At 72.0% G+C, this 205,414-nt stretch carries 184 protein-coding genes, 2 pseudogenes and 2 riboswitches (1 of these 188 only partly in view); of the genes and pseudogenes, 99 read left to right on the forward strand and 87 right to left on the reverse strand.

What is annotated here, in order from left to right:
• Together P3T37_RS07405 and P3T37_RS07410 are read left to right on the forward strand one after the other, a co-directional pair.
• Positions 1-1,333, forward strand: the 3' portion of a protein-coding gene (locus P3T37_RS07405; RefSeq protein WP_280722639.1) for a histidine decarboxylase. The gene continues 392 nt to the left of window position 1, outside the view; only the last 1,333 of its 1,725 coding nucleotides appear in the window; the start codon falls outside the window, past its left edge; it ends in the stop codon at positions 1,331-1,333.
• Between the two features lie 53 nt (positions 1,334-1,386).
• A complete protein-coding gene (locus tag P3T37_RS07410; RefSeq protein ID WP_280722640.1) occupies positions 1,387-2,541 on the forward strand; it encodes a CopD family protein in 1,155 nt (384 codons plus the stop codon).
• Positions 2,542-2,544: 3 nt separating this feature from the next.
• Here the strand turns inward: P3T37_RS07410 and P3T37_RS07415 are convergent, their stop codons facing one another.
• From P3T37_RS07415 to P3T37_RS07425, 3 genes are all read right to left on the reverse strand, one after another.
• On the reverse strand, positions 2,545-3,390 hold the full coding sequence (locus tag P3T37_RS07415) for an S-methyl-5'-thioadenosine phosphorylase (RefSeq protein WP_280722641.1): 846 nt from the start codon (positions 3,388-3,390) through the stop codon (positions 2,545-2,547).
• Between the two features lie 114 nt (positions 3,391-3,504).
• Positions 3,505-4,047, reverse strand: a complete 543-nt coding sequence (locus P3T37_RS07420) for a DUF4383 domain-containing protein (RefSeq protein ID WP_280722642.1) — start codon at positions 4,045-4,047, stop codon at positions 3,505-3,507.
• Positions 4,048-4,153: 106 nt separating this feature from the next.
• Positions 4,154-4,528 carry a hypothetical protein gene (locus P3T37_RS07425; protein ID WP_280722643.1) on the reverse strand — a complete coding sequence of 125 codons (375 nt, stop codon included), beginning with the start codon at positions 4,526-4,528 and terminating at the stop codon, positions 4,154-4,156.
• Between the two features lie 314 nt (positions 4,529-4,842).
• Between P3T37_RS07425 and asnB the strand changes: the two genes are divergently transcribed.
• A complete protein-coding gene (asnB, locus tag P3T37_RS07430; protein ID WP_280722644.1) occupies positions 4,843-6,693 on the forward strand; it encodes an asparagine synthase (glutamine-hydrolyzing) in 1,851 nt (616 codons plus the stop codon).
• Between the two features lie 42 nt (positions 6,694-6,735).
• On the opposite strand, the gene P3T37_RS07435 is transcribed toward asnB, so the two are convergent.
• Entirely contained in the window at positions 6,736-6,918 is a 183-nt protein-coding gene (locus P3T37_RS07435) for a hypothetical protein (protein ID WP_280722645.1), read from the reverse strand.
• A 220-nt stretch (positions 6,919-7,138) separates the two neighbouring features.
• Here P3T37_RS07435 and P3T37_RS07440 point away from each other — a divergent pair, with 220 nt between their 5' ends.
• Positions 7,139-7,531 (forward strand): RDD family protein, encoded by a 393-nt coding sequence (locus P3T37_RS07440; protein ID WP_280722646.1) that lies wholly within the window; start codon positions 7,139-7,141, stop codon positions 7,529-7,531.
• Positions 7,532-7,805: 274 nt separating this feature from the next.
• Here the strand turns inward: P3T37_RS07440 and P3T37_RS07445 are convergent, their stop codons facing one another.
• On the reverse strand, positions 7,806-8,639 hold the full coding sequence (locus P3T37_RS07445; RefSeq protein ID WP_280722647.1) for an AfsR/SARP family transcriptional regulator: 834 nt from the start codon (positions 8,637-8,639) through the stop codon (positions 7,806-7,808).
• Positions 8,640-8,721: 82 nt separating this feature from the next.
• Here P3T37_RS07445 and P3T37_RS07450 point away from each other — a divergent pair, with 82 nt between their 5' ends.
• From P3T37_RS07450 to P3T37_RS07485, 8 genes are all read left to right on the forward strand, one after another.
• A complete protein-coding gene (locus P3T37_RS07450) occupies positions 8,722-10,089 on the forward strand; it encodes an FAD/NAD(P)-binding protein (protein WP_280722648.1) in 1,368 nt (455 codons plus the stop codon).
• A 207-nt stretch (positions 10,090-10,296) separates the two neighbouring features.
• Positions 10,297-11,859, forward strand: a complete 1,563-nt coding sequence (locus P3T37_RS07455; protein ID WP_280722649.1) for an ATP-binding protein — start codon at positions 10,297-10,299, stop codon at positions 11,857-11,859.
• Positions 11,856-12,263, forward strand: a complete 408-nt coding sequence (locus P3T37_RS07460; RefSeq protein WP_280722650.1) for a roadblock/LC7 domain-containing protein — start codon at positions 11,856-11,858, stop codon at positions 12,261-12,263. Before P3T37_RS07455 ends, P3T37_RS07460 begins: the two co-directional genes overlap by 4 nt.
• On the forward strand, positions 12,260-12,616 hold the full coding sequence (locus P3T37_RS07465) for a DUF742 domain-containing protein (protein ID WP_280722651.1): 357 nt from the start codon (positions 12,260-12,262) through the stop codon (positions 12,614-12,616). The genes P3T37_RS07460 and P3T37_RS07465 overlap by 4 nt, the downstream gene beginning before the upstream one ends.
• Positions 12,597-13,265, forward strand: a complete 669-nt coding sequence (locus P3T37_RS07470) for an ATP/GTP-binding protein (RefSeq protein WP_280722652.1) — start codon at positions 12,597-12,599, stop codon at positions 13,263-13,265. The genes P3T37_RS07465 and P3T37_RS07470 overlap by 20 nt, the downstream gene beginning before the upstream one ends.
• Positions 13,262-14,695: a cytochrome P450 gene (locus P3T37_RS07475; protein ID WP_280722653.1), complete on the forward strand. Its 1,434-nt coding sequence runs from the start codon at positions 13,262-13,264 to the stop codon at positions 14,693-14,695. The genes P3T37_RS07470 and P3T37_RS07475 overlap by 4 nt, the downstream gene beginning before the upstream one ends.
• Before the next feature lie 184 nt (positions 14,696-14,879).
• A complete protein-coding gene (locus tag P3T37_RS07480; RefSeq protein ID WP_348533223.1) occupies positions 14,880-15,755 on the forward strand; it encodes an alkaline phosphatase family protein in 876 nt (291 codons plus the stop codon).
• A gap of 75 nt (positions 15,756-15,830) precedes the next feature.
• Positions 15,831-16,295 (forward strand): hypothetical protein, encoded by a 465-nt coding sequence (locus tag P3T37_RS07485; RefSeq protein ID WP_280722654.1) that lies wholly within the window; start codon positions 15,831-15,833, stop codon positions 16,293-16,295.
• A gap of 9 nt (positions 16,296-16,304) precedes the next feature.
• Here P3T37_RS07485 and P3T37_RS07490 read toward each other — a convergent pair whose 3' ends face one another.
• The gene (locus P3T37_RS07490) at positions 16,305-16,841 is read right to left on the reverse strand and encodes a GNAT family N-acetyltransferase (RefSeq protein ID WP_280722655.1); all 537 of its coding nucleotides are present in this window, start codon (positions 16,839-16,841) and stop codon (positions 16,305-16,307) included.
• A gap of 154 nt (positions 16,842-16,995) precedes the next feature.
• Between P3T37_RS07490 and P3T37_RS07495 the strand changes: the two genes are divergently transcribed.
• The 10 genes from P3T37_RS07495 (at position 16,996) to P3T37_RS07540 (ending at position 29,578) form a co-directional block, all read left to right on the forward strand.
• On the forward strand, positions 16,996-18,093 hold the full coding sequence (locus P3T37_RS07495) for a hypothetical protein (RefSeq protein ID WP_280722656.1): 1,098 nt from the start codon (positions 16,996-16,998) through the stop codon (positions 18,091-18,093).
• 69 nt (positions 18,094-18,162) lie between these two features.
• Entirely contained in the window at positions 18,163-18,411 is a 249-nt protein-coding gene (locus tag P3T37_RS07500) for an SCO4226 family nickel-binding protein (RefSeq protein ID WP_280722657.1), read from the forward strand.
• A gap of 30 nt (positions 18,412-18,441) precedes the next feature.
• Entirely contained in the window at positions 18,442-19,881 is a 1,440-nt protein-coding gene (locus P3T37_RS07505) for a pyridoxal-dependent decarboxylase (protein ID WP_280722658.1), read from the forward strand.
• Between the two features lie 83 nt (positions 19,882-19,964).
• A complete protein-coding gene (locus P3T37_RS07510; protein ID WP_280722659.1) occupies positions 19,965-21,350 on the forward strand; it encodes a GNAT family N-acetyltransferase in 1,386 nt (461 codons plus the stop codon).
• A gap of 190 nt (positions 21,351-21,540) precedes the next feature.
• Positions 21,541-22,809 carry a MurT ligase domain-containing protein gene (locus P3T37_RS07515; protein WP_280722660.1) on the forward strand — a complete coding sequence of 423 codons (1,269 nt, stop codon included), beginning with the start codon at positions 21,541-21,543 and terminating at the stop codon, positions 22,807-22,809.
• Between the two features lie 107 nt (positions 22,810-22,916).
• Positions 22,917-23,657 (forward strand): glutamine amidotransferase, encoded by a 741-nt coding sequence (locus P3T37_RS07520; RefSeq protein WP_035804035.1) that lies wholly within the window; start codon positions 22,917-22,919, stop codon positions 23,655-23,657.
• Positions 23,658-23,952: 295 nt separating this feature from the next.
• A complete protein-coding gene (locus P3T37_RS07525; protein WP_280722661.1) occupies positions 23,953-24,978 on the forward strand; it encodes a 6-phosphofructokinase in 1,026 nt (341 codons plus the stop codon).
• Between the two features lie 202 nt (positions 24,979-25,180).
• On the forward strand, positions 25,181-26,143 hold the full coding sequence (locus tag P3T37_RS07530; protein ID WP_280722823.1) for a cytochrome c oxidase assembly protein: 963 nt from the start codon (positions 25,181-25,183) through the stop codon (positions 26,141-26,143).
• Between the two features lie 202 nt (positions 26,144-26,345).
• A complete protein-coding gene (locus tag P3T37_RS07535; RefSeq protein ID WP_280722662.1) occupies positions 26,346-27,989 on the forward strand; it encodes an MFS transporter in 1,644 nt (547 codons plus the stop codon).
• Between the two features lie 23 nt (positions 27,990-28,012).
• The gene (locus P3T37_RS07540; RefSeq protein WP_280722663.1) at positions 28,013-29,578 is read left to right on the forward strand and encodes an FAD-dependent monooxygenase; all 1,566 of its coding nucleotides are present in this window, start codon (positions 28,013-28,015) and stop codon (positions 29,576-29,578) included.
• Here P3T37_RS07540 and P3T37_RS07545 read toward each other — a convergent pair.
• From P3T37_RS07545 to P3T37_RS07570, 6 genes are read right to left on the reverse strand one after another with little or no spacing between them, the layout of a single operon-like run.
• The gene (locus tag P3T37_RS07545) at positions 29,573-30,346 is read right to left on the reverse strand and encodes an urease accessory protein UreD (RefSeq protein WP_280722664.1); all 774 of its coding nucleotides are present in this window, start codon (positions 30,344-30,346) and stop codon (positions 29,573-29,575) included. The genes P3T37_RS07540 and P3T37_RS07545 overlap by 6 nt on opposite strands.
• Positions 30,331-30,966 (reverse strand): urease accessory protein UreG, encoded by a 636-nt coding sequence (ureG, locus tag P3T37_RS07550; RefSeq protein WP_280722824.1) that lies wholly within the window; start codon positions 30,964-30,966, stop codon positions 30,331-30,333. The genes P3T37_RS07545 and ureG overlap by 16 nt, the downstream gene beginning before the upstream one ends.
• A gap of 31 nt (positions 30,967-30,997) precedes the next feature.
• Positions 30,998-31,672: an urease accessory UreF family protein gene (locus P3T37_RS07555; RefSeq protein ID WP_280722665.1), complete on the reverse strand. Its 675-nt coding sequence runs from the start codon at positions 31,670-31,672 to the stop codon at positions 30,998-31,000.
• A complete protein-coding gene (locus P3T37_RS07560) occupies positions 31,669-33,375 on the reverse strand; it encodes an urease subunit alpha (protein WP_280722666.1) in 1,707 nt (568 codons plus the stop codon). Before P3T37_RS07560 ends, P3T37_RS07555 begins: the two co-directional genes overlap by 4 nt.
• A gap of 28 nt (positions 33,376-33,403) precedes the next feature.
• The gene (locus tag P3T37_RS07565; RefSeq protein ID WP_280722667.1) at positions 33,404-33,712 is read right to left on the reverse strand and encodes an urease subunit beta; all 309 of its coding nucleotides are present in this window, start codon (positions 33,710-33,712) and stop codon (positions 33,404-33,406) included.
• A 41-nt stretch (positions 33,713-33,753) separates the two neighbouring features.
• Positions 33,754-34,056: an urease subunit gamma gene (locus tag P3T37_RS07570; protein WP_280722668.1), complete on the reverse strand. Its 303-nt coding sequence runs from the start codon at positions 34,054-34,056 to the stop codon at positions 33,754-33,756.
• Between the two features lie 333 nt (positions 34,057-34,389).
• Between P3T37_RS07570 and P3T37_RS07575 the strand changes: the two genes are divergently transcribed.
• Positions 34,390-35,058 carry a phosphoribosyltransferase gene (locus tag P3T37_RS07575; protein ID WP_280722669.1) on the forward strand — a complete coding sequence of 223 codons (669 nt, stop codon included), beginning with the start codon at positions 34,390-34,392 and terminating at the stop codon, positions 35,056-35,058.
• A 104-nt stretch (positions 35,059-35,162) separates the two neighbouring features.
• Entirely contained in the window at positions 35,163-36,617 is a 1,455-nt protein-coding gene (locus P3T37_RS07580; protein ID WP_280722670.1) for a catalase, read from the forward strand.
• Positions 36,618-36,679: 62 nt separating this feature from the next.
• On the opposite strand, the gene P3T37_RS07585 is transcribed toward P3T37_RS07580, so the two are convergent.
• The 7 genes from P3T37_RS07585 to P3T37_RS07615 all read right to left on the reverse strand — a co-directional run bounded on the left by P3T37_RS07585 (position 36,680) and on the right by P3T37_RS07615 (position 46,286).
• Positions 36,680-37,336 carry an NAD(P)H-binding protein gene (locus P3T37_RS07585; protein WP_280722671.1) on the reverse strand — a complete coding sequence of 219 codons (657 nt, stop codon included), beginning with the start codon at positions 37,334-37,336 and terminating at the stop codon, positions 36,680-36,682.
• A gap of 83 nt (positions 37,337-37,419) precedes the next feature.
• Entirely contained in the window at positions 37,420-38,412 is a 993-nt protein-coding gene (meaB, locus tag P3T37_RS07590; RefSeq protein WP_280722672.1) for a methylmalonyl Co-A mutase-associated GTPase MeaB, read from the reverse strand.
• 4 nt (positions 38,413-38,416) lie between these two features.
• Positions 38,417-40,621, reverse strand: a complete 2,205-nt coding sequence (scpA, locus tag P3T37_RS07595; RefSeq protein WP_280722673.1) for a methylmalonyl-CoA mutase — start codon at positions 40,619-40,621, stop codon at positions 38,417-38,419.
• On the reverse strand, positions 40,618-42,504 hold the full coding sequence (gene mutA / locus P3T37_RS07600; RefSeq protein ID WP_280722674.1) for a methylmalonyl-CoA mutase small subunit: 1,887 nt from the start codon (positions 42,502-42,504) through the stop codon (positions 40,618-40,620). The genes scpA and mutA overlap by 4 nt, the downstream gene beginning before the upstream one ends.
• Before the next feature lie 125 nt (positions 42,505-42,629).
• Positions 42,630-43,397, reverse strand: a complete 768-nt coding sequence (locus P3T37_RS07605) for an alpha/beta fold hydrolase (RefSeq protein ID WP_280722675.1) — start codon at positions 43,395-43,397, stop codon at positions 42,630-42,632.
• 82 nt (positions 43,398-43,479) lie between these two features.
• Entirely contained in the window at positions 43,480-45,126 is a 1,647-nt protein-coding gene (locus P3T37_RS07610; RefSeq protein ID WP_280722676.1) for a divalent metal cation transporter, read from the reverse strand.
• A 303-nt stretch (positions 45,127-45,429) separates the two neighbouring features.
• Positions 45,430-45,619, reverse strand: a riboswitch (M-box (ykoK) riboswitch).
• Positions 45,620-45,731: 112 nt separating this feature from the next.
• Positions 45,732-46,286, reverse strand: coding sequence for a GNAT family protein (locus P3T37_RS07615; protein WP_280722677.1), 555 nt, complete (start codon positions 46,284-46,286; stop codon positions 45,732-45,734).
• Positions 46,287-46,462: 176 nt separating this feature from the next.
• Between P3T37_RS07615 and P3T37_RS07620 the strand changes: the two genes are divergently transcribed.
• Entirely contained in the window at positions 46,463-47,254 is a 792-nt protein-coding gene (locus tag P3T37_RS07620) for a maleylpyruvate isomerase family mycothiol-dependent enzyme (protein WP_280722678.1), read from the forward strand.
• Positions 47,255-47,277: 23 nt separating this feature from the next.
• On the opposite strand, the gene P3T37_RS07625 is transcribed toward P3T37_RS07620, so the two are convergent.
• Complete coding sequence (locus tag P3T37_RS07625) at positions 47,278-48,117, reverse strand: SDR family NAD(P)-dependent oxidoreductase (RefSeq protein WP_280722679.1); 840 nt, start codon at positions 48,115-48,117, stop codon at positions 47,278-47,280.
• Between the two features lie 129 nt (positions 48,118-48,246).
• Between P3T37_RS07625 and P3T37_RS07630 the strand changes: the two genes are divergently transcribed.
• Positions 48,247-48,696, forward strand: a complete 450-nt coding sequence (locus P3T37_RS07630; protein WP_280722680.1) for a MarR family transcriptional regulator — start codon at positions 48,247-48,249, stop codon at positions 48,694-48,696.
• 42 nt (positions 48,697-48,738) lie between these two features.
• Here P3T37_RS07630 and lepB read toward each other — a convergent pair whose 3' ends face one another.
• A complete protein-coding gene (gene lepB, locus P3T37_RS07635; RefSeq protein ID WP_280722681.1) occupies positions 48,739-49,590 on the reverse strand; it encodes a signal peptidase I in 852 nt (283 codons plus the stop codon).
• 116 nt (positions 49,591-49,706) lie between these two features.
• Between lepB and P3T37_RS07640 the strand changes: the two genes are divergently transcribed.
• Complete coding sequence (locus P3T37_RS07640; protein WP_280722682.1) at positions 49,707-50,378, forward strand: lysophospholipid acyltransferase family protein; 672 nt, start codon at positions 49,707-49,709, stop codon at positions 50,376-50,378.
• Between the two features lie 121 nt (positions 50,379-50,499).
• Here P3T37_RS07640 and P3T37_RS07645 read toward each other — a convergent pair whose 3' ends face one another.
• On the reverse strand, positions 50,500-50,925 hold the full coding sequence (locus P3T37_RS07645; RefSeq protein WP_280722683.1) for a DUF6299 family protein: 426 nt from the start codon (positions 50,923-50,925) through the stop codon (positions 50,500-50,502).
• Between the two features lie 196 nt (positions 50,926-51,121).
• Between P3T37_RS07645 and P3T37_RS07650 the strand changes: the two genes are divergently transcribed.
• Complete coding sequence (locus tag P3T37_RS07650; protein WP_280722684.1) at positions 51,122-51,307, forward strand: hypothetical protein; 186 nt, start codon at positions 51,122-51,124, stop codon at positions 51,305-51,307.
• A 76-nt stretch (positions 51,308-51,383) separates the two neighbouring features.
• Here the strand turns inward: P3T37_RS07650 and P3T37_RS07655 are convergent, their stop codons facing one another.
• The 5 genes from P3T37_RS07655 to P3T37_RS37030 form a co-directional block, all read right to left on the reverse strand.
• Positions 51,384-52,241, reverse strand: coding sequence for an MBL fold metallo-hydrolase (locus P3T37_RS07655; RefSeq protein WP_280722685.1), 858 nt, complete (start codon positions 52,239-52,241; stop codon positions 51,384-51,386).
• A gap of 24 nt (positions 52,242-52,265) precedes the next feature.
• Positions 52,266-52,772, reverse strand: a complete 507-nt coding sequence (locus P3T37_RS07660) for a flavin reductase family protein (protein WP_280722686.1) — start codon at positions 52,770-52,772, stop codon at positions 52,266-52,268.
• A gap of 351 nt (positions 52,773-53,123) precedes the next feature.
• Entirely contained in the window at positions 53,124-56,084 is a 2,961-nt protein-coding gene (locus P3T37_RS07665) for a BTAD domain-containing putative transcriptional regulator (RefSeq protein WP_280722687.1), read from the reverse strand.
• A 114-nt stretch (positions 56,085-56,198) separates the two neighbouring features.
• The gene (locus tag P3T37_RS07670; protein WP_280722688.1) at positions 56,199-56,873 is read right to left on the reverse strand and encodes a DUF4232 domain-containing protein; all 675 of its coding nucleotides are present in this window, start codon (positions 56,871-56,873) and stop codon (positions 56,199-56,201) included.
• Between the two features lie 396 nt (positions 56,874-57,269).
• Positions 57,270-57,413, reverse strand: a complete 144-nt coding sequence (locus P3T37_RS37030; protein ID WP_332262197.1) for a hypothetical protein — start codon at positions 57,411-57,413, stop codon at positions 57,270-57,272.
• 480 nt (positions 57,414-57,893) lie between these two features.
• Here P3T37_RS37030 and P3T37_RS07680 point away from each other — a divergent pair, with 480 nt between their 5' ends.
• The 6 genes from P3T37_RS07680 to P3T37_RS07705 all read left to right on the forward strand — a co-directional run bounded on the left by P3T37_RS07680 (position 57,894) and on the right by P3T37_RS07705 (position 63,350).
• The gene (locus P3T37_RS07680; RefSeq protein WP_035802959.1) at positions 57,894-58,097 is read left to right on the forward strand and encodes a cold-shock protein; all 204 of its coding nucleotides are present in this window, start codon (positions 57,894-57,896) and stop codon (positions 58,095-58,097) included.
• Positions 58,098-58,276: 179 nt separating this feature from the next.
• Positions 58,277-59,653, forward strand: a complete 1,377-nt coding sequence (locus P3T37_RS07685; protein ID WP_280722689.1) for a serine hydrolase domain-containing protein — start codon at positions 58,277-58,279, stop codon at positions 59,651-59,653.
• A 175-nt stretch (positions 59,654-59,828) separates the two neighbouring features.
• Positions 59,829-60,827: a heavy metal-binding domain-containing protein gene (locus P3T37_RS07690; protein ID WP_280722690.1), complete on the forward strand. Its 999-nt coding sequence runs from the start codon at positions 59,829-59,831 to the stop codon at positions 60,825-60,827.
• A 14-nt stretch (positions 60,828-60,841) separates the two neighbouring features.
• Positions 60,842-61,672, forward strand: a complete 831-nt coding sequence (locus tag P3T37_RS07695; RefSeq protein ID WP_280722691.1) for a heavy metal-binding domain-containing protein — start codon at positions 60,842-60,844, stop codon at positions 61,670-61,672.
• Between the two features lie 85 nt (positions 61,673-61,757).
• Positions 61,758-62,192: a hypothetical protein gene (locus tag P3T37_RS07700; protein ID WP_280722692.1), complete on the forward strand. Its 435-nt coding sequence runs from the start codon at positions 61,758-61,760 to the stop codon at positions 62,190-62,192.
• Positions 62,193-62,325: 133 nt separating this feature from the next.
• Positions 62,326-62,527, forward strand: a riboswitch (cyclic di-AMP (ydaO/yuaA leader).
• A 4-nt stretch (positions 62,528-62,531) separates the two neighbouring features.
• Positions 62,532-63,350, forward strand: a complete 819-nt coding sequence (locus P3T37_RS07705; protein WP_280722693.1) for a LysM peptidoglycan-binding domain-containing protein — start codon at positions 62,532-62,534, stop codon at positions 63,348-63,350.
• A gap of 153 nt (positions 63,351-63,503) precedes the next feature.
• On the opposite strand, the gene P3T37_RS07710 is transcribed toward P3T37_RS07705, so the two are convergent.
• Positions 63,504-64,016, reverse strand: a complete 513-nt coding sequence (locus P3T37_RS07710; protein WP_280722694.1) for a methylated-DNA--[protein]-cysteine S-methyltransferase — start codon at positions 64,014-64,016, stop codon at positions 63,504-63,506.
• A 166-nt stretch (positions 64,017-64,182) separates the two neighbouring features.
• Between P3T37_RS07710 and P3T37_RS07715 the strand changes: the two genes are divergently transcribed.
• The gene (locus tag P3T37_RS07715; RefSeq protein ID WP_280722695.1) at positions 64,183-64,833 is read left to right on the forward strand and encodes a hypothetical protein; all 651 of its coding nucleotides are present in this window, start codon (positions 64,183-64,185) and stop codon (positions 64,831-64,833) included.
• An 11-nt stretch (positions 64,834-64,844) separates the two neighbouring features.
• Here P3T37_RS07715 and P3T37_RS07720 read toward each other — a convergent pair whose 3' ends face one another.
• On the reverse strand, positions 64,845-65,831 hold the full coding sequence (locus P3T37_RS07720) for an adenosine deaminase (protein ID WP_280722696.1): 987 nt from the start codon (positions 65,829-65,831) through the stop codon (positions 64,845-64,847).
• 857 nt (positions 65,832-66,688) lie between these two features.
• On the opposite strand from P3T37_RS07720, the gene P3T37_RS07725 reads away from it, so the two are divergent.
• Genes P3T37_RS07725 through P3T37_RS07765 form a run of 9 tightly spaced genes read left to right on the forward strand, consistent with a single transcriptional unit; the run spans position 66,689 to position 77,976 of the window.
• Positions 66,689-67,495 (forward strand): glycosyltransferase family 2 protein, encoded by an 807-nt coding sequence (locus P3T37_RS07725; RefSeq protein WP_280722697.1) that lies wholly within the window; start codon positions 66,689-66,691, stop codon positions 67,493-67,495.
• A complete protein-coding gene (locus P3T37_RS07730) occupies positions 67,495-68,733 on the forward strand; it encodes a GNAT family N-acetyltransferase (RefSeq protein ID WP_280722698.1) in 1,239 nt (412 codons plus the stop codon). The genes P3T37_RS07725 and P3T37_RS07730 overlap by 1 nt, the downstream gene beginning before the upstream one ends.
• The gene (locus P3T37_RS07735; RefSeq protein WP_280722699.1) at positions 68,730-69,917 is read left to right on the forward strand and encodes a glycosyltransferase; all 1,188 of its coding nucleotides are present in this window, start codon (positions 68,730-68,732) and stop codon (positions 69,915-69,917) included. The genes P3T37_RS07730 and P3T37_RS07735 overlap by 4 nt, the downstream gene beginning before the upstream one ends.
• A complete protein-coding gene (locus P3T37_RS07740) occupies positions 69,914-71,095 on the forward strand; it encodes a glycosyltransferase family 4 protein (protein ID WP_280722700.1) in 1,182 nt (393 codons plus the stop codon). The genes P3T37_RS07735 and P3T37_RS07740 overlap by 4 nt, the downstream gene beginning before the upstream one ends.
• Positions 71,092-73,053 carry a hypothetical protein gene (locus P3T37_RS07745; RefSeq protein WP_280722701.1) on the forward strand — a complete coding sequence of 654 codons (1,962 nt, stop codon included), beginning with the start codon at positions 71,092-71,094 and terminating at the stop codon, positions 73,051-73,053. The genes P3T37_RS07740 and P3T37_RS07745 overlap by 4 nt, the downstream gene beginning before the upstream one ends.
• Positions 73,050-73,871 carry a hypothetical protein gene (locus P3T37_RS07750; protein WP_280722702.1) on the forward strand — a complete coding sequence of 274 codons (822 nt, stop codon included), beginning with the start codon at positions 73,050-73,052 and terminating at the stop codon, positions 73,869-73,871. The genes P3T37_RS07745 and P3T37_RS07750 overlap by 4 nt, the downstream gene beginning before the upstream one ends.
• Positions 73,858-75,180 (forward strand): hypothetical protein, encoded by a 1,323-nt coding sequence (locus P3T37_RS07755; protein ID WP_280722703.1) that lies wholly within the window; start codon positions 73,858-73,860, stop codon positions 75,178-75,180. The genes P3T37_RS07750 and P3T37_RS07755 overlap by 14 nt, the downstream gene beginning before the upstream one ends.
• A 13-nt stretch (positions 75,181-75,193) precedes the next feature.
• Positions 75,194-76,435, forward strand: a complete 1,242-nt coding sequence (locus P3T37_RS07760) for a glycosyltransferase family 4 protein (protein ID WP_280722704.1) — start codon at positions 75,194-75,196, stop codon at positions 76,433-76,435.
• A 5-nt stretch (positions 76,436-76,440) separates the two neighbouring features.
• Entirely contained in the window at positions 76,441-77,976 is a 1,536-nt protein-coding gene (locus P3T37_RS07765; RefSeq protein ID WP_280722705.1) for a hypothetical protein, read from the forward strand.
• On the opposite strand, the gene P3T37_RS07770 is transcribed toward P3T37_RS07765, so the two are convergent.
• From P3T37_RS07770 to P3T37_RS07780, 3 genes are read right to left on the reverse strand one after another with little or no spacing between them, the layout of a single operon-like run.
• Complete coding sequence (locus P3T37_RS07770) at positions 77,901-78,932, reverse strand: ABC transporter ATP-binding protein (RefSeq protein ID WP_280722706.1); 1,032 nt, start codon at positions 78,930-78,932, stop codon at positions 77,901-77,903. The two genes, P3T37_RS07765 and P3T37_RS07770, sit on opposite strands and share 76 nt — an antisense overlap.
• Positions 78,929-80,509: an iron ABC transporter permease gene (locus tag P3T37_RS07775; RefSeq protein WP_280722707.1), complete on the reverse strand. Its 1,581-nt coding sequence runs from the start codon at positions 80,507-80,509 to the stop codon at positions 78,929-78,931. The genes P3T37_RS07770 and P3T37_RS07775 overlap by 4 nt, the downstream gene beginning before the upstream one ends.
• On the reverse strand, positions 80,506-81,555 hold the full coding sequence (locus P3T37_RS07780) for an iron ABC transporter substrate-binding protein (protein ID WP_280722708.1): 1,050 nt from the start codon (positions 81,553-81,555) through the stop codon (positions 80,506-80,508). Before P3T37_RS07780 ends, P3T37_RS07775 begins: the two co-directional genes overlap by 4 nt.
• 153 nt (positions 81,556-81,708) lie before the next feature.
• On the opposite strand from P3T37_RS07780, the gene P3T37_RS07785 reads away from it, so the two are divergent.
• Positions 81,709-82,029, forward strand: a complete 321-nt coding sequence (locus P3T37_RS07785) for a hypothetical protein (protein WP_280722709.1) — start codon at positions 81,709-81,711, stop codon at positions 82,027-82,029.
• Here the strand turns inward: P3T37_RS07785 and P3T37_RS07790 are convergent.
• The 3 genes from P3T37_RS07790 to P3T37_RS07800 are packed head-to-tail and all read right to left on the reverse strand — an operon-like array spanning position 82,026 to position 84,411.
• Complete coding sequence (locus P3T37_RS07790) at positions 82,026-82,448, reverse strand: TIGR03618 family F420-dependent PPOX class oxidoreductase (protein ID WP_280722710.1); 423 nt, start codon at positions 82,446-82,448, stop codon at positions 82,026-82,028. The two genes, P3T37_RS07785 and P3T37_RS07790, sit on opposite strands and share 4 nt — an antisense overlap.
• Positions 82,445-83,764, reverse strand: coding sequence for an MFS transporter (locus P3T37_RS07795; protein ID WP_280722711.1), 1,320 nt, complete (start codon positions 83,762-83,764; stop codon positions 82,445-82,447). Before P3T37_RS07795 ends, P3T37_RS07790 begins: the two co-directional genes overlap by 4 nt.
• Positions 83,761-84,411: a helix-turn-helix domain-containing protein gene (locus P3T37_RS07800; protein ID WP_280722712.1), complete on the reverse strand. Its 651-nt coding sequence runs from the start codon at positions 84,409-84,411 to the stop codon at positions 83,761-83,763. The genes P3T37_RS07795 and P3T37_RS07800 overlap by 4 nt, the downstream gene beginning before the upstream one ends.
• A gap of 300 nt (positions 84,412-84,711) precedes the next feature.
• On the opposite strand from P3T37_RS07800, the gene P3T37_RS07805 reads away from it, so the two are divergent.
• Both P3T37_RS07805 and P3T37_RS07810 read left to right on the forward strand, forming a co-directional pair.
• Complete coding sequence (locus tag P3T37_RS07805; RefSeq protein WP_280722713.1) at positions 84,712-85,575, forward strand: MBL fold metallo-hydrolase; 864 nt, start codon at positions 84,712-84,714, stop codon at positions 85,573-85,575.
• Between the two features lies 1 nt (position 85,576).
• On the forward strand, positions 85,577-85,699 hold the full coding sequence (locus P3T37_RS07810) for a hypothetical protein (RefSeq protein ID WP_280722714.1): 123 nt from the start codon (positions 85,577-85,579) through the stop codon (positions 85,697-85,699).
• Positions 85,700-86,272: 573 nt separating this feature from the next.
• On the opposite strand, the gene P3T37_RS07815 is transcribed toward P3T37_RS07810, so the two are convergent.
• The 3 genes from P3T37_RS07815 to P3T37_RS07825 all read right to left on the reverse strand — a co-directional run bounded on the left by P3T37_RS07815 (position 86,273) and on the right by P3T37_RS07825 (position 88,961).
• Positions 86,273-86,644, reverse strand: coding sequence for a hypothetical protein (locus P3T37_RS07815; RefSeq protein WP_280722715.1), 372 nt, complete (start codon positions 86,642-86,644; stop codon positions 86,273-86,275).
• A gap of 472 nt (positions 86,645-87,116) precedes the next feature.
• On the reverse strand, positions 87,117-88,040 hold the full coding sequence (locus tag P3T37_RS07820) for an LLM class F420-dependent oxidoreductase (protein ID WP_280722716.1): 924 nt from the start codon (positions 88,038-88,040) through the stop codon (positions 87,117-87,119).
• Between the two features lie 36 nt (positions 88,041-88,076).
• Positions 88,077-88,961, reverse strand: a complete 885-nt coding sequence (locus P3T37_RS07825) for an amidohydrolase family protein (protein WP_280722717.1) — start codon at positions 88,959-88,961, stop codon at positions 88,077-88,079.
• A gap of 119 nt (positions 88,962-89,080) precedes the next feature.
• On the opposite strand from P3T37_RS07825, the gene P3T37_RS07830 reads away from it, so the two are divergent.
• Both P3T37_RS07830 and P3T37_RS07835 read left to right on the forward strand, forming a co-directional pair.
• Entirely contained in the window at positions 89,081-90,148 is a 1,068-nt protein-coding gene (locus tag P3T37_RS07830; RefSeq protein WP_280722718.1) for a hypothetical protein, read from the forward strand.
• Positions 90,149-90,256: 108 nt separating this feature from the next.
• Complete coding sequence (locus P3T37_RS07835) at positions 90,257-90,400, forward strand: hypothetical protein (protein ID WP_280722719.1); 144 nt, start codon at positions 90,257-90,259, stop codon at positions 90,398-90,400.
• A 79-nt stretch (positions 90,401-90,479) separates the two neighbouring features.
• On the opposite strand, the gene P3T37_RS07840 is transcribed toward P3T37_RS07835, so the two are convergent.
• On the reverse strand, positions 90,480-91,001 hold the full coding sequence (locus P3T37_RS07840; protein ID WP_280722720.1) for a GNAT family protein: 522 nt from the start codon (positions 90,999-91,001) through the stop codon (positions 90,480-90,482).
• A gap of 202 nt (positions 91,002-91,203) precedes the next feature.
• Here P3T37_RS07840 and P3T37_RS07845 point away from each other — a divergent pair, with 202 nt between their 5' ends.
• Together P3T37_RS07845 and P3T37_RS07850 are read left to right on the forward strand one after the other, a co-directional pair.
• Positions 91,204-92,298 carry a hypothetical protein gene (locus P3T37_RS07845; RefSeq protein ID WP_280722721.1) on the forward strand — a complete coding sequence of 365 codons (1,095 nt, stop codon included), beginning with the start codon at positions 91,204-91,206 and terminating at the stop codon, positions 92,296-92,298.
• 49 nt (positions 92,299-92,347) lie between these two features.
• The gene (locus P3T37_RS07850; RefSeq protein WP_280722722.1) at positions 92,348-92,812 is read left to right on the forward strand and encodes a MarR family transcriptional regulator; all 465 of its coding nucleotides are present in this window, start codon (positions 92,348-92,350) and stop codon (positions 92,810-92,812) included.
• A gap of 71 nt (positions 92,813-92,883) precedes the next feature.
• Here P3T37_RS07850 and P3T37_RS07855 read toward each other — a convergent pair whose 3' ends face one another.
• On the reverse strand, positions 92,884-93,579 hold the full coding sequence (locus tag P3T37_RS07855; RefSeq protein WP_280722723.1) for a type 1 glutamine amidotransferase domain-containing protein: 696 nt from the start codon (positions 93,577-93,579) through the stop codon (positions 92,884-92,886).
• Between the two features lie 92 nt (positions 93,580-93,671).
• Between P3T37_RS07855 and P3T37_RS07860 the strand changes: the two genes are divergently transcribed.
• Entirely contained in the window at positions 93,672-94,604 is a 933-nt protein-coding gene (locus P3T37_RS07860; protein ID WP_280722724.1) for a LysR family transcriptional regulator, read from the forward strand.
• A gap of 11 nt (positions 94,605-94,615) precedes the next feature.
• On the opposite strand, the gene P3T37_RS07865 is transcribed toward P3T37_RS07860, so the two are convergent.
• A complete protein-coding gene (locus P3T37_RS07865; RefSeq protein WP_280722725.1) occupies positions 94,616-95,665 on the reverse strand; it encodes a cation diffusion facilitator family transporter in 1,050 nt (349 codons plus the stop codon).
• Between the two features lie 80 nt (positions 95,666-95,745).
• On the opposite strand from P3T37_RS07865, the gene P3T37_RS07870 reads away from it, so the two are divergent.
• Positions 95,746-96,102 (forward strand): metalloregulator ArsR/SmtB family transcription factor, encoded by a 357-nt coding sequence (locus tag P3T37_RS07870; protein ID WP_280722726.1) that lies wholly within the window; start codon positions 95,746-95,748, stop codon positions 96,100-96,102.
• Between the two features lie 20 nt (positions 96,103-96,122).
• Here the strand turns inward: P3T37_RS07870 and P3T37_RS07875 are convergent, their stop codons facing one another.
• Genes P3T37_RS07875 through P3T37_RS07885 form a run of 3 tightly spaced genes read right to left on the reverse strand, consistent with a single transcriptional unit; the run spans position 96,123 to position 101,635 of the window.
• Positions 96,123-96,845, reverse strand: coding sequence for a hypothetical protein (locus P3T37_RS07875; protein WP_280722727.1), 723 nt, complete (start codon positions 96,843-96,845; stop codon positions 96,123-96,125).
• 60 nt (positions 96,846-96,905) lie between these two features.
• On the reverse strand, positions 96,906-97,640 hold the full coding sequence (locus tag P3T37_RS07880) for a hypothetical protein (RefSeq protein WP_280722728.1): 735 nt from the start codon (positions 97,638-97,640) through the stop codon (positions 96,906-96,908).
• Positions 97,641-97,690: 50 nt separating this feature from the next.
• A complete protein-coding gene (locus tag P3T37_RS07885; RefSeq protein ID WP_280722729.1) occupies positions 97,691-101,635 on the reverse strand; it encodes an RHS repeat-associated core domain-containing protein in 3,945 nt (1,314 codons plus the stop codon).
• A 230-nt stretch (positions 101,636-101,865) separates the two neighbouring features.
• On the opposite strand from P3T37_RS07885, the gene P3T37_RS07890 reads away from it, so the two are divergent.
• The 3 genes from P3T37_RS07890 to P3T37_RS07900 are packed head-to-tail and all read left to right on the forward strand — an operon-like array spanning position 101,866 to position 104,339.
• Positions 101,866-102,579: a hypothetical protein gene (locus P3T37_RS07890; RefSeq protein ID WP_280722730.1), complete on the forward strand. Its 714-nt coding sequence runs from the start codon at positions 101,866-101,868 to the stop codon at positions 102,577-102,579.
• A gap of 15 nt (positions 102,580-102,594) precedes the next feature.
• Positions 102,595-103,077 carry a hypothetical protein gene (locus P3T37_RS07895; RefSeq protein WP_280722731.1) on the forward strand — a complete coding sequence of 161 codons (483 nt, stop codon included), beginning with the start codon at positions 102,595-102,597 and terminating at the stop codon, positions 103,075-103,077.
• On the forward strand, positions 103,068-104,339 hold the full coding sequence (locus tag P3T37_RS07900) for a copper resistance protein CopC (RefSeq protein WP_280722732.1): 1,272 nt from the start codon (positions 103,068-103,070) through the stop codon (positions 104,337-104,339). Before P3T37_RS07895 ends, P3T37_RS07900 begins: the two co-directional genes overlap by 10 nt.
• 5 nt (positions 104,340-104,344) lie before the next feature.
• Here the strand turns inward: P3T37_RS07900 and P3T37_RS07905 are convergent, their stop codons facing one another.
• Positions 104,345-105,289: a LysR family transcriptional regulator gene (locus P3T37_RS07905; protein ID WP_280722733.1), complete on the reverse strand. Its 945-nt coding sequence runs from the start codon at positions 105,287-105,289 to the stop codon at positions 104,345-104,347.
• Between the two features lie 96 nt (positions 105,290-105,385).
• Here P3T37_RS07905 and P3T37_RS07910 point away from each other — a divergent pair, with 96 nt between their 5' ends.
• Entirely contained in the window at positions 105,386-106,543 is a 1,158-nt protein-coding gene (locus tag P3T37_RS07910; protein WP_280722734.1) for a TDT family transporter, read from the forward strand.
• Between the two features lie 25 nt (positions 106,544-106,568).
• Here P3T37_RS07910 and fusA read toward each other — a convergent pair whose 3' ends face one another.
• The 6 genes from fusA to P3T37_RS07940 all read right to left on the reverse strand — a co-directional run bounded on the left by fusA (position 106,569) and on the right by P3T37_RS07940 (position 114,591).
• Positions 106,569-108,635 carry an elongation factor G gene (gene fusA / locus P3T37_RS07915; protein WP_280722735.1) on the reverse strand — a complete coding sequence of 689 codons (2,067 nt, stop codon included), beginning with the start codon at positions 108,633-108,635 and terminating at the stop codon, positions 106,569-106,571.
• A 320-nt stretch (positions 108,636-108,955) separates the two neighbouring features.
• Positions 108,956-110,470 (reverse strand): hypothetical protein, encoded by a 1,515-nt coding sequence (locus tag P3T37_RS07920; RefSeq protein ID WP_280722736.1) that lies wholly within the window; start codon positions 110,468-110,470, stop codon positions 108,956-108,958.
• On the reverse strand, positions 110,470-111,915 hold the full coding sequence (locus P3T37_RS07925; RefSeq protein WP_280722737.1) for a hypothetical protein: 1,446 nt from the start codon (positions 111,913-111,915) through the stop codon (positions 110,470-110,472). The genes P3T37_RS07920 and P3T37_RS07925 overlap by 1 nt, the downstream gene beginning before the upstream one ends.
• Before the next feature lie 74 nt (positions 111,916-111,989).
• On the reverse strand, positions 111,990-112,298 hold the full coding sequence (locus P3T37_RS07930; protein WP_280722738.1) for a trypco2 family protein: 309 nt from the start codon (positions 112,296-112,298) through the stop codon (positions 111,990-111,992).
• Positions 112,299-112,410: 112 nt separating this feature from the next.
• Positions 112,411-113,226, reverse strand: coding sequence for a PIG-L family deacetylase (locus tag P3T37_RS07935; protein WP_280722739.1), 816 nt, complete (start codon positions 113,224-113,226; stop codon positions 112,411-112,413).
• A 96-nt stretch (positions 113,227-113,322) separates the two neighbouring features.
• Positions 113,323-114,591 (reverse strand): MFS transporter, encoded by a 1,269-nt coding sequence (locus P3T37_RS07940; protein WP_280722740.1) that lies wholly within the window; start codon positions 114,589-114,591, stop codon positions 113,323-113,325.
• A 238-nt stretch (positions 114,592-114,829) separates the two neighbouring features.
• On the opposite strand from P3T37_RS07940, the gene P3T37_RS07945 reads away from it, so the two are divergent.
• From P3T37_RS07945 to P3T37_RS07960, 4 genes are all read left to right on the forward strand, one after another.
• Positions 114,830-115,885, forward strand: a complete 1,056-nt coding sequence (locus P3T37_RS07945) for a hypothetical protein (protein WP_280722741.1) — start codon at positions 114,830-114,832, stop codon at positions 115,883-115,885.
• 52 nt (positions 115,886-115,937) lie between these two features.
• Positions 115,938-117,065 carry a hypothetical protein gene (locus tag P3T37_RS07950; RefSeq protein WP_280722742.1) on the forward strand — a complete coding sequence of 376 codons (1,128 nt, stop codon included), beginning with the start codon at positions 115,938-115,940 and terminating at the stop codon, positions 117,063-117,065.
• Positions 117,066-117,281: 216 nt separating this feature from the next.
• Positions 117,282-117,962: a hypothetical protein gene (locus P3T37_RS07955; RefSeq protein WP_280722743.1), complete on the forward strand. Its 681-nt coding sequence runs from the start codon at positions 117,282-117,284 to the stop codon at positions 117,960-117,962.
• Entirely contained in the window at positions 117,959-119,443 is a 1,485-nt protein-coding gene (locus P3T37_RS07960) for an NADH-quinone oxidoreductase subunit NuoF family protein (protein ID WP_280722744.1), read from the forward strand. The genes P3T37_RS07955 and P3T37_RS07960 overlap by 4 nt, the downstream gene beginning before the upstream one ends.
• A 72-nt stretch (positions 119,444-119,515) precedes the next feature.
• Here P3T37_RS07960 and P3T37_RS07965 read toward each other — a convergent pair whose 3' ends face one another.
• From P3T37_RS07965 to P3T37_RS07980, 4 genes are all read right to left on the reverse strand, one after another.
• Entirely contained in the window at positions 119,516-121,441 is a 1,926-nt protein-coding gene (locus P3T37_RS07965; RefSeq protein ID WP_280722745.1) for an ABC transporter ATP-binding protein, read from the reverse strand.
• Positions 121,442-121,576: 135 nt separating this feature from the next.
• Positions 121,577-121,996, reverse strand: a complete 420-nt coding sequence (locus tag P3T37_RS07970) for a hypothetical protein (RefSeq protein WP_280722746.1) — start codon at positions 121,994-121,996, stop codon at positions 121,577-121,579.
• A 40-nt stretch (positions 121,997-122,036) separates the two neighbouring features.
• Positions 122,037-122,411 carry a hypothetical protein gene (locus tag P3T37_RS07975; protein ID WP_280722747.1) on the reverse strand — a complete coding sequence of 125 codons (375 nt, stop codon included), beginning with the start codon at positions 122,409-122,411 and terminating at the stop codon, positions 122,037-122,039.
• Positions 122,408-122,530, reverse strand: a complete 123-nt coding sequence (locus P3T37_RS07980) for a hypothetical protein (protein ID WP_280722748.1) — start codon at positions 122,528-122,530, stop codon at positions 122,408-122,410. The genes P3T37_RS07975 and P3T37_RS07980 overlap by 4 nt, the downstream gene beginning before the upstream one ends.
• Between P3T37_RS07980 and P3T37_RS07985 the strand changes: the two genes are divergently transcribed.
• Positions 122,529-122,696: a hypothetical protein gene (locus P3T37_RS07985; RefSeq protein WP_280722749.1), complete on the forward strand. Its 168-nt coding sequence runs from the start codon at positions 122,529-122,531 to the stop codon at positions 122,694-122,696. The two genes, P3T37_RS07980 and P3T37_RS07985, sit on opposite strands and share 2 nt — an antisense overlap.
• A gap of 41 nt (positions 122,697-122,737) precedes the next feature.
• Here P3T37_RS07985 and P3T37_RS07990 read toward each other — a convergent pair whose 3' ends face one another.
• From P3T37_RS07990 to fabG, 4 genes are all read right to left on the reverse strand, one after another.
• Positions 122,738-123,586 carry a helix-turn-helix transcriptional regulator gene (locus P3T37_RS07990; RefSeq protein WP_280722750.1) on the reverse strand — a complete coding sequence of 283 codons (849 nt, stop codon included), beginning with the start codon at positions 123,584-123,586 and terminating at the stop codon, positions 122,738-122,740.
• Positions 123,587-123,605: 19 nt separating this feature from the next.
• On the reverse strand, positions 123,606-124,136 hold the full coding sequence (locus P3T37_RS07995) for a DUF6879 family protein (RefSeq protein WP_280722751.1): 531 nt from the start codon (positions 124,134-124,136) through the stop codon (positions 123,606-123,608).
• The gene (locus tag P3T37_RS08000; RefSeq protein WP_348533224.1) at positions 124,108-124,284 is read right to left on the reverse strand and encodes a hypothetical protein; all 177 of its coding nucleotides are present in this window, start codon (positions 124,282-124,284) and stop codon (positions 124,108-124,110) included. The genes P3T37_RS07995 and P3T37_RS08000 overlap by 29 nt, the downstream gene beginning before the upstream one ends.
• Before the next feature lie 106 nt (positions 124,285-124,390).
• Positions 124,391-125,092, reverse strand: a complete 702-nt coding sequence (fabG, locus tag P3T37_RS08005) for a 3-oxoacyl-ACP reductase FabG (RefSeq protein WP_280722753.1) — start codon at positions 125,090-125,092, stop codon at positions 124,391-124,393.
• Positions 125,093-125,290: 198 nt separating this feature from the next.
• Here fabG and P3T37_RS08010 point away from each other — a divergent pair, with 198 nt between their 5' ends.
• The gene (locus P3T37_RS08010; RefSeq protein ID WP_280722754.1) at positions 125,291-126,580 is read left to right on the forward strand and encodes a helix-turn-helix transcriptional regulator; all 1,290 of its coding nucleotides are present in this window, start codon (positions 125,291-125,293) and stop codon (positions 126,578-126,580) included.
• A gap of 32 nt (positions 126,581-126,612) precedes the next feature.
• Here the strand turns inward: P3T37_RS08010 and P3T37_RS08015 are convergent.
• Positions 126,613-126,744 (reverse strand): annotated as a pseudogene (locus tag P3T37_RS08015) (acyl-ACP desaturase); the annotation flags it as partial.
• 685 nt (positions 126,745-127,429) lie between these two features.
• On the opposite strand from P3T37_RS08015, the gene fabI reads away from it, so the two are divergent.
• From fabI to argS, 11 genes are all read left to right on the forward strand, one after another.
• Entirely contained in the window at positions 127,430-128,194 is a 765-nt protein-coding gene (gene fabI / locus P3T37_RS08020) for an enoyl-ACP reductase FabI (protein WP_280722755.1), read from the forward strand.
• A gap of 357 nt (positions 128,195-128,551) precedes the next feature.
• Positions 128,552-133,150: a type I polyketide synthase gene (locus P3T37_RS08025; protein ID WP_280722756.1), complete on the forward strand. Its 4,599-nt coding sequence runs from the start codon at positions 128,552-128,554 to the stop codon at positions 133,148-133,150.
• A gap of 46 nt (positions 133,151-133,196) precedes the next feature.
• On the forward strand, positions 133,197-135,455 hold the full coding sequence (locus P3T37_RS08030; protein WP_280722757.1) for an MMPL family transporter: 2,259 nt from the start codon (positions 133,197-133,199) through the stop codon (positions 135,453-135,455).
• Positions 135,456-135,546: 91 nt separating this feature from the next.
• Entirely contained in the window at positions 135,547-138,198 is a 2,652-nt protein-coding gene (locus P3T37_RS08035) for an aldehyde dehydrogenase family protein (protein ID WP_280722758.1), read from the forward strand.
• Positions 138,199-138,206: 8 nt separating this feature from the next.
• Complete coding sequence (locus tag P3T37_RS08040; protein ID WP_280722759.1) at positions 138,207-139,994, forward strand: thiamine pyrophosphate-binding protein; 1,788 nt, start codon at positions 138,207-138,209, stop codon at positions 139,992-139,994.
• Positions 139,984-141,240, forward strand: a complete 1,257-nt coding sequence (gene fabF / locus P3T37_RS08045; protein WP_280722760.1) for a beta-ketoacyl-ACP synthase II — start codon at positions 139,984-139,986, stop codon at positions 141,238-141,240. Before P3T37_RS08040 ends, fabF begins: the two co-directional genes overlap by 11 nt.
• 74 nt (positions 141,241-141,314) lie before the next feature.
• The gene (locus tag P3T37_RS08050) at positions 141,315-141,563 is read left to right on the forward strand and encodes an acyl carrier protein (RefSeq protein ID WP_280722761.1); all 249 of its coding nucleotides are present in this window, start codon (positions 141,315-141,317) and stop codon (positions 141,561-141,563) included.
• Positions 141,564-141,665: 102 nt separating this feature from the next.
• Positions 141,666-142,526, forward strand: a complete 861-nt coding sequence (gene gntA, locus P3T37_RS08055; protein WP_280722762.1) for a guanitoxin biosynthesis heme-dependent pre-guanitoxin N-hydroxylase GntA — start codon at positions 141,666-141,668, stop codon at positions 142,524-142,526.
• Positions 142,523-142,978 carry a MaoC family dehydratase N-terminal domain-containing protein gene (locus tag P3T37_RS08060; RefSeq protein WP_280722763.1) on the forward strand — a complete coding sequence of 152 codons (456 nt, stop codon included), beginning with the start codon at positions 142,523-142,525 and terminating at the stop codon, positions 142,976-142,978. Before gntA ends, P3T37_RS08060 begins: the two co-directional genes overlap by 4 nt.
• Positions 142,979-143,037: 59 nt before the next feature.
• Positions 143,038-144,564, forward strand: coding sequence for an MFS transporter (locus P3T37_RS08065; protein ID WP_280722764.1), 1,527 nt, complete (start codon positions 143,038-143,040; stop codon positions 144,562-144,564).
• A gap of 6 nt (positions 144,565-144,570) precedes the next feature.
• A complete protein-coding gene (gene argS / locus P3T37_RS08070) occupies positions 144,571-146,382 on the forward strand; it encodes an arginine--tRNA ligase (RefSeq protein ID WP_280722825.1) in 1,812 nt (603 codons plus the stop codon).
• A gap of 85 nt (positions 146,383-146,467) precedes the next feature.
• Here the strand turns inward: argS and P3T37_RS08075 are convergent, their stop codons facing one another.
• From P3T37_RS08075 to P3T37_RS08085, 3 genes are all read right to left on the reverse strand, one after another.
• Positions 146,468-147,475 (reverse strand): clavaminate synthase family protein, encoded by a 1,008-nt coding sequence (locus tag P3T37_RS08075; protein ID WP_280722765.1) that lies wholly within the window; start codon positions 147,473-147,475, stop codon positions 146,468-146,470.
• A 40-nt stretch (positions 147,476-147,515) separates the two neighbouring features.
• Positions 147,516-148,559, reverse strand: a complete 1,044-nt coding sequence (locus tag P3T37_RS08080) for a hypothetical protein (protein ID WP_280722766.1) — start codon at positions 148,557-148,559, stop codon at positions 147,516-147,518.
• 159 nt (positions 148,560-148,718) lie between these two features.
• On the reverse strand, positions 148,719-149,408 hold the full coding sequence (locus P3T37_RS08085; protein ID WP_280722767.1) for a GntR family transcriptional regulator: 690 nt from the start codon (positions 149,406-149,408) through the stop codon (positions 148,719-148,721).
• A 156-nt stretch (positions 149,409-149,564) separates the two neighbouring features.
• Here P3T37_RS08085 and P3T37_RS08090 point away from each other — a divergent pair, with 156 nt between their 5' ends.
• The 4 genes from P3T37_RS08090 to P3T37_RS08105 all read left to right on the forward strand — a co-directional run bounded on the left by P3T37_RS08090 (position 149,565) and on the right by P3T37_RS08105 (position 153,485).
• Positions 149,565-150,275 (forward strand): DUF969 domain-containing protein, encoded by a 711-nt coding sequence (locus tag P3T37_RS08090; protein WP_280722768.1) that lies wholly within the window; start codon positions 149,565-149,567, stop codon positions 150,273-150,275.
• The gene (locus P3T37_RS08095; protein ID WP_280722769.1) at positions 150,272-151,240 is read left to right on the forward strand and encodes a DUF979 domain-containing protein; all 969 of its coding nucleotides are present in this window, start codon (positions 150,272-150,274) and stop codon (positions 151,238-151,240) included. The genes P3T37_RS08090 and P3T37_RS08095 overlap by 4 nt, the downstream gene beginning before the upstream one ends.
• Positions 151,241-151,296: 56 nt before the next feature.
• Positions 151,297-151,938 (forward strand): pyroglutamyl-peptidase I, encoded by a 642-nt coding sequence (gene pcp, locus P3T37_RS08100; RefSeq protein WP_280722770.1) that lies wholly within the window; start codon positions 151,297-151,299, stop codon positions 151,936-151,938.
• 287 nt (positions 151,939-152,225) lie between these two features.
• Positions 152,226-153,485 carry an ammonium transporter gene (locus P3T37_RS08105; RefSeq protein WP_280722771.1) on the forward strand — a complete coding sequence of 420 codons (1,260 nt, stop codon included), beginning with the start codon at positions 152,226-152,228 and terminating at the stop codon, positions 153,483-153,485.
• Between the two features lie 366 nt (positions 153,486-153,851).
• Here P3T37_RS08105 and P3T37_RS08115 read toward each other — a convergent pair whose 3' ends face one another.
• Positions 153,852-154,232, reverse strand: a complete 381-nt coding sequence (locus P3T37_RS08115) for a nuclear transport factor 2 family protein (protein ID WP_280722772.1) — start codon at positions 154,230-154,232, stop codon at positions 153,852-153,854.
• Between the two features lie 115 nt (positions 154,233-154,347).
• Between P3T37_RS08115 and P3T37_RS08120 the strand changes: the two genes are divergently transcribed.
• Entirely contained in the window at positions 154,348-154,917 is a 570-nt protein-coding gene (locus tag P3T37_RS08120) for a TetR/AcrR family transcriptional regulator (RefSeq protein ID WP_280722773.1), read from the forward strand.
• Positions 154,918-155,373: 456 nt separating this feature from the next.
• Here the strand turns inward: P3T37_RS08120 and P3T37_RS08125 are convergent, their stop codons facing one another.
• From P3T37_RS08125 to P3T37_RS08140, 4 genes are all read right to left on the reverse strand, one after another.
• Entirely contained in the window at positions 155,374-155,703 is a 330-nt protein-coding gene (locus tag P3T37_RS08125) for a hypothetical protein (protein WP_280722774.1), read from the reverse strand.
• A 406-nt stretch (positions 155,704-156,109) separates the two neighbouring features.
• Positions 156,110-157,219, reverse strand: coding sequence for an FAD-dependent monooxygenase (locus P3T37_RS08130; RefSeq protein WP_280722775.1), 1,110 nt, complete (start codon positions 157,217-157,219; stop codon positions 156,110-156,112).
• A 426-nt stretch (positions 157,220-157,645) separates the two neighbouring features.
• A complete protein-coding gene (locus tag P3T37_RS08135) occupies positions 157,646-158,242 on the reverse strand; it encodes an NAD(P)-binding domain-containing protein (protein WP_280722776.1) in 597 nt (198 codons plus the stop codon).
• A gap of 42 nt (positions 158,243-158,284) precedes the next feature.
• Complete coding sequence (locus P3T37_RS08140; RefSeq protein ID WP_280722777.1) at positions 158,285-159,103, reverse strand: 3'(2'),5'-bisphosphate nucleotidase CysQ; 819 nt, start codon at positions 159,101-159,103, stop codon at positions 158,285-158,287.
• 138 nt (positions 159,104-159,241) lie between these two features.
• Here P3T37_RS08140 and P3T37_RS08145 point away from each other — a divergent pair, with 138 nt between their 5' ends.
• Positions 159,242-160,240 (forward strand): LysR family transcriptional regulator, encoded by a 999-nt coding sequence (locus tag P3T37_RS08145; RefSeq protein WP_280722827.1) that lies wholly within the window; start codon positions 159,242-159,244, stop codon positions 160,238-160,240.
• 130 nt (positions 160,241-160,370) lie between these two features.
• Here P3T37_RS08145 and P3T37_RS08150 read toward each other — a convergent pair whose 3' ends face one another.
• Positions 160,371-161,729, reverse strand: a complete 1,359-nt coding sequence (locus P3T37_RS08150) for a GH1 family beta-glucosidase (protein ID WP_280722778.1) — start codon at positions 161,727-161,729, stop codon at positions 160,371-160,373.
• A 282-nt stretch (positions 161,730-162,011) separates the two neighbouring features.
• Between P3T37_RS08150 and chrA the strand changes: the two genes are divergently transcribed.
• Positions 162,012-163,193, forward strand: coding sequence for a chromate efflux transporter (gene chrA / locus P3T37_RS08155; protein ID WP_280722779.1), 1,182 nt, complete (start codon positions 162,012-162,014; stop codon positions 163,191-163,193).
• A 120-nt stretch (positions 163,194-163,313) separates the two neighbouring features.
• Here chrA and P3T37_RS08160 read toward each other — a convergent pair whose 3' ends face one another.
• The 3 genes from P3T37_RS08160 to P3T37_RS08170 form a co-directional block, all read right to left on the reverse strand.
• Positions 163,314-163,790, reverse strand: a complete 477-nt coding sequence (locus P3T37_RS08160) for an FMN-binding protein (protein ID WP_280722780.1) — start codon at positions 163,788-163,790, stop codon at positions 163,314-163,316.
• Between the two features lie 13 nt (positions 163,791-163,803).
• Positions 163,804-165,210 carry a ferric reductase-like transmembrane domain-containing protein gene (locus tag P3T37_RS08165; protein WP_280722781.1) on the reverse strand — a complete coding sequence of 469 codons (1,407 nt, stop codon included), beginning with the start codon at positions 165,208-165,210 and terminating at the stop codon, positions 163,804-163,806.
• A gap of 121 nt (positions 165,211-165,331) precedes the next feature.
• Positions 165,332-166,045 (reverse strand): VIT1/CCC1 transporter family protein, encoded by a 714-nt coding sequence (locus tag P3T37_RS08170; protein WP_280722782.1) that lies wholly within the window; start codon positions 166,043-166,045, stop codon positions 165,332-165,334.
• 264 nt (positions 166,046-166,309) lie between these two features.
• Here P3T37_RS08170 and P3T37_RS08175 point away from each other — a divergent pair, with 264 nt between their 5' ends.
• Entirely contained in the window at positions 166,310-167,164 is an 855-nt protein-coding gene (locus tag P3T37_RS08175; protein ID WP_280722783.1) for a universal stress protein, read from the forward strand.
• A gap of 120 nt (positions 167,165-167,284) precedes the next feature.
• Here the strand turns inward: P3T37_RS08175 and P3T37_RS08180 are convergent, their stop codons facing one another.
• The 4 genes from P3T37_RS08180 to P3T37_RS08195 all read right to left on the reverse strand — a co-directional run bounded on the left by P3T37_RS08180 (position 167,285) and on the right by P3T37_RS08195 (position 170,140).
• Positions 167,285-168,175: an aquaporin gene (locus tag P3T37_RS08180; protein WP_280722784.1), complete on the reverse strand. Its 891-nt coding sequence runs from the start codon at positions 168,173-168,175 to the stop codon at positions 167,285-167,287.
• A 179-nt stretch (positions 168,176-168,354) separates the two neighbouring features.
• The gene (locus tag P3T37_RS08185) at positions 168,355-169,299 is read right to left on the reverse strand and encodes a hypothetical protein (RefSeq protein ID WP_280722785.1); all 945 of its coding nucleotides are present in this window, start codon (positions 169,297-169,299) and stop codon (positions 168,355-168,357) included.
• Positions 169,296-169,886: a cytochrome b N-terminal domain-containing protein gene (locus P3T37_RS08190; protein WP_280722786.1), complete on the reverse strand. Its 591-nt coding sequence runs from the start codon at positions 169,884-169,886 to the stop codon at positions 169,296-169,298. Before P3T37_RS08190 ends, P3T37_RS08185 begins: the two co-directional genes overlap by 4 nt.
• Positions 169,887-169,951: 65 nt before the next feature.
• The gene (locus P3T37_RS08195; RefSeq protein WP_280722787.1) at positions 169,952-170,140 is read right to left on the reverse strand and encodes a hypothetical protein; all 189 of its coding nucleotides are present in this window, start codon (positions 170,138-170,140) and stop codon (positions 169,952-169,954) included.
• A gap of 383 nt (positions 170,141-170,523) precedes the next feature.
• Between P3T37_RS08195 and P3T37_RS08200 the strand changes: the two genes are divergently transcribed.
• From P3T37_RS08200 to P3T37_RS08215, 4 genes are all read left to right on the forward strand, one after another.
• Positions 170,524-170,703 (forward strand): hypothetical protein, encoded by a 180-nt coding sequence (locus P3T37_RS08200; RefSeq protein WP_280722788.1) that lies wholly within the window; start codon positions 170,524-170,526, stop codon positions 170,701-170,703.
• A gap of 27 nt (positions 170,704-170,730) precedes the next feature.
• Complete coding sequence (locus tag P3T37_RS08205) at positions 170,731-171,744, forward strand: nitroreductase family protein (RefSeq protein ID WP_280722789.1); 1,014 nt, start codon at positions 170,731-170,733, stop codon at positions 171,742-171,744.
• Between the two features lie 65 nt (positions 171,745-171,809).
• Positions 171,810-172,283, forward strand: a complete 474-nt coding sequence (locus tag P3T37_RS08210; RefSeq protein ID WP_280722790.1) for a DUF5994 family protein — start codon at positions 171,810-171,812, stop codon at positions 172,281-172,283.
• A 118-nt stretch (positions 172,284-172,401) separates the two neighbouring features.
• Positions 172,402-173,259, forward strand: coding sequence for a universal stress protein (locus tag P3T37_RS08215; protein WP_280722791.1), 858 nt, complete (start codon positions 172,402-172,404; stop codon positions 173,257-173,259).
• 24 nt (positions 173,260-173,283) lie between these two features.
• On the opposite strand, the gene P3T37_RS08220 is transcribed toward P3T37_RS08215, so the two are convergent.
• Entirely contained in the window at positions 173,284-173,970 is a 687-nt protein-coding gene (locus P3T37_RS08220) for a pyridoxamine 5'-phosphate oxidase family protein (protein WP_280722792.1), read from the reverse strand.
• A gap of 240 nt (positions 173,971-174,210) precedes the next feature.
• On the opposite strand from P3T37_RS08220, the gene P3T37_RS08225 reads away from it, so the two are divergent.
• From P3T37_RS08225 to P3T37_RS08245, 5 genes and pseudogenes are all read left to right on the forward strand, one after another.
• Positions 174,211-175,104, forward strand: a complete 894-nt coding sequence (locus tag P3T37_RS08225) for an ABC transporter ATP-binding protein (RefSeq protein WP_280722793.1) — start codon at positions 174,211-174,213, stop codon at positions 175,102-175,104.
• On the forward strand, positions 175,101-176,699 hold the full coding sequence (locus P3T37_RS08230; RefSeq protein WP_280722794.1) for an ABC transporter permease: 1,599 nt from the start codon (positions 175,101-175,103) through the stop codon (positions 176,697-176,699). The genes P3T37_RS08225 and P3T37_RS08230 overlap by 4 nt, the downstream gene beginning before the upstream one ends.
• Before the next feature lie 376 nt (positions 176,700-177,075).
• The gene (locus tag P3T37_RS08235) at positions 177,076-177,399 is read left to right on the forward strand and encodes a hypothetical protein (RefSeq protein WP_280722795.1); all 324 of its coding nucleotides are present in this window, start codon (positions 177,076-177,078) and stop codon (positions 177,397-177,399) included.
• A 23-nt stretch (positions 177,400-177,422) separates the two neighbouring features.
• Positions 177,423-178,424: an ornithine carbamoyltransferase gene (argF, locus tag P3T37_RS08240; RefSeq protein ID WP_280722796.1), complete on the forward strand. Its 1,002-nt coding sequence runs from the start codon at positions 177,423-177,425 to the stop codon at positions 178,422-178,424.
• A 3-nt stretch (positions 178,425-178,427) separates the two neighbouring features.
• A pseudogene (locus P3T37_RS08245) lies at positions 178,428-178,538 on the forward strand (carbamate kinase); the annotation flags it as partial.
• 117 nt (positions 178,539-178,655) lie between these two features.
• Here the strand turns inward: P3T37_RS08245 and P3T37_RS08250 are convergent.
• Positions 178,656-179,669, reverse strand: a complete 1,014-nt coding sequence (locus tag P3T37_RS08250) for an IPT/TIG domain-containing protein (RefSeq protein ID WP_280722797.1) — start codon at positions 179,667-179,669, stop codon at positions 178,656-178,658.
• A gap of 370 nt (positions 179,670-180,039) precedes the next feature.
• On the opposite strand from P3T37_RS08250, the gene P3T37_RS08255 reads away from it, so the two are divergent.
• From P3T37_RS08255 to P3T37_RS08265, 3 genes are all read left to right on the forward strand, one after another.
• A complete protein-coding gene (locus tag P3T37_RS08255) occupies positions 180,040-182,424 on the forward strand; it encodes a phosphoketolase family protein (RefSeq protein ID WP_280722798.1) in 2,385 nt (794 codons plus the stop codon).
• Positions 182,425-182,494: 70 nt separating this feature from the next.
• On the forward strand, positions 182,495-183,352 hold the full coding sequence (locus P3T37_RS08260; RefSeq protein ID WP_280722799.1) for a universal stress protein: 858 nt from the start codon (positions 182,495-182,497) through the stop codon (positions 183,350-183,352).
• 286 nt (positions 183,353-183,638) lie between these two features.
• Positions 183,639-185,318 (forward strand): GAF domain-containing protein, encoded by a 1,680-nt coding sequence (locus P3T37_RS08265; protein WP_280722800.1) that lies wholly within the window; start codon positions 183,639-183,641, stop codon positions 185,316-185,318.
• 18 nt (positions 185,319-185,336) lie between these two features.
• On the opposite strand, the gene P3T37_RS08270 is transcribed toward P3T37_RS08265, so the two are convergent.
• The 4 genes from P3T37_RS08270 to P3T37_RS08285 form a co-directional block, all read right to left on the reverse strand.
• Positions 185,337-185,729 carry a pyridoxamine 5'-phosphate oxidase family protein gene (locus P3T37_RS08270; RefSeq protein ID WP_280722801.1) on the reverse strand — a complete coding sequence of 131 codons (393 nt, stop codon included), beginning with the start codon at positions 185,727-185,729 and terminating at the stop codon, positions 185,337-185,339.
• 93 nt (positions 185,730-185,822) lie between these two features.
• Positions 185,823-186,554: a response regulator transcription factor gene (locus tag P3T37_RS08275; RefSeq protein WP_280722802.1), complete on the reverse strand. Its 732-nt coding sequence runs from the start codon at positions 186,552-186,554 to the stop codon at positions 185,823-185,825.
• Positions 186,555-186,644: 90 nt separating this feature from the next.
• Complete coding sequence (locus P3T37_RS08280; RefSeq protein ID WP_280722803.1) at positions 186,645-187,301, reverse strand: hypothetical protein; 657 nt, start codon at positions 187,299-187,301, stop codon at positions 186,645-186,647.
• Between the two features lie 420 nt (positions 187,302-187,721).
• Entirely contained in the window at positions 187,722-188,000 is a 279-nt protein-coding gene (locus P3T37_RS08285) for a hypothetical protein (protein WP_280722804.1), read from the reverse strand.
• Positions 188,001-189,024: 1,024 nt separating this feature from the next.
• Between P3T37_RS08285 and P3T37_RS08290 the strand changes: the two genes are divergently transcribed.
• The 5 genes from P3T37_RS08290 (at position 189,025) to P3T37_RS08310 (ending at position 194,045) form a co-directional block, all read left to right on the forward strand.
• Entirely contained in the window at positions 189,025-190,140 is a 1,116-nt protein-coding gene (locus P3T37_RS08290) for an ATP-grasp domain-containing protein (protein ID WP_280722805.1), read from the forward strand.
• Positions 190,137-191,294: an MFS transporter gene (locus tag P3T37_RS08295; RefSeq protein ID WP_280722806.1), complete on the forward strand. Its 1,158-nt coding sequence runs from the start codon at positions 190,137-190,139 to the stop codon at positions 191,292-191,294. Before P3T37_RS08290 ends, P3T37_RS08295 begins: the two co-directional genes overlap by 4 nt.
• Complete coding sequence (locus tag P3T37_RS08300) at positions 191,291-192,613, forward strand: hypothetical protein (RefSeq protein WP_280722807.1); 1,323 nt, start codon at positions 191,291-191,293, stop codon at positions 192,611-192,613. Before P3T37_RS08295 ends, P3T37_RS08300 begins: the two co-directional genes overlap by 4 nt.
• 10 nt (positions 192,614-192,623) lie before the next feature.
• Entirely contained in the window at positions 192,624-193,742 is a 1,119-nt protein-coding gene (locus P3T37_RS08305; protein WP_280722808.1) for a class I SAM-dependent methyltransferase, read from the forward strand.
• 117 nt (positions 193,743-193,859) lie between these two features.
• Positions 193,860-194,045, forward strand: a complete 186-nt coding sequence (locus tag P3T37_RS08310) for a DUF1737 domain-containing protein (RefSeq protein WP_280722809.1) — start codon at positions 193,860-193,862, stop codon at positions 194,043-194,045.
• A gap of 136 nt (positions 194,046-194,181) precedes the next feature.
• Here the strand turns inward: P3T37_RS08310 and P3T37_RS08315 are convergent, their stop codons facing one another.
• From P3T37_RS08315 to P3T37_RS08335, 5 genes are all read right to left on the reverse strand, one after another.
• Entirely contained in the window at positions 194,182-197,865 is a 3,684-nt protein-coding gene (locus tag P3T37_RS08315) for an SAV_2336 N-terminal domain-related protein (RefSeq protein ID WP_280722810.1), read from the reverse strand.
• 14 nt (positions 197,866-197,879) lie between these two features.
• Entirely contained in the window at positions 197,880-198,962 is a 1,083-nt protein-coding gene (locus P3T37_RS08320; RefSeq protein WP_280722811.1) for a MoxR family ATPase, read from the reverse strand.
• A 40-nt stretch (positions 198,963-199,002) separates the two neighbouring features.
• Positions 199,003-201,030, reverse strand: a complete 2,028-nt coding sequence (locus P3T37_RS08325) for a caspase family protein (protein WP_280722812.1) — start codon at positions 201,028-201,030, stop codon at positions 199,003-199,005.
• Positions 201,027-202,280: a hypothetical protein gene (locus P3T37_RS08330; protein WP_280722813.1), complete on the reverse strand. Its 1,254-nt coding sequence runs from the start codon at positions 202,278-202,280 to the stop codon at positions 201,027-201,029. Before P3T37_RS08330 ends, P3T37_RS08325 begins: the two co-directional genes overlap by 4 nt.
• A 128-nt stretch (positions 202,281-202,408) precedes the next feature.
• Positions 202,409-205,252 (reverse strand): BTAD domain-containing putative transcriptional regulator, encoded by a 2,844-nt coding sequence (locus P3T37_RS08335; protein ID WP_280722814.1) that lies wholly within the window; start codon positions 205,250-205,252, stop codon positions 202,409-202,411.
• Positions 205,253-205,414 lie beyond the last annotated feature (162 nt).

Consider the following 205,414-nt stretch of genomic DNA (forward strand, 5'->3'; position numbering starts at 1 on the left):
CCCGGACGACCCCGAGTCCTACTGGGGGTACGTGCTGTCCATGGGCTCGACCGAGGGCAACATGTACGCGCTCTGGAACGCCAGGGACTACCTGAGCGGCAAGGCGCTGATCCAGCCGCCCACCGGCACCTCCGGCGCCGCGCGGTACGTCCAGTCCCCGGCCCAGCCCGACAACCCCAACGCCTTCCGTCCCGTGGCGTTCTACTCCGAGGACACCCACTACTCGTTCGCCAAGGCGGTCCGCGTACTGGGCGTGGAGACCTTCCACTCCGTGGGCACCGAGCTGTACCCGGGCGAGTGTCCGCTGACCGGGCCGACCGGCGAAGCGGGCGAGTGGCCCGTCGAGGCGCCCTCCCGCAGCGGCCCCTCGGACCGCCCGTGGGACGGCACCGGCGAGATCGACATCGACGCCCTGGCGGAGCTGGTGGAGTTCTTCGCCGCCAAGGGACACCCGATCTTCGTCAACCTCAACCTCGGCAGCACCTTCAAGGGCGCCCACGACGACGTCCGGCAGGTCTGCGAGCGCCTGCTGCCGATCTTCGAGCGGCACGGCCTGGTCCAGCGCGCGGTGCGGTACGGCACGGACGCGAGCACCGGCGAGCCGCTCGTCGACCTGCGCCGCGGCTTCTGGATCCACGTGGACGGCGCCCTCGGCGCCGGCTACGCGCCGTTCATGCGGATGGCCGACGAGGACCCGGAGTTCGGCTGGACCCCCGACGCGCACATACCGCAGTTCGACTTCGGCATCGCCCTGCCCACCAGGGAGTTCGGCGACCTCGACATGGTCTCCTCGATCTCCATGAGCGGCCACAAGTGGCCCGGCGCGCCGTGGCCGTGCGGCATCTACATGACGAAGGTCAAGTACCAGATCTCACCGCCCTCGCAGCCGGAGTACACGGGCGCACCCGACACCACGTTCGCCGGGTCGCGCAACGGCTTCTCCCCGCTGGTGCTCTGGGACCACCTGTCCCGGTACTCCTACCAGGACCAGGTGGACCGGATCCGCCGGGCCCAGGAGCTGGCCGCCTACCTGGATCGGCAACTGCGCGTCCTGGAGCAGGAGAAGGACATCGACCTGTGGCCGGCCCGCACCCCGGGCGCCATCACGGTGCGGTTCCGCAAGCCGAGCCCCGAGCTGGTGGCGAAGTGGTCGCTGTCCTCACAGGACGTGCTGACGGTCCCCGGCGACGAGAGCTCGCGCCGCAGCTACGTGCACGTCTTCCTGATGTCCTCGGTCGACCGCGCCAAGCTGGACGCCCTGCTGGTGGACCTCGGCAACGACCCCGCCATCCGCGGCACGGTCCCCGGACTCGCCGCTCTCGCCACGGACTGACGCCCTGACGCCCTGACACCCCGCGGCCCGTTATTTAGGTTAGCCTTACCTTCATGACGTTCGCCCATCTGGCCGCCTCGGCCGGCTACACCATGCCCGCTTTCTGGCGGATCCTCACCAAATCAGGCTATTTCGTCGGCCTGTCCGGGACGATCGGCGCCACGGTGACGTACGCGGCGGCGGTCCGCCCGGCACTGCGCACAGCGGCGGGCGACCGCGGCGACGTCGAGGTACTGCGCAGCCGAACAGCGAAGTACCTCGCCTGGGCCGGGGTCGTCCTACTGGTGACCGGCTACCTCCAACTCGCCGCACGCCTGGCCCGGGCCGGCCACGGCATGCCGTTCGGTGACGCCCTCGCGCCGCGACGGCTCTGGGACTTCCTGCGCGCACCCGCGGCCAAGGGGGCCTGGATCGCCCAGGGAACCATCTACCTGGTGCAGAACACCGTCCTGCTGCTGACCTCGGCCGCGCTGATCGCGCTCCTCCTCCCGCGGGTGCGCCGGCACCTGAACGCCCTCGCGCCCGTCGCCCTGGCCTCCTCCCTCGCGGTGACGCTCGTCGCGGCGATACCCGCCACCGCCCCCAGGACCACCGAGCAGCTGATCGACCTGATCATCGACCAGGTCCACATCATCAGCGGCACGGTCTGGATCGGCGGCCTGGCCCTGCTCGCCGTCCTCGCCGGCACGTGCAGGCAACTCAGCGCCGACGCAGGCGTGTTGTGGGCGGACGTGTGGCGCCGTTTCAGCCTGGTCGCACTGGTCTGCGTCGGCGCCGTGATCGGCTCCGGCCTGTGGATGGGCTGGCGGCACGTCGGCGGCCTCGGACAGCTGTGGACCACGGGCTACGGACTCGCCCTGCTCGTCAAGCTCCTGCTGGTCCTCGGCATGGTCGCGGCCGGCGGCGTCAACCAGTTCTGGCTGATGCCGCGGATCGCCCGGGCCCGCCGCGCCGACGCCACCGCCTCGCTGCTGCACCTGACGCTGCGGCACTTCCCCGCGGTCGTCTGGGCCGAAGTGGCCCTGGGAGCAGCCGTGCTGGCCGTCCTGCCCTTCCTCACCGGCTCGGCCCGCAGCCAGGCCGGCAGCCCGCCGGCCGTCGCGAGCGGGACCGTGTTCGCCGCCGGAGCCGCGCTGGTCCTCACCCTCGCGGCCTCGCTCTGCATCACGGTCCGGATCTCCGACGCCCTCTCCCGGGCACGGGCGTAGGACTCAGGACGGGACGCCCGGCAGGCCCGTGGCGGCGCCGTCCAGGGCGTGCGAGCAGACGCAGTCGCGGGTGGTCGGCAGCTTCTCGACGGCGCCGAAGAGCACGCTGCGCAGCCGGTCGACGTTGCGGGCGAAGACCTCCAGCACCTCCGCGTGGGTGACGCCCTCGCCCGACTCGACGCCCGCGTCGAGGTCGGTGACCAGCGCGAGGGAGCTGTAGCAGATCCCCAACTCACGGGCCAGCACGGCTTCCGGGTGGCCCGTCATGCCGACCACCGACCAGCCGTTGGCGGTGAACCAGCGCGATTCGGCGCGGCTGGAGAAGCGCGGGCCCTCGATCACCACCAGCGTCCCGCCGTCCACCGGCTCCCAGGCCTGCGCGCGGGCGGCGGCCAGGGCGGCGGACCGGCCGTCCGGGCAGTACGGGTCGGCGGCGGAGACGTGCAGGACCGCGGGGACGTGTCCGCCGGGCAGCTCCACGCCGTCGTAGAAGGTCTGTTCGCGACCCGAGGTGCGGTCCACGAACTGGTCGGGGACCACCAGCGTGCCCGGCCCGTACGCCTCCCGCAGACCGCCCACCGCGCAGGGGGCGAGCACCTGGCGCACCCCGAGCGCGTGCAGCGCCCAGAGGTTGGCGCGGTAGTTGATGCGGTGCGGCGGGATGCGGTGGCCGCGACCGTGCCGGGGCAGGAAGGCCACCGAGCGCCCGGCGATGGAACCGACGAAGAGCGAGTCGCTGGGCGGCCCGTACGGCGTGCCGACGGTGACCTCGGTGACCTCGTCCAGCAGCTCGTAGAGGCCAGAGCCTCCGATCACCCCGATCTCGGCAGTAATAGAGGTGCCAGTCATGGCGAAGCCCTTCGCTAGGTGCCCGTGGAGACGGCTGCTGCGCGCTCCACGGGCACCCTACGAGGGCCGGGCGGCGTGCGGACCCCGCACACGCCTTACGGAATACGGACGGTCTCAGTGCCGCACGGTGGGCCGCAGCGCCGTCTTGAAGGCCGGCACGTGCCAGCGGCCCTGGATCGCGGTCTCCTCCTCGTGCGGATCGGTGTGCCGCTGCTGCCAGTACGGATTGTCGTGCGGCAGGTGGCCGCTGACCCTGCCGTACATCCCGAAGGTGGCGATCACCAGCCCGAAGACGAAGCTGAAGAGCACGTTGGCCATCCGGAAGGCCAGGTGGTTCCAGCTGCTGTCGAGCGCCGCCAGGCCGACGAAGCCGGCCACGAAGAAGACCGCTCCCACGATCATGTTGGTCCAGGAAGCGATGTTGCCGCCGATCACCGCGCCGATCACCAGAATGGCGCCGACGATGATGGACAGCACGCCCAGCGCGCCGTTGCTGGAGAGGCCGGCCAGGTTCTTGCCGGAGGTGTCCAGGAAGCCGGCGTCGCCCGCCACGCCGAAGCAGCCCCAGATCAGCAGCAGCAGGCCGCCGAGACCGGCGCCGTACCGGTAGACCTGGGCGAGCCGGTGGTCGACGGGGAGTTCGTTCTGCAGTTTCATTGCGGCCTCCACCAAGCGGTTCAGTGGTCGTGGACCGGCTGTCACATCCGGGTACGGATGCACCTCCAAGCTACGCCTGTCCCCGCGGGCTACGCCTGTCCGCGCCTTAGGCCCTGGCCCGCTTGGCGACCCCGAGCGCCCAGAGCACCAGCGGCACCTGGAGCGGCAGCCGGCCGTAGGCGAGGGCCTTCTCCCGCGAGCCGCGGGTGCGCCAGTCCAGGGCCATCTTGACGTTGGCGGGGAACACGGCGACGAAGAACGCCGCGCCGGCCAGGCCGCCGACCCGGCGGGTGGCGGGGACGGCGACCGCTGCGGCCAGCGCCAGCTCGGCGGCGCCGCTGGCCCGGGTCCAGTCCCGCGCCTGGCCGGGCAGCCACTCGGGGACCGTCTCGTCGAAGAGCGCGGGCTTGCGGAAGTGCGCGACACCGGCGGCCCCGAGCAGGGCGGCCAGTGCGTACGGGGAGAGGCGACGGAGGGACAAGGCGGCCTGCTTCCGGTCGGGTTCGGGGGGCGGACTTAGACCGACCGGCAATTGGGGGGCGGCGTCGCGACGCCGCCCCCCAATTGCCGGTCGGTCTAAGGGCGGAGGGCCAGATTACCCGCCGGTAGCAACCGGTGGGGCTGTTCGAGCCTGAGCGAATTGACGGAACCTCATGCACATGCGGAGTGCGGGGCGTAGCGTGACGATCTGCACACGGATCGAAGCAGCGGACAGCCCTGCTCCCACTCGTCCCGCAGGGCTGCCGCTGCCGCCTGCCCCCGCAGGGGCAGGCCAACCTAGGGAGTCTGCAAGACATGTGCGGGATCACCGGTTGGGTGGCGTTCGACCACGACCTCACGACTCAGCAGCAGGCGCTGGACGCGATGACCGCGACCATGATCTGCCGCGGCCCCGACGCGGGCGGCGCCCACCTCACACCGCGCGCCGCCTTCGGCCACCGGCGCCTGGCGGTGATCGACGTCGAGGGCGGCGTGCAGCCGATGACGGTCGAGGAGGACGGGCGGCTGCTGGCCTCGCTCACCTACAGCGGTGAGGTCTACAACCACCTGGAGTTGAAGGCCGAGCTGGAGAGCCACGGCCACCGCTTCCGCACCCGCAGCGACACCGAGGTGGTGCTGCGCGCCTACCTCCAGTGGGGCAGCGGCTTCGTGGAGCGACTGAACGGCATGTTCGCCTTCGCGATCTGGGACAACCGCAGCGAGGAGCTGCTGCTGATCCGCGACCGGATGGGCGTCAAGCCGCTGTACTACTACCCGACCGCCGATGGTGTGCTCTTCGGCTCGGAGCCCAAGGCGATCCTGGCCCACCCGGCGGTCGACCCGGTGGTCGGCCTGGACGGGCTGCGCGAGATGCTCTCGCTGGTCAAGACGCCGGAGCACGCCGTCTACCAGGGCATGAAGGAGGTCCGTCCCGGGCACTTCGTGCGGGTCCGCCGCCAGGGCCTGACCGTCCACCGCTACTGGGCGCTGGAGGCCCAGGAGCACACCGACGACCTGGACACCACCATCGGCACGGTCCGCGACCTGCTCGACGACATCGTGCGCCGCCAGCTGATATCCGACGTGCCGCTCTGCTCGCTGCTCTCCGGCGGCCTGGACTCCAGCGCGATCACCGCGCTCGCCGCGCGCGGCCTGGCGGCCAACGGCGACGGGCCGGTGCGCTCGTTCTCGGTCGACTTCACCGGGCAGACCGAGAACTTCAAGCCGGACGCGCTGCGCGCCACGCCCGACGGCCCGTTCGCCCACCTGCTGGCCCGGCACGTCGGCGCCGACCACAGCGACATCGTGCTCGACGCCGGCGCACTGGCCGACCTCGGCCACCGCAACGCCGTGCTGCACGCCCGCGACCTGCCGTCCGGCTTCGGCGACATGGACACCTCGCTCTACCTGCTGTTCCGCGAGATCCGCAAGCACTCGACGGTGGCCCTGTCGGGCGAGTCGGCGGACGAGGTCTTCGGCGGCTACCCCTGGTTCCACCAGCCGGCCGCGGTGAACGCCGAGACCTTCCCGTGGCGGGCGGCCGCCGCCCAGCTGGCCGGCCGGGACGTCGCGCCGCGCGAGAGCCTGCTGGACCCGGACCTGCTGGGCCGCCTGGATCTGGAGACCTACATCGCGGACAGCTACCGCACCGCGATCGCCGAGGTCCCCCACCTGCCCGCCGCCGACCCGCTGGAGCGCCGGATGCGGGAGATCTGCTACCTGCACCTCACCCGGTTCGTGAACCTGCTGCTGGACCGCAAGGACCGGATGAGCATGGCCAGCGGCCTGGAGGTCCGGGTGCCGTTCTGCGACCACCGGCTCGTCCAGTACGTCTTCAACACGCCGTGGGCGATGAAGACCTTCGACGGGCGGGAGAAGAGCCTGCTGCGCGCGGCCACCCGCGACGTGCTGCCGGTGGAGATCGCCGAGCGGGTGAAGAGCCCGTACCCGAGCACCCAGGACCCGGGCTACCCGCTCGCCCTGCACGCCGAGCTGACCGCACTGGCCTCCGACCTCAAGGCGCCCTCGCAGGGTCTGATCGACCAGGCCGCGCTGTCGGCGGCGATCGCACCCGGAAGCGACCCGCAGCGGGCGCGCGCCAGCGCCGAGGTGCTGCTCGGCCTCGACGGCTGGCTGCGGGAGTACCCGATCTCGCTGCGGGTCTGACCGCCCGGCCTCGGCGCGGGATCCCGCGCCGAGGCCGGCCCGTCAGCGGTACTCGTCCTCGTCGACCGGGACCTCGCGGCTCTGCTCGACCGCGTCCCCGACGTCCGCCGCGGCGGACAGCGGAAGCTCGTCCAGCGGCGGAACGGTCTCCGCAGCCGGGGCGTCGGCCTCCAGATCCTCCGGGTCCAGCGACTCGGCGACGAATTCCGCGGCGTAGTCGGACATGACCTCACCCCTCACGGCTCGGGGACCTCGGCGGCCCCTGCTGTGCCCAACACTTACCCGACCAGACGCGCCCCACTCAGGACCCTCCCCCGCCCGTCGGCGTGTTGCCCCCGCCCGCGCCGCCGAACCGTCCCACCCGCCACTCGGCGCAGCACCGGTTGCACCCCTGCGCGCGGTCGCCAGGCTGGAGGGAAGGACCGCCGCACGCGAGGAGAGAGCGTTGACCTACGCCCACTGGTCGGTGCGGGTGGTGGCCCACATGATCGACCTCCTGGCCTGCGGCGTGCCGAACGTCCTCGCGGGCGTGTTCGACCCGCGGAACGTCGCCCTCCAGGTCGGCATGGGCGCGGTGTCGCTGACGCTCTTCGGGTACAACCGCTGGTACCTGGGGGGCCGGACGGGCCAGAGCTGGGGCAAGCATCTGATGGACACCCGGATGGTCCGGTTGGACGGCTCCCCCGAGGTCGGCGTGCTGCGGGCCTTCCTGCGCGACGTCGCCCACCTGCTCGACACGCTGCCCTGCTGTGTCGGGTGGTTCTGGCCGATCTGGGACGCGAAACGACAGACCTTCGCCGACAAACTGGCGAGCACCGCGGTGACGACGATCCCCTGAGAAATCCGGCCCGATAAAACGCCCGCGCTATTCCCCCGCTCCTTTCCCTCTCTCATTTCGACCGCTCTGCATATGGGCCGCATATCGGCCGCATACCAGCAGGTCGGCGCCCGGACCGGACCCGGCCCGCCGACCTCGGTAAACGCCCGCGGACACCGTCCCAAACGTCTCCGAGGGGCCTCCGAGAGGGTTGACAGGAACATCCCCCGGCGGCTTTTCTCGACTTCGCCGATTCCGACGAAGTGAGGCCAGCGCCGTGCCCGTGTCCGTGCCGTCACACCGTCGTGACGGACCTGGTCCCGAGCGGGCTACCGCCCGCCGAGTGCAGAGCCGCGTGCAGATCGGCGGTCCTGATCGCCGCGAGCAGCGACTGCACCGCGATCGCGCTGCGGTTGAGCACCGCCGACTGGAGCGAGGCCAGGTTCCGCGAGGGCTCGACGCCCAGCTCCGCCCGCAGCAGCCGGCGGAACTCCTGGTAGGCGGCCAGCGCCTCGGAGAGCTCGCCGCAGCTGTGGTGGGCGGCCATCAGCACCGCCCACGGCCGCTCGCGCAGCGGGTGGTCGGCGATGACCGAGCGCGCCCGCAGCACGGCCTGCGCGCACGGTCCGGCGTACAGGGCGGCCTCGGCGAGATCCTCGCGGCACTGCAACCAGAGCGTGTCGAACGCGGCGAGGTGCCGGCGCAGCCGGGCGGAGCCCGCCGCGTCGACGCCGGCCGGTCCTCGCCAGAGCGCCAGCGCCCGGCCTAACACCCGCTCGCTCTCGACGGAGTAGCCGGTGTCGAGCAGCCGGCGCCCGGTGCGCACCAGCTCGGCGAAGCAGCGGTGGTCCACCTCGCAGTCAGGAGCATCGAGTTGATAGCTGACGCCCAGTCGGCCGGCCCGACGGCCGGAGAGCACTCCGCGGCCCGCCACCAGCAGCTCCTTGCGCAGCCGGCTCACGTACTGGCGCAGGTTGGCGTTGGCGGAGGCCGGCGGCTCGTCCCAGAGCAGCTCCAGCAGGCGGGTCTGCGACATGCCGGTCCCCGGGTCCAGGCTCAGCGCCGTCAGCGCTCCGCGCACCATCACCGACGCCGGGGCCCGCTCGACCCCCGCCGTCTCGATGCACACCGGCCCGAGAATCCGGATCACCGCAGCCCCCTCTGATATGTCCCGAACAGCTCACTCTAGCCCCGTACGAGAGGTGTCGAAGATGACCGGCAGCCAAGAGGCGCAGCAGACCCACCACGTGGCGGTGATCGGCGCCGGAGCCTCCGGAACGCTGACCGCGGCCAGGCTGCTCCAGCACGCCCGCGAGCGCCGACTGCGCCTGGACGTACGGCTGATCGACCCGTCCGACGCCGGGCGCGGCGTCGCCTACGGCACCGACGACCCGCGCCACCTGCTCAACGTGCCGGCCGGCAAGATGAGCGCGTACGGCGAGGACCCCGGGCACTTCCTGCGCTGGGCGACGGAGCAGGAGCCCACCGCGCCCGCGCCCGGCGACTTCCTGCCGCGCCGGCTCTACCGCCGGTACCTGGCCGAGGTGTTGGCGCACCAGGTGGCGCACGGCGGCGGCGTCCGGCTGCACCACCTGCGCGAGCGCGTCCTGGGGCTGACGGCCGGTCCGCGCGAGGTCGCGCTGCGGCTGCCCACCGAGGCCCCGCTGCACGCCGACGCCGCGGTGCTCGCGCTCGGCAACTTCCCGCCCACGCTGGGCTGGGCGCCGCCGGAGCTGCGCGACTCGCCGCACTTCACGGCGGACCCGTGGGCGCCCGGTGCGCTCGCGGCGATCCCCGAGGACGCCGACGTGCTGCTGGTCGGCACCGGCCTAACGATGGTCGACGTCGCGCTCGTGCTGGACCGTCCCGGCCGCGTGGTGCACGCGGTGTCCCGCCACGGCCTGCTGCCGCACCCGCATGCTGCGGGTGAACTGCCCACGCTCGCACCGCCGTTGCCCGATGAGTCGGGCGACCCGCGAGCGACCGCGATCCGTCAGATCGCCACCAGCCTGCACCTGCACGGCGACTGGCGCCCGGGCGTGGACAGCCTGCGACCGGTCACCGCCGCCCTGTGGCAGCGGCTGGACCCGGCCGCACGCGCCCGCTTCCTCGCCGAGGACCTGCGGCACTGGGAGGTGCACCGCCACCGCATCCCGACCCACACGGTGGCCGTCCTGGACCGCGCCCGAGCCGCCGACCGGCTGCGGACCGGGCGGGGCGAGGTGGCCAGGGTGGTCCCGACCGCCGCCGGCCTCAAGGTCGAACTCGTGGACGGCACCGCCCTGGAGGTCGGCGCGGTCGTCAACTGCACCGGCGCGCAGGCCGACTTCCGCAGGCCGGACGACCCGCTGGTGGCCGACCTGATCGCCTCCGGCGCCGCCCGGCCCGGCCCGTGCGGCCTGGGCCTGGACACCGTCGGCGCCGGCCGCCTGGTCCCCGCGCCCGGCGGCCCCGCCGCTCCGCTGTGGACGCTGGGCCCGCTGCGCCGCGGCAACCTGCTGGAGACCACCGCCGTGCCCGAGATCCGCGACCAGGCCGACAGCCTCGCCCGGGCCGTCCTCGACTCGCTACTGGGCTGAGACGTAGCACAAGTCCCGTACGCCCTGCGAGGGTTCTCCGCAAAGACCCCTCACATGGGCGAACTCAGCCCCGACGCGAACGCAACCGGCCCGAGGAGGGCAATCCTGGTGCCTCCCTGAAGGGGTTGCGCCGCATGCGAGACGGCGCAGCCTCACGCCGCCGAAGCCGGCCCCACCCGACTTCCGTACTTTTTGGATCGTTTGAGGATGCTGATGCTTCGTGCTGGATCGTCACCCGGAGGCCGGCGCTCCGATCCCGTTCTCGTGTGGCTCCTGCCCACGGTCCTGACGGCGGTCGTCGCCGTGGTGGCCGCCTCGGCGGCCCCCGGCGGCGCCCGCGCCGGGGTCCTCTGGTGCGGCGCGGTCGGTACCGCGGCCGTGGCCGTGGTGGCCGCCGAGGCGGCGCGCCGGGGGCGTGCGCTGGCGGCCCTGCGCAAGCGGTGCGCCCAGCGGGAGGACGAGCTGCACGGCCGACTGGCCCACCATGAGGCCGAGACGGCCCACTTGGCCAGGGTGACGCTGCCCGAGGCGATCGCCCGGATGCAGCACGGCGAGTTCATCGAGGACCTGCTGCAGTCGTACGAGCCCCCCGACCCCCTGCTGACCACGGGGTTCCCGGCCGTCCGGCACGCCGTGCTGCGCACGGTGCTGGAGGCCGTGGACAACGAGGAGGCCATGCGCGAGTCCACCCAGCGGGCCTTCGTCAACATCGCCCGCCGCGTGCAGGCGATCGTCCACCGGCAGGCCCAGGAACTGCGCGAGATGGAGGACCGGCACGGCAACAACCCGGCCGTCTTCGGCGACCTGCTGCGGGTGGACCACGGCAACGCGCTGATCGGCCGCCTCGCGGACAGCATCGCCGTGCTCGGCGGCGCCCGCCCCGGCCGGCAGTGGAGCAAGGCGGTGCCGCTGTACAGCGTGCTGCGCGGCGCCATGTCGCGGATCCTGGACTACCCCCGGGTGGAACTGCACCCGGTGTCCGACGTCGCCGTGGTCGGCCCCGCCGTCGAGCCGCTCATCCACGCGCTCGCCGAACTGCTGGACAACGCCACCCGCTACTCCCCACCGCAGACCCTGGTGCACCTGACCGCCGTCGAGGTGCAGACCGGCATCGCGATCGAGATCGAGGACGGCGGCCTCAGCCTGAGCGAGGAGGGCCGGGCCCGCGCCGAACAGAAGCTCGCGGAGGCCCAGGCCGGCATCGACCTCAACGACCTCGGCGAGACCCCCCGGCTCGGCCTGGCCGTGGTCGGCCGCCTCGCGCGGGCCTACGGCTTCCAGGTCTCGCTGCGGCCCTCCGCCTACGGCGGTGTGCGGGCCGTGCTGATCGTGCCGCGGGAGGTCATCACCACGGCGCCCGCCACCGGTCGCCCCCTGGGCATCGGCATCGCCTCCGGCCCGCGGCCGGTCGCGGCCGCCGCACGGCCGGTGGGCGGACCCCGGACGTGGGGCGCGCGGACCTCGCCCGCTCCCGCCGCGGGCTCGTTCGCCGCGGCGCGGATCGGAGCCTTCGCGGGCCCGGCCCCGGCCGACGACGAGGCTCCGGTGGTGACCGAGTGGACCGCGAACGGCCTGCCGCAGCGCCGCCGCCACGCCGCGCCCTTCCGGACCGGCGCCGCCGAGCCCGCCAGAGCCCCCGAACCGGCCAAGGAGCCGGTACAGCCCGGTATGTGGCTGGACGCGTTCAACGAGGGGATCAACGGCCACACCCCCTCCGCCGATCCGGCCGGCCACACCACCGACGATTCGGCAGCGAGGGGCGAGCAGTGATTCAGCAGCGGACCAACATGGACTGGATGCTCAAGGAACTGGCGGACACCGTCCCGTTCACCCGCCACATCATCGTGCTCTCCGCCGACGGCCTGCGGATGGCCCAGCACGGCACCGACGCGGACAGCGCCGACCGGCTGGCCGCCGCCTGCGCCGGCCTGCAGAGCCTGGCCGCCGCCGTGGGGCACGAGCTCCCGCACGGCGACGGCCGGATGCGGCTGGTCGTGATCGAGATGAGCGGCGGATACTTCTACCTGATGGCCGCCGGCGCCCGGGCCTACCTCGCGGTGCTGGCCGACGACGGTGTCGACGCCGGACTGATGGGCCAGCGGATGCGGGACCTGGTGGCCCGGATCGGCGAACATCTCAGCACGCCCGCGCGCAACGGCGGGCAGGTGGCATGAGCGCAGCCGACCCCGGCTGGAACGATGCGGAACCCGAACGGCTCTACGTGATCACGCGCGGCCGCAGCGGTCTGGCCGAAACCACGTTCGCCCTGGTCACCCTGATCGTCTCCCGCTCGGAGCCGACGGCCACGATGCAGCCGGAGCACGCCGCCATCCTGCGCATCTGCGGCTCGCCGCTCTCCGCGGCCGAGATCTCCGCCTACCTGAAGCTCCCCATGAGCGTGGTCACCGTGCTGCTGACGGACCTCCTCGGCGAGGAGCGGATCGAGGCCCGCGCCTGCGTCCCGCAGGCGATCCTTCCCGACCGTGCCCTGTTGGAAGCGGTGATTCATGGACTTCAGAAGCTCTGAGACGGTGGTCGGTCCGCACAGTGCGGACCTGCTGCCGGACTCGGCCACCATGGCGGTCAAGGTGGTGATCGTGGGCGGCTTCGGCGTCGGCAAGACGACCCTGGTCGGTTCCGTGAGCGAGATCCGCCCGCTGACCACCGAGGAGACGATGACGCAGGCCGGCGAGGGCGTCGACGACCTCGCCGGGATCGAGCGCAAGACCTCCACCACGGTCGCGATGGACTTCGGCCGGATCAGCATCAGCGACGAAATGGTGCTGTACGTGTTCGGCACCCCCGGGCAGGAGCGGTTCTGGTTCCTCTGGAACGGCCTGTTCGAGGGAGCGCTGGGCGCGGTCGTGCTGGTCGACACCCGCCGGCTGGAGGTCAGCTTCGAGGTGATCGGGCGGCTGGAGGATCGCGGCGTGCCGTTCGTCGTCGCGGCCAACGCCTTTCCGCAGTCGCCGACCTACCCGACCGAGGAGCTGCGGGCCGCCCTGGACCTGCCCCCCGAGGTGCCGATCATCGCGTGCGACGCCCGGACCCGGGAGTCCAGCCGGGACGTCCTGATGGCCCTGATGCGCTACCTGTACGACCTCTCGACCCAAAAACTGACGACCCCACCGCACTTGACGACCCCACCGCACTTGACCACCCCGGAGACGCCGTGACCACCCCGCTGCCCGAGGACACCTCCCTCACCCCGCCCCCCGGCTGCCCGGCCCACGGGCTCGCCGCCCGCGGGCTCGCCGCCGACGGGCTCCGGCGGCTCTACGGCCCGGAGGCCGAGGCCGACCCGATGGGCCTGTACGAGAAACTGCGCGCCGAGCACGGCGAGGTGGCGCCCGTCCTGCTGCACGGCGACCTCCCGGCCTGGCTGGTCCTGGGCCACGCCGCGAACCTCACCGTCATGCGCACGCCCTCCCGGTTCTCCCGGGACTCCCGCCGCTGGACCGCGTTCCAGGAGGGCCTGGTCACCGCCGACTCCCCGCTGATGCCGGTGATCGCCTGGCAGCCGCTGTGCGTCTTCGCGGACGGCGAGGAGCACCGGCGCCTGCGCGGTGCGGTCACCGACGGCCTGAACCGCTTCGACCGGCGCGGCATCCGCCGCTTCGTCACCCGCTTCACCGACCTGCTGGTCCAGGAGTTCGGGCCCACCGGCCGGGCCGAGCTGGTCGCCCAGTTCGCCGAGCACCTGCCGATGCTCGTGATGACCCAGGTGATCGGGATGCCCGAGGAGTACGGACCCCGACTGGTCGCCGCCGCCCGGGACTTGATGAAGGGCACCGAGACGGCCATCGCGAGCAACGACTACGTCGTGGAGACTCTGCGCCGCACGATCGAGCGCAAGCGGGTGACACCGGGCTCCGACTTCGTCTCCTGGCTGATGCAGCACGAGGCCGGACTCACCGACGACGAGGTGCTGGAGCACGTGCGGGTGGTGCTGCTCGCCGCGAACGAGACGACCGTCAACCTGATCGCGGACACGCTGAAGCTCGTCCTCACCGACGTCCGCTTCCGCGCCCACCTGTCCGGCGGCCACATGACCCTGTCCGACGCCCTGGACCAGGTCCTCTGGGACGCCGTGCCGATGTCGCTGGTCGCGGGCCGCTGGGCCACCGGCGACACCGAACTCGGCGGCCAGCAGATCAAGGCCGGCGACATGCTCCTGCTCGGCCTCGCGGCCGGCAACGTCGACCCGGCCATCCGTCCCGACCTGTCGAAGCCGCTCTACGGCAACCGCTCGCACCTGGCCTTCGGCGGCGGCCCGCACGAGTGCCCCGGCCAGGACATCGGCCGGGCCATCGCGGAGAGCGGCATCGACATCCTGCTGACCCGCCTGCCGGACCTCCACCTCGCCGTCCCCGAGGAGGAGTTGTCCTGGAGCTCGGCCTGGCTGTCCCGCCATCTGGTCGATCTGCCGGTGCAGTTCACCCCGCGGGCGGAGCCCGAGGAGGAGCCGGCGGTCGCCGCACCCACCGCCACCCTGCCGCCGGCGCCCCCCGCGCCTCCCGCACCGCCCGCACCGCCCATCGGGGCCACCGCCCCCCGCCACCGCCGCAGTTGGTGGAACGCCCTGCTCGGAAGGTTCCGCCGCTGACTACGGCAGCGACTACCGCAACGACTACGGCAACGGGCGGGCGAACACTTGGCGCCTGACAGGTAAACAGTTCGACCGACGATCCCGATATTCCTGGGGAGCGGTGGTCCGGGGCGCTCCCGGCGCTCCGGCCGTCCGGTTAGGGTGCCCACAGCTCCCCGCCCCCGGAAGATCGGATCCTCCCGTGTCCAGCAGCTGGCCCGCCGGCCCCCGCCGTGTCCTGGTCGTCGGCATCGACGGCGTCCGCCTCGACCTCCTGCCGGAGCTGGACACCCCGCACCTGGACGCGGTCGCCGCCGCGGGCTTCCTCGCCCCGGTCGAGGTGGACGACGCCACCCCGACGATGTCCGGCCCGTGCTGGGCCACCATCGTCACCGGGGTGGGCGTCGCCAAGCACGGCGTCTTCGGCAACCACCTCGGCGGCAACCGGCTCGACGTCTTCCCCGACTTCACCACCCGGCTGGCCGCCGTGCACCGCCGCCGCACCTTCGCCGCCGGCGGCTGGGAGCCGCTCTTCCTGGCCCGCCAGGGCGGCCCGCTGTTCGCCGCGCCCGGCCGGCTCTCCTACATCGCCCCGCTGGAGGACACCCCGCAGGCCTGGGAGGTCTGCGACGAGCGCGTCACGGCCGAGGCCGTGTACGTGCTGGGCAGCGACGACGACCCGCAGGCCTCCTTCGTCTACCTCGGAGCAGTGGACGAGACCGCGCACTTCCTGGGCTGCGGCGAGGAGTACCGCCAGTCGATCCGCACCGCCGACGAGCGGCTCGGCCGCCTGCTGGCCGCCGTCCGCGCGCGCCCGGGCTACGCGGAGGAGGAGTGGACCGTCATCGTCGTCACCGACCACGGCCACCTCGACCAGGGCGGCCACGGCGGGCGCAGCACTCTGGAGCGCACCGCCTGGGTGGCGGCCTTCGGTCCGGGCATCGAGCCCGGCGCACCCGTACTGACCGTCCGCCACCCGGACGTCGCCGCGCACGTCTACGCCGCGCTCGGCATCACCCCGGACCCGCACTGGACGCTGGACGGCCGCCCCTTCACCCCGGCGCTGGCCCGAGTCTGACCGCTCGTCAGCCGGACACCCCCTAACGTGAGCATGTCCGAGCAGGATCAGGCACGGCGTGCGAGGTGTGGACCGATGGTTCGTAGGTTGGCGACGACGGTGGCGGTGTGCTGCACGGCCGGCTCCCTGCTGGGTGCGGCACCCGCCGCGCAGCGGGCGGACGCGGCGGACCTGAAGGTGGTGCAGATGAACCCCGCGCCGGCCGCCGTGGGCCAGAAGACGCTGGTGCGCGGGTTCGTCACCAACGCCGGGCGAGCGGCTGCGCCCGCTTTCACGGTGGCGGTGCTGCTGCCCGCGGGCGTCACGCCCGAGGGTCCGTACTTTCCGACGAACTGCGCCGCGGCAGAGGCGACCCGGACGGTCACCTGTACGTTCAGGGCCGGCCTGCGGGCACAGGAGTCGGCCACCGCCCAGGTGCCGGTCCGCATCGACCCGGGCGCCTCGGGTGTGCTGACCGGCGGCACGGTGACCGTCAGCAGTCCCGGTGACCCGAACGCCTCGACCGACACGCAGCCGTTCGAGATCCGGGTCACCGACTAGAGGGCCTGCTCAAAGGGCCTTGACCAGCGTCTCGAAGGCCAGGTCGGGCCGCTTGGGGACACCGAAGCGCTCCTCGCCGTACGGGAACGGCGAGAGCACGCCGGTGCGCCGGAACCCGCGCCGCTCGTACCAGGCGATCAGCTCGCTGCGCTGGACGATCACCGTCATCTCCAGCTCGGCCGCCTGCCACTCCTCGCGGGCGAAGCGCTCGGCCTCGGCCAGCACGGCCCGGCCCAGACCGCCGCCCTGGCGGTCCGGCCGCACCGAGAACATCCCGAAGTACGCCCGCTCCCCGCGCCGCTCCAGCTGGCAGCAGGCCAGCAGCTCCCCCGCCCGCTCGGCCAGCAGCACCCGGCTGTGCGGGCGCGCGAGCAGCTCGCTGACGGCCTCCGGGTCGGTGCGCTGCCCGTCCAGCAGGTGCGCCTCGGTGGTCCAACCGACCTTGCTCGCCTCCCCGCGATAGGCGGACTCGACGAGCGCGACGAGCGCCTCGGTGTCGCTCCCGGTCGCGGGGCGGAAACTCAGGACGGCGGCGGACGGTTCCATGCGGTACTCCAAACAGGCGAACGAAGCTCTCCCATGCATGCTGCCACAGCCGGGCCACGCCCCCGGATGGCCCACGAAATGGCCGGTTTCCGAACCCCGCACGCCAGGATGAGGGGATGCCCGTCCACTTCGCCCACCGGGGGATCCGACCGTCATGCACCCGCGCGCCTTCGCGATTCTCACCGCGTTCCTGCTCGGGGCTCTGGGCCTCGGCGCGGTGGCCGTCACCCAGTGGGTCCCGGCGCCCGCCGTCACGGCCGGCGCCGGCGGCAGGACCGTCCAGGGCGCGGCGGCGGCCGGCTCGCCCTCGCCCACCGGGGACCCGGCGGTGTGGACCCGCAGTACGCTGCGCAACAAGCTGATGGCCGAGATGGCCGCCACCGACCCCGGGGTCGCGCTGGCCGACCTGGACCGGATCACCAAGAAGGACCCGTACACCGTCCGCTTCTGCCACCCCGTGGCGCACGAGCTGGGCCACGCCGCCGTCAAGCGCTACGACCGCGACTTCGCCAAGGTGATCTCCTTCCCGCACGACACCTGTGCGGCCGGCTACCTGCACGGCGCGGTCGAGGAGATGCTGGCCACCTCCACCGACCCCGGCACCGACCTGCTCAAGCTCTGCGCTCCCGAGCTGCGCGGCCCGTGCGTCCACGGAGTGGGCCACGGCACGATGTTCGTCGCCAAGCAGGACGTGCCGACGGCGCGCGGGCTGTGCAACAGCTTCAGCAGCGACCACCTGCGGATCACCTGCTCCGAGGGCCTGTTCATGCAGCTCTTCGGCCCCGACGAGGAGGACGAGAACGCCAAGGCGCAGCTGCCCGCCGACAAGCTCGCCCAGGAGCCGCTCTACCCCTGCCCGGAGCAGCCGGCGCTCTTCCAGTCCGCCTGCTACTTCTACGCCCCGACCTTCTTCCTCAGCTCGCACGACTACCCCGACCACCCCGAGGTCTACGCCCAGGCGCTGAAGTGGTGCCTGGCCGGGCAGGCGACCGGCGGTGCCAACGACTGCAGCCGGGGCGTCGGCTCGCGGACCATGAAGTACAACCTGGACCGCGAGGACTGGGTGGGCCAGCAGTGCGCCACGGCCGCCGACGGCTGGCAGCGCAAGGCCTGCGCCGAGGGCATGGTCAGCTACTACACGGTCAACTACACCGACAGCGGCGCGGCCGGCCGGCTCTGCGCCAAGCTGACCAACGCCGAGATCGCCCGCGACTGCCGCTCCGCCGCCGGGCTCTCCGCCTCGCTCGACTAGCGCCGGCATCCGATGATGGAGAGAAGCCATTTCGGGCCACCCGGGGGGGAGGAATCGAGGTGAGGACAGATGCCGACCTTCATGGATGTCCACCGCAACATGACCGGCATCACGGCGGAGCAGCTCAAGGCCGCGCACCAGGCTGATCTCGACATCGAGTCGGCCGAGCGCGTGCACTTCGAGCACGCCTGGGCGGATCCGGCCTCCGGGTCGGTGTTCTGCCTGTCGAACGGCCCCTCGCGCGAGGCCGTGCAGCGCGTGCACGAGCAGGCCGGGCACCCGGCCGACGAGATCTACGAGGTCGGCTTCGAGATCTAGGTGTACTGACACACACGTACGATCTCCCCCATGTCCGAGCACTTCCGCGAAGCCGCCCACGCCACCGCCGACCTGGTCGCCGACTACCTCCAGGGGGTACCCGGGGGCCCGGTCTGGCAGCCGATGGACCCGGCCGCCCGCCGGGCCCTGCTGGACGCGCCGCTGCCCGCCGAGGGACGCGGGCTGGCGGAGCTGCTGGAGGTGATCGGCGGGCAGGTGATGCCGGCGCCGATGGGCAACGGGCATCCGCGGTTCTTCGGCTGGGTCAACTCGGCGCCGGCACCCGCCGGGGTGCTCGCCACGCTGGCCGCCGCCGCGATGAATCCCAGCTCGGCGGGTGGCGACCACGCCGACGTGCACCTGGAACGGGCGGTGGTGCGCTGGATCGCCGAGCTGGTGGGCTTCCCGCACCTGGCCGGCGGCGGGCTGCTGACCTCGGGCACCTCGATGGCCACCATCGTCTGCCTGGCCGCCGCCCGCGGTCGGGCCGCCGCCCGGATCGGCCACGACGTGCGGGCCGACGGCCTGGCGGGCCTGCCCCCGCTGGTCGGCTACGTCACCGGCGAGACGCACTCCTGCGTGCGCAAGGCCGCCGAGCTGCTGGGGCTGGGCAGCCGGCAGCTGCGCACGGTCGCCACCGACTCCGAGGGCCGGCTCGACCCGGCCGCGCTGCGCGCCGCGGTCGCCGCCGACCGGGCGGCCGGGCTGCTGCCGTTCCTGGTGGTGGCCTCGGCCGGGACGGTGAACACCGGCGCGGTGGACCGCTTCGAGCCGATCGCCGACCTCTGCGCCGAGCAGGAGCTGTGGCTGCACGTCGACGGCGCGTACGGCGCCTTCGGCGTGCTGGACCCCGCCATCGCGCACCGCTACGCGGGCCTGGAGCGCGCCGACTCGCTCGCGCTGGACCCGCACAAGTGGCTGGGCGTGCCGGTGGACTGCGGCTGTGCGCTGGTGCGCGACGCCGAGCAGCTGCGCGCCACCTTCAGCCTGGTCCCCTCGTACCTGCGCGACGAGGAGGCCGGCGGCCTCGGCTGGTTCTCCGAGTACGGCACCGAGCAGACCCGCCCGTTCCGCTCGCTCAAGGTCTGGGCCACCATCGCGCACCGCGGCCGGGACGGCATCGCCGCCGACATCGCGCACTGCACCCGGCTGGCCCGCCGGCTCGGCGAGCTGGTCGAGGCCGATCCGCAACTGGAGCTGCTGGCCCCGGTGGAGACCTCGATCGTCGCGTTCCGGGCCCGCCCGGCCGGGCTGGACGAGGACGCCCTCAACGCGCTCAACCAGGCGCTGCCACTGGCCGTCCAGCGGCGCGGGCAGACGTTCGTCACCGGGACGGTGCTGGCGGGCCGCGAGGCCGTCCGGGCCTGCCTGCTGAACGCCACCACCACCGAGGCGGACCTCGCCGTCCTGCTCGCGGAGGTGCGGTCGGCCGCCGACGAACTAACAGCTGAACTGAGTACCCGTCAGTAGTCCATCGCACAACAACGAAGACATTAACCGGCCGGTCACAAGGCATTCGTGATCGTGAAACACCCGTCGGGCATCGTGAAGACATGACTGAGCTTCCTGTGCCCTTCCAGCCCAACCAGCATCCCTCGCGGGCCCAGCGCCGCAGCAGAGCAGACCGGTGGCGGCGCGACGCCGTCGAGATCGCCGCGGTCTTCCTGGCGGTGGCCGCCACCGACCTGGTGTCCGACGTGGTGGTGCACGGCCACGACGGTCGGATGGTGCTGGCCGCCTCGGCCCTCGCCCTGGTCGCCACAGCGGTGTTCCACTCCTGGTGGGAACACCGCCATCCGCACGGGCCACCGGGCCCGGAGCCGGCCGCACCCGAGTCCGCGGAGTCGGGTGCGGCGCTGCCGCCCGCCGACACCACGCTCTGGCGGCTGCGCGCCACCGTTTCGGACGCCCCCGGCAGCCTGGCCACGGTCTGCGTCGCGCTCGCCGAGCTGCGGGTCAGCATCATCTCGCTGCAGACCCACCCGCTGCCCGAAGCCACTGTCGACGAGTTCCTGCTGCGCGCCCCGCGTGCGCTCCCGCGCGCCGCGCTGGCCGGCGCGGTGGCCCGGGCCGGTGGGCGGGAGATCTGGACCGACCCGGCCGACGCCCACGACCTGGTGGACCTGCCCGCCCACGTGCTGGCACTGGCCACCCGGACCGCGCTGGACGCCGCCGAACTGCCGGTCGCCCTGCGCAAGCTCTTCGGCCAGTGCACGATCCGCCAGTTCCCGGCCGCCGCAGGGCAGGCGGACGCGCCGAGCCTGGACGGCCACCTGATGCGGCTGCCGATGCCCTCCGGCGAGCTCGTCGAGCTCTCCCGGCCCCATCTGCCGTTCACCCCGACCGAGTTCGCCCGCGCCAAGGCGCTGGTCGAGCTGGACGCGGTGCTCGGCCCGCGGGTCCCGCAGGTCGCCACCCGGCTGAGCCTGCCGGCCGGCACCGACCTCACCGTGCGGCGCGCCGACCCGTCCGACAAGGCCGAGGCGCTGGCCATGCACCGGCGCTGCTCCAGCAGCACGCTGCGCCAGCGCTACCACGGCCCGGTGGCCGACGCGGACCGCTACCTGGACCACCTGCTCGACGCCCGGCACGGCCAGACGCTGGCCGTGCAGAGCGCCGACGGGCGGATCGTCGCGCTGGCCCACCTGATGTGGGACAGCGACAGCGCGGAGCTGGCCGTCCTGGTCGAGGACGGCTGGCAGCGCCGGGGCCTGGGCCTGGACCTGTTGCGCCGGATGGCGGCGCTGGCGGCCGAGGCGGGCGTCGGCACCGTCTACGCGGTCACCCAGGCCGCCAACACCGCGCTGATCGGGGCGATGCGCCGGCTGGCCATCCCGCTGGACTACCAGGTGGAGGACGGCACCCTGGTGATCACCGCCCACCTGGCGGGCGCCGTCGAGCAGTTGCCGAGCCCCTGGCCCGCGGTCCCCGGTCGTTAGGGCGTGTCCCGACGGTCCCCGGGCAGCCGAAGCCGGTTGTCCAGGGGCCGTCAGGGCGTTGACCGCGTACGACAGCATGGGGGCGTGGCTCGGCCTGCTCCGGACAAGCCGTTAGGCTGACCCCGTCCCCGCCGCCCAGCGGCCCGACCAGGCCAAGGGGGGTCGTCAGCAACAGGAGGAACCCCTGAGCATGCCAGGCACCGGATCGGAGGCCGCAGCGCCCGGCGCGCGCGACTCCTCACTTCCCGCTCGCAGCAAGCTCGCCGTCACCGCGGGCAAGGTGGCCGCTGCCGCCTCCCGGTCGGTCGGCCGCGGCAGTGGCTCGGTGATCGGCGGCAAGGTCGCCCTCAAGCTGGACCCCGACCTGCTCGCCCGGCTCGCCGACCACCTGGACGTCGTCCTGGTCAGCGCGACCAACGGCAAGACCACCACCACCCGCCTGATCGCCGAGGCGCTGCGCGCCGCCGGTCCCGTGGTCTCCAACGCGCTCGGCGCCAACATGCCGGCCGGCATCACCGCCGCCCTGGCCGGCGGCAGCGACGCCCGCTACGGCGTGATCGAGGTGGACGAGAAGTACCTGGCCGGCGTGGCACGCGACACCAGCCCCAAGGCCATAGCGCTGCTCAACCTCTCGCGCGACCAGCTGGACCGGGCCGCCGAGACCCGGATGATGGCCGAGAAGTGGCGCGAGGGCCTTCAGGACACCGACGCCGTGATCATCGCCAACGCGGACGACCCGCTGGTGACCTGGGCCGCGTCCTCCTGCCGCCGGGTGGTCTGGGTGGCCGCCGGGCAGGCCTGGAAGGAGGACGCCTGGTCGTGCCCGTCCTGCGGCGGCGTGATGCAGCGCCCCGGCGACGACTGGTACTGCCAGGAGTGCGGCTTCCGCCGTCCGCAGCCGCACTGGGCCCTGCAGGGCGCCCACGTGGTGGACCCGAACGGCGCCGCGTGGCCGATCCAGCTCCAGCTGCCCGGCCGCGCCAACCTGGCCAACGCGACCAGCTCGGCCGCCGTGGCCGCGGTCTTCGGCGTCCCGCCGCAGGTCGCCCTGGAGCGCATGCAGTCGGTGTCCGCCGTGGCGGGCCGCTACGACGTGGTCTCCTACCAGGGCCGCGACGTGCGGCTGCTGCTGGCCAAGAACCCGGCCGGCTGGCTGGAGACCTTCTCGCTGATCGACGGACCGCCGGCGCCGGTGATCCTCTCGGTGAACGCGATGGACGCCGACGGCACCGACACCTCCTGGCTCTGGGACGTCGACTACGAGCGACTCGCCGGGCACCCGGTCTTCGTGATGGGCCAGCGCAAGCTGGACCTGGCGGTCCGTCTGGAGGTGGCCGGCCTGCAGTTCCACGTGGTCGACTCGCTGGCCGACGCCGTCCGGATGGCCCCGCCCGGCCGTATCGAGGCGATCGCCAACTACACCGCCTTCCAGCAGCTGCGCAAGGTGGTGGCTGGCTGATGACGATGCCCCCGCCGCCCGGCTACAACCCGCAGCAGCAGCAACAGCTGCAACAACAACAGCAGTACCAGCAGCACCAGCAGCAGCAATACGGAAGGCCCTCTCGGATGAGCGACAGCAGCCTGCGGCTGGTCTGGATCTACCCGGACCTGCTGAGCACCTACGGCGACCGCGGCAACGCCCTGGTCCTGGAGCGCCGGGCGCGCCAGCGCGGCCTGGCCGTGTCGCGGATCGACGTCCGCTCCGACCAGCCGGTGCCGACCAGCGGCGACATCTACCTGATCGGCGGCGGCGAGGACCGGCCGCAGCGCCTGGCCGCCGAGCGGCTGCGCCAGGACTCGGGCCTGGCCCGGGCCGTGGACAACGGCGCGATCGTCTTCTCGGTCTGCGCCGGCTACCAGATCCTGGGCCACGAGTTCATCAACGACCTCGGCCAGCGCGAGCCGGGCCTGGGCCTGCTCGACGTCTGGAGCACCCGCGGCGAGGGCGCCCGCAGTGTCGGCGACGTGCTCGCCGAGCCGGACCCGCGCCTGGGCCTGCCCACGCTGACCGGCTTCGAGAACCACCAGGGCGTCACGCACCTGGGCCAGGGCGTCTCCCCGCTGGCCACCGTCACCGCCGGCGGCCCGCACGGCGGCGGCAACGGCGACGGCAACGGGACGGAGGGCGCCTGGCGGGACACCGTCTTCGGCACCTACCTGCACGGCCCGGTGCTGGCCCGCAACCCCGCGGTCGCCGACCTGCTGATCAAGCTGGCGCTGGACGTCAACGCGCTCCCGCCGGCCGACACCACCTGGTACGACGCGCTGCGCGCCGAGCGGATCGCGGCCACCGGCCAGCCGGCCTGACCGTCCGAGCAGTCCCTGGTCCCCGCCCCGGATGTCCACCATCTGGCGGCGGGGACATCTGCACCGCGAAACATAAGACAATAAGACGTGTCGGCTGCACACCCTCCCTCGGCAGCCGGCAGCACACCGCGCGGAGCGTCGACGACGCCGCCTCCACGCCTGCTCCCACCTGGCCGGAGGCGGGGGCCGCTATGATCCGGTTCGGGCTGGATGTCCGATTCGGATCACCCTGAACACCTCGGGTTCCAAGGTGGTAGTCCGGCCGTCCGGTTCTCCTCGGGAGTTGCGAACAACGATGCGTATTGGTGTGCTGACCAGCGGCGGCGACTGCCCCGGCCTGAACGCCGTGATCCGCTCCGTGGTCCACCGGGGGGTGGTCGACCACGGCGACGAGATCATCGGCTTCCAGGACGGCTGGCGAGGCCTCCTCGAAGGCGTCCACCGTCCGCTGACCCTCGACTCGGTCAGCGGCATCCTGGCCCAGGGCGGGACGATCCTGGGTTCCTCCCGGGTCCAGCCCAGCCACCTGCGGGACGGGGTGGAACGGGCCAAGAAGTACTGCGAGGACCTCGGGATCGACGCCGTCATCCCGATCGGCGGCGAGGGCACCCTCAAGGCCGCCAAGCTGATGAGCGACGGCGGCCTGCCGGTGGTCGGGGTCCCCAAGACCATCGACAACGACATCGCCTGCACCGACGTCACCTTCGGCTTCGACACCGCCGTCTCGGTGGCCACCGACGCGCTGGACCGGCTGAAGACCACGGCCGAATCCCACCAGCGGGTCATGGTCGTCGAGTTGATGGGCCGCCACACCGGCTGGATCGCCCTGCACGCCGGAATGGCCGCCGGCGCGCACGCGATCGTCGTGCCGGAGCGGCCGTTCCACATCGACAAGCTCACCGAGGTCGTCCGCGAGCGCTTCGACCGCAACAAGAAGTTCGCGATCGTGGTCTGCGCCGAGGGGGCCAAGCCCGAACCCGGGACCATGCACTGGGAGGAGGGCGTCAAGGACATCTACGGCCACGAGCGCTTCACCGGTGTCGCCAACCAGCTCTCCCGCGAGCTGGAGCACCGCCTGGGCAAGGAGGCCAAGCCGGTCATCCTCGGCCACACCCAGCGCGGCGGCACCCCCACCGCGTACGACAGGGTGCTCGCCACCCGGTTCGGCTGGCACGCGGTGGAGGCCGTCCACAAGGGCGCCTTCGGGCAGATCACCGCCCTGCAGGGCACCCAGATCGTCCTGGTACCGCTGGCCGAAGCGGTCGCGGACCTGAAGACCGTCCCGCCGGAGCGCTACGTCGAGGCCGAGATGGTCATCTGACCACCGCTTTCCCGGGAGCCCCGCCGTTCGACGGCGGGGCTTTCGGCTTGCGGTGCTCCGAGAGTGGGGTCGCGCGCAGCGGGCCGACCGGGCGCCCGTAGGGTGGGACCGACGAATGGGACGAACCGGACCTCGCGGGGCCCGGCCGTCCGCGACCGAACAGATCAGGGAAGCGGGGCCGCCGATGGATGGCATGTCAGGGATGCACCACCACGGCGGAGGCGCGCTCGGACCGTTCTCGCTCTCGTCGGTGCTCACCTGGTCGCCCGACTGGGTGTTCCTGCTGGGCTGCCTGCTGATGCTGGCGCTGTACGCCGCCGGTGTGGTCCGGCTGGCGCGCCGCGGGGACGGCTGGCCGATCGGCCGCACGGTGGCCTGGGTCACCGGCGTGCTGACCATGGTCTTCGTGACCTGCTCGGGCCTGAACGACTACGGCATGGTGCTGTTCAGCGCGCACATGATGCAGCACATGGCGCTCAGCATGCTGGTCCCGATCCTGCTGCTGCTCGGCGCGCCGATCACGCTGGCCCTGCGCTCGCTGCGCCCGGCCGGCAAGGGCCGCCCGCGCGGGCCGCGCGAGCTGCTGGTGGCGCTGCTGCACAGCCGCTACGTCAAGGTGATCTCGCACCCGGCCTTCACCATCCCGCTGTTCATCGCCAGCCTCTACGGCCTGTACTTCACCCCGCTCTTCGACTTCCTGATGCAGTCGCGGATCGGGCACATCGCGATGATGGTGCACTTCCTGATGGCCGGGCTGCTCTTCTTCTGGCCGATCATGGGCGTGGACCCGGGCCCGCACCGCCCCGGCCATGTGATGCGGATCATCGAGCTCTTCATGGGGATGCCGTTCCACGCCTTCTTCGGCGTCGCGGTGATGATGGCGACCAGTCAGCTGGTGACCACCTTCACGGCGGCCGGCGCCCCGCTCGGGACCGACCTGATGGCCGACCAGAAGATGGCCGGCGGGATCACCTGGGCGTTCGGCGAGATCCCGACGGCGGTGGTGCTGATCGCGCTGGTGTTCCAGTGGGCCAAGTCCGAGGAGCGTACGGCGCGCCGCGGCGACCGGGCCGCCGAGCGTGACGGCGACGCCGAACTGAACGCCTACAACGCCTACCTGGCCTCGTTGGAGAAGCGCGGCTCGCGGCCGGCCCAGACCGGCTGAGCACCCCTGCGGTCGGGAGCCGCCAGGCGGGTGGATCGGCGGCGGGCGGTCGCGCGGGCCGGGGGGCTGCAGCAAGATCGCGGAGCATGGTTATCCTGACATCCACCCATTGCCCCGGTCCGGCCCGCTCGGCACCGTGACTCCCTGTCGAGGAATCCATGACGCATGCCAGCAGCCCCGCGACGACCGCTGCGGCAACGGTTTGAGCCCCCGACAGGTATGGGCGGCCCTGTGCCGCCCGGTGGTCGCCGCCACCCTGCTGGCCCTGGTCCTGCACGTGGTGTGGGCGCTGTTCCTGGCGCGGAACGCCGGTGACCTGGCCGCCCAGTACGCGTGGACCGACTTCATCCGGAAGAACCCCGACTCCAGCTACAACCTGTCCTGGTACGGCGGGATGTACACGGTCTCGTACAGCGTCCTGTCCCCGTACGTGATGAGCCTGATCGGGGTCCGCACCACCGGGGTCCTCGCGGGCACCGTGGCCGCCGCCCTGGCCGCCCACCTGCTGGAGCGCTCGCGACTGGCCCGGCCGCTGACACCCGCGCTCTGGACGGCGTTCGCGTTCTGGTGCAACGCCGCCTCCGGCCGGGTCACCTTCGCGCTCGGCTGCGCCTTCGGCCTGGCCGCCACCGCGCTGCTCTTCCCCGAGGCGCCGCGCCGGGCCGCGCGGACCGCCGCGGTCGCCGTGCTCGCCACACTGGCCACCCTGAGCAGCCCGGTGGCCGGGCTCTTCCTGGGGGTGGCCGCGGCCGCGCTCTTCCTGACGGGCCGCCGGCGGGACGCGTACGCGGTGGTCGCCGGGCCCGCGGCGGTGATCGCCGGCACCTCGCTGCTCTTCCCGTTCTACGGGGTGCAGCCCTTCGACTGGTACGTCGCGCTGCCGGTCGCCGTCGGGACCGGTCTGCTGGCGCTGCTGGTGCCGCGTCAGTGGCGGGCACTGCGGCTGGGGGCGGCGGTGTACGCGGTGGGCGTGGTGCTCACCTGGCTGGTGCCCTCGCCGATCGGCAGCAACGTCGAGCGGCTGCTGCTGCTCTTCGGGGCCACCACGCTGCTCGCCGCCGCGCTCGACGGGACGGCGGCCGCTCAGCCACAGGCGGGCGCTGCTGCCACGGTCGGCGGCTGGCGGCGGATCGGTCTCGGCGCGGCGTTCCTCGCTATCGCCACCTGGCAGATCGCCACGCCCGTCGGCGACCTGATGAGCACCGTGCCCTCCCCCACCACGGCCCTGCCGGCCGCGCCGATCATCGACGAGCTGCACCAGGTCGGCGCCGACCGGGGCCGGATCGAGGTCGTCCCGCTGCGCAGCCACTGGGAGTCCTCCGCGCTGGCGCCCTACGTCGACCTCGCGCGCGGCTGGAACCGGCAGGCCGACGTCAGCCGCAACCCGCTCTTCTACCAGGACGGCCTGACCCCCGCGGCGTACCACGCATGGCTCCAGCACTGGGGGGTCGGCTTCGTGCTGCTCCCCCCGGACACGCCCGACGACGCCGCCGTGGACGAGGCCCGCATCGTCGCGGCCGGCTACCCCTGGCTGAACCTCATCTGGCACGACGACAAGTGGCGCCTCTACCGCGTCACCGACGCCACCTCGATGGCCGCGGCGCCCGCCACCGTCACCCAGGCCACCCCGGCCGCGCTGACCCTGGAGGTCCCGTACGCCGGACCGGTGCTGCTGCGCATCCCGTGGTCGCCGTGGCTCGGCGTCCAGGGCGCCTCCGACAGCGCGGCGCGCGGCTGCCTGGCCGAGTCCGGCGGCTGGACGATGCTCTACGCCCCCGAGCCCGGCACCTACCGCGTCGCCGGCCGCTACTCGCTCAACCCGAGCAGCCCCTGCGACCACGCCTGACACTCAGCCGAACAAGGAGAGCCATGCGATTCCCGACCACGACCCGCGTGCTGATCGCGGGTGGCGGGCCGGTCGGCCTGACCCTGTCCGTCTTACTCTCCGCGTACGGCGTGGACCATCTACTGGTGGAGGCCCGGCCGGACACCGCCCGGCACCCCAAGGCGCGCGGCCTGTCGACCCGCTCGATGGAGGTCTTCCGGCGCTGCGGTCTCGAGGACGTGATCCGCGCGGCCGGTCTCCCCGCCGACCATGTCTTCTTCTACCGCGGGCGCAGCCTGGTCGATCCGGACTTCGTCCGCACCGGGATCGGTGCGCCGCCGCAGGACGGCGCGGAGCACTCCCCCTCGCCCGGCCTCATCTGCTCCCAGGACGTGCTGGAGCCGCTGCTGCTGCGCCGGGCCCGCGAGGCGGCCGCGGACCGGATCCGGTTCGGGACCCGGCTGCGCTCGTTCACCCAGGACGGCGACGGAGTGCACGCCGTGCTGGCGGACCCCGCCACCGGCGAGCAGCAGACCGTGTGCGCCGACTGGCTGGTCGGCTGCGACGGCGCCGCCAGCGGCGTCCGGTCCGGCGCGGGCCTCGCGTTGGCCGGACCGACCGGGCTCGGACACTTCCTCAGCGTCCGGTTCGATGCGCCGCTCGGGGCGGTGGTGGCCGACCGGGCCAGCGCGGCGTACTTTCTCACCGGGCCCGGCGGGGGCGGGTTCCTGGCGGTCGACAACGACCGCCAGTGGATCTACCAGCGCCCCTTCGACCCCGCCCAGCCCGACGAGCGCCTCACCGACCCGTCCCACCTCGCCGACCTGGTCCGCGGCGCGGCCGGCCTCCCGGAGCTTCCGGTGACCGTCCGCGACACCACGACCTGGCGGATGGACGCCCAGGTGGCCGACGCCTACCGCAGCGGCCGGGTGCTGCTGGCCGGCGACGCCGCCCACGTGGTCCCGCCGACCGGCGGGCACGGCATGAACACCGGGATCGGGGACGCGGACAACCTCGCCTGGAAGCTCGCCGCCGTCGCGTCCGGGCGCGCCGGTACGGACCTGCTGGACAGCTACCAGGCCGAACGCCGCCCGGTGGCCCGGCAGATCATCGACCGATCCACCGACAACTCCCGCGCCCGCACCAGCTACCGGATAGACGACGAGTTGCTGCTCTCGGCGGTCTACCGCTCCGGCGCCGTCGCCTGCGAGGACGCCGCCGGCCCACCGCAGGCCCTCTCCGGCTACCGTCCGAGCGGCTCCCCCGGTGCCCGTGCACCGCATGTGCGGCTCACCGGACGCCCGGGCATCGCGTCCACCCTGGACCTGGTCGGGCCCGGCTTCACGCTCCTCACCCCGGCGCGCGACGCCTCCTGGCAGCAGCAGGCCGACGCCGTCGGCGCGGCCGGGCTGAGCGTCACCGTCCACCCGCTGGACGACGGGCAGCTGCGCGAGGAGCACCCGGGGCGCTGGGCGCGGATCTGCGCGGTCCCGCCCGGCGGCGCGCTGCTGGTGCGCCCCGACGGCCACATCGCCTGGCGCACCGAGCGTCCGGGTACTGCGGGCGAGCTGGGCCGGGTGCTGCGGCGGGTGCTGGCACTGGCCTCATAACGGGCCCGTCAGCAGGCGGCGCAGGGCCAGGCCGTCGGGGGCGACGGCCACCAGCAGGTGGGCGTCCGTGCCGGGGAGGGCGAGGAGGGCGGCGCATTCCTCCGACGGAGCTGTGCACGGCAGGCCGACGGTGAGGAGTTGCCCCGCCGCGCGGTGGCCGGCCAGCACCGCCGGGCCGTCCCAGCCGGGGGCGCCCGGGCCGAGATCGGTCTGCTGGTCGAGGATCAGCCGCCCGGCCTGGCGGACGGTCAGGCGGGAGGTCAGCCGGCCCGGCACGCCGTGCACGGTCCAGTCGTGGCGCCGGCCCAGGATCTGCTCCTCCCGGTAGCGCAGCCGGGCTCCGGCGTCCAGGGTGATCCGGGTGGTGAGCAGCAGGTGGCTGCCGGCCGCGGCGACGACCGGCTCGGGCAGCCACTCCAGCACCGCGCCGGCGGCCACCGCCAGCTCGACGTCGTACCAGGCCGGGCCGGGCTGCGGCCCCGGCAGGCTGACGGTGGCCGCGACACTGGTCACCCGCAGGCGCGCGCCGGCCTCGACCCGGACCGACACGGCGATCCGGTCGCCGCCGAGCGGAGCCGCCATCGCGCCGACCAACGCGACCTCGGCGGGCCCGGTCCGCTGCCCCGCGCGCAGCCGCCGCAGGGCCAGCGGACCGGCGCCGCTGAGCACGGGCAGCACCGTGATCTGGTCCTCCCGTCCGTCGAGCGCCGCGACGATCCGCGCGGCGGGCGCCGCGGGCGGCGCGGGGACGGTCAGTGCGCCCGCCATCGGGCCAGCCGTTCCCTGACCCAGCCGGCGATCGGCGCGACGCCGTCCGGGTCCACCAACGAGCAGAACAGCGTGGGCAGTTCACCGCGCTGCGCCTTGGCGTCACGGGCCATCACCGCCAGGTCCGCGCCGACCAGCGGCGCCAGGTCGGTCTTGTTGATGACCAGCAGGTCCGAACCGGAGACCCCGGGCCCGCCCTTGCGCGGGATCTTGTCGCCGCCCGCCACGTCGATGACGAAGATCTGCGCGTCCACCAGCCCCCGGCTGAAGGTCGCGGTCAGGTTGTCGCCGCCGGACTCCAGCAGCACCAGGTCCAGCGGGCCGACCGCGGCCTCCAGATCCTCGACGGCCTCGAGGTTGGCCGAGATGTCGTCCCGGATCGCGGTGTGCGGGCAGCAGCCGGTCTCCACGGCGGTGATCCGCTCGGGCGGCAACACCGCGTGGCGCAGCAGGAATTCGGCGTCCTCGGTGGTGTAGATGTCGTTGGTCACCACGGCCAGTGACAGCTCGGCGCGCAGCGCCCGGCAGAGCGCGGCGACGGTCGCCGTCTTGCCCGAGCCGACCGGTCCGCCGAGGCCGATCCGCAGGGCGCGGCGCCGACCGCTGGAGAGAACGGTCACCCGGGGAGTGCCGAACTCGTCGGTGGGATGGTCACGATGCAAAGAGTCTCACCTTCCATGCGTTGTGCCGCTCGGCGAACAGGTCGAGGAGCGGGGCGGACGCGGCCGGCAGCGGCTGCGCGTCCTGTCGGCGGACCGCCTCGGCGGCGGCCCGGGTGGCGGCCTCCGCCACCAGGTCGAGTTCGGGGGCGAGTCGCGCGAGGACGGCGACCACCTGGTACGGGTCCAGGCCCAGCAGCCTGGTGCAGGCCGTGGCCGGGCCGTTGACGCTCTCGTGTGCGGCAGCCAGAGCCGCGTCGGCGGGTGCGAGAGCGGCCGCGCGGGCCGCCAGGCCCAGGACGACGCTCTGGTGCGCGCCGCCCGGGTACGCGGCCGCCAGCCCGTCCAGCACCGGGTCCGGCCAGCAGACCCTGGCCGCCCGCAGGAGTTGGCGTCCCAGCCGGCGGCTGGTGGCGCGCAGCGCAGGCGAGGGCGTGCGGGCGTCGGCGGCCTCGTCGAGTCCGGCCGGGTCGAAGCCGCCGGCCGCCGCGGCCGCCAGGCCGGCCGCGGTCAGGCCGGTGGTGTGCAGCCGTCCGGTCAGGAACGCGGCCAGGCCGTCCGCGTCGTGGACGAGTCCGGCCTTGACCGCCGCCTCGGCGCCGCCCGAGTGGGCGTGGCCGCCGGCCGGGAACCGTCCGTCGGCGAGCAGCAGCAGGGCGCCGCTCAAAAGAGGAAGTACCGCTGGGCGAGCGGCAGTTCGATGGCGGGGGCGGCGGTGACCGGTTCGCCGTCGATGGTCACGGTGAAGCTGTCCGGATCCACCCGGACGTCGGGGCGCGCGGAGTTGTTGACCATGTCGTCCTTGGTGACCGCGCGGGTGCTGCGTACTGCCGTGAACGCCTTGTCCAGGCCCAGGCGTTCGGGCAGCCCGGCGTCGAGGGCCTGCTGCGCCGTGAAGTTGACCGAGTTGGCCGCCGGAGCCCGCCCCTTGGCGCCGAACATCGGCCTGGGGAAGCGGGGTTGCGGCGTCGGGATGGAGGCGTTCGCGTCGCCCATCTGGGCCCAGGCGATCTGGCCGCCCTTGATCACCAGGTCGGGCTTCACACCGAAGAAGGCCGGGGTCCAGAGCACCAGGTCGGCGAGCTTGCCCGGTTCGACCGAGCCGATCTCGTGGTCCATGCCCTGGGCCACGGCCGGGTTGATGGTGTACTTGGCGACGTAGCGGCGGGCCCGGTGGTTGTCGGCCCGGCCGTCGCCCGGCAACGCGCCACGCCGGGCCTTGAGGCAGTGCGCGGTCTGCCAGGTGCGGCTGATGACCTCGCCGATCCGGCCCATCGCCTGCGAGTCGGAGCTGATGATCGAGATCGCGCCGAGGTCGTGCAGGATGTCCTCGGCGGCGATCGTGCTGGGCCGGATCCGGGACTCGGCGAAGGCCAGGTCCTCGGGGACCGAGGGACTCAGGTGGTGGCAGACCATCAGCATGTCGAGGTGCTCGTCGACCGTGTTGACGGTGTGCGGCCGGGTCGGATTGGTCGAGCTGGGAAGGATGTTGAGCTCGGAGACCACGCTGATGATGTCGGGCGCGTGACCGCCGCCGGCCCCCTCGGTGTGGTAGGCGTGCACACCGCGTCCGGCGATCGCGGCGAGCGTGTCGGCGACGAAGCCGGCCTCGTTCAGGGTATCGGTGTGCAGCGCGAGCTGCGCGCCGGTCTGCTCGCAGACCCGAAGGCAGGCGTCGATCGCCGCGGGCGTCGCTCCCCAGTCCTCGTGGATCTTGAAGCCGACCGCACCGGCCGCCAACTGGGCATGCAGGGCAGCACTGTTGACGGTGTTGCCCTTGCCGGTCAGCCCGATGTTGAGCGGGGTGCCGTCCAGCGCGGCGAACATCCTGGCCAGGTGCCAGCCGCCGGGCGTGATGGTGGTCGCCTTGCTGCCCTCGGCCGGCCCGGTGCCGCCGCCGACCAGCGTGGTGATACCCGAGGAGAGTGCCTCGTCGGCGAGTTGCGGCGCGATGAAGTGGACATGGGCGTCGATACCGCCGGCCGTCAGGATCCTCCCGTTGCCCGCGATCACCTCGGTCTCCGGGCCGATCACCAGCGCGGGATGGACGCCGTCCATGGTCTCGGGGTTGCCGGCCTTGCCGAGGGCGCTGATCCGGCCGTCCCGGATGCCGATGTCGGCCTTGACGATCCCCCAGTGGTCGAGCACGACGGCGCCGGTGATCACGGTGTCGGGCGCGCCGTCGGCCCGGCTTGCACGCCCCTGCCCCATCGACTCGCGGATCATCTTGCCGCCGCCGAAGACCGCCTCGTCGCCGCCCGCGGCCCGGTCCTCCTCGATCTCGATCAGCAGGTTGGTGTCGGCGAGCCTGATCCGGTCACCGACGGTGGGGCCGTAGAGATCGCCGTAGCGCTCTCGGGTGACGACCAATCCTGTTGGTGTGCTTGGGGTCTGACGCTCAGCCATCGAGTGCTCCGGCCGTCTCGCCGCGCAGGCCGAACACCTCGCGCCGACCGCCGATCGGCACCAGCGCGACCTCCATCGGGATGCCCGGCTCGAAGCGCACCGCGGTGCCCGCCGGGATGTTCAGCCGCCGGCCGTGCGCGGCCGCGCGGTCGAACTCCAGCCCTGGGTTGGCCTCCGCGAAGTGGTAGTGCGAGCCGACCTGGATCGGCCGGTCGGCGCCGTTCAGCACCACCAGCGCGGTGACCGGCCGCCCGGCGTTGAGCGTGATGTCGCCCTCGCCGTACAGGATTTCGCCGGGCACGGGAGCACGGTCCACCGGCGCGCGGCCCGCCTGAGCGCGGCTCACTGGATCGGCCCGTGGACGGTGACCAGCTTGGTGCCGTCGGGGAAGGTCGCCTCGACCTGGACGTCCGGGATCATCTCGGGGATGCCGTCCATGACGTCCGTCCGAGCGAGCACCCGGCGCCCGGACTCCATCAGTTCGGCCACCGTCCGGCCGTCCCGGGCGCCCTCCAGCAGGTGCGAGGTGATCAGGGCGACCGCCTCGGGGTGGTTGAGCCGCAGTCCGCGGGCCCGTCGGGAGCGGGCCACGTCAGCGGCGACGTGGATCAGCAGGCGTTCCTGCTCGTGGGGAGTGAGCCTCATCTGCGCGCACCTCGCGGCGAGTTCTGCGGCCCGGGGGGACTCCGGGCGCTGAGAGGCGGACACAGCGCTGTGCCGCGTGGGGCCTCCCGGCGGGGACGTGGCGGCAGCACCGAGGGACGCGGCTTCCGCCCCGCACGCGGGAGGTTCGGATCTCGTGGCCGTTACGGTAGCGGAACCGGCGCCCGCTGGGGAGGGCCCCGCCGACGTGTCGGGCGGTCACCGCGAGGCCGCGGCCCGCTGCACCCGGTGATCGCCCGAGGAGAACACCGGGCGCGCCGGGGCGGACCTGCGCCTGCGGTGGCAGGCTGGAGAGCGTGGCAGGCGGTGAGAGCGATGACGGTGTTCAGTAGCCGGGCGGTGTTCCGCGACCGCAGGGAAGCCGGGCGGCAGCTCGGCGCGCGGGTCGCCGACTGGGGGGCCGACGACCCGGTGGTGATCGGCCTGCCGCGCGGCGGCGTCCCGGTGGCGTACGAGGTGGCCCAGGCGCTCGGCGCGCCGCTGGACATCCTGGTGGTCCGCAAGATCGGCGCCCCCGGGCAGCCGGAGTTGGCGCTGGGCGCGGTCGGCGAGGGCGGCATCCGGCTCTACAACCACGACATCGTCGCCGCCCTCGGCATCTCCGCCCATCAGCTGGAGCTGCTGACCGACGAGGTGAGCGCCGAGGTGGTCGCCCGCACCTCGCTGCTGCGCGGTCCGCTGCCGCCGCTGGAGCTCGCCGGCCGGGCGGTGGTGCTGGTGGACGACGGCATCGCCACCGGCGCCACGGTGCGCGCCGCGATGGCGGTGCTGCGGCGGCGGGAGGTGAGTGAGCTGCTGCTCGCGACCCCGGTGACCGCGCCCGAGGCGCTGCGGATCCTGGGCCCACTCGCGGACGACCTGGTCTGCCTGGGCGCGCCGGCCCTGTTCCAGGCGGTCGGGCAGTACTACCAGGACTTCGACCAGACCAGCGACGAGGAGGTCCGCCGACTGCTGAGCGCTTCAAGCGACGGGAACAGCGAGTAGCGGGCTGCGGCGCAGCGGTTGTGGGACCCGTCGGCCGGTGATTCAGTCGTATACGGCTCGGTGTCCACTCGTCGGCACGTCCGAACCGCAAGGAGGCCTTTCCCATGTCCGAATCAGCGGTCCCGCACACCACCAACAACGCAGGCGTCCCGGTCGAGAGCGATTCCGACTCGCTCACTGCGGGTCCGGTCGGCCCGATCCTGCTGCACGACCACTACCTGATCGAGAAGATGGCCCAGTTCAACCGCGAACGGGTCCCCGAGCGGGTGGTGCACGCCAAGGGCGGCGGCGCGTACGGCGTCTTCCAGGTCACCAACGACGTCAGCCAGTACACCAGGGCGGACCTCTTCCAGCCCGGCAAGAAGACCGAGATGCTGGCCCGCTTCTCCACCGTGGCCGGCGAGCTCGGCACCCCCGACAGCTGGCGCGACCCGCGCGGCTTCGCGCTGAAGTTCTACACCGAGCAGGGCAACTACGACCTGGTCGGCAACAACACGCCGATCTTCTTCGTCCGCGACCCGATCAAGTTCCAGGACTTCATCCGCTCGCAGAAGCGCCGCCCCGACACCCACCTGCGCGACCACGACATGCAGTGGGACTTCTGGACGCTCTCCCCCGAGTCGGCCCACATGGTGACCTGGCTGATGGGCGACCGCGGCATCCCCAGGACCTGGCGCAACATGAACGGCTACGGCTCGCACACCTTCCTGTGGGCGAACGCGGGCGGCGAGAAGTTCTGGATCAAGTACCACTTCAAGACCGACCAGGGCATCGACTTCCTCACCCAGGCGGACGCCGACGCGCTGGCCGGCCAGGACCCGGACGCCCACCTGCGCGACCTGTACGACTCGATCGAGCGCGGCGATCACCCCTCCTGGACCCTGTTCGTCCAGGTGATGCCGTTCGATGCCGCGTGGGGCTACCGGTTCAACCCGTTCGACCTGACCAAGGTGTGGCCGCACGGCGACTACCCGCTGATCGAGGTCGGCCGGATGACGCTGAACCGCAATCCGGACAACTACCACGTGCACATCGAGCAGGCCGCGTTCGAGCCGTCGAACCTGGTGCCGGGCATCGGCGTCTCGCCGGACAAGATGCTGCTGGGACGGATCTTCTCCTACCCCGACACCCACCGGTACCGGATCGGACCGAACTACGCGCAGCTCCCGCCCAACCGCGCGCACGTGCCCGTCCACTCGTACGCCAAGGACGGCCCAATGCGGTTCGACGCCTCGCGCGCGACCACGCCGTACGCGCCGAACTCGTACGGCGGCCCGGCCGCGGACAGTGCGCGCTTCGGCGATCCGCTGGGGTGGGAGGTAGCCGGGCAGATGGTCCGCGAGGGCTACCCGCTGCACCGCGAGGACGACGACTGGGGCCAGGCCGGCACGATGGTGCGCCAGGTGCTGGACGACGCGGCGCGCGACCGCCTGGTGTCGAACGTCGCCGGCCACCTGTCGGACGGCGTCTCGGCGCCGGTGCTGGAGCGGTCCTTCCAGTACTGGCGGAACATCGACAAGGCGCTCGGCGACCGGATCGCGGCGGCGGTGAAGAAGTAGGCAGTGCGAAAAAGTAGGCAGTGCGAAGAGGCCGCCCCGGTTCCTCCGGGGCGGCCATCGCGTCAACTGCCGTGCAGGGCCTGGCTGATGGCGTCCTGCCCGGAGACCAGTTCGAGGGTGCGGCCGACCGCCGGGGCCGGCTCGGCCAGCAGTGCGGCCAGCACGGCGGCGACGTCCGCGCGCGGGATCGCCCCGCGGCCCGTCGCGTCGGCCAGCCGGACCAGGCCGGTGCCCGGCTCGTCCGTCAGCGCGCCCGGGCGCAGCACCGTCCAGTCCAGCGAGCGGCGGGCCCGGATGTCGTCGTCGGCCGCGCCCTTGGCGCGCAGGTAGGCGCCGAAGACCGGGTCTGCGCCGTCGGGGGCCTGGGCGTCGGCGCCCATCGAGGAGAGCAGGACGTAGCGCCGCACACCCACGTGTTCGGCGGCGTCCGCGAGCAGCACGGCGGCCGCCCGGTCCACGCTGTCCTTGCGCCCGGCCCCGCTGCCCGCGCCCGCACCGGCCGCGAAGACCACCGCGTCCGCCCGGGAGACGACGGCAGCCACCTCGTCCGGGCCGGCCGACTCCAGGTCCAGTACCACCGGTTCGGCCCCGACATCGCGCAGCGCCGCCTGCTGCTCGGCCCGCCGGATCAGCCCCACCGGCCGGTCCCCGCGCTCGGCCAGCAGCCGTTCCAGTTTCAGCCCGATCTGCCCGTGTCCACCCGCGATGACGATACGCATGCCGCCCACGCTAGCCCCGCGGCGGCCCCGCGCCCGGGATCACCGCGCCCGACGCGCTCCTGCACCACCGGCGCGAGGCGGCCTCAGACGGGCGGTAGCCGGAAGCCGGCCAGGATCCGCTCGGCGGCCAGGGTCGCGGTGAGGGTGCCCTCGCGGACCTGCTGTTCCAGGTCGGGCGCGATGCGGCGCACCTCGGGGTGGGCGCGCAGCTGGGAGAGCAGCTGGTCGTGGACCATCGCCCAGGTCCAGTCGACCTGCTGGTCGCGGCGCTTGGCGGCGAGTGCGCCGGTCGCCTCGAGGATCTGGCGGTGCTGCTCCAGGCGCTCCCACAGGACGTCCAGGTCGGTGCCGTCGCGGCCGCTGCAGGTGAGCACCGGGGGTGTCCAGGCGGCGTCCAGGGCGTGCATCAGCCGCAGGGCGCCGGCCAGTTCGCGCGCGGCGGCGCGGGCCTCCGGCTCGTGCGGGCCGTCCGCCTTGTTGACGGCGACCAGGTCGGCGAGTTCGAGGACGCCCTTCTTGATGCCCTGCAACTGGTCGCCGGTGCGGGCCAGGGTGAGCAGCAGGAAGGAGTCGACCATGCCCGCGACGGTGGTCTCGGACTGCCCGACGCCGACCGTCTCGACGAGCACCACGTCGTAGCCGGCCGCCTCCATCACCACCATGCTCTCCCGGGTGGCGCGGGCCACCCCGCCGAGCGTGCCGGAGGTGGGCGAGGGCCGCACGAACGCGGCCGGATCCACCGCCAGCCGCTCCATCCGGGTCTTGTCGCCCAGGATGGAGCCGCCGGTGAGGCTGGAGGACGGGTCGACGGCGAGCACCGCGACCCGGTGGCCGCGGCCGGTGAGCATGGTGCCGAGCGCGTCGATGAAGGTGGACTTGCCCACCCCCGGGACGCCGGTGATGCCCACCCGGACGGCCCTGCCCGAGTGCGGCAGCAGCTGGATCAGCAGCTGCTGGGCCAGCTCCCGGTGATCGGCGCGGGTGGACTCCACCAGCGTGATCGCCCGCGCGATGTGGGCACGGGAGCCGTCGAGCACGCCCTTGACGTAGCTGTCGAGGTCGATCGTCCTGGCCATCGGCTCACAACTCGTGGCCGAGGGACGCGGCGAGCGCCTTCAGCAGGTCGTAGGCGGCGTCCGGGATGACCGTGCCCGGGGGGAACACGGCGGCGGCGCCGGCCTCGTGGAGCGCCTCGAAGTCCTGCGGGGGGATCACCCCGCCGACCACGATGGTGATGTCCTCGCGTCCGGCCGCGGCCAGTTCGGCGCGCAGCGCCGGGACCAGCGTGAGGTGGCCGGCCGCCAGCGAGGAGACGCCGACGATGTGCACGTCGGCCTCCACCGCCTGCATGGCCACCTCGTGCGGGGTCTGGAAGAGCGCGCCCACGTCGACGGTGAAGCCGAGGTCGGCGAAGGCGGTGGCGATCACCTTCTGGCCGCGGTCGTGGCCGTCCTGGCCCATCTTGGCCACCAGGATGCGCGGGCGGCGGCCCTCGGCCTCCTCGAAGGCCTCGACCAGGTCGCGGGTCTTCTGCACGGCGGTGGAGGCTCCTGCTTCGTCGCGGTACACACCGGAGATGGTACGGATCTGGCCGGAGTGGCGCCCGTAGACCTTCTCCAGGGCGTCGGAGATCTCACCGACCGTCGCCTTGGCCCGGGCCGCGTCCACGGCCAGCGCCAGCAGGTTGCCCTCCAGGGTGCCGCCCGGCTGCGCGCCGGCCTCGGCGGAGGCGGTCAGCGCACGCAGCGCCGCCTGGCAGGCGTCCTCGTCGCGCTCGGCGCGCAGCCGGCGCAGCTTCTCGACCTGCTGGGCGCGCACCGAGGAGTTGTCGACCGCGCGGACCTCGATCTGCTCGTCGGTGGCGACCCGGTACTTGTTGACGCCGATCACCGGCTGGCGGCCGGAGTCGATCCGGGCCTGGGTGCGGGCCGCGGCCTCCTCGATGCGCAGCTTGGGGATGCCCGCGTCGATGGCCTTGGCCATGCCGCCGGCCGCCTCGACCTCCTGGATGTGCTGCCAGGCGCGCGCGGCCAGGTCCTGGGTGAGCTTCTCGACGTAGGCGCTGCCACCCCAGGGGTCGATCACCCGGCAGGTGCCCGACTCCTGCTGGAGCAGCAGCTGGGTGTTGCGGGCGATCCGGGCGGAGAAGTCGGTGGGCAGCGCGAGCGCCTCGTCCAGCGCGTTGGTGTGCAGCGACTGGGTGTGGCCCTGGGTTGCGGCCATCGCCTCCACGCAGGTACGCGCGACGTTGTTGAAGACGTCCTGAGCGGTCAGCGACCAGCCGGAGGTCTGCGAATGGGTGCGCAGCGACAGCGACTTGGCGTTCTTCGGCTCGAACTCCTTGACCAGCTTGGCCCAGAGCAGCCGGGCCGCCCGCAACTTGGCGATCTCCATGAAGTAGTTCATGCCGATCGCCCAGAAGAACGAGAGCCGCGGCGCGAAGGCGTCCACGTCCATTCCGGCCGCCAGGCCCGCGCGCAGGTACTCCACGCCGTCGGCCAGCGTGTAGGCGAGCTCCAGGTCGGCGGTGGCTCCGGCCTCCTGGATGTGGTAGCCGGAGATGGAGATCGAGTTGTAGCGCGGCATCTTCTGCGAGGTGTACGCGAAGATGTCGGAGATGATCCGCATCGAGGGCTGCGGCGGGTAGATGTAGGTGTTGCGGACCATGAACTCCTTGAGGATGTCGTTCTGGATGGTCCCGGCCAACTTCTCGGGCGGCACCCCCTGTTCCTCGGCCGCCACGATGTAGAGGGCCAGCACCGGCAGCACGGCGCCGTTCATGGTCATCGACACCGACATCTTGTCCAGCGGGATGCCGTCGAAGAGTTGGCGCATGTCGTAGATCGAGTCGATCGCCACGCCCGCCATGCCGACGTCGCCGGTGACCCGGGGGTGGTCGCTGTCGTAGCCGCGGTGGGTCGGCAGGTCGAAGGCGACCGAGAGGCCCTTCTGGCCGGCCGCCAGGTTGCGGCGGTAGAAGGCGTTGGACTCCTCGGCGGTGGAGAAGCCGGCGTACTGGCGGACCGTCCAGGGCTGGTTGACGTACATCGTCGGGTACGGGCCGCGCAGGTACGGCGCGACGCCCGGGTAGGTCCCCAGGAAGTCGACGCCGACCAGGTCCTCGGCGGTGTAGAGCGGCTTGACGGCGATGCCCTCGGGCGTCTCCCAGAGCTGCTCGTCGACGTCCTTGCCGGTGGCCTGCTGCCAGTCGGCCCGCCACTGCTCGGCGGTGGCGGTGCCGTCCGTACCGTCGAGCCCGATCTCGGTGAAGTCGGGGATCATCACAGCGTTCCGATCTCGTCGAGGACCGAGGTGAGGACGGCGACGGCGTCGCAGCCCGCGAAGACGAACCCGTCCACCCCTGCCTGCTGGTAATTCTCGCGCTGCTCGCCGCCGGGTCGGCCGGCGAGCAGCACCCGGCGGGCTCCGGCGGCCTTCAGCGCGGCGGCGGCGGCCTCGGCGTGCTCGGCGTACAGCTTGTCGCTGGAGCACAGGCAGGCCACGGTCGCGCCGCTGGCCGCGAAGGCCTCGGCGAGCGCCTTCGCATCGTCCGCCTGGCCGAGGACGGTCTCGATGCCGCCGGCCTGGAAGAGGTTGGCGGCGAAGGAGGACCGCCCGGTGTGCACGGCGGCCGGGCCCAGCGCGGCCAGGAAGAGCCGCGGCCGCTCCCCCGCCTCGGTCAGGTGGGCGTCCGAGCGGGTGCGCAGCGCCTCGAACGCCTGCGAGCGGCGCACGCGCGGCAGGCCGCCGGTGAGCGGTGCCGGGGCCGGGTCGCGGACCACGGGCAGCTCGGCCAGGTTCGGGAACTCGCTGACGCCGGTGATCGGCTCGCGCCGGTGCGCGAGGTCCTGCGAGCGCTGCGCCCAGGTGGCGGCGATCCGCTCGCCGACCAGGCCGGAGCCCAGTGCGGCCTGCTGGCCGCCGGCCCGCTCGATCTCCTGGAACCAGGCCCAGGCGGCCTGCGCGAGCTCGTCGGTGAGCTGCTCGACGTACCAGGAACCGCCGGCCGGGTCGATCACCCGGGCCAGGTGCGACTCCTCCAGCAGGATCGCCTGGGTGTTGCGGGCGACCCGCCGGGCGAAGGCGTCCGGGAGTCCGAAGGCGGCGTCGAACGGGAGCACGGTGACCGCGTCCGCGCCGCCGAGGCCGGCCGCCAGGCAGGCGACCGTGGTGCGCAGCATGTTCACCCACGGGTCGCGCTCGGTCATCATCACCGAGGAGGTGACCGCGTGCTGGCGCTGCGCCGCGGCGCCCGGTGCCACGCCGCTGACCTGGGCCACCCGGGCCCAGAGCCGGCGGGCGGCGCGCAGCTTGGCGATGGTGAGGAACTGGTCGGCGGTGGCCGCGTAGCGGAACTCCAGCTGGCCGGCGGCCGCGTCCACGTTCAGGCCGGCCGCGGTCAGTTCACGCAGGTAGGCGACGCCGGTGGCCAGCGAGCAGCCGAGCTCCTGGGCGGTCGAGGCGCCGGCGTCGTGGTACGGGAGGGCGTCCACGGTCAGCGCGCGCACCGCGGGGAACTCGCGGTGGCAGCGGGCGGCCAGCGCGGCCGCGTCGGCGAGCTGCGCGGCGGTGTCGGACTCCCGGCCGGTGCGGGCCAGCAGGCCCAGCGGGTCGGCGCCGAGGTTGCCGGCGGCGGCCTCGGCCGGCACCTGGCGCTCTGCGTAGACGGCGAACAACTGCTCGGCCGCGGCGGTGAACTCGGGCCCGGCGTCCAGCACGACGGGGGCCAGGTCGAGGTAGACCCCGCGCAGCACCTGCGGCAGCGCGGCGATCGGCAGTCCGGCCTCGCCGACGGTCAGCCAGAGCGAGCTGACGCCGTTCTCCAGGTCGGCGAGCACCGCCTCGGCAGCGCGCTCGGGATCCGGCACGCCGTGCAGCTGGCGCACGTCCCAGCCGGCGACCGCGGAGCCCTGCGGGCGGCCGCCGCGCACGAACGGCGGGAAGCCGGGGTAGCCGGGATCGGCGGCCGAGTCCTCGGCGGTGTACAGCGGGCGGACACGCAGTCCGTCCTCGACATCGGTGGAGAGCGCCTCCTCGGCCAGTGCACCTTCGACGTTCTGCGTCAGACCTGACTTGTGCAGAACGCCTTCGACAAGCCGCTGCCATTGCTCACGGGTCGCATCCGGGAACTCGGCGGCCAGGGGGAGCCCTTCGGGCGGGACCGTCATGAGGGAAGGTTAGAGGTGACAGGCCGTCGACAGCAGATCAAACCGGTGTGACCTTTCCCTCTCTGCACTCCGGGGTGCGTGGAGTGCAGCAAGGGCCACCCGTACGGCGCAGCGCGCGACGGCGCTCAGCGGACCTCGGCCAGCTCCTCGCGGATGCCCGCCAGCACGTCCGGAGCCGCGGCGTTGGTCAGGAAGAAGTGCCCGCCGGGGAACATCCGCAGCGAGCTGTCCGCCCGAGTGGTGTCGGCCCAGCGCGCCAGGCTCTCCTGCGACATGGTGTCCTCGGTCCCGCCGAAGACCGCGACCGGGCAGTCGAGCTGCTCGTCCTGCGGGTGGCTGAAGGTGGCGCAGATCCGGTAGTCGGCCCGCAGGGTGGGCAGCACCATCTCGACCAGCTCGGGTATCGCGAGCACCTCGGGCGAGGTGCCGCCCATCGCGCGCAGCTCCTGGACCAGGCGGGCGTCGTCCCACTCCAGGCGCTCGGGCCGCCGGCGGATGTGGGCGGGCGCCGCACAGCCGCTGACGAGCAGCCGACTGGGCGCGCGCCGCCCCTCGCGCTGGGCGGCCAGCGCGACGCCGTAGGAGATCATCGCGCCCATGCTGTGGCCGAACAGTGCGTAGGGCCGGTCCAGGAAGGGCATGATCGCGGCGTGGGCCTGCTCCACGGCGTCCTGGTAGGTCGTCAGGTGCGGCTCGGCGATCCGGCTCTCACGCCCCGGCAGCTGGATCGCCAGCAGCTCGACGTCCGCGGGCAGGCTCTGCGGCCAGGTCCGGTACATCGTCGGGCCGCCGCCGGCGGGGTGGAAGCAGATCAGACGCAGCCGGGCCTGCGGCCTGGGCTCCGGGCAGCGGACCCAGGGGGTGGCGGGCGCGTCGAGGTACTGAGGAGACATTCGGGCAGCCTAACGCGAGCCGCCGCTGCCGCACCTGGAGATTGTCCAGGGTGCGGCAGCGGCGGCTCGGATGGCTGTCGGGTCAGCTGCTGAGGGCGACCTGGACGAGCTTGATGACGACCAGGATCATCGCGACCAGCAGGTAGCTGCGCAGGGCGCCCATGCCGATCTTGTAGCCGGTGGAGACCTTCGGCCTGGTGAGCGTCTCCAGCGGCGGCATCCGCCACTCGTCGCGGCCCGTGCGGTCGATCGGATCCTCCTTCGTCGCCGTGCGGCGGCGGGTGAAGGCGAAGCCTGCTGCCAGGACTCCGGCGACGCCGCAGCCGGCCATGATGTCGAGGATCGCGCCGGAGCTGATGGTCGGGAAGAGCACCGAGGCGGTCAGGATGACGGAGAGGGTGACCAGCACGCCGACGACGGCGGCGGTGAAGGCGTTGGTCTTGGGTCCGTTGACCCAGGGGCCCAGGACGTCCTTGTCGTTGCAGAGCAGCAGCAGGAAGACCGACGCGGAGGGCAGCAGCACCCCGGCCAGGACCTGGACGCCCTGGGTGAGCAGGCCCAGCGGGGAGCCGGGGATCAGCACGATGGCGGCGGCCGCGGCGACCAGGCCGGCGTAGACGGCGTAGAAGCCCTTGGCGTTGCCGACCCCGCGGTGCAGCGAGTGCTTCATGCCGAAGACGTCGCCGATGGCGTAGGCGGTGGAGAGCGAGACGGCGAAGGCTCCGATGATCGAGGCGTCCAGCAGGGCGATCGCGAACAGCACGCCCACCAGCTTCCCCGCGTGCAGCTCCAGGCCCTTGGCGACCCCGGCGGCGTCCGTGAACTGGCCGACCTGGTCGGTGCCCGCGAACGCTGCGGCGGCGAAGCCCATCATGGCGGCGGCGCCGATGATGACGATGGCGATGCCGATCCAGAGGTCGACCTTCTCGTACTTCATGAAGCGCGGGGTGATGCGCTTGTCGATGACGTACGACTGCTGGAAGAAGAGCTGCCAGGGGGCGACTGTGGTGCCGACGATGCTGATGATCAGCAGCATCACGGTGGCCAGCTGGCCGGTGCCGCCGGGCATGTTCGGGACGACGAAGTCGTGCGCCATCTGCGAGGTCTTCGGGTGCACGAGGAAGTAGATCGGGATCAGCAGCAGCGAGCCGGCGCAGAGCGCGATGGCGACGCGCTCGAAGCGCTGGAAGGAGCCGGTGAAGGCGGAGGCGATGATGATCGCGGCGGCCAGGATCACCGAGGCGACCTTGGGCAGGCCGAGGTAGCCGGCCGCGAGCGTGATCCCGATGAACTCGGTGACCAGGGTCAGCGCGTTCAGCAGGAACAGGTCGATCACGCTGAAGGCGCCCCAGAACTTGCCGAAGCGCTCCAGGATCAGACGGGCGTGGCCGACGCCGGTGACGGCGCCCAGGCGCAGAACCATCTCCTGGTTGACGTACAGCACCGGGATCAGCAGGAGCAGCGTCCACAGCAGGCTGGTGCCGTAGTTCTGGCCGGCGTTGCCGTAGGTGGAGAACGCGCCGGCGTCGTTGTCGCCGACCATCACGATCAGGCCGGGGCCGACGATCGCGAGCAGGGTCTTGAGCTTGGCGGACAGCCCGCGGCGCTCGCCGTGGTCGCCGAGCTTGATGGTGCCCAGCGCGCCCTTGATGTCGCCGATGTGGGCGTCGTCGAGGACGGCGGCATTGGTGATGGTGCTGTTCGTCGCGGTGGTCATCGTGTCGGTCATGATGTGCCTCCCATCGCCCCACCTAGGGGGCGGTCGGGGGCACGCGGCAGCCGTCCCCCCTGCGGGCGCGCAGCCCGTCGCGCCACGGCGGCAGCAGGGCCGCGTGGGGCTGACGGTGCGTCAGAAGCGTGCGCAGGGAAGGTGGTTACCGCGTGCCGAAGGAAAACGAAGACAGGCGGGTGGGGGGCCGTTTATGGCCCGGACTACTGCAACTCGCATCCATGTCTCTCGCCTCCTTCCGGCCGGGACGCACAGCTGTGCGCCGAATCGACACGGCAAGGAGCGGACCGACCCATCACGGCCGGTACACCCCAACTCGTCAGAGCTTTGGCACTCCACGGCGTGATCCCCTCGCCGCGCCAATGCGATCGAGTGGGAAGCCACTTGGGATCAACCCTTAGGTCGGGAAGATCTGTCCTGATCCGGAGCGTCTCTCGACGGGTGGGATCAGTGGCCTGTGTCCGTGAAGACGCCTCACCGAACGAGGTGCCTTTCTAAACCTCCACAAGCTTAGACCCTTCGGAGCGGCACGCTTGCCATATTTACAGAACCTTGACCTGCTGGCGCATCATCAGTTGAGGACCTGTTCGGCGCACCTGGGTCGGTCAGTGCGGTTCGGGGCACTCGAAGAGCAGCTCGCGGCCGTCCACCTCGTCCCACTGCTCACCGACCTCGACGAAGCCGAAGCCCGAAATCGTGGCCAGCGACGCGGTGTTGTCGGGTCTGATCGACGCTCGCACGGTCCGCACCCCGGACTCGGCGCCCGCCCAGCGCAGCAGCTCGGCCAGGATCGCACGGGCATGTCCGCGGCGGCGCCGGTCGGGGGCGACGGAGTAGCCGACCTCCACCATGCCCGCGGCGTCCGGCGGCCCGTGGAAGCCGGCGTACCCGACCACCTCGCCCTCCGGCTCGGCCACCGCCGCCCGCGCGACCCAGCGCGCACTGCCGGGGTCGGCAGCGATCTGGTCGAGCCGCAGCCGCCAGAGCCAGAGCGCCTCTTCGGCCAGGAAGAAGTCGGTGAGTGCGACGCCGGCCCGGGCGCTGGCGCCCGCGAGGTCGCCGTCCAGCAGCGCGGCCAGCACGGCGGGCGAGAGCTGGACGAGGCGTACCGACGCACGGCCGGCCGCCGAGGGGATCCGGTGCTTGATCGGTTCAGTCACCCTCCGGATGCTCCTGGAGCCGCTGGGCGCTGTCCAACGATTTCCATCGGCGCGAGAGCGGCGCGAGAGCGGCGCTCGGCCGGTGCGAGAGGCTGTCACCGGTGTGTGGCAGGCTGCGGGACGAAGCCTGGCGCGCACCTGCAGCCCGGCCTGCACCCCAGGAAGGCACCGCCACCATGAACGCATCGCCGCAGGCAGAGCGCCCGGCCGAGCGCATCGACCACCGCCTGGCCATCGCGGAGGAGACCGACCGGTTCGCCGATCTGCTGAAGGGCGCCGACCTCACCACCGTGGTCCCCAGCTGCCCCGGCTGGACGCTCACCGACCTGGTCCGGCACACCGGCAGCGTGCACCGCTGGTTCACCGTCCTGCTGCGCCAGCGCGTCCAGACGCCGCCGACCAGCCGCGACGTTGAGCTGCGCCTGCCCGCCGACGCCGCCGGCTACCCCGACTGGCTGATCGAGAGCGCCGCCGAGGCCGAGCAGACCTTCGCCGGCCTCGACCTGGACGCGCCGATGTGGGCGTGGGGCGTGGATCAGCACGCCAGGTTCTGGGTGCGCCGGATGCTGTTCGAGACCCTGGTGCACCGCACCGACGCGGAGACCGCGCTGGGCATGCGCCCGGGCATCGACCGCGCGCTCGCGGTCGACGGCGTGGACGAGTTCCTGACCAACCTGCCGCACGCGGTGCGCTTCGCCCCGAAGGTGGCGAACCTGCGCGGCGCGGACGAGACCATCCGGTTCCGCTGCACCGACGGCGCGGGCGACTGGGTGGTGCGGCTGCAGGCCGACAGCTTCGGCCTGGTCGCGGACCCGGCGGCGGTCGCCACCGCCGACGCCACCGTCCAGGGCACCGCGGCGGAGCTGCTGCTGCTCGCGTACGGCCGCCTGGAGCGCACCGCGGGCTCGCTGCAGAGCTCCGGCGACCAGGAGCTGCTGGCCCGCTGGTTCGCCAACTCGGAGTTCTGAGCCGGCGGGTATCTCAGCCTGTTTCAGGCGATCCAGGCGCTGGTGAGGGCCTGGACGGCGGTGCCGTCCAGGTCGGCGAGCTTGGCGGCGACGAAGCCGCGGGCCGCCGGCGAGGTCTGCAGTCGGAAGGCCGGCCGCTCGGCGGTCAGGGCCTCGATGATGGTCTCGGCGGCCTCGGCCGACGTCTGGGCCGCCGAGGCGAACATCGCCTGGGTCCGCTCCAGGTACGCCCCCAGCGCCGGCGCGTACGCTCCGGCGCCGGCCACCGCCGTCTCGCGGTCCACGCCGACGTTGGCCACGAACTCACTGGCCACCGCGCCCGGTTCCACCACGCTGACACTCACGCCGGTCGAGGCCGCCACCGGCGCCAGGCTCTCCATGAAGCCCTCGACCGCGAACTTGGCCGCGCAGTAGGCCTCGTTGAACGGCTGCCCGATCACCCCGCCGACGCTGGTGACCGTCACCAGCCGCCCGCCGGTGGCCCGCAGGTGCGGCAGCGCGGCCTTGGCGACCTGGACGACGCCGAAGAAGTTGACCTCCATCACCTCGCGGACCTTGTCCACGCTCTCGTTCTCCAGCGTCCCGACGTGTCCTGCGCCGGCGTTGTTGACCACCGCGTCGAGCCGGCCGTGGTCGGCGAGGATCCCGGCGACGCAGTCGGCGACCGAGGCGGCGTCGGTGACGTCCAGCGGGCGGATGTCGAGCTCCACGCCGGCCTGCTCGGCCGCCTTGCGCAGCGCGTCGGCGCGCCGCGGGTCGCGCAGGGTGGCGACGGTGGTGAAGCCCGCGCGGGCCGCGGCCACGGCGGCGGCGAGACCGATGCCGGACGAGGTACCGGTGATCAGGACGACCTTGGAGGACATGGCGAGGCCTTTCGGGGAGATGGCGCAGAGATGGTTATCGGACCAGGTAGTTATGGAGGATAACTACCTGGCTCGACAACTATGGGATGGAATGTTTGCCATTGTCAAGCACCTCGGTAGAGTGTCCCCATGTCCTCTCCCTCAGACATGTCCACTCCCCCGGACGACCTCTCGGCCCGCGTGGTCGGCCTCTTCGTGGCGATCAACCGCCGCTACGCCGGGGAGTCCGAGGCCGCGGCCGCCGCACAGGACCTGACCCCGCTCCAGGCCAAGGCCCTGCTGGCGGCGGCGGAGCCGGTGCCGATGCGCGCCGTCGCGGACAAGCTGCACGCCGAGCCCTCGAACATCACCGCGGTGGTCGACCGCCTGGAGGACCGCGGCCTGGTCGAGCGCCGGGCGGCGCCGGGCGACCGCCGGGTCAAGCTGGTCGCGGCCACCGATGCCGGGCAGAGCGCGATCGCCGAGCTGCGGGCGGCGATGCCGTTCGCCACCGACCCGCTCGCCGCGCTCGCGACCGAGCAGCGCGAGACGCTGCGCGAACTGCTCGAACTGGTCGCCGGCCCGCAGCAGCCCGCCTGACGGGCGGGCGGGCGCTGCGGGGCTGGTAGTAGCGGAAGAGGATCAGCGGCGGCGGCGCCGGTACCAGAGGGTCAGCGGCACCGCGCCGGCCAGCCCGCCCAGCGCGCCGGGGGCGGCCGGGAGCGCCGCACTGGCGGAGAGCCCCTTCTGACCGAAGGTCGACGGCACCGACAGCACCGACCAGCGGTCCAGCGGCCACGCCACCACGAACGCCCGCCCGACCACGTCGCTCACCGGGACGAAGCCGCCGCCGTTGCCCATCAGCCGCTGGTGGCGGGAGTCCCAGGAGTCGTTGCGGTGGTCGCCCATCACCCAGAGCTTGCCCTTGGGCACCGTCACCGTGCCGACCGTATCGTCGTCGCAGGGAGTCGCCCCGGGGTAGAGGTAGGGCTCGTTCAGCGCGACGCCGTTCACCTTGACCGGCGCGCCCGCGTCGCACTGCACGGTGTCGCCACCGACCGCGATGACCCGCTTGATCAGGTCCTTCTCGTTGGCGGACGGCATCAGCCCGACCGTGCTCAGCGCCGACTGCAGATCGCGCAGCAGCGGGTTGCTGGTAGTGGGCGGGGTGTCCGCCGCGGTCAGCCAGCCGCCCGGGTCGTGGAAGACCACCACCTCGCCGCGCTCCGGCGTGCTCCCGAACCAGGGCGTCAGCTTGTCGACCAGGACGCGGTCACCCTGCTGCAATGTGTTCTGCATGGAGTCCGAGGGGATGGAGAACGCCTGCACGAGGAAGGTCTTGATCAGCAGCGCCAGCACCAGCGCGATCACGACCAGGACCGGGATCTCCTTCCAGAGCGAGCGCCGCGGCGCCGGCCCGGCCTCCGGTTCGGCGACCGGGTCCCCCTCGGGTTCCGTCCGCTCCCGTGCCGCACCCTCTGCCGGGCTCTCCATCGCGTTTCTCCCTCTCGACACCGACCGAACCACCACCCCCAACGAACGGGAGTTCCCAACCGTGCGGAGACTACGACCTATCAAGTCTCCGAAGCCCGAAGGAACAAGGTACGCACATGATCTCCCGGATCGCCACGATGCTCGTACCCGCCCTCGGCGGACTGACGATCAGCACTGACCCCGACGCCGAGTTGACCCCCGGCAGCATCATCGCCGCCAACCACACCTCGCTGCTGGACCCGGCGATCGTGGTCGCGGCCCTGCACCGGCTCGGCGTGCAGCCCGTCATCATGGCCACCGCCGGCCTGTGGCGGATCCCGGTGCTCGGCGGTGCGCTGGAGCGCGAGGGCCACATCGCCGTCCACCGCGGCACCGAGCGGGCGGCCGGCGCGCTGGACGGCGCCGCGACCGCGCTCGCCGCCGGACGGCTCGTCCTGATCTACGGCGAGGGCGGGCTCCCCCGGCGCCGAGATGCCGGCGAGGCGGCTCCCGGGGCGTTCCGCAGCGGGCTGTCCCGGCTCGCGCGGGAGACCGGTGCGCCCGTGGTGCCGCTGGGCCAGGCCGGTGCCCGGCGGTTGAGCTCCGGCAGCGCGGGCAAGCAGCTCGCGGGGTTCCTCACCGCGCCGCTGCGCCGTCCCGGGTTCCACGTGCACGTCGGCGCGCCGGTCCACCCGACCGGCGAGGCGGCGGACGCCACCGCGCAGGCCCACCGGGCGGTCAGCGCCGCGTGGGAGGTCGCGGTCCAGCGCCTGGGCGAGCGGACGCGGGCGGAACACGGGGAAGGCTGATCGGAGAAATTTCGCGATCCGGTGTGACCGATCCACCGGGTCGACCCGTTCATAGCGGTGAGCGGCCGTGCCGCCGACGCAGCCGCCCCCCGTCGGCGGCGTCGGCGGCGCGGACCGCAGGTCAGCCGTTGGTCAGCACGACCGTCTGCGGCTGATCCGCAAGGAAAGTGATGTTCGGGATGAGCGAGGAGCCGGGGGCCAGGTGGACCATGGTCGCCCGCACCTGGGCCGGGCCGGCCGCCACCGGCTGGTAGGGCCGGCCGCTGGTGGTCCAGGGGTGTTCGAGGCCGTCGCAGACGGCCGGCACGCCGTTGCCGATGTTGCTGGTGACCGAGCCGGTGGAGAGGGAGGTGTCGACAACGGTGCCGTGCGCCGCGGACGGTGAACAGTGGTACGTGCCGGACAGGGTGACCGTCCCGTCGGCGGCGATCACCCCGGTGGGCGCGACGGTCACGGCGTTGGCGCCGTCCGTCGCGCCGAACGCCGGTCCGGCGACCGAGACGGCCAGGGCACCGATGACCCCGACAACTGCAAGACGACCCCGCATGATTACCTCCGATGGACGCTGTACGCGGGATACAACTACCGTGCCCCGGGCGACGCGTCCGGCATCCTCACCCGTCCGGTGGCGAGTCGGCCGCCAGGGCGTGTGGGCAGCACCGGGGCCGTGCCCCGATTTTCATGATCGTAAGCTGGCGCCGTGCGGAACAGCGCACACCGGCAAGGAACTAGGAGCCATTCCCATGACGCACCGGAACACCACCCCGATCTCCCGCCTGCGGGCTGCGGGCATCGCCGCGGGTATCGCCGCGGCGCTGGCCACCGGCGTCGTCGCGGCCCTCGCGGGCAGCGCGACTGCGGCGCAGCAGAGCAGCGCGTACACCCGCCCGCCGGAGACGACGGTCGGCTGGAACAACACCGGCGCGTAAGACCGACCGGTCTAAGGCAGCCGGGCGGCCGGACCGAACCGACGGTCCGGCCGCCCGTCGCACGGGGGCGGCGCTGTCAGCCGTTCTCCTCGCGGCAGATGACGAAGTCGGCGAACGCGTGGCGCCCGGTCCGGTCCCCGACCTCCTCGATCGCCCGGCGCAGGTCGTGCAGCTGGCCGACCGTCATCTCCAGCGGCGGTTCGTCCGGCTGGTAGCTGGTGAGTATCGGGTAGTCCACCCCCGGCTCGCGGGTCATCTCGATGTGGCAGCCCAGGACATGGCTGACCGGGTGCGCGGCCGCGAAGGCGATCAGGCGGTCGACGGTGCGCCCGAAGGCCGGCCAGTCCTCCACGTAGAGCCGGCCCGGGTAGACCGTGTCGCCGGTGAACAGGAGTCCGGTGGAGCGGTCGTAAAAGGTGACGGCCGCCGCGTGGTGGCCCGGGGTGGCCAGGCACTGCACCACCCGGCCGCCGAGGTCGACCTCGGCGATCCGCTCGGCGTCCGCGTCGAACCCGAAGTATGCCCAGGCGGTGGGCAGATCGGCGCCGACCACGGTGGTGTCCGGACGGTCGGCGAACTGCGCGTCGCCCGCGACGTGGTCCCCGTGCGCGTGGGTGTGCAGCACGAGCAGCGGGCAACCGCGCCGCGCGGAGGCGGGATCGGCGCGCAGCCGGGCTTCGATCAGCTCGTCGACGACCCGGCGCAGCGGGAAGAACGCGGCGGACGCGGTCGCCCCGGTGTCCAGCAGCAGCGCGCGGTCCTCACCGAAGAGCAGGAAGAGGAACGGCGCCTCGTAGTCGACCGCCATGTTCTGCCGCAGGATGTAGGTGTCCCCGTCGTAGGCGTGCACCTGGATGTCGGGGTCGGTGTTGTGCTTGGCCGACGGCGAACCGTGGATCCAGTCGACGCCGAGCGGCTGCGTGCGTGAGTCCATGCGCGGGGACCCTAGCAGCTTGCTTCAGAGTCCCGCTTCGGGGTCGAAGCCGCCGAAGGCGCCGTCGTGGTGCACCAGCGGCGCGCCGCCCTCCCCCGCACCGGCGTCGGCCACCTCGCCGACCACCAGCAGGTGGTCGCCGATCTCCTGGATCAGCACCGGACGGGCCGTCAGCCAGGCCGCCGCGCCGTGCAGGATGGGCAGGCCGTGCTCGTCGGGCGTCCAGGCGGTGCCCTCGAAGCGGTCGATGCCGCTGCGCGCGAAGCGGGCCGCCAGCTGCTCCTGCCGGCGGTGCAGCAGGTGCACGGCGAAGAGGTCGGCGGCCCGGACCGCCGGGGCGGCCGAGGCGGTGGCCGACACGTAGAAGGAGACCAGGGCCGGCTGGAGGCTGACCGAGGTGAACGAGGTCGCGGTGAAGCCGGCCGGGCCGGGGACCGTGATCACGGTGACGCCGGCGGCGTGGCGGCGCAGCGTGCGGCGCAGCAGGTCGGCCGACGGGGCGAGGGGCGGGAGGTCCTGGAGGGTCGTCACGGACGGCTTCCTTCCAACAGGGCGAGCGGGGACGGAAGGGCTGGACGCAGATCAGGGCACGCGGAGAAAAGCGGCGCGGCTCGGCGGCGTCGGAAGGCGGGAAACGGCCCGGCGGTGCGGACGGTCGGACTCGCCAGTGGGAACCGGGGCTGCGGCGGGCGGCGCTCGGAACTTCAGAGCGCGGCGGGCCGGCGGGCGCTGGTCAGCGACAGAGACAGCTGCTGGTGCGCCGGAGGTCCACGAAGCGGCACACCACGGCGGGGTGCGTCGTAAGCATGCGTTCATCCTGATAGCGGCGGGCGGCCCGTGTCAATGCACATCAGGTGACGGCCGCCCGGGCCGGCGAGCGGGTCACAGCTCCGCCGGCATGCCCAGGCGGGTGAAGATCCGGCGGGCCTCGCCGCGGCAGAGCTCGGCCCGGTCGCGCTCGCCGAGCTCGGCCAGCGCCTCCCCCAGGGCACGGGTCGCCACGGCCAGACTGAGGTTGTCGGCCGTCTCCCGGCAGCGGCGCTGCGCCTCCTCCGCGCAGGAGACCGCACGGGCCGCGTCGCCGATCCCGAGGTGGTCCTCGGCGAGCCGCGCCAGACTCGCTCCCTCCCAGCGCACGTAGCCCCGCGACCTGGCCAGCTCCAAGGCATCCTGATGTTCCGTCAATGCCTCGCTGTATCGGCCCAGTTGGTTGAGTGCCACGCCTCTGACGTAGGTCGCCCACATCTGCCAGCGCGGTGTCTGCAACCGTACGGCGAGGTCCCGCGCGCGCGTCGCGGACTCCAGCGACTCCGCCGAGCGCTGCTGTTGCAGGCAGCCGCGGGCCAGACCGACCAGCATCACCACCTCCAGCACGGGGTCCTGGAGGTACTCCGCGTTGATCTCCAGGCCGAGTTGGTGGCAGCGGGCGGCCTCCGCGTGCTGACCCGCCCAGCTCAACCGCATGCCCAGCACTGTGCGGGTGATCGCCGTGGTGTAGTGGTCGCGGTGCGCGGTGCTCAGTTCGACGGCGCTGCGCAGCAGTTGCTCGGCCTCGTCGAACTTGAAGCGGTCCAGCAGGACGTTGCCGAGCGCGGACCTGATCCGGCCCCGGGCCCAGTCGTCACCGGCGCTGTCGGCGGCGGCAGACAGCGCGCGGCCGACCGCCTCCGGCAGGGCCGGGTAGTGGACGTCGGCGTCGGGGCTGTAGCGGACGGCGAGGAAGTACAGGTCGGCGGCGGGCCGCAGCGGCACGTCCGGGAGCGCCGCCAGCATCCGCAGCACGCTGAACAGCCCGACCCGCTCGACCTCCACCCAGACCCGGGCCGCCGCGGCGTCCGGCCAGTTCAGGCCCTGCGCGTGCGTCCTGGCCAGGGTCCGGTGCAGGCCGGCGGCCGGGTCGGTGAGCCGGTTGGCGTTCTTCAGCGACGCCAACTGGAAGTCGACCAACCGGCAGAGTGCCGCGGTCCGTTCGCGCGCGGGGTCCTCGCGCTCCGCGCAGCCGCGGGCAAACAGCCGCCACAGGTCGTGGTATCCGTAGCGGCCGGGCGCCCGGGTGTCCAGCAGGCTCAGGTCGACCAGGCCCTCCAGCAGCTCCTCGGCCCGCGCCTCGTCGATGTCCAGCAGCGCGGCCGCCGCGGCCAGCGAGATGTCCGGCATGTCGTGCAGCGCGAGCAGCCGGAACGCCCGGGCCCGCTGGGCGTCCAACTGGCCGTAGCTGAGCTCGAAGACGGCCGCGACCGCCGGGTCGGCGGCCGCCAGCTCGGCCAGCCGGCGCTTCTCGTCCAGCAGCCGCTGCGCCAGGTGCGCGACGGTCCAGGCCGGCCGGACCGCCAGGCGCGCTCCGGCGGCCCGGACGGCGAGCGGCAACAGTCCGCAGGCGCGCACGAGTTGGGCGGACGCCGACGGATCGGCGGCGACCCGGTCGGCGCCGGCCAGCCCCGCCAGCAGCTCCAGCGCCTCGGCCGGATCGAGCACCTCCAGGGGAACGCACTCGCCCTCGGGCAGGTGCAGCGCACTGCGGGCGGTGACCAGCACGGCGCAGCCCGGTCCGGCGGGCAGCAGGGGTGCGAGCTGGGCGGCATCCCGCGCGTTGTCCAGCACCACGAGCAGCCGTAGACCGGCCGCCGCCGACCGGAAGAGCGTGGCGCGCTCGGCGGTGTCCTCGGGAATCGAGGTGTCGGCCACGCCCAGCGCGCCCAGGAATCCGGCCAGCACCGCCCCCGGCTCGGCCGGATGCTCGCTCGCCCCGGCCAGGTTGGCGTGCAGCTGCCCGTCGGGGAAGAGCCCGCGCAGCAGGTGCCCGAGGTGGATCGCGAGGGTGGTCTTGCCGACGCCGCCGCGCCCGGTGATCAGCGAGACGGTGAGTCTGCCCTCCGCCGCGCCGCGCACCACCCGGCCGAGCAGCTCCTGCAGCAGCTCCCCGCGTCCGGCGAACCGGGCGACATCGGGCGGGAGTTGACCTGGGACAGGCCGGTTGGGGGACGGCTCGGGCGACGCGGCCGCTGCCGCAGCGGCGGCAGGCGCGGCGGCGGCAGGCGCGGCGGCGGCAGGCGCGGCGGCGGCAGGCGCGGCGGCGGCAGGCGCGGCGGCGCCACCCAGCAGCACGGCGTGCAGCTCCCGCATCCGCGGGCTCGGGGCGATCCCCAGGTCGGCCGCGAGGCGTTCGGTGAACCGCCGGTAGACGTCCAGCGCGTCGCCGCGGCGACCGCCGTGGTGCAGCGCGCGGACCAGGTTCTCGACGAAGAGGTCGTGCAGCGGATCCTGGACGACCTGCGCCCGCAGTTCGTCGATCACCTCGCGGTCCCGCCCCAACTGCCGTTCCAGCCCGAGCCACTGCTCCAGCGCGTGCAGGCGTCCGGCCTCCAGTGCCGCCGTTCCCGACGGCCGCTCCAGCAGGTTGGCCGGCTGCCCGACGTCCGCCGGCAGCGACCCGCGCCACATTGCCAGCGCCGACCGCAGCAGGCGCACCGCGCTCTGCACGTCGCTGCGCTCGACCGCCAGGAAGGCCTCCTCGACCCGCGCCGTGAAGGCCAGCGCGTCGACCACCTGCTCGTCGGCCACCAGGCGGTAGCCCGGGCCGAGCGTGAGGATCCGGGGCGCCGGGCCCGGGCCGCCCGGCTCGGTCAGCCTGCGGCCGAGTGCCTGCGCGATGCCGCGCACCTGGCTGGTGGCCGTCTCGGGCGGGCGGCCGTCCCAGAGCGCCTCGACCAGGTGGGGCAGCGGGACCGTCCGGTTGGCGTGCAGGGCCAGCGAGGCGAGCAGGCGTTCCTCGTGGGGCCCGGCCAGCGGCACGCGCCGATCCCGGTGCCAGACCTCCAGCGGTCCCAGGATCCTGATCTCCACGGCTCTCCCCTGTTCACCTCTTCGCTGGTGACCCGCCCGCACCGCGTCCCGCCACCGTACGCAGTGCTGAGGACCCGTTCCAAGGGGTGCCGGGGCAGTGCGGATTCGGTCCGATCAGGAGGAGAAGACGACGCCCTCGTTGGACGGCTGGAGCGAGCCCTCGATGAAGCCCGCCGAGGAGACCAGCAGCTGCGGCAGCATGGCGCCGTCCAGGCCGAGCACGTTGGCGGTGAGCTGGGTGGTCTCGTCCGGCGGGGTCACCACGACGCCGGCCAGCACCTTGCAGCTCACGTCGCCCTTGTCACACGTGGACCACTTCAGGCCGGAGAAGGCGGTCGTGCCGGGCTTGAGCGTGATCAGCGAGGGCGGCCCGGGGTACGGCGAGCGGGTGGTGGGGACGGTGACCCGGCTGTTGTCGGCGAGCAGTCCGCCGTAGCCGAGGTAGCCGTCGACCGTGCAGGTCCGCGCGCTCTTGTTCACCAGCATGACCATCGCCGAGCCCGTCCCGCCCAGCTGGAGCTGGATGTCGGCCCGCAGGTCACCGGTGTGGCAGCGGTCCGAGGCCCTGGCCGTTCCGGCAGCGGTGGGTTTGGCGGGAGCACTGGCGCGGGCGGCGGCGCTCGAAGCGGCAGTGGCCGTGGCCGTGGCCGTGACTGTGGCTGTGGCTGTGGCCGTCGGGGAGGAGGTCGACGTCACATCGTCGTTGCAAGCCACCGCTCCGAGGGCGAGGCCCGCACCGGTGATCGCCACCGCCAGGTTTCGGGTCAGCCTGGACGCACGCGGGTTCATGAGCTCTCCTGGGGTACCGGGCAGCGGTCCACCAGGGTCCGTCCGCCGCACGTGATCTTCGAGCGCTATCACGCGTCCGCCCGGGCGGTCAGTTCCACCCGCGCACGGCGAAATCAGGACAGGTCTACGTATGAGGGAGGTCCCGGAGACGTCACGGGACGAGGCTGCGGGGCAGCCTTCGGGTCGGCGCCGTACGGACGGCGGCGCGCGACAGGCGTCCGCCGGGGTCGGCGGACGGGACCGGTCGGCAGGGGGTGGCCCGCTGACCGGCATCGGGCGGCGGGGGGTGGGCTCGTCACCGCCCACACCACACACCCGCCCGAGACCACCACAGCCCGAACCAGCTTTCACCGGGCCGGAGTTGGCGGCAGTCTCAGGGCTTGGAAAAAGTCCTGCTCAGAGCTTGAAGAGCTTGGCGAACGGCTTCGTGATCCGCACCTGGCGCGAGCCGAAGTCGACGAGCACCGCGATCTCACCGTCACCCTCAACGGCGATGGTGCGACCGAGGCCGTACTGGTCGTGCGAAACCCGGTCACCCACGGCGAACACCTTGATGGGTGGCGGGACTGGAGCAGCGAAGGGGCTGGTGGGCAGAGGACGCCGGACCGCGGCTGATTTCGTCATCACCACCAGTATGCGCCCCGCAGGGGGTGATCGGACCATCCCGGCAGGCATCGAAATGGTGTAGCTCGTCGTTGCACCCCTGGCCGCACCATCCCCGCACCCCCGGCCGGGCAGCTCTCCGACGGGCTCCGCGGCCGCGCGCGTCGGCCGGAACGGTGCAGCCGTCCGAGGGAGCGGCCGGACCACGGGATCGGCAATTCCCCCGTTTCGGTCCGCACCCTGCTACAGTCGAAGAAGTTGCAGTTGTGGTTCCCATGAACTTTTGTGTGCGCCTGCTGATTGTGATGATCAACAGGCGCATTTTTGTTTCCCCGGATTTTTCGGGCGGGCCTCATCGCGGCGACGCGGAACTCGTGAATCGCGAGTTCCGGACAGCCCCCTTAAGGAGATATCTCTATGGCTACTGGCACCGTGAAGTGGTTCAACGCGGAAAAGGGCTTCGGCTTCATCGAGCAGGACGGTGGCGGCGCTGACGTCTTCGCCCACTACTCGAACATCCAGGCCAACGGCTTCCGTGAGCTGCTCGAGGGCCAGAAGGTCGAGTTCGACGTCACGCAGGGCCAGAAGGGCCCGCAGGCGGAGAACATTCGCCCGCTCTGATAAGTCACAAGCTCGGCTTTTCGCCTTGCTGAGCCGGAGGGCCGGTACCGTGCATTCGCACGGTACCGGCCCTCCGGTCGTTTCCGGGTGCGGCCGGCTCGAAAATCCCGATGCCCGGCGCGACAGCCCCGGATAGGTTGGGCCGGTCCACCGGAACGCCTGCAGAAACGAGAGCTCAGATGGCCCACCACGCCGAGGAGTTGCTCCCCACCACCAGCCGCGCCCTGCTGCATCGGTTGGCCGTCGCCCAGGCGGAGGGACGCACGCCCTCGCTGGTCGGAGCCGTGGTCCGAGGCGGGCGGACGGTGTGGACCGGCTCCCGCAGCATGATCGACGACCACGCGCCGACCGACGACGTGCAGTACCGGATCGGCTCGATCTCCAAGACCTTCGCCGCCGTGCTGGTGCTGCGGCTGCGCGACGAGGGCCTGCTCGACCTGTCGGACCCGCTGGAGCGCCACCTGCCCGGCACCTCGGCCGGTGATCTGACCATCCATCAACTGCTCACCCACACCTCGGGGCTTGCCTCCGAGACGCCCGAGCCCTGGTGGGAGCGGACGGTCGGCACGCTGCGGCCCGAACTCGCCGACGTGCTCGGCGAGCAGCCGGTGCGCCACCCGGCCGGCCGGCGCCACCACTACTCCAACCCCGGCTACGCCCTGCTCGGCGCGCTGGTGGAGCAGCTGCGCGGCGAGCCGTGGGGGCAGGTGCTCCAGCGCGAGGTGCTGGATCCGCTGGGCATGACCAGGACGTCGCTGCTGCCGCAGATGCCGCACGCCGGCGGTTTCGCCGTGCACCCGTGGGCGGACGTCATGCTGCCCGAACCGCTCACCGACACCGCCGTGATGGCACCGGCGGGACAGCTCTGGTCCACCGCGGCCGACCTGTGCCGCTGGGCCGCCTTCCTCTCCGCCGGTGACGAGAAGGTGCTCTCCCCCGCGACCGTCGCCGAGATGCGCCGGCCGACCACCGAACCGGACGGCGAGGAGTGGACCTCCTCGTACGGGCTCGGTCTGCAGGTGATCCGGCGCGACGGCCGGGTGCTGTACGGGCACAGCGGCTCGATGCCCGGGTTCCTCGCCTGGCTCTGGGTGAGCGAGGCGGACGACGTCGCGGCGGTCGTGCTCACCAACACGACCTCCGGCTCGGGGGTCGCCACCGTCGCCGGCGACCTGATCCGGATCGTCGCCGAGCACGAGCCGCGGATCCCCGAGCCGTGGCGCCCGATGGCCGAGGCCGATCCGGAGCTGCTGGCACTGACCGGCCCCTGGTACTGGGGACCGACCGCACTGGCACTGCGGCTGGGGGCCGACCGCCGGCTCGAGCTGATCCCACTGGGCGGCCCGGCCCGCGCCTCGCGCTTCCGCCCCGAGGCGGACGGCAGCTGGACCGGACTGGACGGCTACTACGCGGGCGAGACGCTGCGGGTGGTGCGGGCGGCGGACGGCACGGTCAGCCACCTGGACATCGGCAGCTTCGTGCTGACCCGCGCGCCGTACGGCCCGGGCGAGGTCATCCCCGGCGGCGTCGACCCGCAGGGCTGGCAGGCCTTCTGACGGCTGAGCGGCAGGCCGGCCGACGGCCACCCGGTCGGCCTGCGATCCGGCAGGCGCGTTACGGTTCCGTCCTGGTTCGGGCCCCGCCGTCAGGTCTGCTGGGCAAGGCTGGATCTTCGGCTTAGGGTGCCTTGTCGGACCTCGTCGGGGGCCCAGGAGAGGATTGGGTGGACGCATGACGGAGTCGTGGAGCGGAGCCGGGCTACCCCCGGTCGCCGCGGCGCGGATCGCCGAGGTGCGGGAGAGCGGTACGTGGTCGTCCGCGCTGACGACCGGTGAGTTCGCCGCCATCAGGTCGGTCGGATTCGAGCCGGTCGGCCAGGTGATGGGGTCGGCGGTCTACCACGTCGGTCGCAGCGGCCGGTACTGGGGCTACCACGCCTGCCTCTACGCGGGGGCCGGCCTGGGCATCGGCTTCGGCAGCGGCGCCGGCTTCGGCCCCGCCGGGATCGCCCTGTCCGGCAACGGCGCACCGTCCGCCGCGCTGGTCAAGGTGATGGACTCGGCGCGGCGCACCGCGCTGGGACGGATGACGGCCGAGTGCGCGGCGCTCGGCGGCGACGGCGTGGTGGCGGCGCAGCTGACCATGGCCCCCTTCGTCGCCGCGCCCGGCTGCCTGGAGTTCAAGGTGATCGGGACGGCGGTGCGGGCGGCCGGGTCGGTGCGCCCGCGGCGCCCGTTCACCTCGCACCTGGACGGCCAGGGCTTCGCCAAGCTGATCACGGCGGGCTGGGTGCCGGTGGACCTGCTGGTCGGGATGTCGATCGGGGTCCGCCACGACGACTACACCACCCGGCGCCAGACCTTCTCCTACCGCAACCAGGAGATGGATGGTTGGAGCGCGCTGGTGCACCACGTCCGCTCCGACGCCCGCACGCAGCTCGCCCGCCAGGGCGCCCAACAGGGCGGCGACGGCGTGGTGCTGGCCGACGGGAACCTGCGGATCTGGGAGGAGCCCTGCATCCAGAGCGGCGGCAACTCCGAGCAGAAGGACCACGTCGCGGAGTCGACGCTGGTGGGCACCGCGATCGCCCGGTTCGCCAGCGCCCCCGCCAAGCCCTCGACGATGACCGTCGTCCCGCTCAACAACAGCGGCGACCGCCTGCGCCGCCGGCTCGCCCAGGCGAGCCGCACCGGCCGCGCGTCCACCCGCCCGTACACCGCACAGTCATAGGGGAGAGCGACACCATGAGCACCTTCGATCCGACCGCCCAGGGCGTCCCCGCCGACGCGATGCGACGCCTTGCCGAGCTGCAGCCCGGCAAGCCTGGCTCGATCTTCACCAGTGACCTGTCGGTCAACGAGTTCCTGCTGGTCCGGGAAGCCGGGTTCAAGCCGATCGGGCTGGTGCTGGGCAGCTCGATCTACCACGTCGGGATCCAGCTGGGCCGCTGGGGCAAGAACCAGGAGCTCGAAACGCTCAGCCAGGCCATGTACCACGCACGCGAGTTGGCGATGACCCGGATGGAGGCCGAGGCAGCCCAGCTGGGCGCGGACGGCATCGTGGGCGTCCGACTGACCGTCGAGGCACGGGAGTTCGGCTCGGACATCGCCGAGTTCATCGCGATCGGCACCGCCGTGAAGGCGGACCACCCCGCGCCCGGCGGCACCAGCTGGCGCAACAACAAGGGCCAGCCGTTCACCTCCGACCTGTCCGGGCAGGACTTCTGGACGCTGATCCGGGCCGGCTACGCCCCACTGGGGATGACCATGGGGACCTGCGTCTACCACATCGCGCACCAGAAGATGGGCTCGGTCTTCAACAACATCGGCAAGAACGTCGAGATCGAGAGCTACACCCAGGCGCTTTACGACGCACGGGAGTTGGCGATGGCCCGGATGCAGGCGGAGGCCGAGGAGCTGCACGCGGAGGGCATCGTCGGCGTGCAGCTGAACGCCCACAACCACCGCTGGGGCGGCCACACCACCGAGTTCTTCGCGATCGGCACGGCGGTCCGCCCGCTGCGGGCCGACCACGAGATCGAGCGGCCGACCATGGTGCTGAGCCTGGACGGCTGAGCGGGCCCCGGCAGCGCCGTAGGCTCTGCCCGCAGTGACATCTGATGAACCGACCGGTCGTCGACCGACCGCAGCAAGGAGCGCCATGACCGACCACGGGCAGATCGAGCCGGCCCCCGAGGAGCCCGCCGACTCGATCGACCTGATCGCCGCCGCTCTGCGCCGCGACGCCTCCGACCTGGAGGTGTACGCGCAGGTGCTGACCGGATCGCTGGCGGAGGCACTGCCGACCGACGCCGTGGCGGTCGAGCGCAAGCGCAGCATGGCCGACCGGGTGTCCGGTCGGCCGGGCCGGATCGAGAAGCTCGAAGTCGACATGGACGAGCGGCGGTTGATCCTGAGCCTGACCCACGGCCGACCGGTCTGCGAGATCTGCACGGTGGTGCGCGGCGTCGTGCTCTCCCGCAAGTCGATCCCGCTCGACGAGTGGACCCGCGAGCTCGCGGCCGCCGTGACGGCCCGCGCCAAGTCCGACGCCAAGGCGCGGGCCGCGCTGGAACGGCTGATGCTCGGGGGCTGAGGGCGGCAGCAGGGGTGACCGCCGGGGCGAAACGGGTGCCCGCCGGGGCGAAACATGAGACACCTCACATCGCCTTGTGATTGCGGCATCCGTCTGCGTACGGTGCATCTCGTTCGTCTTCACACGAACCCCGCTCTCCGGAACGCCGAATCCTGCCACCGGACCGAGCGGGCACGCGCTCAACACGCACCACGGCAGGAGCGGGGGACCCACAGGTAAGTCGCCCCACCCGGACTCGGTCCGGGCGGGGCTTGGGGTGAAGCCGCGCTCAGCGCGGCCGGGCAACTCCAGCCCGAACCCGACAGCTCACCTCGTAGGCGTAGGAGAGGACCAAACTTCATGATGTCTGCGAACGGCTTCAGCCTGCCCAGCCGCACCACCGTCCAGCGCGCCATCGCCGCCACCGTCGTGGCCGGCGTCGGCGCCGGCCTGTCCCTGGCCGCCGCCGGTGGCGCCAGCGCCCAGCCGCTGCACCACGGCCACTACGCCGGCAAGCCGGCCGCGATCTCCATCGCCGCCGTCAAGTCCGCGCCGCAGGCCGCGCACACCGCCCAGACCGCCCAGACCGCCGAGGCCGCGCCGGCCGGCTACACCGTGGTCAGCGGCGACTGGCTGTCCAGGATCGCCACCACGCACAACGTCCAGGGCGGCTGGCAGAAGCTGTACGACCTGAACAAGTCCGTGCTGCACAACGGCCCGGACTCGATCTACCCCGGCCAGCACCTCACGCTGTCCGGCTCCGCCGCGGCCGCCGCGCCGCAGCAGAGCGCCCCCGCCCAGCAGGCGCCGGCCCCCGCCGCGCCCGCCGCCCCGGCGCCCAAGGCCGCCACCGCCGCCCCGGCCGCTGTCGCCGCCCCGGCGGACAACAGCGTCGCCTCGCTCCAGGCCCTGGCCGCCTCGATCGTCCCGGCCGACCAGCTGGCCTCGTTCGACCAGATCATCACGCACGAGAGCGGCTGGAACGTCAGCGCGACCAACCCGTCCTCCGGTGCCTACGGCCTGCCGCAGGCGCTGCCGGGCAACAAGATGGCCTCGGCCGGCTCCGACTGGCAGACCAACCCCGCCACCCAGATCAAGTGGGCGCTCTCGTACATGAACGCGACCTACGGCAGCCCGAACCAGGCGTGGGCCTTCTGGCAGACCCACAGCGCCTACTGATCGCCCTCGACGGCGGCCCCCGGGCCGACCGGCGGATCTGATCAGGGGTTGTGTGATGGCTGCCCACTGATCAGCTGATCAGCCGTGCAGGGCCCGGTTCGCAGCAGCGGACCGGGCCCTGCGGCATGCCCGGCAAGGGCTTTTGACGGTCCGTCAGAGCAGCGTCGCCGGGCGGGCGCCCTCCAGGCCCAGCAGGTACTCCTTGCGCTCCAGACCACCCGCGTAGCCGGTCAGCGCACCGGTCGAGCCCACCACCCGGTGGCAGGGGCGCAGGATCAGCAGCGGATTGGCGCCGATCGCGGAACCGACCGCGCGCACTGCGGCGCGCGGCACGCCGATCTGCTCGGCGAGCCGGCCGTAACTGGTGGTGGCGCCGTACGGGATGGTGTCAATCGCGTGCCAGACCCGCTCCTGGAAGTCGGAGCCGTGGGTGCTGAACTGCACGTCGAAGTCCTTCGAATCCCCCGCGAAGTACGCCGCCAGCTGCCGGGCGATCCCGTCGAACGCCGCCGGGGCGTGCCGCCAGCCGTCCAGGATCCGCGCCGCACCCTTCTGGCCCGTCATCGAGAGCGAGGCCAGCCGGAGCCCGTCGGGGCTCTGCGGCGACTCCTCGCCGACCAGCAGCAGCTCGCCCAGCGGGCTGTCGATCGTGGTGTGGACGGTCATCGCTGTTCCCTCTCCTTCACGCTGTCGTACACCTCCACTGTGCCGTGTCCGCGCGGTCGGCACTGGCGGATTTCGGACGTCACGGCCACCGGCAAAGCCACGAAAGCGCCTTGACGCGCGCTCCGCGCGGCGCCCATGCTGATCTCCTCTCGTCTGGAGGCTCCCGGTGACGACTCCTGTTCCCCCGCGGCGCTCCCGCCGCCGGCTGCTGGCCCTGCTCGCCGTGCCCGTCCTCGCGCTGGCGGCCTTCGGGTACCACGAGGCCACCTCCAGCACCGGCGCGGCCGCGCCCGTGGCCATCGATCCCACGCCCGCGCTGCCGACCAGCCTGGACGACTTCTACGGAACCTGCGCCGAACAGGTGACGACCGGGTACCACGGCGTCACCGCACTCAGCGCGGCACCCCCGCACCCGATCGCGTTCTACGAGTCGATCGGGGGCCCCTCCCCCGTCAGCGGCCTCGTCCCGCAGGAGGCGGACTCCCCCGCCGCGGTCCAACTCATCGGCTGCCTCGACTTCAGTGGCACCGCCACCACGTCACTCAAGGACTGCTCCTTCAACGGCAACGCCGCGGCCGAGATAGCCGGCACCGCCCCGGTGGGCGGGGCGCTGGTGGACCGCGTCATGGCACAGTCCTACCAGCTGACCGTGTACGAGGCCGCGACCGGCCGGAAGATCGGTACCGTCCAGCTCGGCCTCGGCACCGAGACGTACTGCCCCAATTCGATCATCACGACCAACGGCATCCCCGAGAGGCTGTACTCCACCCCCACCAGTGCCCAAGTGAACGCCGCACTCACGCCGTTCACCGGCTGAGCCGTCACGTTCTACGGCGCGAAGTAGGCGTCGACCTCGGCCAGGTAGCGGGCGCGGGTGGGCTCGTCCAGGAAAGCGGCCTCGAAGGAGTTGCGGGCCAGCGTGCGGAGATGACGGTCCGTCAGCTCCAGGGCCTCGGCGACGGCGGTCAGGTTCTCGTGGACGTGGCCGCCGAAGTACGCCGGATCGTCGGAGTTGACGGTGGCAACCAGGCCCGCGTCCAGCATGTCGCGCAGCGGGTGGTCGGCCAGCGTGTCGACGCAGCGCAGCCGGACGTTGGAGAACGGGCAGACCGTCAGCGGGATGCGCTCCTCGACCAGGCGGGCGACCAGCGCGGGGTCCTCCAGCGAGCGGATGCCGTGGTCGATCCGCTCCACCCGCAGCAGGTCCAGCGCCTCCCAGACGTAGGAGGGCGGCCCCTCCTCCCCCGCGTGGGCCACCGCGCGCAGGCCCAGCTCGCGCGCCCGCTCGAAGACGGCGGTGAACTTGGCCGGCGGGTGGCCGACTTCGGCGGAGTCCAGCCCGACGGCGGTGATCCGGTCCAGGTAGGGCCGGGCCGACTCCAGGGTGGCGAGCGCGGACTCGGCGGACTCGTCGCGCAGGAAGCAGAGGATCAACCGGCTCGTCATGCCGAAGCGCTCCTCGGCCCGCGCCAGCGAGGCGCTCAGCCCCTCGACGACCGTGCCGATCGGCACGCCGCGGGCGGTGTGCGCCTGCGGGTCGAAGAAGATCTCGGCGTGCCGTACGCCCTGTTCGCGGGCCCGCGCGAGGTAGGCGTCGGCCAGTTCGGTGAAGTCCGCTTCGGTGCGCAGGACGTCCATCAGCCGGTAGTAGAGGGTGAGGAAGGACTGCAGATCCTCGAAGCGGTAGGCGGAGCGCAGCGCCTCCACACTCTCGAAGGGGAGCGCGACGGCGTTGCGCTCAGCCAGGGCGAACGCGAGCTCAGGCTCCAGCGTCCCTTCGATGTGCAGGTGCAGCTCAGCCTTGGGAATGGACATCGCTCCATGATACCGGACTGGACCACTGAATCATCGGATTCACTGGCAGATCATCCGCAGTCGACCATTCTCGCCGCATGCACCGAATCCACCCGGCGGCCCGACTGGGCGCCTGGTGGGAGGATCCTGTGAAAACCCGGGGAATGCGCGACTACGGGTAACCCGACTGGAAGGATCCATTCCCGGGGGATCCGCAAGGTCAACGCCCGGGGGTCGAGCACGGCTCGACACTGCCCGAGCGCGGGGGGTGCGGAAATCGACGGAACAGGCCGGGGCGACAGCGAAACCGGCAGCACACCGACCATCAGCAGCCGACGGCTCAAGGCCGACGGAATGCGCACGAAATGTCGCGTGGAGGAACGAACCGTGGACCCGTTCTTACCCTGCCGCGTCGTGGGGAGATCGACTCGGCACCTGGCGGGAGCGCCGGCTGTGAGCTGCGCCTGTGGACTGCCGGTTCGCTGCGGACGAAGACACGCTCGATCATGACCGTTCCGTCGGCTGCGGAACAGTAATTACCTTCATCGCCGGCATCGCGCCGCGCCCTGCCGACGCGCGCCCGAATGCCGTTGTTTCGGCCTGCCCCGATTCGGGTTACCGGCCTCTTCTCTGTTCGGTCCACTTCAGTTCGCCGAGGGGCTGATCGGTCATTTCTCGGCGAGCTCGCGAATACCCCTGCCCGGTCGCCGGTCGTGCGGTCGATCCGGCGCGGAAATCAGCAGCACGCACTGCACATCGCCGCACCACGTGAAAGGACGGTGAAGGCCCTCATGAAGCCGATGCACGTAGCCGAGGCACACCGGGCGGGAGCACTGGCGGGACCAGAGGTGGGACGCCCGTTTTCCGGCGAGGAACCGGTGAAGCTCTCGATCCTGATGCCGGTCTACAACGAGGAGCGGACGGTCGCCTCGGTGGCCCGGGCGCTGCTCGCCTGCGACTACCCGTGCGAGATCGAGCTGATCATCGTCGACGACGGAAGCTCCGACCGCACGCCGCTGCTGATCGCCCAACTCTGCGACGAGCGGGTGAAGTCCTACCGGCACCCGCGCAACTTCGGCAAGGGCAGCGCCCTGCTCACCGCCGCGCAGCTCGCCACCGGCACCCACATCCTGCCGTTCGACGCCGACCTCGAGTACGTGGCGAGCGACATCCCGCGACTGCTGGCGCCCGTCCTGGAAGGGCGCTGCGACGTGGTCTACGGCTCACGGCTGTTCGGCGTGAACACCGTCTACCAGTCCTACCGGTACGCGATGGGGAACAAGCTCACCACCCTGGCGGCCAACCTGCTCTTCGACGCCCACCTCTCCGACCTGCACACCTGCCTCAAGCTGGTCCCGCTCGGGCTGTTCCACTCGCTGCGGCTGCGCTCGGCCGGCTTCGGCCTGGACACCGAGATGACGGCCGGCCTGCTGCGGCTCGGCATCCGGCCGTTCGAGGTGCCGGTGACCTATCACAGCCGCTCGCACGCCGAGGGCAAGAAGCTCACCTGGCACGACGGCGTGGGCTGCCTGGCGATCCTGGGCCGGGTGCGGTTCGCCCGGGTGCCCCGGACGACCGGCGAGCCCGCCGCCGAACCCGCCGCCGGGGCAGCCGCCCTGCGCGAGGCCAGGAGCGTCGCACTGGGCGGCCACCCTGGTGAGCCGGCCTCCACCGGAGCCGCCTGATGCGTATCGGTCCCGGCAGCGTCGACCTGGGCATCGCGGGCCCCGACCGCGCTGTCCCCGCTCTCCCCGGCTTACCGGGCGAGTTGACGATCCGTCGGGTCACCACCTTCGACGCGCTGGAGGAACTGCTGATCCCCTGGAGGGAGCTGTACGAGCGCTCCGGCTCGCGCAACCCCTACGCCGCGCCGGAGTGGCTGCTGACCTGGGCCCGACACTTCGTCGCAGAACGGGAGTTGGACGTGCTGGCGGTCTTCCGCCGCCGGCATCTGGTGGGCGTCGCACCCGGCTACCGGCGCCGACTCGGCGCCGGGCTGCGGACCGTCCAGCTGCTGGGCGCGGGCCGGCACGACGAGTTGACCGAGCTGCCCGGCGTGCTCGCCGAACCGGCCGACAGCCGGGCGGTGTTGCGGGCGGTGGTCGGCGACTGGTGTGCTCGGCAGTCCGGTTGGGACTGGCTGGACCTGCCGCTCTCCGCCGATCAGGGCTGGTTCGAGCCGGAGTGGCTCACCGGGGAGGTCGCCCGCGCGGGGCTGGTGCGGCACAAGACCACCCGCCCCTCGGTGGTGCTGGCGCTGCCCTCCGAGGCCCGGGATCTGCGGCACTCACTCAAGCGGAACGTGCGGGAGAGCCTGCGCAGCGCGCGCAGCCGACTGGACCGCAGTGGCCGCCGCTGGGCCGTCACCGCCCACCAGGGCGAGCCACAGCTACGGGCGGCCCTACCGGAGTTGGCCCGGTTGCACGCAGCCCGCGCGGCGCTGCCGGGTCGCCGCCGGCACACCGACGTGCTCGCCTCGGCGGCCCACCGGGCGTTCCTCGCCGAGGTGCTGCCCCTGATGGCCCGGGCCGGCCGCGCCGCGATCCTCACCCTGGATGTCGAGGACCGGCCGGTGGCCGCGCAGTTGGTGCTCAGCGCACCGCGGGCCGACTACCTGGGCATCAGCGGCGTCGATCCCGCCTGGTGGCACGCCAGCCCGGTGACCCTGCTGCACCTGGCGGCCGCCGAGCGCGCTGCCGAGCACGGCCGGGGCGAGCTCAACCTCTCGCTCGGCCCGGACGTGGCGAAACTGCGCTGGAGCGAACAGGTGGTCCAGCAGCCGGAGTTCACCGTCTGCGGGCCGCGCCTGCGGTCCCGCGGCGGCTACACCGCGTACGCGGCCGCCGCGGCCGTGGCCGGGGTGCGCCGGGAGGCCGTCCGGCACCGGATCCGCAAGGACGCGACGGGAGGCGGTACGCCGTGAGCGAGTTCGAGACGACCGGGCCCGAGAGGGCCGGGCCCGAGCGCCGCCCGCGGGTCTGCGTGGTCGGTTCCGGCTGGCGGTTCACCGGCGGGCTCAGCCACTACACCTGCCGGCTCGCCGGCGCGCTGGCCGACCGCTCCGAGGTCTCGGCCCTGCTGATGCGCCGGCTGCTGCCGCGCGCCCTCTACCCCGGCCGCGCCCGGGTGGGGGTGAAGACGGCCGCCCTGGACTACGACGAGCGGGTGGACGTCTTCGACGGGGTCGACTGGTACTGGCTGCCCAGCCTGTTCGGCGCGCTGCGCCGGCTGCGCCGCAACCGCCCGGACACCGTGGTCTTCCAGTGGTGGACCGGCACCGTCGCGCACACCTACCTGGTGCTGGCCGCGGCGGCCCGCGCGCGGGGGGCCCGGGTGGTGGTCGAGTTCCACGAGGTCCAGGACACCGGCGAGATCCGGATCCCGTTCGTCGCCGCCTACACCCGGCGCGTGCTGGGCGCGCTGCTGCGCCGCTCGGACGCCTTCCTGGTGCACTCGGAGCACGACCGGCAGCTGCTCGGCGACCTGTTCGACCTGTCCGGCCGACCCGTCACGGTCGTGCCGCACGGGCCCTTCGACCATTACGCAGTCACCCACCGCCCGTCCCCGGACGGCGTGTTCAGGCTGCTCTTCTTCGGCCTGATCCGGCCGTACAAGGGGTTGGACGTGCTGATCGACGCTTTCCACCGACTCGCTCCCGAGGAGGTGTCCTCGTTCCACCTCACCGTGGTGGGCGAGACCTGGGAGGGGTGCACCGAACCGATCGAGAAGATCGAGGCGTCGCCCTACCGGGACAGGATCACCCTGGTCAACCGGTACGTGAGCGACGAGGAGGCCAAGGCGCACTTCGCCGAGGCCGACGCGCTGGTGCTGCCCTACCGGCGCTCCTCCGCCAGCGGACCGCTGCACATCGCCATGAGCAACGGGCTGCCGGTGGTGCTCAGCGCGGTCGGCGGCCTGGTGGAGGCCGTCGGCGAGTACGCCGGGGCGGTGCTGGTGGAACCCGAGGACGTGCCGGGCCTGGCCGACGGACTGCGCAAGGCGCGGGCCGCGGCCGGCACCCGCTACCCCGATCCGCACACCTGGCAGCGGAACGTCGAGGCGATCCTCGGCCGCTCCGCGGCGGCGGCGGAAGGCGGGACCCGGTGAGGCTCGCCCTGGTCAGTCCCGGCTACCCGCCCACGCCCGGCGGGGTGGAGACCGTCGTCGCGCAGACCGCCCGGGCGCTGGTGCGGGCCGGCGTCGCGGTCGAGGTGCTCGCCCAGCAGCGCCGCCCGCTGCGGCCCGAACTCAGCTGGGACGAAGGCGTGCTGGTGCGCCGGTTCCGCTGCAACCGCGCGGAGAACTACCGCTTGGCGCCCGGCCTCTACCGCTATCTCACCCGCCACGCGGACGCCTTCGACGTGGTGCACGGGCACAGCTACCACGCGCTCACCGGGGTCGGCGCCGCGCTGGCCCTGCGGCTGCGCGGACGTACCGTCCCGTACGTGCTGACCCCGCACTACCACGGCACCGGCCACACCCCGGCCCGGGCGCTGCTGCACCGCGCGTTCGTCCCGGCCGGGCGGGCGGCGGCCGACGCGGCGCACGCGGTGCTCTGCGTCTCGCGGCCCGAGGCCCAGCTGTTCGCGGCCGACTTCCCGACCGCGGCCGGCAAGGTCACCGTGGTGCCCAACGCCGTGGACCGGACCGCGCTGCGGGCCGCCACCGCCTTCACCGACCAGCCGCCGACCGTGCTGAGCGTGGGCCGGCTGGAACGCTACAAGCGCGTCGACCGGCTGATCGAGGCCTTCGCGCGGCTCGACAGCGCGGGCGGCGGCACGGACAGCGGCACGGACGGCGGCACGGGCGACGCCGCGAGGGGCGGCACGAGCGGCGGCGCACAGCTGGTGGTGATCGGCACCGGCCCGGACCGCGAACGGCTGCAGGCGGTGGCCGAGCGCTGCGGCGCGGCGCGGCGCGTCCGGTTCCTGGGCCGGGTGGGCGACCACGAGCTGCGGCGCTGGCTGCGCACCGCCGCCGTGCTGGGCAGCCTCTCCGAGCACGAGGCGTACGGTCTGGCGCCCGCCGAGGCGCTGGCCGCCGGCGCCTGGGCGCTGCTCTCCGACATCCCCGCGCACGCCGACCTGCCCGCCCCGCAGGCCGTCCGCCTGGTGCCCGCGCACGCGAGCGCCGGCGCCGTCGCCCAGGCGCTGGCCCGCTGCCTGGACGCCGGCGGGCGCCCCGGGCCCGAGCAGATCCCGGACTGGGACTGGGTCGCGGCCCGGCTGATCGACGTCTACCGCGCCGCGCAGGCCGCGCCCTCGTCCTCGGGAGGTGCCCGATGACCACCTTCGCCACCGGCCGCGGCCCGGTCACCTCCTGGGGCGTCCCCAGGCCGCCGGCCCAGGACGGCCGCGGCGCCCCGCGGTTCGGCTCGCCGGCCGCCTGGGCGGTGCTGTGGCTGACCGCGGCGGCGGGCGCGCTGCTGATCGCGTACGCCTTCTCGCTGGCCGCCACCGACGGCACGGACGTCGTGCACTACGCCGTCTTCTGGGCCGGCATGCTGGTCTTCTTCTGCCCGGCCGTCGTGGTCCTGACGGCCCGCCGGGTGGACGAGCGGGTCCGGCTCGGCTGGCTGCTCGGCTACGGGCTCTTCAGCTACCTGCCCAAGCTGCTGCGCAACCCCGGCCAGCCGCTGTTCCACGACGAGATCGCGCACTGGCGCCAGACCACCGACCTGGCGGCGAGCGGTCAGCTGTTCCAACCCAACTACCTGATCGGAATCGTGGCCCGGTTCCCCGGGCTGCACATCGTCACCGCCTCGATCACCGACGCCACCGGGCTGACGGTCTGGCAGAGCGCGCTGGTGGTCCTGGTGGCCGCGCACCTGCTGGCGCTGTTCGGCGCCTGCCTGCTCGGCGAGGCGCTCTTCGGCTCGCTGCGGGCGGGCGTGCTGGTCGCGCTGCTCTACAGCCTCAACTCCAGCTTCGTCTACTTCGACACCGAGTTCGCCTACGAGTCGCTGGCGATGCCGCTGTTCCTGTGGTGCCTGGCCTGCCTGGCCCGCGCGCACCGGGCGGACGGCGCCAACGAGCGGCGGCAGCGGGCCGGTTGGGCACTCGGCGCGGTGGCGGCCGGCGCGGGAGCGGCGGCCACCCACCACCTGACCACGGTGGTGCTGACCGCGCTGCTGGTCATCCTCGCCGTGGTGACGGTCGCGAGCGCCGTGCGCGGCGCGGTGCCCCGGGCCACGGCCACGCTCACCGCGTTGGTGGCGCTGGCGGTGGGCGGCTGCGGCGCGGCCTGGCTGATCCTGGTCGCGCCCGCCACCTTCGCCTACCTCTCACCCTATCTGGGCGGCGGCGCAGGGCAGTTGCTGCACATGTTCAGCGGGACCGGCGGCACCCGCTCGCTCTTCCAGGCGAGCACCGAGCCGGTCTACGAGCGCTACGCGGCGTTCACCGTCCCGCTGATGTCGGCCGCGCTCGCTCTGGTCGCACTGCTGCGCCGGCGCCGGAGCCCGGCCGCCGAGCGGAGGGGCGAGCCGCTGGTGCGGGGCCTGGGACTGTTCGGGCTGCTGTACTTCCCCTCGCTGCCGTTCATCCTGGTGGAGTTCGGTGCCGAAGGCGCCCGGCGCAGTTGGGGGTTCAGCTACCTCGGGCTCGCCGTGCTGGTCACCCCCGTGCTGCTGGCCGGCCTGGACAGGATCGCCGCCCTGCGCGGGCGCAGCTGGGCGGCGGGCGGGCTGGTCGCCGTGCTGATCGCGAGCGACGCCCTGGTCGGCAACGTGGCAGCCGGTCTCGACGAGGAGTACCGGTTCCCCGGACCGTTCGTCTTCGGCTCGGACACCCGCTCGGTCAGCGCCGAACTGGTCGCCACCTCGGCCTGGTTCAAGGACCACCTGGGCACCCGGCTGCACGTCGTCTCGGACCGCTACACCGGGCTGATCCTGGTCCGCGACGCGGCTGCGGAGCCCGCCGCGCCGAGCGCCGGATTCGCCACCTACGACCTGTACTTCGACAGCGCGCCGCCCTCGGCGTTCCTGGTCCGCGAGTTGGACACCTCCGACTACCGCTACCTGGTCGTCGACAAGCGGATGGCCACCCAACTGCCGGAGGTCGGCGTCTTCTTCGAGCCCGACGAGCCGTTCGCCTTCGGCAGCACGAACCCGATCACGCCGGGCAACCTGACCCGCTACGACACGCTGCCGTGGACCACCAAGGTCTACGAGAGCGACTCCTACGCGATCTACCGCTTCGACTTCAGCGCGATCCACAGCACCGTCCCCGGGGAGGCACCGTGACCGCCGCCATCGACCGGCGCTCCACGCGCACCGCCGCACTCGCGCCACCGGCTCTGCTGACCGCAGTGGCCGTGGCCGGGCACCTGGCCGCGCCGGCCGGACCGGCGCGGGCTGTCCTGGTGCTGCCCGCAGTGCTCTGGGTGCCCGGGCAGAGCCTGCTCAGCGGCCTCGGACTGGCCGGCGCCGCAGGGCGGTTCAGGCTCGCGCTGGCCGGCGTGCTGAGCGTCGTCGCGCTGATCGCCGCCGGGCTGCTGGCCTACGCGGTGAGCGGTCACGTGCCGCTGGCCGTGCTGCCGCTCTGGGTGTGCGCCGCGCTGCTGCCGCTCAACCTGGCCAGTCGTGAAGAGGCGGCGCCGCAGCTCCTTGAGCGCGCCCGCTTCGGGACGCTCTACTGCGCGGGCGTGCTCGCCGCCGGCGCGCTGCTGTGGGGGGTGGCGGCCCAGCTGCCGACCACGCCGCAGCAGCCCTACCTGTCGTTCTCGCTCGGCGCGCCCTACACCCGGGTGCAGGGCGTGCTGCCGGTGCAGGCCGGGCAGCGGCTCACCGTGCCAGCTGCCGTCCAGGCCTCGCAGGCCGGGGAGTTGACCGGGCTGACGGTCGGCGTCCTGGTGGACGGCAGCGCGCCGGCCGGGCAACCGCCGGCCGCCGTCCAGGCCGGCGCGGACGCGGCCTCGGGCACGGCCCAGCTCCAGCTCACCGTGCCGTCGTCCGGCTGCCTGCACCGGGTGGAACTGGTGCTGCAACGCGCCGGCACCCCGATCCGCTCGGTGGACCTGTACCTGCGCCCGGCGGGAGGCCCGGCCTGTGCCGGCGGCTGACGCGCCTCCTACTGCCCCCGCCCCGGCCCGGGCGGGGGACGCGGTCCGCTCGCTGACCGTCAACAGCCTGGGCATCATGGCCACCACCGTGGTCAACGCGGGCCTCGGGTACGGCTACTGGACGTTGGCCGCGCGGATCATGCCGGCCTCGCAGGTCGGGCTCGGCTCGGCGGCCACCTCCGCGCTGGTGGTCGTCTCGCTGGTGGTGCACCTGGGTTCGGGCACCGGCCTGATCGCCCGGCTGCCGCTGCGCACCACGCCCGCGCAGTGGCGGCTGACCGTCACCGCCACGCTGCTCGCCACCACGGCCGCAACGCTGCTGGTGGCGGCGGCCGTTGTCCTGCCGCTCGGCCATCTGGTGACGCCGCTGCGGGTGCTGACAGCCGATCCGGTCTTCGCTCTCTGGTTCGTGCTCGGCGCGGTCGGCTGGACCGGGTCGGGAGTGCTGGACTACGTCTTCATCGCCGAGCGGCGCACCTCGCTGATGCTGCTGCGCAACACCGCGACGGCCGTCGTCAAGCTCGTCGGCCTGGTCCTTGCGGCGCTGCTCCAGCCGAGCTCCGGCGCGGGCACCGTCGTGACCACCTGGGCGCTCAGCGGCCTGCTGGGCACCGTCGCCGGGCTGGCGCTGTGCCGGCGCTTCCTGGCCGGCGTGGGGCGGGTGCCGCTGCGCGCGGCCGGGCGTGAACTGGCGCTGCTGGCCCGGCCGTCGGTCGGGCACCACGCGGTGAGCGTGGCCGGCCTGGTGCCCACCTACCTGCTGCCGGTGGTGGTCACCGCGCGGCTCGGCGCGCGCGCCAACGCGACGTTCTTCATCACCTGGATGATCGGCAGCGCGATCTTCATGATCAGCCCGGCGGTCTCCTCGGCCCTGTTCGCCGAGGGCAGCCATCAGCGCGCGGGCCTGCGCCGGATCTCGCTGCGCTCGCTGGCCGTGACGGTCGCCGCCGTCGCGGCGCCGGCCGCCGCGCTCTGCGCGGTCGGCGCAGCGGTGCTCTCGCTGTTCGGCGCGGGCTACCGGGCCGGCTACCCGCTGCTGGTCGCCCTGGTGCTCTCCGCCTTCCCCGACGCGGTCAGCAACGTGGCCGTGGCCACCCTGCGGGTGCGCGGTCTGCTGGCCCGGGCCGCCGCGCTGAACACCGCCATCGCGGTGGCCGCCGTCGCGGGTGCCTGGCTCACCACCCCGCGGCTGGGGATCCTGGGGGCCGGGCTGTCCTGGCTGGGTGCCCAACTGCTGGGCGCACTCGCCGTCCTGGTGCTTCGCAGACGTCTGCTGCCGCCTCCCGACCAGCCGACTCCCCCGTCCTGAAAGGTTGTTGCCCGTGCGGATCGTCCAGCTGACCGACTTCTACCGCCCCACCATCGGGGGGCTGGAACGCCATGTCGACTCGCTGTCCCAGGAGTTCGTGCGGCTCGGGCACGAGACCACCGTGCTGACCCTGCAGATCGGCGACCGGCCCGCCGTCGAGACGGTCGAGGGGGTGCGGATCGAACGGATCCAGGGCTGGAGCGGTCGGCTGCCGCAGCTCTACGCCGACCCCGAGCGCCCGTTCCACCCCACCGTCCCCGACCCCGGCGCGCTGACGGCGCTGCGTGCGGCGGTCCGCCGGCTTCGCCCCGACATCGTGCACAGCCACAGCTGGCTGCAGTACTCCTACTTCCCGCTGCACCGCATGCGCCGCCCCTCACCGGACGCCCCCGGACACGTGGTCACGCTGCACGACTACGGTCTGGGCTGCGCCAAGAAGACCAACGAGCACGCCGGCGGCCCGTGCAGCGGCCCCGCCCCGGCCAAGTGCCTGCGCTGCGCCTCGGGCGAGTACGGCGCGCTGAAGGGCGCCGCGCTGGCCGGCGGGTTGCTCGCCTCCCGGCCGCTGCACCGCCGGGCCGACGCCTACCTGGCGATCAGCGGCAGCGTCGCGCACGCGGCCCGCAAGGTGCTGCCGCCGGAGATGGACCTGCGCATCGTCCCCAGCATGGTCCCGCGCGGCATCGCCGACCTCGCCCGCACCGAGCCGCGCCCCGGCTTCCTGCCCGCCGAGGACGGCTACCTGCTGTTCGTCGGCGCGCTGGGCCCGCACAAGGGCGTGGACGTGCTGCTGGAGGCGCACCGGCGGATGCGCCACCGGGTGCGACTGGTGCTGATCGGCACCCCTCGCCCCGACACGCCCGAGGTGCGGGACCCCTCGGTCACCGTCGTCCACGACGTGCCCTCGGCCCAGGTGATGGCCGCCTGGCAGCGGGCCTCGGTGGCCGTGGTGCCCTCGGTCTGGCAGGAGCCGCTGGGCCAGGTCGCGGTGGAGGCGATGCTGGCCGGGCGCCCGGTGGTGGCCTCCGACGTGGGCGGGCTGCGGGACGTCGTCGAGGACGGCGTCACCGGCCTGCGGGTGCCGCCCGGCGACCCGGGCGCGCTGGCGCAGGCGCTCGACCGGCTGCTCGGCGACCCGGCGCTGCGCCGGCAGATGGGCCTGCTGGGCCGCGAGCGCGCGGCCCGGTACACCGTGGAGGTGGTGGCGCCGCAGGTCGTCGAGGTCTTCGACCGGGTCCTGAAGCGCCGGCGCTGATCCCGGTGACCCGTGGACGGCGGTGGACGGCCGCACTGGCGGCGCTGCTGGCGGTGGCGGCCGCGCTGACGCTGCACGGCGGCGGCGGCCGGTCGACCCGGGCTGCTGCCTGCGATCCCTGGTCGGTGACGGTCCATCAGACCTCCATCCAGGGAAGGCTGATGAAGTTGCACCTGCTCAACTACTATCCGTCGGCGGCGCCGTGGACCGCCCTGTGGACCGACTGGGACCCGGACCGGATCGGCGCGGACTTCGCGGCCATTGCCGGCCTGGGCGCCAACGCCGTACGCATCGTCCTGCAGCCCGAGGTGTTCGGCTACCCGACGCCCTCCGCCGACCGGCTCGCGCAGCTGCGCCGCAGTGTCGAACTCGCCGCGCAGCACGGGCTGTCGGTGCAGCTGACGCTCTTCGACTGGTGGGACGGCTACCCGGACACCGCCGGCAGCGACCGGTGGGCCCGGGCCGTCCTGGCGCCCTATCGCGACGATCCGCGGATCGCCTTCGTGGAGCTCAAGAACGAGGTCGACCCGGCGGACCGGCCCACCGCGGCCTGGCTGCGGCACGAACTGCCGGTGGTGCGGCAGGCCGCCGGCGGCACCCCCGTGACGGTGTCGGTGACCGGCCCCGATCCGGTGGCCCGGCTGCGGACCCTGCGCACGGTGCTGGCCGGCGACCCGCCCGACTTCTACGACCTGCACTACTACGGCGCCGCGGGTGCCGCGCGCGCCACCTTCGAGGCGGCCGAGGCCGCCGTCGCACCGGCCGCGCTCTTCGTCGGCGAGACCGGCGCCGCCACCGGCCCGCCGCTCTCCGAGGCCGCCCAGGACCTCTACCTGCGCAGCGTGGAGTGGGCGGCCACCTCGGCGGGCCTACCGGACGCGGCGCCGTGGATCTTCCAGGACCTCATCGCCGCCGACGTCCCCGCCGGCGCCGAGCGGGGTGCGTCCGCGCTCTCGTTCGGGCTGCTGCGCACCGACGGGACGGCGAAACCCGCGGCCGCCGCCGTCCGCGCGCTCTTCCAGGGGCGCAGCGTCGACCCCGCCTTCAACGGGGACTTCGGCCAGGGCTTGGGCCGCTCCCCCGCCGACTGGTCGCCGAACGCCGTCGGCGGGGCCGAAGCCGACTGGGACCAGGGCTCCGCCGTACTCGCCAGGACCGCCGACAGCAGCACCTTCACCGTCACCCCCGTGCTCCAGCCGACCGCCGCGGGCGAACCGGTGCGGATGACCGCCTGGGCCCGCGGCGAGCGCTCCACCGGCCAGAACCGGATCGCGATCACCTGGTACGACCGCCTCGGCCGCTACCTCGGCGAGGACGACTCGCCCGTGCTGCCCGCCGGCACCACGCCCTGGCGCCTGCTCACCGTCGACTCCGCCGCCCCGCGCTGCGCGGCCTTCGCGGCGCTGGCCCTGAAGTCCCAGCACGACACGGGCCAGGCCCGCTTCGACGACGTGACGTTCAGGCTTCAGGAACTGACCGGGTGGGCCAGGCCCGCCACCTCGACGTACGCCTCGCCCTCGGGCCAGGGCCGGTCGGTGTAGGCGACCAGCGGGGACGGCAGCCGCTCGGTGTCCTGAGCCAGCAGCTCCACCCGGTGGTCGCTGCCTCGGAAGTGGCAGCGCTGGACCAGGGCGCGCACCCTCCCCGGCCCCGGGACCGAGCTGAGCCGCAGCTGGCGCGGCCTCAGCAGCACCGGGCCCGGCCGCGCCGCGCCGGCGTCGCCGGTCAGCGCCAGGCTGCCGAAGGCGGTGTCGGCGCGCCGGCCCGCGAGTTCGGCCGGCACGATGTTGGCCTCGCCGAGGAAGCGGGCGACCGCCGCGTCGGCCGGCTCGCCGTAGAGCACCTGCGGCGCCGCCTGCTGGACGATCCGGCCGCCGCGCATGACGGCGATGGTGTCCGCGAAGGAGAGCGCCTCGTCCTGGTCGTGCGTGACCAGCACTGCGGTGGCCCCGGCCGCGCGCAGGGTCTGCGCGACCTCGGCCCGCAGCTCGGTCCGCAGCGCCGCGTCGAGGGCGGCGAACGGCTCGTCCAGCAGCAGGAGTTCGGGGCGCGGCGCGAGCGCGCGGGCGAGCGCGACGCGTTGCTGCTGGCCGCCGGAGAGCTGGTGGGGGTGGCGCTCGCCGAGGCCGGGCAGGCCGATCAGGTCGAGGAGTTCGGCCACCCGGTCGCGCCGCTGCGCGCGGGGCAGGCCGAAGCCGATGTTGGCCGCGACGCTCAGGTGCGGGAAGAGCGCGCCGTCCTGCGGGACGTAGCCGATCCGGCGCCGTTCGGCGGGCAGCCGGCGCCGGCCGTCGTCGAGCACGGTCCCGCCGAGCGCGACCTCGCCGCGCTGGGCCGGGTGGAAGCCGGCGATGACCCGCAGCAGGGTGCTCTTGCCGCAGCCCGAGGGGCCCAGCACGCAGGCGAGCGCGCCGTCGGGGACGGCGAGGTCGACGCCGTCGAGGATCGGCGTGCGGCCGTGGGCGGCGTACAGGTCGGTGATCGCGAGGCCGGTCATCGGTCAGTCTCCGGAGTGGGGGTCGGGTCGAGCGATCGGCGGGTCAGCAGGAGGACCGGGGGAACGGAGAGCAGCACCATCAGCGCCGCGTAGGGCGCGGCCGCGCCGTACGCCAGGCCGCTGGTGTAGACCCAGAACTGGGTGGCCAGGGTCTGCGTGCCGGTCGGGCGCAGCAGCAGGGTGGCGGTCAGTTCGGTGCTGGCGGTGAGCGTCACCATCGCGGCCCCGGCGCCCAGTCCGGGCAGCACCAGCGGAAGGGTGACCCGGGCCAGGACGGCGAGCGGCCGGGTGCCGAGCGAGCGGGCGGCCTCCTCGACCCCCGGCGGCACCTGGGCCAGCGCGGCCCGGACGGCCGTCAGGGCCAGCGGGAAGAAGAGGATCACGTAGCCGGTGACCAGCATCGGGGGCTGCTGGTAGAGCGGCTGGGCGTAGCGGATGGCGAAGAAGACCACCGCGAGTGCGACGGCGATGCCGGGCAGCGCGCGGGTGAGGTAGGCGGCGCGTTCGGCGGCCCGGGCCAACCGCGAGTCGCGCCGCCAGGCGTACAGCGCGACCGGCACGGCGGCGAGCGTGGAGACCAGCGCCGCGCTCGCGGCGTAGCCCAGGGTGGTCAGCGCCGAGCCGAGCACGGAGGCCGACGGCAGCGTGGTCGAACTGCCCTTCAGCAGCCAGTAGGCCAGCGCGTAGACGGGGACACCGAGCGAGACGGCCACGACCGCGGCCAGGGCCAGTGCGGCGGGCAGCTTCCAGCGGCCCAGCTGCGCCCGCGTCGCGCGGTGTCCCACGCCCGTACGGACGACCCGGCCGCGGCGCCCCGCCCGGGCGTCCAGGCCGACCAGCAGCAGGGCGAGCACGACCAGCACCAGGGTGAGCAGGGAGGCCGAGGCCGCGTCGAAGCCGAGCTTGTACTCGGTGAAGATGGCGGTGGCGAAGGTGGTGTAGCGCAGCATCGCGAACGCGCCGTACTCGCCGAGCAGGTAGAGCGAGACGAGCAGCGCGCCGCCGGCCAGCGCGGGCCGGGTCAGCGGCAGGGTGACCCGCCACAGCGTGGCCCACGGGCCGTGGCCCAGACTGCGGGCGACCTCCTCGGCGCCGGTGTCGCTGCGGCGCAGGGTGGCCGCCACGGGGAGCAGCACGAGCGGGTAGAGCGAGCAGGTCATCACCAGCACCGCGCCCCAGTAGCCGTGCACCGAGGGGTAGAGCGAGACCCAGGAGTAGCCGCGGACGAACTCGGGGACGGCCAGCGGCAGGGCGAGCAGCACGGTCCAGCTGCGGCGGCCCGGCAGGTCGGTGCGCTCCAGCAGGTAGGCGGCGGTGAAGCCGATCACGGCGGTGGCCAGCGTCACGGCGGCCGCCAGCGTGACGGTGTTCCAGATCAGGGTGGCGATCACCGGCCTGCCGAGCAGCCGGCTCGCCTGGTCCCAGCCGGCCTGCAGCGCCTGCATCACGACGAAGACCAGCGGCGAGGCCACCAGCGCGACGACGGCGAAGGCCAGCAGCGGAAGCGGGGAGAGCAGGGCGCCGGCCCGCCACCGCGGCAGCGATGACGGGCGGTCGGCTTTGAGCAGGGAGGTCACTGGAGGAGGCCGGTGTCCTGGAGGAGCTGCAGGGCGTCCTTGCCGTCACCGAGGTCGGCGACCGGCGCGAGGGTGCCCACCGAGTCGAGCGGCGCGAGTTCGGCCTTGCCGGGCACGCCCGCCAGCAGCGGGTACTCGTAGCTCTGCGAGCTGGCGATCAGCTGCTGGGCGTCCTTGCCGTCGAGGTAGGCCAGGAACGCCTGGGCGGCGGCCTGGTGCTTGCTGGTGCGCAGGATGCCGGCGCCGGAGACGTCGACGAGCGCACCCGGGTCGCCCTTGGCGAAGTAGTGCAGCTTGCTGTGGGTGCCGGCGGCGGTCTTCTCGTCGCGCAGCCGGTACCAGTAGTAGTGGTCCACCACGCCGCCCTGCACCTCGCCGCTGTTGACGGCGGCGCTCAGGTCCTCGTTGCTGTCGTAGACCTTGGCGTTGGCCTTCAGGCCCTGCAACCACTTCTTCGCGGCGTCGACCCCGTCGGTCTTGATCATGCGGGTGACGATCGGAGAGAAGTCGGTCTCGCTCGGGGCTATGCCGAGCCGGCCCTTCCACTGCGGCGAAGCCAGGTCGCGCACCGAGGCGGGCGGGGAGCTGTCGGCCGGCGTCCCGGTGGCGGCCACGAACGCGGCGGTGCGGGCGGAGACGCCGAGCCAGTCACCCTTGGGCGAACTGTCGTCCGCGGGGACGGACTTGAGGGTCTCCGGTGCAACCGGCGCGAGCAGGTTCTTCTCCTCCAGGACGGTCAGCGCCGGCGGGTTCTCGGCGTAGAACACGTCGGCCGGGGAGGCCGGACCCTCCTGGAGGATCTGGTTGGCCAGTTCGGCCTCGTCGCCCGAGCGCAGCTGGACCTTGATGCCGGTCCTCTTCTCGAAGTCGGCGGTCAGCGCCTTGACCGTCTGCTCGTGCTGCCCGCTGTAGACGGTGATGGTCTGACCGGCCGTCGACGTGCCGTCGGCGCCGGTGCTCGCGGTCGAGCTGCCGCAGCCCGACAGTGCGAGAAGTGAGACGGCCACGGCCGACAGGGCGAGGGCAGACTGCACGGGTCTGGGCACGGTGGGGTCCTAAGCGTCAGGGCTGGGGAGCGGCTATTAGCTTAGCCATACCTTAGTAGGAGGTCGAGCCCCGGGTCTACAAGGACGTAGACGACCGTTTCGCTGACCGGTTGTCAGTGCTGATTGTCAGTGCGGACTCGTACCGTTCCTCAGGTGTCCACCACTCCCGTTCTCGCGCTCGCGCTCCCCGACGACCTGATCGCGCTCCAGCGCGCCGTGCTCACCGCCGACCGCGCGCTGGGCGACTACGCACTCGCCGTACGGGACCGCCGACAGGCCGCGTTCCCGCACCCCGAGCAGGCCGTCGAGCGCTGCACCTGGGCGGCGGGCGAGCAGGCCGAGTTCGACCGCCGCTGGGAGGCGTACGTCCGGGCGGCCGAGGCCGTGCGCGAGCACCCGGTGCTGGTCCGGGCCCGGATCCTGCGGGTCGAGCCCTCGGTGCTGCGCGCCCTGCGCGAGGCGGGCGCGCGCTAGTTCGTCGGGCGGACGGCGCGGCCCAGGGCGCGGGTCACGGTGATCTCGATCACCACGCGCTCGGGGTTCGGGCGCGGGGTGCGGTAGCGCACGGCGTACCTGGCCTCGGCGTCGGCGACCTGGTCCGCGGCGCGCCGAACGACGGCGACGCCCTCCAGCGTCGACCAGCGGCCGCCGTCCACCTGGCAGAGCGCCACCACCGCGCCGGCCTCCCCCGCCGCCTCGACGTTGCGGGCCTTGCGGCTGCCGGCCGAGGTGATCACCCGGGCGATGCCGGTCGCCGGGTCGTAGGTGGCACCGACCGGGACGACGTGCGGCGTGCCGTCGGGGCGCAGCGTGGTGAGGGTGCAGAGATGGCGCTCGGTCCAGAAGGCGAGCGTGGGTTCGTCCAGGACGGGCGCGGCGGTGGTGGCGGTCATCCGGCCAGCGTACGGGCCGCTGCCGGCGGCACGGGCTCCGGGACGTCGTCCGCTGACAGCGGTACGGGCGCCGGGACGTCGTCCGCTGCCCGGCCCATCATGCGCCACTCCGGCCGCAGTCCGGTCAGGTTGGTGATGACGAAGTAGCACGCCCCGCCCGCCAGCAGCACCGGCACCAGCCCGAACGACGCCACCGCCAGCCCCGCGAGCAGGCCGCCGACGGGGATTCCGGCCCAGGCCAGCGCGTCGCCCAGCGCCCCGACCCGGCCGAGCAGCCGGCGCGGTATGCGCTCGTAGACGACCGCCCCGATGATCGGGTTGAGGAATCCGCCGCCGAAGCCGCTGGCGAGGAAGACCGCGAGCACCGCCCAGAGCGGCGCGTGCAGCGCCAGCGCCAGGAACCGCGGCGCGCCGGCCAGTAGGAAGCCGACGAAGAACACCGGGCGCCGGCGCAGCCGGTGGGCCACCGCCGCCGCTATCAGGCTCCCGCAGACCGCCGAGATCCCGCCCACGCTGCCCAACAGCCCGATCAGCGCCGGGCCGTGGCCGTGACTGCGCACCCAGAACGGCAGCAGCACCGAACTGAACGCCGCGTCCAGCAGGTTGGTGGCGCCGACCATCACCGTGATTGCCAGCAGCAGCGGTTCACCGCGCAGGAAGCCGAACCCCTCGCCAAAGCTGCGCCAGTAGCCCTGCCCGGGCGCTCCGTCCGTCTCCGGCGCTGCCGCTCGTCCCATGCCGCGCGGCAGCGCCACCGCGATGATCACCGAACCCAGCGCGAACGACACCGCGTTGACGACCAGTCCGGCCATCGGGCCGGTCAGCGCCACCAGCGATCCGCCGGCCAGCGGACCGACCGTCGAGGCAAGCCGCTCGGTCACCCCGGCCAGTCCGGTGGCCCGCTCCAGCGGCACACCGCTGCGCTCGGCCGCCTCCGGAACCATCACGTGCTTGGCCAGGTCGCCTGGCCCGCGCACCGCGCCCACCACCGCCACCAGGACCAGCAGCGACCAGAACGCGAGCAGGTGCATGGCGTACAGCAGCGGCACCAGACCGGCGGCGACAGCGCTGACCGAGTCCGTGGCCCAGGAGATCACCCGCGGCCCGATGCGGTCGACGAGCGGTCCGGTGAACGCCTTGACCACCACATAGGGGGCCATCTCGCAGAAGGCCACCACCCCGGTCTGGGTGGCGCTCCCGGTGGTGACCAGGACGAACCAGGGCAGCGCGACGGCCGACACCCTGGTCCCGGTCAGCGACACCGCCTCGGCCGCGAGAACGCCGACCAGCGGCCGCCTGCCGAGCGCCCCGCTCACTGCTCGGTCTCCGGCTGTTCCGTCTGCGGCTCGGGCAGCAGGTGGGCGATCAGCGAGACCCGCTCGGCGCCGGCCGGCGCCTGGGCCGCCCCCTCGGCGCTGTCCCGGCGGTAGCGGGAGACCAGCGCATGCAGCTCCTCCCCCAGACTGCGGGCCTCCTGCGGCGTCAGCAGCAGCGACCAGTCGGTGATGTCGAGAACCTCCTGCCACGGACGCGGCATGGTCTGGAACTCACCGAGCGCCCGCTGCGTGCGCATGGTGTAGACGGCGGTCACCGACTGCATATAGGCCAGCGCCGCCTCCGGCTCCCGCTCGACCAGGTCGATGTCGTCGAGCGAGGTGATCTCGTGCACCGCCCGCCACCACCGCTCCCGCGCGTTCCCGCGCTCGGTGTCCTCCGCCACGAACCCGGCCGCACCGAGCTGGCGCAGGTGGTAGCTGGTCGCCCCGGAGGTCAGCCCCATCCGCTCGGCCAGCAGCGTCGCGGTCGAAGGCCCGTGCCGCCGCAGCAGCCCGACCAGTTGGACCCGCACGGGATGCGCCATGGCCCGCAGGCCCTTGGCGTCCAGGACGACCGCGTCGGGTTCGGAGGTGGTGGGGTCGGTGGCGTCGGTGGCGTCGGTGGGGTCGGGATCGGTGTCTGCCATACCGAGAACCGTAGACCGCAAAGAGTTCTTTGCGAAAGACCCTTTGCAAAGAAACCTTTGCGGTTTCACTCCAGCGCGCGTGCAAGTTGGCGCAAGTTCGGAGAGCCCTGGGGGCCGGACAGGCGGACGGCGGCGGGCTGGTCCTCGTGTTGCGGATCCGATGCGGGGTCGCAGGATTGGTCCTGGAACTCGGGTCGGCGGCCCGTCGAGTCCCCCAGCCCCTGGGTTCCGAGGCCATCGCGACCCACCAGGCCCAGTGCGTTGGCCCAGATCTCAACGAGAGTGGAAGGGAACCACGACATGCCGGAAGCCACATCAGCGCTGCGGTACGAGACGTTGTGCATGCGCCGGTCGGGTCTGACCCGCGACCTGCCGCCCGGCACTCCGGAAGAGCTCCAGTGGGTGGTCAACACTGCGAACTTGATCTTCGGTGAGCGTGACGCCGTGCTGGTCGACACGTTCCTCACCGTCGAACAGAACCAACAGCTCGTCGACTGGGTGAAGGCACACGACCGCAACCTGGCCTACGTCTACATCACGCACGGCCATGGCGACCACGGCTTCGGCGTGAAGCAGCTCCTTGAGGCATTTCCCGGGGCCAAGGCGGTCTCGACCGCCGCAGCCGTGGCCAAGGCGAGGTTCGAGGGCACGCCGCCCTACGTCGACACCTTCTGGACCTCGCGCTTTCCGGGGCAGGTCCCGCTGCCGCAGGTCTTCCCGGAGGTCCTGGACGGCGACACGTTCACCCTCGAAGGGCACCAGCTGCGGGCGGTGGAGACCGGCTTCACCGACTGCGAGGGCAGCACCGCGCTGTGGGTGCCGGACCTGAGGCTGGTCGTGGCCGGCGATGTCGCCTACAACGGCATCCACCAGTACCTGGGCGAGACCACCACCGCGTCGCGCGAGGAGTGGATGCGCGCCACCGACACGCTCGCCGCACTCGACCCCGCCTTCGTCGTCGCCGGCCACAAGAACCCCGACCTGCCCGACGACCCGAAGATCCTGGCCGAGACCAAGAAGTACCTGGCGGACTTCAACCGGCTCGACGCCGAGACTCAAACCGCGGCCCAACTGTACGAGGCGATGCTCGCGCTGTACCCGAACCGAGCCAACCCGGGCTCGCTCTGGGGCGGGGCGAAGCGGGCCAAGGCGTCAGCACGGTGACGTGCAGGACAGCCCCGAGGCATCCATCGCCTTCATGAAGCATCTGCTCGGCGAATACCCCGGCCTGCGCCCGGACATCAAGCGCGTCATCGCCGAACGCGAACTGGGCGTGACCCGCATGTAGTTGGGAGCATGGCCGCCTGCGACGGTTGAGTCCGCAGCTGGGCCGGCCGTCCGCTACGAGGCGACGGTACCGGTCATGGTCTCCGAGCCTTCACTCGCCACCGCACCCCGGAGCCAACCCTGTCCCGCCCCCGATGCCGGTCCGGACACGGCCGTGCCAAGGCGGGACGCCAGGGTGGCAACCGCATCCCGAAGCTCCGTCCCGCCCACGACATGGATCGTGAGCAGGCACGTGGATCCAGCGTGAACGGTAGGTGGCACCAGCACGCGATCAGATTCGAGCTACCAAGAGGCCCCTGCCGCATACGCGGTGCCCGCCGCAATCACCCGACTGAGATTCCCGTTCGATGCACACGCATCAAGATCGCAACAGCAACGGTCACTCAGCGCCAGAGATCGAGATCGGTGAGGAGGCGCTGGCGGGTCTCGCGTTGCAGGAAGACAGAGCCTCTCGTGCAGCTCGGGGTTGTCGAGGACCATCGCGCAGACCAGGAATCCCTGTTGCCGACGCGCGATCGGGCCGCCCTGATCCAGGCTGAGGCCGGACCAGGGCGGCCCGAGGCAGCCGGTCGTGCTACACGTATTCGAGCAGCCAGCTGACCGGTGAGTTGTCGTTCATGTCGCCGGCGCTCTGCTTCACCCGCCCGATGCTGACCTTCTGTGTCCCTGCCGGGAGTTGCTCGGCGAGGCGGCCGGCTGCGGCCTTGATGTCCCAGTTCTTGACGCTGGTCCAGGTCGTGCCGTTGTGGAGGGCCACCCTGAGCCGCACGTCCGCCCAGTCGGAGCCGAAGCTGAGAAAGCCGTCGCCCCAGATGGCGCTGTTGCTCTGGTTGGGAATCGGGACGGCCAAGACGATGCCGTACCTGTGGTGGATGAGGCCGCCGGCCTCGTTGATCAGGAAGCCGTGGGGGATCTCGCCAGTCTGGAAGTGGGACTGGGTGGGCACCTGTACTCCTTGTCTCTCCGGTTCCTGGCAGCACTGGGACCGTGACACCGGACACCGGAGGGTCGGCGGTACGCCGTTGGGTCGGCGCACAGCTCAATATTCGAGCGGCATGTGCCTCAACGGAACCCTTTTCTTCCTTTCGGGCAATGATGTGGCGCATATGCATGCATAGGTTTGCACACGATTTAATGCCGCTGGACCAGTATTGATTTGACAATATGCTAATCCGACCCTCCTTGGCCGGGTTGAGATTGAGACTCCAGGAATATGCCCAGCACCGAGGCGGCCCCGCCCGACCTGGCAGCCATGAGCCCGGCTCGTCGAGCGGACCGGAGGAGGTTCCTGCGACGTGCAGAGCGGCGCGGAAGACTGTGGGCCCGCCAACCCGCCCGCCGGCTGGGCGGGTTGGCGGGAGTAGGCGCCGACCGGTGGACATCGTTCGGGTGACTGATTCGGCCTGGGCGGCGACGGATCAGCCGAGCTGCGGGCGGACCTGAGAGGCGATCAGCTCCAGGTGGTCCAGGTCGTCCAGGTCGAGGATCTGGAGGTAGATCCGCGAGCTGCCCGCCTCCTGGTAGCGGCCGATCCGGTCGGCGACCTCGGCCGGGGTGCCGGCCAGGCCGTTCGCCTTCAGTTCGGAAACCTCGCGGCCGATCGCCGCCGCGCGGCGCGCGACCTCGGCGTCGTCCCGTCCCACGCAGGCGACCAGGGCGTTGGAGTACACCAGGTCGTCACCCGGTCGGCCGCGCTCCTCGGCGGCGGCCCGGACCCGGCCGATCTGCTCCCGGGTCTGCTCGACGGAGACGAACGGCAGGTTGAACTCGGCCGCGTAGCGGGCCGCGAGGGCGGGCGTGCGCTTGGCGCCCATGCCGCCGATCAGCACCGGGATCCGCTGCTGGACGGGCTTGGGCAGCGCCGGGCAGTCCGTCAACTGGTAGTGCTCGCCGGCGAAGTCGAAGGTCTCGCCGAGCTTGGTCTCCCACAGTCCGGTGATGACGGCGAGCTGCTCCTCCAGCCGGTCGATCCGCCGGTCGGGGAACGGGATGCCGTAGGCGCTGTGCTCCTCCTTGAACCAGCCTGCGCCGAGGCCCAGTTCGACCCGGCCGCCGCTCATGGCGTCGACCTGGGCGACCTGGATGGCCAGCACGCCGGGCAGCCGGAAGGTCCCGGCGGTCATCAGCGTGCCGAGCCGGATCCGCTCGGTCTCGCGCGCCAGGCCGGCGAGTGTGATCCAGGCGTCGGTGGGACCGGGCAGGCCGTCGCCGTCGCCCATCTTCAGGTAGTGGTCGGAGCGGAAGAAGCCGCTGTAGTCCAGCTGTTCCGCGGTGCGGGCGACGCGCAGCAGGGTCTCGTAGGAGGCGCCCTGCTGGGGTTCGGTGAAAATGCGAAGATCCATACCGCCCATCATGCCGAACCGGGGTGGGGACGGGCTTCAGATCCCGAACAGGCGAGCCGCGTTCCCGTGGCAGACCGCCCGCAGCCAGTCGCCGCCGAGGTCCAGGCGGGCCAGCGACTCCAGCGCGTGGACGTACGGGTAGGGGATGTTGGGGAAGTCGGTGCCGAGCAGGATCCGGTCCTGGAGCTCGGCCAGCCGCGGGCGCAGCTCGCGCGGGAACGGCGCGGTCTGCTCGGTGAAGTCGGTGAAGGCCATCGTGGTGTCCAGCTGGACGTACGGGTACCGGGCGGCCAGGTCGAGGAAGTCCGCGTACTCCGGCAGTCCCAGATGCGCGACGATCAGCCGCAGGTTCGGGTGCCGGGCGAGCACCTCCCGGATCGGCCCGGGCCCGGTGTGCTTGCCCGGCACCGGACCGGACCCGCAGTGCGTGACCACCGGGACCCCGCTCTCGGCGAGCAGGCCCCAAACACCGTCGAGCAGCGGGTCGTTGGGGTCGTAGCCGCCCACCTGGAGGTGCGCCTTGAAGACCCGCGCACCGCCCTCGACGGCCCGCGCCACGTACTGCTCGGCGGCGGGCTCCGGGAAGAAGGTGGCGGTGTGCAGGCAGTCCGGCGTGCGGTCGGCGAAGGCGGCCGCCCAGTCGTTCAGCCAGGCAGCCATGCCGGGCTTGTGCGGGTAGAGCATCGCGGTGAACGCCCGGACACCGAACTCCCGCAGGGTGGCCAGCCGTTCGGCCTCGTCGTCGCGGTAGGTGATGGCCCACTCGCGACCGGTCAGCGGACCTGCGGCGTCGAAGTAGGCCCAGACCTTGGCGAGGACGTTCTCCGGCATGAAGTGGGTGTGCACGTCGATCAGTCCGGGCAGCCCGAGAGCGCGCCAGAAAGCCGTGACCTGCTCGGACCCCGCTCGTACGTTCGACATCGGCCCAGCCTACCGGGCGTGCCGCGGTCGGCTGTCGGGTTGAGCTGATCCGGTGTCGGGCGCCGAGCCGTGCGGTGAGGGTGCTCGCGGACGGGGGCGGCGCGTGCGCATAGTGGGCCATGGAGCACGAACGGCCGCAGGGTGCGCGGCAGATCGGGAACGGTGTCGACCGGCGCGGTGCGCTGGCGGGCGCGCTCGGACTGGTGCTGGTGGCGGGGTGCGGTGGAGGGGGAGGCGGTGCCAAGGCGGCCAACCCCACCGACCCCACCGCAAGCGCGCCGCCCTCCCCCACACCGTCCGCATCCGCGTCCCCGGCGCCCGCGTCCCCGGCATCCGCGTCCCCGGCGCGCGCGTTGCCGGCCACCTCGCCGTGGCTGCCCGGTCCCGGCGAGATCCAGCCGGATGTGAAGCTGCGCGCCGTCCAGCTCGTCGAGGCGCTCGGCAGCTGGCCCGAGGGCGGCCAGGGCGCGGCCGCCGCACGGTCGCGGGTCACGCCGCTGGGCCTGGATCCCGCGCTGGCCGATCAGGCCGGCCCGTTGCTGCCCGCTGCGGACCGGGCCGCGCTGCAGGTGATCGACGCCCAGTACGGCGGCATCCTCACCGACTCGGCCAGCGTGCTGGTGGTCTGCGACCAGTGGACCCAGAGCGGCGGCAGCGCGGTGGCCGCGGGCGGCACCACGGTGGACGTCCGGCTCACCGCCGCCACCCCGCGCTGGACCGTCACCGCCCTGCACCCGGCCGACCCCGGCCCCGCCGCGGCCGCCCTCGCCCCCGACGCCGCGCGGATCCTCGCCGACAACCGGATCCAGCTGCCCCCGGCCGCGGCGGCCGACCTGCGCAGCGGGTCCGTCCACCCGAGCGTGCTGACCGCGATGCTGACGTTGGCGCAGACCTACACGTTTCGCGTGAGCGTGGTCCGCTCCGGCCATCCGCTGGACGTCTTCGGCACCACCCGCCCCAGCGACCACCCGCTCGGCCGGGCCTTCGACGTCTGGGAGATCAACGGCCGCACGGTGGTCGACCCGACCACCCCGCCCGACCTGGTGGACGGCTTCATGCGCGCGGCGGCAGCCGCCGGCTCGTACAACGTCGGCGGACCGCGCCAGCTCTCCGGCGGCTCGACGCCCGATCAGTTCTTCACCGACGCCACCCACCACGACCACGTCCATGTCGGCTTCGACAGCTGAAACTCCACTGCCGCGCCCCATCGCGGCGGTAGGTTCGTACAAATGCTCCATGTACATGCCCGGTGACGGAAGGTAGTGTCAGTCTCTGTCAAACCAGGAGGGGTACCCATGGACCAACACCCGACGATCATCGCCGGGACGGACACGTTCGTCACCGATCCGGACGACGAGCCCGACTGCACCCAGCCGTGCTGCCGCAACACGGCAACGGAGACGCCGACCCACTGGGGGCAGTGGCTCCGCCCGAGCTGACGGCACCACACGACACAGCGCTGACACCCCGCTATTCCAGGCGGGGTGTCAGTTTTCGTCAGCTGTCACTTGTCAGCTGTCAGTTCGTCAGCTCCTCGGCCAGCAGGTCCATCAGCAGCGCGTCATGCCAGCTGCCGTCCTCCGCGCGCTCGTAGCGGCGCATCACGCCGACCGGGCGGAAGCCCACCTTGCGATAGCAGCGGATGGCCGGCTCGTTGTCGGCTGCCGGGTCGATCACCAGGCGGTGGTGGCCCCGATCGGTGATCAGATACCGGGCCAGCGTGCGGACCGCGTCCGCGCCCAGGCCGTTCCCGTGCAGCGCCGGGTCGAGGTAGATGTCGATGTTCGCGTGCCGGTAGTCGGGCTCGGTCTCCTCGGCCCACTGGATCGCGCCGACCACCCGGTCGGCGTACTCGATCGCCAGCGTCCGGCTGCCCGGCTCCGCCAGGTCCTCGGCGACCGCGGCCGCCATGTCCGTACCGCCGCGCCAGCGTTCGCGGACCTCGGGGGTCGCACGGACGGCTGCCAGCGCGGGGATGTCGTGCGGCGTGGCCGGGCGCAGCAGTACGTGGGCGCCGCGCAGCGTCGTCGGTTCGGTCACGGTGTCGGTCGCCTTCGCTCGTGGGATCTCCTCCTGTCCCGAACATAGAGCGAGCAGGCCGGATCGGCGCGGGAGGCACCACCCGGCGCGCAGCCGCGGCCGCACGCCGGGTGGTGCCTCCTGTGCTCCCGGCGCACCGTCAGCGCACGTATACGTACCGAGCCCACCGGGCAGCCACCTGGCAAGGCACAGGAGGCAACCCATGGCACAGGTGACGCAGGACGCCCTGACCCCCACCTACTCGGCATCCGGCACGGAGGTCTCGGTCACGCTGACGGTCCACTCCGACGCCGCCTTCGTCGCGGACGTCCTGACGGTGGCCGTGCGCGACGCCGGCGGAGCCGTCCTGGACTTCCCCGGGGTGTACGACATCGCCATCCCGCCCTCGGGCTACACGCTCACCACCGCGCCGAAGAGCTTCCCGGCCGGCAGCTACACGATCTTCGGCGCGTACGCGGTGGACGGCGGCTGGTACGACCTGCCGTCCACCGCGATGGTGGTCGGGGCGACCGACCCGACGGGCAGCGGTGTGCCGACAGGCCCCGGCGCCCCGGTCGGCGCCCCGGGTTCGCCCGTGCCGGTCGGCAGCGTCTCGAGCGCGGCCGTCGGTCCCACCGCCGGCCGGACGCTCACCTGGGCCGAGGAGTTCACCGCCCCGATCTCCACCGAGCGCTGGAACAGCTCGACCACCAGCGCCTACCAGTACGGGTCGCACAACCCGGCCGGCGACAAGCTGGACTGGCTCCGGCCCGCCAACGTCACGGTGGCGGGCGGCCTGGCGACGTTCACCGCCCGCCCCGGGTCCGAGCTGCTGACCAGCGGCCAACGGGCCTGGGACACCGGCCTGTTGACGACCGAGGGCACCCCGGAGGCGTTCCAGGTCCAGGTCGGCGACTACCTGGAGACGGCCGTCCGGCTACCGTCCGGCCTCGGCGCCTGGCCGGGGCTGTGGACGTGGCGGGACGGCGACAACGAGATCGACACCTTCGAGTACCACCCGGACTACCCGTCCCGGCTGGAGTTCACCAACCAGATCCGGCAGCGCCAGCACTCCTACACCAACCCGGCGGTCGTCGCACCGCTCGGGTGGGTCACCGTCGGCACGGCGTACGGCCTGCACTCGGTCAACTGGTACGTCAACGGCAGCCTGGTGTTCGCCGACCGCAGCGGCGTCCCGGCGGGCTGGACGGCGTACCCGATCCTCAACCTGTCGGTGAACGCCGGGCGGTACCACCCGGCTCCGCAGTCGCCCGACCCGCTGACCTTCTCCGCCGACTACCTGCGGGTGTGGCACTGAAAGGGTGTGGCACTGAAACTGCGTGTGCGGCGCACACTAACCTGGGGGCATGGAGAACGGGACCACACCCGACGGGATCGGGCACGACATCGCCGACGCCCTGGGCACGCTGCTCAAACGCAGCGTCCGGGCGACCCTCTACCAGGAGCTGACCGAGCACCTCGGCGAGGCCGTGGACGAGGTCAGCTACCCGGTGCTCAGCGGCCTGGCCAGGACGGGACCGTGCAGCGCGGCCGACCTGGCCGGTGAGGTGGGCCTGGACCGGTCCGGCGTCAGCCGCCGCGCCTCGCGCCTGGAGGCGGCCGGGCTGATCCGGCGCGAGCCCGACCCCACCGACGGACGTTCGGTCCTGCTGACGCTCACCGAGCGCGGCACCGAGACCGTCGCCGTGATGCGCCGGCGCCTGGCCGCCCGGATCACCGCCTCACTGGACTCCTGGCCCCCGGACGAGGCCCGCGCCTTCGCCCGCAGCCTGCGCCGCTTCACCGAGGAGGGCCCGTTCGGCGAGCCGTAGAGCGCCTCACGGGAACGGGCGCGGGTGCGGGTTGAGGTCGGCGATCCAGCGCCGCGCCGCGCTCGGGAGCGTCAGTTCAGCGACTTGAGCAGCGCCGCGGCCAGCGGAGCCGAGGAGGCCGGGTTCTGGCCGGTGAACAGGTTGCGGTCGACCACGACGAGCGGGGCCCACGCCGGACCCTCCTGGTAGTCGGCGCCGAGCTCGACCAGCCGGTCCTGGAGCAGCCACTTGGCCTTGTCAGCGAAGCCGGCCTGGGTCTCCTCGACGTTGCTGAAGCCGGTCAGCCGGTACCCGGCGAACGGCCAGCTGCCGTCGGCGCGGCGGGCCGCGAGGAGGGCGGCGGGGGCGTGGCAGACCACACCGAGCGGCCGGCCCGAGTCGAGGGCGTCGGTGAGCAGCCGACCGGAGTCGGCGTCGACCGCCAGGTCCTCCATCGGACCGTGCCCGCCGGGGTAGAAGACCGCGGCGTAGTCGTCGAGCCGGACGTCGGTCAGCTTGATCGGCCGCTTCAGCGCACCGATGCCGGCCAGCTCCTCGGCGATCTCGTCCGCGGCCTGCTGCCCGCCGTTGACCTCCGCCGCCAGGCTCGCCTTGTCCACCGTGGGCACCACGCCGCCCGGCGTCGCCACCGTGATCTCGTGGCCTGCGGCGGTGAACGCCCGGAAGGGGGCGACAAGTTCCTCGGCCCAGAAGCCGGTGGGGTGCTCGGTGCCGTCGGCGAGCTTCCAGTGGTCGGCGCCGGTCAGCACTACGAGGATGTTCGCCATCGGGGGTCTCCATGATCGTCGGTCGGTCGCTCAGTCGGTCGGGACTCGACCATAGGACGGCGGCAGGCATCGGATCCAATAGGCTCTCCCGCATGTCCCATAGAAAATCCGATGGGTCGGCCCAGCCGCTGGACCTCACGCTGCTGCGCACCTTCCTGGCCGTGCACCGGTCCGGCTCGTTCACCGCAGGCGCCCGGCTGCTGGGGCTCTCCCAGCCGACCGTCACGGCCCAGATCCGTTCCCTGGAACAGCAGTTGGGACGCCCGCTGTTCGAGCGGCTGCCGCGCGGGGTGGCCGCCACCGCCGTCGCGGACGAGCTGGCGGCGGAGGTCGCCGGGCCGCTGGACGCGCTGGAGGCGGTCGCCGAGCGCGGCCGACCGGGCGGCGCCGCGCCCGCCGAGCCCGTCCACCTGGCCGGCCCGGCCGAACTGCTCTGCATGCGCGTGCTGCCGGCCCTGGCACCGCTGACCGCCCGCGGCGTCCGCCTGCGGATCAGCCCCGGGCTCACCGACGACCTGCTCGACGGGCTGCGCGCGGGCCGCTACGACCTGGCGATCGCCACCGCCCGGCCGCGCGGGCGGAGCCTGGTGGCCGAGCCGCTGGCGGACGAGGAGTTCGTCCTGGTCGCCGCTCCCGGCCTGGCGGCGCAGCTGGGTCCGGGCGCCGTCGCCGAGCACGGACCCGCCGCACTGCACGGGGTCCCACTCGTCTCGTACGCCGAGGACCTGCCGATCGCCCGCCGCTACTGGCGGCACGTCTTCGGCACCCGCCTGAACGGCCCGGCCGCCGTCGTCGTCCCGGATCTGCGCGGGGTGCTGGCGGCGGTGGTCGCGGGCGCCGGGTACAGCGTGCTGCCGCGATACCTGTGTCTGGACGAGCTCGCCTCGGGCGCCGTGGTCCCACTGTTCGAGCCGGACGATCCGCCGATCAACACCGGCTACCTGGTCCGTCGCCCGGGCACCGAGGCCGGCCCGCACGTCGCCCTGGTCCGCACGCAGCTGCTGCGGGCGGCGCGCAGCTGGTGATCGCCCTGGGCTCAGGCGTGCACGTGGTGGTGGGCCAGGACGACGTGCGGGTCGGGCTCGCCGGTCCGGGTGGCGGGGTCGGCGTGCACGAGGGCGGCGGTCAGCCGCGGGACGGCGTGCAGCAGAGTGTGCTCGGCCCGCACCGCGACGGCGTGCGCCTCGCGCACGCTCAGGTCGCCGTCCACCACGATGGCGACCTCGGCCCGCAGCTGGTGACCGATCCAGCGCAGCCGCAGCTCGCCGACCCCGACCACGCCCTCGACCTCGCGCAGGGCGGACTCGGCGGTGTCGACCAGCCCGGGATCGACGGCGTCCATCAGCCGCCGGAAGACCTCGCGGACGGCGTCCTTGAGGACGAGCAGGATCGCGGCGGTGATCAGCAGGCCGACGACCGGGTCGGCGAACCGCCAACCCAGCGCCGCACCCCCGGCGCCGAGCAGCACCGCGAGCGAGGTGAAGCCGTCGGTGCGGGCGTGCATGCCGTCCGCGACGAGCGCGGCCGAGCCGATCCGGCGGCCGGTGCGGATCCGGTAGCGGGCCACCCACTCGTTGCCGAGGAATCCGATGACCGCAGCGGCCGCGACGGCGGGCAGGTAGGAGAGCGCGCGCGGGTTCAGCAGCCGGTCGACGGCCATCCAGCCGGCCAGCGCGGAGGAGGCGGCGATGGTCAGCACGATGGCGATGCCGGCCAGATCCTCCGCCCGTCCGAAGCCGTAGGTGAAGCGGCGGGTGGCGGCGCGGCGGCCGAGCAGGAAGGCGACGCCCAGCGGGACGGCGGTCAGCGCGTCGGCGGCGTTGTGGACGGTGTCGCCGAGCAGCGAGACCGAGCCGGACAGCACCACGACGACGGCCTGCAGGGCGGCGGTGAGCGCCAGCACGCCGAGCGAGATCCACAGCGTGCGGATGCCGTCGGCGGAGGCCTCCAGCTCGGGGTCCACCTTGTCGGCCGCCTCGTGGCTGTGCGGCTTGAGCAGGTGCGCGAGGCGGTGCCGCCAGGCATGCGGCCGGTGCTCATGGTGCTCGTGCTCGTGGTGCTCGTGGTGGTGCTGGTGGTCGCTCACGGCGGCTCGCTCCTCCGGGTCAGGGGTCGACAGAACGGGCCGGATGGACTTCCGACCGTGCACTCCTCCATTATGTGCGTATGAGTGCACGCATGCACCTATCAGGTGCACACCCCTCGCAGGAGCGAGACGAGGGCGCGCGGCTGGCCATGGCCGCGGAGATCCTCGGTCTGCTCGCCGACCGCACCCGGCTGGGCCTGCTGCGCCGGCTGGCCGAGGGCGAGGCCGACGTCACGACGCTCACCGAGGCCTCCGGCGTGGCCCGCCCCTCGGTCAGCCAGCACCTGGCCCGGCTGCGGCTGGCCGGCCTGGTCACCACCCGAAAGGAGGGCCGCCGAGTGGTCTACGCCCTGCGGCACGGGCACCTGCGGCGCCTGGTGGACGAGGCACTGAACGTCGCCGACCACCAGCTGCGCCATCTGCCGCCGCACGACTGAGGGCGCAACCGCCGGGTCCGTCAGGTGAAGTCCAGGCCGGCGATGTTGCCGGACAGGGTCTGGGCGTGTCCCTGGACGGTGTCGGCGTGCTGGAGGAAGACCGCTGCGTGGGCGCGCAGTTCGTCCGGGTGGATCCGGAAGCCGCTGCCGGGACCGCCGCCCGCCGCGTCCAGGGTGTCCTCCAGGGCCGCGTAGCTCAGGCCCGCGACCGCCTTCTCGATCACTCCCAGCAGCGGGGTCAGCGCGGCCTCCACCACCTGGCCGATGATGTACTGGACCAGCTGCTGCTCCAGCACCTCGACCAGCTTCTCGGCGCCCTCGATGATCAGCGGGACGGCGGCCTCGGAGAGCCCGAAGGTGAACACCGCGGCGGCCTGGTCGGCGACGAACGCGGCCGCCATCGCGACCAGTTCACCGATCGTCTCCACCTTCAGGCCCACGATGAAGTCGGCCGCCGCGTCCAGCGCGGTGGCCAGCGCGTGGCAGGTGGTCAGCAGGTCGGTCATGTGGCTCTGCGACAGATGGGCCCACTTGGAGACCAGCAGCTCGTAGGAGTTGGCCTGGTAGGAGTCGCCCATCGCCTTGATGGTGCTGGACGCCTGCTGATGGGTGTCGTCGATGTTGTTGGCGAAGTCCCGTACGTGCGAGGCGAACTCCCGCACCTTGTCCTCGTTCACCTGCGGCCAGTTGACGCCGATGGCCATGAGGAAGTCGACCACCGGGCCCGGCAGTTCGATCGCCATGCGCTACCCCCTTGTATCCTTCTCGTCCACCCCCCGTGGAAAAAGTCGGGCGCCCGGCCCTCAGGTGAGCGCGGCCTGCGCGAAGCGCAGCAGTGCGTCGCGGTCCAGCTCGCGTCGCCCGCCGTCGCCGCTCAGCACGAGACCGTCGGCCCACTCGGCCCGCCACACCTGGTGGCGGTAGTTCTCGAACTCCACGAACGCACCCTGCACCCCGTCCAGCAGGGACAGTTCACGCAGCAGCACGTCCGGTGTGGTCAACCCGCGGGCCGGCCCGATGCTTCCCGCCTTGGTGCGCGGGTTGTCGAAGCGCATCTTCAGGAACGGCAGGGGCACCCGGTCAAGGCTGGTCGCCCGCAGGCCCTGCGGGTGCGAGACCTGGGACAGCGCCTCCTCGTCGGTCTCGGTGCCGGAGAACTCGTAGTGCCAGCCCGGGAAGACGCCGTACGTGAGCGCGTGCAACTCGGCGTTGTCGCGGGCGTGGTAGGTGTGCGCGCGGGGCGCGGCCACCGCGGCGGTGTCGAAGTCGTAGCCGGCCGCGGCGAAGCCGGACAGCGCGATCAGCGGGCGCGGGTCGCCGAGCACCTGGTCGGTGCGGTCCCGGGCGTACGCCAGCAGGCCGGCCACCAACTCCGCGTCGTAGGGCCCGTTCGTGGTCACCTGGAAGGCGTGCTTGCCGTCCGCCGCCAGCGCCGCGACGAAGTGGAAGCGCGGGGTCGGCGACCAGTGCCAGGCCTCGGGCAGGCCGGGGAAGGGCGCGGCGCCGGGCAGGCCGGACAGGGTGGCGATCAGGTCCATGGGTGCGGGCTCCAGGTGGTACGGCGGCGCGGCAGGGGTCTTACAGCAGGTCAGGTCCGACTGTAGTTCGGGCCGGTGTCCTGGCGGTAGCGCTGGGTCATCCGGCCACCGCCGGCCGAGTTCTGACCCCCGTCCATCACTTCCAGATTAGCGGTGTTGTTGTAGTAGTCGTTGCGCGCCGCACGGTCGGTGTTGTAGCCGGTGGTGTTCCAGTGGTTGACCACCGGGTTCACATGCTCGTACGTGACGTTGTTGTAGGGCACGACCTGGCCGTTGGCGTCGCGCCAGGTCAGCTGGCTCTCGGGGATCGGGACGCCGTTGGCGTCCACCGGGTGCGCGGTGTTCTGGGCGACGCCCTCGTCCGTCCAGTGCTGGATCATGTGGTTGTGGGTCGGCACCCGGTAGCCGCTCGGGTACTCGCTCCTGCGGTTGTGGGCGGGCGGCACCGCGTTCGGGTTGGCCATGAACTGCCCCTGCGCGTTGCGCAGCATCAGGCCGAGCGGGTCGCAGGCCAGCAGCGGGTTGCCGGCGTAGCCGTAGGCGTCCGGCGAGGGGGAAAGGCCCAGCGGGTCGACCGTCAGGTAGCGGGCGGCGGCCGGGTCGTAGTAGCGGTGCACGTTGTAGTGCAGGCGGGACTCGGGGTCGTAGTACTGGCCGGGGAAGCGCAGCGGGGTGTCGGTGGCCTGCCGCCCGGCGGCGATCGGCACGCCCCAGATGGTGGCGCGCTGCTCCCAGGCCGTCGAGCCGTCCGGGGCGAGCAGTTGGACGGGGGTGCCGACCAGGTCGGTGACGATGGCGAAGAAGCGCTCGTCCACCTCCTGCTGGTCGTCGGCTCCCGTGGCCAGCCGCTCGCGCTGCGCGATCGGGTGCAGGCCCTGGTACTCCCAGCTCAGCGTGTACGGCCCCGGCAGCTGCGGGCTGTGCGCGGTCTGCTCGATCAGGGTCTGCTCGTGCCAACTGAAAGAGGTCCACTGAAGGACCGTCAGTTCGCCGTCCACCTCGATCAGTTGCTGCTTGGCGATGCGGCGGCCCAGCGGGTCGTAGCGGTAGTGCCAGTGCGCGCCGTCGGGCGTGACGACGTCGGTCAGACGGTCCTCGGCGTCCCAGCTGTAGCGCCAGGTCCTGGTCTGCCCGGACAGGGTGCGCTGGCGGCGGCCGATGACCCGGCCCTCGGCGTCGTACCGGTAGTCGATCCGGCCGGCCCGGTGCAGGCGGGCGCCCTGGTAGGCGCGCTCGCCCTGGGCCGCCGTCTCGCGCTGCCCGGGCCAGGCGGCGTCGGCGAGGTGGCCGGCGGCGTCGTAGGCGTAGCTTTCGGTCCAGTCGGCCGCCCGCACGGCGGTCACCCGGCCGGCCCGGTCCAGCTCGATGCCGGTGTGCTCGGTCGAGCCGTCCGCCGCCCGGTCGGTGATGCCGGTCAGGCCGCCGTCGCCGGCGTAGCTGTAGGCGCGGTGCAGCAGGTCGGCGCCGCCGACCGTGGTGGTCCGGCCGGTCTGGCGGCCGGCGGCGTCCCAGCCGAAGCCCAGGGCCAGGTCCGGTCCGAAGCTGCGGCCGGTCTCGCGGCCCAGCGCGTCGTGCTCGAACCCGATCAGGTGGTCGTCGGCGGTGAGCGACTGCGGGTTGCCGACCGCGTCGTACGTCCAGCGGCTCACGCTGCCGGACGGTGTGCGGCGGCTGACCCGGCGGCCCAGCTCGTCGTAGCCGATGCTGACGGTGCGTCCGTCGACGGTCTCGGCGAGCAGGCGGCCCACCGGGTCGTAGCGGCGGGTCAGTTCGCAGTCCGCGGTGCGGGCGGCGACCAGGCGGTTCGCCGGGTCGTACGCGTAGTCGGTGGTCGCGCCGCCGACGGTCTTGCTCGCCAGCCGTCCGAGCGGGTCGTACGTGAAGTCGACCCGCTGGCCGGCGCCGTTCTCCCGCTGGAGGACCTGGTTCGCGTCGCTGTAGCGGTAGTTGACGGTGCGGCCGTCGAAGTCCTGCTCCGAGGCCAGTCGGCCGGCCTCGTCGTAGCGGTAACTCCAGCTCAGGCCCTGCGGGTTGGTGACCTCGGCGAGTTGGAGCAGGCGGTCGTGGCGGAAGCGGTAGTGCGCGCCGTCCGGGTCGGTGCGGGCGGTGAGCAGGTGGAAGTGGGTGTACTCCAGGGTGGTGACGCCGCCCTCGGCGTCGGTGTGGGTGAGGTTGTTGCCCTCGGCGTCGTAGGTCCACCACTCGGTGCCGCCGCCGGTCAGCGTGCGGGAGAGCGGATATCCCTCCACCGTCCAGCCGAACCGGACGGTGGTGCCCAGCGGGTCGGTGGCGGCGGCCGGCCGGCCGAAGGCGTCGCGTTGCAGGACGCTGCGGGCGCCGAGCGCGTCCACGCTCTCGATCGGCAGTCCGGCCGGGTCGCAGGTGATCCGGGTGGTGTGGCCGAGCGCGTCGGTCACCCCGGTCAGCCGGCCCGCCTCGTCGTAGCCGAAGCGGGTGGTGACGCCGGCCCGGTCGGTCACCTCGGTGCGGTTGCCGCGCTCGTCGTACGCCTGCCGCCAGCTCAGGCCCTCGGGCGTCTGGATCTCGACCGGCCGGCGCAGCGCGTTGTAGCCGATCAGCAGGCTGCTGCCGTCCGGGCGGTCCACCCGCACCACGTCGCCGAGTTCGTTGCGGGTCAGCCGGGTGCTGTGGCCGAGCTGGTCGGTGTAGCGCAGCAGCCGGTTGTAGCGGTCGTGCTGGACCCGGACGCTGTGGCCGAGCGGGTCGGTGATCCGGCTGAGGTGCTGGTGCTCGTCGTAGTGGTACTCGGTGCGGCCGCCGTGGCTGTCGGTGACCGTGTTGACCCGGCGCTCCGGGTCGTAGGCGATGGTGACGGAGAGCGCGCCGGACGGGCCGTGGCCGCGCACCACCCGGCCCACGGCGTCGTACTCGTAGGAGTAGCGGTGGCCGGTGCGGTCGGTCCAGGAGGTGATCCGGTCCTGGCCGTCGTAGGCGTAGACCAGTGGCAGGCCCGAGGAGTTGACGTGGTCGGTGAGCCGGCCGCGGGCGTCGTAGGCGAAGGTGACGACGGTGGTGCCGAGCCCGCCGGCGCTGCCGTCCAGCAGGCGCAGGCCCTCGATCCGCGGGCCCGCGGCGGTGCGCACGAGGTCGATCGCCACCCGCCGGCCGCTGCTGTGCCGCAGCTCGACGGGCAGCCGGTCGTCGTCGCGGACGAAGTCCAGCCGGTGGCCGTTGCGTTCGGTCAGCGCGGTGAGCGGGCGCACGGTGCGGCCGGCGCGCCTGGCGGCAGGGGTGTCGTCCGGGGTGCCGGTGGCGGCGAAGTGGCGGGTCCAGCCGGTCTCCGGGTCGTGGATCCGGATGACGTCGTCGGTGTGGTCCCAGGTCAGCGGCCAGCGGGCGCCCTCCTGGGGCAGCACCTGTTGGCCCGGCTGGGCGGGCACCGGGTAGTGCAGCAGCTGGCCGTCGTCGCCCGCGAAGTGGATGCCCTCCAGGTCCACCTGGACCCGCTGGGTGAGGGTGCCCGACCAGCCCGGCCCGAACAGGGTGCCCCCCTGGTAGCCGGACGCGTAGGCGCGGCGCAGCAGGATCGGCAGCAGTCCGGCGATGTCGAGGTCGGTCGCCGAGGTGATCACCTGGCCGGAGACCAGGTCGACCGGGTCGGTGCCGCCGGTCTCGGTGCCCTCGTTGCCGTCCGAGCGCTGCCCGCCGCGCGGGCCGCCCCCACTGAGGTCGGGCTCGAAGTCGTCCCGGACGGCGTTGGTGGGGCCGCCGGGGGGAGTGTCCGGGTTGCCGGCGGGCGGGTGCTCGTCGGGGTGCGGGTCGGGCACCGAGCCCTTGCCCGGCTCGCCCTTGCCGGTCCCGTTGAGGTGGTCGACGACCCCGGACTCGTGCTCGGCCGTGCGGTCGGCGACGCTGGTGGCCTTGCCGTGGGTGTCCTTGAGGATCTTCTGGTAGGAGCCCCCGAAGTCCTCGGCCAGGCCCTGCCCGGCCTTGGTCGCGACGTGCTCCAGCGCCTCGGTTATCTGACGACCCATCGAACGCTCCCCTTGAATCCCCAGGCCGCTCAGTTGCTTTGACGGCCTGACGGGACACGCTAGCAAGCTCTTGCGCAAGGACAGAAGGGGGTACACCGGTCAGGCGCCGCCAAATCCCCCATCAGATGAGGTCTAGACCTGAATGGTCCAGACCCTTGACGGTCCAACCGGGGGCTGTCACCTTACGGGTGTTCGCTCGTTCGCTCGCGACCGAAGGGGATCGATCCACCATGCAACCGCACTCCACCAGACGGGGATTGGGCGCCGGACTCGCCACCGTCCTGCTGCTCGCCGGTGTCGCCGCCTTCGCCGGCGGCAGCACGGCCGTCGCCGACCCGAACACGACCACCGCGGTCAGCGCCGGGCCCGCCGGCTACACCCAGGCGGTACCCACTGGGCAGCCGTCGCAGTACGACCTCCCGCTGGAGCGCTGCGCCAACGGGGTCAACTACCCGATCAGCGGCGCCAACCCGGTCCTCAGCGAGCCGCTGACCACCCAGTTCGCCAGCAACGTCGGGCTGTCGGAGTACGTCACCTTCAGCGGCAACCAGTACTACGGCGACTGGCAGTTCGTCTTCACCAACACCTCCTCCGAAGTGCTGTCCACGGACTGCGCGGTGCTGGTCTTCCGTGCACCCTCCGGCTCCGACAACCACGGCTACACCAGCACCCAGCAGTACGGCCACCCCCAGCAGGACTACCTGGAGGTGCCGCGCGGCGACGGGACGTCCTTCTACATCGCCCGGCTCGACTTCCACGACGTGCCGCTGGCGCAGCGCCAGATCGTACCCGGACAGTCCTTCAGCTACTCGCTCGGGGGCATCCCGAACCCCGCGATCACGCTCACCCAGATCCGTGACTCGCTGAAGTTCACCGCCGACCTCGACCTGACGGCCAACCAGGCACTGGTCGAGCACTACGGCACCAACCGGCTGACCAACTAGGAACGGAGTGGGCCGTTGCGCCGCGAACCGAACCGGCGGGCCGCCGCCGTCCTGATGCTCGCGCTCCTCACGGCGGCCACCGGGTGCTCCGGTGCGCCGCGGCCCAGCGGTCCCACCCCACCGCCGCCACCCCAGTCGCTGCAGGCCGACTCGGTCGCCTCCGAGGAGTTCGGGCTGCTGGCCGGCGGCGGTTGGGCCCAGGCCTGGACGCTGTGGACCGACCAGGCGCAACAGGCCATCGCCCAGGCCGACTTCGTCCGCCTCAACACCGAGTGCCGACCGCTGATCGGCGTCCCCTATGTGATCGACCGCACCACGGGCCTCGATCCGAGCACCGTCCGGATCGACTGGCACCACGGCGCCACCACGGGCAGCAACACCCTGGTCCACCAGGGCGGACGGTGGCGGTTCACCCCCGACCCCGGCGCGCTGGCCGACTACCGGCTCGGCGTCGAGCCGCTGGTCCAGAAGAGACGGGCCGCCGGCGCATGCCACTGACCTCGACGCCCGCGCCGCTGCGCCGCCTCGCCACCGCCTGCGCCCTGACGCTCGGCGCGCTGCTGACCCTGCTCGCCCTGGCCGGCCCGGCCGCGGCGCACGCGGACCTGCTCTCCTCCTCACCGGCGAACGGCGCCGTCGTCCCCGCGGAGCCGCCGCAGGTCACGCTCGTCTTCTCCGAGGAGGTGACGCTGCGGCTGAGTTCCGTCAAGGTGATCGGACCCGACGGCCGCCGGGTCGACGGCGGAACGCTGCGGGCGGCGGGATCCGAGGGCGACGGCATCGCCGTCGAGCTCGCCGGCCGCCCCCAGCACGGCACCTTCGTCCTCGACTGGCTGGCCACCGCGGCCGACGACGGGCACGCCACCTCCGGCACGCTCACCTTCTCGGTGGGCGCGCCCAGCCGGACGGCGGCGTCCGGCCACTTCGGCGCGCCCGACCGGGTGACCGACGCGGTCCTCGACCTGGCCGTCTGGCTGGGCCTGGCCGGGCTCGCCCTGCTGGTCGGCTGCACGGCCGTCCGCCTGCACTGCCTCCCGTCCACCGCCGGCCCGGAGTGGGCGGCCGACCTGCACCGGCCCGTCGTGCTCGGCTGGACGGCGGTGCTCGGCGGGGCGCTGGTCCAGCTCTTCGTCCAGGGACCCGCCACCCAGGGCGACTCCCTCGCGCACACCGCCGACCGGTCGCTGCTGGCCGCCACCCTCTCCACCCACGCAGGACACGCGCTGGCCGCCCGGATCGTCCTGCTGGCCCTGGTCGCGGCAGTCGGCGAACCGCTCCTTCGCCGGTCCGCCGGCACCGCCGCGGCGGTGCTGCTGACCCTCGCCCTCGCCGCCACCTGGGCCGAGACCAGCCACGCGTCGAGCGGGACGCTGGTGCCGCTCGCGCTGGTGGCCACGACGCTGCACGTCAGCGCGATGGCCGTGTGGGGCGGCGGGCTGGTCGCCGTCGTCGTCCTTCGGGGCCACCGGAGCGTCGTGGCGCGCTTCTCCCGCCTGGCGCTGGGCTCGGTGCTGGTGCTGGCCGCCACCGGGCTGTACCAGGCGTTCCGCGAGGTGGGCAGCGTGGGCGCGCTGACCGGCACGCCGTACGGCAGGCTCCTGCTGATCAAGACGGCCGTGTTCGCCCTGGTCCTCGCCGTCGCCGCCGCCGCGCACACCCGGTTGGCGCTTCGGCGCGGCGTCCTGCTGGAACTCGCCGGAGTCAGCGTCGTCCTGCTCGTCACCGTCCTGCTGATCGGCACGGCCCCGGCGCACGGGTGAGAGGTTCAGGCCGGCCGCTCGCGTAGGGCGATGTGCGCGATCAGGTCGCGGACGGCTCCCGCGGGCGGCCGGCTGGGGCCCCGCCAGATCGCGCGCAGCTCGCGGTGCAGGTCCAGGCCGTCCAGCGGAACGCGGCGCAGCCGGTGGCCGGCGATGTCGTCGGCCACCGCGAGCTCGCTCAGTACGGCCGGACCGGCGCCGGCCAGCACGGCGGCGCGCACCGCCGTGGTGGTGGACAGCGCCATCGCCGGGGGCGTCAGGACGGCGCCGGGGCCCAGCGCGGCGCGCAGGGCCGCGACCAGCGCGTCGCGGGTTCCGGACCCCGGCTCACGGCTGACCAGCGCGGTGGCCGCCAGCTCCTGGGCCGCGACCGGTCGACGGCGCCGGGTCCAGGGGTGGTCGTGGCGCACCACCAGGGTCAGCGCGTCCCGGCCCACGACGCGGCTGCGCAGGTCACGCGGGGCCTGCGGGCCTTCGACGAACCCGACGTCGGCCTGGTCCCGGCGGACCTGCTCGATCACCGTGTCGCTGTTGGCCGCCGTCAGGACCACCTCGGGGCCCGCCTGCGCGCGCTGCCGGGCGGCGGCCTGCAGCGACACCAGCCAGCCCGGCAGCAGGTGCTCGGCGATGGTCAGGCTCGCGCTGACCCGCAGCCGCGTGCGCCGGTCCTGACGCAGCGCGGCCAGGCCCGCGTCCAGCTCCCCCGCGACGTCGAGCAGGCGCGAGGCCCACTCCACCACGACCACGCCCGCCGGTGTCAGGGCCGAGCCCCGGGCCGAACGGGTGACCAGCGGCACGCCGGTCTGCGCCTCCATCGAGGAGATCCGCGCCGAGACGGCCTGCTGACTGACGCCGACCTCGCGGGCGGCGGCGTTCAGGCTGCCCCCGCGGGCGACCGCCAGCAGGACCTCCAGCGCGCCCAGCTCGGGCATCCGTGCACTCAGTGGCATCCGGCCAGGCTACCCGGCCGGTCACAAGGTCGCCTTGTACCCCTGCAAGGCGCGCCCGGCTACTGCCGGGAGGGGCGGGACAGCATCGTGGTGGACATGAAGGCGAACAGGAAGAACGTGCCGTCCCACGCGCTGGCGCGCTGGGGGCTGCTGCCCGATCTGGACGACCCGCGCCAGGTGCTGGCGAACATCACCCCCAACTGGTACGCCTCCGTCATGGGAACGGGCATCGTCGCCGTCGCGGCGGCCTCGCTGCCCTTGCAGTTCCCGGGCCTGCGTACGGCGGCGACCGCGGTGTGGGCGTTCGCGGCGTTCCTGCTGATCGCCCTCAGCATCACCACCGCCCTGCACTGGCTGCGCCACCGCACCCGGGCCAGGGGCCACGCGCGCAACCCGGTGATGGCCCAGTTCTACGGCGCGCCGCCGATGGCGATGCTCACCGTGGGCGCCGGAACGCTGCTGCTCGGACGCGACGTCATCGGCCTGCGGGCGGCGGTCGACATCGACTGGGCCCTGTGGTTCGCCGGGACGGCCGGCGGCCTGCTCTGCGCGGTCGCCGTGCCGTACCTGATGTTCACCCGCCACGAAGTACGCCCCGACAGCGCCTTCGGCGGCTGGCTGATGCCCGTCGTCCCGCCGATGGTCTCCGCCTCCACCGGCGCGCTGCTGCTCCCGTACGCCGCGCCGGGCCAGGCCCAACTGACCTTGCTGCTCTGCTGCTACGCGATGTTCGGACTCAGCCTGCTGGCCTCGATCGTCGTGATCACCCTGATCTGGTACCGCCTGGCGCTGCACAAGATCGGCCCCGCTCCCATGGTGCCCACGCTGTGGATCGTCCTCGGCCCGCTGGGGCAGTCCATCGCCGCGGCCAACCTGCTGGGCGGCGTCGCGCACCTGGCCGTGCCCGCGCCCTACGCCGGCGCCATGCAGGCCTTCGGCGTCCTGTACGGCGTCCCGGCCTGGGGCTTCGCCCTGCTGTGGGTCGCCCTGGCCGGCGCGATCACCGTGCGCACCGCCCGCTCCGGCCTGCCGTTCTCGTTGACCTGGTGGTCGTTCACCTTCCCCGTCGGCACGATGGTGATGGGTACCAGCGGCATCGCCCTGCACACCGGCGCGCAGCTGTTCCGGGTCGCCGCCGCCGTGTTCTACGCCGCCCTGGTGCTGGCCTGGCTGCTCGTCGCCGCCCGCACCGCGCGCGGCAGCCTGCGCGGACGGCTCTTCCTGCCCGCCGCCCAGCCCGCCCCCGCGCGCTGAAGCGCAGGGGCGGGCAGGAGCGCCGCTATCGGGCCAGCGCCTGCGGCACCCGGGCGTACCCGGTGGCCCGGGTGGTGAAGGTGCCGCGGCCCTGGGTACGGCTGCGCAGCCGGGTCGCGTAGCCGAACAGCTCGGCCAGCGGCACGGTGGCCGTGATCAGCGCCGTCGCGCCGCGGGCGGCCGTCGAGCCCGTGACGCGGCCGCGCCGGGCGGCCAGGTCGCCGAGCACGCCGCCCACCGCGTCGTCGGGCACGGTGGCGGTGACCTCGACCACCGGTTCCAGCAGCGCCATCGCGGCGATCCGCAGCGCCTCGCGCAGCGCGTTCCGGGCGGCCGTACGGAACGCCAACTCCGAGGAGTCGACGGCATGGGTGGCCCCGTCGGTCAGGGTCACCCGCACCCCGGTCACCGGGTGGCCGCCGAGCGGGCCCTGCGCGAGCGCGTCCCGGCAGCCGGCCTCCACCGCCTGGACGTACTCCTTGGGCACCCGCCCGCCGACCACCGTCGAGCGGAACTCGAAGCCCTCCGCAGCCTCCGTCGCAGTTGCCTCCAGCGGCTCCACGTCGAGTACCAGGTGCGCGAACTGGCCCGCGCCGCCGTCCTGTTTGACGTGCCGGTGGACCAGCCCCGACACCCCGGTGACGAGCGTCTCGCGGTAGGCCACCTGCGGCCGGCCGACGCCGACCTCCAGGTTTTGGGCGCGGCGGATCTTCTCCACCGCGACCTCCAGGTGCAGCTCGCCCAGGCCCGACAGCAGGGTCTGGCCGGTCTCGGGATCGGTCCGCACCGACAGCGAGGGGTCCTCCTCGACCAGCCGGGCCAGCGCCGCCGTCAACCGCTCGGTGTCGGTGCGCCGGCGGGCCTCCACCGCCACCGAGACCACCGGATCCGCCACGGTCGGCGGCTCCAGCACCAGGGGTGCGGCGGGTGCGCACAGGGTGGCACCGGCGCGGGCCGCCTTCAGCCCGACCACCGCGACGATGTCCCCGGCCACCGCCCGGTCCACCTCCGCGTGCCGGTCGGCCTGCACGCGCAGGATCCGGCCGATCCGCTCGCTGCGTCCCGCGCCCGCATCCAGCACCACGTCCCCCTTCCGAATCGTTCCCGCGTACACCCGCAGGTAGGTCAGCCGCCCGGTGGCGGTCGCGTTCACCTTGAACACCAGCGCCGCGAACGGCGCCGCCGGATCGGCGGCCCGCTCCTGGACCGCGCCGTCCAGGGTGCCGCTGCCGCGCACCGCCGGTACGTCCAGCGGCGACGGCAGGTAGGCCACGACCGCCTCCAGCAGCGGTTCGATCCCGCGGTTGCGGTAGGCCGAGCCGCAGAGCACCACCACGGCCTCACCCGTGCGGGTCAGGTCGCGCAGCGCCGCAGCCAGGGTCGCCGCGCCGATCGCCGACCGTGCGCAGAACTCCTCCAGCGCCGCCGGATGGAGCTCGGCCACCGCCTCCTCCAGCTGCCGGCGCCGCGCCTGCGCCTCTTCCCGCAGGTCCTCGGGCACCGGGCCCTCGTCGAAGGTGTCGCGGCCGTCGGCCCACACCAGCGACCGCATCCGCAGCAGGTCCACCACGCCGGTGAACCCGTCCTCCCGTCCGATCGGCAACTGCACCGCCAACGGGACCGGATGCAGCCGCTCCCGGATCGAGGCGACCGCGCTGTCGAGGTCCGCACCGGCCCGGTCCAGCTTGTTGACGAACGCGATCCGCGGCACCCCGTGCCGGTCGGCCTGCCGCCACACCGACTCGCTCTGCGGCTCGACCCCCGCGACGGCGTCGAACACCGCGACCGCGCCGTCGAGCACGCGCAGCGAGCGTTCCACCTCGTCGGCGAAGTCCACATGGCCCGGGGTGTCGATCAGGTTGATCCGGTGGCCGTCCCAGGCGCAACTCACCGCGGCGGCGAAGATGGTGATGCCGCGGTCGCGCTCCTGGGAGTCGAAGTCGGTGACGGTCGTGCCGTCGTGGACCTCGCCGCGCTTGTGGCTGGCGCCGGTGAGGAACAGGATCCGTTCGGTGACGGTGGTCTTGCCGGCGTCGACGTGGGCGAGGATGCCCAGGTTGCGGATGGTGTCGAGGTTGAGGTTGGTGTGCACGGCCTGTGGCCTTTCAGGGCGATCCCTACAGGGGCGTGCGCGATTCCCCTGGCGGACCCCGACCCTGACGCAGGGTCAGCAGCCCACCACGGGCATCCGGTACCGGCCGCGCAGCCGGAACCGGGAGGACGAGGACACCAGGATCACCTCGTACCGCGAACGGGGAACGACGACAGCGATGCGGTCACGCACGGCCGGTCTCCCCTCACTCGTCAGCGGTCCGCGCTGCTCTGCAAGGTGGCGGCAGCGCGCGGTACTTGGCGAGTGTAGGGAAGACGGCGGCAGCACGGCACCGGATTATTCGCGAGTGTCCGGATGGCTCAGTGGCTCCCCGGGGGGAGCTGGGCGGTCAGGAAGCCGGAGAGGGCGGCCAGTACGGCTGCGGAGCGACCGGCGTCCAGCAGGGTGCCGATCCGGGATCCCTTCAGCAGGAACAGGGCGAAGGTGGCCTGGCAGGAGGCCACGACGTTCTGCGCCCACGGGTCGCAGGCGATCCACTGCTCGTCGACGATCCGCTGCGCCGGGTCCACAACGTAGCCGCGCAGGGTGTAGTTGACGTCGGTGAAGTTCTGGTCCCCGGGCCTGGTCGAGCTGCTGACGGTGAGGATCACGTCGGGGTTGCCGGTATCCAGGGTCAGCCGGCCTCCTGCCGCCGTCGCGCCGGCGGGCGGGCAGGGCGCGAGTCCGAGCCGCTGGACGACGGAGGCCTGCACCGCCGGGTCCTGGATGCCGCACACGGCGTCAGCGGTCCGCTCGCTGCTGGGTGGCCCGGCGAGGTCGGCGACGACCACGCTCTGAACATCGTTGCCGGACGGATCCCCGATGCCCACCACGGTGTCTCCGGTGTGGATGACGGCGCTGCCCGTCCCGCTGACCTCGGTCACGCAGCGGGCCGGGGGGCCCGCCAGGTACACCACGCCGGGTCCGGCACCCCGGTTCGCGGCGGCCTGCACACTGACGCCGTACACCTGCCACGAGGGTGGGAGCGTGACGCCCTTCGGGAGGGTGAGGTCCTGCGGCACCGGGACGTTCGGCGCGCCGCTCGACGGTTGCTGTGCCGGGGAGCAGGCCGCGACGGGGGCTACGCCCGGGGCTGCGGTGGGCACTGTCGCCGGATCCCCCTCGCTCGTTGTTCCGATGAGGACGTTGCTTCCGTAGGCGGGGCCGACGGCCGCCGGTGGCGCGGGGAAGGAGCCGCTGGCGATCCGGTCGAGCGCCTTCACCGCCATGCTCTTGGCATCGTCCTCCGAGTCGGTCTCGGTGGTAGAGCCGTCGTTGGGAGCATGGAAGTCCTTCTCCACACGGAAGCCGAACATCATGCCGCCGCGCAGCAGGAAGAGCCCGTCCCTCTGGCACCACAGCGCGTCCTGAGCCCCCGCCAGAACGTCGACGGAGCTGCATCCGCCACTGGCGAGTTCGCTCTGCTTCCCGTGGTTCCAGGCTTCGGCCGTGACGTACCCGTACTGCCACTCCGCCTCCCACTGGGTGTCCTGGTACGTCGGCGGCGGCTTGGCGGCGGTCTCGGACGTCGACTGGTCGAACTGGCAGGAGGTCGGATCGGTCTGGTACTTGATGTCGATGTTGCCGAACCCGTAGGACGTCAACGAGTCGGGCCGGGTGACGATGGGGAGCTTGCGGTAGTACGAGTCGGCGGGGATTTCCGTGACGAGGTTGAGCTCGTCGACGGTCAGCACCTGGCAGGGGTCCGCCGGTAACGCCCAGGTGTCGCGGCTCGGCGTCGGCCCCGCGTGCTGGATCGAGTGCCAGACGATGGCGGCGGCCACGCTCAGGGCGAGGGCCAGGAGTCCGGCGATGATCTTCGTGTCGCGGCGCATCAGGGATTCAGCCTCACCGCAAGGCTGTTGAAGTCCGCCCTGGTGGTGCCCGCCGTGACCCAGGCCGTTCCCGCAGGGCCTACGGGCAGGGTGTAGGCGCCGGCCAGGTGATCGGCGATGCCGGACACCGCGAACGGCTTGCCGCCCGTGTCCGTGAGCTCGGTATGTTGCAGCTTGCCGTCGACCGTGTACGAGACGACCAGGACGAAGCGGACCAGGCTGCGCTGCGCGAAGGCGGTGACGGTGACCGGCGTCGTCTCCCGGTAGGCGAGGCTGAAGCCGTTGGCGTCGAAGTAGAAGCCCCCCAGCGTGCGGCTGTCGTCGCCGCTGTACGTCCGGGCGCGGGGCTGGTCCTCGTCCAGATCGAGGCCGACCCTCAGGGCCGGGGCGTTACCGCCGGGCTCTGCCATGTAGGCGGTTCCGGCCAGCGGCGCCTGGCGATCGATCACCCGGGCGCCGATGTCGGTGAGCATCACGCCGCTGTGCCGGTTGCCCTGCAGCGTGAACCTGATCGTCTGCTCGGCCATCGGTGCCCCCTCGTGCGCCGCCGCCAGCACAGCGATCGTCGTGTCGGCGGCGGGGGCCGGTTGCGGGTCCTTCAGGACCCACCAGCTGTTCGGGTCGCCCGGTCGGCCGGTGCCGGTGAGGGTGGCGTTGATGCCGGAGCCCCCGGTGAGTCCGTCCGCCACCGAGTCCTGGTGGGAGCTCCACACCAGCGCACCCGCGACGATGAGCACGGCCGCGAGGACGCCGGCCAGGATCCGGCGGACCGACACCTGCCGCTGCGGCGGTACGGGCTCCGGATAGCTTGTGCCGCTCAGCAGCGGAATCCGGACGTCACGACCCACCCCCAGCAGCGACCGGAACGCCTCGCGCTTCTCCGGCTCCAACCGCTCGATGGCCGACAACGGCTCCAGGGTGAGCGCGCTGGCACCGTCCCTGCGCCGGTGCGCCACCACCACGCCGATCGCTAACTCGCCACCGGAGCGGTCGCCCGCGAAGACCACCGTGCCCGAGATGCTGCTCCAGATCGAGTCGGCCTGGCCGTTCGCGTCGTCGCGCGGTGCCGCCTCCACATGCAGAGTCAGGCGGCCACCGGCCGTCCCCTCCGCCGTGGGCACGAATCCGACGAGTTGGGCGCGACCGCGCGGCCGCGGCCCTCCGGAGGCGTTCTCGTCCTCCTTCCACCAGGGATAGCCCACGCCTTGGCAGTCCAGGCGCGTGGCCTGGCCGGTATCGACGTGGGCGATGCGCACCTCCGGCGCCTCAGGGGCTCCCGGCCCGTCCAGCGCCAGGATCGCCAGGTCGACCTGCTCGCCGCCGTGCACCAGGACCCTGGCGGGAACCTCCTGGCTGCCGCCGAACCGCACCGAGACCGCTCCCGGCCCGACCGCGTGACCAGCCGTCAGGACGTGGCCGGCGCCGATGCAGTACCCCGACGACACCCTCCAGTTGGCTACGGAATCCGGTCCCGAGTTCCACAGGACCTCCACTGCGTACTGAGTCTGCGGCATTCCCGTCAGGGCTTCTCGGAGCTGGGCCGTGACGTGACCTGAACCGTCTGGCCGTCGCGGCGCACGGGCGCCCCGAGTTGCAGGGTGACGGTCTGGATGTGCTCCCTGCTGTACCCGGTGTCCGTGCCGAGTTCCAGCACCCAGAACCTGGCCTTCCCACCGGCTTTCGCATCCAGGGTGACGGCCACCTGGAACTCCACGGTGGCCCCCTCCACCGGGAAGCGCACCTCATGGTCCTCAGCGGCCCGTGCCGCGACTGCGAGTTCCTCCTGAAGTGCCCCGAGGACCTCGGCCAGTCCGAGCTTGTTGCTCATACGCGTGTTCCCCCAAGGGTCAGTTGCGGCTGATCCTAGGCATCCCACGCGACGGTGACAGGCGTTTCGACCGAAACGTCTGTGACCTGTGGGTTGTCGGGGCCGGGTCGGTTCAGCGCAGGCCGGCGAAGAGGTCGTCCTCGTGGTCCGGGACGGGGACGGTGCTGAACTGCCGGACGAAGGACTCCTGGCCGAACACCCGCTGCTGGCCCTCCTCGGGCAGCCGCAGCATGAAGATGCCGTCGCTCTGACTCTCGTGGGCCTGCAGCGCTCTGCGCTTCTGGTCGACGTGGGGGGACACGTCCACCACGGTCGTGATCAGCTCGTCCGGGGTCCCGAAGTCGTCGGGCAGCTCAAAGTCGCCGATGTCCACGCCGTTCGCACGCAGCGACGCGAACAGCTCCGCCGTCCGGCTGCGCGGGATGGCCGTGTAGTAGAACTTCGCCGGAACGCCGCTCTTCCTGATCGCCTCCACCGTGATCAGATGCGCCCGGATGTGGTCGGGGTGGCCGTAGGCGCCGATCTCGTCGTAGGTGACCACGACATCCGGCCGGTAGCGCTCCATCAGCTCGGCGAGCCGCCCCGCGGACTGCTCCAACGGGACGTTGGCGAACGCCTCCGGACGCCCGTTGGCCTCCCAGCCCACCATGCCGGAGTCGGGGTAGCCGAGCAGTTCCACGTCGGAGATGCCCAGCACCTCCACCGACTCCTTCAACTCCCGCAGCCGGAGCTCGCGGACCTGCGCCTCGTCGTGACCGGGCTCGCCGGGCTTGACCCCACCAGGCCCGTCGCCCTGCTCCCCGTTGGTGCAGGTCACCAGGACGGTACGGATGCCCTCCGCCGCGGCAGCCGCCAGGACGCCGCCGGTGGACAGCACCTCGTCGTCGGGGTGGGCGTGTACGGCCATCAGGGTCAGTTGACGGTCCATCGGTTGCAGTCCTCCGAGAGAGAGTCCGGGAGTGGATTCCGGGGAGTAGATGGTGTTCGAATCGCTCCGCACCACCGTAGTCGCTCCGGCCGGACGTCAGGCAACGCCCCGGATGCGGTGGACCAGCAGGCCGGCGAGGAGCGTGACCACGGCGGTGGCGGTGTAGAGGCCGGCGTAGCCGCCGAGGTGGGCGACGATGGGCGCGGCCAGCGCCGGGGCGAGCACCTGCGGGCCGGAGTTGGCGATGTTGATCACGCCGAGGTCCTTGGCGCGGTCGGCGGCGGCGGGCAGCACCTGGGTGACCAGGGCCTGGTCGACGGCGAGGTAGATGCCATAGCCCGCGCCGAGCACCGCGGCGGCCAGCACGGTGGCCGGCCAGCTGTGGACGGCGGCCAGCAGCAGCGCGGCCAGCGCCATCACCGCGCAGGAGGCGACAACCAACGGCTTTCGACGTCCGGTCCGGTCGGAGAGCACGCCGCTGGGGATCGCGGTGAGCAGGGCGGCGAGGGTGTAGACGGCGGTGAGGATCAGCACGCCGGCGTCCGGAGACCGGTAGTGCACGGCGTCGGTGAGGTAGTAGAGCAGGTAGAGGGTGCCGATCGCGTTGCCGAGGTTGATCAGGAAACGGGTGAGCCAGGCCCAGCCGAAGTCGGGGTGCCGGCGCGGGCTGACCCAGTAGCCGGCCAGCAGGGCGCGCGGGCGCAGCGAGGCGCGCGAGCGTGCCGGGAGCACGGCGTCGGGGAAGAACAGCACGAACGGCAGCGCCAGCGCGAGGGTGACCGCCGCCGTCAGCGCGTAGCCGGACAGCACCCCGCTCACCACCACCGTCACCAGCAGCGCCCCGACCACCAGCCCCAGCGACTGGCTGATCCCGGTCCACCCCGACACCACCGCCCGCTGCCCGAGCGGCACTTGGTCCGCCACCGGTGCGGTCACCCCGGCGAGCATCACGTTCAGACCGGCCTGCGCCAGCGCCCAGCCGGCGATGATGCCCGCCAGGCCGTGCTGGTGCGACGTGCAGAGCAGGCCGGCGGCGCCGAGCAGAGCGCCGGCCAGGATCCACGGGCGACGGCGTCCGAACCGGCTGGTCGTCCGGTCCGAGAGCGCACCGGCCAGCGGGTTGACCAGCATCGCGACCAGGGCGCCCACGCCCGTCACCCAGGAGAGCAGGCTCGCCTTGTGGGCGGCGTCCAGATGTTCGAGCTGGAGCGGCAGCAGGATCTGGATCGGGGTGAAGAACCCCAGGAAGACGGCCAGGTTCGCCAGACTGAGCGAAGCCGTCCACCAGCCGCTCACCCGACTCTGCGGCTCGGCCAGCGCGACCGGCGGCGGCAGCGGAGCGCCGGTGATGTGAGGGGTGCTCACCTCAGCCGTGCCGTCGCTCGTCCGTCCTGCATGGCAGCCTCCTCAACCAAGATGAGTCGACCTCATGTTAGTGACTCGCCAGCAGAACACCAGATGCGTGACAGTCATCCCGTCGCCCGCACTGTCCGATCAGCCAGTCACGGGCGCCTCGCCCTGTACCCCGCACCAGTAGTCCGCGCGCCCGGGCTGCGGCTTCAATCGGGTCCGACCTTGATCAGCCCGACCCGGAGGATGCGGCATGAAGTTTCACACCAAGGCACTGGCCATCGGCGCCCTGCTGGTCCTGGCGGCGCCGGGCGCCGCGTACGCCAACACCGTGAGCGTCACGGTGCGGACCCCCGGGGCCACCCTCGGCCCCAGCGCCGTCGACTCCTCCGTCTCGACCAGCGCCCACTGCACCAGCGGGCTCGTCTCCGGCGGCGGGATCGACCAGGCCATCGGGACGGGCACGGGGGTGAACGGCAACCACGTGCTGGGCACCGAGCCCAGCTCCGACGGCAGCACCGAGTACACCGGCACGACCGGGGTCGTCGGCACCGACGTGGCGTACTGGATCGCCAAGGGCGGCAGCGGCGGCCAGCTCAACTCCTCGTTCTCCACCACCCCTTACGCGATGTGCCTGACCAGCAACCTGATCAACCACACCCAGGTCGTCATGAACAAGGTCAACGCCCCCACCACCGCGACGACGGTGGGCCTGGTGACGGCGACCTGCCCGGCCAACACCGCCCTGCTCGGCGGCGGCGCCCTCGTCACACCCGGCAACACCGGCAACTTCAAGGCGATCGCCAGCTTCCCCACCTTCAACAACTCCGCCCACGACTACGGCCAGAAGGCCGCGGCCGACGGGGAGACCAACCCCGACTCCTGGAGCGCCGTGGGCTGGGACAACAGCACCAACGCCAGTAACGAGACCTATGCCTACGCGATCTGCAGCGGCAACGGCATCAACGTCAGCGGCGTCACCGTGAAGGTCCGCTTCGGCGAGGCGAGCGGCCCCAGCACCGGGAGCACCGGCCAGAACACCACCGCCAGTTGTGGAAGCGGCGACGGGAACCTGGTCAGCGGGGGCGCCGCCGTCAGTGGCGGCAACGTGACCACCACCGACTTCACCGGACCGGGCTCGGCCGGTGACCACCTCAACGGGAGCTTCCCCAGCGACTCCAGCGGCAACCCCGTCGGCAACGGGACCACCACGGCGGCGTCCTGGACGGCCTTCGCGCACAGCGGCGGAACGGGCTCGACGAGCACCCACTCCGACGTCTGGGCGCTCTGCGCCAACGACGGCGTCTGACACCCCGACCGCCATCACCACCACCACCGAGCCAGTAGAAAGGCAGCAGTCGATGACGAAGAGGTTCCTTCCGGCCGCCACCCTGGGCAGGGCGCTCGTGCCGGGCGCCCTGCTCGTCCTGGCGGTGCCGTCGCTCGCGTACGCCCACACCGCGACCGTCACCGTCACGTCCCCCGGAGCCACCATGGGCCCGGCAACCCCCTTCACCGGCGTCTCGTCCCACGCGGACTGCGCGCACGGGCTCGTCTCCGGCGGCGGGATCGACCAGGCCGAGGGCGACGACCGGTCGGGGAACGGCAACCACGTGATGGGCGTCGCGCCCAGCGCGGACGGCGTCACCGAGTTCACCGGCGCTCCCGGGGTCGTCGGACACGACGTCACGCACTGGCTCGCGTTCGGCGGCAGCGGGAGCAACTCCAGCCTCACCTTCTCCTCCACGCCCTACGCCCTGTGCCTCTCCAGCCACCAGGTCAGGCACACCCAGGTCGTCATGAACAAGGCCACCGGCCCCTCCGCCTCGCAGACGGCGAAACTCGTCGTGGCGACCTGCCCCAAGGGGACGCGCCTGATCGGCGGCGGCGCCCGCACCACCCCGGCCAGCGTCGGAAGCCTCAAGCCGATCGCCAGCTTCCCCACCTTCAACGACGCCGCCCACGACTTCGGCCAGAAGGCGGCGGCCGACGGCGAGACCAACCCCGACTCCTGGACCGCCGTCGGGGGCATCGGCGGCGGACGCGACAGCGGAAACACCACCTACGCCTACGCGATCTGCACCGGCGACCACGTCAACGCCAAGGACCTCACCACGAAGGTCGGTTTCAGCGAGGTGAGCGGCCCGACCACGGCCGGCACACGCCTGACGGCCACGGTCGGCTGCGCCTCGCCCGCCGGGGACCGCCGCCACGGGAACGGGCGCGACGCCTGGCAACTGGTCAGCGGGGGCGCCGCCACCAGCGGCGGCGACGTGACGACGACCGACTTCAGCAAGGCCGGGTCCGGCGGTACCCACCTCGCCGGCAGCTACCCCAGCGACTCCGCCGGCACGCCGGTCGCTGACGGAACCACCGCGCCCGCCTCCTGGGCGGCGTCCGTCCACGTCGGGGGGTCGCCCTCCCCGAACACCTACACCGACGTCTGGGCACTCTGCCTGAACACCCAGCACGGGAACGGGGAGCGGTAGCCAAGACTGCGTGGCGGTCGCCGGAGCGTGAGCCCGATTACGTCACGCCGGGTGCCTACTACGTTCCGGTGTAGGTACGGCCACTGTGCTCGGAGTGCGGACAGGCCCCGGTCGGCGGGGTCCACCTACTACCCGGTGTCGTACTCGGGGACCTTCGCCGCTGTTCGGGCGCTGCTAAGAATGGCGGTTCCCGAACCCACGGAAGAAGGTGCCCAGATGTCCGGACCAGCCCGCGTCATGGCCTTCCTGGACTACTTCGCCGGGGTCTTCACCCTGCTCGCGCTGACCGCGGCGGTGGTCTGCGGGCTGGCCGCCACCGACCGCCTGGTCCTGACGCCCCGGTTGCGGGTGGCTGTCCAGTCGGTGCATCGGGCAACCGCCGTCGCGGCGCTCGGGTTCCTGGCCGTCCACATCGCGGTCAAGATCGCCGAGGGCCACGCCGACCCGCAGAGCACGGTCCTGCCCTTCACCGGCGACACCGCCCTCGCGGTGAGCCTGGGGACCATCGCAGCCGACCTGCTGGTCCTGGTCACGGCGACGGGCGCGATTCGCGGGCGATTCGCAGGGAGTCGGCACGCCTGGCTCTGGCGCGTGATGCACGCGGGCGCGTACGCCTGCTGGCCGATCGCGCTGGCCCACGGTCTGACCGCCGGACGCGCGGCGCACGCCTGGGTCCTGTGGGGCTACGGGCTGTGTGCTGCGCTGGTCGCCCTCGCTCTGTTGGTGCGAGGTCTCTCCTGGCTGGGACGCCACCGGACCGCCACCCGTCAGCTGCGCCGCTCCAAGGCCCGCGATGCCGGCGCACCGCGCCCGGCCACCGCGCCGCGCCGACCGCGGCACGCCGCGCCACCCGTACCCGGGCCCCTGGCGCCGGCCCAGCCCGGCGGTGGCCTGTGAGCGCCCGGATCGACCTGCCACCGGTGCGCCACCTGGGGCCGCCCCGGCTGACGACCGGGCTGGACCGCTTCCAGCGGCTCGACCTCGCCGCGCACACCCGCCTCCACCCGCCGCTACCCCGGCTCACCCAGGGCACCCTGCTGGACCTGGCCGAGCGCGTCGATCTGCGCGGACGCGGCGGCGCGGGGTTCCCCTTCGCCCGCAAGGCCCGGGCCGCGGTGGCCGCCGCCGACCGCACCGGGACACGCCCGGTCGTCGTGGTGAACGGCGCGGAGGGCGAGCCCCCGAGCGCCAAGGACAGGATGCTGCTCGCCCGAGCTCCGCACCTGGTGCTCGACGGCGCCTGCCTCGCCGCAGCCGCCTTCGGGGCCGAGGAGATCGTGATCGGCGTCGCCGCCGGCAGCCCCGGCGAGGTCTCGATCCCCGCCGCCATCGCCGAGCGCGACCTGCCCTGCCCGGCCCGGACCGTATGCCTTCCCGAGCGCTTCGTCTCCGGCGAGTCCGGCGCACTGATCCGCGGGGTCAACGGGCTTCCGGTCCTGCCCGCCGCGGTGAAGGCCCGCGCGGCCGAGGGCGGAACGGGAGGCGTTCGACGACGCCCCACGCTGCTGTCCAACGCCGAGACCTGGGCGCAGCTCGCCGTGGCCGCCCGACTCGGCCCCGAAGCGTACGCCGCCGTCGGCACCGACTCCGAGCCCGGCACGGTCCTGCTGACGGTGAACCGTCCGGGGGCGGAGCCTCTGGTGGTCGAGGCCCCCTTCGGCACCAGGCTGGGCGACGTACTGGACACGGGTGGGCTGCGGCCGGGCGACGGCGTGCTGGTAGGCGGCTATCACGGCGGCTGGCTGGACCCGGTGGACGCCGTCAGCGCGTCGCTCTCCCGCGCGGGTCTGGCCGAGCTCGGCGGTACCCTCGGCGCCGGTGCGATCGTCGCGCTCCCGGCCGCCACCTGCCCGCTCGGCGAGATCGCCCGGGTTGCGGCCTGGCTGGCCGGCCAGTCGGCCGGACAGTGCGGGCCGTGCAAACGCGGGCTGCCCGACGCCGCCGAATCACTCGCCGCGCTGGCCACGGGCGCCGGCGGGCCGGCGGAACTGGAGGACGTACAGCGCGCCCTTGGCGGCGCGCAGGGTGGTGGCGCCTGCTCGCACCCCGACGGCACGGCCCGCTTCGTGCTGAGCGCGCTCGACGTGTTCGCCGGGGACGTCGAGGCCCACGTCGCCGGCACCGGCTGCGGGAGGCCGGTCCTCGGCGTGCTGCCGCTCCCCCGCGACGAAGGCCCACACCTGGAGGTGGACTGGTCCCGCTGCGCCGGGCACGGGCTGTGCGGCGTCCTGGCTCCCGGCCTCGTCCGGCTCGGCCCGCACGGCTATCCCGCATCGACCACCGTCCCCGTCGCCCCCTGGCAGGAACACGGCGCCCACCGCGCCGTGAACCAGTGCCCGGCACTCGCCCTGCGCATGCGCCGCCCGGAGAGAAAGTAGCTCCCCTCCCCGGGGCTCGTGGATCACTGCTTCGCCCCGTTCGCGTCCCATGCCGCCCGGTGTTGCTTGCCCTCAGGCGTTCCCGGCCTGGTTGGCGCTGTCAGTGCGCTGGGCGGGGACGCCCCGGTCGTTCTGGAGTTCCCACAGCTCACGGAACAAGCCGGGTTCGGCGACCAGCTCGGGGAAGGTCCCGGTCTGGATCACGCGTCCGTGGTCGAGGACGACGATGCGGTCCGCCATGGCGATGTTCGCGAGCCGGTGGCTGACCAGCACGACCGCCCGGTCCCGCGCCATTTCACGCAGACCCGCGAAGATCCGGTGCTCGGCACGGGGATCGAGGGCACTCGTGGGCTCGTCCATCACCAGCAGTCCGGCGCGCCGGTAGAACGCGCGGGCGATGGCGATGCGCTGCCACTGACCGCCGGAGAGTTCCTGGCCGCCCCACATCTCCCGCGCGAGGAGGGTGTCCAGGCCGGAGCGCAGATCGTCCAGGACGTCGCTGGCCCCGGAGGAGACAGCGGCGGCGTGGATGGCTTCGTCGTTGCTGTGGGGCTGCCCCAGTGTGATGTTCTCGCGGGCGGTCACCGGGAAGTGGGCGTAATTCTGCGGGACGACGCCGGTCTGCTGCCAGAGGGCATGGGGGTCGAGGTCTCGGGTGTCGACGCCGTCCCAGGTGACGGCGCCTTCGGTGGGGAGGTAGAGCCCGGCGAGGATCTTGGACAGGGTGGTCTTGCCGCTGCCGTTCTCGCCCACCAGGGCGACGACTTCACCGCGGCGGACTTCCAGGGTGACCTTCTCCAGGGACGGGGTGTCGGAGGAGGGGTAGGTGTATGTGAGGTTCTCGGCCCGGACGGACAGCGGGGCGCCGGGGGCCCTGTCGCCGCGGTCGATCCGGTGGGCGCCGGCCTCGTCCAGGAACGTCGACCAGTCGTCGAGGTAGAGCCCGGTGCGATAGAGGTCGGCGCCGTAGCCGACGATGCCGCGCAGCCCGGACGACGCGGCGCCGAGCGCGAAGAACGCGGTGCCTGCCGCCGCCAACGACATGTGGCCGGTCGCGAGCAGCACGATGACGGCACCCCAGACGAGGCCGGTGGCCACGCCGGTTGCGAGGGCGCCGAGCACGTACACCTTGGCGCTGCGCCAGGCGGCGTTGTTGGTGGCGGCGGTGACGCGGTCGCCTGCCGCTCGGTACTTCTCCAGCAGGAACGGCGCCATGGTGCCCGAGCGGATCTGGTCGGCCGGTTCCTTGTCGACCAGGTACCAGCGCAGCAGGCTCAGTACCCGGCGGTCCCGGTGGGTACCGACCATCGTGACGTAGCCGATCCGAGCGGAGCGGACGGAGGCGATGCCCTGTGGGAGGGCTGCGAGGACCAGGAGCGGCAGCAGCGCAGGGTGAAGGACGGTCAGGACCCCGGCGGCTGCGATGAGTGAGGCGCCGGAGGAGATCAGGTTCTGGGTCTCGCCGATGAGATCGCGGGAGACCTCCACCCCGCGGTCGGCCGCGCTGAACCGGTCGTAGTAGCCGGGGCGGTCGTAGGCGGTCAGCTCGGAGGCGGTGGCCGCGTCGAGCATCATCAGCTCGGCCTCGCGGGCGATCTTCGGGGCGATCCGGGATGAGAGGGCGGTGACGGTGATCCCCAGCAGCGACCGCAGGCCGGCCGCCCCGGCGATGACCGCGATGGAGGGGATGGCCTGGTGGAGACGGTCGATGATGTGGCCGGAGGCGATCAGGGCCCTGATGGTGCCGGTGGTGGCCAGCAGTCCGAAGGCGCCGAGCAGCCCGGAGACGGCCTGGCAGAGCAGCAGGACGGTGATGGCGGCGCGGTCGACGCGCCACGCCAGATCGAGGGTGCGGCGCATCAGGCGGGGCAGGCGCCGGGCCATGTTCCGGGCGGTCATGGAGTCGGCGATCTCGGGGTTGTCGCCGCCGGGGTGCTGGAACTTCAGCTCCTCGGATGGGGCATCATCCTGGTGGGTGGTCGTCGCCGTGTCCGTCACATGGGCCTCCCAGGACCAGTGTTGAGGGTGGACAGTCTCGCGCCCGCGGTCGGCGTGGCGGGAGGTGTGTCCCTCGAACGGGCGACGGCCTCGAACTGCAGCCCGAGGCCGTCGCGGTACGCCGGCGGTGCTCGGTCAGATCACCCAGGATTCGGCCGGATCGTCGAGCCATGCGCGGTGGGTGCCGTCGGTTGTGACGGTCAATCCGAACCGCTCGGGCCCCGGGCGGTCGTTCTTCACCCACCACTCGAAGGCCGCTTCGACCTCGTCCCACAGTCGGCGCGGTCCGGATTGTGCCACGGCGTGGTTGCCGTCCGGATCGGCCCACCGGCAGTGCGCGTACGAGATGGAATCCCAGATCTCCGTACGCCCGGTGCCGAACCTGGCGTGGTCCGCCCACACGTCCATGGTGCGCAGCCCCGGCAGGCGCAGGCCGAGGGCGAACTGTGCGGGATGGGTGTCGAATTCTCCCGGGCCGGCTACCGCAGGGCGGTAGTCGAAGGTGTCGTCGACATCGAATGGCTCGGAGGGCTGACGCTGGCCGCGCACCCACATGAAGGCGGCATTGCCGCCGAAGTGGCCAGCTGCGGCACCCTCACCGACTACCAGACGAACCAGTGAACCGTTGCAGAACGTGGTGCCGAACGGGGTAAGGATGACGCCCGCTGTCGTCGGCCGGGGTCACGTCGGAGAGCATGGAGGCCACCAACGACGGCATCGACAGGGACGACGTGGGGATGCCGTCGCCGTCTTCCTGACCGTCGTCCAGCTGGGTCACCAAGGGCACATCGGAGTTGACCAGCTCCAGCCAGCGAGCGGGCTGCTCGGTCCGGTCGATCCACTCTTCGCCGTCGTGGAAACGGTCCGGAGTGAAGGAACTGCGCGGGTGCGCCAGGAACGACGGCTCCCACTCCTTCGTCAGCGCGCCGGATGCGCGCATCTCGGCGACCAGCGACTGCCAGCTGCTCACTTCCCCTTCTCCTTCGCGGTCGGCGGCGTGACGGGCTTGTTCCACTGCCCATCGTTGGTCTTCGGAGAGCCGTTCTTGTCGCCGCCGCTGCCGCCCTTGCCGTCTCCGTGCTTGCCCATGGTCGTCTCCCTCTACTCGGCGCTGGTGGTGGTCGTAGTGGTCGCGCTGCCGTCCGGCGGCATCGGGCCGGGCGGCCGCTCCGGGCTCGGCGACGGTGGCCGCCCGGAGCAGCGGACTTGGCTTCCCGTCAGCTCAGGTGGCGACATCAACGACGATAGGGAGTAACCATCCGGCCACTCAACGCGATTGCAATTTATTGCGGGCTTTCAGCCCAAGGCAGTGATCGCCGCGCTGACCAGTGCCCGCGCGTCGTCTCCATGCACGGCCATCTTCGACAGCCCGGCGAACGCTTGCGCGTAGTCGGCAATTTCGCGGGGTTGGGTCACGTCGATCGCTGCCGTCAGGGTCTCCACCCGGGCGTGAACATCGTCGAAGAGGTAGAACGCCTCCAGCGGCCACACCGTGCGCGGCACGCTGGAGGGAATGATCCCAATGGACACCGAGGGCAACGGCATGACGGTGAGCAGGTGGCGGAGCTGGCCGGCCATCGTCTCGGCGTCGCCGATCCGGTACTTCAGCACGGTCTCTTCCATGACCACCGCGAACCGGTGGCCTCCCTCGTACAGGAATCGGCTGCGCGCCACCCTGGCCGCCACCGCGTCGGCCACGTCGTCGGGGTAGCCCTTGAAGCGCCTGATCGAGCGCATCAGCGCTGTGGCGTAGGCCGGGGTCTGGAAGAAGCCGGGCATCACGTTCGAGACGTACACCCGCATCATCGCGGTGCGCTCGTACAGGTCGTAGGTCTTCTCCTGGGTGCGGCGCATCCCGTTGCGCTGAATCCGGCGCCACTCCATGTACATCGACTCCACCGCCCGCGCGGTGGCGATGAGGTCGGCGGCCTGGTCTTCGGCACCGCACGCCGTGCACCAGGCCCGGATGTCGCCGTCGGTGGGCGCTGCCTTGGCGTTGAGTATCCGGCTGGTCTTCGCGGGGTGCCAGCCGCACCTGGCAGCCAGCTCCTGCCCTGGGAGTCCGGCGTCCAGCATCAGTTCCCGAAGGCGGGCGGCGACGGCCACGCGGGCCGCCTGGGCGCTGGAGGAGGGCGAGGAGGGCATGAGCCGGCTATCCGGTGGGTCAGACGGTGAACTGCTCGTGCGGGATGGCGCGTTCCCAGGCCGCTTCGAAGGCGGACCCGGCGAGCTTCACCGCGGCGGCCTCGTCGGTGTAGGTGCGCGCGGGGTCGGCCCAGGCTCCCTCACCGGTGAAGTGGTTGAACAGCACGGTCTCCCCGTCGAACAGCCAGAAGTCCACGCCGGGGAGCGCGATGTCCATCGTCCGGTGCCGGGGCAGCCAGCGGACCTGTTCGCCGGCTGCCGTGTTCGTGAAGGTCCCCGAGTGCAGCCAGCGGGTGTATTCGCTGACCGGCTCGGAGACGATCCGGCACCGGCGGATCACGACGCCGCGTTCCACGGTCTCCGAGATCAGGTCGAGCCAGGGGCGCCACCACGACGCGCGGTCGTCCGGGTCGAGCCGGTGGCCGGCCTTCCAGGCGGCGATCTTCTCCTTCTCGCTGCCGACGCCGTACGTGTCGCGCATTTCCAGGTGCACAGCGGAGTGCTTGGCGCCCTTCAGCAGGTCAGAGAAGTCCGGCACGCTCAGCTTCATCACAAGCCTTCCTCAAGATCGGGATCATCCGGGCCGGGAGGCACGCCAGCACTTCGTGGTCGGGGATGCCGATGGCGTGCCCCGGCACCCACTCCGTTCCGCTGACCTCGTCGGTCAGTTGGGCGTCAGCCTTCAGAGCCTGGAACACCAGTTGCTTCTTCTCCCGGTCAACCCACACCGTCGGTGGCGGACCGTCAAGGGGCGCATCGACTCACTGTGACGAAGCGTCAGTCAGTTGACGTTGCCGGTCGGCCTCAATGGCCCATCCCCGCTCCGCCGTCCACGGGTAGTACGGCACCGGTGACGAAGGACGCCTCGGGCGAGGCCAGGAAGTGGACTGCTGCGGCGACTTCCTCGGGTTGAGCGAGGCGGCGGAGCGGGGTCTCGGCGATGATCTTCGCCTTCTGTTCCGGGGTCAGGCCGGCGATCATGCCCGTGTCGGTGAGGCCGGGTGAAACGATGTTCACTGTGACGGCCCGGGGGCCGAGCTCCCGTGCCAGCGAGCGGGAGAAGCCGATCAGGCCCGCTTTGGACGCGGCGTAGTTGGCCTGGCCGATCTCGCCGCGCAGTGCGACCGTGGAGGAGATGATCACGATTCGTCCGCTGCGTGAGCGGACCATCCCCCGGGCAGCCCTCTTCACGACGCGGAAGACGCCCGTGAGGTTCGTGTCGAGGACGGTGGTGAAGTCCTCCTCGGTCATCCGCAGCAGCAGCTGATCACGTGTCACCCCTGCGTTGGCGACCAGGACTTCGACCGGACCGTGCGCCTGCTCGACCTCCACGAAGGCCTTCTCGACCTGGGCAGGGTCGGCGACGTCGCATCGCACCGACAGGAGCCCTTCGGGTGGATCGCTGCGATAGGTGACCGCGACCCTGTCGCCCGCCTCCGCGAAGCCTCGTGCGATCGCAAGTCCTATCCCTCTGCTGCCGCCTGTGACCAGAACGGATCGTGACATGCTCTGACCCTCTTTCGGCTGGGATTTCTCCGCGCATACTCCGGGAGGAAGGCGTCCGGGACGGGTACCCCGAGGGTCTTTCAGTGGGCGTCGAAGTGAGCGTCATCCTCAACTGCGGGGCTACGAAGGCGATGACGACGCCAAGGGCGGCTGAAGGCCGGACCTCGGCCCCTACCGTCGGGTAGGATAATCGCCGATGTGTCGTCGGCGACGCGATGGCCCGCGTTGAGGTTTGGAGTCGGGTTGCTCGACCAGCCTGCGTTCGGACGTCGCCTTCGGCACCTGCGCCGTCTACGCGAGATGTCCCAGTCGGAACTGGCCGGTGGTGACGTGTCACCGAGCTACATTTCGCTGATCGAGTCCGGCCGCCGCATGCCCAGCGAGGAGATCGCGAAAGCCATCGCCGCGCGCCTGGGCTTCTCCCTCCACGAGTTCGGCGTCGTGGCGAGGCCGAACCCCGATGATCGTGCGGACCTGGTTCGCCGGCTGGTGGTCGCCCGCGGCGCCCGTGCCGAGGGCGGGTGCGAGTTCGCCGCCGATGAGCTGGTGGCCCTGGTCGACGAGGCCGACACGCTGGGCGAGGACGACGTCGCCTGGGAGGCCTCCTGGGAGCTGGCCGAGATCTACGGCGACCTCGAGCGGCCGGTGGACCGGGACGCGGTGCTCCGGCGCCTGCTCGACGATCCGCTGACCAACAGCTCGACCCGGCTGCGGGCGCGGGTGGCGGCGGCGATCGCGGAGCTGGCGCAGTGCCGAGGCCGGCTGGCCGAAGCGGTGCGCGCAGGTGAGCAGGCTGTCGCCGCGGCAGCGGAGCTCGATGTCAGCGCGCTCGAATGGTGCCGGGCCCGGCTGGCCCTGATCGCCGCCTACACCGCTCGGGACGACCTCGACCGAGCAGCCGAAGCGCTGCTCGACATCATGGACCGCCTCGACGAACTGCCCACCGACCGGCTGCGCGGGCTGGCCTGCTGGGCCGCCGCCAACGTGCACGTCGCGACCGGCCGACCCGCCGACGCCGTCCCGCTGCTGGAACGCGCCGCCGGCCTGTTGCCGCCGCGGACCGATCTGCGGCAGTCGGCCCGGCTGGCGCTGACCACCGTGCGGGTCTGGCTGCTCACCGATCGGGCGATGGACGCCGTCGACGAACTGCTCGGGTGGACGCGGCAGGCGTTCTCGCTGATCGGTACCGAGGCTGACCGCGTCCAGCTGGCCTCGGTCGAGGCGTTGGTCCTGGCCCGCAAGGGGCAGTTCGACGAAGCGCTGGCCCGTGCCGCCGAGGTCCGCCCGGTGCCGGGTCTGCCGCCGCACGAGCTGGCCGAGAGTCTGGTCGCCGCCGCGGATGTCCAGGTGGCGGGCGGGCGGATGGCGGATGGTCAGAAGTCCTGCCGGCAGGCCGCCGAGCTGTTCGACGAGACCGGCGCACACCGCAGGGCCGCGCGGGCCTGGCGGACGCTGGTCGACGTGTTCGCGGACCCTCGGACGCTCTGAGGCCGGTGCCGTGACCGGCGGGACCGTTCGTGGTCAGCCGCCGGCCTTGAGATCCGGGTGAGCAGCCGGTCCGCGATCGGGCAGCCGGTGGCCCGGCCGGTGTTGCGGTGCGAGACACGGGTGGCCAGCTCCTGGAAGGAGACGTAGGCCAGGTCGCGCACGGCCGAGCCGCCACTGCCGGCGAAGACGGCCGCCGGATGACGATCGGGATTGGTCTCGACCACTGATTCCAATGAGTGCAGGAGTTCAAGGTCACGCATTCGGACATGCGCCATGGCCATCTGTCCTCCAGGTAACGGAGAGCGCTGCCGGTCGGTGAACGCGCGCAGCGCAGACCATCTAATCGACTCGATCGCATGTCCGGGGCGGCGATATCCGATCTTGCCTCGCTGTTCATAATTCGTTCGCCCGGACGTCATCATGGTGCAGGGTAGCGTTGAGCATCAAAGCCACGGGCATGGCGAAAGAGGACAGGCCACGGAGGCTTGCCTGATGCTGGATCAAGCTGCTAGCTTCACAGCCGACTTGGGATTGGCGCGCGATCTGGGGATCGCACGGGAACTGCCCGGTAACTTGCGGGCGAGTCGCGTTACACACTGGTGATTGCCGATCCACGAACGTTGGGCACGTTCTCCCCGCGAGGCATTTCATGCCAATTCACTGCGCGTTCCCCTCGATGATTCAGAGGCAGTCGAACATCGGAACCGGTCGGCCCCTTCCGGGGGGAAATCTGATTCCGAATTCGTGCGCACTGACGGTAGGTCGCGACGGCGGGATGGCCGACAACAATGATCCGTACACGATGGTGATGATCGTCCCCGTCGACAGTGGTATGGAAATGGAGTTTTCATGGGCATCCTGGCCGGCAAGCGAATCCTGGTCACGGGCGTGTTGACCGGCGACTCGATCGCCTTCCATGTGGCTCGGCTCGCGCAGGAGGAAGGCGCGGAGGTGGTGCTCACGGGCTTCGGGCGACTGAGCCTGGTCGAGCGGATCGCCAAGCGGCTGCCCACGCCGGCGCCGGTGCTTGAGTTGGACGTGACCGACCAGGGACACCTCGACTCGCTGGCCGATCGGGTACGCGAGCACGTGGACGGGCTCGACGGCGTGGTGCACGCGATCGGTTTCGCCCCGATCGAGGCACTGGGCGGCAACTTCCTGAACACCGAGTGGAAGGACGTCTCGACCGCCGTGCAGGTGTCCGCCTTCTCGCTCAAGGCGCTGGCGATGGCGACCCTGCCACTGATGCACGAGGGCGGTTCCATCGTCGGCCTGGACTTCGACGCCACGGTCGCCTGGTCGTCCTACGACTGGATGGGCGTCGCCAAGGCCGGGCTGGAGTCCTGCTCGCGCTACCTGGCCCGGCACCTCGGCCCGAAGGGGATCCGGGTGAACCTGGTCGCGGCCGGTCCGCTTCGGACGATCGCGGCCAAGGGCATCCCGGGCTTCGCGGACTTCGAGGCCACCTGGGACGCGCGATCGCCGCTGGGCTGGAAGGCCGACGACATCGAGCCGGCCGCCCGCGCGACCGTCGGCCTGCTCTCCGACTGGTTCCCCGCGACGACGGGCGAGATCGTGCACGCCGACGGCGGCTTCCACGCGATGGGCGACTGACGGCTCGGGGAGCAACAGGGCTGCGACTGCGGCCCGTTGCTCCCCCACCCGCAAGGCCGAGCCGGGTGCCGCCCGGTCGGCGAAGCCTGACCGCGACACGAAGCAGACGTGTGGCCGAACCCGCCGCCGACGACGGCTGCCCGCGGGCAACTCGCCCTGCCTCCTTCTCGCCCCGACCCGTGTTCGCGCGGGGCCCGCACACGAGTCAAGGGCAGTCACAGAACTTGACAACCCAGCAGCGACCTCCAGCCAACAGCGGCTGACCAACGTCTGTCTTCTCGACCAACTCCCGCTTGTAACAAGGGGATTGTCCTTGACGCTGGAGATGTCACAGATGTTGACTCGCTACTCGAACACATGACAGCCTTCGCTGCGGCCGGCCATCAATCCGACCCCGCACACCGGCGACAGATCACGAGACATCAACCAAAGCTGACATCGACGGCGAGGTATCTGGTGCGCGACATCGCGATCGTAGGAATGAGCTGCCGCTTCCCCGGGGCTCGGAACCTGCAGGAGTACTGGCGCCTACTGCTGAGCGGGCGCAGGCAGTTCCAGTCGGTCCCCACCGACCGCTGGGACCACGCCGAGTACTTCGACCCGGACGACAAGCGCGGCACGAAGGGCTCCTACACCGACCAGATCGCGGTGATCGACGGAGTCGACCAGTTCGACGCCGCGCACTTCCGGATGTCGCCGCGCCGGGTGCAGAACATGGATCCGCAGCACCGGCTGCTGCTGCAGGTGTCCCGCGAGGCCCTGCAGGACGCCGGATGGGAGCGCCGCGCGTTCGATCGGGCGTCAACGGGTGTGTTCTTCGGGCTGAGCAGCTCGGAGTACGCCGAATACAGCCCCGACGTCAAGCAGATCCAGCCGTTCACCGTCCCCGGCGTGCTGCTGAACATGGCCGCCGCCACCGTCAGCCAGTACTACGACCTCGGCGGGCCGAGCTTCACCGTCGACGCCGCCTGCTCGTCGAGCCTGGTCGCACTGTACGAGGCGGTCACCCACCTGCGCGCCGGGCACTGCCGGGAGGCCGTCGTCGGCGGTGCCTACCTGGCGCTGGCACCCAACGGGCTGGTCGGGTTCGCGAAGGTCGGCGCGCTCTCGCAGGCCGGGGTGTGCCGGCCGTTCGACCGCCGTGCGGACGGGTTCGTCCTGGGTGAGGGCATCGGTGCCGTGGTGCTCAGGCCGCTGGACGAGGCCCTCGCCGCCGGCGACCGGGTCTACGCCGTGGTTCGCGGGATCGGCTGCTCCAACGACGGAACAGCCGACGGTCCGATGACCCCGCGTCAGGAGGGCCAGGAGGTCGCGTTGCGGCGGGCGTACCGCGACGCGGGCTGCACGATGGACTCGGTCGGGTTCATCGAGGCCCACGGCACCGCGACCGTCGTCGGCGACCGGACCGAGCTGGACGCCATCAAGGCGGTGCGGACCGCCGACCGCCAGGGCGGGCCGGACGGCGGTGCGTACCTGTCCTCCGTCAAGAGCCTGATCGGGCACGGCCTCAGCGCGGCGGGGATGGCCAGCCTGATCAAGTCCGCGCTGGTACTGCACCACGCAACCGTCGTGCCGCAACCGGAGACCGAGGTGGACCCGGCGGTCGGACTGGCCGAGGCGGGCCTTCGGATCACCGACGAGCCGGTGCCCTGGCCTCCTTGCGAATCGCCGCGGCGGGTCGGGGTGAACGGGTTCGGTTTCGGCGGGACCAACGTCCATGTCGTGTTGCAGGACGCACCGACCGCTCCGGCCACCGCGAGTACCGCGGCCGAGGCCGCGCGGCCCGAGCTCTTCCTGCTGTCGGCGGGGACACCGGCCCTGCTGGCCGCCCACATCGGACAACTGCTCGACGAGCTCGCCGATCAGCCGGAAGCCACCGCACGGGAGCTGGCCTACACCCTGGCGCAGCGGGCCCACCTGCCGGCCCGGCTGGCCGTGGTCGCGGCCGATCTCGGCGAGCTGCGGCAGAAGTTGACGCAGGCCAAGGAGATGCTGGCCGCCGGCCAGCTAGGCGCGCTGGGCACGGCCGGGTTCGCGGGCAAGTCCCCGCTGCCGGCGAAGAAGCGCTCGGTGGCCTTCCTCTTCCCCGGCCAGGGCAGTCAGCGGCCGGGCATGCTCGGCGATCTGCTCGACCGGTTCGCGCCGATGCGCGGGCGTGCCGAGGCGCTGGACTCCGTGCTGCGCGAGCAGGTCGGATTCTCCGCGATCGACGCGGTGTACGGTCCACGGGCGGCGAGCGAGGAGGGCCGCGCCCTGCTCACCGGCACCGACGTCTGCCAGCCCGCGCTGGGTCTGCTCGGGCTGTCCGTGGCCCGCCTGGTCGCGGACTGCGGGCTGCGGCCGGACATCACGCTCGGGCACAGCGTGGGCGAGTTCCCGGCCGCCGCGGTCGCCGGAGCGATGGACGACGAGGACGCGATCGGTCTGCTCGCCACCCGGGGCCGCCGCATGCGGGCCGCCGAGTCCGAGGCACGCGGGGGGATGCTCGCGGTCCAGGCCGGCGCCGACCGCGCCGAGGACCTGGTGCGCGACATCGACGAAGCCTGGCCGAGCTGCTACAACCACCCCGGCCAGACCGTGGTGAGCGGGACCGAGTCCGGGCTCGCCGCGACCGAGCGGCGGATGGCCGCCGAGGGGATCGGCACACGGCGACTCGAGGTCTCCAACGCGTTCCACTCACCACTGCTGGCCGCTACTCGCGAGGGCATCACCCAGGACCTCGCCGTCGCACGGCTCCTGGCGCCGGAGCTCACCTTCGTGTCCTCGGTGAGCGGTGCGCAGTGCGCCGACCCCGAGCAGCTCCGGGAACTGTGGGCGGAGCACGCGCTGGCCCCGGTGCGCTTCACCGCCGCCGCAGGTGCCGCCCACGAAGCGGGTGCGCGGATCTTCGTCCAACTCGCCGGCGGCAGCGCGCTGCTGTCCGCCGTCCGGCACAACCTCCGTGAGCAGGAGGGACTGCACTACGTCGCGCTGTCCACCGAAGAGCCGGACGACACCCGCACGTTCCTCGCCGGGCTCGGTCAACTGGCCGTCCTCGGCGTCCCCGTCGACCTGACGCCGCTCTTCGAGGGGACGCCGCGGTTGCTCTCGCTGCCGCCGTCCCCGCTGCGCACCCGCCGCTACTGGGTCGATGCGCAGAAGCCGCGAGCGACGTCCGCCTTCCTTGCGACGCAGCCTGTTCCGGCTGCCGTCCACCCCGCCGTGCTGCCCCAACCCCCCGTGAAGGAGCATCCCGTGAACGAGGTCGTGACCCTGCTGCGCGAACAACTCGCGGTCCTGAAGGGATTCGGCATCGACGCCGAGTCCGCCCCGGCCGCGACGGTGGCGCCGGCGGTGGTGCCGGTGGTGGCGCCGACGGTGGCGCCGGCGGCGGTTCGGACACCGGCGCCGCAGCAGGTTCCGCTGCCCGCCCCGGCCGCCGCAGCCGAGCGGCTCGCCGTCCGCAGCACGGTCTTCGAGCACATCTCCCGGATCAGCGCGTTCCCGGCCGACCAGTTGCACGAGGACAGCCTGGTGGTCCAGGAACTCGGCTTCGACTCGTTGATGCTGACCGACCTGGTGGGCTCGGTGCGGAAGACCTGGCCGCAGCTCGCCGAAAAGCTCACCGGCGGGGCCATCGCAGCCCGGCCGACCGTCCGCGAGATCGTCGACACCCTCGCCGAGCTGCTGGGCATCGACCTCGCGACCGTCCCGGCGCAGGTCGCCGCGCCGCAGCCGGCCGACCCGGCTGCCGCAGTGCCGCAACAACGGCGCATCCAGGACTTCCCCGAGGCGAAGGCCCTCGAAGCGCAGCTGGACGAGCCCGGCACGCGCAACCCGTACTTCCTCCTGCACGAGGGCACGGCGACCGCCAGTACCCGGATCGAGGGCCGCGAACTGGTCTGCTTCTCCAGCTACAACTATCTCGGGCTGTCCGGTCACCCGGCGATCAGGCAGGCGATCGACGACGCCGTCGGGAAGTACGGCAGCTCGGTGTCGGCCAGCCGCTTCCTGTCCGGTGACCGGCCGCTGCACAGGGAGCTGGAGGCCGAGCTCTCCGCACTGCTCGGCACCGAGGACGCCATCGTGATGGTCAGCGGGCACGCGACCAACGTGTCGGTGATCGGGCACCTGCTCGGCCCGGACGACCTCGTCGTGCACGACGAGCTGGCGCACGACAGCATCCTGCAGGGCTGCAAGCTGTCCGGGGCGCGGCGGCTCCCCTTCCCGCACAACGACATGGCGGCCCTCGACGAGCTGCTCACCCGGGCCCGTCCCCAGTACCGCCGCGCCATGATCGTCGTCGAGGGCGTGTACAGCATGGACGGCGACCTGGTCGACCTGCCGAAGCTGATCGAGGTCAAGGAGAAGCACGGCGCCATCGTGCTGGTCGACGAGGCGCACAGCGCGGGCGTGGTCGGCAAGAACGGCGGCGGCGTCGGCGAGCACTTCGGAGTGGACCGGTCCAGGATCGACCTCTGGGTCGGAACACTCTCGAAGTCGCTGTCCAGCTGCGGCGGTTACGTCGGCGGTTCGGCGGACGTGGTGCGCTACCTGAAGTACAGCGTGCCGGGATTCGTCTACAGCGTCGGCATGACGCCCTCGAACACCGCGGCCGCGCTGGCCGCGATCCGCACCATGCGCGACGAGCCCGAGCGGCTGGAACGCCTGCGCGGCAACGCGGAGCTCTTCCTCGCCGAGGCCCGCAAGGCCGGGCTGGACACCGGGCCGAGCTCCGACTCCCCCGTGGTGCCGTGCATCGTCGGTGACTCCGCGATGACGCTGAAGCTGGCCGAGGTGCTGTTCGACCGTGGCATCAGCGTCAACCCGATCATGTACCCCGGGGTGCCGGAGACCGAGGCGCGGCTGCGGTTCTTCATCACCTCCGAGCACACCGGCGAGCAGATCCGCGCCTCGGTCCGGGTCGTGGCCGAAGAGCTCCAGCGGTTGCGCGCCGCCGCGGCCACCAGCGCCTGACGCCTCGTCATCCTCCGTCCGCTCGACCGATCAGGAGCTGGTTTCCGTGTCCTCAGTGCCCACGCCACCGGTCACCGCCCAGGCGCGCCCAGGCCCCGGCACGCCAACGAGCGCCCGCCGGCTGCCGGTTGCGCTGCGCAGACCACGCTGGGTCCTCTGGTTCAGCCTGGTGTTCCTGGTGCTGACCGGGGTGCTGGCGGGTGGGGCCTCCGCCGCGATGAAGAACGGCGGGTTCGACGACCCGTCCTCGGACTCGGCGCAGGCGGCGCAGCTGCTCGCGGCGAAGTTCCCGGCCGGCCAGGCGAATCTGGTGCTGCTGGTGCAGGACGAGACCGACGGTGTGGACGCGCCGCAGGTGGCCCGGACCGGCACGAGCCTGCTGGCCACACTGGCCGCGGAGCCCGGAGTGCACGTCGTCGACAGCTACTTCACGACCGGTGACCCCGGGCTCCGATCGCGGGACGGACACAGCGCACTGACCACCGCGAACGTGAGCGGCGACGAGGACGCCGTGGCGAGGACCACCACCAGGCTGCACGGCCTCCTGGCGCGGACGACCGGGCCGATCACCGTCCGGTTCGGCGGCGTCGCACAGGTGACCAACGACCTCACCGACCAGACCAACAGCGATCTCGCGCTGTCCGAGAGCATCGCGCTCCCGCTGACGCTGGTCCTGCTGTTCTTCGTCTTCCGGGGTGTGGTGGCCGCCCTGCTGCCGCTGTGCGTCGGGCTGCTGTCGATCTCCGGCTCGCTGGCCCTCCTCTACGGGCTCGGGCAGGTGACCTCGGTCTCGGTGTTCGCGGTCAACCTGACCACCGCGCTGGGCCTCGGCCTCTCCGTCGACTACAGCCTGCTGATCGTCTCGCGCTACCGGGAGGAACGGGCGGGCGGCCTGGCCGGGCCACAGGCGCTGGCGGTCACCCTGCGGACGGCCGGCCGCACGGTGATCTTCAGCGGTGCGATCGTCGCGGCGGTGCTCAGCACACTCCTGGTGTTCAAGCAGTACTTCCTGAGCTCGTTCGCCTACGCCGGGGTGGCCGTCGTGGGGATCACGGTGCTGTGCGCGCTGCTCCCGCTGCCCGCGGCGCTGTTGCTGGTCGGCGACCGGATCGACAGCTGGGCCTTGGGCGGGCGGCCGCGGTCCGGCGACCCGCAGGAGCCCAAGGCAGCGGAGGACCGGCTGTGGGGCCGGATCGCCGGCGCCACCATGCGCCGACCGTGGCTGGCCGGCGCCCTGGTGGTCGCGCTGCTCGCGGTGATGGCCTGGCCGCTCACCGGAGCCCAGTTCGGCGTGCCGGACGAGCGAGCGCTGCCGAAGGGCGAGGAGAGCCGTGTGGTGGCCGACATCGCGCGTGCCCAGTTCCCGGGCGACGACGCGGGCGCCCTCTCACTGATCAGTGAGAACTGGCCGGGCGCCACCACCGGCGGTGAGCTGTCCGACTACGCCGCGCGGCTGTCCGCCCTCCCGCACGTGACCTCGGTGACGAGCGCGGCCGGACGGTTCCAGCACGGCCGGCTGGTCGGAACGCCGGGACCGCTGCCCGGTTTCACCGTGGACGCGGCGACTCTGCTCCAGGTCGACAACGACGTGGTGCCCTACTCCCCGGGCGGCGAGCAGGTGGTGCGCAGCGTGCGCGCGGTCGCCGTGCCCGGCGGTCACCGGGTCTACGTCGGCGGGTTGGCCGCACAGTACCTCGATGTGACGGCCTCGATCGGCGACCGGCTCCCGCTCGGCATCGGGTTGGCCGCACTGCTCACCCTGGTGCTGCTCAGCCTGGCGACGGGCAGCATCCTGCTCCCGGTCAAGGCTGTGCTGTTCAACGCGCTCGGTCTCGGCGCCGTACTCGGCGCGATGGTCTGGGTGTTCCAGTACGGCCACCTGGCGGGCCTGATCGGTGTCACCCCGGCGCCGATCGCCGTGACCATGCCGGTGCTGCTGCTGTGCATCGCCTACGCGCTGTCCATGGACTACGAGATGTTCGTGCTGTCCCGGATCAAGGAACGCTACACCGAGACCGGTGACCCGTACCGCTCGGTCCGTGAAGGGCTCGGCGGCAGCGGACCGATCATCACCGCTGCGGCGGCGATCCTCGCGGTGTCCTTCTTCTCCACCGCGATCTCCGGGGTGTCGCTGGCGAAACTGTTCGGCATCGGCACCGGGCTCGCGGTGGTCCTCGACGCGGTGCTCGTCCGCGGCGTGCTCGTGCCGGTCTTCCTCCAGGTGTTCGGGACCGCCGCTTGGTGGGCGCCGGCACCGCTGAAACGCTTCACCAGGCGGATATCCGGCGCGGTGGGCGAGCACTGACGCGACGTCGGAACAACGCGGCAAGGAACAACGCGGCATCAGAACGACGCACTCAGAACGACGCCCTCAGAACGACGACCGAGGAGAGATCGTGGAACTTCCCCAGGCGACCCTGGTCACCGGGTCCGGTGTGCGGACGGCGAAGGAGCTGACCCGAGACGCGCTGAAACTCGCGGCGGTGCTGCGCCGTCAAGGCGTGACAGCGGGCGAGCGCGTGCTGCTCAAGGCCGACAACTCGCCGGCCATGGTGACCGCCCTGCTCGCACTGATGCATCTCGACGTGTCCATCGTGCTCCTGGACGATCGGCAGACCAGCCAGGAATGCACCCGGGCGGCCACGCTGACCAAGGCGCCGTGGGCCGTCTCGCACCGGCCGGAGGACATCGCCCCGCACGTGCGGACCATCCCGCTCGACGTCGTCGACGACGAGCCGGAGGACTGCGCCGTGGATGCCGCGCTGGACTTCTCCGCGTGGGAACGGCGGACGGACGCGCTGATCACCTGGTCCTCGGGATCGACCGGGCTGCCCAAGGGAATCGTCCGCTCCGGCCGGGCGCTGCTGGACGACATCGAGCGCTCCCGGGAGCGGATGGGCTATCAGGAGAGCGACGTCCTGCTGCCGTTGGTGCCGTTCTCGCACTTCTACGGCCTGACCCTGGTCCTGACCTGGTGGCGGCTGGGCTGCACGCTGATCGTGACGCCGACCAACCGGCTCGACCAGGCGCTCAAGGTGGGCTCGGAAGCGGGCGCGACCGTGGTGGACGCCACCCCGTCGACTCTGCACAGCATCCTCAACCTCACCGAGCGCCGTCCTGGGCTCCTGGTGGAGCTGGCCACGGTACGCATGTGGTGCGTCGGCGGCGCGCCGATGAGCAGCACCGTCGCCGGCCGGTTCGGCGCCACCTTCGGCCTGCCCCTGCTCGACGGCTACGGCAGCAACGAGGCCGGCAACGTCGCACTGGCGAGCCTGGACAACCCCGACGGCTGCGGCCGCCCACTGGACGGCGTCGAGGTCACGATCGTCGGCGCGGAGGGCCGCCCGGTGCCGATCGGCAGCACCGGTGAGATCATCGTGCGCAGCCCGTCGATGATGGTCGGCTACCTGGCCGAGGACGGCAGCGTCGCTCCTCCTGAGTCCGAGGCGTACCACACCCAGGACCTCGGTTACTGGGACACCAAGGGGAACCTGCACGTCGTCGGCCGCAAGTACGCGGTGCACCGCCTGGGTCATACCCTCTACCCGGAGTCGATCGAGCGGCGCGCGGAGGCCTGCGGCCGCCCCGTGAAGATCGTCGCGCTGGACGACGAGCGCCGCGGTTGCCAGCTGGTGTTCGTGGTGGCCGACCCGGACGGAGGCGACGCCCAGCTGTGGCGGCGGGAGATCGACGCGCTGCTGCCGTCGTACGAGCAGCCGAACCGGGTCCTCGTGGTCGACCAGTTCCCGCTGAACGCCAACGGGAAGCCGGACATGGTGGAGCTGCGGCGGCTGGCCGGCGACGCGATCGGCGACCGGGCGGCCCGGCCGGTGGTGCCGGTGTCGACGCTGGTGTCGGCCGACGTTCCGCTGCCCGACCGGCTGCACGCCGTCCACGACCTGGTCGCCTTCCTGCGCGAGCAGCCCGAGGCGGTGGCCGGCATCCTCACCGAGATCTCCGTCCGGAAGGCGGTCGACGAGGAGATCGAGGCGTCGATCGCCACCCTCGAAGGGGTCGTCGACGAGATACAGCGGTACCGTCCGAAGCGGGTCCCCCAGCTCGCCGGCTTCATGTCCTCCAATGTGCTGCTGTACTCCTACGTGCTGCACGCGGTGGTGCCCTCGCTGTTCGTCGAGCGGATCTCGCTGCGGCCGTCCAGGCAGGTGGCCGCGCAGACACACCGGTTGCACGAGTTGTTCGCTCCGGTGCACGGCCTGCCGATCGAGATGTCCGCGCTGAACCAGCGTCAGTTCGTCGACGGTCCGGCCGCCGAAGCGAACGTCGTCCTGTTCACCGGCGCGTACAACAACGCCGAGGACCTGCGCGGCAAGCTGCGCCGCGACCAGCTGATGCTCTTCTTCGGCCAGGGCATCAACCCCTTCGTGGTGGGCCCGGACGCCGACGGCGACCGCGCGATCGAGGACGCCATCCGGATCCGGCTGCACAACTCCGGGCAGGACTGCTTCGGCCCGGACGTGTTCTTCGTCCACTCCTCGGCCTCGGACCGCTTCATCGGCGGCCTGACCAAGCGGCTCGCCGAGCAGCGTTACGGAGCGTACGGCGACCCGGACGCCGACTACGGCGCCGTCTACTACGACACCGCGATCCGGTCCACCACCGAGTTCCTGCTGCGCAACCGGGAGTACGTGGTGCACGGCGGCGACGTCGACTTCCGGACCGGCCTGGTCCGCCCGACGGTGCTGGTGCGCGACATTGACGACCCGATGGACATCAGCGAGTTCTTCTCACCGCTGTTCAACGTCGTCGTCTACGAGGACGCCGAACAGCTGGAGAAGGTGCTGTTCTCGCCCTACTTCGCCGAGCGGTCGATGGGCGCGATGGTCTACGGAACCGAGGGCGCGCTCGTCGAGAAGCTGCGGGACCGGCACACCGTCGGCGTCAACCGGACGCTGCTGGACGTCGACAACGGCAACCACCCGTTCGGCGGCCGCGGCGTCATGGCGAACTACGCCGCCTACAACGGAAAGCGCACCGCCGAGCCGCTGCTGGTGTCGAAGTCCGTTGCCCAGTACGGAATCGGAGTCTGAGAAGCCTGATGGTACCGACCACTTACCCCAGCCCGTGGCACGCCGTGGTGGATGCGCTGGTCCACCGCGGGGTCCGCACGGTGTTCGGCCTGCCCGGTGACGACCTCGGTGCGCTGCACGCGCTCGAGAACGCCCCGGTGCGGATGCTGCTCTGCCGCGACCAGCGCAGCGCCCTGTTCATGGCCACCGGATACGCCATGCAGGCCGGCCGCACCGGCGTGTGCGTCATCGGCAAGGGCCCGGCCGTGGCCAACGCGGTCACCGGACTGCTGGAGGCGCACACCTCCGGAGTGCCGCTGGTCGTGCTGGCCGGTGGCACCGCGGCGAAGCGCCGGGACTCCGGCGCCTTCCAGGAACTCGACCAACTGTCACTGGTCCGCCCGCTGGTGAAGTGGGCGGCCAGAGTGGACCACCCGGACCGGTTGGTTCCCGTGCTGGACAAGGCATTCCTGCTCGCGGGGTCGGGTGCGCCCGGTCCGGTGTACGTGGAGCTGCCGGACGACCTGCTCGACCTGGAGGTGGTCCGCACCCGGCCGTGGCCCGACCCCCCGGAGATCGCCGCCGCGGCGGCGGACGGTGCGACCACCCGGGCGCTGGAGCTGATCGGCGGCGCGAAGCGGGCGATCATCCTGGTGGGCGGCGGAATGCGCGGCCACGACGCGGGTCGCCGCATCGAGGCCCTGGCCGAGCGGATCGGCGCGGCGATCTTCGCCACCGCGTCGGGGCGCGGCGTGGTCGACGAGCGGCACGCGAGCTTCGGCGGTCTGTCAGGGCTGTACTCCCCGGCCGAGATGGCGCCGGTGTGGGCCGACGCCGACCTGCTGATCACGCTGGGCAGCAGGTTGGAGGAGACGGCGACGTACAACGCTTTCGTCGCAGACGGCGTACCGGTGCTCCAGGTCAACATCGACGCCGGCGGGCTGTCGACGGAGTTCCCCGGCCTGAGCGTGCTGGGGGACGGCCCAGCGGTGCTCACGCACTGGCTGCGCGCGCTCGGCCCGGGCCGGCCGGAGGCCGGATCCGAGTGGCTGACCACCATCGCCGCCTGCCGCGCCGGCGCCCATGCCGCCGTCGACGCCCGGCTCGCCGAGATGGCCGCGTCCGACACGCTGCACGTCGCGGAAGTCCTCGCCGCCTTGGACCGGGTCGCGCCGGCGGACCGAATCCTGGTGCAGGAGAACGGTCTGCAGGACATGTGGTCCTACTTCTTCCCGCACTGGACCTGCGGGGCCGAGGCCGACTCCGTGGTCCCCTCGGAACAGACCACGCTGGGCTTCGGCACCGCCGCCGCGGGCGGCGTGAAGCTTGCCGCCGGAGACCGGCCGGTGATCGCCTTCGTCGGAGACGGCGCGTTCGCGATGGTGGCCAACGACGTCGCGACGCTGGCCAGGGAAGGTGTCGGCGTCACCTACGTGGTGCTGCGCAACCGGGGCTACGGCTGGCTTCAGTGCCAGCTCGACCAGCACGGCGCCGAGGCGAGCCGGTTCACCTTCCTGAGCGAAAGGGGCCTCGGCGAGGAGGCGGAACAGACCGTCCTGGTCCACCCCGCGATGTGGCACTCGGTGGTGCGGGACAAGTCCACGCTGGCCGACCTCCTCGGCGAAGCGCTGCTGCACAGCGCCAAGGGGCACGTCGCCGTCCTCGAAGTCCCGGTGACCATCGCCGACGCCCCACCGGGGATCACCGAGCTGGAAGGCGACTTCCCCGGTGCCGCGCAGGAGGCCAAGACCACCGACCCGACGGAATCCATGCCTGTCACGAAGAACGAAGAACGGACTCCCACTGATGAGAGCTGAGCACGCACCGCGACGCCGGGTGGTCATCACCGGCAGCGGGGTCATATCGCCGATCGGCCTGAGCACTGCGGCATTCTGGGACTCGCTGCTGGCCGGCCGCAGCGGCATCCGCCGGATCGAGTCCTTCGACGTCTCCGACCTGCCCACCCAGATCGCGGCCCAGGTCAGGGACTTCGACCCGGAGCAGTACATGCCGCGCAAGGTGTGGCGGCGGATCGACCCGTTCGCGCGGTACGCCCTCGCCGCGGCGGTCGAGGCGGTCGAGGCGGCGAAGATCGAGTTCGACGAGGAGCTGGCCCCACGGGTCGGTGTGCAGATCGGCTCCGGCTACGGCCCCAGCACGGTGCAGTCGCAGGTCACCCTGGGGCTGCTGGAGCACGGACCGCGCCGCGTCGGCCCGTTCACCTCGGCCGCGTCGGCGATCGACAGTGCGGCCGGCGAGATAGCGCTCCGGTTCGGCGCCAAGGGTCCGTCCGGAGCGATCAGCACCGCGTGCGCGAGCGGCACCTCGGCGATCGGCGAGGCCATGCGGTGGATCCAGTACGGCGCCTGCGACGTGGTGCTCGCCGGTGGAGCCGACGACTCGGTGACCCGCTCGGACATCGCCTCGGCCTGCTCGGCGCGCGCGCTGTCCCGCCGCAACGACGACCCCGAGAACGCCTGCCGGCCGTTCGACAAGGAGCGGGACGGCTTCATCATGGCGTCCGGCGCGGGAGTGCTGGTCCTGGAAGAGGCGGAGCGGGCGATGCGGCGCGGCGCACCGATCCTCGCCGAGCTGGTCGGATACGGCGCGAGCACCGACGCGTACCACCCGACCGCGCCGCACCCGGAGGGCGCCGGTGCCCAGCAGGCGCTGCGCGCCGCTCTCGCCGACGCCCGGATCGACCCGTCCGAGGTGGACTACATCAACGCGCACGGCACCAGCACCACACTCAACGACCGCATCGAGACCCTGGCCATCCGCAAGGTCTTCGGCGACCACGCGACCCGGGTGCCGATCAGCTCCACCAAGTCGATGACCGGTCACATGATCGGGGCGGCCGGCGCGGTCGAGGCCATCGCGGCCGTTCACGCCATCCGCGACGGTGTGGTGCCGCCGACCGTCAACTGCTTCGACCCGGAGGACACCGAGCTCAACTACGTGCCGCACACGGCGCAGCAGCACAAGGTCGAGATCGCGATGAGCAACTCCTTCGGCTTCGCCGGCCACAACGCCGTCGCCATCGTCCGGGCCTGGAAGCCGTAACCCGGTCCGGGCCCTCCACTCCAACAGCTACCGCCACTCCACCGCAAACGGATGCACAGACGAAAGGCAGAACAATGACCACCGAAGAGATCCACGAGGGCCTGGCCGCCATCCTCCAGGAGGTCGCCGGCAACGATCCGGCGGAGATTCAGCTGGACAAGTCCTTTGCCAACGACCTGGACGTCGACTCGCTGCTGCTGGTCGAGGTCGTCGTCGCCGCCGAGGAGAGATTCGGCGTCAGCATCTCCGAGGACGACCTGAAGGAAGGCAGCACGGTCGGCGACCTCGTCCGGAGCATCCAGGGCGTTCTCGCCGCGGTGTGACCACGACGGTCGGGGGTGCAGCGGCCAACCGGCCGCGGTGCCCCCGACCGCTTCAGAGGCCCTCATGCCCGTCCTACGCGACAGCCGTAAGGAAGCCCGGTAGTGAACGCAGCAGCGCACAACCCCTTCGCGCCCGCCTCGGACGAGGTCGCGCGCTCCTATCACGGATATCTCGACGACCGTCTCGTCAAGCTGTCGCCGGAGGTGTCGCCGGCGGACCCGCAGGCGGTGCTCGCGCACGAGTCGTTCCGGGACATGGTGATGGGCGACCCCTATCCCTGCGTGGTCGGCAGAGGACTACTGCGCCGAGGTGACTACCGGTTCGGCTGCTACCCCGCGCTGGGTACGGTGGAAAGCGCCCGCGCGGTGGCCGCCGACCTGTGGCAGTTCGTCCAGGACTTCCCGATCCGGCAGGAGAACCTCGCCTCCTTCGTGGCCAGTTACGACGGGCCGGCCTGTGCGACCGAGGAGCAGTTCGAGGAAGTCCTGTGGCGACAACTCCAGTTGCTGCACGACCTCGACCGCGAGCACCACGGCTGGAGCCCGATCGTCGGCTCCGATCCCAACACCAAGGGCTTCTCCTTCAGCTTCGCCGGGCGGCCCTTCTTCATCGTCGGAATGCATCCGGCCTCGTCCCGGATCGCGCGGCGGCCGGGACGGCCGACCATGGTGTTCAACGCGCACGAGCAGTTCGACCTGCTGCGCGAGTCCGGACTGATGTCGCGGATCACCCAGACCATCCGGACCCGGGACCACAAGCTGCAGGGGACGGTGAACCCGGCTCTGGTCCTCTTCGACGGGGACCACCCGGAAACCGTGATGTACTCCGGCCGGGTCCCCGACGAGGGCTGGAAATGCCCGGTGCACATAGCTGCCCGGCCTGCGGCGGCCCCAGCCGTGACACAGCCGGCGGACGTGCCGGACTTGCCGGACTTGCCGGACTCGGCGGTGCGGGACCGATGACGGAACCGGCGATTCTGAACGCGGTGGGCAGGACCTACCCGCAGACCCGGCCGTACGAGGTCGGCCGCGAACACATCCGCAGCTTCGCACGGGCGATCGGCGACGACTCGCTGACATACCGGGACGTCGAAGCGGCCCGGGCGCTGGGTCACCCGGATGTTCTCGCGCCGCCGACGTTTCCGGTCGTGTTCACCCAGGAAGCCGCCGAGCAGGTCACCGGCGATCCGGAACTGGGCATCGACTTCTCCCGGGTGGTGCACGGCGGGCAGCGCTTCGTCTACCAGCGGCCGATTCGGGCGGGCGACCGGCTGACCTGTGTGGTGGTCATCGAGGAGGCCAAGACCCTGGCGGGCAACCTGTCGCTCACGTTGCGCACCGAGGTGTGCGACGCCGACGGTGACAGGGTGCTGACGGAATGGTCCACGCTGGTGGTCCGCGCGGCCGGGACGTGAGCCTCGTGGGAGGCGCGGCGGCAGCGCCCGAAGCACCGGCGGAGTCGATGGGATCCGCGATGGGCGAGCAACCCGTCGCAGCGGTCCGCCGGTGGGCGACGCTGGGGATCTCGTGCCTGGCCGCGCTGCTGCTGGCAGTTGACGCCACGGTGCTCACGCTGGCCGTCCCGGCCCTGACACGGAGCCTGCGCCCGTCGGCGAACCAGATCCTGTGGATCGCCGACGTCTACGGCTTCGTACTCGGCGGACTGCTCATCACGATGGGCAACCTCGGAGACCGGATCGGCCGCAAGCGGCTGCTGCTGCTCGGCACGACGGTGTTCGCGATCGCCTCCGCCTCGGCGGCGTTCGCGCCGAGCCCGGAGCTGCTGATAGCGGCGCGGGCGGTGCTCGGCGTCGCCGGGGCCACGATCATGCCGTCCACGCTGTCGATCCTGCGCAGTGTGTTCACCGATCCGGCCGAGCGCACCGCCGCGATCGGCATCTGGAGCAGCAGTTCGGTGGCGGGCTTCGCGCTCGGCCCGATCGTCGGTGGCCTGCTGCTCGCGCACTTCTGGTGGGGCTCCGTCTTCCTGATCAACGTTCCGGTGTGCGCGCTGGTGCTTGTCGCCGGTCTGCTCGTGCTGCCCGAATCCCGTGATCCGCGGCCGGGACGGCTGGACGTGGCGAGCGTCGCGCTGTCCGTGGTCGGCATGGTGGCGGCGATCTACGCCGTCAAGGAGGCCGTCCGCAGTGGACTCCCGCACACCAGGGTCGTGGTCGCCGCAGTGCTCGGGATCGGCGGGCTGGGCCTGTTCGCCCGGCGGCAGACACGGCTGGCAGAGCCGCTGATCGACCTTCGACTGTTCCGCCGCCGCGAGTACGCCGTCTCGCTCTCCGCGGCGCTGGTCGCCATGTTCGTCACGGCCGCGCTGTCCCTGCTGTTCGCGCAGTACTTCCAACTCGTGCTGGGCTGGTCGCAGTTGCGCTCCGGGCTGGCCGGGCTGCCCGGAGCGGTGGCGGCGGTGCTCGGCGGGGCGACGGCGGCCCCCGCGCTCGCGAGGTGGGGACACGGCCGGGTCGTCCCCGTAGCTCTCGGGTCGACGGGTCTCGGCTGCGTGCTCTACCTGCCGGTGGGCACGACGGCGAACTACCCGGTGGTGCTCCTGGCGATGGTCGTCCTCGGGACGGGCGTCGGCATGAGCGTCGCCGTCACCAATCACACCGTGGTCGGGGCGATTACGGCGGGTCGCGCGGGTGCGGCCGCGGCGGTCTCCGAGACGGCCTTCGAGGTCGGCGGTGCGCTGGGCATCGCGCTGGTCGGCAGCGTGCTGAACGCCGTCTACCGGGCGCGACTCGTCCTTCCCCCCGACCTGACCGGAGAACAGGCCGGCCGGCTGCGCGAGTCGATCGGCGCGGCGCTGGCCGACGCCCCGTCGTTGCCGACGAAATCCGCCGCCCAGGCCGTCGCCGCCGCCCGGCACGCGTTCGTCGACGGCATCCACGTCGCCACGCTGACCTGCGCCGCGGTGGCCGTACTGCCGGCCGTGGTCACGTTCTTCGCCATGCGCGCCCGCACCGTTGCGGAACAAGCCAGGAGGTCATGACAAGTGATGCACGGAGATGTGGGCGTCGAACTGGGGCGACGAGTGGCCGCGGCGGTGCAGGCGGCACTGGATCTGGACCTCACCCCAGAGCAGGCGGTGGTCCGGCCCTCGAAGCGGGACGGCATCGACTACCAGAGCAATGTGGCGATGAGTCTGGCCAGGACCTCGGGCCGCGACGCGCGGGACATCGCGGCGGACATCGTGGCGCACCTGGACGCAGCGGACCTCGTCGAGCCGCCGGAGATCAGCGGTAGCGGATTCGTCAACCTGGTGCTGACTCCCGAATGGCTCGCCGCCCGGGCCAGCGCCCTGCTGGACGACGAGCGGCTCAGCGTCCCGCTGGTCGAGCGCCCGCGCCGGATCGCGATCGACTACTCAAGTCCCAACGTGGCAAAGGAAATGCACGTCGGCCACCTGCGCTCGACGGTGCTCGGTGACGCGATCAGCAGGCTGCTGCGGTTCGCCGGGCACGAGGTGACCCCGCACAATCACACAGGTGACTGGGGAACGCCGTTCGGCATGCTCATCGAGCACATGGTGGACGAGGGCTGGACCGGCTCGGCCGATCTCCCCTCGGCCGATCTCCCCTCGATCGGCGACCTCAACGGCTTCTACCAGGAAGCCCGCAAGAAGTTCGACGCCGAAACGGACTTCGCGGGCCGCGCGCGCCGCCGCGTCGTGCTGCTCCAGGGCGGTCACCAGGAGACGCTGGCCTTGTGGCGGCGACTCGTCGCCGAGTCGGCCAAGCACTTCGAGCAGGTCTACCAGGTTCTGGGCATCCAGCTCACCCCGGACGATGTCTACGGCGAGAGCTTCTACAACCCGTTCCTGGCAGACCTCGTCAAGCAGCTCAGCGCCAAACGACTCGTCAAGGTCAGCGGCGGCGCCATCGTTGCCTTCCCCGAGGGTTTCACGAACCGCGACGGCGGCCCGCAGGCCGTCATCGTTCGCAAGCGGGGCGGCGGTTACGGCTACGCCTCAACGGATCTGGCCACCGCGCGGTACTGGATCGAGGAGCGCGGTGCCACCGACCTGCTGTACGTGGTCGGCAGCCCGCAGGCGCAGCATTTCGCGATGGTGTTCGCCGTGCTGCGGGAGGCCGGCTGGCTCACCGGTGACCACCACGCCGAGCACATCGGTTTCGGTTCGGTTCTCGGCGAGGACGGTCGGACCATCCGGACCCGCGCAGGTGGTTCGGTGAAGCTCATGTCCGTGCTCGCCGAGGCGATGGACCGGGCCGCGGAGATCGCTGATCGGGGCGGGCCGGCGGAGGAGCAACGAGCGGCGGAGCAACGGACGGAGGAGCAACGGACGGAGGAGCAACGGGCGGCGGAGCAACGGGCAGCGGTGGCCCGCGCGGTGGGCATCGGCGCGGTCAAGTACGCCGACCTGTCCAACGACCGTCGCAAGGACTACGTCTTCGACCTGGACCGCATGCTCGCCATGCACGGCAACACCGCCGTCTACCTCCAGTACGCCAACAGCCGGATGCGCTCAGTGCTGCGCAAGGCGGGAGCCGAGCCGGCTGGCGGGACTCCGGTGGTGATCTCCGACCCGCGCGAGCGGGACCTGCTGCTGCAGATTCTGAGGTTCCCTCAGGCGTGCGCGGCGGCGACGCGGGAGTACGCCCCGCACAAGCTCTGTACGTACCTGTACGAGACGGCGAGCACGATGTCCTCCTTCTACGCCAACTGCCCGATCCTGGCCACCGACGCACCGGACGTACGCGACTCCCGACTGGTACTGGCCACCCTCACCTCGAGGGTGCTGACTCTCGGCCTGTCGCTGCTCGGGATCGAGGCCCCGGAACGGATCTAGGGCAACTACTCAACGCACCCCGCCCGTTGGGCTGCGGTCAGGTGGGCAGGACACTGCCGTAGAGCCCGGGCTCCTCGGCGGCTGGTCAGCGGGCGAGTATGTGGCCGTCGTGGGGACGGTGGTCGCGGGAGCGGCGCAGGTCGGTGGTGACGTAGGTACGTTGCAGCCAGCGGTCTGCACCGTCGTAGCGGGGGTGGAAGGCGGTGCGGCCGTGGACGGTGACGCGGTTGTCGATGACCACCAGGTCGCCGGGAGTCAGGCGCAGGGTCCGGGCGGTCGCCTCGCAGGCGCGGCCGAATTCGGCCAGCGCCGCAGTCGCCCGAGGGGTGAGCGGCGTGGTGACGAGCTGGGCCATGCGTATGTCGGGGTCCTCGGCCGCGCCGGACAGCACCGGCCGGGGCTCGACGTCGGGCTCACCGGCGGCCGCGTCGGCACCGAAGGAAGGCGGGGGTGTCGTGATGAACTCCGGTGCGAACAGGGCCTGTCGGCCGACCGTGGTGAGGAGCGGCAGTGCTCGGCGGATGCCGGCGGTCCGCATGCCGGCGGCCTGGTCGTGGTCGGCGCGCAGGCAGAGGAAGACCACATAGTCGGGCGGGTGGGGGTGGAAGCCGTTCTCGGTGTGGAAGGACAGCGGCACCGATCCGGCGTTGCCGTGGAAGGTCTCCTGCCCAGGCACAGGTACGACGTCCTGCACGAGGGCGCCGGACTTCTCGGCCAGGTAGGCGAGCGGCTCGCCGAGCCCGCAGGCCACCATGGTGAGCATCGCGGCCGGGACGGTGGCCCGGCGCTGGACCGAGCCGAGTACGGCCGGTGTCGCGGGCAGGGCCGCCTGATCGACGGGCAGGCCGCCGATCACCAGTGTGCCGTGCGGGCCGGAGTGCCTGCGGAACCGGCGCACCGCGCGGCGCAGCGGCAGCGGTAGCTCCTCCCAGGCATCCCGGGCCCGCGCCACCCACTCGGCGCTGTCGACCTGCTGGTGCGCGCCGGTACACAGGGTGCGGGCCAGCCGCTCGCACGCGCCGGCATCTGCCGGAGCCAGTTCCCAGTCGGCGGCGGCTGTGCTCTGAGTGGTGTCGGGCGTCGTCTCGGGCATCAGTTCTCCTACCGGGGCTGCGGGCAGCACACGCGCGCGGTCACGAGTGGCGCAGGCCGGCCACGGCGTCGGCGATGTAGTGGTCCCCGAATCGGATCAGGGAGGCGTACTGGGCCGCGCGGCGATGGCGCATGAACCGTAGTTCGGCGACGGCGTTGTCGGGGCCTTCCGGCCGCTGAGCGATCGAGCGACGGAGATGCACCATCGAGTACGCGAGGGTGACGTGCCGTTCGCCGTCCACGATGTCGGCTTCCAGGAGAGCGCTGCGCGCCTCGGCCAACTCCGGGGCGCGGGCCGCCAGGTGCTCGAAGGAGTCGGGCAGTACCGACAGCAGGTCCCTCATCGCCGCCCGGAACAGCTGGTATCCACGATGCTGGCGCCCGCTCAACGGGACGTCCACCGACGGAGGAGCCATGGTGTGGCGTATCGCCGCCATGTAGTGATCGGCCGGGATCGTACTGGCGTGGGTCATGGCCGCCGGGAAGCCGCGCACGTACACCGTCGCGTCGGCCAGCCGCAGCAGAGCGGCCTCGCCGTCGCCGTGCCGCAGATGCCGGGTGGCGTCGGCCACGGCGACCGCGGCGCAGATGTTGAACAGGACATGGACCTGGTGACCGATGAGCCACCGAGCGCTCCACACACTCTCGGGCGACTCCCCTGCACCGGGCTCAGGGACGATCACCGGCGGGACGGAGTCAGGGTCGGCGCCCGGCGACGCGCCGGTGATGTCCAGCACCGACTGACGCATCCCGGCCAGCTCCAGCGCCAGGTCGGCGCCCGACAGCGGAGCATCACACAGATCGTCCAGGCCGCGCTGGATCACCAGGACACCGTGCAGGGCAGCCTGCTGATCCGACAGCTCCACCTCCCGGACCCGGAAGTACGACTGACTGATCGATACCGCCGGCACCTCCTCACCGACCACGGCCGGAGCCAGCGCCGACAGCGCGGCCACCAACTCACCGGCGACCGCGGCGGCCTGCCGCAGCCCGACGGTCCGCTCGACAGGCCCGGAATGGGTCGCCACCGCCGCCAGCACGCGCGCGGTCCGCTTCGCCTCGGCCTCGACCCACGAGCCCAGCACCGGGAGCGGCCGCCCACCTCGGGGCTCACGGAAGACAGCGACAGCAGGATGGCCGGCAAGCGGAAGTAAGCCCATGGTTAAGGTACTTCGCCAGGAACACGCCATACGAAACCCTGATCCGCACGACGATTCCTGAACCGCCGCCACCGCCGGTCACGGTCAGCGCCCGTTCTCCGCCATGGCGTTGACGATCACTGTGCGTGCATCGTCCAGATATCTCGTCAACTCGAGTTCGGCGTCGTCGATCTCACCGGACTCCAGCAACCCGGCGAGCACCTGGTTCCGGCGCAGGAACGGTTCGTGGAAGCCGTGCGCCGAGGGAACCGCCGCGAACGCCAGACGCAGCTCCGCGGCCAGCCTGGCCATACACTCGTCGATCCGCTCGCTGTCGGCGAGTCCGGCGACGGCCTGGTGGAAGTGCAGGTCGGCGGTGCCGACGGCACCCCAGTCGCCCTGCGTCTCGGCGGCTTCCGCCCGTGCGAGCGCGGCACGGACCGCGGCCAGGCGCTCCGGGGCCGCGCACCGCAGGGCACGGACGCCGGCCATCTCCAGTGCAAGGCGCAGGGTGTAGATGTCGGCAACGTCCCTCGGGCTCAGGGTCTTGACGAACACTCCGCGATTCAACTCGTGCACGACCAGGCGCTGGTCGGCCAGCAGCCGGAACGCCTCCCGCAGTGTGTTGCGCGAGACTGCAAGCGCCTCGCCGAGCGCCTCCTCCGACAACCGCGTTCCGGGGGCGAGCCGTCCCTCGATGATGTGGTCGCGCAGGACCTCGGCCACCCGCTGCGCGGCACTGCTGCGTGCCAGCCGGCTTCGATCGGCCGCGAGTGCGTCGAAATTCCCCGTCATGCCCTACCTCCCGTCTTGTCGGATTGTTCCACAATCCTCTAGCCTCACGACCACCCCTGCAAGTTCCCGGTCCACAAGACCGGGACGGCACCTGCTCGTTGGCGTGAAGATCACAACCACCGCGCAGGGATTCCGATCCGAAAGGCGGCCCTTGACGTGATCGTTCTTCTCGGCATCCTCGTGGTGGTGGCGGGATTCGCCACCAGGCGCAATCCCCTCCTCATCGTCGGCGCCGCCGGCGTCCTCACCGGCCTCCTGGGCGGGCTCACCCCGACGCAGGTCCTGGAGGCGTTCGGCACGGGCTTCGCCTCCAGCCGCTCGGTGACGCTCTTCGCCGTCACCCTGCCCGTCATCGGCCTGTTGGAGCGCCACGGTCTGCAGGAGCAGGCCCGTGCACTGATGGGCAGGCTCGCCAGGGTCAGCGCGGGCCGCCTGCTCGCGATCTACCTGATGATCCGTCAGCTTGGCGCGGCCCTGGGACTCACCGCGCTCGGCGGACCCGCTCAGGCGGTACGGCCGATGATCGCGCCGATGGCGGAAGCCGCCGCCGAGCGCCGCCACGGCCCCCTGACGGAGCAGGCCCGGGAGAGGTTGCGCTCGTTCGCCGCCAGCGCCGACACCGTGGGCCTGTTCTTCGGCGAGGACTGCTTCCTCGCGGTCGGCTCGATCCTGCTGGTCACCGGCTTCGTCAACGCGACGTACCACACTCGGCTCGAGCCGATCCAGCTCGCGCTCTGGGCCATCCCCACCGCGATCTGCGCCACCCTCGTCCACGGTGCGCGGCTGCTGCGCCTGGACCGCTCCCTCAGCCGGGAACTGCCCGCTGCGGGCGGCTCCGACAGCCGCGTCGCGGAGGAGACCAAGTGATCAGGATCGAGTGGTTGTACTGGCTGGTCGGTGCCATCTTCCTGGCGATGGCCGTGCAGATGGCGACCGACCGCAGCAACTCGAAGCGATTCGGCAGCGCCGCCTTCTGGGGGCTGCTCGGAGCGAGTTTCGGCTACGGCACCTGGGTCGTCCAGAAGACCGCGCCCGCCGCCCCTCTCGGCGCCGCGGTCCTCGTGATGATCTGTCTGGCCGGCTTCGGCCTCACCGGACGCGGCACACCCGCGACCACCAGCCCCGAGCAGCGGGCCGTCTCCGCCGCCCGCCTCGGCAACCGGCTGTTCATCCCCGCGATCACCGTCCCGCTGGTCGCACTGGTCTGCGCCACCCTCCTCAAGGGCAGGCATCTCGCCGGCAAGCCGCTCTTCCAGGCCGGCAGCGAGACGCTTCTCGGCCTCGGACTCGGAGCACTCGTCGCCCTGATCCTCGGCCTCTTCCTCACCCGTGAGCGCAACCCTGCCAACGCGCTGCACGCCGGCCGCAGCCTGCTGGAATCCATGGGCTGGTCACTCCTGCTCCCCCAACTCCTGGCCGTGCTCGGCTCGATCTTCCAGACCGCCGGCGTCGGAACCCAGGTCGGCAAGCTCACCATCCACCTCCTGCCCGACGGCAGCAAGTACGCCGCGGTGGCGCTCTACTGTCTCGGCATGGCCCTGTTCACCATTGTCATGGGCAACGCCTTCGCCGCCTTCCCCGTCATGACCGCAGCCGTCGGCTGGCCCGTCCTGATCACCCACCTGCACGGCCACCCGCCCGTCGTCCTGGCCGTGGGCATGCTGGCCGGCTTCTGCGGCACCCTGGTCACCCCGATGGCCGCCAACTTCAACCTGGTACCGGCCGCGCTGCTCGAACTCAAGGACCAGTACGGACCGATCAAGGCCCAGCTCCCCACCGCAGGCGTGCTGCTGGTCTGCAACATCGCCATCATGTCGCTCTTCGCGTTCTGACCCGCCGCCGCCAGCGCTCTGCGGAGCATCACCGACCATGAAAGGCCCCACCGCCGATGACCCGGGTCCTGCTCACCGGCTTCGAACCCTTCGACAACGCCACCCTCAACCCCTCGTGGGAGGCCGCTCGCCTCCTCGCCGACAGTCCACCCGAGGGACTGAAGGTCACACCCGCCCGGCTGAGCTGCGTCTTCGGCCGGGCGGCCGAGGAACTGCGCGCCGCGGTCCAGGACACGGACCCGGACCTGGTGGTCTGCCTGGGCCAGGCAACCGGCCGCCCCGACATCAGCATCGAGCGCATCGCCGTCAACATCGACGACGCACGCATCCCCGACAACGCGGGCCGGCAGCCCATCGACCGACCGGTCGTCCGCGGCGGCCCCGCAGCCTACTTCGCCACCCTGCCGGTCAAGGCATGCGTGGCCGCCGTCCGGGAGGCGGGCCTGCCCGCCTCCCTGTCCCACACCGCCGGGACCTTCGTCTGCAACCACGTCTTCTACACCCTCATGCATCTCCTCACCACCGAACGACCCACCGGCCGCGGTGGGTTCGTCCACGTACCCGCCCTGCCCGAGCAGGTCCTCGACCAGGCCATGCCCTCCCTCCCCGCCCGCACCGTCGCCCGCGGCCTGCGCGCCCTGCTCACCGCCTCGACCCGCGGCACAGACCTCCACACCCCGGAGGGAATCACCCACTGATACCGGACGCACCTCCTCATGGGCAGGCGGGGGTGATCCGGGCCGGCAGGAATCCGCCGCCAGGCGCAGTGACCTGCCACAATGCCCCAACAGGCGGCCGCAGCAACGGCGCTGAGCCCTTTTTTGCCATCCCGTGACTGAGCGAACGCGACGGCTGGGCCTATCTTTCCATCCGGCGCCCGCTCGCCCCCTGCGGAGACCCCGAGGACGGTTCGGCCGGGCTCCAGCCCGTCGGCGCGCCTCGAACCCCTGATCCGCGCCATCCGCATCCGGCCTCGGAAGGCCTCATGACATTTGACTTCGCACGGGTCGACTCCGGTTCGACCGCCTGGGTACTGGTCAGCGCAGCACTCGTCCTCTTCATGACGCCGGGCGTCGCGTTCTTCTACGGCGGCATGGTCCGCGCGAAGCACGTCATGAGCATGTTGATGCAGAACTTCATGGCCATCGCGCTGGTGAGCGTGGCGTGGGTGCTGGTCGGCTACACCCTCGCCTTCGGAAAGGGCGACGGATTCATCGGCGATCTGCATTTCGCCGGTCTCGCCCATCTGGACCAGGTGGTTCCCGGCTTCACCGGGAGCAGTGCGATGGCCATTCCGCCGCTGGTCTTCGTCGTCTACCAGATGATGTTCGCCGTGATCACCCCGTCGCTCATCACCGGGGCCACGGCGGACCGCTGGCGGTTCAGCACGTTCGTGCCGTTCGTCGTCCTGTGGTCGCTGCTGGTCTACAGCCCGGTCGCCCACTGGATATTCTCACCGACCGGATGGGCCGCCAGACTCGGCGTGCTCGACTTCGCCGGAGGGATCGTCGTGCACACCACTGCGGGCGCCGCCGCGCTCGTCATGGCGGTCGTCCTGGGTAAGCGCAACGGCTGGCCGAACCGGCAGATGCCGCAGAGCAACCTGCCCCTGATGCTGGTCGGCGCGGGGATCCTGTGGTTCGGCTGGTTCGGCTTCAACGGCGGCTCCGCCCTCGGCGCCAACGAGTTGGCCGCCAGCGCGTTCCTCAACACGAACACCGCGGGCGCCGCGGCACTGCTCGGCTGGCTGGCCGTGGAGCGGCTCCGGCACGGCAGGACCAGCACGGTCGGCGCGGCCGGGGGTGCCGTCGCCGGCCTGGCCGCGATCACGCCGTGCGCCGGATTCGTCAGCCCGCTCGGCTCGCTCGCGATCGGGGCGGCGGCCGGCGTGCTCTGCGAGTTCGCCGTCGACTGGAAGCACCGCCTGGGCTACGACGACGCCTTGGACGTGGTGGGCGTGCACCTGGTGGGCGGCGTGTTCGGCGCCCTCGCGGTCGGCCTGTTCGCCACCAGGTCGATCAACCCGGCAGGAGCGAACGGCCTGTTCTACGGCGGCGGCCTGACACAGCTGGGCAGGCAGGCGATCGGCGTCGGCGCGGCCTTCGGCTACACCGTGGCGGTGACGCTCGCCATCGCCCTGGTTCTCAAGAGGCTGATCGGCGACCGGGTCTCCGAGGAGGAGGAAGAGCGCGGCCTCGACCTCAGCCACCACGGTGAGACCGCGTACGTACTGACCGAGCCATGACGCCTCGGCCCCAGCACCACAGCCGTAGGCACTTCAGCCACGCCGCCCGTCAGTCTGGAGGGGCCCGGGGTCTACCCCGGGCCCAACACGGCGTCCAGCAGCACACAGACCGCGGCGCCGAGTCCAACTACCCTCCGTGCCGTACCCGTTGGGTGGCGATCAGGTCGCGGTACCAGCCGTACGACGTCTTCGGCGTGCGGCGCTGCGTCTCGAAGTCGACGTGGACCAGGCCGAATCGCTGCTGGTAGCCCTCGGCCCGTCGAACACCCTGTCATCTTATTCACCTGCCAGACTCAGGCCGCCCGGGCGGGCCGCAGCAAGCCACCAACCTCGGTTCGGCAGGACTTGTTCGGACCTGGGTTCTCGTCAGACGAAGAAGGCGTTCATGCCAGGGACGTCGGACAGGTAGGTCTCGATGTCGGCGATCCTGCCGTTGCGCAGGCTACAGACGGTGGTCAGGTACTCGTCGAGGATCGCGTCCGGGCGCTGGGCGGTGTTGTGCAGTGACAGGGCCATGTTCTCGCGGCTGACCAGGACGTGCAGCAGCTCGAAGGAGAGGCCGTAGGAGGCGATCTTCTGGGCGCGGTCGACCACGGCGTCCGCGCCGACGACGGTGCCGCTGATGGTGTTGTCGCCCGGCAGGGTCCAGGTGGCGTCGTCGTGGAGCATGGACCGGATGGCCGGCCAGTCACCAGTGATGAGTGCGGCGTGGAAGCGCTGGCCGAGGTCGCGGGCAGTGGTGGTCATGGCAGTCCCCTTCGGAGTGCTGGCGATAGCTCATCTAAAGCAAGTTGATTTGCTTTAGTGAAGCTAGCGCTCCTCGGCCACTAAAAGCAATCCGACCTGCGTTAATCTGGGAAGCATGAATGCCGAACCCCCCGCCAAGCGTCCCGGTGGCCGCAGCGCCCGCGTCAAGGCGGCGGTCCACCAGGCCCTCACCGACCTGGCCGGCGAGCGCGACGCGACCCAGCTGACGATTCCCGCGGTGGCCGAGCGCGCCGGGGTCAACCCCACCACCGTCTACCGGCGCTGGGGCACGGTGCAGGCCCTGCTGGCCGAGGTGGCAGCCCTGCACGGGACCGACGTCCCGCCTTCCTCCAGCGGCGATCTCCGCACGGACCTGGAGGCCTACGCGATCCGGACACTGGCCGATCTGACCCGGCCCGGCGGTATCGCGTTCTTCCGGGCAGAGGTCTCCCCCGACGTCGACGAGCGCCGCAGCGGCCTCCGGGAATGCCTGCAACGCGCCACCGCCGGCCTCGACGTGGTCCTCGAAGCCTCCCGCGGCCGGGGCGAAAGGCCGCCTCCACCCGAACGACTGCTCGACCGGATCGTCGCCCCGCTCTACTTCCGCGTCGTCTTCTCCGTGCCAGACACCGGCGAAGCCTACGCCCGCACCCTGGTGGCCGACCTGTTCAGCGATCCCTCCTGACCGCAGTGCTGAGCGTCTGCCGACGCCCACCACGCGAAGCTGTTCGGCCACACCGAGCCACGCACCGGCACTGATTGGCAATCAGGTCGCGGTACCAGCCGTAGGAGGCCCTCGGCGCGCTCTGCTGCGTCGCGAAGGCGGCGTGGACCAGCCCGAAGCGCCGGGTGAACCCGTTGACGCACCGGGAACGGCCACAACCAGCTCACGCCGCTCGACGACGCGAGCGTCATCCCCCTGCCCACAGTTCGGCTCGAACGCAGACGAGCTGCCGCTGGGCTGATCAACGAGTACCGCCCCGCAGGCTGACCATTCGACGAAGCCCAGCTCATTGCCGGTGCAGCCGTTGTGAAGCCCTACTGCCCGGCCCGCCGTGGTCGGCCGCTCAGCTCGTGGTGTCCGAGCCCGTCGGCAGGAGGCGGTGGAAGTCGCCCTGCCCGCTGTCACGGTGACCTGCCATCAGCTGCAGTGCTTCGTCGACGTTTGATCAACGACCCCGAGAAGGTCGCCGTCATCATGGACCACGCGGTCCCCGCCCCCTCGGTAGGCGACGCCCTCGGCGGCACCCACGCCCGCGCGTTCGCCCGCGACTTCGCCATCACGAGGTTCTACGACGTCGGGCGGCACGGCATCTGCCACCAGGTCATCGCCGAGAACGGCTTCACCGTCGTCGACGTCGGCTGGGCCGACGCACCCCGCGCCATCCTCCGGACCGTCGCCGAACTGGGCCGCAAGCCGTCCGACATGAAGCGCGTCGTGATCACGCACGCCCACCCCGACCACGTCCAAGGCGCCTACCGCCTACGGGAGCTGACCGGGGCATCGTTCCTCATCCACGAGGCCGAACGCGCCTGGTTGGAGAACGGCCGGGTGCCCGGCGCCGGGCGTTCCGGCCCCGCCGGACGGCTCCTCGACTGTCTGCCCAAACTGCACTGGCGCCCTCTCGCTGCCGACCAGAGCCTCGTCGACGGCGACCTCGTGGAGGCGAGCGGCCTGCGCGTCATCCATACCCTCGGCCACTCCCCCGGCCACGTCGTCCTTCTGCACGAACCCAGCAGGACACTCCTCACCGGCGACGCCGTGTTCCACCGCGGCGAACTCGGCCGGAATTCGGTCGATTTGGTGGGCGCGCGGTCGTCTGGCAATGGACGACGCGACGGGGCCGGCGGTTCCGTGATCGCGAGCCTGGCTTCCGTCAAAGTGGCGCATCGGCGGAGACGGGTGCAGGCGCGTGCCAGCGGAACAGCCAGGACATGGGGGCGAGAGCCACACCCTCCGGCACCGCGCGGGTACCGACGTCGCGCACGGTCGCGCGCCACCGGGAATTGGGCATGTTGTTGTGGGTCATCTGGCGCGATATCCACGACACCGCCCGCACCCGTCGCCGCCGCGCCTTCGAATAGGCTCGCAGGTCGGGCGCGTAGGCCGCGAGTGTCACCGCGTCCTCGATGGCCATGGCGGCACCCTGTCCGAGTTCCGGGCGCATCGCGTGCGCCGAGTCGCCCACCAACGCGACCTTCCCGAGAGCAAGCATTCTCGGCACCGGAACTTCGAGAAACTCGTCGCGCAGAATCCGTGCCGGATCGGCCGCCGCGAGGACCTCGGGCACCGGCGAAGCCCACTCGGTGAAATGGTCGAGGCTGTCGAAGCCGGGGTGGGCGGCCGCGAAGAAGTAGGTGCGCCCGCCCTGCATCGGGAGCACGCCGAATTCCGCATGCACCCCGACGACGCCACCGGCGAACTTGGGCACAGGGGTGTCGAGCACGCCGCGCCAGGCGGTGATCCCGGTGCGACGCACGGCGGTGTCGCCCGGCCACAGGCGCTGCCGGATCGCGCTGTGCACTCCGTCGGCACCCACGATCAGGTCGTGGCGCACCGACTCGCCGCCGACCCGCAGGGTGCCGTCGAGGGTGACCTCGTCGACAGAACTGCCCGGCCGCAGGCAGTCGCTCGGAAGTGCTTGTGCGAGAAGGGAGATCAGGTCCGCGCGGTGCAGCACCGTGAATCCGCCCGCGAGCGGTTTCGCCCAGCGTGTGAACAGGACCCGCCCGGCAGCGTTGCGGACCTCACCGGGAGCCTCGCCGACCCCTGCGGCTTGAACAGCGGTACCCACGCCGAGCGCGTCCAACGCAGTGATCGCGTTGGGGAACAGGGAGATTCCCGCGCCCACTTCGGTGAATTCCGGCGCCCGCTCGTAGACGGTCACCTGCCATCCGGCCTTGCGCAGCGCGATCGCGGAAGCGAGGCCGCCGATCCCGCCGCCCACGATCCCGGCACTGCGTCCCTGCGACATGGAATGCGACATGTAAGCCCCCATCCGCATCTCGGCTTACCCGAGCCGTTGTTACTCGACAGTAACAACGGCTCGTTGGGGTTGTCCAGAGCCCGGCATCGGCCGCTGGGCAAGGGAGGCATCTCGGGCAGCAGGTCACGGCGGCGATGAGTCGCAGCCACCTCACGGACACCTTCCTACCGGCAACCACGAGCGTCGGTTTGCATCAAGCCCTACCGGTGATATGTCGTGCAGAACCATGGGCCGGGAGACCCGCTTCGCGTCACCGCACCATGGTGGGCACCATTCCCGCCACGGTGCTGTCGACATTGTCGAAGGACAGCGGCACCAGGCACAGTGCGCCGCCCGGCGAGGCACTGGCCACCCAGATGTCGAGACCACCACCAGCATGGCCGGGCCTATGCGGGCCGGCCGGGGGGTGGTGTGCTGGATCCGTGGTCAGCGGGTGATCGAAATCGCGAAGGGGACGAATCCGCTGGAGCGGATCACGTGGGGTACGAACAGGATCGCGGCCTCCGTGGCGCGGGCGGTCCGGATCCCGCCGAGGTCGGTGATCCACTCCGTGCGCCAGCCGAGGTCGGTGAGCAGTTCGCGGACGGTCTGCTTGGCCCTGGGGTCCTCGCCGGAGACGAACACCGTGGGCGTCCGGGTGAGCGTGGCCGGCGCGGTCATCACCGGGAAGAGCATGGTGTTGAGGGTCTTGACGACGCGCGTTTCGGGGAGTGCTTCCTGGAGTTGCTCGGCGAGGCTCGAGCCGGGGTAGATCAGGTCGGCGGGCAGTCCGTCCGGTCCGTCGATGGTGGCGTTGGAGACGTCGACGAGGATCTTGTCGCTCAGTTCGTCGTGCAGGGCGGTGAGCCGGTCCAGGGAGCCGGCTCCCGGGGTGGCGTTGATGACGATCCGGGCTGCCCGGGCGGCGTCGGCGGCGGCGCCCGGCGCGCGGTCCGCCACGGTCACCTCATGTCCGGCCCGGGTGAGGGCGGTGGCCAGGTTGCCGCCGACGCGGCCGTTTCCGAGAACGGCGATCGTGGTCATGATGATCTGGTTCCTTCCGTGCGTGCGGGTTGTGGTGCGGAGTCAGCGTGAAAGCGTGGCGACGGCCTGGGCGTGGACGCCGGGCGCGGCGGCCAGGAAGCTTTCGCTCTGCGGGGTCCAGGGGCGGCCCTTGGCGTCGGAGATCCGTCCGCCGGCCTCGGTGACGAGCAGCGCGCCGGGCAGCAGGTCCGCGCGGGCGCCGGCGAACTGCCAGAAGGCGTCGAGCCGGCCGGCGGCCACGTTCAGCAGGTGCAGGGTCGCGGGTACGGCGACGCGGACGACGAGCGCGTCGAAGAGCATCGCGGTGATCGAGGAGCCGACGCGCCGGACGACGTTCTCGTCCTCGTCCGGCCGGGCCTGGCTGGTGGCCACGATGCTCAGGCCGAGGTCCCCGGTCCGGGAGACGTTCAGCGGCCGGCCGTCGAGGTGGGCGCCCGCGCCGGTGAGCGCGGTGTAGGTCTCGCCGGTCAACGGCAGGTGGACCACGGTGAGCACCGGCTGGTTGTCGCGCACGAGGGTGGCGGTCACCGCCCACTCCGGCAGGGCGTGCAGGTGGTTGACGTTGCCTTCGGCCGGATCCACGACCCACCACTCGCCGGGCGGCAGCGCCCCGCCGTCCAACTCGTGCTCCACCCAGCCGGCGTCCGGGCGCAGGCTCGTGAGGCGGGGACGCAGGATGCCGAGGGCCGTGTCGTCGTTGGCGGCGAGCGCGCTCATCAGCTCTTCGCGGGTCCGGTAGGGGACCACCTCGCCGTACCGCTCGCGCAGTGCCGAACCGGCCTCACGCACGGCGGCCGCGGTCCGGTCGAGCAGGCCGGCGTCGGAGCCGGTGACGTCAGTGGTCCGAAGCGTTTCGGACATGGTGGAACTCCCGTCTGAGAAAGGGGCGTTGAAGAGGTTCGGGCCAGGACGCGCGTTCCGTCCTGCCCCGTGGTGACGACGCTATCCACCCCCTCCATTAACATCAAATGCATGTCAAGCACGGCTGGGATTACTCCCATGCAATTGGATTTGAATCTGCTCACCGCGCTCGACGCGCTGCTGGAGGAGGGCAGCGTGGCCGGGGCGGCCGCACGACTGCACGTCACCGCCCCCGCGATGAGCCGGAGTCTGGGCCGGATCCGGCGCGCGACCGGGGACCAGATCCTGGTGCGCACCGGCCGCACCATGACCCCGACGCCCTATGCGATCACCGTCCGGGAGCAGGTGCACGAGCTGCTGCACCAGGTCCGGGGCGTGCTGGCGCCGAGCCGTGAACTCGATCCGGCCACGCTGGAACGCACCTTCACGCTCCGCTGGCACGATTCCCTGGTCGCCGTGAGTGGCCCCGCGCTGCTCGCGGCCGTACGCGGACAGGCGCCGGGCGTGCGATTGCGCTTCGTCGCGGAATCGAGCGTCGACACCCCCGAGTTGCGGCGTGGTGAGGTCGATCTGGAGGCGAACGCCAACCGTCCGAGCGCACCCGACATCCGCGCCGAGAAGGTGGGCGAGACCCGCCTCGTCGCCGTCGTGAGGCAGGGGCACCCCCTCACCCGCGCCCGAACCGTCACCACAGAGCGGTACGCCGCCGCCGAACACGTCACCGTCTCGCGACGTGGAAACCTCAGCAACGCCGTCGACGACGCCCTCGCTCGGCTCGGCCTCACCCGCCGGGTGGTGGCGGCCGCGCCCACGGAAGCGGCCGCGCTGGAGTTCGCGCGCGGCTCCGATCTCCTGATCAGCGTCCCCGAAATCACCACACGCACCGCGGCCGCCGGCCTCGGTCTGGTCGTGCTCCCCCTGCCGCTCGAACTCCCCTCGGCGCCGGTGTACCTGTCGTGGCATCAGCGCTACGACACCGACCACGCCCACACCTGGCTGCGCGCACTGGCACGAACCGCACTGGCCACCTGCGGAGCGAGGACAGACTGCCTTGGCAGCGAAGCCGACTGCGACCCCGATGTCGAACGCAAGGCAGCCCGTCCACACGCAATCGGCTGGCGATTGAACCGCTGGTGATGGGCTGCGGACTTGTCGAACACGCTGTCTTCTACGCAGTCTCTGGGGCGCGGATGCTGCGGGCCGCGCCATCGAGATGGCCTCCCAGCCGTCGCCAATGGCCACACATCCCGCACCCGACAGAAGCCAACTACCGCAGATGGTAGTTCTGGTGACTTGCAATCAGATCGCGGTACCAGGCATAGGAGGCCTTCGGCGTGCGCACCTGGGTTTCGAAGTCGACGTGGACCAGGCCGAATCGCTGCTGGTAGCCCTCCGCCCATTCGAAGTTGTCGAGCAGGGACCAGGTGAAGTAGCCGCGAACGTCCACGCCTTGGGCGATCGCGGCGGCGAGGGCGTCGAGGTGGCCGGCCATGAAGTCGATGCGCGGCTGGTCGTTGACCGTGCCGTCGGGGGCGGGCTCGTCGGCGACGGAGCAGCCGTTCTCGGTGATGGTGATCGGCGGGAGGGCGGCGCCGTAGCGCTCGCGCAGGTCGAGGAGGAGTTCGCGCAGGGCGTCGGGAACGACCGGCCAGCCGAAGGCGGTTCGGGGGACGTCCGCGATCTCGGCCTCCGCGAACGGGAGTCCGTCGGACTCGGTGGGGGCGGCGATCCGGGTGGGGTTGTAGAAGTTGAGGCCGAGCCCGTCCAGCCCGGGAGCGGAGATGAGCTTCAGGTCGCCGGGGCGGACGCTGCCGCCGAGGTCCTCGCCGACGCCGTACGCGCTCAGGTCCGGGTAACTCCCCAGCAGCAGAGGGTCGGTGAACAGCCGGTTGTGCAGCGCGTCGTACGCGGCGGCGGCCGCCACGTCCGCCGGCGCCTGGCTCGCGGGCCACACGGGCGTCAGGTTGTTGGAGATCATCACCTCGTGGCCGCGCTCGCGCAGCACCGCCGCCGCCAACCCGTGGCCGAGCAGTTGGTGATGCGCGACCGGCAGCGCGTCCAGCATCAGGGTCCGACCAGGCGCGTGCACGCCGAGCGCGTAGCCGTACACCATGTGCACGAAAGGCTCGTTGAGCGTGATCCAGGCCGGGACACGGTCGCCGAGCCGGTCCGCGACGATCTCGGCGTACTCCGCGAAGCGGTACGCGGTGTCCCGAGCGAGCCAGCCGCCACCGTCCTCCAGGGCCTGTGGCAGGTCCCAGTGGAACAGCGTCGGCAGCGGGGTGATCCCGTCGGCGAGCAGCGCGTCCACCAGCCGGTCGTAGAAGTCGAGCCCGCCGACGTTCACCGCACCTGCCCCGGCGGGCAGCACCCGCGACCACGAGATCGAGAACCGGTACCCGTCCAGCCCCAACCCCCGCATCAACGCGATGTCCTCGGCGTACCGGTGGTAGTGGTCACAGGCCACCCGCCCACTGGACCCGTCCCGGACGGCGCCGCGCCGGGCGGTGAACACGTCCCACACCGAGGGCCCGCGCCCGTCCTCCTCCACCGCCCCCTCGATCTGGTACGCGGCGGTCGCGGCACCCCAGCGGAAGCCCGCGGGCAGGTCGAGACGGTTCACCATGTCACTGGTCCCTTCCAAAACACGAGGAGACCTCATGTTAATGGACGGGTGCCCAAACACCAGACACAGCACGGTGTTTCAGAGACACATCGCAATGGATCCTCAGCCTGGACGCCTACTTCACCCGTTCCCACCACGACGACGCCGTCAAAACCGTCATCGACACCGTCGTGCGCCACCTGCGGGCCGAGCGCTCCCCGCGACTGCGCTCTCTTTGCTGCTGATCGTTCACTCACTGCGGGTAGGGTCGCAGCGCGGTTCGGTCGACGAGGAGAGCACGACGTGGCAGCAGAGGAGGACCGGGCCGGTGGTGGCCGGGTGGGGCTGGGGACGGTAGCCCTGGAGTGGGGCCGGATCGGCTGCATCGGGTTCGGCGGTCCGCCAACGCATATCGCGCTGCTGCGCAAGCTCTGCGTGGAACGGCGGCAGTGGATCTCCGCCGCCGAGTTCGAGGACGGGATCGCGGCGACGAACCTGCTGCCGGGCCCGGCGTCGACTCAGTTGGCGATCTTCACCGCGTGGCGGTTGCGCGGGCTGGCCGGCGCGCTGGTCGGCGGGCTTTGCTTTGTCGTGCCGGGGCTGGTGCTGATCCTGGCGCTGGCCGCGCTCTTCCTGGCCGGGCATCCGCCGCTGTGGGTGCGGGGCGCCGCAGCCGGCGCCGGGGCGGCCGTGGCCGCGGTCGCCGTCCAGGCAGCCGTCTCCCTGGTACCTGCGAGCTGGAAGCGAGCCGGCGACGGGCGGGCCGGGCGGGGCCGATGGATCGGCTACGGCCTGACGGGCGGGGCCGCGGCCGCGCTGGTGGGGCCGTGGCTGGTCCTGGTGCTGGTGGCCGCCGGCCTGGTGGAGGTCGCAGTGCGGGCCGGTGCTGCGCGGGAGCGGAACCGGTGGGGCTCGTGGCCGGTGTTGGCCGCCGCCCCGGCGGTGGGCGCCGGGGGCCTGCTGGCGCTGGCGTGGGTGGCGTTCAAGGTCGGTGCGCTGTCTTACGGCGGCGGGTTCGTGATCATCCCGCTGATGCAGGCCGACGCCGTGCACCACTACCACTGGATGAGCGACGGCCAGTTCCTCAACGCGGTGGCGCTGGGGCAGATCACGCCGGGTCCCGTGGTGCAGACCGTCGCGGTGGTCGGCTATGCCGCAGCCGGCGTGTGGGGCGGACTGCTGGCCGCCGCAGTGGCCTTCACGCCGTCGTTCCTGTTCGTGATCTTCGGCGGGCCCCGGTTCGACCGGCTGCGGGCCGACCAGCGGGTGCAGGCGTTCCTGACCGGCGCCGGGCCCGCCGTGATCGGCGCCATCGCAGGCTCCTCGATCCCCCTTGCTCTTGCCCTTCAGCACGCCTGGCAGCTCGGTGTGCTGGCCGCGGCGGCCGTGTGGCTGCTCGCGGCCCGCCGAGGTGTGGTCAGCGCCCTGCTCGGGGCGGGACTGCTGGGCGCCGTCGCCGCCCTGGCCGGATGGCCGGTGGCCTGACCGCTCTGGGCAGGGGCGCTGCAGCGGTCGGCGCCGGCCTGCTCGCGGAGCTGATCCATCCGGCGTGCTGACCGGTCGCCCGCCCTCCGCACCCGACCTCGTCGACGCGACGCACGGCGGTCACCGGTGGGCCGCGTCGAGGGCGGCCTGGAGCGACTGCGCGTACCCGTTGGACGTGTAGGTCGCGCCGGAGACGACGTCGATGTTGGCGCTCTGCGCCGCCAGCGCCTCGGACTTGAGCTGGGGCAGGGCGTAGGAGTCGATCTGCGAGCTGTGACCGCCGGTGGTCTGCTGCAGCACGGTGACGTCGGTGATCTTGCCGCCGGTCAGGACGGCCTGGACCTGCACCGGGCCGTAGCGGGTGTCGACCACGCTGCCGGTGAACCGCCCGCTGGCCGACGCCCCGGCGGAGCCCGACGGCGCGGCGGCGGTGGGCGCGCCGGGGTTCGTGGAGCCGCCGGCCGGTGACTGCGCGCCCGGGGGGCCCGAGGTCGCGACGAGCGCGGAGTGCGGCGAGCTGGCGGACTCGACCTTGGCCCCGATGACCAGGGCGAGGCCGGCACTGGTGGCGAGCAGCGCCATCGTGGTCTTGCGCATGGGTCTTCCCCTCCTAGAACTCGAACGCTTCGCTGTGGATCCGCCGTGCGGGGACCCCCAGGTGGCGCAGCTGGCGCTCGGCGGCCTGCGCCATGCCGGCCGGCCCGCAGACGTAGACGTCGCGGTGGGCGACGTCGGGCACGCTCTGGCGCAGGCGCGCAGCGGACAGCGGGTCGCCCTGGGGTCCGTCGCGCGGGCCGACCAGCGGGTAGAGGCCGAAGCCGCGCCGGTGGGCGATCTCCTGCAACTCCTGGTAGAGGACGAGGTCCTCGGCGCGGGAGGCGCGGTAGAGCAGGATGACGTCGTCGCCGGTGCCGGGCAGGCTCTCGTAGAGGGCGCGGATCGGGGTGATGCCGGCGCCGCCCGCGATCAGCAGGACCTTGCGGGCGGGGTTGCGGCGCTGTTCGGTGAAGGCGCCGTAGGGTCCTTCGAACCAGACCCGGGTGCCGGGGCGCAGGCGGCCCAGGGCGGTGCTGGAGTCGCCTAGGTTCTTCACGGTGATCCGCCACTGGCCGCGCTCGGGTGCGGCGGACAGCGAGTAGGGGTGGGACTGCCACCACAGGCCGCGGGCCAGGAAGCGCCAGCGCAGGAACTGGCCGGCGCGGGCGTCCAGTGCGTCCAGGTCGTGCCCGGTCAGGTGGATCGAGACGACGCCCGGTCCCTCGGGGACGACGCGGGTCACGCGCACCTGGTGGCGCAGGGAGCGGCGCAGCGGCAGCCCGACGCGGAAGACGAGGACGGCCGCGGCCACGGCGATGTGGGCGCCGGACCACAGCAGCCGGTTGCGCGCCGAGGAGGAGAAGTCCGCGCCGACGGAGAACTCGTGGGCGAAGGCGAGCGCGATGGCGACGTAGACCAGCAGGTGGATGTGGTACCAGGTCTCGTAGCGCAGCTTGCGGCGCACCGCGCGGGCCGAGACGACCCCCACCAGGACCAGCAGGGCCAGGGCGATGGCAGCCAGCAGCACGTCCGGGTAGTCGAACAGGACGGTGACCGTCTCGGAGGCGGGGTTGGTACCGGACTGCCATGAGTAGCCGAGGATGATCAGGACGGCGTGCGCGACTGCCAGGGCGACGGTGTATTCGCCCAGCGTCCGGTGGTAGCGCGTCACCACGTCGGAGCCGACCCGGTTCTCCAGCCAGGGGATGCGCGCCATCAGCGCGACCAGGACCAGCAGCAGGTAGGCGGCCAGCAGGCCGGACAGCCGCCCGGCCGAGGTCACGTAGTCCCCGAAACCGCGCAGCGAGCCTGGGATGGTGTTCTGCCACCAGAGCGCCAGGACGGCCGGCACACCGGCCCAGATGACCAGCAGCAGGGCCCGTGACCAGAGGTGGCCCACCGGCGGCAGGCCGGAGGGCTGCGGGGGCGGGCCGGCCCGGTGGCGGGCATGACGTGCGGAGTGCGCGCTGACGCTGGACACCGGCGGCTCCCATCACTGAGCGGGATCTTCCAGTTCCACACTTCCCCGCACCCCATAACACTCCGGTAACAGCCCGACCGGGGATGGACCTGTGCCACCGACGCACCTGGTCGGCTGCGCGTCATACACCCGCGGTGTGCGCGAGCTGGCCGACAGCAGCAGTGACGGCCATCGCGAGGGCACCGCCGACGACGACGCGCAGCGTCGGGCGCAGCAGGGCGGTGCCGGCCGCGCGGGCCGCCAGGAGCCCGGCGAGCGCCAGGCCGCAGAGGGTGACGGCGACGATCAGCCACAGGCGGGCGGTGGCGCCGGTCGCGAGGAGACCCAGGAACGGCACGAGCCCTCCGGTGAGGAAGCTCGTGGCAGAGGCGAGAGCCGCCTGCACCGGCCGGGCGGCGCTCTGCTCGCTCTGCCCGAGCTCGTCGCGCAGGTGCGCCTGCAGGGGGTCGGCTTCGTGCAGGGCCGTCGCCACCTGCAGTGCCAGCGGGCGCGGGACACCACGGGACTCGTAGATGGCGGTGAGTTCGGCCAGTTCGGCCTCCGGGTCCTCCGCCAGCTCCCGGGACTCCTTGGCGCGGTCCGCCAGCTCGACGTCGACCTGGGAGCTGACCGAGACGTACTCCCCGGCCGCCATCGCCATGGCCCCTGCGGACAACGCCGCCAGACCGCCGGTGACGACCGTCGAGGTGCTCGTCCCGGCCGCCGCCAGGCCCACCATCAGGCTCGCGACGGAGACCAGTCCGTCGTTCGAGCCGAGCACCGCTGCACGCAGCCAGCCCGCCCGGCCCGCACTGTGGCCCTCCGGATGCGGACTCAGCTGATCGAGGAAGGACATGGCACAGATGCTCCTCTACGGGGTACGGGGATTGTCACAGCCATCGTCCACCGCCCGCGGCCCTCCTGGCGCGGTGGCCCCACGGCTGCGGCCCCTCCCGGCGAAGACGTCGTATGCCTCCTGCATCTCGTCGAGGCCGAACCGGTGGGTGACCATGCGGTGGCCCGCCCTGCCGCACAGCGACCACCGACATAGCCTGAACCGACAGCACCGACAGGAACCCGGCGGGGACAAGGCCGTCCGCGGCGAGCGAAGGGAGCGACGATGGGCAAGCCAGTCATCGTGGGTATGGACTCATCAGAAGCCAGCAGGCACGCGCTCGACTGGGCAGCCGACGAGGCGAACCTGCGAACCGAGCCACTGAGCGTCCGGCACATCTGGGTCGAGGAGACCACGAAGACGCCCGACGGCCAGGAGTCACCACCCAGCAGAGAGGCCGGCGAGGCGCTGCTCGACGTGGCCCTCGCCCGGACCCTGCGGCAGCACCCGGACCTGGAGGTCTCGATCGAGCTGCTGGACGGCCGGCTGCGCGACGCGATGACCGAGGCAGCACACGGCGCCGACCTGCTGGTGCTGGGGGCACGCGGGTCGGGCGGGTTCCCCGGGCTGCTGGCGGGCTCCACCAGCCTCTTCGTCGCCGCGCGCGCGACCTGCCCGGTGGTGGTCGTCCGGCCCACCGGCACCGAGCCCGGCAGAGGCGGGGTGGTCGCGGGCATCCGCGGCGACCACGGGGACGCGGAGGTCCTGGCGTTCGCCTTCGACTTCGCCCAGCGGCGGCAGCTGCCGCTGCTCGCCTTGCACGCCTGGTCCTACCCGCTGATCACCATGCCCGGCCACGCCAGTCCGCCGGTCTTCGAGGAGGCCCACATCGGCGCGGAGCAGGGCCGGCTGGTCGCCGAGGTCCTGGCCGGCTGGCGTGAACGGTTCCCGCAGGTCGATGTCACCGAGTCGGCGGTGCGGGCCCATCCGGCCGGGGAGTTGGTCGCGCGCTCGCGCGAGCACCAGTTGGTCGTGGTGGGCCGCCACGGCGAGCCGCACGGCCCGCTCGGCCGCCTGGGCTCGACGAGCCAGGCCACCGTCCTGCACGCCGGCTGCCCGGTCGCCGTCGTGCCCACCTGACCTCCACGACCGCAGGAGGCCACCGCGTCCACGCGTTCCGACCACCAGGGCCAAGGCGTGCTCGAACGCCTCGGACCGGACGGCCTCCGGGCGCCCGACGGCAGCAGGACCGGATTGCTGTCAGTCCAGCGGCTTGCCGCACTCGGGGCAGACCGCCGACGGCTCGGCTTCGCCGCCGGCGACGGGGCCGAGGTCGATCCGTTCCGTCGCGAGACGAGCCCGCCGGCCCTGGGCTGCCAGGACGGCCGCGGCCGTGTGCGGCCCGCGCAGGATCCAGGCGAGCGGGACGGCGAGCACCGCACCCACCAGCGGCCCGACCAGGTAGATCCACACCTGGCCGGCGCTGCCGCTGACGACGGCGGGGCCGAGACTGCGCGCGGGGTTCATCGATCCGCCGCTGGCGGGACCGGCCCAGAGCCCGGCCAGGGCGACGTAGCCGCCGACCGCGATGGCGGCGTTGTGACCGATGTTGCGGGCCCCGGACGCCGTCCCCAGGATCACCGTCACCAGACCCATGGTCAGCACGACCTCCAGGACCAGTGCGGCGCCGTCCCCCACCCCCGGACCGGGCACGGTCGCCCCCAACCGGCCCACCGTGCCGAACAGCGCGCGCAGCAGGCTCGCCGCTGCGAACGCCCCGGCCAGCTGCGCGAGGACGTATCCCGGCACCCTGCGCCAGGGGAAGTCCCCACGGGCCGCGAAGGCCACCGACACCGCAGGGTTGAGGTGGGCTCCCGACGTCTCCCCCAGCGCGTAGATCAGCGCGAGCACCATGGCACCCGGCGCGACGGCCTGAGCGGCCGGACTCACCTCCCCCCTGGACACCGCGGCAACCACACCCGCTCCAGCCGCCACCAGGACCAGGAAGAACGTGCCGACGGCCTCGGCGGTCAGCCGCTCCCACTCCGGCCAGCCGCCCTTGACCGCCTCGGCTGCCGCCGCCCGGCGAGCCCGCACCTGTCGAATCCTGGAGACCACTTCGGGCGCCGCACGCGCACCGTCGTCACTCATCGTTCTCACCCCGCCCTTCAGCAGTTGCCCGTTCCATTCTCGGCAGCGGCCGACCGGCCGCACAGGGCCGAAAGGGGTACAGCCGCCAACTGGCAACAGGCTGAACGGCGTTCGGCGGACAGAACCCGGTGCGTGGTGTAGGCCCGCTTCCTTCTGCTACGCCGACGGTGCCCGCTTCGCTACCGCTGCCCGCGGTAGTGGTCCCGCCAGATCAGCCGGTACACCTTCGTCCAGCGGGGGACGGACCGGACGCCGGGGATGAACGGCACCAGGACCAGACCGAGGCTGAGCACCGCCATGAGCGCCCAGATCAGGGCGTCCGCGTTGGTCGAGCTCTTGAACGGGTCGATCTGGTACCAGAAGGTGTACAGCCACAACCAGGCCTGCCCCGGGTAGTTCCCGGTCTCGTTCATCATGCCCCACTGGTCGCCGGACAGGTGCTGGCCGTCGGCCAGGCCCGCCAGGTAGGTGCCGTCGGCCAGGAAGAGCACCGGCTTGGTGTAGTCGGTCTGGTAGAAGTGGCCCTGAGCCAGCAACTGTCCGTCCAGACCACCGGCCTGGGCGAGCGTCAGCAGGCGCCCGGCCAGTGCCGGGACGGGTCCGTAGTCGCCCGGGGCAACCTGGGTGGGGTCACCGTTCGGGGCCTTGCCGAGCGCGTCGGCGTAGGCCGCGGTCCAGGTCTGCTGCCGGTCCGTCGAGGCTGCGCTCCAGGCGGCGAGCGCGGCGGTGACCTCGGCCGGTTCGGGGGCCTGGCGCAGCGGGCGCAGCACGAAGTCCTCGGCCGTGTCGACCGGGATCCGCACGCCTGCGGCCCGTTGCAGGCCGAGGGGACCGATCTTCTGGCCCGCGCCGGGGGTGTCGTTGTACGGCGGGCCGTACTGCGCCGTCATGCTGGTGGCGCCGAGTTCGGCGACGGCCGTCGCGGTGAAGTCGCCCGGGGCAGCGGCGGACCAGGCCGCCAGGGTGACCGGCTTGTCGTCCGGGGAGGAGAACAGTGCGGCCAGGCCTGCGGTCAGCAGCGCCACCACCACCAGCGCGATGGTGAACTCCTTGAGCAGGTCGTACGGGCGGGTGGGGAACGCGGCGGACTCGGGCTCCGCCGTACGGCGGGAGAGCGGTTTCACAGCCGGCCCTCGACAGCGCCCGGCGTCGGGACCGTGGCGTCGATCGGCGGTACAATCCCACGGCGGCGGACCAGCAGGACGTGCAGGCCCGTCAGCCCGCCCAGGGCGAGGGGCAGCAGCACGATGTGCCACATCAGCATCTGCCCGAAGTCCAGGACGTTGAACCAGGCGCCGATGCCGACCGCGTTGAGGCCGTCCTTGGCCTGCCCGGAGATCCACTGCGAGTCGAAGTTCTGCTGCGTGAGGTAGCCGGTGAAGGCGGCGCCGACCGAGGCGAGGAAGCAGACCGCCCCGGTCATCCACGTCATCGCCCGCCGACCGCGCCACGCGGCCATGAAGAACTTGCCCCACAGGTGGATCACCATGAAGAACATGAACAGCTCCACACTCCACAGGTGCAGGCTGTTGACGTACTTCCCGACGCTGGAGACGTGCCACCAGCCGGGGCCCTCCAACGCGAGCAGGCATCCGGTGGCGACCACCACGACCAGCGCAGAAACGGTGAGCACGCCGAAGACGTAGATCCAGGAGGCCATGTACGCGGGCTGGGTGTCGGGCAGCAGCTTCTCCGGCGGGAGGGTGCGCACGGCGTACCGGCGTACCGCCCCGGTCCACCCGCCGGAGCGGACCTCCCTTGACGTCGCTGGGTCGCTCACCTGCGGCCCCGCCCCTTCGGGAACGGCAGCAGCACCGCCGCGACGAAGACCAGCACCATCAGGCCGACGACGACCAGGTTCGCCACCGAGATCTGCACCACGCCCCAATGGACGTAGTGCCCGGTGTGGTTGAGATCCACTGGCGCTGCGAGCACTCGCTCCGCAGACGCCGCTGCCATCGCCATGGTCGGCCCCTTTCCTGGGCAGGTACGGCGTCAGTCTCGCCCGGCATGAGGGGAACGGCATGCCTGTGCGGAGCCGAACGGCCGAGCCGCGCCCCACCGACGGCGCCGCCTCCAGCACCTCTGCGAACCCGCCGTGACCGCGGTTGCCCACGGACTAGGAGGTCGCCGCTCGGGGGCGGGTCCAGGGTCGCCGCGGCGACCCGACACCTTCTCGCCATGGCCGCCACCGCGGAGACCGCGCGCCGTAGGACGGCGCCGGAGGGACCATGGACTGACGAGAGCACCGACTGTGGGACGGGCTGCGCCGACCTCGGGACCTTCGGGCCCGGACGAGAGCACCGACCGGCCCTTCGCGAACGTCCCCGTTGCGAGGAGCGTCGAAGGTGAGCAACTCCAGCACCGGCCAGTGCACGGCCCAGGTCACCCTGCGCGGCACGGTCCCGGAACCCTCCCCGCTCGGCGTCCTCGACCTGCTGGCCCGATCGGTGCCCGGCGTCGTGGACGTACAGACCCTCATCAGCATCGGACCGACCCCGGAGGCCGACCGCGCTCCGCACGACTGACGTCACGCGGGCAAGGAACGAGCGACCATGACCATGCAAGCCCTCACCCCCGACGAACTGCGCCTGCTGGCCGAGGCCGGCGGAGCGGCGCCATCTCTGCACAACAGTCAGCCGTGGGTCTTCCGACCGACCCCTGACGCGCGGGGCCTGCGCCTGTCCGCCGATCCGCAGCGGGCCGTACCCCTCACCGACCCCGACGGCCGGGCCCTGCACATCTCGCTGGGCGCGGCCCTGTTCAACCTGCGTCTCGCCGCCCTCCACCTCGGACGGGAGCCGTCGGTACGACTGCTCCCCGACGGAGACGACCCGCACCTGGTCGCCGTGCTGGACCTCTCCCAGCCCGCCGCCGACCCACAGCCCTACGGCCGGGACCTCTATCCGGCGATCACACAGCGCCACTCCAGCCGTCAGCCGTTCGCCAACCGCGACGTCCCCGACGCGGTGCTCGGCGAACTGATGGCGGCGGCGCTCGACGAAGGAGTGGCGCTGTCCCCGCTGGAGGAGGACGGAGTGCGCCGGGTCCTGTCGCTGACCGCCCAGGCCGAACGGCGAACGGACGCCGACCTGGCCCGGATGGCCGAGACCCGCAGCTGGCTGCGGCTGGAACAGCCCGCGACGGACGGCATCCCGCAGGCCGCGCTCGGCCCGCAGGACCACGAGGCCCACGTGCCCATGCGCAGCTACACCGGCCGCCCATCGAGGGACACAGCACAGTCCCAGCGCTTCGAGGCACTGCCCCAGCTGGCCACCCTCACCACCCATGCCGACCTGCCGGCCGACTGGCTTCGCGCCGGCCAGGCGATGGAGCGCGTGTGGCTGTTGGCCACGGTCGAAGGTGTCCGCGTCTCGGTGCTGCACCAGGCCGTCGAGTGGCCCGACACCCGCTGGGGACTGCGCGACCCGGCCGAGGGCCCCGGCCACGTCCAGCTCGTCCTGCGCCTGGGCTACGGGCCGCCCGGATCCACCACACCCCGACGCCCGGTCGCGCAGACGCTGGACCTGAGCACCCTCCGGAACATGACGGAGCAAGCTGAACCATGAGCCATCACAGGGGCCAAACGCGGCGCCCTCCGCTGTTCCGACTCGATCCCTAGGCAGGTACAGAGATGACCACTCCCTTCGAATCCGTGACCACCCCGCCGCCGGACCTTCCGGCTCGGGTCTCGCTGACACCCGCCGGCGCCTCCCCGGGAAGGCTGGACGGGGCATGGTGGCCGCGCTCGCACGACCTCGTCCACGAACTCCCGACGCTCGCAGCGGAGATGGACCCCAGGTGGGGACGGATCATCCGCGTCACCGTGAACCCGACGCACTGGCCGGTCATCCCCCGCGAGGTCCCGGTCACCGGCCACGTCATCCAACTCGGCTGGTTCGAACAGGAGCAGGACGCGGACGAGGTGATGGTCTGCTCCTTCGTCCCACGGCGCCTGGAACTGCTGGTGATTCCCCCCGAGACCGAGGCATCCGTCGCCGAGCACCTGATGGCGGCCGCAGCGGACCCGGCCAACACCCGCACCGGCACCGCCCTGCTGGCGGCCTACGGCGCGCCCACGGCTGGGAGGCCGACTGTTCGGGAGTGACACCCGCCGTAGGGCGTGCAGAGGGAAGGTGCGGGTGGGCAGTTGACCACAGAGGGCTACAGGCGACGCCGTCGGCAACGGCGGCGGCCCGCACAGCGAGCTATCGAGGGAGAGCCCGATGAGACACCCGGTCATCGTGGGAATCGACGGTACGGACGCCAGCCACGACGCGGTCGGCTGGGCCGCTGAGGAAGCCCGTCTGCGCGGGGTCCCCCTGCACGTCGTGCACGCCTGGCTCGGCGAGACACTGCACGCGTCGGCCGGGCAGGTGACCCAGCAGACCCGCGACGCCGGTGAGGAGGCCCTCGGAGCGGCACGCGAGCAGGCCCGGATGTACTGCCCGGGTCTGGCGGTCACCACCGAGCTGGTGGACGGCTACGCCCGCGAAGCCCTGCTCGCCGCGTCGGAGCAGGCGGACCTGCTGGTCCTCGGGGCCCGAGGCTCCGGCGGGTTCTCGCGCCTGCTGGTCGGCTCGACGAGCCTGCACCTGTCCGCGCACGCGCTGTGCCCGGTCGTCGTGGTCCACCCGCGAGACGCCCGGTCGACTCCCGGCGGCGTCCTGGTGGGCGTGGACGGCGAGCGGGGCGGCGAGGACGTGCTCGACTTCGCCTTCGAGGCCGCCAGCAGGGGGAACCTGCCGCTGCAAGCCGTGCACGCCTGGAACTATCCCCTGGTCAGCGGGCCGGGCCACGCCTTGCCCGCGGTGTACGAGGAGGAGCACGTCGCCGCCGAGCGCGATCGGCTGCTCGCCGAGGCACTCGCCGGGACACGGGAGAAGTACCCCGACGTGCAGGTGGCGGCGATCGCCGTGCGCTCCGGCGCGGCGAAGCTCCTGGTGACGCTCTCCGAAGCCCATCAGCTGGTGGTGGTCGGCCGCCACGGGGCGGTACGCGGGCCCCTGCGCCGTCTGGGCTCGGTGAGCCAGGCAGTCGTCCAGCACGTGCAGTGCCCGATCGCCGTGGTGCCGGTGGGCTGAGCGACCCCGACGGCCCTGACGCGCTCAGGCCGGGCGGATGATCCGGCCGGTCACGCGGGTCGGGTTGATCCGCACCCAGAGGTCACGCCTGCCACCCGCCCAGGGCTCCACCGCGGACTGCTCCATCAGGCTCTGGACGGCTGCGGGCTCGGTGACGTGCTCGATCGTCCCGACGACCACGACGCTCCACCCCTGACTGCGAGCCTCATCGATCTGGTCCACCTCGAAGGCCACCTCACCGCCCGGCACGGCCGCCGTCACGGTGCCGGGGGCCGTGCGGTAGACGACCGTTCCGCCGAGGACGGTGTAGTTGACCGGGACGATCGCGGGCCCGTCGGGCGTGCAAAGCGCCAGGCGGCCGACCCCGTGCGTGCCGAGCCGATCGCGGGACTCCTCGGGACTCAGCCTCCACAGCGCCTGCCCGGACACCGCGTCGCCCTGCCCGGGCGGGCCGTCACCGCTGTCGTCCAGTAGTTCGCGTGGCGTCGTCTCCAGGGCTACCGCCAGTCGGTGCAGGCCGACGCTGTCGAAGTCGCCGCCGAGTTCCTCCAGGAGCTGGAGGTAGCGCGGCGCCATATCGGCCCGGGTCGCCAGCTGCTCGTGGGTGAGTCCGAGCTGCCGGCGGCGCTGAGCCACCCGCAGCGCGAACCCGCCCTGGCGGCCTGGTGTCGAGCCGCTGGGCCCGTCGGACGGCGTGGTGTTCTCACTCACGACCGATCACCTCCTCCCGTCGAGCATGACACCGGCGGCGCGGAGAGGCTGTGCGGGCCGCACCGGTCGCAGAGGGTTCGGCATCCTGGCCGCCGCCCGTCCACAAGGGCCAGCACGACCCGCGCGTCCCGGTGCACGCCATCCAGACCATGCACCGCCGGTAATCCCGCGACCCGCCCCTGTGCCCGAATCCGTGCGGTTCGCTTCACGAACCGGCGCGAAGAGAGGAACCTCGGCGTCATGACAGCAGCAATCTCGGTCTCCGGACTGGTGAAGTCCTTCGGCCGCACCCGCGCCCTCGACGGCCTGGACCTGACCGTCGCCCAGGGCGAGGTGCACGGCTTCCTCGGGCCCAACGGCTCGGGGAAGTCCACCACCATCCGGGTCCTGCTGGGCCTGCTGCGCCGCGACGCGGGCACCGCACGGCTGCTGGGCGGCGACCCCTGGCACGACGCCGTCACGCTGCACCGCCGACTGGCGTACGTGCCCGGCGACGTCACGCTGTGGCGCAACCTGTCCGGCGGCGAGGCGATCGACCTGCTCGGGCGGCTGCGCGGCGGCCTGGACGCGGGCCGCCGCGCCGAGCTGCTGGAGCGCTTCGAGCTGGACCCGACGAAGAAGGGCCGCGCCTACTCCAAGGGCAACCGGCAGAAGGTCGCCCTGGTCGCCGCGCTGGCCTCCGACGCCGAACTGCTGATCCTGGACGAACCGACCTCCGGACTCGACCCGCTGATGGAGAAGGTCTTCCGCCGCTGCGTCAGCGAGGAGCGCGACCGCGGCCGCACCGTTCTGCTCTCCAGCCACATCCTGTCCGAGGTCGAGGCGCTGTGCGACCGGGTCAGCATCATCCGGGCCGGGCGCACCGTCGAGACCGGCTCACTCACCGAACTGCGCCACCTCACCCGGACCGCCGTCAGCGCCGAACTCGCCGCCGATCCCACCGGATTGGAGAACCTGCCCGGCGTCCACGACCTGGTGGTCGACGGCAACCGGGTGCGCTGCCAGGTGGACGCCGAGCACCTGGACGCGCTGCTGCGCGCGTTCGGCCGCAGCGGCGTGCGCAGCCTCACCAGCCGCCCGCCGACGCTGGAGGAGCTCTTCCTGCGCCACTACGCGACCGAGGTGACGGCGTGACGGCCCTGACCGGCACCGGCCCGCTGCTGCGGCTCGCCCTGCGCCGCGACCGGATCACGCTGCCGGTCTGGGTCTACCTGCTCACCGCGTCGGTCGCCTCCACCACGTACTCGTTCAAGAAGCTCTACGGCACGGCTGCTTCGCGCGGTCAACTCGCCGCGAGCCTGGCGGGCAACGGCTCGCTGCGGGCGCTGTACGGTCCGCTCGGCGACAGCGGCATCGGCGGGATCACGGTGTGGCGGATCGGCGTCACCGGTGCCGCGCTCGCCGCGGCCATGAGCATCCTGCTGGTCGTGCGGCACACCCGGGCCCAGGAGGAGGACGGCCGGCTGGAGCTGATCGGCGCGGGCGCCGTCGCCCGGCCCGCACCGCTGACCGCCGCGCTGGCCGCCGCCGCCCTCGCGAACGGGCTTCTCGCCCTGCTGACGACGGCCTCACTGGTCGCCCTCGGGCAGCCGCTCGCCGGGTCGCTCGCCTTCGGCTGCTCGCTGGCGGCCTGCGGCCTGGTCTTCGCCGGCGTCGCGTCCGTTACCGCGCAACTGGCCGAGACCGGGCGGGCGGCGAACAGTCTGGCCGGCGCCGCCCTCGGACTGGCGTACGTGCTGCGCGCGGCCTCCGACGCGTCCACCGTCCACGGGCCGGGCGCGTTCGACTGGCTCTCCCCGATCGGCTGGAGCGAGCAGGTCCAGCCGTACGGCGCCGACCGGTGGTGGGTGCTGCTGCTCTCGCTCGCCGTGGCAGGGCTGCTGGCCGGCGTGGCCTACACACTGGTCGGCCGGCGGGACCTGGGGTCGGGGCTGCTGCCGCAACGGCCCGGCCCGGCCACCGCGGCACGCACGCTGCGCACGCCGTTCGCGCTGGCCGTGCGGCTGCAGCGCGGCACGCTGGCCGGGTGGTGCGCGGCCTTCGCGGTGGCCGGTGGCGTGTTCGGCGCCATCGCCAAGGGGATCGTGGACCTGGTCGGCGGCAACCGCCCGGTGGCGGACGTGCTGCGGCGGATGGGCGGTCAGCACGGCGTCGCCGACGCGTACCTGTCCAGCATCATGGGCATCCTCGGGATGCTCGCGGCCGTCTACGCCGTGCAGTGCGTGCTGCGGCTGCGTGCCGAGGAGACCGAAGGCCGCGCGGAACCGGTGCTGGCCGGCCCGGTGTCCCGACTCGGGTGGGCGACCGGGCACCTGCTCTTCCCCCTGCTCGGCAGCGCGGCCCTGCTGACGTGCGGCGGGCTCGCGGCCGGTGCGGCTGAGCACGCGACGCTCGGCGACCGGGCCGGATCGGTCGCCGAGCTGCTCGGTGGTGCGCTGGTCCAGCTGCCGGCCGTCTGGCTGACGGCCGCCGCCGCCGTCCTGCTCCTCGGCCTGGCGCCCCGGTGGACCTCGGCGGGCTGGGGCGTCCTCACCGCCTTCGTGCTGATCGGCTGGCTCGGCCCCGCCCTGCAGGCGGACCAGTGGGTGCTCGACCTCTCCCCCTTCACCCACACCCCGCACCTGCCTGGTGGCACCTTCGCCGCCCAACCCCTGCTCTGGCTCACCCTGCTGACCGCCGCCCTCACCGCAGCGGGGCTCACCGGGCTGCGCCACCGCGATCTGGGCTGACCATCGAGCCCCAGAGCGGATCCACGCCCGAGACCTCTGAGCGGGCGGGATTCCAGCTGTCCCTGCCGACGCGCCGACGAAGATCCAGGAACCCTCGACAACCCCGCCGAACCCGCCCCGGCGACACCTACGTCATGTCCGCCATCGGCGCAGGCTTCCACTGGGGCACCCTGTGCCTGCGCCACAACTGAACGGGCCTGCCGACAAGCCCGAGGTTCACAGGTCCGAGCAGGTCGCGCCGCCCCTGCTGCTCCGAACCGATCGGCCCCCGTCCAGGGACCTTCGGCACCTGCTGCTGCCGGCGCAGCAGCGGGAGAGTGACGGTGCATCAGCTCACCTTCCCGGCAGCTGAATCCGCGAGAGGCAGGCACTCACCATGACCGTTCACCACGCACCCGCACACCCGCTCCGGGCCCGGTTCACCGCACGGCTGCGGCAGACCACCGGCGAACTTCCCCGGGAGGCGGCGGCGACCACGTCGGTCCTGACCGCCACCGCGGCGCGGGCTCTGGCGGTGGCCCGGGCGGGGCTCGGGTTCGTGTTCCTCTGGGCGTTCTTCGACAAGGCGTTCGAGTGGGGCTACGCCACCCCGAGCAGCGGTGCGTGGGTCAACGGCGGCTCACCCACCAAGGCGGGCCGCACCTGGGGGCTTGGGAGTCGCCGGGCCGCGCTGCCGATCGTGCGCGACCACGCCAACTAGCCACCACCGAAGGGGAGTCCACCATGACCATCGACCTGCACCAGCGCCACTACCTGCGCGAGCTCGACTTCACCGCCGCCGAGATCCACCACCTCCTCAACCTCACCGCCGAGTTGAAGGCCGCCAAGAAGGCCGGAACCGAGACCCCGCGCCTGGCCGGCCGCCACCTCGCGCTGATCTTCGAGAAGACCTCCACCCGCACCCGCTGTGCCTTCGAGACCGCCGCCGCGGACCAGGGCGCCACCACCAGCTACCTCGGCCCCGACAGCTCCCACCTGGGCCACAGGGAGAGCGTCGCCGACACCGCCCGCGTGCTGGGCCGGATGTACGACGGCATCGAGTACCGCGGCTTCGCGCAGGAGACCGTCGCCGAGCTCGCCCGGCACGCCGGCGTCCCCGTCTACAACGGGCTCACCGACGCCTGCCACCCCACCCAGAGCCTGTGCGACGTCTTCACCATGCACGAGCACAGCGGCAGGCCACTGGAGGAAGTCTCCTTCTGCTACCTCGGCGACGCCCGCAACAACACCGCCAACTCGCTGATCACCATGGGCAGTCTGCTCGGCATGGACGTGCGCGTCGCCGCCCCACGCGCCCTGTGGCCGAGCCCCGAACGCGTCGCCGAGTGCCTGCTGCTGGGCCAGCAGAGCGGCGCCCGGTTCACCCTCACCGAGGACGTCCAGGAGGCGGTGGCCGGCGCCGACTACCTCTACACCGACGTCTGGGTCTCGATGGGCGAGCCCGCCGACAGCTGGCGGGACCGGATCGCCCAGCTGCTGGCGTACCAGGTCAACGGAAAGGCCATGCTCGCCACCGGCAACCCCGACACCGCGTTCCTGCACTGCCTGCCCGCCCTGCACAACCGCGCCACCCAACTGGGCGAGGACCTCTTCCGGCAGTACGGCCTCGACGGCCTGGAAGTCACCGACAAGGTCTTCGAGTCCCCCGCCTCGCTGGTCTTCGACCAGGCCGAGAACCGCCTGCACACCATCAAGGCCGTCCTCGTCGCCACCCTGGGAGTCTGAACCATGCGCATCGTCGTCGCACTCGGCGGAAACGCCCTCCTCCAGCGGGGCGAGCACCCCGACGCCGCCGTCCAACAGGCCCACATCCACCAGGCCGCCCGATCGCTCTCGGCCCACTGGACGACGCCCTCGGCATCCTGCTCGGCACCACCGGCACCGCCGTCCGCCCCACCGCCCAGGGCGGGCGGTGAAGCGAACGCCCCAACAGCCACGAGAGGCGCGAGGGAGGCGTCAGCCGGTGTACGTGTACTGGTCCCCGCTCACCACCGGGGTGATCCCGCCCGCCGTGAGCACCCGGACGTCGACCGTGCCGGTGCCGGCCGGAGCCGTCGCACTGCACAGGGTGTAGCCGCAGGAGGAGTCGGGTGCCGGCTTGCCGCCGACGAGAACCTGGCCGCCCTCCAGGTTGTTGCCCGCCAGGTAGATCGCGTTGCCACCGGCTGCCGGTCCGCTCTTGGTGTACGCGCTGGTCAGCGAGGGGGCCGGGGGCGCGGGCGGCGGCGGGCCCGTGTAGAGGAAGGCCGACGGGGTGTACGCGCTACCGCCGGGCGTGACCACCTCGACCGGGACGAAGCCCCGGCCGCCGGGCGCGGTCGCGGTGCAACTGGTGTCGGTGCAGGAGACGTTGGTGGCCGGGGTGTCGCCGAAGAGCACCATGCCGTTCGCCAGCGCCTTGCCGCTGATCGTCACCACGGAGCCGCCGATCCCGGGGCCGGTGCTGATGTCCGTGTGGAGGGCGTGCGGCTTGGCGGGGATCACCGGAGCCGGGGCGGTCTCGCCGCCGATGCCCGTGCTGGCCACGTTGTTGGCCGGATTGCGGTCGCCGCGGTTGGACACGGTCGCGGTGATCACGCCGGGCGGGATGGTGAGGGCCGAGGAGATGCGCGCCTGCAGGATCTCGGTCTGGCCCGGCTTCTGGGTGCCGGTGTACAGGGCGGTGAGCTGGTGGCCGTCGGGCGAGATGGTGTAGCTGAAGGTGTAGGTCGGCTCGTCGATCATCATGAGGCTGCCGAAGGTCATCCAGGACGGCAGGTCAATGGTGATCTGCGTGGTCCCCGTGGTGTCGGCGGTGCCCGCCGCCGTCCAGTTGACGGACATGGTGCCGAAGCGCGGTATGACCTCGGCGGAGACCGAGACGGCCTCGTCGACCCCCCGGACGGGCGCGGCGGCCACGGCCGGCGCGGTGGTCGCCAACGCCCCGGCCACGGCGAGCGCCGAACAGGCCAGGGCAAGTCTGATCTTCATCGGGTTCCCCCTCGAAACTTTTTCGGAACCTCCTTATATCGCTCCTGGACGTCATCGCGATGACCTACAAGGAACTTGACAGATCATCAGACTATTTTTCGGCCGTCTTCTCTGTTCTCCCGGCCCGGTCGCGGTGGTCCCGCAGAGCTCCTGACCACCCGCCGACACCCCCAGCCCCACCCCTCCCAGGTCGCCACCGCTCGCGCCCGTTCGGCCGCAGTAGGGGGCCGTTCGGCCCACCGCCCGCACGGCCGCCGACCCCGACCGGCCCTGTCCCCGACCCTCGCCGCAGAGGACGGTATAGGACAGGGCGGAACCGCCGTACACACCCCGCACCGCGCCGCCCGCCGGACCCGAGGAGACCGTTCCCATGCGCGAGACCGCCCCTTCGACCACCGCCCCGCTACCCGACCAGGAGCTGCGGGAGCTGGACGCCCACTGGCGGGCCGCCAACTACCTGGCGGTCGGCCAGATCTACCTGCTCGACAACGCACTGCTGCGCGAGCCGCTGCTCCCCGACCACATCAAGCCCCGCCTGCTCGGCCACTGGGGCACCTCCCCCGGGCTGAACCTGGTGCACACCCACGTCAACCGCGTGGTCAAGCAGCGCGGCCTGGACGCGATCTGCGTCTGGGGCCCGGGCCACGGCGGCCCGGCCGTCCTCGCCAACTCCTGGCTGGAGGGCAGCTACACCGACACCTACCCGGACATCACCCGCGACGCCGACGGCATGGCCCGGCTGTTCAAGCAGTTCTCCTTCCCTGGCGGAGTGCCCAGCCACGTCGCCCCCGAGACGCCCGGCTCGATCCACGAGGGCGGGGAGCTGGGCTACTCGCTCGCCCACGCCTACGGCGCAGCGCTCGACAACCCCGGCCTGCTGGTCGCCTGCGTGGTCGGTGACGGCGAGGCCGAGACCGGGCCGCTGGCCACCGCCTGGCACAGCAACAAGTTCCTCGACCCGGTCCACGACGGCGCCGTGCTGCCGATCCTGCACCTCAACGGCTACAAGATCGCCAACCCGACCATCCTCGCCCGGCTGCCCGAGGAGGAACTGGACGCCCTGCTGCGCGGCTACGGCCACGACCCGATCCACGTCACGGGCCACGACCCGCTGACGGTCCACCAGCTGATGGCCGACGCGATGGACACCGCCGTCGACCGGATCACCGCCCTCCAGCAGGCCGCCCGCGTGCAGAGCGACACCAGCCGCCCGCACTGGCCGATGATCGTCCTGCGCACCCCCAAGGGCTGGACCGGCCCGGCCGAAGTGGACGGCCTGCCGGTGGAGGGCACCTGGCGCGCCCACCAGGTGCCGCTGGACCAGGTCCGCGAGAACCCCGAGCACCTGGCCCAACTCGCCGCCTGGCTGCGCTCCTACCGCCCCGAGGAACTCTTCGACGCACACGGCCGCCCGACCCCGCAGGTCCTCGCCTGCGTCCCCGGCGGGCCGCGCCGGATCGGCTCCAATCCGCACGCCAACGGCGGCCTGCTGCTGCGCGAACTCCCGGTCCCGCCGCTGGAGCACTACGCCGTCCCCGTCGACAAGCCCGGCTCCACCCTGCACGAGCCCACCCGGGTCCTGGGCGACCTGCTGGCGCAGATCATGGCCGACAGCGCCGAGCGCCGCGACTTCCGGATCGTCGGCCCCGACGAGACCGCCTCCAACCGCCTCCAGGCCGTCTACTCCGCCACCGGCAAGGCCTGGCAGGCCGAGGTGCTGGCGACCGACGAACACCTCGCCCACGACGGCCGGGTGATGGAGATCCTCTCCGAACACACCTGCCAGGGCTGGCTGGAGGGCTACCTGCTGACCGGCCGGCACGGCCTCTTCTCCTGCTACGAGGCGTTCGTCCACATCGTCGACTCGATGGTCAGCCAGCACATCAAGTGGCTGCGCACCACCCGGAAGATCCCCTGGCGCGCACCGATCGCCTCCCTCAACTACCTGCTCACCTCGCACGTCTGGCGCCAGGACCACAACGGCTTCTCCCACCAGGACCCCGGCTTCGTGGACCACGTGCTCAACAAGAGCCCCGAAGCCGTCCGGGTCTACTTCCCGCCGGACACCAACACCCTGCTCGCCGTCGCCGACCACGTCCTGCGCAGCCGGGACTACGTCAACGTGGTGGTGGCCGGCAAGCAGCCCTGCTTCGACTGGCTCACCCTGGAGAAGGCCCGCGCGCACTGCTCGCGCGGCGCCGGCATCTGGCCCTGGGCCGGCACCGACGACGGCAGCCGCGAGCCGGACGTCGTCCTCGCGTGCGCCGGGGACGTCCCTACCCAGGAGGTGCTGGCCGCCTGCGACCTGCTGCGCGAGCACCTGCCGGAGCTGGCCGTCCGGATGGTCAACGTCGTCGACATCGCCCGCCTGATGCCCGCCGAGGAGCACCCGCACGGCATGCCCGACGCGGAGTTCGACGCGATCTTCACCCGCGACAGGCCGGTGATCTTCGCCTACCACGGCTACCCCTGGCTGATCCACCGCCTCGCCTACCGCCGCACCGTCCACCCGCACCTGCACGTGCGCGGCTACAAGGAGTCCGGCACCACCACCACGCCCTTCGACATGGTGGTGCGCAACGACCTCGACCGCTACCGCCTGGTGATGGACGTCATCGACCGGGTCCCCGGCCTGTCGGTGCGGGCCGCCGGCGTCCGCCAGCAGATGGCCGACGCCCGGATCCGCCACGCGGCCTGGATCCGCGAGCACGGCACCGACCTGCCCGAGGTCACCGACTGGACCTGGCAGGGCTGACCGCGTCACCGCCGCCGGGTTCGCCCGAACCCGACGGCCCCCTTCCCCCACTCCAAGGAGGCCGACCACCATGTACTTACCAGTCGTCGTCGGAGTCGACGGCTCACCGGACGGCCTGGCAGCCGCCGCCTGGGCCGCTCGCGAAGCGGTGGCCCGCGACCGCCCGCTGCGCATCGTGCACGCCGCGGCCCTGATGCCGCACCTGCTGCCCAGCTCTCCGCGGCCCCTGCCTCGGGAGGGCGCCGACGTCCTGCACGAGGTCCTGCACGAGTTGGCGGTCCAGCACCCCGACGCGCAGGCGCACGCCGTGGAGATCCACGATCTCGCGACCGCGGCCCTGGTAGCGGCGGCCGAGGACGCCGAACTCCTGGTACTCGGAGCACGCGGCGCCGGCGGGTTCGAGGGCCTGCGGGTCGGCTCGGTCGCCCTGCACGTCGCAACGAGAGCCGGCTGCCCGACCGTGCTGCTGCCCGCCTACGGCACCGCCGCCGGCCCGAAGGAGCAGATCGTGGTGGGCGTCGACGCCAGGGACCCCGCCGAGGCGGCACTCGACTTCGCCTTCTCCGCGGCTCAGCGCGACCACCTGCCGCTGCGCGTGGTCCATGCCTGGGCTCCACCGCCCGGCCTGCGGGACCCAGCCGCGACGCAGCGCGAGCGCGCACCCTGGCTGGCCCGGGAGCAGTGCCTGCTGGCTCGCGCACTGGCCGACTGGCAGTCCCGGTACCCCGGAGTCCAGGTCCTGCAGGACGCCGAAGCAGGCAGCGCCGGCCGCGCCCTGGTCGAGGCGTCGACCAAGGCCCGCCTGCTGGTCCTCGGCCGACGCGCAGGCCCATCCGCCGGCCGCCTCGGCCCCGTCGCCCACGCGGTCCTGCACCACGCCTCGTGTCCGGTCGCCGTCGTGCCCGGGCAGGCCGAGCGAGCCACCTGAGCACTGACCAACTTGTCCGAAACCGTCTTGCGGCGGCAGCCGTTGCCTGCGCCGGTACGCACGACGAAGCTCCGATGGACCGGGGTGACCTTCCCAAGTCGCCTCGCACCACCGGGGCTTCGTTGTGTCGTCAGTCTGCCGCTGCCCGCTGCACTCCCCCGGGTGGTTGGTGCCGAGCCGACCATTGCGCTCTGCGAAGACCTGCGACTGCGCCCAGCAGCGACGTAGGGTGACCGTTGTAGAGCAGAGGAGAGCGCTCGTGGGTGGGGACCAAGTACCGTCGCGGATGCCGCAGTTGCGTTTGGACGAGCTGCTGGAGGAGCTCCAGGCGCGCATCGACGCAGCCCGGGGCACTCGTGACCGGGTCCACAGCCTGCTGGAGGCCGTGCTGTCGGTCGGCCGGGAGCTCGACCTCGCGCAGGCGCTGCGGCGTATCGTGGAGGCGGCCGCCGTGCTGGTCGACGCCCGCTACGCGGCGCTGGGCGTGATCGGTCCCGACGGGCAGACTCTGTCGCAGTTCCTGACGGTGGGGCTCGCGGAGGAGGAGATCGCCGAGATCGGCCCGCTGCCCTCGGGCAAGGGCATCCTCGGGGAACTGATCCACCATCCGCAGCCGCTCCAGTTGAGTGACCTGTCCGCCCACCCGGCCTCCTACGGCTTCCCCGCCAACCACCCGCCGATGCACACCTTCCTGGGCGTCCCGGTGCGGGTGCGCGAGGAGGTGTTCGGCAACCTCTACCTGACCGACAAGCGCGGCGGGCAGGACTTCGACGCCGACGACGAGACGGTGATCTCCACCCTCGCGGTGGCCGCCGGCGTGGCGATCGACAACGCGCGCCTGTACGAGCAGGCGCAGCGCCAGCAGCGCTGGCTGCGGGCGAGTGCGGAGATCACCCGCGCCCTGCTGTCGGGCAGTTCGCGGCTGGCGGTGCTGGAGCTGATCGCGCAGCGCAGCCGGGAGATCACCGGATCGGAGCTGGCGGATGTCTGCATGCCGGGAGCGGATCCGGAACATCTGGTGGTCGAGCTGGCCCTCGGCGCGAACACCACCGACCGGCTGGGGGCGTCGGTGCCGATGACCGGGACACTGTCCGGAGCCGCGTTCGCCGCCGGGTCTCCGGTGACCAGCCCGAACCTGGACGGTGACCCGCGCTTCACCGCCGGGCCGCGCCGTCTGGCGGGTCCGGCGGTCGCGGTACCGCTGGGCAAGGCCTCCGGTACGGTCGGCGGTGTCCTGGTACTGGCGCGGCCCGGCGGCCGGCCGGAGTTCACCACGGAGGAGATCACACCACTGCTCGGGTTCGCCGACCAGGCGGCGCTGGCGCTCGAACTGGCCGAGCGGCGGCGCGACGCCGAGCAGCTCACCCTGCTGGAGGACCGCGACCGGATCGCGCGCGACCTGCACGACCTCGCCATCCAGCGGCTCTTCGCCACCGGGATGACGCTCCAGAGCGCAGCCCGCCTGGTCGAGCACCCGGGCGCCGCGGACCGGATCGTGCGGGCGGTGGCGGACCTGGACGAGACCATCAAGATCATCCGCTCGACGATCTTCGGTCTCCAGGCCCGGGAGGACACCACCCAGGGTCTGCGCGCGAACGCCAGCCGGGCCGTCGGCGAGGCGCAGGCCGCGCTCGGCTTCGCGCCGCGCCTCAGCATGGAGGGCCTGCTCGACACGGATGTGCCGACGGGGGTGGCCGAGCACGTGATGGCGGTGCTCGGCGAGGCACTGAGCAACGCGGCACGCCACGCGCACGCCTCCCGGGTGGAGGTCACCCTCCAGGCCACGGCCACCCACGTCGTGCTGGCGGTGGGTGACGACGGTGTCGGGGTGCCGCCCGAGGGGCGGCGCAGCGGGCTGCGCAACCTCGCCTCGCGGGCCGAGCAACTCAACGGGACGTTCGAGGTGCAGAGCCCCGCGGAGGGCGGCACCAGGCTGCTGTGGACCGCGCCGCTGACGCGACCGTAGGGTCGGGCTGCCCCGGTCTCAGCCGGCCGGCTCCGCATCGAGCATCCGGCCGGTCACCATCCCCGGGCGGATCCTGATGCGCACGCGGTCGGACGGTTCGGCAACGCCGCCTTCGCCGCCGGGCGGGTCGGTGACCGGACTCGCCCGGCCGAGCACGGTGACGGTCCATCCCCGCCCGTCCGTGCGGTCGACCTCACCGGCCTCGAAGGCGATGACCGCACCGTCCACGGCCCGCAGGAGTCCGGAGTCGGCGGGGGCGGTCAGCAGCACGCTGCCGTCTGCGTCGAGTCGGAACCGTACGGGGAAGACAGCCGGCAGCGCTGCGACGGTGTAGACGACGCGCCCGATGTCAGCGCTCGCCAGGAGCTGGAGGCACTGCCGCTCGTCCAGCGACTTCCGATCGACTTTCATGACCTGATCCTCGTCCGGAGTGGGTTGTCGCGGCGAGGGCCGATGGTCCCCGGCCGCGGTCCGACCGACCCGGACACCTCCCGGCACGCGGCCTCAGGGACGCAGGCGTCCCATGCCGTGGGCCGAGTGCGGACCGGCCGACTGCTGGGCGGACGACGTCTGGGTGGCGATGACCGCGGCCTGCACACGGCGCTCCACGCCGAGCTTGGCGAGCAGCCGGGAGATGTGGTTCTTGACCGTCTTCTCCGCGAGGAAGAGCCGCTGGCCGATCTCCCGGTTGGTCAGGCCCTCGCCGATCAGCTCCAGGATCTCGCGCTCACGGTCGGTCAGACCCGCCAGCGCCTGCGGCTGCTGCTTCTCCTGGCCCGTGTCGCCGCGAAGTCGGGCCATCAGGCGGGTGGTGGCACCGGGGTCGAGCATCGACTGGCCCGACGCCACCGTGCGCACGGCCGAGACCAGGTCGGTGCCGCTGATCTGCTTGAGGACGTAGCCGGACGCCCCGGCCATGATCGCGTCCAGCAGCGCGTCCTCGTCGTCGAAGGAGGTGAGCATCAGGCAGGCGAGTTCGGGCATCCGCGAGCGCAGCTCGCGGCACACGCTCACGCCGTCACCGTCCGGCAGGCGGACGTCCAGAACCGCGACGTCGGGGCGCAGCGCCGGCACCCGGATGAGCGCCTGCTCGACGGTGCCGGCCTCGCCGACCACCTCGAAGTCGGGTTCCGCGTCGAGCAGGTCGTGCACGCCGCGCCGGACCACCTCGTGGTCGTCCAGCAGGAAGACCCGGACGGGAGGCTTGGGGCCGGCTTCGGCAGTGCTGTCCGACATGACACAACTCCGTGTTCGCGGCTCGGCCCGCTGCGGCGGGACAGCTGAATACTGCCCCCTCCCGGGACCAGGGGACAGGGCCGGTCGGCCCTATTCCCCCACCTGCCACGCCCGCGGGCCGCGACCGGACCAGGTTGGCTCCACATGCTCCCACGACAGCCGCCACCCGTTCTGTGCGCGGCCCTGGAGGGTGTGACGGCGCGCTGAGAACAGTCCGCCGGTGATCATCGCCAGGCCCGCCAGAACGGACAGACCGAGGCAGACCGCGTCCGCCACCAGGTCGACCTCGGTGGCCGGTCCGTGCTCGGCGGGCCGACCGCCGGCGTCGAGCCAGAGCACCGTGCCGGATCCGGCCGCGGCGGGCCCGGAGACGTCCACGTCCGCGGTCCGCCGCTGTCCGGGCGGATAGTTCCAGGTCACCCTGGCCTGATAGCCGCTCGTGCCGGCACCGAGGGCCGGCGAAGTCTTCGGCTGGGCCCTGGTGAGGAGGACGGAATCGACGGGGTGCAACCGGGCGGCCTGCTCGGCGGCCTGCCGCTGCGTGGCGGCCAGGCCTCCCACCGCGGCACCGGCTCCGAGCCCGAGCGAGAGGGCGAGCCCGGCCGCCGCGAGGACAATCGCGCGGCTGCGGGCGCGGTCGACCGGACGGCACAACGGGTTGTGGTCGACACCCACCGCTCGGCACAGGTGCTGTAGCCAGGAGGGCCTGCGGCCGACGGAACGCGCTGGGCGAGAGGTACTGGACACGGTCTGTCTCCTTGGTTCGCCGGCCGGTTGTCGTGCCGTCAACTCTCCCGTCCACCCGCACACGGGGACAGGGACCCAGGGCCTCGCCGCAGGGCCGGTGGTCCCCACTCCACGGGCGACGCCAGGCTGCGCAGGCGTCCGGACCACGACCGCGGCCGCTGCGGGGGAAGTTGAGGCCGAGACCGTCGAGTCCGGGAGCGGAGATCAGCTTCAGGTCCCCGGGGCGGACGGACCCGCAGAGATCCTCGCCGACGCCGTACGCACTCAGGTCCGGATAACTCCCCAGCAGCAGCGGGTCGGTGAACAGCCACGTCCCACACCGAGGGCCCGCGCCCGTCCTCCTCCACCGCCCCTCGACCTGGTAGGCAGCGGTCGCGGCACCCCAGCGGAAACCCGCAGGCAGGTCGAGACGGTTCACCATCAGCTGATCCCTTCCAAAGGATCCGCGCCGAGGGAATCCGTCGCCTTTACCGGATCGGATTCCTGCGGCGAGCTGGCGATGGTGACCGGTTGCGGCGCCAGAATGATTTGTGCCGGACTCTCGCTGCCGAGGTTCTCGTAACGCGTCTGCAGAGCCTCGTGCCGCTCCTGCAGGGCGGTCAGGGATTCTTCGACCTGCTGGACCGTGGTCCCCGCAGGCAGCTCCCACACCTGAGGGAGATTGGCTGCCAACGGGTCGATGCGCTGAATGGAACGCAAGAGCGACAGTTGCCCGGAAGTAATGGGGCTCTGGCAACGTCATTTTCGTGCAGTTGAAATGACCCAACCGTGCCGTCGGCACACGTGAGGGGTATTCGATGGTCGAAAGACTGGCCTCGTTGCCGCAATCGTCAGGCGGACTTCAGCGGTCTCATAAATCGACGTTCAGGCACTTCCCCCGAATCACCCCTACTTGAACCCCGCGTCGGTGCCTCAACCTAGCCATCCTGATCGGGCACACGCAATAGGAGTCGATCGAAATCCCTGAATGTCCGTATTGCTGGCAACATCCCTAAGACCCCAGAGGGGGTGAATGTACCGAAGGTCCCGTCTACACAGGTCCCCCACTCACGGCAATTACCACGCGTCATCGCACGATGACCGAATGTACTACTGCGCCTCACCAACCCGCCGTGGCCAACGCCGGCGCCAACTCCCGCAGGACGCCCCACAACCACGGCCCCGCACTATCGCCTCCGCCCTCACCAGCTGATCCTTAACTGGGTACGTCTCTTCTTGGGCAACCTTCTTCCCAGGGTGGGGAGTGCCATGAATTAGGCCGAATCCCCCCAACAGGGACACTTGGTGAATGTGAAGATAGTCAGCTGACGCTGGCGCGTCAGCGAGGGCTTATGAGACGATCTTCCGGTTGACCGCCCAGCGAGGGGAGGGCCTGTCCGCGTAGTCCGCGCCGCCGTCGTGCAAATGCATCGCTCTATTGGCATGTCTCGATAGAGGCGAAATGAGAATCGCTGCATCTGGGTTGCAGCGAGACCTCTTGGCTGCGAATTCATTTACTTATTCTCGCCTGATTCCCGGCGACGATATAGAGAATGGGTATCTCACGTCGGGATCCTTGGAAAATTGGGATGCTTCCATGCAATCAAAAGAATACCTGCTCCTGCTCGGGGCTGATCAGTATCTTCGCGAACGGGCCTTCTCGGGGGCGAAACAGGCCATCGACCTCCCCGTTTGGGCAGCCACGGAAGATCCCGTACGCAAGCTGAACCGCACGTTTGACAACATGCTTTCAGCCGACCCCAAGGACTCGGAATCCCTGCTGGCGGCCATCCGCGTCCACTCCGCCCAGGGCTGGCACCCCAGAATCGTCGTTCCACTCAACGACTGGGCGGTGGATTCGGCGAACACCGTAAACCGCACACTGGGACTGGGCGGACTGGCCGCTACGACGGTGACCAACGCCCGGAACAAGTACGCCATGAAGCAGGCTCTCCTGGACGCCGGCGTTCAGACCCCTCGCTCCCAACTGGTCGAGTCCGAGCAGGAGTTGCTCGATGCCATCGACGCCATCGGACTGCCCGTGGTCATCAAGCCGTACGACTTCGGCGGCAGCGGCGGCGTCGTCCTGGCCACCACGCGTGCGGAGGCGGTAGCCGGTCTCGCGGAGTCGAAGGCCGTCATCGCGCAGTACGGATCGTCGTTCAACATCCTCGGCGACAAGTACCTTGTCGAGCAGTTCGTCGACTCCGATGACGAGGTGTCCGTCGAGGTCCTCTGCGGTGCCGACCGCGCACAGGTCCTCGCCGTGACCGAGAAGTACCTGTCCCCCCGCCCCTGGTTTGCCGAGGTCGCGCACCTGGTGCCGAGCCATCGCACCGGCGACCGAGTTCTGACCGACCTCGCCGTACGGGCCTGTACCGCGCTGGGCATCGACCGGGGTCTCGCCCATGTGGAGATCAAGTTCGCCGCGGACGGGACGGCCTGGGTGATCGAGGTGGCCGCCCGGCCGGGCGGCGACGGGATCATGGATCAGGTCGAGCGGGCCTACTCGCTCAACCCCTACCGGTTGCACGTCGGCTCGTATCTCGGCCACGACCTCCTTGACATCGTCGCCGACGCGGTACCCACCAAGACCTCGGCGATCGCGTTTCTCAAGGCCTCGCCCGGACGGATCCAGGACATACGCGACGAGAAGCCGCTACCGCCCGAGGTACGGAGCATCAACATCAGCGCCAAGCGCGGTGACCTCTCCCAGCACGCCAAGAACTGGAGCGCCAGGGAGGGCCTCATCGAACTCGAATGGGACGAGCTGTTCAGCGAGAAGACCTGGCTGCCGGTGACCGTGGCGCAGGAGCTGTCCGCGCAGATCTTCGTGAGCGGTGAGCAGGCCGGCGAGTGAAGCGGTACACGCTCTACTCCGGGCTCTACCGATTCCTCAACGGATTAGTGCTGCTGCTCCTGAACTGGCACATCGCCTCCGCGCAAGGGGGAGGTTATGACGCACTCGCCATCTCGACCACGCTCTCCTTCGTCCCCGCCGTCTTCGTTCCGCTGCTGATCCGCTTCAGTCCGATCACCGGTGGGCCCAGGATGACCGCCGCGGGGCTCGCAGGGGTCGCCCTGACTCTGATCCTCATCGCGGCCGGCTACGACCATGTGCCGGCACTGGTCGCCCTGAACTTTGTTCTGTGGATCTTCTTTTTCTTCCTGGAGTCGACCTGGGAAGCGTGGTTCAACGACGAGGCGTCCGGGCTCGACAACGTCACCCTGCGCAAGAGCAGCTCGACGACCATGACCGTCAACCAGGTCGCGCTCATGGTGGGCCCGCTGTTCGCACCGCTGTTCACGCGCGTGATCCCGGCCAAATGGGTGCTGGTCGCCTGTGCCGTCCTGTTCGCCGTCGTCGCAGTCATGAGCCTGGGATCGCACAGCACCACGTCCTCCACGGAGCTGGCACAGAAGGAGGCCGGGCCGAAGACCACGGGGCACCTCAGCGTCCTGTATGTCCTCGCCTTCTTGCTCGTCTGGCCCATCCTGGGAACGTTCAACTTCATGTTGCCGTTGCAGGCTATCGCCCATGGCGGAAGCATGTTCACCGTCGGAATCCTGGACATGCTGCTCGGCATCGGGATGGCCGTCGCGGGAATTCTCCTGCATCGCTTCACAGAAGTCCTGGAAGTGCGTTGGGTATTGGCGGGAGCCGCCATCGCCGTGGCCGCGGTGATAGCGATCTGGCTCTTTGTCCCGGCATTCGGAGCGCCGCAGATGGTCGCCATCTTCACCCTCGGATGCGCCTTCGGCTCCCTACGGGTAATTCTTCGCGCGGAAGCGGCATCAAGCTTCTCCCCGCGACAGGTCGGCGCGATCGTGGCGAACGCAAATGCCTTTTCACTCGTGTTGCTGACCGCGGTCCTGGCGGGCGGATGGTTGTTCTCCTCCCAGATCTGGCTGGCCCCGTTCGTCCTCACACTGCTGCTTGTCCTCGCATTCCACAGAATTCACAAGGCCCAGGGCAGTCGACCCGAACCCCAACCAATCGAGGTGTCTGCGTGACAGTTCTCGCCGATTCCCGAGGCATTCCGCATCTTGTCGAGCGACCGTCGGACATGGAGTTTGTCGAGAGCGCGATCGTCCAACTGGTCTCCATGAAACTGGACCACGAGCGATGTCGTCGGTCCGCTCAGTCCACAGCGCCCGTGGCACTCCAACTCATACTCGCCGTAGACCTGCTGTGCTCCATGGAACGTCCAGTGGTCATGGAGGCCGCGAGGATCTGCGCCTCCATCACGGAGACCGGACCGGCCGAGGCGCGGACCAGGGCGATGCTCTCTGCCATCGACTCCTGGGCCACTGGGGATCTGGTCGCCGCCCGAAACGGCTTCCAGGCCATCGTCGACGCGTATCCAGGGGATGCCGTGTCGGTCTTCGCCGTGCACACGCTGGATTTCTACACCGGCGACGCGCCGCACATGCTGTCGTCGATAGCGGGCGCCATCGAGTTCTTCGCGGCTGGCGACCCGGTCATCGGCTATCTGCACGGCCTGTACGGGTTCTCACTCGAGGAGAACGGCCTGATCGAGACGGCGATCGAACGCTGCCAGGTCGCACTGGAACTGAACCCCGACGACGTCTACGCGATGCACGCGATGGTGCACTGCCTGTACGAGACGGGTCGCCACGAGGAGGGTGCCCGCTACATCCAGGAGTACATGCGCTGCAGAGCCGGCTCGACTCCCATGCGAATCCATATCTGGTGGCACTACGCGTTGTTCGAGCTCTACGCGGAGAACATCCAGGAAGTCCTGGCCTGCTACCGCATCGGCATCCGCAGGAAGACGTCACTGCGATCGGCCGAGGACCTGGACGCCGTCACGCTGCTCTGGCGTCTCGCCCTGATCAAGCCGTCGCTCGACCTCTCCGCCTACTGGCAGTCGCTCTTCCTGGACTGGGAGCCCTACCTGGAGGAGAGCTGGTACCTCTTCAACGACTTCCACGCGTACATCGCCTACTGCCAGGTCGGGGAGTACGCCCGAGCCGACTCCCTGCTGGAAGCGGCCCAGGAACGCGGCAAGGAAGTATCCGAGGAAATGGTCGACATCTTCCTCGGCTTCCGGTCCTTCACGACCGGCGACTACGCCGATGCCTCGGCCCGACTGGCCCGGTCCTTCCATCGTTCGTTTCCCATGGGCGGCAGCAACGCTCAGCGCGACGTCATCGAACTCACCGGGATCGAGGCCGCCATTCGCTCCCAGAACTATGAACTCGCGCAGCAGATCCGCGAATCCGGCAGAATCTTCCGGCATCAGAGTCCCGTACTCCAAGAGTACGAGAACCGCCTGGCAGCTCTGCGCACATCCGACACTCACGCATAGGGGTACTGAAGTGAGCCTTTACCAAGCGATTCTCGACGAAACCGCGCCCGACGGGATGCGACTGACCACGACCAAACTCGTCGACCGGAACACCGTGTGGCAGCTGGAGAGCTCGTCCGGCTTCGCCGCAAAGGTGACCCAGGGACGAGCGGCGATCTTTACATGCAAGAAAGCCGCCGCATTGACACTGGACGCACTAAGCGAGTGTTGCGCGCCCTTCGGAGTCGGCGAAGCAGTCGAGTGCGACGAGTCGCAGTACATTCTGGCGATCGGGCTTCTCGATGACGCCGAGCTCATGGTTCTGGCCACGGAGGCGGGCGCAGACGTCGTAGCCTCGCCGGTGGAGTTCTCGCCCACCAGCGACGACGTACGGAGCATCGTCGGCACGCTCGACGACTACTACTTCGGCTACGAGGACCGCTACCGGACCGTGTACGAGAACGGCGCCCACCTGTGGGAGTCGGAGGAGCCGAACGCCTCTCTCCTCCAGATGATGCAGGAGCGCCCGGACGTCTTCTCCGGCCACATCATCGACCTGGGCTGCGGCGAAGGTCGCGACTCCCTGTACCTGTTGTCGCAGGGGCACACTGTCGTCTCGGTCGATGTGTCGCACTCGGCTCTGGATCGCGCGCGTGAGCGGGCCACTGCCGCGAACCTGGATGCCTCCGGGTTCATGGAACGCGACATCATCTACCTTCGCGGCTTCGATGAGAACAGCTTTGATCTCGCCATGAACATGGGCTGCCTCCACATGCTCGTCGACGAGGACCAGCGAGCCCGCCACATCTCCCGCGTCTACGACATCGTTCGCCCGGGCGGATACTTCATCGTGGACCACTGCGCGAGCGAATGGGGCAAGGGCTTCTTCTCCATCCCGGACTACGAGGAGGTCGCCACCGGCCTCGTACCGGGCCGAGTGATCCCCAGGAAGATTCGGGTCGCGGACGGCGAGAAGAACATCGACCTGGAGGTGCTCCCCTTCTCGGAACGGTCCGGTGACGCCCTGGCCGAAGAGATCAGCCGGTACGGCTTCAGCCTGGTGAACAGCACATATACCAACACCGAGGCGTTTGGATCTTCGACGATGCTCCTGTTCCAGAAGCCGGCAAGTGGGAAGCAGACTTCCTGATCCGACGTCAGTTGCCTGCGGCGGTCCACCGGTTCCCTGCGAGGGACCGCCGCTTCGGCCTCGACCGACAGGGCTCCGGTCTCGGCTCGCACACCGCCAGCTGAGATCCTTCTCCTCATGAGCACACCACCAGAGGGATTGCCTGTCTACCGAGTCTTGACCGGCCCGGACGACGCCGCGTTCTGCCAACGTGTGAGCGAAGCGATCGAGCTTGGCTACCAACTGCACGAAGGCCCTGCCGTCACCTTCAATGGTGAGAACGTCATCGTCGTCCAGGCATTGATCTGGCGAGCACTGCCGTAGCTGCCTTCGGAGCAGCGGCGGTCGTGACCGGCCCGTGACGCGAGAAGGGCCGCACGGCTTGGGTGAGTTGTGAGGCTCACCTGGGCCTGTGCGGCCTGCTGGAATCCTTCCTTCGCCTGCTCGGCGTTCAGGACGGTCAGAACTCCGTCGCGGCGTCCCAGTCCTGGGGCCAGCTGCTGGTGTCCACCGTCTCGGTCACGCTCGCGTCCTGGAAGTCCAGGCCGGCGGGGAAGTTCGAGCCCGCGAAGCTGACGGTGCCGTCGAAGTCGGCGCGCCGGAAGAGGGCGCCACCAGCGAAGGAGCAGTCGCGGAAGTAGGTCGCCCCGGTGAACGCCGCCTCGTTGAATTGTGAAACGCCGTGGAAGTACGAGCCCGCGAACGTGGTGGTGCCGTCGACGGCGGTGCCCTGGAAGTCGGCAGCGCCGGCGAAGGAGCAGTCCCGGAAGGAGGTGTTTCTGTTGAACGCCGCCTGGTTGAAGTGCGCATCACTGTGGAATGAGCAGTCGTCGAACATGGTGGTGCCTCTGAAGGTGACCTGCTCGAACCAGGCGGCGTCATGGAACTCGCAGTCCTGGAAGTTGGTGTCGTCCAGGAACAGCGCCCGACTGAAGGTCGCCTTCCAGCCAAAGAACGCCCTGCCGAAGTCGGCGGGCCCGGCGAAGGCCGAGTGGACGAACGGACTGGTGCCCTCGAAGCGCGCTTCCGTGAACGTGGCCTTCCCGAATCGGGCCGCACCGGCTGTCGGATCCACCAGAGCGCCGACCAGTTCGGCCAGCAGCGGTTCGGTGAACGTCGTGCCGGAGGCGTCGACGTCGGCCCCGGGACTGAGGGTGGCCAGGTGGACAGCCCGGTCGACCGCCGAGAGGTGGGCCAGGCAGTAGGCGAAGCCGGGGACCTTGATGCCACGGCAGCCGATGCGATCGGTCGCGGAGCGCTCGACCGCGCAGTAGGGCCACCTCGGGGCCGGTGGCGTCGGGACGGGCTCGGCCGTAGCGGCGAGGGCGTCCAGCAGGGCCGTCGGCTCGCCCGGGTAGAAGTAGCCGAGGGTGCGACCGTGCTCTTCGGCGGGTGGGCGGGAAATCGGTGTCAGGGAGATGGTCTTGTCCAACCCGGGAACCTGTGCGAGCCGGTCGACGGTGGTCGGGGAGAAGACGAGGCCTGCCAGAGCCTCGGGGGCTCGGGCCCGGGCCGCTCTGGTCAGGCTGTCCTGCACCTCGTCCGAAGCCAGCAGGACGTCCGGCAGGTCCGGGGGTTGGACGACGGCCGCCGCCAGGTGCATGGGTGGACGGTCCGGGGCACTGTAGTTCCGCCAGGCGAAGGCGTGCGAGAGCTCGGTGAGAGCCCGTCCGGCATCCAGGATGTCGGTACTGGGCAGGGTGAGGGTCAGCAGGTAGTCGGCGTCAGGCACAGGCCGGCGCGGATGGACGGCCCCTCGCAGACCTGTGTACCCCATGACGTTGCCGATCAGCTCCTGGATCTCCAGCTCCACCTCGCTCACGCGGAGGGGGCCGGGTTTCACGCCAAGCCCGTCACCGAGCCTGATCCGGAGGCCGAGTCGGAGCAGATCGGCGGCCGCCTCCTGCGGCTCCTCCGAACGGGGCGGGAGCTGCTCCAACTCCGGTGCGTTGAACAGGTAGTCGCTGATCGGCCCGCTGAGTTCCGACTGCCGCAGCATCGCGCTGATCGTCGTGGCAGCCATGGCGGTCGGCCCGGCCCGGCCGGTGACCAGGCCCAGCACGCGGCCCTCGTACACCACCGGCCCGCCCTCGAAGCCGAACGGCTCGCGCGGGTCCGGCGGCACCGAGGACCAGAGCAGAAGCTCTTCCCGGATGCTCTCCCGGTTCGGTTGCGCCGTACCGACCCAGGTCACCAGGCTGGGAGCGGGACCGGGGAACGCGTGGACGTAGGTGGGCTCCAGGGGCGGCCCGGTCGCCTCCCCGAATCGTAGCGGCACCAAGTCCGCCTCGTTCAGGACGGGCTCCTCGGTCACCAGCAGCAGAGCGCCATAAGGGTGCGGGCCCCCCGTCGGGAGAGGGCTGCAGGCGATTCTGCGGCCGTCCGCCGCGACGACGACCACCGTCCGGCCGATGCGGTGAGCGCAGGTCAGAATCAGCCCTGATGCCAGGAGTAGTCCGGTGCGGACCAGGTGGCCGTCGGGGTCGTCGGCGAGAAGCTGCACCACCCGCTGCTGGATACCCGCAGTGCCACGCCCGATCTCCGGCTCCTGCCCGAACGCCAGCTTCCCGCCAGGTACCTCCTGCTCCCCACCCTGCCTTCCCACCAGGATCGCGCCGAACTCCGGGCTGGTCCGCGGTCGGCGGCTGAGGAAGCGCCACACGTGGCGGCGGACCAGCTCGTGCACCTCCGCGACCTCCTCCCGCAGTTGGGAGCCGAGCAGTGCCTCGCGCACGTCGGGGAGGAACTCGAACTCCAGCTCATCTGCTCCGGCTGCCGTCCACTCCTGCTCCCAGGGTTCGAGAAGGCCGCCGAGCAGCACCTCCGCGAGGTGGCCGTGCTGCGAGTCGGGCAGCATCGCACGGCGGACCAGGGTCATCACCGGGAGGGTGAGCGGCACGGCGGAGAGGAAGCCGGCCAGCGCCTGCGCGGTCGGTGAGGCGCCCTCCCGGAAGCGGGCCAGCGCCACGGCCGCCGAGACCCGTTCGGTGGGCGACGCGGACGGCGTGACGGCGGCAGTTCCGGCAACCGTTCCGGCCGTTCCGACGGCCCCGCTCGGCTGCGTCCCGCCCAGCCGCAGGCAGGCCAGCCGCTGCCACTGCCCATGGCCGGCCACCACCCGGGCCAGCGTGGCGACTGCCTGCGGGGTCGCCTCCACCACCGGCACCACCGTTCCGTCGGCCCCCCGGCGCGACCGCCGGCGGCGGCCCTCGGGGAGCGACACCCGCCAGGAGCGGTTCGGCGCGGCCGGCCGCGCCGGCCGGACCAGCAGCAGTGTCGGCCGCACCGCGCCCCGAGTCCACAGCCGTTCGGGCAGCACGTTCAGCACGGCTACCGCGTTGTGGGCGCTCCAGTGCCGCAGCACACTGTCCAGCTCGGCGCCGGCCCAACCGCACGCGACGATGTCGCTCAGCACCAGGATCAGCCGCCGCCCGGCCGGATCGGCGACCTCGCGCGGGTCGCGGTCCATCCCGTCCGCACCGCGCGCCACCGAGACGGGACCACCCGCCGTGCCGCGCAGGAACCAGAACCGGACGTCACGGAAGACCCCGCTCTGGGTGATCACCCGACGCAGTTCGGCGACCAGGTCCGCCCAGAGCAGCATCGAGTGGCTGGCGTCCAGCACCAGCGCCAGGTCGAGCCAGCGACCCTCGGCCTGGCGCAGGACCGGGGAGAGCAGCAACTGCTCGATGCTGCGCAGCACGGTGAGCTCCTCGTCGAGCTCGGTACCGATCCTGCCGAGCGCACGGCGGCCGATCGGGCGCAGGGCCCGCATCATCGCGAGCGGATCGGCCAGCGTGGCCGCGCGGGCCACCGAGACCCGGGTGCCGCGCAGCCCCGCTCCCCCGCCGGTGCCGGTGCCGGTGCCGGTGCCGGTGCCGGTGCCGGCGACGTCACCTAGCCCACCCTGGCCGGCCGTGGTGAACAGCCGCGAGCCGCCCGACCCGGCCGGCGGGACCGCCGGGAGGGCGGCGCCGGGTTCGGTCGGTTGGGTCCCTTCGGCGTTCGGCTCACCGCTGCTCGGCGCGAGCCGCCGGGCGGGGTCCGGATCGATCCTGGCGGCCAGCCAGAGGATGTCCGCCAGCTCGTCCGAGCCGATGTCCGCACCGGACTCGGCGACCGCCTGGAGCAGTTCCTCGATCATGGGCGAGACCGGTCTCAGGCCGTCGGGCCGGTCAGGCGCTGCAGGACCGTGTCCAGGAAGGCCGCGTGGTCCTCCGGGTCCGACCAGGCGTTGGCCAAGCGCAGCTGGATGGCGTTGAGCAGCTGATCGGTCGCCAGATCGCCGTCGGCGCGCCGGTCGAGGAACTCCTGGAGCAACTTCTGATGCTGGTCCGACTCCCGCTCGTCGAGGCCCAGCCGGGAACGCACGATCCGCGCCAGCCGCTCCGGACCGGGGGGGTCCAGGTGAAGCCGGATGCATCGGCGTAGGAAGGGCGGTGGGAAGTCCCGCTCGCCGTTACTGGTGAGGACCACGATCGGGAACACGCTGCTCTGTACCCGACCGCACTCGATGTGGACCACCGGATCGGGGGTGTCGGCCGTGCCGATCCGCACCCGGGGTTGCTCACCGGCGAGCCTGGCCAGCTCGGGGATCTCGAAGGCGCTCTCCTCGAAGAGCGTGAGCAGGTCGCCGGGCAGATCGATGTCGCTCTTGTCGATCTCGTCAATCAGCAGCACCCGGGGCCGGCGCTGCGGCAGCAGTGCCGTGCCGAGCGGGCCGAGCCGCAGGTAGCGCGCGATCGCCGAGTCGGGCGGCTGGTCGGCATCCTCGACTCGGAGCGCATTCGGGCCGTCGGTGAGGTCGTGGGGCTGCTTGGCAGCCAGGCGCAGCTGGCGCAGGTTGGCGTCCTGCAGTCTGCCGATCGCGTCGTACAGGTAGAGGCCGTCGCGCCGCGTGGTCCGGCTGGTGATCGGCCAGTACAGCACCGGTCCCAGACCCAGGTCGACGGCGATACTGTGCGCGATGGTGGACTTGCCGACGCCCGGCTTCCCGGTGACCAGCAGCGGCCGACGCAGGTGCAGGGCAGCGTTGACGGCCTTCACCTCGGTGTCGTCCGGCAGGTATCCGGCGCCGCGCTTCCTGGTCTGCTCCCAGGCTGGGCCCTCGGTCGTGGGCGGCTGGTACTCCGGGTCAGGCGTGCCGGGGAACTCGCGCCAGGGCGGCGGTTTCAGCGTGGCGAGCCGACCGAGTCGCTCCGCCGGACTGCCCTCACCGTGGTAGATCCACCAGTCGTTCATGGTGACCCTCCTGCCGGGTGACAAGCTCGGATACATGCTCTCAGGACAGCGGCGGAGGACTCGGCCTGCAGGTCGGGTTGTCCCACAGCAGGGCCAGCGGATAGTGCCAGCTCTCCGCGCGGCCGGGAGCCGGGCCATGCTGTGTCCGCAGTTCGCGCAGCCGCTTGGGCAGTGCGTGCAGGTCGAAGTCCGGGGCGCCGGGCGGCGGGTCGAGCGCGAGCCGGAGGCCCTCGCCCGCGGCGGCGGCCTTGGGCGGGCCGCCCCGGCGCCAGACGGCGATCGGCAGCCCCGCTTCGACGACTGCGTCCAGGAGGGCGGCAGAGTCCGAGACCTCCGCCAGCACGCAGGCCGGCGGATCCTCCAGGAACAGCTGCATCGCCAGCTCGTCCGTCAGGTCGGCATCGCCGAGCAGACGGACGGCCTCCGGGCGCTGACCGCCGCCCTGGGCCTCGAACCAGTGCCATTTCCGGTTCAACCGGGCGGTCTCCTCGGGCCCGCGGCCCTCGGGGATGCAGCGCATCACCACCTCGTAGAGCTGGCCGAGTTGGCGTGACTTTCCCTGCCCGCGGGACGGGACGGACCAGCGCTCGAAGTCGGCGTTCCCGGCCGGTCCGGCGTCCAGCAGCGCGTAGGGGACGTGGAACTCGATCCGGGTCGGAGGTTTGGCCGGCGGGCTGTTCAACCGCTCTACCAGGAGCCTCAGTCGAGTGATCAGCTGCTCGCGAATCGACGGGAGGTCGAGCGCCTTCTCAGCCTGCCAGATCGACTCGAAGGCATCCTGGTGGAACCACATCTCAGCCAAGAACCGGTCCTTGGCCTCGGCCGACTCGGTCAGCCGCACATGCAGTGTGCCGGGGCCGGTCGGTTCCGGTGGCTGGCGCAGCGCGGGGATGGACATCCGGTCTCGGGTCCTCTTGACCCACTGGGCGAGCGCCTTGCTGCGCTTCGGGTCGGATGTGTGGACCCGGACCGCCAGGTACTGGACGAACGGCACCACCAGCGGGACGCCCGACCGCGCTCCCTGACGGTCGTCCAGGTCCCGCAGCACCTCGAACACGTCATCGGCCAGCAGGGTGAGCGAACTCGGCGGCGCGCAACGAGTGCACTCGAACGCCCAGCGGTACGCATCCCAGGAGTGCGGGGGCAACCCGCGGCTGCGGAACAACCGTTCCAACTCGGCCCAGCCGCGGTCGTCCAGCTTGGGTGCGAGCGGCGTCTCCGGCCAGTCGTTGATGCGGACCGAGCCGTCCCAGCCCTGATACCGCGTGATCACCACCGGGTGCTGCCAGGCCAGCTTCTGCTCGCGCAGGACGGCGAACCTCTTCTGCACCAAGCCGGCGATGGAGTCGAGTTCGCGGACGACCTGGTCCAGCGGTCGGTCGTCCAGCAGGTCAAGCAGGACCTCGGTCAGCTGCCCGGTCTGGCTGGCGGCCTGGTTCTTGGCGGCCTCGCCGAGGCTGGCAGCGTACAGCTGGAACTGCTGGCGCCCCTCCACCGTGGTGCTGCCGTCGGGGTCGTAGGTGGTGGTGGGGAAGGACAGCAATTTCCCTGACGGTGCGTCGACCCGACAGGTGTCCACCAGCACCGCCTGCCTCGTGAACCGGTTGGCCGGCACTCGACTGGATCGCCAATAGCGCAGGGCGGAGTCGAGGTTGAGATTCAGGACCTGTCCGGCGGTGGCGTCGGTGTACGGAAGCTGAAGCTCCTCGGTGGATTTGTTCAGGAAGCCGTGGCCGGCCCAGAAGATCCAGAGCAGCTCCCCGTCGCATTTCGGCAGGTCGGTGAGGAGTGCCTTCTTGATCGCCGACTCGGTGGCCAGCTCGCACTGGTCCCGCAGCTGGGTGAGCGACCCGGTCCAGTCGAGGTCGGCGCTCTGCAGGGGTGAGAGGAACAGCCGCAGATTGGCCGGGGGCACCGCCGCCGGTCCGGTCAGCCAGCCGGCGAACCGGAGCGCGTCCCGGGCTGCACCGGGGAGGTCCCATACCGTGTCGACCCCGTACGTCTCGACCCCGACGACCAGGGCGTAGGTGCGCTCCGGGGAGACCATCGGAAGGGAGGTGTCGGTCACGCGATCGCCTCGGCCTCCCCGATCGCCTTGGCGATCCGCTGGTAGACGCCCGGCAGCTTCCAGTAGGCGCTGTGGCAGGTCGGGAACGGCTGGCCGCTGCTGACCTCGTGGTCGGCGACGTGCTGGTGGCCCGGGAAGACCGGTGCGGCCAGATAGGCCAGCAGGTCCTGGCGGTCGTAGATGTTCAGCCAGAGAGGAAAGGCACTCGGCAGGGGTCGGCCGGGCTCCAGGCCCACCGAGGCGCCCAGCTCGTACAGCAACGGGGCTTGGGAGCCCACGGTGACCAGCAGTTCCACGCCCGCCAGCGGCTCGCCCTGGGCGCAGCGCAGAGCCAGCAGGTCGACCAGAGCGACGCCGCCCAGGCTGTGCCCTAGCAGTACCGTCGGTCCCGGCGCCGAGGCGATCCGCCGGTGCAGGAACTCACGCAACGGGCCGCCCCTGGCCTGGTAGCGCAGGATGTCGCCGAGGGCGGGTGTGGAGTTGCGGGTGATCGATCCGCGCCAGTGGTTGAGCGCCGGCTGGGTGCTCACCCGCAGGGCCAGTCTGCCGAGGAAGGCGGCGACCCGGGCACCGGGAAGCCGGGCGCTACCGCCCAGTCCCTCTGTCATCAGGTTCACCAGCTCGTTCCGCTCGGCGCCGGTGCACAGCGCCTCGGTGCCTGCGGCCGAGAGCAGAGTGGCAACCAGCGCGCGGGCGGTGGCGGTGGTGAGCTCGGCGGCGGCGTCCGACGCGGTTGCGGCCGCCGCGGCCTGCGTGAACTCCTCGGAGGTGCGCAGCGATTCGAGGGCCGGGGAGAAATAGTCGGTGAGGCCGGTGTTCCGCAGTAACTCGGCCAGCTTCCCGTCCGCCGGCGGACTTGACGGGTACGCGTCCAGCTGCTCGGCGATGGCAGCCCCGGCGGCTTGCACCCCAGGGCGGCCAATACCCCCGTCGGTATCGCCGAGCTCCGCCAGCACCCGCAGTTCGCAGAGCGGGTCGGTGAGCAGCAGCAGCCAGTCGGCGGCCGCCTGGTCCAGTGGGCCGACCGCCGCCTCGCCGCCCACCCCGCGCGTACCGCTGAGCTTCGGGATCGAGGCGCCGTCGGCCCCGAGGGTAGCGCCGAACTCGTCGCCCCAGTAGCAGGGCTCGACCTGGTAGCCGGACCCCGCCCCGGCCTCGGGCAGCTTGGCCAGGCCGTCCCGGATGGTGCCGAACAGCGCGTCGTGCTGCTCTCGCCGTACCCCGGTGCCGTGCACGAAAAGGATCCGCATGCTGCCCAGCCCCTCTCAGCCAGCTGCCTCGAACCTCGACTCCAGCGTAGTTCCGGCTCCCCCATCGGGCCGGGCGGGCGTCGTACGGCCCGGGTGCTCGGCGGAATGCGGACTGCGGACTGCGGCGCTCAGGTCCCCGGGTGCATGGCGTGGTCGAGTTCGTCCAGGCCCTGGAGGCCGGCCTGGGTCGCGGTGTCCAGGCCGTGTTGGCGGCCGAGGTCGACGGCGTGGTCGAAGCAGTCGCGTGCGTCGGACCACTGGGCGAAGTGGAGGTGGGCGCGGCCGGTGAGCACGAGGCAGTCGGCCGTGCCGTGGAAATCGCCCAGCTGTCGGCGGATCTCGAGCGACTCCCCGAGTGCGGCAAAGGCCTCCTCGCGCCGGTCGAGTGCGCGCAGGGTCTCGCCGAGGCTGGCCAGGGCGACACCGACGCTGCGGGGGTTGCCGTAGCTGCGCCAGAGCGCGAGTGCCCGGCGGAAGTGCCGCTCCGACGCCGGGAGGTCCCCGGTCAGCCGCAGCGCTCTGGCCAGGGCGTCCTCACGCGCGGCTTCGCCCTCGCCGTCGCCGCCGGTCCGCTGCTGGATCCGCAGGGCCAACCGCGCGTAGGCCAGGGCCCGGTCGGGGTCCTCGTGGGCCAGGGAGAGGTTCCCCGCGACGGCGGCCTGGCTGTGGGCGTCAGCGAGTTCTTCGAAGAGGGCGAGTGAGGCCTCGAGCGCCTCGACGGCCTGCTCGGTCCGGTCGGCCATGCCGTGGGACGTACCGATCCGCCGCAGCATCCAGGCCTGGCCGAGCAGGTCGCCGTGGTCCTCGGCGATCCGAAGGGCCAGACTCAGGCAGTCGTCCCACTCACCGGTCCAGGCGTAGCTCTTCGCGTAGCCGAAGAGCCAGCCGGCGAGCCGCCAGGCGAGGTCGGGGCGGGGGCAGTCGGCGGCCAGCCGGATCGCCTCCTTGATGTTGGGCAACTGCTGCACGCACCACTGGAGTGCCTGCTCGGCGTCGTCGAACACGGGCAGCGGCGCCGCGGGAGTCTCGCCCAGGGTCGGCGGAGCCTGGACGCCCAGGTTCATGGCGGCGGACGCCGCCTCCAGGGCGGCGACGAGCCAGATCATCAGCCGCAGGCGGGCGTCCTCGCGTGCTCCGGCCGGCTCCTCCTCGTCGGCCCGCTCGGCCGCGTACTCGCCCAGCAGGTCGTGGAAGCGGTAGCGATGCGGGGCGGGGGTCTGCAGGAGGTGGCTGTCGGCCAGCAGTTCGAGCAGGTCGCCGACGCGCGGTGCGGGACGGTCCAGCAGCGCGGCGGCGGACTCGACGGCGAACAACTGGCCCGGCCACAGGCCCAGCAGCCGGAACGCGCGCGCCGCCTCGCGCTCCACGGCGTTGTCGCCGTCGCGTATCGCGAGATAGCTGGCGGCGAAGGTGGCGTGGACGGCCAGGTGTCCCACCGTCAGGGCCTGCAGGCGTCCCCGGCCGTCGTCCAGGCGCTCGGCGAGGGTGGTCAGGGACCAGGCCGGGCGGGCCGAGAGGCGGGCGCCGCTGATCCGCAGGGCCAGCGGCAGACCCGCGCAGGCGGCGAGGATTCGCAGCGCGCCGTCGGGGTCCTGCTGGATCCGGCCGGGACCGCAGAGCGCGGAGAGCAGGGCGCGCTGGTCCTCGATGTCGAGGGGCCCCAGGGGCAGTTGGGTAGCTGTCGGGAGATCGGCGAGCGTGTTGCGGCTGGTGACGATCACCGCGCTGCGGCTGTTGCCGGGCAGCAGCGGCAGGACGTGGGAGGCGTCGCGGGCGTTGTCTAGCACGAGGAGCACGCGGCGGTTGGCGAGGACGGTGCGCAGCTGTGCGGCGCGGTCGTCGGTGTGCTCGGGGATCCAGCGGGCTCCGCGACCGGAGCCGGACGCGCGGTCCAGGTCGGTCAGGAGGACGGCGAGCAGGTCGTGCGCGTCGCGGGCCTGGCCGATGCCGAACCCGCGCAGGTTCACGTACAGCTGTCCGTCGGGGAACAGATGGCTCAGCCGCTGGGCGACGTGGACGGCCAGCGTGGTCTTGCCGACGCCGCCCATGCCCGAGATGGCCACCACCCGCGAGCCGCCGTCGACGGCGGCGGCCCTGCGCAGCAGCTCGGTCAGCGTCTGCAGCTCGGTCGCGCGTCCGGTGAAGTCAGGTGTGTCTGCGGGGAGTTGAGCGGGGACGGAGTCCCGAGCGAGGTGGGGGTCACGGTGGGGAGAGGGGCGGGGAGCGGGACGATACGGCTCGGCGCACAGGATCTGCTGGTGGACTTCCCTGATCGCGGGCCCGGGTTCGATGCCCAGCTCCTCCACCAGCGCGCGGCGCAGCCGCTGGTACAGCGCCAAAGCCTCGGCACACTGGCCGAGTTGATTGAGCGTCAGCATCAGTTGGGCATGGAAGGCCTCGTGCAGCGGATGCTCCGCCACCAGCCGGGTCAGCTCGGGAACGAGGCCGGAGGACCGCCCGAGGCGGAGCTGCGCCTGGATGCGCCACTCGAGCGCCTGCAACCGGGCCTCCTGCCACTGCTGGCGCGGGGCCTGCGCCGGCGCCAGGTCCGGCAGCTCGGCCAGCGGGACGCCGCGCCACAGGTCGAGTGCGGCGCCGGCCTCCTGCTGGACGGACTCCCAGTCACTGCCCAGCAGCGCGCTGCGGGCCCGGCGCAGGCGACTCTCGAAGAGCCGCGAGTCCAGCTCGTCCTCGGCGACGTGCAGCAGGTAGCCGAGCGGTGTCGAGCGGAGCCGGGATCCCTCCTCGTCGTCGATCAGTCGACGCAGCCGGGCCACCATGTTGTGGATCGAGGCGCTCGCGGAGGCCGGGGGCCGCTCGCCCCAGAGCGCCGCCTTCAGCCGGTCGAGCTGCACCGGCTGGTCTGCCTCCAGCAGCAGCATCGCCAGCAGGATGCGCTGCTTGAGGCCGCTCACGGTGCGCTCCTCGGCGCCGTGGTGTACTGACAGCGGGCCGAGCAGGCCGAAGCGCACGGTGAGTCCCCAGGATCCAGAAGAGGGTGCTACTCACCCGGCGGCATGATCACAGCCACTCTAGCCTCAATACCAGTGACTTAGTAGTCCCAGGATCGCCTGAGCGTGACGGGTGGGTTGATCGGGGCGGTCTTGTGGTGCGGCGCGATGGTGACTGCTTCG

This window comes from Kitasatospora sp. MAA4, assembly GCF_029893355.1.
Lineage (GTDB): Bacteria > Actinomycetota > Actinomycetes > Streptomycetales > Streptomycetaceae > Kitasatospora.

Bases quoted from the DNA above. Each gene is read 5' to 3' on its own strand.
- P3T37_RS08330 (WP_280722813.1), bottom strand. From the start codon at position 202,280: ATGCGGATCCTTTTCGTGCACGGCACCGGGGTACGGCGAGAGCAGCAC.
- P3T37_RS08180 (WP_280722784.1), bottom strand. From the start codon at position 168,175: ATGAGTGACGACGGTGCGCGTGCGGCGCCCGAAGTGGTCTCCAGGATT.
- P3T37_RS07800 (WP_280722712.1), bottom strand. From the start codon at position 84,411: ATGGCAGACACCGATCCCGACCCCACCGACGCCACCGACGCCACCGAC.
- P3T37_RS07875 (WP_280722727.1), bottom strand. From the start codon at position 96,845: ATGGCGATCGAACTGCCGGGCCCGGTGGTCGACTTCCTCATGGCCATC.
- P3T37_RS07920 (WP_280722736.1), bottom strand. From the start codon at position 110,470: ATGCGCCGCGACACGAAGATCATCGCCGGACTCCTGGCCCTCGCCCTG.
- P3T37_RS08320 (WP_280722811.1), bottom strand. From the start codon at position 198,962: ATGAACGACTGGTGGATCTACCACGGTGAGGGCAGTCCGGCGGAGCGA.
- P3T37_RS07580 (WP_280722670.1), top strand. From the start codon at position 35,163: ATGTCCGAATCAGCGGTCCCGCACACCACCAACAACGCAGGCGTCCCG.
- P3T37_RS08065 (WP_280722764.1), top strand. From the start codon at position 143,038: ATGGGCGAGCAACCCGTCGCAGCGGTCCGCCGGTGGGCGACGCTGGGG.
- P3T37_RS08270 (WP_280722801.1), bottom strand. From the start codon at position 185,729: ATGAAAGTCGATCGGAAGTCGCTGGACGAGCGGCAGTGCCTCCAGCTC.
- P3T37_RS07525 (WP_280722661.1), top strand. From the start codon at position 23,953: ATGCGTATTGGTGTGCTGACCAGCGGCGGCGACTGCCCCGGCCTGAAC.
- P3T37_RS07585 (WP_280722671.1), bottom strand. From the start codon at position 37,336: ATGCGTATCGTCATCGCGGGTGGACACGGGCAGATCGGGCTGAAACTG.
- P3T37_RS08225 (WP_280722793.1), top strand. From the start codon at position 174,211: ATGACAGCAGCAATCTCGGTCTCCGGACTGGTGAAGTCCTTCGGCCGC.
- P3T37_RS07885 (WP_280722729.1), bottom strand. From the start codon at position 101,635: ATGGGTCGTCAGATAACCGAGGCGCTGGAGCACGTCGCGACCAAGGCC.
- P3T37_RS08315 (WP_280722810.1), bottom strand. From the start codon at position 197,865: ATGATCGAGGAACTGCTCCAGGCGGTCGCCGAGTCCGGTGCGGACATC.
- lepB (WP_280722681.1), bottom strand. From the start codon at position 49,590: ATGGAGAGCCCGGCAGAGGGTGCGGCACGGGAGCGGACGGAACCCGAG.
- P3T37_RS07625 (WP_280722679.1), bottom strand. From the start codon at position 48,117: ATGTCCTCCAAGGTCGTCCTGATCACCGGTACCTCGTCCGGCATCGGT.
- P3T37_RS07410 (WP_280722640.1), top strand. From the start codon at position 1,387: ATGACGTTCGCCCATCTGGCCGCCTCGGCCGGCTACACCATGCCCGCT.
- P3T37_RS07860 (WP_280722724.1), top strand. From the start codon at position 93,672: ATGTCCCATAGAAAATCCGATGGGTCGGCCCAGCCGCTGGACCTCACG.
- P3T37_RS07495 (WP_280722656.1), top strand. From the start codon at position 16,996: ATGCACCCGCGCGCCTTCGCGATTCTCACCGCGTTCCTGCTCGGGGCT.
- P3T37_RS07520 (WP_035804035.1), top strand. From the start codon at position 22,917: ATGAGCGACAGCAGCCTGCGGCTGGTCTGGATCTACCCGGACCTGCTG.
- P3T37_RS07650 (WP_280722684.1), top strand. From the start codon at position 51,122: ATGACGCACCGGAACACCACCCCGATCTCCCGCCTGCGGGCTGCGGGC.
- P3T37_RS07855 (WP_280722723.1), bottom strand. From the start codon at position 93,579: ATGGCGAACATCCTCGTAGTGCTGACCGGCGCCGACCACTGGAAGCTC.
- P3T37_RS08235 (WP_280722795.1), top strand. From the start codon at position 177,076: ATGACCGTTCACCACGCACCCGCACACCCGCTCCGGGCCCGGTTCACC.
- P3T37_RS07730 (WP_280722698.1), top strand. From the start codon at position 67,495: ATGCGTATCGGTCCCGGCAGCGTCGACCTGGGCATCGCGGGCCCCGAC.
- P3T37_RS07695 (WP_280722691.1), top strand. From the start codon at position 60,842: ATGAGCACCTTCGATCCGACCGCCCAGGGCGTCCCCGCCGACGCGATG.
- P3T37_RS07825 (WP_280722717.1), bottom strand. From the start codon at position 88,961: ATGTCGAACGTACGAGCGGGGTCCGAGCAGGTCACGGCTTTCTGGCGC.
- P3T37_RS07945 (WP_280722741.1), top strand. From the start codon at position 114,830: ATGAAGTTTCACACCAAGGCACTGGCCATCGGCGCCCTGCTGGTCCTG.
- P3T37_RS07690 (WP_280722690.1), top strand. From the start codon at position 59,829: ATGACGGAGTCGTGGAGCGGAGCCGGGCTACCCCCGGTCGCCGCGGCG.
- P3T37_RS07990 (WP_280722750.1), bottom strand. From the start codon at position 123,586: ATGCCCTCCTCGCCCTCCTCCAGCGCCCAGGCGGCCCGCGTGGCCGTC.
- P3T37_RS07980 (WP_280722748.1), bottom strand. From the start codon at position 122,530: ATGGGCAAGCACGGAGACGGCAAGGGCGGCAGCGGCGGCGACAAGAAC.
- P3T37_RS07955 (WP_280722743.1), top strand. From the start codon at position 117,282: ATGTCCGGACCAGCCCGCGTCATGGCCTTCCTGGACTACTTCGCCGGG.
- P3T37_RS08040 (WP_280722759.1), top strand. From the start codon at position 138,207: ATGGTACCGACCACTTACCCCAGCCCGTGGCACGCCGTGGTGGATGCG.
- P3T37_RS07610 (WP_280722676.1), bottom strand. From the start codon at position 45,126: ATGACCGACACGATGACCACCGCGACGAACAGCACCATCACCAATGCC.
- P3T37_RS07450 (WP_280722648.1), top strand. From the start codon at position 8,722: ATGACCGGCAGCCAAGAGGCGCAGCAGACCCACCACGTGGCGGTGATC.
- P3T37_RS07705 (WP_280722693.1), top strand. From the start codon at position 62,532: ATGATGTCTGCGAACGGCTTCAGCCTGCCCAGCCGCACCACCGTCCAG.
- fabI (WP_280722755.1), top strand. From the start codon at position 127,430: ATGGGCATCCTGGCCGGCAAGCGAATCCTGGTCACGGGCGTGTTGACC.
- P3T37_RS08195 (WP_280722787.1), bottom strand. From the start codon at position 170,140: ATGGCGATGGCAGCGGCGTCTGCGGAGCGAGTGCTCGCAGCGCCAGTG.
- P3T37_RS08215 (WP_280722791.1), top strand. From the start codon at position 172,402: ATGAGACACCCGGTCATCGTGGGAATCGACGGTACGGACGCCAGCCAC.
- P3T37_RS08275 (WP_280722802.1), bottom strand. From the start codon at position 186,554: ATGTCGGACAGCACTGCCGAAGCCGGCCCCAAGCCTCCCGTCCGGGTC.
- P3T37_RS07470 (WP_280722652.1), top strand. From the start codon at position 12,597: ATGGACTTCAGAAGCTCTGAGACGGTGGTCGGTCCGCACAGTGCGGAC.
- P3T37_RS07985 (WP_280722749.1), top strand. From the start codon at position 122,529: ATGGTCGTCTCCCTCTACTCGGCGCTGGTGGTGGTCGTAGTGGTCGCG.
- P3T37_RS07570 (WP_280722668.1), bottom strand. From the start codon at position 34,056: ATGAGGCTCACTCCCCACGAGCAGGAACGCCTGCTGATCCACGTCGCC.
- P3T37_RS08290 (WP_280722805.1), top strand. From the start codon at position 189,025: ATGCTTTCAGCCGACCCCAAGGACTCGGAATCCCTGCTGGCGGCCATC.
- P3T37_RS07500 (WP_280722657.1), top strand. From the start codon at position 18,163: ATGCCGACCTTCATGGATGTCCACCGCAACATGACCGGCATCACGGCG.
- P3T37_RS07620 (WP_280722678.1), top strand. From the start codon at position 46,463: ATGAACGCATCGCCGCAGGCAGAGCGCCCGGCCGAGCGCATCGACCAC.
- P3T37_RS07530 (WP_280722823.1), top strand. From the start codon at position 25,181: ATGCACCACCACGGCGGAGGCGCGCTCGGACCGTTCTCGCTCTCGTCG.
- pcp (WP_280722770.1), top strand. From the start codon at position 151,297: ATGACCCGGGTCCTGCTCACCGGCTTCGAACCCTTCGACAACGCCACC.
- P3T37_RS08135 (WP_280722776.1), bottom strand. From the start codon at position 158,242: ATGACCACGATCGCCGTTCTCGGAAACGGCCGCGTCGGCGGCAACCTG.
- P3T37_RS07640 (WP_280722682.1), top strand. From the start codon at position 49,707: ATGATCTCCCGGATCGCCACGATGCTCGTACCCGCCCTCGGCGGACTG.
- asnB (WP_280722644.1), top strand. From the start codon at position 4,843: ATGTGCGGGATCACCGGTTGGGTGGCGTTCGACCACGACCTCACGACT.
- P3T37_RS07435 (WP_280722645.1), bottom strand. From the start codon at position 6,918: ATGTCCGACTACGCCGCGGAATTCGTCGCCGAGTCGCTGGACCCGGAG.
- P3T37_RS07575 (WP_280722669.1), top strand. From the start codon at position 34,390: ATGACGGTGTTCAGTAGCCGGGCGGTGTTCCGCGACCGCAGGGAAGCC.
- P3T37_RS07905 (WP_280722733.1), bottom strand. From the start codon at position 105,289: ATGCCACTGAGTGCACGGATGCCCGAGCTGGGCGCGCTGGAGGTCCTG.
- P3T37_RS07870 (WP_280722726.1), top strand. From the start codon at position 95,746: ATGAGTGCACGCATGCACCTATCAGGTGCACACCCCTCGCAGGAGCGA.
- P3T37_RS08205 (WP_280722789.1), top strand. From the start codon at position 170,731: ATGACCATGCAAGCCCTCACCCCCGACGAACTGCGCCTGCTGGCCGAG.
- P3T37_RS07880 (WP_280722728.1), bottom strand. From the start codon at position 97,640: ATGGACCTGATCGCCACCCTGTCCGGCCTGCCCGGCGCCGCGCCCTTC.
- P3T37_RS07455 (WP_280722649.1), top strand. From the start codon at position 10,297: ATGCTGATGCTTCGTGCTGGATCGTCACCCGGAGGCCGGCGCTCCGAT.
- P3T37_RS08260 (WP_280722799.1), top strand. From the start codon at position 182,495: ATGTACTTACCAGTCGTCGTCGGAGTCGACGGCTCACCGGACGGCCTG.
- P3T37_RS07630 (WP_280722680.1), top strand. From the start codon at position 48,247: ATGTCCTCTCCCTCAGACATGTCCACTCCCCCGGACGACCTCTCGGCC.
- P3T37_RS07770 (WP_280722706.1), bottom strand. From the start codon at position 78,932: ATGACCGGCCTCGCGATCACCGACCTGTACGCCGCCCACGGCCGCACG.
- P3T37_RS07745 (WP_280722701.1), top strand. From the start codon at position 71,092: ATGACCACCTTCGCCACCGGCCGCGGCCCGGTCACCTCCTGGGGCGTC.
- P3T37_RS07515 (WP_280722660.1), top strand. From the start codon at position 21,541: ATGCCAGGCACCGGATCGGAGGCCGCAGCGCCCGGCGCGCGCGACTCC.
- P3T37_RS07605 (WP_280722675.1), bottom strand. From the start codon at position 43,397: ATGTCTCCTCAGTACCTCGACGCGCCCGCCACCCCCTGGGTCCGCTGC.
- P3T37_RS08250 (WP_280722797.1), bottom strand. From the start codon at position 179,669: ATGAAGATCAGACTTGCCCTGGCCTGTTCGGCGCTCGCCGTGGCCGGG.
- P3T37_RS08075 (WP_280722765.1), bottom strand. From the start codon at position 147,475: ATGCCCGAGACGACGCCCGACACCACTCAGAGCACAGCCGCCGCCGAC.
- P3T37_RS07420 (WP_280722642.1), bottom strand. From the start codon at position 4,047: ATGAAACTGCAGAACGAACTCCCCGTCGACCACCGGCTCGCCCAGGTC.
- P3T37_RS08265 (WP_280722800.1), top strand. From the start codon at position 183,639: ATGCCGCAGTTGCGTTTGGACGAGCTGCTGGAGGAGCTCCAGGCGCGC.
- fabF (WP_280722760.1), top strand. From the start codon at position 139,984: ATGAGAGCTGAGCACGCACCGCGACGCCGGGTGGTCATCACCGGCAGC.
- P3T37_RS07995 (WP_280722751.1), bottom strand. From the start codon at position 124,136: ATGAAGCTGAGCGTGCCGGACTTCTCTGACCTGCTGAAGGGCGCCAAG.
- P3T37_RS07670 (WP_280722688.1), bottom strand. From the start codon at position 56,873: ATGAACCCGCGTGCGTCCAGGCTGACCCGAAACCTGGCGGTGGCGATC.
- P3T37_RS07490 (WP_280722655.1), bottom strand. From the start codon at position 16,841: ATGGAACCGTCCGCCGCCGTCCTGAGTTTCCGCCCCGCGACCGGGAGC.
- P3T37_RS08130 (WP_280722775.1), bottom strand. From the start codon at position 157,219: ATGTCGCATTCCATGTCGCAGGGACGCAGTGCCGGGATCGTGGGCGGC.
- P3T37_RS08150 (WP_280722778.1), bottom strand. From the start codon at position 161,729: ATGGTGAACCGTCTCGACCTGCCCGCGGGCTTCCGCTGGGGTGCCGCG.
- P3T37_RS07545 (WP_280722664.1), bottom strand. From the start codon at position 30,346: ATGGCGGGCGCACTGACCGTCCCCGCGCCGCCCGCGGCGCCCGCCGCG.
- P3T37_RS07910 (WP_280722734.1), top strand. From the start codon at position 105,386: ATGAAGGCGAACAGGAAGAACGTGCCGTCCCACGCGCTGGCGCGCTGG.
- P3T37_RS08310 (WP_280722809.1), top strand. From the start codon at position 193,860: ATGAGCACACCACCAGAGGGATTGCCTGTCTACCGAGTCTTGACCGGC.
- P3T37_RS07950 (WP_280722742.1), top strand. From the start codon at position 115,938: ATGACGAAGAGGTTCCTTCCGGCCGCCACCCTGGGCAGGGCGCTCGTG.
- P3T37_RS08060 (WP_280722763.1), top strand. From the start codon at position 142,523: ATGACGGAACCGGCGATTCTGAACGCGGTGGGCAGGACCTACCCGCAG.
- fabG (WP_280722753.1), bottom strand. From the start codon at position 125,092: ATGTCACGATCCGTTCTGGTCACAGGCGGCAGCAGAGGGATAGGACTT.
- P3T37_RS07890 (WP_280722730.1), top strand. From the start codon at position 101,866: ATGCAACCGCACTCCACCAGACGGGGATTGGGCGCCGGACTCGCCACC.
- P3T37_RS07510 (WP_280722659.1), top strand. From the start codon at position 19,965: ATGACTGAGCTTCCTGTGCCCTTCCAGCCCAACCAGCATCCCTCGCGG.
- meaB (WP_280722672.1), bottom strand. From the start codon at position 38,412: ATGGCCAGGACGATCGACCTCGACAGCTACGTCAAGGGCGTGCTCGAC.
- P3T37_RS07790 (WP_280722710.1), bottom strand. From the start codon at position 82,448: ATGACCGCCACCACCGCCGCGCCCGTCCTGGACGAACCCACGCTCGCC.
- P3T37_RS07465 (WP_280722651.1), top strand. From the start codon at position 12,260: ATGAGCGCAGCCGACCCCGGCTGGAACGATGCGGAACCCGAACGGCTC.
- P3T37_RS08210 (WP_280722790.1), top strand. From the start codon at position 171,810: ATGACCACTCCCTTCGAATCCGTGACCACCCCGCCGCCGGACCTTCCG.
- P3T37_RS08170 (WP_280722782.1), bottom strand. From the start codon at position 166,045: ATGTCCTTCCTCGATCAGCTGAGTCCGCATCCGGAGGGCCACAGTGCG.
- P3T37_RS07830 (WP_280722718.1), top strand. From the start codon at position 89,081: ATGGAGCACGAACGGCCGCAGGGTGCGCGGCAGATCGGGAACGGTGTC.
- argS (WP_280722825.1), top strand. From the start codon at position 144,571: ATGCACGGAGATGTGGGCGTCGAACTGGGGCGACGAGTGGCCGCGGCG.
- P3T37_RS08140 (WP_280722777.1), bottom strand. From the start codon at position 159,103: ATGTCCGAAACGCTTCGGACCACTGACGTCACCGGCTCCGACGCCGGC.
- P3T37_RS08085 (WP_280722767.1), bottom strand. From the start codon at position 149,408: ATGACGGGGAATTTCGACGCACTCGCGGCCGATCGAAGCCGGCTGGCA.
- P3T37_RS07655 (WP_280722685.1), bottom strand. From the start codon at position 52,241: ATGGACTCACGCACGCAGCCGCTCGGCGTCGACTGGATCCACGGTTCG.
- P3T37_RS07900 (WP_280722732.1), top strand. From the start codon at position 103,068: ATGCCACTGACCTCGACGCCCGCGCCGCTGCGCCGCCTCGCCACCGCC.
- P3T37_RS07850 (WP_280722722.1), top strand. From the start codon at position 92,348: ATGGAGAACGGGACCACACCCGACGGGATCGGGCACGACATCGCCGAC.
- P3T37_RS07845 (WP_280722721.1), top strand. From the start codon at position 91,204: ATGGCACAGGTGACGCAGGACGCCCTGACCCCCACCTACTCGGCATCC.
- P3T37_RS08255 (WP_280722798.1), top strand. From the start codon at position 180,040: ATGCGCGAGACCGCCCCTTCGACCACCGCCCCGCTACCCGACCAGGAG.
- P3T37_RS07805 (WP_280722713.1), top strand. From the start codon at position 84,712: ATGCCGGAAGCCACATCAGCGCTGCGGTACGAGACGTTGTGCATGCGC.
- P3T37_RS07505 (WP_280722658.1), top strand. From the start codon at position 18,442: ATGTCCGAGCACTTCCGCGAAGCCGCCCACGCCACCGCCGACCTGGTC.
- P3T37_RS07935 (WP_280722739.1), bottom strand. From the start codon at position 113,226: ATGGACCGTCAACTGACCCTGATGGCCGTACACGCCCACCCCGACGAC.
- P3T37_RS07540 (WP_280722663.1), top strand. From the start codon at position 28,013: ATGCGATTCCCGACCACGACCCGCGTGCTGATCGCGGGTGGCGGGCCG.
- P3T37_RS07835 (WP_280722719.1), top strand. From the start codon at position 90,257: ATGGACCAACACCCGACGATCATCGCCGGGACGGACACGTTCGTCACC.
- P3T37_RS07700 (WP_280722692.1), top strand. From the start codon at position 61,758: ATGACCGACCACGGGCAGATCGAGCCGGCCCCCGAGGAGCCCGCCGAC.
- P3T37_RS07645 (WP_280722683.1), bottom strand. From the start codon at position 50,925: ATGCGGGGTCGTCTTGCAGTTGTCGGGGTCATCGGTGCCCTGGCCGTC.
- P3T37_RS07930 (WP_280722738.1), bottom strand. From the start codon at position 112,298: ATGAGCAACAAGCTCGGACTGGCCGAGGTCCTCGGGGCACTTCAGGAG.
- P3T37_RS08105 (WP_280722771.1), top strand. From the start codon at position 152,226: ATGACATTTGACTTCGCACGGGTCGACTCCGGTTCGACCGCCTGGGTA.
- P3T37_RS07710 (WP_280722694.1), bottom strand. From the start codon at position 64,016: ATGACCGTCCACACCACGATCGACAGCCCGCTGGGCGAGCTGCTGCTG.
- P3T37_RS08175 (WP_280722783.1), top strand. From the start codon at position 166,310: ATGGGCAAGCCAGTCATCGTGGGTATGGACTCATCAGAAGCCAGCAGG.
- P3T37_RS08160 (WP_280722780.1), bottom strand. From the start codon at position 163,790: ATGCGCAAGACCACGATGGCGCTGCTCGCCACCAGTGCCGGCCTCGCC.
- P3T37_RS08115 (WP_280722772.1), bottom strand. From the start codon at position 154,232: ATGACCACCACTGCCCGCGACCTCGGCCAGCGCTTCCACGCCGCACTC.
- P3T37_RS07720 (WP_280722696.1), bottom strand. From the start codon at position 65,831: ATGTCCATTCCCAAGGCTGAGCTGCACCTGCACATCGAAGGGACGCTG.
- P3T37_RS07415 (WP_280722641.1), bottom strand. From the start codon at position 3,390: ATGACTGGCACCTCTATTACTGCCGAGATCGGGGTGATCGGAGGCTCT.
- P3T37_RS08025 (WP_280722756.1), top strand. From the start codon at position 128,552: ATGACAGCCTTCGCTGCGGCCGGCCATCAATCCGACCCCGCACACCGG.
- argF (WP_280722796.1), top strand. From the start codon at position 177,423: ATGACCATCGACCTGCACCAGCGCCACTACCTGCGCGAGCTCGACTTC.
- P3T37_RS08120 (WP_280722773.1), top strand. From the start codon at position 154,348: ATGAATGCCGAACCCCCCGCCAAGCGTCCCGGTGGCCGCAGCGCCCGC.
- P3T37_RS08050 (WP_280722761.1), top strand. From the start codon at position 141,315: ATGACCACCGAAGAGATCCACGAGGGCCTGGCCGCCATCCTCCAGGAG.
- P3T37_RS07485 (WP_280722654.1), top strand. From the start codon at position 15,831: ATGGTTCGTAGGTTGGCGACGACGGTGGCGGTGTGCTGCACGGCCGGC.
- P3T37_RS07970 (WP_280722746.1), bottom strand. From the start codon at position 121,996: ATGTGGGTGCGCGGCCAGCGTCAGCCCTCCGAGCCATTCGATGTCGAC.
- P3T37_RS07680 (WP_035802959.1), top strand. From the start codon at position 57,894: ATGGCTACTGGCACCGTGAAGTGGTTCAACGCGGAAAAGGGCTTCGGC.
- P3T37_RS07820 (WP_280722716.1), bottom strand. From the start codon at position 88,040: ATGGATCTTCGCATTTTCACCGAACCCCAGCAGGGCGCCTCCTACGAG.
- mutA (WP_280722674.1), bottom strand. From the start codon at position 42,504: ATGACGGTCCCGCCCGAAGGGCTCCCCCTGGCCGCCGAGTTCCCGGAT.
- P3T37_RS07685 (WP_280722689.1), top strand. From the start codon at position 58,277: ATGGCCCACCACGCCGAGGAGTTGCTCCCCACCACCAGCCGCGCCCTG.
- P3T37_RS08145 (WP_280722827.1), top strand. From the start codon at position 159,242: ATGCAATTGGATTTGAATCTGCTCACCGCGCTCGACGCGCTGCTGGAG.